This window comes from Pedobacter sp. MR2016-24, from assembly GCF_026239655.1.
GTDB lineage: Bacteria > Bacteroidota > Bacteroidia > Sphingobacteriales > Sphingobacteriaceae > Pedobacter.
In genome coordinates, this window is the sequence record NZ_JAPIVO010000001.1 from 749,728 (window position 1) to 938,718 (window position 188,991).

The 188,991-nt window shown below is 40.0% G+C and carries 149 protein-coding genes, 7 tRNA genes and 1 pseudogene (1 of these 157 only partly in view); 88 read left to right on the forward strand and 69 right to left on the reverse strand.

Translation table 11 applies throughout. From position 1 onward, the window contains the following. Both OQX62_RS03415 and OQX62_RS03420 read right to left on the reverse strand, forming a co-directional pair. A protein-coding gene (locus OQX62_RS03415; protein ID WP_265829997.1) for a PQQ-dependent sugar dehydrogenase crosses the window boundary here: on the reverse strand, positions 1-483 show its start. 831 nt of this gene lie to the left of the window's left edge; the window shows 483 of its 1,314 coding nt (coding positions 1-483); the start codon lies at positions 481-483; its stop codon lies beyond the left edge, outside the window. 224 nt (positions 484-707) lie between these two features. Beyond that, positions 708-1,943, reverse strand: coding sequence for an isocitrate dehydrogenase (NADP(+)) (locus OQX62_RS03420; protein WP_265829998.1), 1,236 nt, complete (start codon positions 1,941-1,943; stop codon positions 708-710). Positions 1,944-2,071: 128 nt separating this feature from the next. Here OQX62_RS03420 and OQX62_RS03425 point away from each other — a divergent pair, with 128 nt between their 5' ends. Continuing rightward, the gene (locus OQX62_RS03425; RefSeq protein ID WP_265829999.1) at positions 2,072-2,497 is read left to right on the forward strand and encodes a hypothetical protein; all 426 of its coding nucleotides are present in this window, start codon (positions 2,072-2,074) and stop codon (positions 2,495-2,497) included. Between the two features lie 60 nt (positions 2,498-2,557). On the opposite strand, the gene OQX62_RS03430 is transcribed toward OQX62_RS03425, so the two are convergent. Then, entirely contained in the window at positions 2,558-4,435 is a 1,878-nt protein-coding gene (locus OQX62_RS03430) for a DNA polymerase III subunit gamma/tau (protein ID WP_265830000.1), read from the reverse strand. Positions 4,436-4,562: 127 nt separating this feature from the next. On the opposite strand from OQX62_RS03430, the gene OQX62_RS03435 reads away from it, so the two are divergent. The 5 genes from OQX62_RS03435 to rplI all read left to right on the forward strand — a co-directional run bounded on the left by OQX62_RS03435 (position 4,563) and on the right by rplI (position 7,769). After that, positions 4,563-5,819: a hypothetical protein gene (locus tag OQX62_RS03435; protein ID WP_265830001.1), complete on the forward strand. Its 1,257-nt coding sequence runs from the start codon at positions 4,563-4,565 to the stop codon at positions 5,817-5,819. A gap of 37 nt (positions 5,820-5,856) precedes the next feature. Then, on the forward strand, positions 5,857-6,603 hold the full coding sequence (locus OQX62_RS03440) for a ThuA domain-containing protein (protein WP_265830002.1): 747 nt from the start codon (positions 5,857-5,859) through the stop codon (positions 6,601-6,603). Between the two features lie 86 nt (positions 6,604-6,689). Continuing rightward, positions 6,690-7,052 (forward strand): 30S ribosomal protein S6, encoded by a 363-nt coding sequence (rpsF, locus tag OQX62_RS03445; RefSeq protein WP_037444035.1) that lies wholly within the window; start codon positions 6,690-6,692, stop codon positions 7,050-7,052. Next, on the forward strand, positions 7,052-7,315 hold the full coding sequence (gene rpsR, locus OQX62_RS03450) for a 30S ribosomal protein S18 (RefSeq protein ID WP_008244392.1): 264 nt from the start codon (positions 7,052-7,054) through the stop codon (positions 7,313-7,315). Before rpsF ends, rpsR begins: the two co-directional genes overlap by 1 nt. A gap of 10 nt (positions 7,316-7,325) precedes the next feature. Continuing rightward, on the forward strand, positions 7,326-7,769 hold the full coding sequence (rplI, locus tag OQX62_RS03455; RefSeq protein WP_265830003.1) for a 50S ribosomal protein L9: 444 nt from the start codon (positions 7,326-7,328) through the stop codon (positions 7,767-7,769). A 69-nt stretch (positions 7,770-7,838) separates the two neighbouring features. On the opposite strand, the gene OQX62_RS03460 is transcribed toward rplI, so the two are convergent. Together OQX62_RS03460 and tal are read right to left on the reverse strand one after the other, a co-directional pair. Next, a complete protein-coding gene (locus OQX62_RS03460; RefSeq protein WP_265830004.1) occupies positions 7,839-8,135 on the reverse strand; it encodes a hypothetical protein in 297 nt (98 codons plus the stop codon). Positions 8,136-8,177: 42 nt separating this feature from the next. Next, a complete protein-coding gene (tal, locus tag OQX62_RS03465; protein ID WP_265830005.1) occupies positions 8,178-9,278 on the reverse strand; it encodes a transaldolase in 1,101 nt (366 codons plus the stop codon). Positions 9,279-9,389: 111 nt separating this feature from the next. Here tal and mtgA point away from each other — a divergent pair, with 111 nt between their 5' ends. Then, complete coding sequence (gene mtgA, locus OQX62_RS03470) at positions 9,390-10,079, forward strand: monofunctional biosynthetic peptidoglycan transglycosylase (protein ID WP_265830006.1); 690 nt, start codon at positions 9,390-9,392, stop codon at positions 10,077-10,079. A 9-nt stretch (positions 10,080-10,088) separates the two neighbouring features. On the opposite strand, the gene OQX62_RS03475 is transcribed toward mtgA, so the two are convergent. After that, positions 10,089-10,568: an ABC transporter ATPase gene (locus tag OQX62_RS03475; RefSeq protein WP_265830007.1), complete on the reverse strand. Its 480-nt coding sequence runs from the start codon at positions 10,566-10,568 to the stop codon at positions 10,089-10,091. Positions 10,569-10,618: 50 nt separating this feature from the next. Between OQX62_RS03475 and OQX62_RS03480 the strand changes: the two genes are divergently transcribed. Continuing rightward, positions 10,619-11,095 (forward strand): hypothetical protein, encoded by a 477-nt coding sequence (locus tag OQX62_RS03480; protein ID WP_265830008.1) that lies wholly within the window; start codon positions 10,619-10,621, stop codon positions 11,093-11,095. Here the strand turns inward: OQX62_RS03480 and OQX62_RS03485 are convergent. The 3 genes from OQX62_RS03485 to OQX62_RS03495 are packed head-to-tail and all read right to left on the reverse strand — an operon-like array spanning position 11,019 to position 13,969. Beyond that, entirely contained in the window at positions 11,019-11,858 is an 840-nt protein-coding gene (locus tag OQX62_RS03485; protein WP_265830009.1) for an MBL fold metallo-hydrolase, read from the reverse strand. The two genes, OQX62_RS03480 and OQX62_RS03485, sit on opposite strands and share 77 nt — an antisense overlap. Then, positions 11,848-12,648, reverse strand: a complete 801-nt coding sequence (locus tag OQX62_RS03490; protein ID WP_265830010.1) for a (Fe-S)-binding protein — start codon at positions 12,646-12,648, stop codon at positions 11,848-11,850. The genes OQX62_RS03485 and OQX62_RS03490 overlap by 11 nt, the downstream gene beginning before the upstream one ends. 25 nt (positions 12,649-12,673) lie before the next feature. Beyond that, entirely contained in the window at positions 12,674-13,969 is a 1,296-nt protein-coding gene (locus tag OQX62_RS03495) for a 4Fe-4S dicluster domain-containing protein (protein WP_265830011.1), read from the reverse strand. Between the two features lie 206 nt (positions 13,970-14,175). Here OQX62_RS03495 and OQX62_RS03500 point away from each other — a divergent pair. Next, a tRNA-Phe gene (locus tag OQX62_RS03500) sits at positions 14,176-14,248 on the forward strand. An 89-nt stretch (positions 14,249-14,337) separates the two neighbouring features. Here the strand turns inward: OQX62_RS03500 and OQX62_RS03505 are convergent. Continuing rightward, a complete protein-coding gene (locus OQX62_RS03505; RefSeq protein WP_265830012.1) occupies positions 14,338-15,294 on the reverse strand; it encodes a hypothetical protein in 957 nt (318 codons plus the stop codon). A gap of 241 nt (positions 15,295-15,535) precedes the next feature. Between OQX62_RS03505 and OQX62_RS03510 the strand changes: the two genes are divergently transcribed. Beyond that, positions 15,536-15,608 (forward strand) — tRNA-Phe (locus OQX62_RS03510). A gap of 64 nt (positions 15,609-15,672) precedes the next feature. Here OQX62_RS03510 and OQX62_RS03515 read toward each other — a convergent pair. Then, positions 15,673-16,137, reverse strand: coding sequence for a VOC family protein (locus tag OQX62_RS03515; protein ID WP_265830013.1), 465 nt, complete (start codon positions 16,135-16,137; stop codon positions 15,673-15,675). A gap of 331 nt (positions 16,138-16,468) precedes the next feature. On the opposite strand from OQX62_RS03515, the gene OQX62_RS03520 reads away from it, so the two are divergent. Both OQX62_RS03520 and OQX62_RS03525 read left to right on the forward strand, forming a co-directional pair. Further along, positions 16,469-17,221, forward strand: coding sequence for a hypothetical protein (locus OQX62_RS03520; RefSeq protein WP_265830014.1), 753 nt, complete (start codon positions 16,469-16,471; stop codon positions 17,219-17,221). Positions 17,222-17,408: 187 nt separating this feature from the next. Then, on the forward strand, positions 17,409-18,158 hold the full coding sequence (locus tag OQX62_RS03525; RefSeq protein WP_265830015.1) for a hypothetical protein: 750 nt from the start codon (positions 17,409-17,411) through the stop codon (positions 18,156-18,158). A 48-nt stretch (positions 18,159-18,206) separates the two neighbouring features. Here OQX62_RS03525 and OQX62_RS03530 read toward each other — a convergent pair whose 3' ends face one another. Beyond that, entirely contained in the window at positions 18,207-18,473 is a 267-nt protein-coding gene (locus tag OQX62_RS03530; RefSeq protein ID WP_265830016.1) for a helix-turn-helix domain-containing protein, read from the reverse strand. A gap of 416 nt (positions 18,474-18,889) precedes the next feature. Between OQX62_RS03530 and OQX62_RS03535 the strand changes: the two genes are divergently transcribed. Continuing rightward, positions 18,890-19,642 carry a hypothetical protein gene (locus OQX62_RS03535; RefSeq protein ID WP_265830017.1) on the forward strand — a complete coding sequence of 251 codons (753 nt, stop codon included), beginning with the start codon at positions 18,890-18,892 and terminating at the stop codon, positions 19,640-19,642. A 14-nt stretch (positions 19,643-19,656) separates the two neighbouring features. Here OQX62_RS03535 and OQX62_RS03540 read toward each other — a convergent pair whose 3' ends face one another. Further along, positions 19,657-20,136 carry a TlpA family protein disulfide reductase gene (locus OQX62_RS03540; protein ID WP_265830018.1) on the reverse strand — a complete coding sequence of 160 codons (480 nt, stop codon included), beginning with the start codon at positions 20,134-20,136 and terminating at the stop codon, positions 19,657-19,659. Between the two features lie 146 nt (positions 20,137-20,282). Here OQX62_RS03540 and OQX62_RS03545 point away from each other — a divergent pair, with 146 nt between their 5' ends. Beyond that, entirely contained in the window at positions 20,283-21,809 is a 1,527-nt protein-coding gene (locus OQX62_RS03545) for an ArnT family glycosyltransferase (RefSeq protein ID WP_265830019.1), read from the forward strand. Here the strand turns inward: OQX62_RS03545 and OQX62_RS03550 are convergent. Further along, on the reverse strand, positions 21,806-22,381 hold the full coding sequence (locus OQX62_RS03550) for a thymidine kinase (protein ID WP_265830020.1): 576 nt from the start codon (positions 22,379-22,381) through the stop codon (positions 21,806-21,808). The genes OQX62_RS03545 and OQX62_RS03550 overlap by 4 nt on opposite strands. 117 nt (positions 22,382-22,498) lie before the next feature. Here OQX62_RS03550 and OQX62_RS03555 point away from each other — a divergent pair, with 117 nt between their 5' ends. After that, positions 22,499-23,623, forward strand: coding sequence for a hypothetical protein (locus OQX62_RS03555; protein WP_265830021.1), 1,125 nt, complete (start codon positions 22,499-22,501; stop codon positions 23,621-23,623). Here the strand turns inward: OQX62_RS03555 and rodA are convergent. The 10 genes from rodA to OQX62_RS03605 form a co-directional block, all read right to left on the reverse strand. Continuing rightward, on the reverse strand, positions 23,616-24,884 hold the full coding sequence (gene rodA, locus OQX62_RS03560) for a rod shape-determining protein RodA (protein WP_265830022.1): 1,269 nt from the start codon (positions 24,882-24,884) through the stop codon (positions 23,616-23,618). The genes OQX62_RS03555 and rodA overlap by 8 nt on opposite strands. Continuing rightward, entirely contained in the window at positions 24,881-26,806 is a 1,926-nt protein-coding gene (mrdA, locus tag OQX62_RS03565; protein ID WP_265830023.1) for a penicillin-binding protein 2, read from the reverse strand. Before mrdA ends, rodA begins: the two co-directional genes overlap by 4 nt. Beyond that, the gene (locus OQX62_RS03570; RefSeq protein ID WP_265830024.1) at positions 26,806-27,321 is read right to left on the reverse strand and encodes a rod shape-determining protein MreD; all 516 of its coding nucleotides are present in this window, start codon (positions 27,319-27,321) and stop codon (positions 26,806-26,808) included. The genes mrdA and OQX62_RS03570 overlap by 1 nt, the downstream gene beginning before the upstream one ends. Continuing rightward, positions 27,311-28,150, reverse strand: coding sequence for a rod shape-determining protein MreC (gene mreC / locus OQX62_RS03575; RefSeq protein WP_265830025.1), 840 nt, complete (start codon positions 28,148-28,150; stop codon positions 27,311-27,313). The genes OQX62_RS03570 and mreC overlap by 11 nt, the downstream gene beginning before the upstream one ends. A gap of 86 nt (positions 28,151-28,236) precedes the next feature. Next, the gene (locus tag OQX62_RS03580) at positions 28,237-29,259 is read right to left on the reverse strand and encodes a rod shape-determining protein (protein WP_265830026.1); all 1,023 of its coding nucleotides are present in this window, start codon (positions 29,257-29,259) and stop codon (positions 28,237-28,239) included. Between the two features lie 87 nt (positions 29,260-29,346). Continuing rightward, positions 29,347-30,873 carry a bifunctional phosphoribosylaminoimidazolecarboxamide formyltransferase/IMP cyclohydrolase gene (gene purH, locus OQX62_RS03585; RefSeq protein ID WP_265830027.1) on the reverse strand — a complete coding sequence of 509 codons (1,527 nt, stop codon included), beginning with the start codon at positions 30,871-30,873 and terminating at the stop codon, positions 29,347-29,349. Positions 30,874-30,945: 72 nt separating this feature from the next. Further along, positions 30,946-31,524: a phosphoribosylglycinamide formyltransferase gene (gene purN / locus OQX62_RS03590; RefSeq protein WP_265830028.1), complete on the reverse strand. Its 579-nt coding sequence runs from the start codon at positions 31,522-31,524 to the stop codon at positions 30,946-30,948. Between the two features lie 145 nt (positions 31,525-31,669). Further along, entirely contained in the window at positions 31,670-32,047 is a 378-nt protein-coding gene (locus tag OQX62_RS03595; protein WP_265830029.1) for a hypothetical protein, read from the reverse strand. A gap of 10 nt (positions 32,048-32,057) precedes the next feature. After that, positions 32,058-32,420 carry a hypothetical protein gene (locus OQX62_RS03600; RefSeq protein ID WP_265830030.1) on the reverse strand — a complete coding sequence of 121 codons (363 nt, stop codon included), beginning with the start codon at positions 32,418-32,420 and terminating at the stop codon, positions 32,058-32,060. Continuing rightward, complete coding sequence (locus OQX62_RS03605) at positions 32,392-32,814, reverse strand: hypothetical protein (protein WP_265830031.1); 423 nt, start codon at positions 32,812-32,814, stop codon at positions 32,392-32,394. Before OQX62_RS03605 ends, OQX62_RS03600 begins: the two co-directional genes overlap by 29 nt. Before the next feature lie 1,427 nt (positions 32,815-34,241). On the opposite strand from OQX62_RS03605, the gene rpsT reads away from it, so the two are divergent. The 15 genes from rpsT to OQX62_RS03680 all read left to right on the forward strand — a co-directional run bounded on the left by rpsT (position 34,242) and on the right by OQX62_RS03680 (position 75,352). Continuing rightward, positions 34,242-34,496, forward strand: coding sequence for a 30S ribosomal protein S20 (rpsT, locus tag OQX62_RS03610; RefSeq protein ID WP_265830032.1), 255 nt, complete (start codon positions 34,242-34,244; stop codon positions 34,494-34,496). 58 nt (positions 34,497-34,554) lie between these two features. After that, on the forward strand, positions 34,555-35,256 hold the full coding sequence (gene radC, locus OQX62_RS03615) for a RadC family protein (protein ID WP_265830033.1): 702 nt from the start codon (positions 34,555-34,557) through the stop codon (positions 35,254-35,256). Positions 35,257-35,328: 72 nt separating this feature from the next. Next, complete coding sequence (pheT, locus tag OQX62_RS03620; protein ID WP_265830034.1) at positions 35,329-37,728, forward strand: phenylalanine--tRNA ligase subunit beta; 2,400 nt, start codon at positions 35,329-35,331, stop codon at positions 37,726-37,728. Positions 37,729-37,779: 51 nt separating this feature from the next. Beyond that, a complete protein-coding gene (locus OQX62_RS03625) occupies positions 37,780-38,070 on the forward strand; it encodes a hypothetical protein (protein WP_265830035.1) in 291 nt (96 codons plus the stop codon). Between the two features lie 31 nt (positions 38,071-38,101). Then, a complete protein-coding gene (locus tag OQX62_RS03630; RefSeq protein WP_265830036.1) occupies positions 38,102-38,392 on the forward strand; it encodes a cell division protein ZapA in 291 nt (96 codons plus the stop codon). Between the two features lie 259 nt (positions 38,393-38,651). After that, positions 38,652-40,214 carry a ribonuclease Y gene (gene rny, locus OQX62_RS03635; protein ID WP_265830037.1) on the forward strand — a complete coding sequence of 521 codons (1,563 nt, stop codon included), beginning with the start codon at positions 38,652-38,654 and terminating at the stop codon, positions 40,212-40,214. Positions 40,215-40,279: 65 nt separating this feature from the next. Then, on the forward strand, positions 40,280-40,804 hold the full coding sequence (locus OQX62_RS03640) for a DUF962 domain-containing protein (protein WP_265830038.1): 525 nt from the start codon (positions 40,280-40,282) through the stop codon (positions 40,802-40,804). A gap of 113 nt (positions 40,805-40,917) precedes the next feature. After that, positions 40,918-43,719 (forward strand): TonB-dependent receptor, encoded by a 2,802-nt coding sequence (locus OQX62_RS03645; RefSeq protein ID WP_265830039.1) that lies wholly within the window; start codon positions 40,918-40,920, stop codon positions 43,717-43,719. Between the two features lie 98 nt (positions 43,720-43,817). After that, positions 43,818-45,212, forward strand: a complete 1,395-nt coding sequence (locus OQX62_RS03650; RefSeq protein WP_265830040.1) for a hypothetical protein — start codon at positions 43,818-43,820, stop codon at positions 45,210-45,212. Between the two features lie 517 nt (positions 45,213-45,729). Next, positions 45,730-46,044, forward strand: a complete 315-nt coding sequence (locus OQX62_RS03655) for a hypothetical protein (protein WP_265830041.1) — start codon at positions 45,730-45,732, stop codon at positions 46,042-46,044. Between the two features lie 2 nt (positions 46,045-46,046). Then, a complete protein-coding gene (locus OQX62_RS03660) occupies positions 46,047-47,237 on the forward strand; it encodes a hypothetical protein (protein ID WP_265830042.1) in 1,191 nt (396 codons plus the stop codon). Positions 47,238-47,547: 310 nt separating this feature from the next. Then, positions 47,548-50,841, forward strand: coding sequence for a TonB-dependent receptor (locus tag OQX62_RS03665; protein ID WP_265830043.1), 3,294 nt, complete (start codon positions 47,548-47,550; stop codon positions 50,839-50,841). A 614-nt stretch (positions 50,842-51,455) separates the two neighbouring features. Further along, positions 51,456-73,310 (forward strand): Ig-like domain-containing protein, encoded by a 21,855-nt coding sequence (locus OQX62_RS03670; RefSeq protein ID WP_265830044.1) that lies wholly within the window; start codon positions 51,456-51,458, stop codon positions 73,308-73,310. 9 nt (positions 73,311-73,319) lie between these two features. Then, positions 73,320-74,405, forward strand: coding sequence for a hypothetical protein (locus OQX62_RS03675; protein WP_265830045.1), 1,086 nt, complete (start codon positions 73,320-73,322; stop codon positions 74,403-74,405). A 26-nt stretch (positions 74,406-74,431) separates the two neighbouring features. Continuing rightward, on the forward strand, positions 74,432-75,352 hold the full coding sequence (locus OQX62_RS03680) for a tail fiber domain-containing protein (protein WP_265830046.1): 921 nt from the start codon (positions 74,432-74,434) through the stop codon (positions 75,350-75,352). A 70-nt stretch (positions 75,353-75,422) separates the two neighbouring features. Here OQX62_RS03680 and OQX62_RS03685 read toward each other — a convergent pair whose 3' ends face one another. Further along, positions 75,423-77,174: a lysophospholipid acyltransferase family protein gene (locus OQX62_RS03685; RefSeq protein WP_265830047.1), complete on the reverse strand. Its 1,752-nt coding sequence runs from the start codon at positions 77,172-77,174 to the stop codon at positions 75,423-75,425. A 78-nt stretch (positions 77,175-77,252) separates the two neighbouring features. Between OQX62_RS03685 and OQX62_RS03690 the strand changes: the two genes are divergently transcribed. The 21 genes from OQX62_RS03690 to OQX62_RS03790 all read left to right on the forward strand — a co-directional run bounded on the left by OQX62_RS03690 (position 77,253) and on the right by OQX62_RS03790 (position 95,530). After that, complete coding sequence (locus OQX62_RS03690) at positions 77,253-78,143, forward strand: ComEA family DNA-binding protein (RefSeq protein WP_265830048.1); 891 nt, start codon at positions 77,253-77,255, stop codon at positions 78,141-78,143. 1 nt (position 78,144) lies between these two features. Then, the gene (locus tag OQX62_RS03695) at positions 78,145-78,672 is read left to right on the forward strand and encodes an adenine phosphoribosyltransferase (RefSeq protein ID WP_265830049.1); all 528 of its coding nucleotides are present in this window, start codon (positions 78,145-78,147) and stop codon (positions 78,670-78,672) included. A gap of 166 nt (positions 78,673-78,838) precedes the next feature. Beyond that, entirely contained in the window at positions 78,839-80,002 is a 1,164-nt protein-coding gene (locus tag OQX62_RS03700; protein ID WP_265830050.1) for an acyl-CoA dehydrogenase family protein, read from the forward strand. Between the two features lie 209 nt (positions 80,003-80,211). Further along, entirely contained in the window at positions 80,212-80,406 is a 195-nt protein-coding gene (gene rpsU, locus OQX62_RS03705; protein WP_041878250.1) for a 30S ribosomal protein S21, read from the forward strand. 116 nt (positions 80,407-80,522) lie between these two features. After that, on the forward strand, positions 80,523-81,407 hold the full coding sequence (locus tag OQX62_RS03710) for a tyrosine-type recombinase/integrase (RefSeq protein WP_265830051.1): 885 nt from the start codon (positions 80,523-80,525) through the stop codon (positions 81,405-81,407). A 15-nt stretch (positions 81,408-81,422) separates the two neighbouring features. After that, the gene (gene hpf, locus OQX62_RS03715; RefSeq protein WP_265830052.1) at positions 81,423-81,770 is read left to right on the forward strand and encodes a ribosome hibernation-promoting factor, HPF/YfiA family; all 348 of its coding nucleotides are present in this window, start codon (positions 81,423-81,425) and stop codon (positions 81,768-81,770) included. Between the two features lie 175 nt (positions 81,771-81,945). Further along, positions 81,946-82,018, forward strand: a tRNA-Thr gene (locus OQX62_RS03720). A gap of 41 nt (positions 82,019-82,059) precedes the next feature. Beyond that, positions 82,060-82,142 (forward strand) — tRNA-Tyr (locus tag OQX62_RS03725). Positions 82,143-82,154: 12 nt separating this feature from the next. Then, positions 82,155-82,227, forward strand: a tRNA-Gly gene (locus tag OQX62_RS03730). Between the two features lie 37 nt (positions 82,228-82,264). Further along, positions 82,265-82,336, forward strand: a tRNA-Thr gene (locus tag OQX62_RS03735). 129 nt (positions 82,337-82,465) lie between these two features. Beyond that, positions 82,466-83,653, forward strand: a complete 1,188-nt coding sequence (gene tuf / locus OQX62_RS03740; RefSeq protein WP_183865814.1) for an elongation factor Tu — start codon at positions 82,466-82,468, stop codon at positions 83,651-83,653. A 77-nt stretch (positions 83,654-83,730) separates the two neighbouring features. Further along, positions 83,731-83,801 (forward strand) — tRNA-Trp (locus OQX62_RS03745). Positions 83,802-83,814: 13 nt separating this feature from the next. Continuing rightward, the gene (gene secE / locus OQX62_RS03750; RefSeq protein WP_265830053.1) at positions 83,815-84,012 is read left to right on the forward strand and encodes a preprotein translocase subunit SecE; all 198 of its coding nucleotides are present in this window, start codon (positions 83,815-83,817) and stop codon (positions 84,010-84,012) included. Between the two features lie 9 nt (positions 84,013-84,021). Then, the gene (nusG, locus tag OQX62_RS03755; protein ID WP_265830054.1) at positions 84,022-84,564 is read left to right on the forward strand and encodes a transcription termination/antitermination protein NusG; all 543 of its coding nucleotides are present in this window, start codon (positions 84,022-84,024) and stop codon (positions 84,562-84,564) included. A 77-nt stretch (positions 84,565-84,641) separates the two neighbouring features. Then, positions 84,642-85,085 (forward strand): 50S ribosomal protein L11, encoded by a 444-nt coding sequence (rplK, locus tag OQX62_RS03760; protein WP_037443979.1) that lies wholly within the window; start codon positions 84,642-84,644, stop codon positions 85,083-85,085. A gap of 23 nt (positions 85,086-85,108) precedes the next feature. Then, positions 85,109-85,807, forward strand: a complete 699-nt coding sequence (rplA, locus tag OQX62_RS03765) for a 50S ribosomal protein L1 (RefSeq protein WP_265830055.1) — start codon at positions 85,109-85,111, stop codon at positions 85,805-85,807. A 2-nt stretch (positions 85,808-85,809) separates the two neighbouring features. Further along, entirely contained in the window at positions 85,810-86,331 is a 522-nt protein-coding gene (gene rplJ, locus OQX62_RS03770) for a 50S ribosomal protein L10 (RefSeq protein ID WP_265830056.1), read from the forward strand. A gap of 63 nt (positions 86,332-86,394) precedes the next feature. Then, positions 86,395-86,769, forward strand: a complete 375-nt coding sequence (rplL, locus tag OQX62_RS03775) for a 50S ribosomal protein L7/L12 (protein WP_265830057.1) — start codon at positions 86,395-86,397, stop codon at positions 86,767-86,769. Positions 86,770-86,922: 153 nt separating this feature from the next. Further along, positions 86,923-90,726, forward strand: coding sequence for a DNA-directed RNA polymerase subunit beta (gene rpoB, locus OQX62_RS03780; RefSeq protein ID WP_265830058.1), 3,804 nt, complete (start codon positions 86,923-86,925; stop codon positions 90,724-90,726). Positions 90,727-90,813: 87 nt separating this feature from the next. Next, the gene (gene rpoC / locus OQX62_RS03785; RefSeq protein WP_265830059.1) at positions 90,814-95,103 is read left to right on the forward strand and encodes a DNA-directed RNA polymerase subunit beta'; all 4,290 of its coding nucleotides are present in this window, start codon (positions 90,814-90,816) and stop codon (positions 95,101-95,103) included. Between the two features lie 112 nt (positions 95,104-95,215). Beyond that, the gene (locus OQX62_RS03790) at positions 95,216-95,530 is read left to right on the forward strand and encodes a DUF3467 domain-containing protein (protein ID WP_265830060.1); all 315 of its coding nucleotides are present in this window, start codon (positions 95,216-95,218) and stop codon (positions 95,528-95,530) included. Here the strand turns inward: OQX62_RS03790 and miaA are convergent. Genes miaA through OQX62_RS03820 form a run of 6 tightly spaced genes read right to left on the reverse strand, consistent with a single transcriptional unit; the run spans position 95,527 to position 101,168 of the window. Next, a complete protein-coding gene (gene miaA, locus OQX62_RS03795) occupies positions 95,527-96,450 on the reverse strand; it encodes a tRNA (adenosine(37)-N6)-dimethylallyltransferase MiaA (protein WP_265830061.1) in 924 nt (307 codons plus the stop codon). The genes OQX62_RS03790 and miaA overlap by 4 nt on opposite strands. Next, complete coding sequence (locus OQX62_RS03800; RefSeq protein WP_265830062.1) at positions 96,450-97,103, reverse strand: IS1096 element passenger TnpR family protein; 654 nt, start codon at positions 97,101-97,103, stop codon at positions 96,450-96,452. The genes miaA and OQX62_RS03800 overlap by 1 nt, the downstream gene beginning before the upstream one ends. Before the next feature lie 50 nt (positions 97,104-97,153). Next, on the reverse strand, positions 97,154-98,569 hold the full coding sequence (locus tag OQX62_RS03805) for a CCA tRNA nucleotidyltransferase (RefSeq protein WP_265830063.1): 1,416 nt from the start codon (positions 98,567-98,569) through the stop codon (positions 97,154-97,156). A 56-nt stretch (positions 98,570-98,625) separates the two neighbouring features. Next, positions 98,626-99,192 (reverse strand): L-threonylcarbamoyladenylate synthase, encoded by a 567-nt coding sequence (locus tag OQX62_RS03810; RefSeq protein WP_265830064.1) that lies wholly within the window; start codon positions 99,190-99,192, stop codon positions 98,626-98,628. 30 nt (positions 99,193-99,222) lie between these two features. Then, complete coding sequence (locus OQX62_RS03815) at positions 99,223-100,350, reverse strand: glycosyltransferase family 4 protein (RefSeq protein ID WP_265830065.1); 1,128 nt, start codon at positions 100,348-100,350, stop codon at positions 99,223-99,225. After that, entirely contained in the window at positions 100,350-101,168 is an 819-nt protein-coding gene (locus tag OQX62_RS03820) for a 2,3,4,5-tetrahydropyridine-2,6-dicarboxylate N-succinyltransferase (RefSeq protein ID WP_265830066.1), read from the reverse strand. Before OQX62_RS03820 ends, OQX62_RS03815 begins: the two co-directional genes overlap by 1 nt. Positions 101,169-101,245: 77 nt before the next feature. Here OQX62_RS03820 and OQX62_RS03825 point away from each other — a divergent pair, with 77 nt between their 5' ends. Further along, on the forward strand, positions 101,246-101,656 hold the full coding sequence (locus OQX62_RS03825; protein ID WP_265830067.1) for an RNA-binding S4 domain-containing protein: 411 nt from the start codon (positions 101,246-101,248) through the stop codon (positions 101,654-101,656). Positions 101,657-101,752: 96 nt separating this feature from the next. Here OQX62_RS03825 and OQX62_RS03830 read toward each other — a convergent pair whose 3' ends face one another. Next, positions 101,753-102,358 (reverse strand): OmpH family outer membrane protein, encoded by a 606-nt coding sequence (locus OQX62_RS03830; RefSeq protein ID WP_265830068.1) that lies wholly within the window; start codon positions 102,356-102,358, stop codon positions 101,753-101,755. Positions 102,359-102,599: 241 nt separating this feature from the next. Here OQX62_RS03830 and gyrB point away from each other — a divergent pair, with 241 nt between their 5' ends. Next, positions 102,600-104,558, forward strand: coding sequence for a DNA topoisomerase (ATP-hydrolyzing) subunit B (gene gyrB, locus OQX62_RS03835; protein WP_265830069.1), 1,959 nt, complete (start codon positions 102,600-102,602; stop codon positions 104,556-104,558). A 57-nt stretch (positions 104,559-104,615) separates the two neighbouring features. Here the strand turns inward: gyrB and OQX62_RS03840 are convergent, their stop codons facing one another. From OQX62_RS03840 to mdh, 6 genes are all read right to left on the reverse strand, one after another. Next, positions 104,616-105,545: a bestrophin family protein gene (locus tag OQX62_RS03840; protein WP_265830070.1), complete on the reverse strand. Its 930-nt coding sequence runs from the start codon at positions 105,543-105,545 to the stop codon at positions 104,616-104,618. A gap of 26 nt (positions 105,546-105,571) precedes the next feature. Further along, a complete protein-coding gene (locus OQX62_RS03845; RefSeq protein ID WP_265830071.1) occupies positions 105,572-106,060 on the reverse strand; it encodes a hypothetical protein in 489 nt (162 codons plus the stop codon). A gap of 98 nt (positions 106,061-106,158) precedes the next feature. Next, positions 106,159-107,517, reverse strand: coding sequence for a sensor histidine kinase (locus OQX62_RS03850; protein ID WP_265830072.1), 1,359 nt, complete (start codon positions 107,515-107,517; stop codon positions 106,159-106,161). Positions 107,518-107,522: 5 nt separating this feature from the next. Further along, positions 107,523-108,200: a response regulator transcription factor gene (locus OQX62_RS03855; RefSeq protein ID WP_265830073.1), complete on the reverse strand. Its 678-nt coding sequence runs from the start codon at positions 108,198-108,200 to the stop codon at positions 107,523-107,525. Between the two features lie 41 nt (positions 108,201-108,241). Next, complete coding sequence (locus OQX62_RS03860; protein ID WP_265830074.1) at positions 108,242-108,673, reverse strand: aspartyl protease family protein; 432 nt, start codon at positions 108,671-108,673, stop codon at positions 108,242-108,244. Then, the gene (gene mdh, locus OQX62_RS03865) at positions 108,673-109,611 is read right to left on the reverse strand and encodes a malate dehydrogenase (protein ID WP_265830075.1); all 939 of its coding nucleotides are present in this window, start codon (positions 109,609-109,611) and stop codon (positions 108,673-108,675) included. Before mdh ends, OQX62_RS03860 begins: the two co-directional genes overlap by 1 nt. Before the next feature lie 322 nt (positions 109,612-109,933). Here mdh and OQX62_RS03870 point away from each other — a divergent pair, with 322 nt between their 5' ends. From OQX62_RS03870 to trxA, 3 genes are all read left to right on the forward strand, one after another. Further along, positions 109,934-110,488 carry a lipocalin family protein gene (locus OQX62_RS03870; RefSeq protein WP_265830076.1) on the forward strand — a complete coding sequence of 185 codons (555 nt, stop codon included), beginning with the start codon at positions 109,934-109,936 and terminating at the stop codon, positions 110,486-110,488. Between the two features lie 93 nt (positions 110,489-110,581). Continuing rightward, positions 110,582-115,012 (forward strand): DNA polymerase III subunit alpha, encoded by a 4,431-nt coding sequence (gene dnaE / locus OQX62_RS03875; protein ID WP_265830077.1) that lies wholly within the window; start codon positions 110,582-110,584, stop codon positions 115,010-115,012. Between the two features lie 68 nt (positions 115,013-115,080). Further along, positions 115,081-115,398 (forward strand): thioredoxin, encoded by a 318-nt coding sequence (gene trxA, locus OQX62_RS03880; protein WP_265830078.1) that lies wholly within the window; start codon positions 115,081-115,083, stop codon positions 115,396-115,398. A gap of 19 nt (positions 115,399-115,417) precedes the next feature. Here trxA and OQX62_RS03885 read toward each other — a convergent pair whose 3' ends face one another. After that, positions 115,418-115,687 (reverse strand): hypothetical protein, encoded by a 270-nt coding sequence (locus tag OQX62_RS03885; RefSeq protein ID WP_265830079.1) that lies wholly within the window; start codon positions 115,685-115,687, stop codon positions 115,418-115,420. A gap of 232 nt (positions 115,688-115,919) precedes the next feature. Here OQX62_RS03885 and OQX62_RS03890 point away from each other — a divergent pair, with 232 nt between their 5' ends. Further along, entirely contained in the window at positions 115,920-116,840 is a 921-nt protein-coding gene (locus OQX62_RS03890) for a DUF58 domain-containing protein (protein ID WP_265830080.1), read from the forward strand. Here OQX62_RS03890 and OQX62_RS03895 read toward each other — a convergent pair. The 9 genes from OQX62_RS03895 to OQX62_RS03935 all read right to left on the reverse strand — a co-directional run bounded on the left by OQX62_RS03895 (position 116,837) and on the right by OQX62_RS03935 (position 124,088). Then, positions 116,837-117,283: a hypothetical protein gene (locus OQX62_RS03895; RefSeq protein WP_265830081.1), complete on the reverse strand. Its 447-nt coding sequence runs from the start codon at positions 117,281-117,283 to the stop codon at positions 116,837-116,839. The two genes, OQX62_RS03890 and OQX62_RS03895, sit on opposite strands and share 4 nt — an antisense overlap. Before the next feature lie 2 nt (positions 117,284-117,285). Then, the gene (locus OQX62_RS03900; RefSeq protein ID WP_265830082.1) at positions 117,286-117,942 is read right to left on the reverse strand and encodes a hypothetical protein; all 657 of its coding nucleotides are present in this window, start codon (positions 117,940-117,942) and stop codon (positions 117,286-117,288) included. Between the two features lie 87 nt (positions 117,943-118,029). Then, on the reverse strand, positions 118,030-118,590 hold the full coding sequence (locus OQX62_RS03905; protein WP_265830083.1) for an RNA polymerase sigma factor: 561 nt from the start codon (positions 118,588-118,590) through the stop codon (positions 118,030-118,032). Between the two features lie 3 nt (positions 118,591-118,593). Continuing rightward, complete coding sequence (locus tag OQX62_RS03910; RefSeq protein ID WP_265830084.1) at positions 118,594-119,550, reverse strand: transketolase family protein; 957 nt, start codon at positions 119,548-119,550, stop codon at positions 118,594-118,596. 253 nt (positions 119,551-119,803) lie between these two features. After that, positions 119,804-120,649 (reverse strand): transketolase, encoded by an 846-nt coding sequence (locus OQX62_RS03915; RefSeq protein WP_265830085.1) that lies wholly within the window; start codon positions 120,647-120,649, stop codon positions 119,804-119,806. A gap of 122 nt (positions 120,650-120,771) precedes the next feature. Further along, on the reverse strand, positions 120,772-121,236 hold the full coding sequence (gene bcp / locus OQX62_RS03920; RefSeq protein ID WP_265830086.1) for a thioredoxin-dependent thiol peroxidase: 465 nt from the start codon (positions 121,234-121,236) through the stop codon (positions 120,772-120,774). Between the two features lie 5 nt (positions 121,237-121,241). Next, positions 121,242-122,960, reverse strand: coding sequence for a M23 family metallopeptidase (locus OQX62_RS03925; protein WP_265830087.1), 1,719 nt, complete (start codon positions 122,958-122,960; stop codon positions 121,242-121,244). Between the two features lie 5 nt (positions 122,961-122,965). Continuing rightward, positions 122,966-123,577 carry a fumarylacetoacetate hydrolase family protein gene (locus OQX62_RS03930; RefSeq protein WP_265830088.1) on the reverse strand — a complete coding sequence of 204 codons (612 nt, stop codon included), beginning with the start codon at positions 123,575-123,577 and terminating at the stop codon, positions 122,966-122,968. Between the two features lie 40 nt (positions 123,578-123,617). After that, a complete protein-coding gene (locus tag OQX62_RS03935) occupies positions 123,618-124,088 on the reverse strand; it encodes a T9SS type A sorting domain-containing protein (RefSeq protein WP_265830089.1) in 471 nt (156 codons plus the stop codon). 224 nt (positions 124,089-124,312) lie between these two features. Here OQX62_RS03935 and OQX62_RS03940 point away from each other — a divergent pair. Continuing rightward, positions 124,313-126,263 (forward strand): annotated as a pseudogene (locus tag OQX62_RS03940) (KUP/HAK/KT family potassium transporter). Between the two features lie 137 nt (positions 126,264-126,400). Here the strand turns inward: OQX62_RS03940 and OQX62_RS03945 are convergent. The 4 genes from OQX62_RS03945 to yihA all read right to left on the reverse strand — a co-directional run bounded on the left by OQX62_RS03945 (position 126,401) and on the right by yihA (position 131,693). Further along, positions 126,401-128,350, reverse strand: a complete 1,950-nt coding sequence (locus tag OQX62_RS03945; RefSeq protein WP_265830090.1) for an amino acid permease — start codon at positions 128,348-128,350, stop codon at positions 126,401-126,403. Between the two features lie 51 nt (positions 128,351-128,401). Next, on the reverse strand, positions 128,402-130,117 hold the full coding sequence (locus OQX62_RS03950; protein ID WP_265830091.1) for a M3 family oligoendopeptidase: 1,716 nt from the start codon (positions 130,115-130,117) through the stop codon (positions 128,402-128,404). 5 nt (positions 130,118-130,122) lie between these two features. Next, positions 130,123-130,989 (reverse strand): UbiA-like polyprenyltransferase, encoded by an 867-nt coding sequence (locus OQX62_RS03955; protein ID WP_265830092.1) that lies wholly within the window; start codon positions 130,987-130,989, stop codon positions 130,123-130,125. Between the two features lie 74 nt (positions 130,990-131,063). Then, positions 131,064-131,693, reverse strand: a complete 630-nt coding sequence (gene yihA / locus OQX62_RS03960) for a ribosome biogenesis GTP-binding protein YihA/YsxC (RefSeq protein ID WP_265830093.1) — start codon at positions 131,691-131,693, stop codon at positions 131,064-131,066. Positions 131,694-131,745: 52 nt separating this feature from the next. Here yihA and ubiE point away from each other — a divergent pair, with 52 nt between their 5' ends. The 14 genes from ubiE (at position 131,746) to OQX62_RS04030 (ending at position 145,501) form a co-directional block, all read left to right on the forward strand. After that, positions 131,746-132,477, forward strand: coding sequence for a bifunctional demethylmenaquinone methyltransferase/2-methoxy-6-polyprenyl-1,4-benzoquinol methylase UbiE (ubiE, locus tag OQX62_RS03965; protein ID WP_265830094.1), 732 nt, complete (start codon positions 131,746-131,748; stop codon positions 132,475-132,477). Positions 132,478-132,523: 46 nt separating this feature from the next. Then, on the forward strand, positions 132,524-133,273 hold the full coding sequence (locus OQX62_RS03970) for an outer membrane beta-barrel protein (RefSeq protein ID WP_265830095.1): 750 nt from the start codon (positions 132,524-132,526) through the stop codon (positions 133,271-133,273). 78 nt (positions 133,274-133,351) lie between these two features. Then, positions 133,352-134,107: an SDR family NAD(P)-dependent oxidoreductase gene (locus OQX62_RS03975; RefSeq protein ID WP_265830096.1), complete on the forward strand. Its 756-nt coding sequence runs from the start codon at positions 133,352-133,354 to the stop codon at positions 134,105-134,107. Between the two features lie 14 nt (positions 134,108-134,121). After that, on the forward strand, positions 134,122-134,568 hold the full coding sequence (locus OQX62_RS03980; RefSeq protein ID WP_265830097.1) for a GatB/YqeY domain-containing protein: 447 nt from the start codon (positions 134,122-134,124) through the stop codon (positions 134,566-134,568). A gap of 112 nt (positions 134,569-134,680) precedes the next feature. Next, a complete protein-coding gene (locus OQX62_RS03985) occupies positions 134,681-135,445 on the forward strand; it encodes an alpha/beta fold hydrolase (RefSeq protein ID WP_265830098.1) in 765 nt (254 codons plus the stop codon). Next, a complete protein-coding gene (locus OQX62_RS03990; RefSeq protein WP_265830099.1) occupies positions 135,445-136,107 on the forward strand; it encodes a CBS domain-containing protein in 663 nt (220 codons plus the stop codon). Before OQX62_RS03985 ends, OQX62_RS03990 begins: the two co-directional genes overlap by 1 nt. A gap of 61 nt (positions 136,108-136,168) precedes the next feature. Continuing rightward, positions 136,169-137,050: an NAD kinase gene (locus tag OQX62_RS03995; RefSeq protein ID WP_265830100.1), complete on the forward strand. Its 882-nt coding sequence runs from the start codon at positions 136,169-136,171 to the stop codon at positions 137,048-137,050. 1 nt (position 137,051) lies between these two features. Continuing rightward, positions 137,052-137,849 (forward strand): DUF6089 family protein, encoded by a 798-nt coding sequence (locus OQX62_RS04000; protein ID WP_265830101.1) that lies wholly within the window; start codon positions 137,052-137,054, stop codon positions 137,847-137,849. Positions 137,850-138,055: 206 nt separating this feature from the next. Next, positions 138,056-138,796 (forward strand): isoprenyl transferase, encoded by a 741-nt coding sequence (locus OQX62_RS04005; protein WP_265830102.1) that lies wholly within the window; start codon positions 138,056-138,058, stop codon positions 138,794-138,796. A 63-nt stretch (positions 138,797-138,859) separates the two neighbouring features. After that, the gene (bamA, locus tag OQX62_RS04010; RefSeq protein ID WP_265830103.1) at positions 138,860-141,400 is read left to right on the forward strand and encodes an outer membrane protein assembly factor BamA; all 2,541 of its coding nucleotides are present in this window, start codon (positions 138,860-138,862) and stop codon (positions 141,398-141,400) included. 8 nt (positions 141,401-141,408) lie between these two features. Then, positions 141,409-141,936, forward strand: a complete 528-nt coding sequence (locus OQX62_RS04015; RefSeq protein ID WP_265830104.1) for an OmpH family outer membrane protein — start codon at positions 141,409-141,411, stop codon at positions 141,934-141,936. 43 nt (positions 141,937-141,979) lie between these two features. After that, entirely contained in the window at positions 141,980-142,549 is a 570-nt protein-coding gene (locus OQX62_RS04020) for an OmpH family outer membrane protein (protein WP_265830105.1), read from the forward strand. Between the two features lie 59 nt (positions 142,550-142,608). Further along, a complete protein-coding gene (murI, locus tag OQX62_RS04025; RefSeq protein WP_265830106.1) occupies positions 142,609-143,439 on the forward strand; it encodes a glutamate racemase in 831 nt (276 codons plus the stop codon). Between the two features lie 160 nt (positions 143,440-143,599). Then, positions 143,600-145,501, forward strand: a complete 1,902-nt coding sequence (locus OQX62_RS04030) for a class II glutamine amidotransferase (protein ID WP_265830107.1) — start codon at positions 143,600-143,602, stop codon at positions 145,499-145,501. 50 nt (positions 145,502-145,551) lie between these two features. Here OQX62_RS04030 and OQX62_RS04035 read toward each other — a convergent pair whose 3' ends face one another. Further along, positions 145,552-146,178, reverse strand: coding sequence for a LysE family translocator (locus OQX62_RS04035; protein WP_265830108.1), 627 nt, complete (start codon positions 146,176-146,178; stop codon positions 145,552-145,554). 150 nt (positions 146,179-146,328) lie between these two features. On the opposite strand from OQX62_RS04035, the gene OQX62_RS04040 reads away from it, so the two are divergent. From OQX62_RS04040 to OQX62_RS04060, 5 genes are read left to right on the forward strand one after another with little or no spacing between them, the layout of a single operon-like run. Continuing rightward, positions 146,329-147,936, forward strand: coding sequence for an MFS transporter (locus tag OQX62_RS04040; RefSeq protein ID WP_265830109.1), 1,608 nt, complete (start codon positions 146,329-146,331; stop codon positions 147,934-147,936). Between the two features lie 4 nt (positions 147,937-147,940). Then, positions 147,941-148,393, forward strand: a complete 453-nt coding sequence (locus OQX62_RS04045) for a deoxycytidylate deaminase (RefSeq protein WP_265830110.1) — start codon at positions 147,941-147,943, stop codon at positions 148,391-148,393. A gap of 8 nt (positions 148,394-148,401) precedes the next feature. Beyond that, positions 148,402-149,931 (forward strand): glutamine-hydrolyzing GMP synthase, encoded by a 1,530-nt coding sequence (gene guaA, locus OQX62_RS04050; protein WP_265830111.1) that lies wholly within the window; start codon positions 148,402-148,404, stop codon positions 149,929-149,931. Then, entirely contained in the window at positions 149,888-151,126 is a 1,239-nt protein-coding gene (locus tag OQX62_RS04055) for an amino acid ABC transporter substrate-binding protein (protein WP_265830112.1), read from the forward strand. Before guaA ends, OQX62_RS04055 begins: the two co-directional genes overlap by 44 nt. Then, positions 151,123-152,292, forward strand: a complete 1,170-nt coding sequence (locus OQX62_RS04060; RefSeq protein WP_265830113.1) for an RsmB/NOP family class I SAM-dependent RNA methyltransferase — start codon at positions 151,123-151,125, stop codon at positions 152,290-152,292. The genes OQX62_RS04055 and OQX62_RS04060 overlap by 4 nt, the downstream gene beginning before the upstream one ends. On the opposite strand, the gene OQX62_RS04065 is transcribed toward OQX62_RS04060, so the two are convergent. From OQX62_RS04065 to OQX62_RS04075, 3 genes are all read right to left on the reverse strand, one after another. Continuing rightward, the gene (locus OQX62_RS04065; protein WP_265830114.1) at positions 152,289-152,855 is read right to left on the reverse strand and encodes a MarC family protein; all 567 of its coding nucleotides are present in this window, start codon (positions 152,853-152,855) and stop codon (positions 152,289-152,291) included. The two genes, OQX62_RS04060 and OQX62_RS04065, sit on opposite strands and share 4 nt — an antisense overlap. Positions 152,856-152,954: 99 nt before the next feature. Next, on the reverse strand, positions 152,955-154,469 hold the full coding sequence (locus OQX62_RS04070; RefSeq protein ID WP_265830115.1) for an amino acid permease: 1,515 nt from the start codon (positions 154,467-154,469) through the stop codon (positions 152,955-152,957). A gap of 137 nt (positions 154,470-154,606) precedes the next feature. Continuing rightward, complete coding sequence (locus OQX62_RS04075) at positions 154,607-156,859, reverse strand: sodium-translocating pyrophosphatase (protein ID WP_265830116.1); 2,253 nt, start codon at positions 156,857-156,859, stop codon at positions 154,607-154,609. A gap of 211 nt (positions 156,860-157,070) precedes the next feature. On the opposite strand from OQX62_RS04075, the gene OQX62_RS04080 reads away from it, so the two are divergent. Continuing rightward, positions 157,071-158,498 carry an APC family permease gene (locus OQX62_RS04080; protein WP_265830117.1) on the forward strand — a complete coding sequence of 476 codons (1,428 nt, stop codon included), beginning with the start codon at positions 157,071-157,073 and terminating at the stop codon, positions 158,496-158,498. 30 nt (positions 158,499-158,528) lie between these two features. Then, a complete protein-coding gene (locus tag OQX62_RS04085) occupies positions 158,529-159,488 on the forward strand; it encodes a TIGR01212 family radical SAM protein (RefSeq protein ID WP_265830118.1) in 960 nt (319 codons plus the stop codon). Here the strand turns inward: OQX62_RS04085 and OQX62_RS04090 are convergent. Further along, on the reverse strand, positions 159,464-159,949 hold the full coding sequence (locus OQX62_RS04090) for an SRPBCC family protein (RefSeq protein WP_265830119.1): 486 nt from the start codon (positions 159,947-159,949) through the stop codon (positions 159,464-159,466). The genes OQX62_RS04085 and OQX62_RS04090 overlap by 25 nt on opposite strands. 335 nt (positions 159,950-160,284) lie before the next feature. On the opposite strand from OQX62_RS04090, the gene OQX62_RS04095 reads away from it, so the two are divergent. Genes OQX62_RS04095 through OQX62_RS04105 form a run of 3 tightly spaced genes read left to right on the forward strand, consistent with a single transcriptional unit; the run spans position 160,285 to position 163,383 of the window. Continuing rightward, complete coding sequence (locus tag OQX62_RS04095) at positions 160,285-161,661, forward strand: ammonium transporter (protein ID WP_265830120.1); 1,377 nt, start codon at positions 160,285-160,287, stop codon at positions 161,659-161,661. A gap of 44 nt (positions 161,662-161,705) precedes the next feature. Further along, a complete protein-coding gene (locus tag OQX62_RS04100; protein ID WP_265830121.1) occupies positions 161,706-162,761 on the forward strand; it encodes a porin in 1,056 nt (351 codons plus the stop codon). Beyond that, positions 162,751-163,383, forward strand: coding sequence for a DUF4468 domain-containing protein (locus OQX62_RS04105; RefSeq protein ID WP_265830122.1), 633 nt, complete (start codon positions 162,751-162,753; stop codon positions 163,381-163,383). The genes OQX62_RS04100 and OQX62_RS04105 overlap by 11 nt, the downstream gene beginning before the upstream one ends. A 10-nt stretch (positions 163,384-163,393) precedes the next feature. On the opposite strand, the gene OQX62_RS04110 is transcribed toward OQX62_RS04105, so the two are convergent. After that, on the reverse strand, positions 163,394-163,867 hold the full coding sequence (locus OQX62_RS04110) for a ribonuclease H-like YkuK family protein (RefSeq protein WP_265830123.1): 474 nt from the start codon (positions 163,865-163,867) through the stop codon (positions 163,394-163,396). 216 nt (positions 163,868-164,083) lie between these two features. On the opposite strand from OQX62_RS04110, the gene OQX62_RS04115 reads away from it, so the two are divergent. Beyond that, a complete protein-coding gene (locus OQX62_RS04115; protein WP_265830124.1) occupies positions 164,084-166,276 on the forward strand; it encodes a bifunctional alpha,alpha-trehalose-phosphate synthase (UDP-forming)/trehalose-phosphatase in 2,193 nt (730 codons plus the stop codon). 39 nt (positions 166,277-166,315) lie between these two features. On the opposite strand, the gene OQX62_RS04120 is transcribed toward OQX62_RS04115, so the two are convergent. Continuing rightward, positions 166,316-168,097 carry a glycoside hydrolase family 15 protein gene (locus OQX62_RS04120; protein ID WP_265830125.1) on the reverse strand — a complete coding sequence of 594 codons (1,782 nt, stop codon included), beginning with the start codon at positions 168,095-168,097 and terminating at the stop codon, positions 166,316-166,318. A gap of 94 nt (positions 168,098-168,191) precedes the next feature. Between OQX62_RS04120 and OQX62_RS04125 the strand changes: the two genes are divergently transcribed. The 4 genes from OQX62_RS04125 to OQX62_RS04140 all read left to right on the forward strand — a co-directional run bounded on the left by OQX62_RS04125 (position 168,192) and on the right by OQX62_RS04140 (position 172,851). Beyond that, on the forward strand, positions 168,192-168,410 hold the full coding sequence (locus OQX62_RS04125; protein ID WP_265830126.1) for a hypothetical protein: 219 nt from the start codon (positions 168,192-168,194) through the stop codon (positions 168,408-168,410). Between the two features lie 49 nt (positions 168,411-168,459). Next, entirely contained in the window at positions 168,460-169,767 is a 1,308-nt protein-coding gene (locus OQX62_RS04130) for a DEAD/DEAH box helicase (protein WP_265830127.1), read from the forward strand. Between the two features lie 2 nt (positions 169,768-169,769). Beyond that, positions 169,770-170,018 (forward strand): DUF1456 family protein, encoded by a 249-nt coding sequence (locus OQX62_RS04135; RefSeq protein ID WP_265830128.1) that lies wholly within the window; start codon positions 169,770-169,772, stop codon positions 170,016-170,018. Positions 170,019-170,190: 172 nt separating this feature from the next. Continuing rightward, a complete protein-coding gene (locus OQX62_RS04140; RefSeq protein ID WP_265830129.1) occupies positions 170,191-172,851 on the forward strand; it encodes an outer membrane beta-barrel protein in 2,661 nt (886 codons plus the stop codon). Positions 172,852-172,854: 3 nt separating this feature from the next. Here the strand turns inward: OQX62_RS04140 and ettA are convergent, their stop codons facing one another. After that, complete coding sequence (gene ettA / locus OQX62_RS04145) at positions 172,855-174,534, reverse strand: energy-dependent translational throttle protein EttA (protein ID WP_265830130.1); 1,680 nt, start codon at positions 174,532-174,534, stop codon at positions 172,855-172,857. A 470-nt stretch (positions 174,535-175,004) separates the two neighbouring features. Here ettA and OQX62_RS04150 point away from each other — a divergent pair, with 470 nt between their 5' ends. After that, a complete protein-coding gene (locus OQX62_RS04150; RefSeq protein ID WP_265830131.1) occupies positions 175,005-177,533 on the forward strand; it encodes an ATP-dependent Clp protease ATP-binding subunit in 2,529 nt (842 codons plus the stop codon). Positions 177,534-177,991: 458 nt separating this feature from the next. Here the strand turns inward: OQX62_RS04150 and OQX62_RS04155 are convergent, their stop codons facing one another. The 9 genes from OQX62_RS04155 to OQX62_RS04195 form a co-directional block, all read right to left on the reverse strand. Continuing rightward, positions 177,992-179,044, reverse strand: a complete 1,053-nt coding sequence (locus OQX62_RS04155; protein ID WP_265830132.1) for a PA0069 family radical SAM protein — start codon at positions 179,042-179,044, stop codon at positions 177,992-177,994. A gap of 59 nt (positions 179,045-179,103) precedes the next feature. After that, entirely contained in the window at positions 179,104-180,333 is a 1,230-nt protein-coding gene (locus OQX62_RS04160) for a carboxypeptidase-like regulatory domain-containing protein (protein WP_265830133.1), read from the reverse strand. 104 nt (positions 180,334-180,437) lie between these two features. Continuing rightward, the gene (gene recN / locus OQX62_RS04165; protein ID WP_265830134.1) at positions 180,438-182,096 is read right to left on the reverse strand and encodes a DNA repair protein RecN; all 1,659 of its coding nucleotides are present in this window, start codon (positions 182,094-182,096) and stop codon (positions 180,438-180,440) included. 103 nt (positions 182,097-182,199) lie between these two features. Beyond that, positions 182,200-183,885 (reverse strand): M56 family metallopeptidase, encoded by a 1,686-nt coding sequence (locus OQX62_RS04170; RefSeq protein ID WP_265830135.1) that lies wholly within the window; start codon positions 183,883-183,885, stop codon positions 182,200-182,202. Position 183,886: 1 nt separating this feature from the next. After that, positions 183,887-184,270 carry a BlaI/MecI/CopY family transcriptional regulator gene (locus OQX62_RS04175; RefSeq protein ID WP_265830136.1) on the reverse strand — a complete coding sequence of 128 codons (384 nt, stop codon included), beginning with the start codon at positions 184,268-184,270 and terminating at the stop codon, positions 183,887-183,889. A 121-nt stretch (positions 184,271-184,391) separates the two neighbouring features. Then, positions 184,392-185,291 carry a DUF4835 family protein gene (locus OQX62_RS04180; RefSeq protein ID WP_265830137.1) on the reverse strand — a complete coding sequence of 300 codons (900 nt, stop codon included), beginning with the start codon at positions 185,289-185,291 and terminating at the stop codon, positions 184,392-184,394. A gap of 2 nt (positions 185,292-185,293) precedes the next feature. After that, the gene (gene coaBC / locus OQX62_RS04185; RefSeq protein WP_265830138.1) at positions 185,294-186,487 is read right to left on the reverse strand and encodes a bifunctional phosphopantothenoylcysteine decarboxylase/phosphopantothenate--cysteine ligase CoaBC; all 1,194 of its coding nucleotides are present in this window, start codon (positions 186,485-186,487) and stop codon (positions 185,294-185,296) included. 47 nt (positions 186,488-186,534) lie between these two features. Continuing rightward, complete coding sequence (locus tag OQX62_RS04190; protein WP_265830139.1) at positions 186,535-186,861, reverse strand: DNA-directed RNA polymerase subunit omega; 327 nt, start codon at positions 186,859-186,861, stop codon at positions 186,535-186,537. After that, on the reverse strand, positions 186,861-187,793 hold the full coding sequence (locus OQX62_RS04195; RefSeq protein ID WP_265830140.1) for an outer membrane protein assembly factor BamD: 933 nt from the start codon (positions 187,791-187,793) through the stop codon (positions 186,861-186,863). Before OQX62_RS04195 ends, OQX62_RS04190 begins: the two co-directional genes overlap by 1 nt. Positions 187,794-188,991: the final 1,198 nt, after the last annotated feature.

The window sequence follows — 188,991 nt, forward strand, 5'->3', positions numbered from 1 at the left end:
GCCGATGATTAACACACCATAGGGTTGATCCAAGCCAGACACGAAGGTAGTACGCAAATCAAATTTTCCGTCATTGTTCGTGTCTCTGAATAACAGGACTGCATTTGCACTAGATCCGCTTACCTCGGCTTTGTCTTTACCAGATAAGGCATTGGCTATTTTCTCTTTGGTATTCCGCTCAGAATTAGAGAGTACTACCAGAATATCACCATTAGGTGCGATATATATATTCCTCGGACTTTTAATGTCGCCCGCAAATTTACTCACCGTGAAACCCGCTGGTGCAACAGGGGTTTTGCCTTCGGGCCACCCGATTACCTTGCTAAACTTATTTTTAGAAGCATCTGTATCAGGTGCCGGTAAATTGAGAGTTTGTCCGGTAGTTTCGACGGTGGTACTATCCTTTTCTGCCGTGCGTTTAGGCTGTGAATTACAAGCAACCATGAAAGGTACAGCGGCTAATAGGGCGATCAATTTGTTCATTTGAATATGATTTATTTTCAACGATAAGATAACGGTCAGCTTGACCCTCTATTTGTAAAGGACATTCTTGACGGTCTCCTCTTAAACAAAATGTCAGTAAAGATGTTTGAAGCTGCTCCTTTAATCGTGTGATGTCACACATAAGTAGCAGAAGAATATATAACCTCAAAAAAAAAGCAGGTTTCGTATGAAACCTGCTTTTTTAAAAATTATAAAGGAATTAATTATCCTAATTTCGATTGTAAGTTCTCATCGATAGCAGCTAAAAACTCCTCAGTGTATAAATAGTGTTTACCATGTTCAACTTTGTTACCATGGATACAAACAGCTAAATCTTTAGTCATTTTACCACTTTCTACAGTTTCAATACAAACCTGCTCTAATGCATGGCAGAAATTGATCAGCTCCTGGTTGTTATCTAAAACACCACGGAATTCTAAACCTCTTGTCCAGGCAAAGATCGAAGCTATCGGGTTGGTAGAAGTTGGTTTTCCTGCCTGGTGGTCACGGTAGTGACGTGTCACTGTACCATGTGCCGCTTCAGCTTCCATCGTTTTTCCGTCTGGTGTAACCAATACAGAAGTCATTAAACCTAATGAACCAAAACCTTGTGCAACAGTATCCGATTGTACGTCACCATCATAGTTTTTACAAGCCCATACAAAATTACCATTCCATTTTAATGCAGAAGCAACCATGTCATCAATCAGACGGTGCTCATAAGTGATTCCCGCTTCCTTGAACTTAGCTAAGAAATCATTTTCATAAATCTCCTGGAAGATATCTTTAAAACGGCCATCGTATTTTTTAAGGATCGTATTTTTTGTAGATAAATATAAAGGCCATTTTTTGATCAGTGCCTGGTTAAAACAAGCATGAGCAAAACCACGGATACTTTCATCTGTATTATACATTGCTAACGCAACACCATCACCCTGGAAGTTGTATACATCGAAAGATTGTACTTCACTACCATCTTCCGGTGTGAAAGTTAAGGTCAGTTTACCTTTACCTTTAGTTACTAGATCTGTTGCACGGTACTGATCACCAAAAGCGTGACGACCGATACAGATAGGAGCAGTCCAGTTAGGTACTAAACGAGGAACGTTGCTCATTACAATAGGCTCACGGAAAACAGTACCATCTAAAATATTACGGATGGTTCCGTTAGGTGATTTCCACATTTGTTTCAGGCTAAATTCTTTTACCCTGTCTTCATCAGGTGTGATTGTAGCACATTTGATACCTACACCGTATTTTTTGATGGCTTCAGCAGCATCAATAGTTACCTGATCATTAGTCTCATCGCGGTATTCTACCCCAAGATCATAATATTTAATATCAAGATCCAGATAAGGTAAAATCAATTTATCCTTAATGAATTTCCAGATGATGCGGGTCATTTCATCACCATCTAACTCTACAACTGGCTGGGCTACTTTAATTTTTTGTACAGACATATTATGGTTTCAATTTTAACTTAGTAAAAAACAAAGATATAAATTTTGAGTTTATAGCCTCAATTTCCGGTAAATTACAAAAACAAATAAAAGATTGTTAACGTTATAGTGACATAAAACACAAGGTTATGGATGCGAATGAAAATAATGGATTAAATGATAAAAGGGCAACGGATAAACTGCACCCTTCAGATCTGGGAGAAACCAAGGACTTCAATCAATTATCTTTTGATAAGGAAAAAAATAGCTATGAGCTGGATGTGAAAGGACCTGATAAAGATTATGACCATCCTCTTCCTTACGAAACAACTGCTGCAAATGGTGGTGATGACAATTCTGATTATGATGAAGCCAATCCTTATATCGGTGATGAATATGCTGATAAAAAAGATAAGGCTGAATCAGGACTCGAAGACTTGGGTATGCACATAGATGATGGTGATATTGTTGCAGTGACACCAGAAGATGAATTTCTGGCCAGAACGCCGGAAGATGATCGTCCTGATTTAGATGAAGAAGGTTATCCTATCAATGACAGTCCTCAGAAAATATAGTAAATAATAATAAGTATATATAGGATACCCGGGAAAAAAATCCCGGGTATTTTGCGTTTATTATGGCAGCAAATCAAGATTCAGCCTTCTGCGCATCTCTTCCAGCTTCGGATTCTTTTCTACCAGGTAATTGTATTTTTCTATACTGGTATACAGGCGGTTCTCCAGTTTGCTCTCTACTTTTTTAGTAACAATTCCCAATGCAAAGTTTTTCAGTTTCGTTCTAAGGAAATTTAAAAATTCAACCTGCTCGTTTTGTAATATGCTTTCCTGCGCAAGATTGGTAATCAGCACTGTGATCTCGTTAGGTTTAGTGATAACGGGCTCGTTCGTGCTCAGAATGGTATAGAAGTTTATTTTATTTTCGTCTTTAATTTTCTGTGTATACGCTTTCCACAGCACCATGAGTTCTTCATGTGTAAATGGTTCTTTTTCTTCCCCATATACATATTTAGGCTCATCGCTGTCTATTCCTCCGGCAGCATTGGTCAAAGCTGTTAAAGAAGGAATCAGCGTACCTGCAGCAATACTGCCCGGCGCATTTGGCTTCAGTACAATCTTGTTTACCGAATTTTTATGCGGAACGGCTTGTGGCCTTTCTGGCATTTTTTCGGCAGCAGGTGGCACCAGGGGAATAGTATTGGGTAAATCGGCAATAGGTATTGCCGGAATTTGCTGAGCAGGTGTTGATGGCGGAGCCTGACTAAACTGTTGCGATGGTGCAGGTAGGGGATCAGGTCTGTCTGAAGGGCTGACCTCAGTTTTTACATCAGTTTTTTTTTTAGTCTGATCAGTGTCAGTTGCAGGTGCCGGAGCTGTATGTGGTTGTTGTGCCAGTTGTAATACCGAAGGTATGTGGCACATTTTAATCAGCGACAGCTCCACCTGGAGTCGCTGGTTCTTACTGTTCTTATAAGTGAGATCACATTGATTGGCTAGGTTTAACGCAGTTAAAATGAATGAAACCGATGTTTGCTGACTCTGTGCAAGGTATTTCTGTTTAATATTTTCACTTACTTCCAGCAGCTTTACCGTTTGAGGATCTTTTCCTACCAGTAAATTGCGGAGGTGACTGGCCAGACCGTTGATAAAATTATTGCCATCAAAGCCATTATTAAGGATCTCATCGAACAAGACTAAGGCTTTACTGACATCAGCACCAGTCAGATATTGTGTCAGTCTGAAATAATAGTCGTAGTCAAGGATATTCAGGTTGTCTATAACTGACTTATAGGTCAGATTTTTATTCGTATAACTGACAATCTGATCGAACATGGAAAGTGCATCACGAAGTCCGCCATCAGCTTTTTGAGCAATGATATGCAGTCCGTCTGCTTCTACAGCTATGTTTTCACGAATGGCAATCTGGTTTAAATGGCCGGCGATATCTTCTACCTGAATCCTGTTGAAATCAAAAATCTGACAGCGGGACAGGATAGTTGGCAGGATTTTGTGTTTTTCAGTCGTAGCCAGTATAAATATGGCATATGAAGGTGGTTCTTCAAGTGTTTTAAGAAATGCATTGAAAGCATTTGCCGAAAGCATGTGCACCTCGTCAATAATATATATTTTATACTTGCCCGCTTGTGGCGGAATCCTTACCTGCTCAATCAGGCTGCGGATATCATCTACTGAATTATTTGATGCGGCATCAAGCTCATGAAAATTGAAAGAGTGGCCTGTCTGAAATGAAACACAGGAGTCACATACCCCACAGGCTTCTATCTCATTTGTTAAATTCGTACAATTGATCGTCTTCGCGAGAATACGCGCACAAGTAGTTTTACCTACTCCTCTGGGACCACAAAATAAGAAAGCCTGTGCAAGCTGATTGTTTTTTATCGCATTTTTTAAAGTCCCGGTTATGTGATGTTGTCCCACAACGGTTTCAAACGTTGCTGGACGGTATTTACGGGCCGATACGATAAAATTCTCCATCGCAACGAAATTAGAAATTTTTTACGGAGCTTGCTGTGTCTTTGGGAAAATAAAATAAAGTTTATAGTTGCGCAGAGCTAAATAGTACAGAAAAAGAACTAGTTTTACTTTTTTAAAATATTATTTCATGAAACGCACGCTTCTCTCCTTGTTCTTAGCAGTTCCACTGTTATGTCAGGCTCAATCGAATTATCAATCAGGATACGTTGTAACCAGCGATAAAGATACTTTAAAAGGATTTATTGATTATAAGGAACGCAGGATTAATCCATCCTCATTTAGTTTTAAACCCACTTTGAATGATCAGGCCAAAACGTATTCATTAAAAGATTGCTCTGCCTATGGTATCAAAGGGATGGAGTACTTTGAACGCTATACCGTAAAAATAAGTATGAATGATGTAGCGATTTCAAACTTACCTGTTGGCCTGGATTCTGTCTACAGGGTTGATACTGTCTTTTTGAGAGTATTACAAAAGGGTAAGAACGTTACAATGTTTTCTTATGTAGACGGACTGAAAGAACGCTTTTATATTATGGACAAAGATAACGGCGTTCCCGAAGAGCTAGTCAGACATCTGTTCCTGAACCCCGAGAATAATAGCAGCGTGGTTACCGTCAGTAAATATTTGAGACAATTGCTGGCGATCAGGCGTAAATTCACAACAGTTACTACTGAGGAAGAACAGAAAATTGGTAAAGTAGATTATACGAAACGGGATTTGATGAAGGTAGTGAGTGTCCTTAACGAACAGCATCAGGAGCAGTCAAAATTCCCGAGAACCAGATTTTTTGGTGGGGTAGGACTCAATATCACAAATGCGATATACCAGGGCGAAAATGGACTCGCCGGAACATCAGCTCAGCATAAAACTTCATCTCTGCCTTTTATCACGGGTGGTTTGGATGTATTTGCTAATCCAGCCATCGGCAGATTAATTTACCGGACAGAACTGTCTTTTTTTATCAGCAAATATGAAGTGTCGAACACAACGGCAATCCAGGCAAGATCTCGGTTGGCACATACCTTTGATCAGTATAGTGCAGTGCTTACGCCACAGTTGATTTATAACATATATAATAGAGATCACTTTAAGTTTTTTATCGGCGCAGGAGTAGGACTTAATTTCTTAAAGTACAGTAATAACAGTTCGTCTGTTACTAATTCTGTTTTCACACCGTCTACCGCCACCGTGACAGAGAATGCTATTAAATTTGAACCGTTTACTACTTCATTTCCACTCAGTGCAGGTATAATGCTGAATAAAAAGCTGGAAATCACAGGCAGTTACTCGGCCAATTTTTCCCTGACTGACTATTCTTATTTCTCTGTAGCTGCGAGAAGGATGAAAATTGGTATCAACTATATGCTGGGCAAACGCTAAAAAGATTGTAAATTGGAAGAACCAATTATAGATTAAAATGAATAAAAGAATAAATCAACTCGCTTGTTGTCTGCTATTACTGTTTTCGGTTAATGCCATCAGCAGTTCTGCCATTGCACAAAATAAAAGAATTCTTGTTTTTTCTAAGACAGCAGGATTTTATCATCAGTCTATACCTGCCGGTATTGCCGCCTTACAGAAATTAGGTGCTGAAAATAAGTTCGCAGTAGATACAACAAAAGATGCTGCTGTATTTACTGCGGCTAACCTGAAGCAATATGCAGCGGTTGTATTTTTAAGTACTACCGGAGATGTGCTTAATGGTGAACAACAAAAAGCTTTTGAGGAATACATCCAGGCTAGTGGAGGTTTTGTGGGTATACATGCAGCAACAGATACGGAATATGAATGGCCATGGTACGGAAAGCTGGTTGGGGCCTACTTTTTGAAACATCCCGAACAGCAGATGGCAACACTGCAGGTAGTTGACCGCAGGAATATTTCCACCAGGCATCTTCCCGCAACCTGGGCAAGGAAAGATGAATGGTACAATTTTAAAGAGATACAGCCCGATCTGCATGTACTGATTAAACTGGACGAAAGTACTTACAAAGGAGGAACAAATGGTAATGATCATCCAATAGCCTGGTATCATAATTATGACGGGGGAAGAGCTTTTTATACCGGGCTTGGTCACGTAGATGCCTCTTATACAGATCCTTTATTTTTAAAACATTTACTTGGCGGCCTACAGTATGCCATAGGAATAAAACGTACGAAATAGTCTTTAAACTTTTGATTTATAGAAATTTATTCCTAGGTTTGCAACCCCGTTTAAGGCGGGAAAATAAACATTAAATAATCATAACAATGAATCAGTACGAAACTGTTATCGTTCTAACCCCGTTGTTGTCAGAAGAAGTTGCGAAAGAAGCATTAGCGAAATTCAGCAAAATCATCACTGACAGCGGAGCCGAAATTGTTCAAGAGGACAATTGGGGTTTGAGAAAATTAGCGTATCCGATTGAGAAAAAAGCAAGCGGATTCTTCCACCTTACAGAGTACAAATCTTCAGGTGAATTAATTAACAAATTGGAATTAGAACTAAAACGCGATGAGCGTGTTCTACGTTTCTTAACCATTAGATTAGACCGTCATGCGGTGGCATATAATGAAAAGAAACGCAGTGGTGCTTTTAACAAAAAACCTAAGAAAGAGGAGGCTGCAGCATAATGGCTAAAGATCAGATACAATATGTTACCGCTCCAAAAGTGGACGATAACAGAAAAAAATATTGCCGTTTCAAAAAGAATGGTATTAAATATATCGATTATAAAGACGCAAACTTCCTGTTAAAATTCATCAATGATCAGGGTAAAATCTTACCTCGCCGTTTAACCGGTACTTCATTGAAATTTCAACGTAAAGTGGCTCAGGCTGTAAAACGCTCTCGCCACATTGGTTTGTTACCTTTCGTTGCTGACCAATTAAAATAGAAGCTGAGACATGGAAATTATATTAAAACAGGACATCAAATCTCTTGGAGAGAAAGATGATATTGTAAACGTAAAGCCAGGTTACGGCCGTAACTACCTTATCCCACAAGGATTTGGTGCTTTAGCTACTCCTTCTGCTAAAAAAGTATTAGCAGAAAACCTGAAGCAAGCAGCGTTTAAACAAGATAAAATTAAGAAAGATGCGGAAAGTATCGCTACACGTTTAACTGATGTTAAATTGTCTATCGGCGCTAAAGCAGGTGAAACAGGTAAGATTTTTGGTGCTGTAAACACTATCATGATTGCTGATGCATTGAAACAACAAGGTTTTGATGTTGACCGTCGCCGTATCACTTTCGAAACTGAACCTAAATTTGTTGGTGAATACGTAGCCAACTTAAACTTACACAAAGAAGTGAAAGTTAAAGTTCCTTTCGAAGTTGTAGCTGAGTAATCATCTTACAAAACATAAAAAAAGCGTTCCGGTTACCGGAACGCTTTTTTTATGTTTAAAAAACAGGGGTTAAAAACTTTTTCTTCTTTTAGATCTGTTCTCGTCAATAATTCTGCGGATCTCTTTTACATCACTTTTGGAGAATCCATGAACTTCAACCTTGTTTCCATTATGGAATAATCTGAGCGTAGCGAATCCAATCATCGGAGAGTCCACCTCTATAGCCGTAATGTCCTCGTAGTTCAGGTATTTAGAGTCGCCGCTAAATAATCCCGGAACTTTTATTTCAATGCTGTTTTCTTCTAAATAAATCTCTGCAGGAAAAACCTTGTTACCTTCTGAGAGTCTTGATGCTGTAAATTTCATTCTTGCTGATCTGAGTGTAATACGGAAGCAAATCTAAACAAATTATTGTGCTGTCTGCTTTTGTGCGTCAATTGCTTTTAACAATTTCTCATAAGGCGCATTGAACTTCTCAATACCTTCATCTTCCAGCTGCTGTGTCAGTTGATTAAGGTCAATGTCTGCATGTTGAAGTTGTGCCAATACAGCAGAGGCACCTTCAAGATCAATTTCCAGCCGACTCGCAGGATCACCATGATCACGAAAAGCATCCAGTGTTTCCATAGGCACGGTATCCACTGTATCCGGACCAATTAGTGCTTCTACGTATTTGGTGTCTTTAAATTCAGGGTTTTTACTACCTGTACTTGCCCATAACAAACGTTGTGGTCTTGCACCTTCAGCAGCAAGCTTCTCCCAGCGCGGACCGCTAAAAACCTCTTTGTATATTTCATAAGCTTTTTTAGCGGAAGCGATCGCTACTTCACCCTTCAGGTCGGTCAATTCTTTTTCCTGAAGTATCGGATCTACCAGTACATCTATCCGGCTTAAAAAGAAACTTGCTACAGAAGAGATCTCATTGATGCTTTTTCCATTAGCCAGACGTTCTTCCAGACCAGTAATATAAGCTTCAGTGACTTCACGATAACGCTCCAATCCAAATAATAAGGTTACGTTAATATTCAGGCCTTCACTGATGGCTTTTTGAATAGCAGCCAAACCAGGTTTAGTACCGGGAATCTTAATCATCACATTTTTTCTGTCTACAGCTTCCCAAAGCTCCAGTGCCTGTTTAATCGTGCCCTCGGTGTCAAGAGCCAGTAATGGCGACACTTCCAGGCTTACATAACCGTCAGCACCTTTTACTTCCTCATTGTATACAGGTAAAAGAATTTCTGCTGCCTGCTGTATATCTTTCACAGCCAGACGGTAAAAGATGTCTTCATTACTTATATTTTCTTTGGAGAATGCTGCAATATCGGCATCATAATCCGCACTGCTGCTAATTGCTTTTTCAAAAATAGCGGGATTTGAGGTAACACCTCTTACACCATCTTCATCAATCAGCTGTTTCAATTTACCCGATTTAATAATATCGCGGTCAATAAAATCCAGCCATATACTCTGACCGTAATCGTGTATTTTTTTTACTTTACTTGTTTCCATGTCCTTTGTATTTTGTAAAAGAACAACTTCGGGGATTTAATGTTTATACCAGCTAAAATATATGCACTCCTGTGACAAAGCATTATTTATCCTTTTTATTAACTTTGGCCAATGTCTAAAAATAAAAGTAAGGTTATAGCGTGGATAACCAGAATTGCTGTGTGGTTTGTTTCAGTGAGCGTACTTTGGGTATTGGCCTATCGTTTTATCAATCCGCCGATCACCATGCTGATGATCATGCGTAATATAGAGCGTAAATCGGATGGTAAGACCTTTAAGACAGAGAAGGATTGGGTGGACCTGGAAGATATGTCTGACAATATAAAAAGAGCTGCAATAGCTGGTGAAGATCAGCTGTTTGTACACCATGCCGGTTTTGATATCAAGGCCATCGGCAGAGCCTATAGTGCCAATAAACAGGGGAGTACCGTCAGAGGTGGAAGTACAATCTCTCAGCAGACAGCAAAAAACGTATTCTTATGGCCCGGTCGGTCATGGCTGCGTAAAGGCTTTGAAGCTTATTTCACTTTACTGATTGAACTGTTGTGGGGTAAAGAACGAATTCTGGAAGTGTACCTCAATGTGATTGAAATGGGGGATGGAATTTATGGAGCAGAAGCGGCATCACAAAGTTATTATCAAAAATCCTGTAAAAACCTGAACCGTTCCCAGGCATCCCTGATCGTAGCATGTTTTCCTAATCCCATTCGCTGGACGCCATTGCATCCAACGCGGTTTATCAAACACCGGCAATACCTGATTATGAACAATATCCGCAGATTGGGGCCTTTAAAATTTTAGCCAGATCGACTAAAGCAGATCTGCAAAAACTTTGTTGTGCCAGCTGTCCCTAAGAGGAACTTCCCATTTGTTCTCAAAATCCTCCAGTGTCTGTACCAAATTATTGAATACAATAGAATCACGGGTAATCTTTTTAATACTGATCAGCGTTTCAAAATCTTCCTTATTCAATACCACTACTTTGTCATCAACTTTATAGGCCATGTTAAAACGATTAAACAGATCTACACTGTATTCCTGCTCAATGCCTTTAATAACCCGTACTGACGCATCAATAGAGCAGCCTGTAGTGCCTGCAGAGGCTTCATCAACAATAAAGACGATGAAATAATTATATAAAATTTCTGCTTTTGCCTGCAGCTGGTGGCCATGTGCCTTCCATTGAGAAGTAAAGTCATTCAGTTGTAGCTGAATAGCCTGCTGCTCGTCAGTACTGAACTCGCGGTCACTTTGGTAGATCCAAACTTTAGATTGTGGAGAAAAACTCATACACAAATTTAACATTTTATTTAAATTGACCTCTTTAAATATCCGATCCAATGAAAAAGTTTACATTTTGCTTGAAAATAGGTGCATACGGCATGTTATGTATAGGTTTTCTTTCTTTTTCATTCCCTGATCCTTTAGAAGAGGATGCAGGTTACGTGCAGCAGCAACTCTCCGCGCATTGTAATGCTATATCGGGAACACCACAGGTCAAAAAGTATGAACTGAATGTAACGAAGACAGGTTTCTGCCGCTATAAACGCTTTCTGCAAAATGGGAAGGTAGAATACTTCTCCTTTAATCTGATCAAATTCAAGCATATGGATTACCTCGGCAATTCGCAAAATGGGATTTTATACCTGCGTACAAAAGGTGATGATGTCATCGTGCAGACTTACAACGACAGCAGGGGCGGAGATATTGACAGTATGGCTACTTATATGTCAATTCCCCTTAAAAGCATTGAACCTGAAGACCTGAATGAGTTTGCACAGCGCTTTCAGCGGATGAGCCTGGCTTTACGCCGATAGTAAATACCGGAGTTTCCATATCCCTTGAGGCCACAATGATTTCAGTTCCTTGAGCATGTTCATTGAATAAACTCAGCACCAGATCAGGTTTATTATTGTCTTTTGACAGATGGGAAAGGAGGAGGTGACTAAGGTTAATATGACGGAAATTGGTAAATAATTCCAAAGCCTGCCTGTTACTTAAGTGCCCCATACCACCACTTATCCTTCTCTTAAGATAATACGGATAACTGCCATTGTGTAGTAGATTTTCATCGTAGTTTGCCTCCAGGAAGGCTGCGTCACATTGCTGGAAATGATGTGTCAGTTGTTCACATACGGCTCCCAAATCAGTAAATACACCAACTTTTACCGGACCACATGACACCATAAAGCTGTGCGGCTCCGCTGCATCATGTATTTTTGGAAAACAGGTAATATGTAATGATCCGATCTGCACGGTTTCCTGACTATAAAAACTACGAACCAGCTGTGCTGGTAAATTCAGTTTGCTGTTATTCAGTGTGCCGGGAGTAATATATACCGGAATCTGGTATTTTTTGGACAATACCGTTAGGCCGCGGATATGGTCTCCATGTTCATGCGAAATAAATATAGCTTTCACCTTAGACATAGAAAGGCCTAGTCTGAGCATCCGTATTTCAGTCTCTTTACAAGAAATACCGGCATCTATCAGCACCGCTTCCCGCGCATTTCCCACATAGTAACAATTTCCGTTACTACCTGAATTTAACGAAGTAATAAAAAGAGGATTACAATCCATTTGCTCTTGCTGTAATTTCTGCAATATCCAATACCTGGACATTTTGATTCTGATCTTTCATTTTAACGCCATCGCTTAACATCGTCATGCAGAAAGGGCAACCTGCTGCAATAATATTAGGATGAGTTTCCAATGCTTCTTCAATTCTTTCAATGTTGATGTCCTTATTTCCTTTTTCCGGTTCTTTAAACATCTGCGCACCACCCGCACCACAACACAGGCCGTTGGACTTGCAACGTTTCATCTCTACCAGTTGTGCATCCAAGACTTCTAACGCTTTTCTGGGTGCTTCGTATATACCATTCGCACGTCCTAAATAACAAGGATCATGATAGGTGATCTTTTTGCCTTTGAAACTTTCCCCGCCTTCAGCTTTCAGCTTACCTTCATTAATCAGGTCCTGTATCAGTTGTGTATGGTGAATAACCTCATAGGTTCCACCCAGGCCGGGATATTCGTTTTTGATGGTATTGAAACAATGCGGACAGCCGGTTACAATTTTTTTGACATTGTAACCATTCAGCACCTCTATATTCGTCATTGCCTGCATCTGGAACAGAAATTCATTTCCCGCACGTTTGGCAGGATCGCCAGTACAGCTTTCTTCCGTGCCCAGTACTGCATATTTTATACCTACATGGTGAAGGATTTTACAGATATCACGTGTTGTTTTTTGCGCGCGTTCATCATAGCTCCCCGCACAGCCTACCCAGAATAAGATTTCAGGTTCTTCACCTCTTGCAATCATTTCTGCCATTGTAGGCACTTCTATATTTAATTTCCCGCTCATTATGCTTTGGAGTAATAAATTTAAATTAATCTTCTTTAGCCCAGTTAAAACGGTCAGACGGAGAATATTTCCATGGGGCACCGTTATTTTCAATATTTCCCAGCATTGCACTGATACTTGATGGCGCCTGGGATTCTTCCATTACAGCATAGCGTCTTACTTCTGTAATAATAGCCAGTGGGTCTATATTGATAGGGCAGGCTTCAGTACATGCATTACAACTTGTACATGCCCATATTTCCTCTCTCAGGATATAATCATCAATCAATGATTTGCCATCACTGAAATCAGTTCCATGTTTATCGATATTTTTACCTACTTCCTCCATTCTGTCACGTGTATCCATCATGATCTTACGTGGAGAAAGCAGTTTGCCTGTCAGGTTAGCCGGGCATACTGCAGTGCATCGCCCGCATTCCGTGCAGGTATAAGCATTCATCAGGTTTACCCAACTCAGATCATTCACATCCTTAGCGCCAAAACGTCCCACTTCAGCCTCCGGAGGTGTAAATGAAGGATCAAGCATCGCTTTCACTTCATTGGTCACACTCTGCATGTTGGTGAATTCGCCTTTTGGCTCCAGATTGGAAAAATAAGTGTTGGGAAATGCGAAAAGAATATGAAAGTGCTTAGAGTAGGGCAAATAATTCAGGAAGGCAAAAATACCAATGATGTGAAACCACCAGCAGCCTCTCTCCACTAAAATAAGCCCGCTTTCTGTATCAGGTAATAAATGATGCAGGTATTGACTTACAGGGAAGGAACCGGCATTCACATAGTGATGTGCCCCCAGTAACTGTAGTTTAGCATCGGCAGCATTCATGAATAAAAAAGCCGACATCAGTAGTATTTCTGTGATGAGGATATAATTGGCGTCAGATTTCGGCCAGATGGTCAGTTCTCTTGCGGTAAACCGCTTTATCTTCAATATATTTCTCCTGATCAGGAAGACTGCACAGGCCAGCCATACACCCATGGCCAGGAATTCAAAGGAACCAATCAGGAAATTATATACACTTCCCAATCCTCCGAATATACGGTGTGTACCAAATATCCCATCAATCATGATCTCTAATACCTCAATATTGATGATCACAAAACCTATATAAACAACAAAGTGTAATGCCGCAGGTATGGGACGTACAACCATTTTGGTCTGTCCAAGAGCAACTTTAACCATGGTCATTAATCGTTTTGCTGGCTGATCTGATCTGTCTGCGGGCCGGCCTAATTTAATATTGCGGATAACCTTCTTCAGGTTGAAGCTAAACAGCGCAATTGCAGCTATAGTGATTGCTATGAATAGAATTTGTGAAATCATTATCTGGTTAATCTTTTACTTCATGCTAAGTTAAATAATTAGAACAAAGAAATTGCTATGCATGCATAAATTTTAATATTTAGAGCTTTTATAAATAGATTTTGTCGCGCTAAACTTTTTTCCAAAAACAGTTTTGTAATTCGAAAAAGAAACTATCTTTGCAACCCCAACCGAGGGGAACATGATCAAACATGTATAAATAAGATGGTGCGGTAGCTCAGTCGGTAGAGCAAAGGATTGAAAATCCTTGTGTCGCCGGTTCGATCCCGGCCCACACCACTTTAACAAAAAGCGGTTACAAGCAAACTTGTAACCGCTTTTTGTTTTGGATTAATTTGATTATAAATTCGATATTGACATGTGCCTGCTTACATTCCAAAAATAATACCCAGCATTTTCATACCCACCTGCATCGGATTCTTTCCAAAATCATAAATAGTTTTATTCTGTTTAATGGCCATTTCCGTTTCAGTTACCGGCCTGCTATCTACATTACTGAACGCATACAGTACTTTGAAATCAGAATCCTTTTCATACTGGATCAGTAATTTCATGATCCCTGCTTTTTCTTCCACATATAAGGGGTGCAGAAAATTCAATGACTGCGGCATTTCGGCAGAAGTCCATACATCGATTTTGTAAACAGTTCCGCTTGTGCCAGATAAAGCGACCTCAGATTTTGGCACTGTAACTGGTTTCTTTAGGGTGTAGACTGATTTTGTACACAGATAACCAGATACCTTATCTGTTTCAGCCGTCCTCACTACACTATAATTTTTAATGTCCAGCTCATTGGAATTCAGTTTTGTAAAGCTGTCGCCACTAAACCGTACCGTAATGTCATTTGCACTGTTTTGCGACTTTGCATAGATCATACCTGTCTTCTTATCATTATCCACATGATTTTCACCATGATATGTGAGTGCATCAAATTTTGCAGTAGCTTCATTCCCCTTAACGTATAGTACTGATTTTATAGGCAACATCAGAAAAGCCATGTTTAATACCCCGTTTTTTTTAGTTTGCGCCTCTATCACCGCCTTGTCTTTTGCAGACAGTTTTTCACTCATCTGCTTCATCTGTTCTGATATATTACCTTTTGCCGGATCAATCTGTTGAAAGAGTTCACCCAGAGTGCTGCCCGGAGTAGTGATGCTGATCGAAATAACCCCTTCTGTAAATCTGGTTTTAGTTTCTTTACCATCAGCAGCGACCTCTGAAATATTTTTTAGGTTAGCCTTTGTTTTGTCGGAAGGGCTTTGCGTACAGGCTACGATAGTTGTTAAAAGCAGTGCAGCAAGGAGATAGTTAATTTTAGAATTCATGTAAAATTTTTATTATAACAATCAAAGCTGAAAAAAGTTGGTGTAAAAAAAATGATTATAGTTGTAAATCGATGGTCTTTAGTGATTTGTCATTTTCAATCTGAAGAGGATACTGAATCAGCATATAGTAGCTTACGCCTTATTTTAAATTATTTTCAAATAATATTTGGAGATGAATAAAAAGAAGTTACCTTTGCAATCCCAACCGAGGGGAACATGATCAAACATGTATAAATAAGATGGTGCGGTAGCTCAGTCGGTAGAGCAAAGGATTGAAAATCCTTGTGTCGCCGGTTCGATCCCGGCCCACACCACTGCAAAAAGCTTCAGAGAAATCTGAAGCTTTTTTGTTTAAAAGGCATTTCGAAAAAATCTAATCTACTTCGCATCGTTTACCTCAATCCAATGTCCATCAGGATCCTGAAAATAGAGCTGTTTCACCCCGTCCACTCTTACTGTAACAGATTGAGGCTTTCCTGGCCAGTCTGAATAGTTTATTTTTTGCTGATCCAGTTTTACTATGAAATGGGGAATTGAAGCGACACTAAAACACAAATGCTCATTCTTGTCATGTTCTACCTTACGGCTTTCACCCTTAATAAGGTGCATCTGGCCTGCCTTACCTAAAGTAAACCAAACGTGCTTTCCATCTTTAAATGGTTCTTCAATTTTAATAAGGTTCAGCAATGAATGGTAAAAATGTTCGCTTTTGTCAAGATCTGTCACATAAACAGCAATGTGATTCAGTACTGCGCTTTCATTGTCTGGTGTCGTTTGTGCCACTACTTTAGTTTTACAAAACAATAGCAGGCAGGCGAGAAATATCAGGTTTAAAGTTTTCATAGTCTCTTTTATAATTTAAATATAAGACCTTCTTTTCACAAACAAGAAAAGATCAGGATAGCCGGACGACCAGTAACAACCATTATATTATCGAAAACTGCATCAGCTTGCAAAACAGATCCATAAAAGCTGATGCAAGCGTTATGACCAATGACAAACATATTTAAACAATGAAAATAAATGCCTAATAGCTTTGTGGTTATCTGCAAAACTGTTATTTTTCATTGGCTAAAACAACACCTGTTAAATCCCGTTTTTTTAATGATTAGTTACAGGTTAAAATTTTAATGAAAATGGGTTTAATGCATTTGCGGGCAGGTTTTACAAAAAAATGATAGACTTAAGAGAAGAAATGAAACTGAATTATACGGAGGATTTCAGGATAGCCTGTAAGATCAATAATCTGAAACATGAAGAATTGATTCAATATTTTATCGATCATGTTTCATTTTACACCTTTATTGGCGGTGAAATGGGACCGGTACACCAATGGGCAACTAAAGTATGTATTGATTGTAAAGACCTGTTTGAGGGGGAAGTTGCGAGAGAAAATGACAATGACATCCGGCGTATTTCACTGAAGTATATCAAGAAGTTAACTGCATTGAGTCTGGGAGATGAGTTTACTGCCGAAGAGAAGATGCTCCATAGTGATGACCTGATTGAGCAATGGTCTCAAGAAATGTTGCCCCTGACCAGCTATATCACAGAACTTTATACAGGTGAAGGGCAAATCCTTTACTTAAGTTTCGAATTCAACCTGCTTTGTAAAATGAATGGTGTAATCCTGGAGCAATTGCTTCAGTGTTTTATTGATAGTATATCGCTTGCCAACGAGCGGGCTGTAAATCTGAATGATATGGTTGAAATTAATCCGGGAATGGCCGTTTTATTACTCATCCTGATTGGTAACAATGAGGTGAAACATAGAATCATGCCTCATCAGGAAATTTATAAAAAATATGGACTAAAACTCTTAAAACTGGATAAGAAGCAAAGAGAAGAGCAAAATTTGAAAAATAGGATAGATTCCTATCGTTCTTTCTATCAGGAGTGGTATAATGCGTTAAATAATTTAGATTGATCCCTGTTTTTTCTGTTAGCCATTACTATAGTGAACCCGATTTATCAATATTGTCTGGCTTTTAATTCCGCGATTTCTGGTATTATTCTTACGATAAATATATTTATATTTTATATTTATAACATGATATGCGTTTTATTAAATTGATTTGAGGAGCCTGTAGGAAATTTATTAAAACAATTTACATATGGACTCAAAAAAACAATTAAGGCTAAGTTATCCTGAAGATTTCAGGGTCGCCTGCAGAATTAACAATCTGAATCAGCAAGAAGTACTTCAGTACTTTATTAACAAGGTCTCTTTTTATGCTTTCAATGGCGGAGAAATGGATGCTTCATCTTTGTTAGCTACCAATATTATGCTGGAATGCATGGATGAGACAGGTAGAGATATAGTGCCGGTAAAGGAAAAAAAGATTCAAAAGATTTTTTTAAAGAATATCGGACTGCTGATCAAGCTGAGTGCAAATCCACATTTGAATCTGGTTGAAAAGATGCAGGAAAGCATTTACCTGATGGAAGAATGGGCGATGGAGATGTTGCCGATGGTAAATTACGAAACATCAATTGAGACTGACAATGAAGAGGCATTGATGTTATCATTCGATTTCAATCTGCTTTGTAAAGTAAATGGACTGGACAGTATACGGGTTTTACAGTATTTCATTGATAAGATCTCATTGCCTATAGACAGGGCCATTAATCTGCAGGGGTTTGTTAAAAGTGAAAGCTGTATGGTCTTAATGCAGATGATGTTGATCGGAAAAGCTTATGATGATGTTTATAATCATAACACTGATATTTCCAGACATTTTTCCAGTCGGCTGGAAGAATTGGATAAACGGCTGATGCGGGAAAGGGAACTGGTTACAAGAATAAGAGTTTATAGAGCTTTTTATGCAGAATGGTACAATACTTTACAAAAAAATATAGAATGAATAGAAGAGGAGATTGAAAGGTCTCCTCTGGAATACAAATACAAAAACCTAAGCCTTTTTTTTCTTGATCGGTGTCAATGAGTTTGCAGGCAAAAAATCTTTTGGTGATATGCCAAAATGGTCAGCAAATATATTAATGTGCTTTAAGTTATATTTCGCAGGATTACCCAGGTTTTCCACATTCCCAATGAAGGATGCCTTTACACCAATAATATAAGCAATATCTTCCTGCCGCAATTGTTTATCAGTTCTTAATTTTCTGACAAAGTCTATTACGTGCTGCTCAATAAGATCAAGTTTTGCTTTCTCTTCCATTTGAAGCTAAGTAATTTATATTCTGAGATATATTTTACATATATATATGTAATTAAACTTTTAATTAGCATAATTAAGCTAATATATTCATTATTAGACTGGGCTTCAGATATATTTTTAGAGCTCAATTATTTTTCTGTACCTAAGGCTTTAAATATCAGTTGTTAAGGATGGTATTAGATGATCCGATTAATATTCCCACTTATTTTAAATGAAATATAATACACATATATGTGTAAATGATATTTAATTGTTAATTTCGAATGAGCAATGGGGGATTAATTGTAATCGAATGAAAATCAATTATTTATATTGTTTTTATGATTTTATTTCTGATTTTTCATCTCTGTACATCATAAACGCGTAATCTTATATGAAAAAGATTAGCAGCATTTTTTACCCTCAATAAGAAAAGAATGGAGTTAAATAAAGAATTAACGCTTAACTATGCTGAAGAGTTCAGGATAGCCTGCACCATTAATAACTTACGGTATGAAGAGGTGCTGCAAAGCTTTATTAATGCGGCATCTTTTTATGTTTTTACTGGCGGTGAGATAGATGCTGCTGCTCAATGGGCAACACAAGTTATTTTGGATTGTAAAGAGGAAGTGAATGGAAAAGCCCCCTCGGTGTCTGCTCAGCTCATGAGCGAAAGCTCTTTCAAATACATAAACATGTTAAAAGAACTGAGCAGGGCTGACCATCTTTCCCGACAAATAAAGTGTAATAAAAGTGAAGCGGTAATGAGGGAATGGGAAGAAGCCTTTTTTGCTGAAGCCCCTTATCATGATCAGGTAGAGATAAATGGAAATTGCTACCTGAATATCCCTTTTAATTTCCATATGTTATGCAGAGTGAATGGTGTCAGTATCAAGCAGGTATTGCAATATTTTATCGACATCATTTCATTGGCAGAAGACCGGGCACTGAACTTATATACGATTATTAAGGTTAATCCGGGTACGGCATTTATCTTGTTGTTGCTGATAAAAGATAATCATACCAGCAACAGAAGACTACCCCAGGAACAGATTTATGTGAAATATGGTCTGCAATTGCTGGATCTGGATGAAAGACTGGAAGATGAAATTGAATTCAAATATAGGGTAAAAGCTTACCGCAGGTTCTATCTGGAGTGGTACAACGCTTTACGTGTAATGATTAATTAAAAAGACTTACCAGATCAGGGATTGATCAACTTAAAAAACTTGTTCACATCCTTATCACTGCTGGAAGTGAATTTAAGCTTCTTATCCGGACCATAGAGGTATACCGCAGGATATTGTTTTGGACGGAATGCCATTATAAATACATGATCGCGATCCTGCACAACTTTAACATTCTTTTGTCCGATGAGCGGCTTTCCAAAGTTGGTCATGAAATAATCAATGGAACGGTATTCATCCTGTGAAACCAGGTAAATATTGACCTTGCTTAGCTCTTTGGTTCTTTTGCTGATCTGAGCTACTACTTTCTGACAGTGCCCACAGGTCGCATCAAAAAATATAATCATGGATTGCTTTCCTGATGGAATACTATAAGTTGAAAACTGAGAATTGTCAACATTATAAAATATGGCATTTGGCATTGCATCACCTGGATGCTGAGCGGAGGCGGAAAAAGAGATAAAGAGTACAGTTAAGCAGGCGAGTATTAGTTTCATAAGATTTTTACATCAGGTGTATAGTTGCAAATATCGGGTTTTATAACACTTTTGTGTCAGGTGAATTACAGTTTTAAAAATGAGGTATTCATTTTTAAAACTGTACGTTAACAGATATAAGTATCTTTAGCAGATTTAAAGCACTAATGAAAACCAGTATATCACATCTGTTATCTTTTAAAAAATCTGGCAATTGTATTTTTGCTGTTTTCGGTTTTTTCATCATCCTTCTTTTTACCAGGAATAGTGGAATTGGTATCTCGCCAGATTCAATTGTATACTTAAGTGTAGCCAGAAATATGGTGGCAAACGGTTCGTTTGTAGATTATAATTTACAGCCTTTAGTAGATTTTCCGGTTTTATTTCCTTTTTTTCTGAGTGTAAGCAGTTTTCTGACCAGGGCAGATCCGGTTGTATTAGCACCCTATCTGAACGGGATCATATTCGCATTATGTATTTTTCTGACCGGATATCTTATTGATTTAGCTGATATCAGGACATCTATATATAAATATATGTTATTGTTTTGCCTGGTGTTGAGTCCTGCATTGATGGATATCTATACGATGTTATGGTCCGAAACATTGTTTATTGTTTTCACCCTGTTTTTCATGATTGCCTTTCACAACTATCAGGGTAACCGTTCTCTCCCATGGCTGCTGTGCTGCGCCGCTATTGCAGGACTGGCTGCTGTTACCCGTTATGCCGGAATCACAGTCATTGCCACTGGAATGATGTTACTTTTTTTTGATCCCTCACTGAAATTCAGGAAGAAAGTATTGCATTTTATTTTATTCACTTTTGTGTCGAGTGCGTTTCTGGCGGCGAATTTATTACGAAATAGTCTGATTACGGGCTTAATGACGGGACCGCGAGAATCCGGCATTACTTCACTTTTTGCGAATATCAATTTCTATACAAATGTGGTCAGTTCGTGGCTCTCCATTCCAGCTCAACATTTAACCTTTTGTACAGTAATAGTGGTTACCATATGCTTCACTATGGTAATTCTGTTTTTACGAAGTGCAGTGATAAATAAGAAATATGCTACAGTACCAAATACTTTCAGGGCATTTTTTGTGGTATACACCGTTTTTATCATTGGGATTTCTACGCTTTCGCATTTCGAGCAGATCAATAACAGGTTACTTTCGCCACTCATCATTCCTTTAATGGTAATCCTGACTTATTGGCTACCCGGATATATGGCTCGTTTGAAAGGAAAGACCAAAACTACAGCAGTTGTTTTTTTAAGCCTGATCGTCGTTTGCTTTGAACTGGTTCAGCTGGAACAGCTCTATAAAGAATATAAGGAAGATAGCACCTATGGTATTCCAGGTTATACCGATTTGAGCTGGCAGCAGTCGCACTTAGCAAAATTCTTAAAATCTCATCCCGGCGCATTGAATAAGCATTACAGTATTTATTCCAATGCACATGAAGCTGCCTATTTTAACGGAGGCTTACAGGCGTCTTCTATTCCTCATCAGATCGATAAGGCGGATATTCAGGACTTTTTTAATGATAACGGGCAGTATCTTATCTGGTTTCATCATGTAGATGACAGGGAACTGATTACTTTATCCCAGATCAGCGCACATGCTACTGTTACTAAAAAATATGACTTTAAGGACGGTGCGATTTATTTTATCATTCCCCACCACACAAATTAATCTTTCACGTGAAAACAAAATCTGCAGCGGGGTTCATAGCTTTCTTTTTCGCCAAGCAGAATCTTAGCATCGCTCGCCACCTTACGGTAGGAATACATAGCCGGGCAACCACATCTTACGCAAACGGCATTCACTTTAGTTACCAGTTCTGCTATGGCCATTAATGCAGGTACGGGACCAAAAGGCTGACCAGTAAAATCCATATCCAGTCCGGCTACAATTACCCTTATTCCTCTGTTTGCAATTTCATTACATACTTCCGGTAAACCTCCATCAAAAAATTGTGCCTCATCAATTCCGATTACCTGCGTATCTGCACTCAGCAGTAAAATTTCAGCAGAACTGTTCACAGGGGTAGAGGGAATGGAATTGTAATTATGAGATACTACAGCTGTTTCATCATAGCGGATATCCGTTGCCGGTTTAAAGATTTCCACTTTTAGCTTAGCAATTTCTGCACGCTTTAATCTTCTGATGAGTTCTTCTGTTTTTCCTGAAAACATGGAGCCGCAAATCACTTCTATGCTGCCGCCATATTCTCCTCTTCTGTAGTTTTGTTCGCTAAATAACATGCTTTGGTTTGTTGAGGGGGGCTGTCCGGCAAATATCGAAATTATGTATGAGATTTTTATACTACTTTTGAGTAGCAAATAAACAACACAAAACGGCAATTATTACGTTATTAAGTTATGATGAACCAGGAGGACATATTCAAAAAAATAGGACAGATACTCAATGAATTAGGTGAACAGTATCAATACTTAGCTCAAAATCCTCAAGAGCTTAATGAGCTGGAACTGGAACTTTTCCTGGCCAATGCTGATTTTTTGTCCGATCATGTTCAGATCATCAAAAAGATCAATACCAAAACTGCAAGAAAGATTTTACCTGAGCATACGGAAATCAATGAAGAAACTGTTGTTCCGCCTCTGGATATTATTTCAACAGCTGTACAGGAAGAAACATTGCCTGTTAAACCTGTTCACGATCAGGATATTTTCCGGATTGATCAGGAACCTTCCACTTTCGAATTTATCCTGAGTGAAGGTAGTGATACCGATAAATTTGAATTTGAAGAGAAATCTGTCGATGAAATATTCGACCGTCCGCTAAGTAAAGAAGAGGAAGAAATTATTGCACGCAAGCAGAAGCTGAAAGAGAAAGAAGAATTTGAATTGCAAAGTCCTGCTCCGGAAGAAGATGAAATCGGACCCGAGCCCTTTCTCGTTGCAGACAGCGTTGAAGAAATAGAGCCGGAACTGGTAGAAGAACCTGAACCTCAAATAACAGCAGAGGAGGAGATACTGCCTGAGCCAGTACAGGAAACTATAATTACGCCTGAACCTGGTTCAGCATCAACATTTACAGCTCCGGCAGTTTCAATGCCTGAGTCTGTAGAGATTCCTGAACCGGAGCCTGTGGTACAGCAGCAGCTATTCACCCCTTCATCACCAGTTGTTCCTCCCGTTGTTGAACGACAGAGCGAGGATAAGCCTGCGGGAAAGCCTACACTGAATGATATTCTTGCAGGCAATAACACTCGTACTGCACAAAACGGAGCTGGCAGAGCGCCGATAACTGATCTTAAACACGCTATCAATCTAAATGATAAGATGAGATATATCAAAGACTTATTTAATGGATATAATCTGGCCTATGCCGAGGCGATCGACCTTTTAAATAAAATGCCTGACTTCAGGACTGCCGATGCTTTTCTGCAGAATAACTATGCAGTGAAAAATAACTGGGCGGCAAAACAGGAGACGGCAGATCAGTTTTATGAGTTACTACATCAGCGTTTTCCGGCTAAATAAATCCCATCCTGTTTGAATCTAATTTTAGAAAGATAAACAGCAGCACCGTAAAACTCCATAAGGATGATCCCCCGTAACTGATAAAGGGGAGGGGGATCCCGATTACCGGAATAATCCCAATAGTCATTCCAATGTTAATAAAGACGTGGAAAAAGATAATACTGGCCACACAGTAGCCGTAAACCCTCGAAAAAGAAGACCGTTGCCTTTCTGCAAGGTTGATGATTCTGAGCAGTAAAAATGTATAGATACCTATCACTACTGTACAGCCCATGAATCCCCATTCTTCGCCGATAGTGGAAAAGATAAAGTCAGTACTCTGTTCAGGTACATAGCCGTATTTTGTCTGCGTGCCCTCCAGGAATCCCCTTCCGGTTAGCTGACCTGATCCTATGGCAATTTTAGACTGATTAACATTATATCCGGCACCTCTGGGATCCGTCTTCAATCCCAGCATAATTTCAATGCGTATTCGCTGATGTGGTTCCAGTACCTTTTCATAGGCAAGTTTCACCATAAACAGATAAGCAATAGCCACGATCGTGGTAATAATAATGGAGAAGAGCCTTTTTTGCTTTCTTCTGTTCTGGTAGACAAATATTCCGCCTGCCACTAAAATTATTGGAATCAGTACCTGTATCGGAACGAGGAAGTCTGCTATAAACAATACAATCATTCCCAGGAAAATCAGCAGAAAATAGCCAGACAATCCTTCCCTGTAAAGCGGGAACATAAATGCAAGAAATACCAGTGCCGAACCTGTATCCGGCTGGAGCATGATCAGCAGCAAAGGAAAACCAATAATCAGCGCCGCAAAAAATATAGATTTAATATCGCGGAACTTAGGATTGAAATTACCTATGTAACGGGCTACCAGCAAAGCAGTACCAAATTTGGCCATTTCCGAAGGTTGCAGTCTGAATCCTCCGGGAAGAGAAATCCAGGCCTGATTCCCGCCCACATTGCGGCCAAATACCAGTACGGCCATCAGTAACAACATGGTTATTCCATAAACAATCGGGGAGAAGACACTAAAAAACTTGGCATCGAGCAAGAGAATGGAAAATCCCAGCAATAAACCCGTAATAATATAAATCAGCTGCTTGCCGTAATTGCTGCTGAAATTAAAAATATCAGAGGTTTCCGGATTATAAATTGAAGCATAAATATTAATAAAGCCAATTGCACATAGCGCCACATACAATAAAATCGTTATCCAATCTACATTAAAGAAAAACCGGCTGCCTTGTTGTGTACTCATTTTGTAACTTGAATTGGTTTAGTGGCTGTTGTCGGTGCCGGATTTCCTTTACTTGTACTATCTATTGGTTTCGGAAGTAATTTCACCTTAGGTTTTGGCTCCTCTGGCAACACCACCTGTTTTTTCATCCACTCTGCACGTTCTGGTCTGTTACCCGAAAGCTTGCCTGTCAGATATTTCTCCGTAAGGTAACTGGCTATCGGTGCAGCATATGAACTCCCGAATCCGGCATTTTCTACAATTACAGCGATGGCAATTTTCGGATTATCACGTGGTGCAAACCCGATAAATACGGAGTGATTTTTTCCATGAGGATTTTGCACAGTTCCCGTCTTTCCGCAGAAGAGAATATTTGGAATAGCCGATTCTCTGGCTGTACCATGAGGTGAATTTACTGCATCCTGCATCCCATCGATGACAGGTTCAAAATGCGCTGCATCTATATCTACCGAGTTTTTAACCAGGTATTCTTTTTTGACCTCTTTTTTATCGCCTATTCCTTTGATTAAATGAGGTTTAATATAATAACCTCTGTTCGCAATGATAGCCATGATATTGGCCATCTGTAGTGGAGTGGCGCTCATCTCACCCTGTCCAATGGCGAGTGAAATCACAGTGGTATATCCCCAGTATTTACCGAACCTCTTTGTATATTCTGCTGAAGTAAATAATCTTCCTTTACGTTCAAAAGGCATATCCAGTCCCAGTGTAGAGCCAATACCAAACTTTCTTACCTTGGCTTCCCATGAATCATAAGCAGCAGTTTTACTTTTGAACTTACCCTGCGTCATCAGTTTCTGGAAAACATAACAGGCATAGGTATTACAAGATCTGGCCAGACCTCTTCGCATAGAAATAGGTCCGTCAACGTGTTCGCATTTCACCGGATGATTACCTGCCCAATAAACGCCCGGGCAGTTAAAGGTAGTATTGGGATCAATCACCCCTTCCTGCAAAGCAATCAGATCGTCTACCGGTTTAAAAGAGGAGCCCGGAGAATAATAACCAGACATCGGCCTCACCGTAAGCGGACGGTTTGGAGAGCGGAAAATATCCATGTAATTATTTCCCTGCTGCCTGCCCACCATTAAGTTCGGGTCGTAAGTCGGACTGCTGACAAAAGCAAGTACTTCTCCTGTGGAGGGCTCAATAGCGACAATACTGCCCACTTTATTTTTCAGCAACTGTTCTCCCAGTTTCTGCATCTCTATATCGAGTGAAGAAACCAGTGCTTCACCGGAAATAGCCAGCGTGTCGAACTTACCTTCCAGATAGCTGCCCTGCGGCACGTTTTTAGCGTTGTAAATGGTATTCTCCACCCCACGCTCACCCCGTAATGCCTCATTATACTCGCGCTCTATACCAGCTTTCCCAATATAATCACCGGGGCGGTAATATCCCTGACTGTCTTCTATATCTTTTTCTGTAACTTCCTTAACATAACCAAAAAACTGACCTGCTACACTATCCGGATAATGCCTCACCGTTCTGTTTTGTGTTTCAAAACCGATAAAACGTGATAGTCTTTCCTGTAAAGCAGCATAGGTTTGCACTGATAGCTGTTTTTCAAAAACGGTACGCTGATAGCGCGACTGATTCCTCGCTTTATTAAAACGTTTATAAAAGCCTTTCATATCAATCCCGATAATCCTGCAAAGCTCCAGTGTATCGAATGGTTTAACAAGATTGGGCGTAACCATCAGATCGTATACAGGTTCATTCTGTACCAGCACTCTGTTGTTTCTGTCCAAAATTACCCCCCTTGCAGGAAAGGTGTATTTTTTTCGAAGTACATTACTATTTGCAGATAAGAAATAGCGGTCGCTCGCCACCTGTATATAAAAAAGCTGACCTATAAGAATAAGTGCAACTACTATAAATAAACCCTGAATGATGTATTTCCGATTAAAAAGATTATCCATTAGCGCATTTTCCTATTATAGAAGATAAATTCTACCAGTAGAACAGTAAACAATGTAAAGATACCGCTAAGCAGGCACCTTAGCAAGGTATAAGAGAGTTCTGTTAATTTAAAAGCTTCTAAAAAGAAAAGTACAATATGGTGTGCGAAGGTGCACAAAAGGGCATATAATGAAAACCACCTGAAACCCATGTTGCCCAGTGAAGGTTCGGGTTCATCGAAATTATCACGACTCACCGTTACGGAAATAAACAGGATCCGTACAAAAACGAGTGTTACACAGGCTGCGGTATGCACTCCGATCGTATCATAAAAAGCATCCAGTGTGATGCCCGTACCAAATGCAATCAGATACACCAGGATGTTCGGTGTACTAAAAGGAAGCAGCAGCAGGAACAGGATATAAGTAAAAGGTGTGGCGAGGTTATAAAAGCTCATGTTCCTTAAAAACAGCACCTGTATAGAGATCAGGAGGAACCACCTTACAATATTGATTAAAATAATTCTACTGTTCATTCGGTAATTTTGATTCTAGTGCTTTTTGTTCCTGTGCATATTTGTCTTTGATCACGTACACATACTGTAAGGTACTGAAATCGTTGAAAAGATTGATCTCAATGGTCAGAAAGTTGTCTCCCGTTGCTATTCCCCTGTTACTGATCACCCCAACCGGAATGCCAGGAGGGAAGGACGCAAATCCAGAGGTAATGATGGTATCTTTCAGCTTTACTTTAAAATGATTTGGAATATCCTTGATATAGGCCTTTCTGTAATCCGAATTCCGGTCGCCCCATACCAGGGAGCCCAATGCTTTTGTAGATTTGATGCTCACACTGATTTTCGTGTCTTTGTTCAGTAACGATTCTATCGTAGCAAGATGTTCAGAAACATCACGGATAGTGCCTACTACTCCTTTGCCTGCAGAGATAACGGGCATCCCACTTTCTATACCGTCCGCGGACCCCTTGTTGATCGTGATCACATTGTTTCTCAGAGTAATAGAGTTCTTGATTACCCTGGCAGCCAGGTAAGTATACTGTACCTTGTTAACCGTATCAGTAACTTTTATCAATCTGGCGGTATCAATATTTTTTAAAGCCAGTAATTGAGTATTGAGCTTAGCGTTTTCCAGCGCGAGGCTATCGTTTACTACGCCAAGGTTCATATACCTTTTAAAAACATTCAGGTTTTCGTAGGCACGGCCTACCACCTCATTGGTGGAGTTTACGGTGATACTACGCTGATATGCATTGTTTTTAACAGTGAGTACTACCCCAATTGTAAAGAAAATAACAAACAGGAAAAATGCGTTGTATCTGTTTATGAAAATCCAAAGGTTACGCATATTTCTCTATGTTGTTTGAAATGCAAAATGCGAGTGCGGTTTATGGCCGACTCACATTTTGTATGCTTATTGCTATATTTTAATTTTTATTGCATCAGGAACTTAAAGCCACCGATGTTTTTAAGTGCAATACCAGTACCGCGTACAACAGCACGAAGCGGGTCTTCCGCAACATGTACGGGAAGTTTTGTTTTCGCCGCAACACGTTTATCCAATCCACGAAGTAAAGCTCCGCCACCTGTCAGGTAAATTCCTGTCTGGTAAATATCAGCCGACAGCTCCGGAGGCGTAATCTCTAACGCCTTAAGAATTGCTTCTTCAATTTTAGAAATTGATTTATCCAGACAATGTGCAATTTCAGTGTATGATACGGTGATTTGCTTAGGTACACCTGTCATCAGATCTCTACCCTGAACAGCAAAATCTGCAGGCGGATCTGTCAATTCAGGTAAAGCAGCACCCACTTCAATTTTGATCTTCTCCGCAGTACGGTCACCAATCATAATATTGTGCTGGCGACGGATGTAATTGACAATATCAGAGTCAAAATTATCTCCCGCAACGCGGATAGACTGGTCGCACACTATACCAGAAAGTGCAATTACAGCAATCTCCGTAGTACCACCACCTATGTCGATAATCATGTTACCCATCGGCTCTTCCACATCAATTCCAATACCTACCGCAGCAGCCATTGGCTCGTGAATAAGATATACTTCTTTAGCACCTGCAATTTCTGCAGAGTCCCTTACTGCACGTTTTTCAACCTCAGTAATTCCCGAAGGGATACAGATTACCATTCTTAAAGAAGGAAACATCCAGCCTTTGCCACCATTCAGCATGCGGATCATTCCTTTAATCATGGCTTCTGCAGCATTAAAATCTGCGATTACGCCATCTTTCAAAGGTCTTACCGTACGGATATTATCGTGCGTTTTACCTTCCATTTGCATGGCCTGACGACCTATTGCTATAATTTTATTGGTTTGTCTGTCAAACGCTACGATTGAGGGCTCATCGACAACCACTTTATCATTATGTATAATCAGGGTGTTGGCGGTTCCTAAATCAATAGCAACCTCTTGTGTGAACCAGTTAAATAAACCCATTTATAGGTGATAAATTATATATTAAAAATTCTGTATACTATATTAATGTAAAACTACATCTTTTTATTGTATTCGCAGACAAATAAATTAGTGCTTAAAGTGTCTGATACCTGTAGTCACCATTGCAATTCCTTTCGCATTTGCCATGTTTACTGAATCTGCATCCTTAATAGAACCACCTGGTTGTAAAACAGCTGTAATCCCTGCTTCAGCAGCGATTTCAACACAGTCCGGGAAAGGGAAGAAAGCATCGGAAGCCATTACAGCACCAATCAGGCTGAAGCCGAATTCGTTTGCTTTAACAATTGCCTGCTTCAAAGCATCTACTCTTGAAGTCTGGCCAACTCCGCTTGCGATCAATGTATTATCCTTTACAAAAATAATTGTGTTGGACTTGGTATGTTTCACCAATTTATTAGCAAAGAATAAATCCTTTAATTCTGCCTCAGTTGGTGTTTTTTCAGTTACTGTTACCATTTGATCCGGACCTTCGATAATCAAATCTTTATCCTGCTCAATTACACCGTTCAGCAAAGTTTTGAATTGTTTTTTACCTAATTCAACTGCATTGCGCTGTAGAATTACCCTGTTCTTTTTAGTCTTGAATAATTCAACAGCTTCAGGCTGGTAAGATGGGGCAATCAATACTTCAAAAAACAATTTGTTTATCTCAGTAGCTGTTACCAGATCAATTTCGCCATTTGCGATTAATACACCACCAAAAGCAGAAACAGGATCACAAGCCAGAGCATCATCCCATGCCTGTGCAATCGTTGATCTTGAAGCCAGACCACAAGCGTTCGTATGTTTTAAGATCGCAAAAGTAGGCTCTTCGAATTCGTCGATCAGGCTTACCGCAGCATCTACATCTACCAGGTTATTATAAGAAAGCTCTTTACCATTCAGTTTGGTGAACATGGTGTCAAGATCTCCATAAAAAACACCCTGCTGATGCGGGTTTTCTCCGTAACGTAATGTTTTAGCCGTGTTTACACTTTGTTTAAATACGGAAAGAGGTTCTTCAGTATTAAAGTAATTAAAGATTGCTGTATCGTAATGAGAAGAAGTGTGGAATGCTTTTTTAGCATAAGCTTTACGCTGAGCGATAGTGGTCTCGCCGTTTTGTTCTTCCAGTTGCTGTTGTAAAGTGCTGTAATCATCCTTAGATGCAAGGATCACTACGTCATTAAAGTTTTTCGCCGCCGCCCTGATCAGAGAGATACCGCCGATATCAATTTTTTCAATGATTTCTTCTTCAGAGCCACCGGCTTTAAGTGTTTCTTCAAAAGGGTAAAGATCTACAATAACCAGGTCGATTTCAGGAATTTCGTATTCTGCGATCTGTGCTTTATCTTCATTCAGGTTTCTGCGGTTTAAGATACCACCAAAAACTTTCGGGTGTAAAGTTTTAACCCTTCCGCCTAAAATAGATGGATAACCTGTAAGGTCTTCAACTGCAGTAACAGGTAAATTCAGGTCTTTAATGAATTGTTCTGTACCGCCGGTAGAGAACAATTGCACTCCTTGCTCAGAAAGCAGGCGTACCAGTGGTTCTAAACCATCTTTGTAATAAACTGAAATTAAAGCGTTTTTGATCTTTATTTGCTGACTCATCGGGTGTTATTTTTGAGCCGCAAAATTATGATTTTTACACGAATAAATTTAGATAGTCAGGAATAAAAGTTCTTATTTTTTTATCTTTTTCAAAATGCTTTCCACTATTCTTGGATAATGCTGATGTTCAAGTTGTTGGCCTTTGAATTTTATCATTTCCAGGTTATCGCTTTTATCGATGCGGTATTTTGCCTGGTAAATGTATTCCCCCTCATCATAATTCTCGTTTACGTAATGAATTGTGATTCCCCCTTCAGTTTCACCAGCTGCCAAAACAGCTTTATGTACATTGTCGCCATACATACCTTTGCCACCAAATTTCGGCAGGATAGCCGGATGTATATTGATGATGCGGCCCGGATAATTTTCTACCAGGTTTTTAGGTATCAGCCATAAAAAGCCCGCAAGTACAATCAGATCCACATCAAGGTTCCTTAACAGTTCAATAATATGGTCCGTTTCATAAAATTCTTTCCTGTCGAATATATGCGAGGGGATTTCAAAATTATCTGCACGCTGCAACACATAAGCATCCGGATTGTTGGTCAGTACCAGTGCTATTTCTACTTCGGTACTGCGTTTAAACAGTTCCATTATTTTCTGGGCATTGGAACCCGAACCTGAGGCAAATATGGCTATGCGTTTCTTCATTTCGTCAGTTTTTCAAGCGAATGAGTCAAAAATAGCATTTTAGTGTTTCAATGAAAGTCTTTTTAAGTAAATATTACTCAGTAAGGGGATATCGTCATGGGAGATAAAGAAACGGGTTTGCGTTCATCAATCCAAAATAACATCTTTAAAGTTGATCGAAAATATACTTTGCCCGGTCAGCTATAACCGCTTTTTGCCATTGCCTGATTACATTTCTGCCTGCTTCTCTTGCCTTTTCCCCATCATCGTCATATTCTTTCAGGTATTTGGCAAGTGTATCGTTGAAACAATCCAGGTAGTGCTCTTCCAGCGCTATGTCTGTTTCAGTTTCGTCTTCCTTCGCATCCAGCAATTGAAGAAAGAATAGTGTCGCCCACCGGTTTTTGCCATTCACGTCTGTATAATACGTTGGAGAAGAGACACTCTTTGCAAAACAGTCCATTACTTTTTGCGGCCTGATATTGTAAATCGTGCAGAGGTTCATCAGATCCTCCGGCACGTTAAGTTTGATGGTGGTTTCCATGGTCGTTAATTTAATTTTGATTGATGATTTGCAGATACCTTTTATGGTATAGCTCTTTGAATAGTGCTATCCTTTTTTGTTCACTGCGGACGGTATACAGCTGAACCCTTAGTTGTTCTGTCCGCAATAAAAAAACAATTTCATCCTCATTCAGATCCGGAGTTTCATCATCTGCCAGTCCAAAACCTCTTACAATTTTCATAAAGAAGTGCATGGTGAAGTTTTCATTTTTAATGGAGAGTCCTGTTTTAGCTTCCATCTCGGCAAGGGAAATCCTGCTCATAAAATTCTGCAGTAATTCTGTCGGATAACAGTTATGCAGTTCACACAGTACGGTGAAATCCTTAGTGAAACTGCAGTGTTGTGTTTTCATCCAGATAAAAGGTGTCAGAGGTAGTGTACACGCGTTCCATCGTAGCGTACAATTCGTTGATGTAAGACAGTGATTTTTTCCGTTTTGCTTTTGTATAGCCTGTTTGCCGGTTGGCCAGGTCGTAAATACTTTTAAAATTAGGGGCGGTGCTTTCCAGACAGGTGTGGTAGGCGTGGCTGCCGTTTGCGGTCCGGCGCAAAGACACTACATAAAGGCTGATAGTTTTGGAGGCTTCAGAAAACCCCTCGCTATAGCCATCGGTAATGGAATCATACGCCGTGGAATGGTTAATAAAGATTTGGAGCACTTCCCTTGGATCCAGTTTGTAAATGGTACAGGCGATCAGGAATTCTAAAGGCATGTGAACTACATGGTGATTGGTTGATGTTTTCATATTGGTCTTATTTAATTTTTACAATTTAAATAAGCCTCTATGAGGGAGGTGCCGCCCGGAAATGGTATAGGGCTGGTAACTCCCTCAGTCTATTGTAACGCGGCTCTGATAAAGCCACCCAATCTTTCGAAAGGGCCTCAACAAAGACATAAGGAGCACCAGCCCTATAACAAATATAGGGTTTAGGATGCTCTACTTACGCTCGCTGAGTAAATTTATCAGATTTCGTTGCGAGGCTTTAAAGCAATTCTTAATTATAAATCAGGATTGCGTATTTTTTATTTTACATTTAATTTTTCCATATGCTAATGTAGTTGTCTTTATTGTAAATAAAAAATGTATTCAAATTAAATTTAGATTTTTATTAGAACACAAAAAACCCGCTGCATTCAGCTATTCCGGTAGATCTTGGGAGCAGCTGCATATCTGCCAAAAAAATAGCTCAGGTTTCAGATTCAATTTTATACCAGTTTACCAGATGCCATATTTTTCAAATGCTGTTTACCTGTTTAAGAATTACTATTTGCTTGAATATTGACAAAATAATGGTTTTATGATAGCTTGAGGCTAGTTTTACCTTAATTGAACCTAGTTTAGATTTACATGGTTTGGGCTTAAAAACAGGGTTTATATGGGGTTCAGAGCCCTTTTCTAGCCTTTTGGGTATAGCAACCCTATAGAAACCCGCTGGAATAGGGCAGGAAGCAGTAGAAAAATGTACCTTTAAAGCAGGTCAGACTAGCTTGTAAATAGCCACTTGTTATATTAATTATCAAATGCAAATTTGGTCTTCCTTTAATAATTGAACAATAATGAATATGAAGAGCAGATTTTCCTGCTGAGAAAAAGGGGAAATACCGTGCAAGTCTTGTTAGTATACTCATCTACCTCATTGAATCCGGGCTGCACTCTTAATTGGGCTGGTGTATTAATTTTACGTTGATAGGGAATTGTTCAGTTCTGTGATGCTGTCATACTGGATCATATCTCACTCTGGAATAAATTGGATTTCGATCGATAATAGTACACTTTTTAGTCGGGATGCATGCACGTTGGAAGCAGAGTGGAAGCACGGTAAAAGCACGTTTTTGCGGAAAAACCTGCTTTTACCATGCTTCCATACTTTTTCGCCGGTGCTTCCTATATATACTATACCCGACCTGCACATGAGCAGGTTACTCTCTAAACCAGGCGCAGATGTGAACACGTATCAATCCTGCTGTATCTGGTAATCTCTCTGTTCTTTATCTATACAGCCTCCTTATAAAGGTGTGTGAATCAATATTTAAGAATATTAAAATTATTTATAATAACGTTTTGCATATTAAAAACATTAATTCTATATTTGCAGTCCGAAAACAGAAAAAATTGAAGGCCCTGTGGAAGATTACATTGGCTTTTACCTTATAATATTATTATACTAAAAAATGGCAAATCATAAATCGTCTTTAAAAAGAATTAGAGCAAACGCTACTAAACGTTTACGTAACAGATACCAAGCAAAAACTACACGTACTTTTATCAAAAGATTACGTGCATCAGTTGATAAAACAGCTGGTCAGGAGTTATTGCCTAAAGTAATCTCTATGTTAGATCGTTTGGCTAAAAAGAATGTGATTCACAAAAATAAAGCTGCAAACAACAAATCTAAATTAACTAAATTTGTTAATGGCTTAAAATAGAATTAAGTTTACAATATTGAAACGGGATAGGCTTTGGCTTATCCCGTTTTTTTTGTTTATGGTAAATTATGATGAAAAAACAGGAACGACTAAAACGCTGCCTTTAGGCGACCGTCCGAGAGAAAAACTACTGCTACAAGGCAAGACTAGTCTGACCGATGCCGAATTGATTGCTATATTAATCGGGTCGGGTAGTAAGAATGAAACATCAGTAGGCCTGAGCCAACGGATTCTTGCTGCTTACAATGATGGTCTATACGAATTAGGTGGGGCAACGCCCCAGGAACTACAAAAATTTCATGGGGTAGGTGAGGCCAAAGCTGTTACCATTGTTGCAGCCCTTGAACTGGGTAGGCGCAGAAAAAATTATCCTACCAAAAAGAAAGACCGGATAGCGTGCTCCAATGATGCATTTGAAATCCTTCATCCCTTATTGTCAGACCTTGATCATGAACAGTTTTGGGTGCTGATGCTGAATAACTCTAACCAGGTAATGAGAAAACAGATGATCAGTAAAGGAGGGCGTGCAGGAACAGTGGCTGATCCCAAAATAATTTTCAATCTCGCAGTGCAGCATCATGCAACGAGTATTATAATCGCTCATAATCATCCCTCTGGTAGTCTTAAGCCCAGTGCTGAGGATTTACTGATCACCAAAAAATTAATCGATGCCGGGAGCATGCTCGATCTCCGGGTGCTTGATCATCTCATTATCACCACCGATTCTTATACCAGTTTTGCAGATGAGAAACTTATTTGAAGTTCTTTATGGGCTAATAAATTCAGCGCAAGGCATAATTTTATATCTTTGCGTTTTAGATGAAACAATAACATGAAGATATCATACAACTGGCTTAAACAATTCATACAGACAACACATACACCACAGGAACTTTCACTGATCTTGACAGACATTGGTCTGGAAGTAGAAAGCCTGGAAAAAGTACAGCCTGTTGTAGGTGGTTTGGAGGGATTGGTAATCGGGGAAGTATTGAGTTGCGTACAGCATTCCAATGCTGATCGTTTGCGGGTTACTACTGTAAATGTTGGTGGTGCTGAGGCAGTACAGATTGTATGCGGGGCACCAAATGTGGCAGCGGGACAAAAAGTCGTGGTAGCTACGGTGGGCACTACAGTTTATCCTAATGAAGGTGAGCCTTTCAAAATCAAGAAATCTAATATCAGAGGTGAAGCTTCTGAGGGAATGATCTGTGCGGAAGATGAGATCGGTTTAGGCGGGTCGCATGCAGGTATCATGGTACTGGATGAAAATGCTGTAGTGGGTTTACCTGCAAAAGCATATTTCAAAATGGAAGATGATTACCTTTTTGAAATTGGCTTAACCCCAAACAGGGCAGATGCAGCATCCCACCTGGGGGTGGCAAGAGATCTGGCTGCATTTCTGAGAATACCTTTGCAGATGCCTGATGTATCTGCTTTCAGTACAGCAAATGAAAGTCTTAAAATTGAAGTTGAAGTTTTGGATACAGTTGCTTGTCCACGATACAGCAGTGTATCGATCAGTGGGGTAACGGTTAAAACTTCACCGGACTGGCTGCAGGATAAATTAAAAGTAATCGGCATTCGTCCGATTAATAATATAGTAGACATTACCAATTACGTACTGCATGATCTTGGTCAGCCCTTACATGCATTTGATGCAGATGAGATCAGGGGTAAGAAGATCATCGTTAAAAAAGTTGCTGAGGGAACGCCTTTCGTCACCCTTGATGGTGTAGAGCGCAAGCTTTCTGCAGAAGATCTGATGATCTGTGATGCAGAGCAGCCGATTACCATAGCAGGTGTATACGGCGGCAAGAATTCTGGTGTAAGTGAAAAAACAACCAATATCTTTTTAGAGAGTGCTTATTTCAATGCTGTTTCAGTACGTAAAACAGCGAAAAGACATACACTTAAAACTGATGCTTCTTTCCGTTATGAACGTGGCACTGATCCGGAGATTACAGTATATGCATTACAGCGTGCAGCCCTACTGATCCAGGAACTGGGCGGCGGAGAAATTTCTTCTGTAGTTTCTGATATTTATCCGGAGCCGGTTGCTCCTTTTGAGGTAGAAGTAAGTTATAAAAACATAAATAAACTAATCGGTGCAAATATTCCTGATGAGGAGATTAAAGCGATCATTACTTCTTTAGGGATAAACGTAGCCGCAGAAACTGAAGAGGGGCTTTCTCTGCGCGTGCCTACTTTCAAGGTAGACGTAACCCGGGAATGTGATGTTACCGAAGAGGTATTGAGAATTTACGGTTATAATAATATTGAGATCCCGACTAAAGTAAATGCTTCACTGGCATTTACAGCAAAACCTGATAAGGAGCAAACGCAGCATGTAATTGCTGATATGCTTACTGCAAATGGTTTTCTGGAAATCATGTGTAACTCTTTAACTAAAAGTGCTTATTCTAAAAATCCTGAAGAAGCGGTTCATTTGTTGAATCCCCTGAGTCTGGATCTGAATGTAATGCGCCAGAGTTTATTAATGCCGGTACTGGAAAGCGTTGCTTATAACCAGAACAGGAAAAATGGTAATGTTAAGTTTTATGAGTTTGGTAAAACTTATCATTTGATCAATGAAAAATATATTGAGCGTCCGCGTTTGATTATTGTGCTTGCTGGTGCTGATGCAACGGAACAATGGAACCAGAAAGCTTCGCCTGTAAGTTTCTACAATTTAAAAGCTGCAGTAGATGCGATTATTGGCAGACTGGGTATTGCTAATTACCAGACAGAAGAAGTAAGTGATGAGAACTTTGCATTTGGATTGAAGTATTTTAGGGGCCCGCAGCCTATTGTTACTTTTGGTGCGGTAACAGCAGTTGATAAGAAACTGGGTGATGTAGATAAGGATGTTTATTATGCTGATTTCGACTGGGCCTTATTATTAGATATCGTCAGGAAGAATAAGATAGTGAATAAAGATATTCCTAAGTATCCTGCGGTAAGGAGAGACCTTTCAATGTTAGTTGATACGGACGTAACTTTTGATACGCTTAAAACGATTGCATTCAAGACAGAGAAGAAATTACTGAAGAATGTGCAGGTTTTTGATGTATATGTAGGTGATAAACTACCGGAGAATAAAAAATCCTACGCCTTAAACTTCACGCTGCAGGATGAGGAACAGACCTTAACGGACAAGCAAATTGATGCGGTTATGCAAAAGATTATAACTAATTTAGCGCAAACAGCGAAAGCAGAGATCAGAAAGTAATTTTATTTATTACTTTTAGGGATATTTACAGACACCATCAATTTTAATAATATGTCTTCGGTTGCCGAACAGTTAAATTCAGTATTACAGAAAACAGCTCGCTTAATAGAGCTTTGTAATGCTTTGCAGGAAGAAAACGAATTATTGAAGCAGGAGAATGCATCTGTTAAGCTGGCCCTGAATGCTGCGAAAAGTAAGAATTCGGATCTTGATGAGAAGATGCGTGTACTTAAACTGGCGAAGAGTATTGAAGGAACAAGCGAGAAGACACTTGATATAAAGCAAAAAATTAACGATTTTGTGCGTGAAATTGATAAGTGTGTTGTGTTACTTAAGAAATAAGGGATACAAAGAAATGAAACAAAGCTAAGAAATGGGAGAAATCTCGATTAAGATAACTATCTCTGACCGCATTTACCCTTTAAAGGTGAGTATGGAAGAGGAGGAAATTGTAAGGCGTGCAGCCAAAATTATCAATGAACGTATAAAAGACTATCAGGAAAATTATGCGGTTAGAGATAAACAGGATTTGCTTTCTATGGCTGTATTGCATTATGCAACAGCAGTGCTCAGAGTAGAAAATAAAGTGCAGGACCAGGATACTGCAGTTGCTGAAAAAGTTGAAGAATTAGATAGTTTACTGAACGATTTTTTTACGAGATAAAATCGTTACCATAAAAAAGCGAAAGAGATTTAACCGTTGTTAAGTTTTAGTTTCATTGTTTATTAAATTTTGGATAGGTTAGTATTTTCAGGTATAAACAACTGAATGATGACCGGCTTATTCAGAGCTTAACGCAATAAGCTTAAAATTTAGTTGCGGTTTTTTTTGTGGTATTGTTAAATAAGGATAATTAAACTTGCATGAGTCTGCCATCAGACAGGTAAAGAGCTCATGCAGATTTTTATATATATAAATTGAAATGGAAATAATAGGAACAATTGGATATGTACTTGCCGGCTTAGTTGTGGGCATATTAGTGGGCAGGTACCTGCTGCGCGACTTGCTGAAAAAGCAGGAGGTTGCTGCACAGAGTAAGGTCAAAAAAATGTTAAAAGATGCTGAAGCACAGGCAGAGATCATGAAAAAGGATCGTATGCTGGAAGCAAAGGAAAAATTCCTGCAGCTGAAAACTGAACATGAGCAGGATGTAAATGCGAAAAATAACGTTGTCAATCAGCGCGAAAATGCAATTAAGCAAAAAGAGCAGTCGGTAAATCAGCGTCTGGAAAACATGAACCGTAAGGAACAGGAACTGGATAATCACAAAAAGAACCTGGAAAAACAAACTGATATCGCTGTTAAAAAACAGGAAGAAGTAGAGCTGCTGAAAAATCAGCATGTGAAACAATTGGAAACTATCGCCGGGTTAAGTGCAGAAGAAGCAAAAAATCAGCTGGTGGAAAATATGAAACAGGAAGCGAGAACACAGGCAATGATCCAGGTAAAGGATATTGTTGATGAGGCAAAGCTTACTGCAACTAAAGAGGCAAAAAAAGTTGTTATTCAAACGATACAGCGTACAGCTGTTGAAGCAGCAATTGAAAATACTGTTTCTATTTTCCATATTGAAAGTGATGAAATTAAGGGCCGTGTAATTGGTCGTGAAGGAAGAAATATCCGTGCATTGGAAGCGGCTACAGGTATTGAGATTATTGTTGATGATACACCTGAGGCTATTATCTTATCTGGTTTTGACCCGGTAAGAAGAGAGATTGCACGTTTAGCTCTACACCGTTTGGTAACTGACGGTCGTATCCACCCTGCACGTATTGAGGAAGTGGTAGCTAAAACTAAAAAACAGATTGAAGACGAGATTGTGGAGATCGGTGAGCGTACAGTGATTGACTTGGGTATTCATGGTTTGCACCCTGAGCTGATCAGGATGGTAGGACGTATGCGTTACCGTTCATCATATGGACAGAACTTATTGCATCACTCACGTGAGGTAGCGAACTTCTGTGCTACAATGGCAGCTGAGTTAGGCTTAAATGCAAAGATGGCCAAACGTGCCGGTCTGTTACATGATATAGGTAAGGTCCCTGATGACAATCCGGAATTGCCACACGCAATTTTAGGTATGCAGCTGGCAGAAAAATATAAGGAGCACCCTGAGATTTGTAATGCCATCGGAGCCCACCATGATGAAATTGAAATGACTTCAATGATCTCACCAATTATTCAGGCCTGTGATGCGATCTCTGGCGCACGTCCGGGAGCAAGACGTGAGGTAGTAGAAAGTTATATCAAACGTTTAAAAGAACTGGAAGAGCTGGCCCTTTCGTATCCGGGTGTTGAAAAAACGTTTGCGATACAGGCAGGTAGAGAATTGAGAGTTGTGGTAGAAAGTGAAAGGGTAACTGATCAGCAGGCTGAATTACTTGCTGCAGATATCTCCAACAGAATCCAGACCGAGATGACTTATCCTGGTCAGATTAAAGTTACAGTAATCAGGGAAACCAGATCTGTCGCTTTCGCTAAATAAGACCAAAACAAAATATTGTATATAAAGCGGTAGATTATTCTATCGCTTTTTTTTATTTTTATACCATGAAGAATCAAGGGAAGAAAATTGTGAAGGCAGCACCTAAAAGAGAGGTTGATGTGCTGTTTGACAAATACGCAGAGAGTCATCAGCATCCTTCAAATGAACTGATCCACTGGATTTGTGTGCCGCTCATTGTTTTTAGTTTGCTGGGTCTGATCTGGGCAATCCCCTTTCCTTACCTTGGTTTTTTAGGAAAGTATAATGGCTTCGTCAACTGGGCATCTTTTGTGATTGCTTTTTCAGGTTATTATTACTACCGGCTTTCTCCTGTTCTCTCTTATATGATGATCCTGCTGGTCTTCGTGATGGCACTGTTTATTGTGTTACTCGAAAAATGGGCATTTGCTGGCGGACCTGCAGTGTGGCTAGTCTGTGCAGTCATTTTTGTCCTGACCTGGATAGGTCAGTTCATCGGTCACAAAATTGAGGGAAAGAAGCCTTCATTTTTAGAAGATGTTAAGTTTCTGTTAATCGGCCCAATTTGGTTATTGCATTTTTTATGCCTTAAAACGGGGCTAAAATATTGATCCAATGGTCATTTAACATTAAGGTAACAGTTGCGTTAAGTAATGGTAACCTGATGCTAACATAGCGCTAATATTGTGATAATACCTTTGCCTAAACTCTAATAAAGGCAAAATTGAAATCACAACTACAACTCAAAAAAGCAATAATTACGCTGCTATTCGTAATTATAGGCACTGCAGTGTTTGCACAGGGTACCGGTAAGATCTCTGGTACGGTGACTGATCAGAAGACAGGGGAAACACTAATAGGTGTTACTGTAAAAATAGCGAATACGACTAAAGGTTCATCAACTGATGTTGAAGGAAGATACATTCTTTCTGGCCTTACTCCTGGAAAATACATTATACAGGCATCTTATATTGGTTATTCAACTAAAAATATTACTGAGGTAGAAGTTAAGGCCACTGGTTCTACTGCTGTTAATATTATCATGAGCGAATCTAATTCACAGGATTTAAATGAGGTAGTCATTACTTCAAGAGCCAGTCAGGAATCTGTGAATACATTGTATGCCAATCAAAAAGCAAGTTTAAGTATCTCAAGCGGTATCTCGGCTGAATTGATCAGGAAGAGTCCGGATAGAAATACTTCTGATGTATTGAAAAGGGTGAGTGGTGCAAGTATTCAGGACAATAAATTTATCATTGTACGTGGTTTATCAGACAGATATAACTCAGCCATGTTAAACAATGCAGTGCTTCCAAATACTGAGGTTGATAAAAAAGCATTCTCATTTGATATCTTACCTTCCAATCTGATTGATGCTATCGTTGTGAATAAAACAGCATCGGCTGATATTCCTGGTGATTTTTCTGGTGGTGTTGTACAGGTAACAACAAAAGACTTCCCGGATAATAAGTTTTTAAATTTTTCTTTAGGTACTTCTTATAATACACAATCTGCTTTTAAAGATTTCCAGAAGGCCTCTGGAAGTAAAAATGGTGCATTTGCTGCTTATAATAAAGACAGGGATATACCGTCTTCTTTTCCATCAAGAGCAGATTATTTGACCAAACCTATCAGTGAAAGAGTAGCATTATCTAGAACTTTCGCTAATAATTGGGGATATGAAGGTGTTAAATCAAAATTAGGGCCTGTATTCCAGGCTAACTATGGCGCAACTAAGAGGTTCAAAGATGATAGTCAGTTTGGAACTGTTTTATCTCTTTCCTATAGGTATGATGAACGTTTAAGAAAAAGTGATCAAATATCTTATAATGGCGAGGCAATGGGCGATCAGTTTCATGATGAGGTCTACAACTTTAATACTAATATAGGTGCACTTGCTAATTTTGCCTATTCATGGGGAAACAATAAGATAGCATTAAAAAATATATACAATAGAGTATTGGAAAATCAATTTACTACTCGTGAAGGTATAGATGATTCTCAATCCAAGTTTTTTAGAACTGCAGATTATTTACTACAAAGATCCTTAATCTCTAATCAATTGAGTGGTAATCATCTTTTGTCAGAAAAAAATAAGATAAAGCTAGATTGGAATCTAAATTTTGCTAATACAGACAGAAAAGAACCTGGTTTTAAAAGGATGGAATATCAGGAAGGAAGTGATGGTAGATATAGCAGAGCAAGTATTCCTTCATCAGGACAAGCCAGTCCCAATCTAGGTGGTAATTTCTCATCTAAATTAAATGAAAACTTATACGGTGGATCATTTGATATTACTATACCTGTGCAGTGGTTTGGTGACAAAAATAAGATCAAATTGGGTTATTTTGGTCAATACAGAAAGCGTGACTTTGCAGCAAGGGTTATTGGTTTTGTAAGAGACGGAAATTTTGATAATTCGCTACTTAATATTCCACAAGGTCAGATTTTTACTTCAGCTAACATCAGAGAAAATGGGTATGTGCTGAATGAAATTACAAATGGTACGGATGCTTATGATGCCAATTCGCTTTTGAATGCAGGTTATATAATGTTTGACGGGTATGTTACTGAGAAATTGAGATTGGGAATAGGTGCAAGATTAGAATCTTATAATCAGAAGTTAAACAGTATGGATAATTCATCTAATGTTTTAAATATAGACACCACTTACACAAACCTATTGCCATCAGCCAACTTGATTTATAATCTGACTGATAAGGCTAGTATACGCCTGTCTGGATCGCAGACTGTTGGCCGTGCTGAATTTAGAGAGATTGCGCCATTTAGTTTTTATGATTTTAATAGAAATGCTACAGTCATTGGTAATCCTAATTTAAAGCAATCGAAAACTACAAATTTAGATTTGGGTTATGCGGTTTATCCATCTTCGGGCCAAGTTTTCTCAGTATCTGCATTTTATAAAGATTTTGAATTACCTATAGAGCAGACTTTACAAATAGGTACTTCAGGCAGAACATTTGGTTATACCAATTCTAAGTCTGCTACTTTATATGGTATTGAGATGGAATTTAGAAGACCACTAGATTTTATTGGGGGAGAATTCAAAAATATTACTTTTAGTACTAATGCTTCATATATGAAGTCTGAAGTAAATGTGGCGAAGACTATTAACAAAACTGGAAAACGTCCTTTACAAGGTCAGTCACCTTACTTACTGAATGCAGGTTTGAGTTATGCTTCTAAACAAGAGAATTCGACTGGAGTAAGTCTTTTATTCAACAGAATTGGAAAACGTATCTGGGCAGTAGGTAATGTTCAGGATCCTGACATTTATGAAAGATCCAGAAACGTACTTGATTTACAATTATCTCAGAAATTCGCTAAGTCAAGAGCGGAAGTAAAATTAAACTATAGTGATATTCTTAATAACAAAGCTATTTATTATCAAAAAGTAAAAGGCTCTGATCCTGATGCTAGTTTTGATGAAAAGACTGATAATGTAAATATTTCAGATCGTTTTGGTTCTACATTTACTCTGACTTTTTCTTACAAAATAAAATAGCATTCATATTATCTTAACACAAAAGCATTGTTTTGTTAATCTGCTTTTAATACTGTAATAATATACCAATTATATTTTTGTATAAACAAATAATAAAGATGAAAAACAAATTTAACCTAAGTCTGATAGCTGTATTAATGGCTGGTACTGCAGCATTTACGAGCTGTTCAAAAGATGATGCTGATGAAGTAGAAGTTGTGGTTCCTGTAGAATCTAATGAAGTTCTAGCAGATTCATTTTTTGATAAAGTAACTTACAGAGGGGCTATGGGAACTTCTGACTGGACTGCTAACTGGACAAACTTTAGTCCTAAAACGGCTGTTTATGGAGCTACTACTGAGACATTATCTGGAACTATATCTGCAAACAGAACTTTAGATGCTTCTAAAGTATATTTATTACAAGGATTTGTATATGTTGCAAGCGGAGTAACTTTAACTATTCCAGCTGGAACTGTAATCAGAGGCGACCAAGTTTCTAAAGCTACGTTAGTAGTAGTGCGTGGTGCTAAATTGATTGCTGAAGGTACAGCAACTAACCCTATCGTATTTACTTCGAATAAAGCCGCTGGAAGCAGAGCTCCTGGTGATTGGGGTGGTATTATCTTATTGGGTAAAGCTTTAAATAATAATCCAGGTGGAACTGGTATCATCGAAGGTGGTATTGATGAAGCGATGGCTGTTCATGGTGGAACTGATGCTGCAGACAACTCTGGTGTTTTAAAATATGTGCGTGTTGAGTTTCCAGGTATCGCATACGTAAAAGACAATGAAATTAATGGTGTTACATTTGGTTCTGTGGGTAGTGGTACTACAATTGACTATGTGCAGGTATCCTTTTCGGGTGATGATTCATTTGAGTGGTTCGGTGGATCCGTTAATGCTAAACACTTAGTATCTATCTCTAATGTCGATGATATTTTTGATTTTGATAATGGTTATTCTGGAAAAATTCAGTATGCAATTGGTCAGCGTGATCCAAGTTTAGCAGATCAGGCTGGACAATCTAATGGTATTGAATCTGATAATTCAAGCAGCCAGTATTCTTCAACTCCAAGAACGCGTCCAGCAATTTCAAATATGACGATTATTGGTCCTGGATTATCTGCTGATATTAAGCATGAAAATGCCAATCTTTGGAGAAAAGGTACTAAAATGATACTTGCTAATTCTATTTTCATCAATACAAGATATGGTATAGATATTCGCGATAAAGAAACAGGTGATGCTTTAACAGATGGTACTTCATTGATCAAGAATAATATTTATCAATCTGAAGTAGTTGGTAAAGATGTGATTGCTAGTGCAACTGGTACTACAGCACCATCATTTGCGACTGCAGATTTACTTAGAACTTATCTTACTGGCAAAGGAAATACATTTATTGATGTAACAGCTGCTGCTGCTCTTTTAACTTCTCCTTTCACTCTAACTGCAACTCCTAACTTTACTTTGAAAGCAGGATCTGTTGCTGCAACAGGTGCAACATTTTAATTGGATACCTAAATAAAGTACTAATTTACGGGAAAGGCCGTATCACAATTAATTGTGATACGGCCTTTGTGTTTTGACATGTTATTATTCAAAATATTTCTACCAGATCAGATATATTTTCTCCGTAAAGGCTTCGATCTCCCCTCTAGTGGTATAGTATATATGGGTAATTACTAATCTGTCATTTGGGAGTAGTTGAAGCTACTGTCCCAAAAGTCTTAAGTAATCTAATTTATAATACACACGGCGAGGTAGAATTAATTATATCATGATTCTAGTATACTTGGCTTCATAGAAGAGATGCTATTCCGACAGCTTCGGCCAATATGGCTCGCGTTAATTTTAATTCCTATTGGCTTTGACTTAGAATGAAATCTAAGACATTTAGTTGCTCGCACCTGAGTTATATAATTTTCCTATGTGAATTGTGTCACTTTTTTAGAAATATATTACTTTATTAATTATTGTATTGTTTATACTGAGTTAATGTTTGTGGGATAAATTTATTGAAAAAAGTATGGAAATTAAAATTAATTTAAAGTCTTTCATTAAAGTACCTGCGAAGCTGCTTTTTGTTGCGCTCATAGCTATCGCCTGCAAAAAAGATGAGAAATTACCTGTCAATGTCAAAAAAGAGACCTCCTCATTACAAAAAAGCACTAACGAGAAATTGATTAAGTTTTTGTCGATCAGTTTAGATGTAAGTAAAGATGAGATCGTTTTTGATGAAGAGAAGAATGAATTCGTAATTAGAGGTCAAAAGTTCAACAAAGTAGAAGTGGAGTCAAATTACGAAGGTGCTAATGTTTACAAAACAACTTACGGAGAATAGACATGAAGAATAACTTATTTCAAAAAGGATGTTTTCTAATTACAATTCTCCTAAGCTCCTTCATAGCTAATGCTGATGTAAAAATAAATAAGATTAGTATAAGGGAAAATAATGCGGATGTGGGGTATTTGACGGTGACTAATAAGAGAGTTACTACAAAATTTTCTTATCATGTTTATTTAGCAAGAACCTTGATGGTTAATGGTTCTTACGAAGATGCAACTTCCACGGTATCTCTTGTATATACTAATTGTGGTATTTGTGGAGCTTATACCAAGGTTTCTGAGCCGAGAAATGTCACCAATGCTGATTTTAAAGATAAATGGTCTGGTTCGGCAACAGGCTTTACTGATCTAATTATAAATGCTGAATTACCGGTGGGCATTAATTATGGAAATTTAATGGTTGAATTTAAGTATTATGATTCAAATCAAAAAAAGACGCTGACACTTTATATGTCCAGTAATTATATTCCTATTAATTATAATCCAACTCCCCTTCATTTGGATGGTGCCTTTACCTATCCAGAGTACCGTTCTGATAATAACCCAGCATATCTACTTAATCATAGTGTGGAATCTTATCCAATGGGTATTGAATTACCTGGATTGAAAACCATGACTGTAACTTGGAATGCGAATCGAATTAATTCGTCAGATGTTTATATAACTTTTATGGGCAATGGGGGCGGCGCTTCAACTAAGAAACGGATTCCAAATACAGGGAGCTATAATTTTGATTTTTCCGGACTCAATCTTCAAACTTCTTACAACGGTTCTTATAGCTATTTTTTGATTGATGAGATTAGTGATGACAAAGTTTTTGCAACATCTGGAGTCTTTAGGTTTATTGCTGATCATATAGGTTTGTTTGATAGCTATTACCCTAGTGCTTTTCATAACTCTAATTGGATATTCAGACCTGACAGTTCTGGTTCTGACGATGGAAATATGTTTGTATATTGGTGTTCTAATAAGATAATGGCATCTAATGTATCAATAGATTTATACAATTCTGATGGTACGTTTTATAAGAAACTAACTAATTCAACGCCAAATGTTGGGAAATTTTTAAAACAGTACGATGCGACTATTCCTCTTGGTAATAGTGTTTTCTACCAATATAAAATCACATCGATAGAAGACCCTTCGCAATTTGGATATTCAGAAGTATTTAATCATTGGTTGGATTAGTAAGTTGACTAAAGCGATTCTTTAGATTTTACACTTTATAGCTTCAGATGAGCTTTTGTCTGTCTCTTTAGCGTTCTTAACATAACCATAACATTAAGTGAACACTATTTTAAGCCATCTAAAAAATCAAATTAAGGGGACATCATTCTTTGATGCCCCTTTTTTAGTATCACAAGGCCATATTTTAATCACTTTTTAATCTCATTTTAATCCAATTTTAATTTAGTGTTAAGTCAAATACGTATTAATGTATCCTTAATATTAAGTACACGTTGCCACCCTAGTTTTACAAAAAAATAGAAGCAACACAATGAAAAGATTTCTAACAGATTATTTGTCTTACGTCATTCTATCCCTTTTCCTGTTTATCGGTTCAGGTGTGAATGCGCAGGTAACTACTTCAAGTATCAACGGAAAGGTTAAGGATGCCAAAGGCATCACTGTTCCGGGAGCAAGTGTATTGGTAATTCACGTACCTACTGGTACAAGATATGGTGCAGTAACTGGTTCAGACGGTTACTTTAGATTGAACAACTTGAACCCGGGTGGTCCTTATAAAGTGACAGTTACCTATGTGGGTTATAATAAACAAGAAAAAGAATTAGGTAATATTGGTCTTGGTGTAGATCAGCGACTGGACTTTATTCTGGCCGATGAAGGTCAGACGCTAACAGAAGTAACTGTAAAAGGTAAAAGAGGTGCTTTGAAGACTGGTGCAGGTACGCAGATTGGCGAGCAGCAGATCAAAAACATGCCTTCAACAAGTCGTAGTTTAACTGATGTTACTCGTGTAACTCCTCAGGTGAGTAAAGATAACTCCTTCATGGGAACCAATTTCAGGTACAATAACGTAACTATTGACGGTGCTATCAATAATGATGCAATCGGCTTTAGCCCTTCTCTAGGTGGTCAGAGTGGTAGTTCAGGTATGCCAGGTAGCAGTACAAGAACCAATCCGGTTTCTATTGATGCAATTCAGGATGTACAGGTCTTATTAGCTCCCTACGATGTGAAGATTGGTAACTTTACTGGTGGTAGTGTGAATGCGGTAACACGTTCGGGTACAAATGAAGTTACAGGATCTGTTTACGGATTCGGTCGTAATGCTTCATTGATCGGAAGAAATAAAACAGGTGATAACTCTAAAGAACCTTCATCGTTCCATGAATATCAGACTGGTTTCCGTGTAGGTTTACCGATTATCAAAAATAAATTGTTCTTCTTCACAAATGAGGAAATTACGCGTCGCCAGGATCCGGTAATCTTGGGTGCAGGTTCTGCAGATATGAAAGTGCTTACACTTGGTGAAGCTCAATCCATCGCTAACTTAATGCAAACGAAGTATGGTGTTGATGCAGGTTCTTATGAAAACTACAACGTAAATGCAAAATCCAATAAGTTCTTCAACCGTTTAGACTGGAATATCAATGATAAAAATCAGCTGACAATACGTAACAATACCATTAGATCTGAAGCAACAAATTTAGAACGTGATCAATCGAACTTCAGGTTTGGAGGTATTGATTATTTGCAGACCAATAACCAGAGTTCTACTGTGGCAGAATTGAAAAGCAGGATCTCTCCTAACTTATCAAATAGTTTGGTTGTAGGGTATTCAAATATCCACGATTACAGAACGCCAACTTCCAATGCTGCTTTACCTCAGATTGAGATTAAAGGGTCTGCTGGTGGAACAATCTTCCTGGGTACAGACCGTGAAGCGAGTATCTTCGATATGAAACAGAAGACATTTGAATTTACTGATAATGTAACCTGGACTAAAGGAAGACATACTTTCACTTTTGGTACACACAATGAGTTATATAATATCACTTACGGTTTCGTAAACAGCTGGAACGGGCGTATTTCATATGATAATGTAGACGCATTTCTTGCTGGTAACCCAAGTCGTGTAAGAACGAATTACAACTACACCAATAACAGCAGAGATTATATTATCAACAATCCGCCAGCGCAGTTCCGTGTAAACATGTATAGTGTTTATGGAGAAGATCAGTGGCAGGTAAATGACCGTTTGAAACTAACTTACGGGATCAGATTTGATATGGCTGATATGCCAAACAAACAACCTTTGAGTGTGAAAACTACCGGTTCTCCGGTAGATCCTAATTATGGAAACACGTATACCTATACTAAACCTAATGAGATCAAAAATGATTTTCTTGGACAAATTCAGGTTTCTCCAAGGGTAGGATTTAACTATGATGTATTAGGTGATCAGAGTCTGATCATGCGTGGGGGAAGTGGCCTGTTTACAGGAAGGGTTCCTTTTGCATGGTTAGGTTATGCTTATTACAATAATGGCGTTACTTATGGTGCTTATGATAACAGATCAAGTAATACTCCATTTGTCGCCGGTACTGATCCAATCAGAGATGCCTTAACAGGAAATGGCGAAGCAGGTTTTGTGGCTAATCAGGGTAAAGATGTAAATAATGCTTCAGGTGCAACACAAGTCGATTTGATTGACAACAACTTCAAAATGCCTAAAACATGGAGAAGCAGTTTAGCATTTGATTATAAAACAGATAATCAGTGGAGATTCACAGTAGAAGGGATTTATACAAAAGTAATCCACGATCTTAAATTCCAGATGATCAACCTTGCAGATAATGCGATTTACTTACCTTACGATGTAAATCATCAGCAACCGATATACAAAGCAGTACCGGCACCAACTGTAACTAACCCTGCTGCCACAAGTCAGGCAATTAACCCGCTATATACCAATGCATATTTACTTTCCAATACAAGCAAAGGTTACCGTTACAGCTTAACAGCACAGATCGGTAAAACGATAGGTGGTTTAGATGTAATGGCTGCTTACACTTACGGACAGTCTAAAGATGTAACCAACGGTATCCGGAACTCAATGGAATCTAACTGGCAGCTGAACCAGGCTTTAAGTCCTAACAGCCCGGGAGTAGCCAATTCAAACTTTGATATCCGTAACCGTTTGGTATCCACTATTAATTACAGACATAGCTGGGACCAGGCTGGTAAATACGTAGCTAACTTCTCGCTGTTCTTTAGTGCACAATCAGGAACACCTTATTCATACGGTTTTGTAAATGCTACTATCAATGGTACAGGACAGACAGTAAGTTTAGCTTACATTCCTCAAACGGGAGAAACTTCAAAATTCTTTGCAGCAACACCTGCAGGCGTAGCACAGGCAGCTGCATTTGATGCCTTCATTGATGGAGACAAGTATCTGAGAACAAGAAGAGGTGATTTTACTGAACGTAATGCAGCCAGAACACCATGGAACTATCAGGCTGATTTTCGTTTCACACAAGACATCAGGATCGTAGAAAGCGGTACGCATAAACACACGCTTTCATTGACTTATGATATTGTTAACTTAACGAACCTGCTGAATAAAAAATGGGGTGTTCAGTACTTCTCTCCAAACACATTCAATTCAATGGCTAGTGTAGGATTGTCGACTACTACAGGTGGTGCAGGAAATGCAACTACTTATCCAACTTATACATTCGATCAGAAAAATACAAGTAACTACTCTAAAGACTTTTTTGCTTCACGTTTTCAAATGCAGTTTGGTGTAAGGTATAGTTTCTAATCACCAATCAATACTATTTAAAAGGATGTACCCTAAGGGTGCATCCTTTTTTTTGTATGTAACCATTTTAACACCTGCCTTTAAGCTATCTCTTGTTAACAATATGGCATAATTTCATGCCATATGCTGCTTTTTTCATCATCTATTCTTAACGCTTGGTTAATCTTACGTCTTTACATTTGTATTGTAAATATTTGGTTAGTATTTATAGTTTAGGTTTAGTTGATAGCAGTAGCCCGGATGGATGTCCTGGCTTTTGTTTTTTACTCAAAATCGTCATTTTTCTGTTACCAAGTCTCTGCGTAAGCATTCAGAAATGCAATTCTTTACAGAATATTACTTCATCTTTTAGTTTAGTCTCCTCTATTGTAAAGCAAACATTATTTGTATAGATTTGCGGTGTGTAAATATTTCCTCATTAAGCGCTATTTGTACCTGATCTATAGCATTTTTTACATCGAAAAGTGCCGAATCGATAGTTATATTTCTCTTGATTGAAAATAAAGGCAGTTTTTACATCATTATTAAGAACCCGTTCTCAAGCTGAATACCTTTTATTGAATACTATGCGCTCATCATCTCTCAAATTTTCAGGGCTTCTTTTGCTCTTTATTTTGCTTTTTTCTACTAATAGTTACGCTGTCAGATATTATGTAAATTATCAGGCTGCAGGAAATGGCACAGGTACAAGTTGGGCAAATGCTTTCACAACATTAACAGCAGCATTGACAAAATCTGTTTCCGGTGATGAAATCTGGGTAGCTAAGGGTGCCTATTCTCCCGGTGGATTACGGACCGATTTCTTTACACTTAAGACCGGAGTTCAGCTGTATGGTGGATTTAGTGGTACCGAAACTGCAGTAACAGGGCGTGTTATTGGTGCTACGGGACTATATACTGTGAATGAAACGCAGCTTGATGGGGGATATAATAATTACCACGTTGTCTATAGTGCTGTTGCAAATACCTTTATAGACGGTTTCACTATACAGGGAGGTAATACGCTGGATAATGCTGTAACCTTAAGCGCTAATTACTATGGCGGAGGCTTGTATGTTACCAATACCGGGACTTTTCAGAATTTATGGATTAAAAATAATTATGCAGCCACATCAGGTGCGGGTGTCTATAATACAGGAACCGGAATTTTCAGGAATATGGTGGTTGAAAATAATACCATGTCCAGAGCTGGAAACGGCGGTGGAATATATAATGCAGGAGTGGCGACTTTCCAGCAAATATCGATTAACAATAACAGTGGAGCAGCTTATGGAGGAGGAATGTATAATATCGCTGCAAATCCTCAGGTTTCAAATATTAGTTTTAAAACAAATAATGCCTCAATAAATGGTGGCGGATTGTTTTCTACGGTCGCTATGACGTTAGACCGGGTTTCCTTTATTGAGAACACGTCAGTAAGAAGTGGTGGCGGATATTATTCTACCGGAGTAGTCACGCTGAATAATACCGTATTTAGCAGAAATAGCGTAACCGGAGTGAGTTCATCATATCTTGGAGGTGGAATGTATGTGGTAAGTGGCACGGTAAACATCTATAACACCACTTTCAGCAATAATACCATTGCTTATGCCATCGATAACGCATTAAGTTATGGAGCGGGATTGTATTCAGCAGTTACCACGGTAAATTTGTACAATAGTATTCTGTGGGGCAACAGGAGAGGCTGGGATATGCCAGATCAGGTAGGTGCGGTTAAGATAGGCATGGATTACGATATCGTTGAGGGAGGATATGTCAATGGAACAAACATCATTATTGGAGATCCTGCTTTCGAAAATGCAGGTATTAATGATCTGAGGCTAAAAGCCGGATCGCTGGGGATTGATGTGGGTAGAAATGTCCAGGTTGGAACCTCTTTCGATATGGCTGGGAATAAACGTATTGTCAATGCAGCGGTAGATATGGGAGCTTACGAGCATCCTACGGGTGAAGCAGGGAGTATCGCAGTAATGCCTAAAACATTTGCTATTCCAAAACGTGGGGTGCCCTACAGTGTACAGCTGGTTATGGCAGGGGGTACAGGTGCTGCAGTTACCTGGGAGAAGACTTACGGATCAATTCCGTTAGGTTTGACGCTAAATAAACAAACCGGCGTTTTAAGCGGAACTCCCGCAGTAGCGGAAACAGCTGTGTTTGTGGTGAGGGCTACTCAGGGCACCGTTTCGGCCAGCCGCCAATATGTACTTACACCAAGTGCTGGCGTAACCCGATTATATGTCAATGCCAATGCGACAGGAAATAATAGCGGAACTGATTTTAGTAATGGTTTTATAAGATTGCAGACTGCATTGGATGTTGCAGTTTCAGGTGATGAGATCTGGGTGTCAAAAGGAGCGTATTACACTGCAAATTCGGTTGATTCTTCATTTACATTGGTATCCGGAGTTAAGTTGTACGGTGGTTTTGCCGGAACGGAGACTTTACTGACACAGCGTGCACTGGATGTTAACAAAAGACTGACCATCAATGAATCAATACTAACTGGAAATGGGATCAGCAAACACGTCATTGCGAATAAGTTAGTAACATCAGCAAATACTTTGATAGACGGATTTACGATTCAGGATGGGGTAGGATCCGGCACAGATTTACAAGGGGGTGGGATCTATGTTCTTGCCCCGGCTGCGAGCGGTATATACAGGAATCTGGTGGTGCGAAGAAATTCAGGCGGTTTGGGTGCCGGTATGTATAATGTGGCGAATAACGTTAGTATAGAAAACGTCTTGTTTGAAGGAAATGTCGCTAATGTAAGCAGTAAATATGGCGGTGGATTATATAATGCCGGTAATAGTCTAAGCATGACTGACCTTACATTCAGAGGAAATCAGGCTGCTATTGGTGGCGGGATGTTCCTTATTACTGGTACCGGTGTAGTGCTGAACGATGCACTATTTGATAGTAACAACGCCACATCTACAGGAGGCGGACTGTATAATAATAGCTCAGGTTTTCTAATGAACGACGCTGTTTTTCAGGGTAATGTAGCCAGTGCTGGCTTAGGTGGAGGGATGTCCAATCTTTCGCCAGCTACGATTAACAGAACGGTTTTCAGGAATAATTCAGCTACATCTACGGGAGGTGGATTATCTAACACTGTAGCCCTGAATATGGATCGCGTCTCTTTCATCGCAAATATTTCAGGTGCAAATGGCGGTGGTTTTTTTACGACCGGAGTAAACACGCTGAGCAATATGGTATTTAGCCGTAATAGCGTAACCGGTACTGGTTCTTATGGAGGCGGTATGTATTCAAATGTTAACGGATCAAGCCTGACCAATGCAACTTTCAGCAATAACACGGTTACCAGAAATGCGATCAATTCTGGTGGTGGTTTGTTTAGCACAGTTTCGCTGGCTGTAAGCAATAGTATTTTCTGGAATAATAGTCGTGCAAATGGTGTATTAGATCAGATTAATGCTGTTACGGCGAATGTGACTTATAGTACAGTGCAGGATGGGTTTGCCACAGGAACAAATATCCTGGTAGCAGATCCATTGTTCAAAGATGCCGGAATTGATAGTCTGATGTTGAAAGGCGGATCCCTTTCGGTAGACAAAGGATATAATGTTGCGGTAGGGACAACTTTAGATATTGCAGGAAACCAAAGGATTTATAACGACAAGGTAGACCATGGTGCATATGAAGATCAGGGTGAAGGCTCAATCAAAATTACACCCTCAACTTTAGGAGTGATCACACGTGGAATTGCAGTTAATATTCAACTGATTGCGACCAGAGGGACGGCACCTTACACCTGGAATATCGTTTCGGGAACTCTTCCTCCGGGACTTTCGCTTACTGCAGATGGAAGAATCACCGGTGTGCCTACCACTGTGCAGGCCGGGGGATATACCTTTGCTATTTCAGCTACTGACGGGGTAATGCTGGGAACAAACCAATATACCATCACCCCAGTTCAGGCACCTGTAAGATTTTACGTGAGGCAGGGATTAACAACGGGCAATAAAGATGGCAGTACCTGGGCAAATGCGTTTACTGATTTTACGGAACCACTGAAAGTGGTTGTGGCAGGTGATGAAATATGGGTAGCAAAAGGAAGTTACAGCCCGGGTACCACAGCTGCACTAACTTTTACTATGAAAGAAGGTGTAAAATGGTATGGCGGTTTTGCAGGTACGGAAACAGCGCTAACGCAACGTATAGCAGATAGCAATGGACTTTTCTCTGTTAATGAAACAATACTGGATGGTGGAAACATCAATAACCACGTAGTTTATAATGCTGTCGCATTGACTAATGCCACAGTTATAGATGGATTTAGTATTGCTAATGGAAGATCTGCAACCGGATCTAATAGCGGAATTCCTTACAGTGCGGGTGGTATTTACAATAACCTTGGTTCGGCGGTATTCAAAAACTTGTGGATTAAGAATAACAAAGCTTATTACTGGGGTGGGGGTATGTATAACAATGCGCCTGCAACACTGGAAAATATCCGTTTTGAGCAGAACTCGGCAAAAGGAGATGGTAGCGCTGCCGGTGGTGGTTTGTATAGCAATAATGGATCAGCTACGCTCAGCAATTTAACTTTTGTAGAAAATGAAGCGCCTTTAGGTGGAGGAATGACTGCTGTTACTTCTGCCCATACCATCAACAATGTTACTTTTTTAAGAAATATTTCAACAGTATCCGGTGGCGGTTTAAATAGCAGGGTCGCCATCACTATAAAAAAGGCATTATTTGATGCGAACACAGTTACGGGCTCCGGGGGAGGAATCTGGAATTCATCAACTCTTACAGGAGAAGATCTGGTTTTTAAAAATAACACATCGACAATTACCGGAGCCGGAATTTATAATTCCGGTACACTGACCCTGGATCGTGCATCTTTTATTGCCAATATCTCGCGGACGCATGGTGGCGGTATCTATAATATAACTAATACCTCAAAACTGGATAATGTTATTTTCAGTCGTAATGAAGTAACAACAGCAAACACAAATGGCTACGGTGCCGGTTTTTACCTGGCTTCTGGTAATGCCAATTTAACCAATACTACTTTCAGCAATAATAAAACAGCTTATATAACTGCTGCTACTGGTGCGGGATTTTTCCGTGCAGGGGGAACGGCAACAATCTATAACAGTATTTTCTGGGGCAACAAGAGAGGTGGAGATGTGGCTGATCAGATTGGTGGTATGGCGACTGTTTTTAACAGTGTAGTTCAGGATGGTTTTAGTACGGGTACTAATATCAGAATAGGGGACCCTTTATTTACTGATGCGACTACTGATAAATTACAGATCAAAGGTGGTTCATCTGCAATGGACGGTGGTGAAAACGCTGCCTCCCGCACTACGCTTGATTTAGATCTGAAGCCGCGTCTGGTTAATGATGTGGTGGATATGGGAGCATATGAGAATCAGGGTGGAGAAAGCCTGAACATATCTCCAAAAACACTGGTAGTACAAGATCGTGGGACAGTTTTTACACAGCAGTTCACTGCAACGGGTGGTACTCAGAACCTGACCTGGAATATTTCTTCTGGTGATTTACCTCCGGGTATGACCTTTAGTAACTCGGGATTGCTGACCGGCAGATTAATGACTACCGGCACTTATACTTTTGTGGTGTCGGCTACTGATGGTCAGTTTTTGGGCGCAAAACAGTTTACCGTAAATGTGAATACAGTTAACGAACGTATTTTTGCAAGTGCAGCAGCAACGAACGGAGCTAAAAATGGAACCAGCTGGGCAAATGCGCATACTGATCTTCAGGCTGCGCTTGACCAGGCGATATCGGGAGACGAGATCTGGGTGGCGAAAGGATCATATAGTCCGGGTGCCCTGGTATCAGACAACTTTAAACTGAAAAGCGGTGTGAAGATATATGGTGGTTTTGCCGGTAATGAGGAAAGCCTGGCTGGCCGTGATACCAGCAAAATTCATACGTTAAACAGTGCTGTCCTGACTGGTAACCAGGGCGCAGGTAATTACCATGTGGTGTATAACGTTACGGCGGTAAGCAATGAAACTTTACTGGATGGTTTTACCATCAGTGGAGGTAGGGCTTTGACTACTACTACAGGTATCAACGGAAACGGTGGCGGTATTTATACCAGCCTGGGAAACCCTGTATTTAATAACTTAAGGATTAATGATAATGTGGGGCTCTTTGGTGCCGGAGTATATATAGGTGGTGGTTCGCCGCAATTTACAAATACCAGAATTTTCAATAATTCCACCTCTGGAGCAAGTGGAAGGGCAGCAGGTATGTATGTTCTGGCAGGATCAATAGTGAACCTAAATAAGGTTTCTTTCGAGGGGAATACTGTTGGAGATGCATCTGCGACATATGGTGGTGCCATATTAAACTATGGTACGCTTACTATTTCTGATGGTTTGTTTAAAAACAACAGTGTGGCGGGAACAACGGCTCAGGGAGGAGCAATATATAATAATGATAATGCCGTTTTAAAAATAACCAGTACATCCTTTATTGGTAACTCGGGCCTAACAGGTGGAGCTATATATATCCGGCCGGGTGTAAGTGAGTTTACTGATGTAGTATTTAAAGAGAATAAAGCTGCGGGTACGGGAGGTGCCGTAAATAATCTGGGCTCACCGGTATTTAACAGAGTATATTTTATAGCCAATGAAGCAGTACAGCATGGAGGGGCACTTTTTTCATCGGGAGTTCCAAAACTTGACAATGTGGTGTTTAGCCGGAATAAAGTGACATCTGCAAGTACCTATTATGGTGGAGCAATGTACAGTAGTACCGCTACTTTAACGAATGTAACTTTTAGTAATAACAGCATTGCAAGGACCGCTGCCGGCGGAGGTGCATTGTACCGGTCGGCCGGAACGATAACTATTAATAACAGTATTTTCTGGGGCAATACACGTGCAGGTAATATCTCAGATCAGATCAGTGGTGTAGTGACTATCAATAAATCGATTGTGCAGGATGGATATGCAACAGGTACAAATATAGGTATCGGCGATCCGCTGTTTTTGAATGCAGCAATTGACAACCTGAGATTAAAAGGTGGGTCGCCGGCAATTGACCAGGGTGATAATTCGAAGACTACAACTAATGTAGATGTGCTGGGTAACAATCGCCTGTTTAATGGAATTGTAGATTTGGGTGCTTATGAAAATCAGGGTACAGCCAGTCTGACCGTTTCTCCGGTAAGTCTGGATGCTGTCAGTCGGGGAACTAACCTGCAATTGCCGCTAAAGGTTAATGGCGACTATATCGATCTGAGCTGGAACATTACTTCGGGAGCTTTGCCTTTAGGAGTTTCTTTATCACCGGCCGGTGTACTGATGGGAAGACCATTAATTGCGGGTACCTATACTTTTGTAGTGGGGGTAACAAACGGCGAACTGGTAGGGAGCAAACAATATACTTTAGTAGTGAACCCAGGTGCTACGATCATATTTGTGAATACAAATGCGGCAGCGGGATTAAACAATGGCAGCAACTGGCAGAATGGCTTTACTGATTTGAAAGTGGCTATTTCCAATGCTGTAGCAGGTGACCAGGTTTGGGTAGCGAAAGGAACTTACAGTCCGGGCCTGCTGGTAACTGATACGTATGCGATGAAAGAGGGCGTTAAGATTTACGGCGGTTTTGCAGGAACTGAAGTCTTACTCACTGAGCGGGATATGAAGCTGATTGGTACGTCAAATAAATCTGTTCTGGACGGTAGTCAGGGTGTAGCCAGCAGGCATGTGATTTTTAATAATGTTGCTTTATCAAATGCAACATTATTGGACGGATTTACAGTTAGTGGCGGACAGGCCTCGCTGACAGGTACTGATGGAGATGTAATGCGTGGTGGTGGTATTTACAATATTTCAACGGTAAAGGCAATCTTCAGTAACCTGCGGATTGTCAATAATAAAGCACAGCGTGGCGGCGGTATTTATAACGCCGGTCAGGCCCTGTTTGATCATATCGAATTTTATCAGAATACCTCGAGTATATCAGGAGCAGGTATGTTCAATACAGGAGCTTCGGTGACAATGACTGATATCGTGTTCAGAGAAAATACTGCTGCAAATTACGGTGGTGGTATGGCTTCTTCAGGTACAGCATTTGTATTGGACAGAGTTTCATTTATCGGTAACTCTTCAGCTTTTAGTGGAGCAGGATTTTATCTTTATGGTGGCGCAGCTATACTGAATAACGTTTTGTTCAGTCGCAATGCAGTAACCACTTCCGGATATTACGGCGGTGGTATGGCTACAACGGTAGCTGCAACATTAACTAACGTTACATTCAGTAACAACACCACTGCATTTTCGAGTGGTACTGCTGCCGGCGGCGGAGGTTTATATCGTGGTAGCGGAGTGGTTACTGTAGATAATTCTATTTTCTGGGGAAATAAGCGTGCAAATGGGGTAGATGACCAGCTGGGGCCGAATATTACCTTGCGACAATCCATTGTTCAGGGAGGTTATACTGCCGGAACTAATGTTTTTATTGGTGATCCTTTGTTTGCTGATGCTGCTGCTGACAACCTGCAGCTGAAGGGCGGTTCGCCAGCTATAGATATAGGTGATAACAGCAGAAATACCACCTCAACTGATTTATCAGGAAATCTGCGCGTATTTAATGAAACCATTGATCTTGGGGCTTATGAAAATCAGGGCGGTGCCAGCTTAAAGGTTTTACCTGCAACTATAGCTACCGTGACCCGCGGCACAAAGGTTAATATAGAAATGACGGTTACAGGTGGTACGGGTGACTTAACATGGAGAGTGCAATCTGGCAAATTACCGGGTGGACTGATGCTAAGCAGCAATGGGAAGCTTATGGGGGCAGCGACCACAGTGGGTACTTATATTTTTGTAGTTGCAGTAACAGATGGTAATCTTATCGGAAGTAAACAATATACCGTAAATGTTAGTGCCGGAGCGGCCAGGTTATATGTGAGTCAGGCTGCCACCGGGGAAAATACAGGCAGCGATTGGGCTAATGCAATGACTGACCTGCAACCCGCTTTATCACTTGCAGCAGCTGGTGATGAAATCTGGGTAGCGAAAGGGACTTATAGTGCCGGAACGCTGGCCAGCTCTTCTTTTACCTTAAAAGAGGGGGTAAAAATGTATGGTGGCTTTGCCGGTACAGAGTCAATCCTTGCAGAAAGAGACAGTGCCGGTGTGCGTACGCTGAATCAAACCATTCTTGATGGTAGTCAGGGAACCGTAAGTGCGCATGTGGTTTATAATAGTGCAGCATTAACCAATGCTACAGTACTCGATGGATTTAGTATCCAGGGTGGACAGACTACGGGATACGGTGGTGGTATTTATAACACTGCCGGTGCGGCAACATTTAGCCACCTTTGGGTTAAAAATAACGTCGCCGTGTTTGGTGGCGGACTTTATCATAGTGGTGATGCTGTTTATAGTGATGTGATTTTTAGTGATAACCAGGCAAAGGGCAGTTCTGCCCGTGGCGCTGCAGTTTATAATATCAAGGGCTTTAAGCTTACGGGGGGTGTTTTTGAAAATAACAGGATAATAGATGCAAATGCTTACGGTGCTGGTATTTTCAACGTAGGTGTCTTGACATTAAAGGATGTAAAATTTGATAACAATACATTAGTTGGTGGTCAGGGCGGAGCAATATACTCTTACTCAGGTGCAGTGGTGGAGATCAGTAAAGCTTCGTTTAATGCAAATAAAGCAGGCACCGGAGGTGCAATCTACTTTGCTAATGGTACACAGACTTTAACGGATATCGTATTCAAAGAGAACAGCGCGACATTATCTGCCGGTGCAATTTTTGGCGGTGGTGCATTGACAGTGAACAGGGCTTCGTTCATTAAAAATACAGCTGTGCAGCATGGCGGGGCGATGTGGGCAGGTGGTGCATCAACCAAAGTTGATAATACAATTTTTAGCCAGAACAGCGTGACTAAGACAGCTAACTATGGTGGTGCAGTATATGCAAGTGCCGGAAACATCAGCTTTATCAATACTACATTCAGCAATAATACGATCATCTATGAAAACAGCAGCAAGACCTTAAGTTACGGTGGTGCATTGTACCGCGGTGGAGGAACAGTAGCTGTTTACAATAGTATACTTTGGGGCAATACACGTGGTGCTGGTATTGCCGATCAGCTGAATGCGGGAATTGCGGTAGATAATTCTATTGTACAGAACGATTATGCAGCGGGGACGGGTATTAAGATTGGAAATCCTGCATTTACTGATGCAGGTAATGATAACCTAAAATTAAGACCAGGATCGCTCGCCATTGACGCAGGATTAAATAACTGGCAGGTTTATCAAACCGATCTTGCAGGAAATGCCAGGGTAGTTAACAGTGTGGTAGATCTGGGTGCTTACGAGAATGATGGAAGCGGAAGTCTGCTCATCAGTCCCGCTTCAATTGCACCTGTAAAAAGAGGAGCTGCCTTTGATGTGCAGTTAACAGCAAGGGGAAGTGCCTTACCATTAAACTGGATTTTAAAAGACGGTAAATTACCGCCTGGTATTTCTTTTTCTGCTACGGGTCGCCTGCAGGGAGTACCAACAGCAACAGGGAATTATACTTTTGTAACAGGGGTTTCGGACGGAGAGATAGAAGGAAATAAACAATATACTATTACAGTACAGGCAGGGCCATCAAGATTATATGTACATCAGACAGCGACAGGAGCGAACAATGGAGTAAGCTGGGCTAATGCATTGACCGATCTGCAGGCTGCAATTGGTTTGTCGGTAGCTGGTGATGAGATTTGGGTTGCTAAAGGAACTTATAGTCCTGGACCTGCTGTAACTTCCTATTTCCTATTAAAGGATGGTGTAAAGATATATGGAGGATTTGCAGGAACAGAAACCCTGATCGCTGAACGTGATAGTGCTGCGGTACGTAATGCCAATGAAACTATTCTGGAAGGTGGGAAAAGTCAGGGGCCGGCAAGTTATCACGTTGTGTATAACAATGCAGCTTTGACCAGTGCTACAGTACTGGACGGGTTCAGTATCCAGGGTGGTGCGGCTGGCACTACAAACGGAGGTGGTATTTACAACAGTTTGGGTACGGCCACTTTTAACTTTTTGTGGATTAAGAACAATACAGCGGTTTATGGCGGTGGACTTTATCATAGTGGTGATGCAAAATACACGAATATCATCTTCACGAATAACCAGTCGAAAGGCAGTAACGCGCGTGGTGCTGGGGTATATAATGTTAAAGGATTTAAGCTTAGCGACGGTAAATTTGATAGCAATAAGATCATTGAGACTACAGGTTATGGAGCGGGAATATTCAGTATTGGTATACTGGAACTGAACGGCGTGAAATTCGACAGCAACTCCATTGTCAACGGGCAGGGCGGGGCTATTTACAGTAATTCCGGAGCTGCTACAACGATCAGTAAATCTTCATTTACAGGGAATACTGCGCCTACTGGCGGAGCATTATTAATAACCAACGGCTCTACCAATATGACCGATGTGGTATTTGCCAATAATGCGGCTACCGCAACAGGGGGAGCGATTTATGTGAATTCGGGGATGATCCTGAACAGGGTTTCCTTTATAGATAACACTTCCCTGCAGCATGGCGCGGCGATGTGGACAAGCGGTACACTTAGAATTGACAACAGCATATTCAGCAATAATAAGGTCACTTCCACAGGTGCATATTACGGTGGTGCAATTTATGTTGGCGGTGGAAATACATTAATAAATAATAGCAGTTTCAGCAATAACAGCATTGCTTATCCTAAAGTAAGCCCGACGCTGAGTTATGGCGGCGGTATCTACCGTGCTGGCGGGGTGCTTACCATTCATAACAGTATCTTATGGGGCAATAAACGCGGCGGAAACGTCGCTGACCAGCTCAGTGCCGGCGCCGTGATTGATAACTCTATTGTTGAAAATAATTATGCTACAGGAACAGATGTTAAAATAGGGGATCCGCTTTTTGTTAACCCGGAAGGTAATGACCTTCGGATTAAAGCCGGTTCATTGGCGATAGATGCGGGGATTAACAGCTGGCAGGCATTTGATAAAGATCTGGATGGAAAGGCCAGGGTTGTAAATGCTATCATAGATCTGGGGGCTTATGAAAGTAACGGCGGGGCAGGCCTGATCATTAGTCCGGCAACGCTTGGGCCAATTGTACGTGGTATTTATATGGATGTGCCGCTGAGTACTACAGGCAGCAGTGCCCTGGCTGGATGGACGCTGGAGGCAGGTGAATTACCGAAGGGACTTGCCTTAACTTCAGATGGCAGGTTACGCGGCACGCCGACTGTAGTGGGTACTTATACATTTGTACTCAAAGCGAGTGATGGTAGTTTAATTGGCAACCGTCAGTATAAAGTTGTTGTTTCGAATGGGATAGGCAGGTTATATGTAGCCCAGGCAGCACTGGGTGATAACAATGGCAGTAACTGGGCAAATGCTTTTACTGACCTTCAGCCAGCACTGGCATTAGCAACAAAAGGTGATGAAATCTGGGTAGCGAAGGGAACCTATAGTGCGGGACCTCTTGCCACTTCATCATTTATCTTAAAAGAAGGCGTAAAAATCTATGGCGGTTTCGCCGGGATTGAGGCTACGGTTGCAGAGCGGGATACCACACTTACCCGTACGGTTAACGAAACGATATTGGATGGTAGTGCGGGTGTGGCCAGTTACCATGTCGTGTATAATAATAATACAGCGGTTGCCACAGCATTAACCAATGCTACAGTTTTAGATGGTTTTAGTATTCAGGGCGGCGGTTCACTGAGTAACTATGGCAGTAGCTATACTAACACTAATACTTTTGGAGGTGGTATTTACAATGTTGGCGGAGCAGCTGTTTTTAGTCATCTATGGATTAAGAACAATCTCGGAAGTTATGGTGCAGGTCTGTACCATAGTGGTGATGCCCGCTATTCAGATATCAGGTTTACGAACAACAGGTCTACAGGATCGGGGCCACGGGGAGCCGGGGTATATAATGCAAGAGGATTTAACCTGAAACGTGGCTTTTTTGAGAATAACAGGATCATTGAATCTACGAGTTATACTGGTTACGGAGCCGGACTTTTCAATGCCGGACCTGCTGAACTCAGCGAGGTGAAGTTTGAGAATAACACAATTACTAACGGACAGGGAGGGGCTATTTACGGTTATGGTTCATTAACGATCAATGATGGATCTTTCACTGGCAATGAGGCCACTACAGGTGCTGCTATGTACATTACCGGCGGCATACCAGTATTGTCGAGGGTAAGCTTCAGAGATAATATGGCCAAAGGAGGTGCCGGGGCTATTTACGTTTCGGGCGGAATGACTATTGACCGTGGATCTTTTATCAACAATACTGCTGTTTTAAATGGCGGTGCGGTATGGTCTGCCGGAACACTAAATATTAGCAACAGTATTTTTAGCAGGAACAAGGTAACGTCAACCGCAGCTAATTATGGAGGAGCAGTTTACATTAACTCCGGAACGGTAACACTCACTCACAATACCTTCAGCAATAACAGCATCAATTATTTCAATAAGGGACCTTTATTTTATGGAGGAGCAGTATTCAGGTACACAGGAACAGTGACCATTAATAATAGTGTGCTCTGGGGCAATACACGTAACTCCGGAACAGCGGATCAGCTCAATGCAACGGTAAAGGTGAACAATTCACTTGTACAGGGCGCTTTTAGTACAGGAGTGAAGATTATAGATAAGGATCCTGCATTTGTGAATGCTGAAACAGATGATCTTGCATTGACAGGATGTTCACCTGCAATCAACACAGGGGATAATCTTCTGGCGACAGCTGCTCCGCTTGATTTTATTGGAAATGGGCGCAAAAAATCGGTGCAGGTTGACATGGGTGCTTTTGAGTATCAGAATGAAGTACTTGTTTTAAATCCATCGCTATTGCCAGCAGGTACACGTGGGGAATTGTACACACAGCAATTAACTGTAGCAGGCAGCAGTGGTACTCCTGTTTTTCAGGTCATCTCTGGTAAATTACCGGATGGTTTATCAATGACGCCGTCAGGTCTGCTTACCGGCAACCCCTTCGTGATAGGCAAGTTTACCTTTACAGTTAATGTAAGTGATGGAATATTATGTGGTAACGCCATTTATAGTATCGATATCGTTGCGGGTACCGGGGTAGTGAGGATGCATGTCAATCAGGCTGCGGTTTCGGGTGCTGATAATGGAAGTAACTGGGCAAACGGATATCTTGATCTTCAGAGCGCATTAAAGGTTGCTCTGGCAGGGGATGAGATTTGGGTAGCTAAAGGAAGTTACAGTCCGGGTACACTGGTTACCTCGACTTATAAATTGATCGAAGGCGTAAAGATTTACGGGGGTTTTGCAGCTACAGAAAAGACATTAACAGAAAGAGATTCTTCAGGTATAAGAACCGTTAACGAGACCATTCTTGATGGTAAACAAATCAGCAGGCATGTGGTGTATAATAACCTTGTGCTGACCAATGCGGCAGTATTGGATGGCTTTACGATTACGGGCGGTAAGGCAGGTACAACAGGTGGAAATGGAAATGAAATTTATAGTGGCGGGGGGATTTACAACGCCGGTAAAGGAGCTGCTATATTTAGAAACCTTTGGATTAAAGGTAATAGTGCGACCTCCTATGGTGGGGGGATGTTCAATTCGGGTGCTGCTGTTTTAAGTAATATCACTTTTGAAAACAATACGGTATTAAGTGGTTCTTACCAGCAGGGAGGCGGATTATTTAACAATGGACTGGCAACGCTGAACAATATTGAATTTATCGGTAATAAGGCTTCAACGGGTGGGGGTATGTTTACTTCAGGTACTGGTGTCACGATGAACAATATCCTGTTCAGAGAAAATGTGGCTACGGCAAATGGCGGCGGTTTGAATAGTTATGTCGGAAAAGTGCTGTTGAACAATGCTTCATTTATAGGGAATATTTCCCTTACGCATGGTGCTGGTATATATCAGTATAATTCAGCACTAACGGTTACGAATACTATATTTACCCGCAACAGGATCACCAGTACGGGCGGGTATTTCGGCGCGGCTTATTACCAGTATACCGGTACGGTAACGATGGCAAATATCACTGCGTATAAAAACACGGTTTCTTATGTAAATGGAACGGCTGCAAAATACGGTGCGGGTATCAGTAAAAATGCCGGGACATTAAATCTGCAGAACAGCATTTTATGGAATAATACCCGGGGAAATAGCGTGCCGGATCAGATGAATTCAACAGTTAAGGCAGTGAATACCTTGGTTGAAGGAGGTTATGTAAATGGTACGGTGATAGTGGATAAAGACCCTTTGTTTAATCTTGCAACGGAGGATGATCTTTCATTGTCGGATTGTTCACCTGCCATTAATATGGGAGACAATACTTTTTCTTCAGGCATATCAAAAGATATTTTGAATAATGCAAGGATTAAGGCAGAGACAGTAGATCTTGGTGCCTACGAGAACCAAAAGAATAGAATTATAATTACTCCTGCTACTTTACCTGAAGGGGCAAGGGGTGTGATCTATGAGCAACAGCTGACTGCCGGTGGCGGTGCAGGTAATTATACTTATACGGTAAGTTACGGCAAACTGCCTGATGGTTTACTGTTAACATCATCGGGACAAATCAAAGGGAGACCGATCAATGCAGGTACCTATACTTTTAATGTGAATGCAAGCGATGGAAACCTATGTGGAAACCGCTTATATACCGTTAACGTTGTACTGGGCACGGGAAGAGTGAGGATTTATGTGAACCAGGCAGCAACTGCCGGAATGAACAACAGTTCAAACTGGGAAAATGGTTTCCTGGATTTACAAAAAGGGATTACCTCTGCACTGGCAGGGGACACCATCTGGGTCGCGAAAGGTAATTATAGTCCGGGGTCACTGGTAAGCTCTTCCTTTATTTTGAAAGAAGGAGTGAAGATTTACGGTGGTTTTGCTGCTACAGAGAACGATCTTTCTGAAAGAGATACCACAGCATTTCAGGGTGCAAATGAAACGATTCTGAATGGTGGAAATAAAAGTTACCATGTGGTTTATAACAGGTTGGCATTGACTAAAGCTACAGTGCTGGACGGTTTCACCATTATGGGAGGACGCACCCGTACTTCATCTTCTTCCTATGAATTCTGTGGTGGGGGTATCATGAACTATCAGGGTAGTATTATCTTCAGAAATCTATGGGTGAAAGACAATACGGCCTACTATTATGGTGGTGGTATCTATAGTAATACAGCCTCAGAATTTACTAACATTACCTTAGAGAACAATACAGTTTCGGTAGCGGGTGGAGGTTTGAGTAACCTGGGGGCTTCAAAGTTTACCAACATAAAGTTCATTAATAACAAGGCGCAGCAAGGCGGCGGTTTGCATAACAGGACAAACGATATTACTTTAAATAATGTATCATTTACGGGCAATACTACTACCGGACAAGGGGGGGCATTTTATACGATCGGAGGAAATGTTGTCATTAAAGGCGCAACTTTTTTAGGAAATAGTGCCGGCCAGTCGGGCGGTGCCATCTATAAACAATCCGGAGCCCTTACCCTATACAATGCGGTATTTAGCCGTAATAAGGTAACGAGCACTGCTGGGTATTTAGGTGGTGCTATTTATTCTTATACAGCGGCTACTGATATCATCAACTCCTCTTTCAGCAATAATAGTATCGGTTATGCGAATACTTCATTAACAACCAGGTATGGCGGTGCGGTGTACAGGTATTCTGGTACTGTGGGCATTGCCAATAGTATTTTTTGGGGAAACCGACGAGGCAATACTATCGCTGATCAGTTCCCGGCAGGTATAACAGTAAGCAATAGTACTATAGAGAACGGTTATGTGACCGGAGTACAAATCCTGACCAAAGATCCCCAGTTTAAGAATGCGGCAGCGGATGATCTTTCCCTGGCTTCCTGCTCTCCTTCGATCAATATGGGTGATAATTCAAAAGTAACCAGTATCACGCAGGATGTGGCTGGTGGGGAAAGGATCAAACATACCACGGTAGATATAGGTGCCTATGAATTTCAGGGAGTTTACCTGGAGAATGCTGAACAGACATTACCGGATGCAGATCAATGGAGCCCTTATACACACCAGATTACGCTGGCAGAAAGTGGCGCATATACATATACCGTGAGCCAGGGATTATTGCCTGACGGTTTGTCGATCACCTCAACTGGTAAAATTACCGGTGAAGCAAGTGTTGCTGGCTTGTATGAATTTACGCTGGCCGTAAATGGAACAGACGTTTGTGGTTCACTGAAAGTGAAAATGAGGGTGCTGGCCAAAGAGGCTTACATCGTAGAAGTGTTAACTCCTTATCCGGTTCCTGTGAAAAAAGATACCGGAACGCCATTTGAAGAACTGAACCTGGTTACCACAGTTGAAGTGGTAATGAGTGATAAAACGCATAAAAGATATCCGGTAACCTGGCAGGCTGGTAACTATAATGGAACGGTAGAAGGTATCTATACGCTGACGGGTGTGCTGACTGTTCCTTCACCTGCGGTGAACAAGAATAATTTACTGGCAACAGCTAAGGTGGCGGTAGTGGACCCGGTGTATCCATACATTGTTTCTATCGAGCAGCTTCCTCCGGTTTATGTTTTATCGGGCACTCCTTTCAATGAAGTACAGCCCATACTGCCTAAACAAGTAAAAGTTACTTACGATACAGGGACAACGGATCTGCTTAATCTGGTATGGCGAGTTGGAACTTACGATTTGAAAGCGGGTATTTACAGGGTTTATGCGGAGATATTGCTTAAAGAAGAACATGCAAACCCTGTGGGCTTTGAAGCTAACCTGGATATCTATGCGCAACAGCATATCATTGCTGTAGAAGAGCTGGCTGATGTAACGGTGCCACTGCATACTGCCGCAAACGTATTGCCCTTACCGGCAAAGGTTCGGGTTACGTATCATGATCAGACGACAGGATTTTTAAATGTAGATTGGGACAAGACGCCTTATGTAGCTGATAAGGGCGCTGAATATGATCTTAAAGGAATATTTCAGCTGAATCCGCTGGTATCGAATACCAGCTCTTTATATGCTGCTAATAAAATTATCATCCGTAAAAATATTGTCTCTGTAAATCCATTAACAGGGGTAAACACAGCTTATGATACTGACTTTGACGATGTGTTGCTGCCACAGCAGGTAAGGGTAGTGTTTGATGATACAACTACAGATACAGTGGGTGTGGAATGGAAACCAGGCACGTATAATCAGAAAGTTAGTGGCAATTATCCGCTTTCCGGTATTCTTTTGCACGATGAAAGTATTGACAATACATCTGGTAAACAGGCCGCCATCGTTTTAACGGTATTGCCTAAACCAAAAAATATCGTTTCTGTAGCAGTTCTGGATACAGTACATGTTGGTTATGGAACCTTACTCACCGCTGTTCAGGAATTAAAGCTGCCTGTTCAGGTAACATACGATGATGGCACAACGGGCAATCTTGCTGTAGTGTGGGATACGGAAGGTTACGATGCAGCGGTTACAGGTGATTATACCTTTACTGGTGATTTTACGCTGATAGATGGCGTGATCAATAAAGATGCATTAACTGTTGATATTACGGTTAGCCTAGGATTAAAGTCGATCAAAACGGTACAGCATCCAGGAGTGATCAATGTTCCTTATGGTACCGTTGCGGATGAAATAGATTTACCGGAGAACGTGAATGTAACCTATAATGACAATACTGCCGGGACAGAAGGAGTCATATGGGCATCTGAAACTTATAATCCTTTGCAGGAAGGTAGTTATATATTTAAAGGTACGATCGCAAATAGTGAATTGATTGGTAACCCGGACAGCTTATTTGCAACGGTAACTGTTAATGTAGGTCCGAAACCCTTAACTGTAGTTTCTGCGGTAGTGGATTCTCTGAGTATCCCTTATGGAACTTCATTCAAAGATGCTGTGCTGTTATTCCCAAAAACGGCTTTGGTTACGTATGACAATGGAACTACCGGGCAGTTAAATGTCATCTGGAAAGAAGGAGATTATGATGGTATGGTATCGGGCAGCTATCTGATTGCCGGTACGCTAGAATTGATGAACAATGTAGTTAATCCTGATAGTGTTCACGTAGAACTGAAGGCTACGGTGGGTGTACATATGATTCAAACTTATACCCCTGTTCCGGTCGTAAACGTAGCATATGGTACTGCGACGGCGGATCTGATTTTACCAGAAACGGTAAACACTATTTTTGCAGACGGAGGAAATCAGGAGCTTGGCGTTACCTGGGACCTGACAAACTTCAATGGCAGTCTGCAAGGGAAATACCTGATTAAAGGTACGTTTAACCTGACAGATGATATCCAGAATCCAAACCTAGTTATCCCGCAGATGGAGGTGAATGTTGCAGCACGGCCTAAGCTGGTTGTTACCTTAAAGACGGATACGATTCTTGTGGGGTATGGTAAGGCATTAGCTGATATACTATTTCCTGTGGTGAGTAAAGCGACACTGGATGAAGGTACAATGACTGATTTGCCGGTTCTGCTGAACTCTTTTGAAGTAGAAAGTTACGATGGTATCGTCGCCGATAGCTACGATGGTACTGAGGCTGGTACTTATCTGTTTGAAGGTGTTGTATCACCACCGGACGGGATTCAGAATCCGGAAAATATTACCCCTAAAGTTTTGGTTGTTGTGGGTAAGAGATCGATTGAAACCTTAACACCTGCAGCTGATATGACTGTGGCTTATGGAACTGCATTTGAATCACTCACGCTGCCTGAATCAGTAAGGGCAATTTATAACGATCTTTCGGAAGAGCTTTTAGCTGTAAACTGGACTAAAGGAGATTACGACGGCAACCTTCCTGGTGTTTATACTTTGCAGGGCACATTGGTTATTCCCGAGGATATTGATAACCCTAAAGGATTGCAACCGGTAATTAAAGTGACGGTAGCAGAAAAAATCAGGACGCTGGTTTCCATATCCAGGGATTCTCTCTCTGTGGCTTATGGAACCGAACTGGCGATGGTCAATCTGCCGGCAACAGTGACAGGTTTATTTGATGATGGTTCTACTGAAGCGCTGACCGTTACTGAATGGAAGTCGCTCGACTATGATTCCCTCGAAGCAGGAAATTATGTGTTCTACGGAATGGTAGCTATGCCTGTGAATACAGTAAATCCTGAAGAAATCAAAGCTGTAGCAGATGTTATGGTGCAGGAAAAATATGTGGTGTCCGTAGCAGTTGTTCCTGACCTGGTAGTTCCTTTCGGTACCTTATATGATGACCTTACTTTACCTGTCCTGGTGAATGTGACTTATAATAACAATGCTGAGGAGCTGGTGCCGGTAAATTGGAATACAGGTAATTTTAATGGTCTGATTCCCGGAGATTATACATTGCAGGGAACATTGGTAACTGATCCGGCTGAACAAAATAAAGACAATAAGGAAGCTTCTATAAAAGTAACAGTACTGCCTAAATTGTTGAATATTGATTCAGCAGTATTCGCAGGTCCGCTTCATTTGCCAATTGGTAAAACGATGGCACAGGTATTAACTGCTTTAGGTACTCAAGTAAAGGTAATCTATACTGATCTGACTGAAGGTACTGCTGGTGTAAGCTGGGAGTCTGCACTATTTAATGGCAATCTTCCAGGAACCTATAATTTTACGGGTTTACTGATTCCTGCTGCGGGCGCAGCTAATCCTGATGATGTTAAAATAAAAGCGGAAGTGATCATCGACAGGAAAAATGTGATCAGCGTGGAACAAGCGGTGTCGTTAACGGATGTATATGGTAAACAATTTAATGAGCTTGAATTGCCATCAACTGTTAAAGTAACTTATGACGACAAGACTTCGGAGATGTTACCTGTATCATGGAGTGATGCAGATTATAAAAGTGATGTGTTTACTCAGCAAACACTGAGCGGAGAAATTCAGTTAACCGATGAGGTGACCAATACGTTGCACTTACCGGGAATCGTGAAAATAACCTTGTATAAAGATGTGGAATCGGTCGACTCTATACCGCCTGTAAGGGTGAGTTATGGTGCGCCTTTAGGAGGTTTAAATTTACCTGCGACGATTCTGGTTACTTTTAATGATGGCTCAAAAGAACTGGTTCCTGTAGTTTGGGATGAGGTAGCATATACTACTGCACCGGTTGGAACGCTGGACTTAACCGGAACATTGACACTACCGCCAAATGTGCTCAACACTAACTTACAAACAGCGCTGATAAACATGACGATAGAGAAGGTAACGCAGACCATTACCTTCGAGATGATAGCTGATAAGGTGTATGGAGATGCGCCATTCAGGCTGGTGGCAACGGCGTCTTCAGGATTGCCGGTTAATTTTGTATTGGTAACAGGTGCGGTAGATATTGCTGCCGATATGGCAACGATCAGGGGTGCGGGAGAAGTAACGATCAAGGCTGTTCAGTTGGGCAATGCTTCGATAGAGCAGGCAGAAGCATTACAGCGCTTTACTATTGAAAAAGCATTACTGTTAGTTTCCGGAGATAGCCTGCTTCGTTATACAGGAGTAGAAAATCCGCCGCTAACTTACCAGATCAGCGGCTTTAAATATGAAGAGACGGACAGTTTGCTAAGAGCAGACGGCGGATTATCCGGCACACCTGCATTAAGTACAACGGCAACTATGTCCAGCATAGCTGGTCTTTACCAGGTATTGGTGGAAGCGGGAGACCTGGACGCGATAAATTATGATTTTGACTTCGTGCCTGGCCTGTTGACATTGAAAAGCAATTTCCATACGGTTACATGGGATACTAAAGGCGGGACAGCAATTGCTCCTATGGAGGTAGAAGACGGTACTACTATTACTCCCGCAGTAACCACTAAAGATGGTGTAGTGTTTTATGCGTGGTTTAGTGACGAGACGATGGAGACTGCTTATAATTTTGATTCGCCCGTAACGGAGGATATCACTTTATACGCAGATTGGCAAATAGCTCCGCTTCCGCCAACCGGCCCAATCAGCATGCGGACTATTGCAGATTATATGGTGGGTCTTGGAGAGATGACAAGCGCTGAAAGAGCTTTACCTTTTTCTATCTCATTGCTAAACGGGAAGAGTCACCTGCCGGGTAAAACTGCGCCTTTTAAACTAAGTGCATGGTATGGCTACGGGCAGTTGAAGAGAGCAGTGTTGAAAACAATTCCTGTTTCTGGAAATATGGCTACCGGAGTTACTGCGGGAGTTGAAGTAGTGAACACAGGCGGATCTGCAGTTACAGCTGTGGGGTTATGCTGGACCACTAGTGGTAATCCAACAATAACTGATAGTAAAACTACAGCAGTACTGAATGGTAGTTCAGCAACAGCTGCTTTGACGAATCTGGTTGCAGGAACAAAATATTACTTAAAAGCTTATGCCACTACGGCGGCGGGAACGGCTTACGGTAACCTGGTTGTTTTCACAATAAAAGGAGATGGTTTAATTGAAATTGAAAAGAAATAAATAAGATATATGCAGATCAAACAAAAATGGAAAGGGTATATCAGGGCTGCGGTGATGGCACTGGTATTTTTAGCTCCGGGAATAGCTAATGCTCAATTTGTGGGTAATCCATTAATTCCTATGGAAGGGAAAGTAATTATTTACACGAATGATGCAAAAGGAGGGCATCACCAGGTGGCTACGATAGCCGCGCGTGATGCGATTACTGTAGTACGTCGTCAGCCTGGCATGCTGTGTACAGTAATGGATGATGGCACAGGTAAACCTAAAACCTACCAGCTGATCTGTGCAGATGAGGAAACTGCTTTGGCCAATAATACAAATTGGGTAGTTTTTGGTGGGGCCGGTGGCGGTGGTGCTGTTGGTGAATTTAATGGGAGTCGCCCGATTACCGGGGCTTATTATACGGGGGTTAATCCAGGAACGAATGATCTGGCCAAATGGATAGAGGCAGTTTTTTATCCTTCTTTGGGGCCATCTGCTGCATTAAGTGCCAGTCCCTCGGGAACGATTGAAATGGGTGCTGATGGCAATACTGCGGTGACCCTGAGCTGGACTGCTGGAAGGGCGGCTCAGACTGAACCCATCACCGAAATTATTGTAGACGGGAAGAATGTTTTTACTGCAAGTCCCGCTGCCGGGGCCACTGTCACCGGGACTGCTACAGCAAGCGTAGTCAATAAAACGAATAAGAGTTTTGTAATGAGTGTAAAAACATCAGACAATAAAACAGCATCAGCGCAGGCCAGTATCAGCTTCCAGTGGAAAAGATACTGGGGTTTTGTAAGCGGAGGAGATGATGGGGTGAGTTTTATTCCGACCAATGCACAAATTCTTGCTTTGAAAGGCAGTGCGTTTGCTACCAGTGCAGCAGCAACGAATTTGTCGTCAACACCAACTGGTCCTCAGAAGCTGGTCATTGCTTACCCTGCAGTCTGGGGTGGCTCTAAAATCACTGTGGGCGTGAACGACTCAACGGGTGCTTTTGATAAATTTACACAGTCATTTACCAATGCCAGTGGGGGAACAACAGATTATGTAATCTGGGTTCAAAAAGACAATACCGCTGCGGGTTTGACATTCTCTGTACAATAAAATATACCATACATAATAAGATAGCGATGAAACTAATTTATACACTTTGTTTAATAACCGGGCTGACTGTAGCTTCAGCCTCCGCACAAGTAAAGGTGATTGGAGCGGTGGAGCCTAATGATTTATCTGATAAATATCCTACACACAATGAAATCTACGGCAAGGGGGGCTTTCGTTCTGTGGCTACTGTTTTGGAAAGGGATAATATCACTCCCGCAAGGAGAAGTGAAGGAATGCTGGTTTATGTGATTGCAGATGCGAAGTTATACCAGTTGAAAGGTGGCGTTGCCAACGTGAACTGGACCGACGCCCAGTTTGGAGGAGGAAGCTCTACCACGATTGTACCGATCGACAAGGGGGGGACAGGGGCTATTACGGCTGAAGATGCAAGAACAAATCTTGGCCTGGGCAATTTATCCATTCAGAATAAAGATGCGGTAGAGATTACCAAAGGGGTGATCGACGGTACACTAATTGGTAACCTGACTCCTGAAAAAGGGAAATTCACTTTTCTGGATGTTAATTCTGAACTTACGGTAACCGGCCAGGTGATTGTAAATGGGGATATAAAGGCTACGGGGGATGTTACTGCCAATTCCGATATCAGAATCAAGAAAAACATTGTGAATATACCAGAAGTGTCTGAAAGCCTGAGGAGAATTCATGCTGTGTCGTATGACCGCAGTGATGTTGAGCTGCATCAGATCGGGTTTATCGCACAAAATGTGCAGGAATTTTTTCCTTCACTGATTAAGGTAGATACTGATGCGCGGAAAACGCTTTCTCTGAATTATCAGTCGATGACAGTTCCGCTATTAAAAGGATGGCAGGAACATGATGAGTTGATTGTTATTCAGCAGCGTGAATTAAAGGCTTTGAAGGACGAGGTGGCTGAATTGCAGAAAGCAGTAGCTGAATTGAAGCGCCTGATGAAACAGGCTAAATAATGAATGATTCCTATTGTTTTCAACCTTCCCGCCTTTTGTTATGCAAGGAAGATTGAAAATGATGGATTATTTAAAAGTTTTTACCGATTTTCTCTAACATCTCTGGTGGAATACTCTGCATATCCACAACCAGGAAGCCATCAAGACAATCAGAAAACTTAGGGTCTATATTGAAACAGATAATCTTTGCATTCAGGTTCATGTATTGTCTTAACATCACGGGAATCTTGATATGTGAGTTTTCGATATCAGAGATCAGTCCGTCCAGATCTTTGAGTGATTCACTGCTTTCAATCAGCAGGTCCTTATCTATAGCAGACAGATCTGCTTTGAACTTGTTTCGTGGTTTCACATAATGGCCAAGTTCATAATCGAAGTGATTTTTCGTAATAAAGTCGACAATCAGTGATTTGGAAAACTTGGAGAAATTATTACTGATACTTACCGGACCAAACATATAACGGTATTGTGGATTATCCAGCAGGTATTTTAGAATACCTTTCCATAACAGGAACAGGGGCAAAGCTTTTTGCTGGTATTCTTTACGGATCCAGGAGCGGCCCAGTTCTATACCCTGGCGTAATATAGGATAGAAAGGTTCTTTGATCTTGAAGAGTTCAGAAAGATAAAATCCTCTTTTACCCATGGTATTCAGAATTTCATCTCCTTTACCAATGCGGTAGGCGCCCACAATATTCTGTAATTCTTTATCCCATATAAAGAGATGATGGTAATAGATATCATAGTTGTCCAGGTCAATCTTCTTATTTGTACCTTCTCCCACTTCACGGAAAGTAATTTCCCTCAATCTGCCTATTTCCCTTAATACATTTGGGATATTGGCCGTAGGAGAAATATAAACTTCGTACTGTTTTTCGGTCCATACCCTATAGGCTTCCAGTTGTCCGATTTCTTCGGTCAGACTTTCTCTGGAGGTCTCCTCTACCACTGGCTCCGGTTTCTTCTTTATTTTAAACAGGTTGATAGGATTAAACAATTTCTTTTCCTCTTCAATGCCTGTACCTAATGCATAGGTACGTGCGCGCAGGAAGTCCAGCAGCTTATTGGTATTGTTGCGGTAAGAAATATCCTGGATATGGATAGGTTTCCCTATTCTGACTTTTATTTTTAAACCTTGTTTGTTTAAAAATTCTGAAGGTAGTTTTGCTGTACGCAGTGTAGGGTGTATAAAACTAAGGATATTGAATAATACACCGTTATTGCCATGGAAATAGATCGGCACTACAGGTACTTTGGATCTTGCGATCAGCTTTCCAACTACAGGATGCCATAACCGGTCGGTAATCTCCTGTTTATCCAGGCTGAACGTAGAAACCTCCCCTGCAGGGAATATCCCGATAGGGATACCATTCTGGAGCAGGTCGAAAGTAGCTTTGAGTCCGCTGATACTTGAAGAGTGCTGTACATTTTCGAAGGGGTTAACCGCGACAAAAAACTCATTCAGGTTAGGAATTTTCTGCAGGATAAAGTTGACCATTACTTTCGCTTCGGGTCTTACTGTACATAACAACTTCACCAGTGCCAGACCTTCTACACCGCCATAAGGATGATTTGCGATGGCAATGAAACCACCGGTTTTAGGAATATTACGCAGATCGTCTTCATCAAAATCAATGGAAACACCAATCGTTTCCAGTATCTTATCTACAAATTCTAAACCATTGAAGTGTTGATTCTGAGAGAAAACCTTGTTGATATCGTTCAGCTTCATCACTTCCATGAGCAAAGCGGCCAGGCCTGGTACTCCCAGTTTATCGATTTTAGTGGCTTTTGCAAATTCTTTGGTGGTTATGATCTTCATAAAATATTTAATAGTAGAAAACTTCGATCTCAAAAATAAGATTTATATTTCTAAATAACGGTAGTACATTAGAGGGACATGAGAAAATGGCTTAACATGTACTTTAGTTTCTCCAAAAGGGAATTTAACGGCTTGCTGATACTGGTTACGCTGGTGGCTTTTATTTCCCTGCTGCCTTACCTCCTGGAAGACAGGTGGAGGGTGGCGGAGCAGTCGGCAGGCGATCGTAAGGCAATTCAGGAGCTGACGATGATGATGGCAGAGGAGCAGTCTGACTGGCGGAATAACAAAGCTGGTGCAGACAGGACTAAAAGACCAATCTTGTTTAAATTCGATCCCAACCTGATTAGTGCAGCGCAATGGCAGCAATTGGGTTTATCCCCTAAGCAGGCTGCGGCAATTGTGAATTACAGATCTAAAGGAGGTAAATTTTACAAGCCCGAAGACTTAAAGAAGATGTATACGATTAGTGCCGCTTTGTATGAAGAGCTGCTTCCTTATGTGGTGATTGCCGGGAGCAGAGATAGCACCTATATAAATAAGTTGCCCGCCCGGATTAAAAAAACAGTAGCAGTGCTTATTGCGCTCAACACCGCTGATACACTTGAGCTGGATAAAATAAAAGGTATAGGTCCGGCTTTCGCCCGGCGGATTGTCAGCTATCGTGACAGGCTGGGTGGATTCTACAAAAAAGAGCAGCTGTTGGAAGTATTTGGACTGGATAGTCTGAAGTTTCAGGAGATTAAAGACCAGGTGTATGTAGATGAAGCGAAGGTGGTAAAGGTTAATCTGAATACAGCTGTTTACGAAACGCTGAAAAATCATCCTTATCTGAGGAGTAAACAGATAAATGCAATCCTACAATATAGGAAACAACACGGAAATTATAGTAATATTGCTGACTTAAAAAAGGTGGCTATTCTTTCCGCAACTGATGTGGAGAGACTGGAACCGTATTTTTCCTTTTAGTATGATTGAAACAAAAATTAAGCAAACCGTTCGCGATGTGAATGATTTCCCAAAAGCCGGAATCGTTTTTAAAGACATTACACCTATATTAAAGGATGCAGGCTTATGTCGCGAGATCATTGAGGCCCTTGCCGCTCAGCTTTCAGAATTGAAGATTGACGTTGTAGCGGGGATAGAAAGCAGAGGCTTTTTATTCGGCATGTCATTGGCACATCTTTTAAATGTTCCTTTTGTGCCGATCCGTAAAGCAGGTAAATTGCCTTATAAAACTATACAGCAGTCGTACGACCTGGAGTATGGCAGTGCAACACTGGAAGTGCATGAAGATGCAATTTTACCGGGCCAGCGTGTTTTGATCCATGATGATCTGCTGGCTACCGGCGGAACGGTAGTGGCGGCATCCCGACTGATTGAACAACTGGGCGCTGTTGTTGAAGGCTATTCCTTTATTATTGCACTGGCATTTTTGAATGGAAATGAGCGCCTGAAAGTTTTTTCTCCGAATAATTTTGCATTGGCTTCGTACTGATCAAAAAAATATTTAAAATATTATTTCTTTTTTTTCGGTGCCTGTATCGGTCTGGTCATATAAATAGACTGAATACCATTTCGTTCTACTCAGCAGCAAATAATCAATTGTTATGGAAGCAAAGATAATTTCTATACTTGTGCATTGACAGATAAATATGCAGGATATGTTAACGCAGGAAACAGGATATAACTTTAGTATCTCGGAAAATCAGGAGATGATTAGAGGAATGGTGAAGGATTTTGCAGAGAAGAACATTCGTGCAAATGTGATGGAATGGGATGAAGCGCAATATTTTCCTGTGGAAGTTTTCAAGAAACTGGGAGATCTTGGATTAATGGGCGTGCTTGTTCCTGAGATCTATGGAGGATCAGGACTGGGATACCAGGAATATGTAGACGTGATTGTGGAGGTTTCCAAAGTATGCGGATCAATTGGTTTATCTGTTGCTGCGCATAATTCTTTATGTACCGGGCATATCCTTGCTTTTGGTACTGAAGAGCAAAAGCATAAATGGCTGAGTAAGCTGGCGACGGCTGAATGGATTGGCGCATGGGGATTAACGGAAGCGAATACAGGTTCTGACGCCTTGCGGATGATGACTACAGCGACCCTTGATGGTGATCATTATGTGTTAAATGGTGCTAAAAACTGGATTACCCATGGTAAATCCGGGGACATAGCAGTAGTAATGGTCCGTACAGGAGAAAAGGGGGATTCGAAAGGTATTTCTGCGATTGTTGTTGAGCGGGGTACACCTGGTTTTTCTGCCGGTAAAAAAGAAAATAAGTTAGGGATGCGTGCATCCGAAACTACAGAAATGATATTTGATAATTGTCGTGTTCCGGCAGCCAACTTATTAGGTAATGTTGGTGACGGGTTTAAACAGGCAATGAAAGTTTTAGATGGAGGCAGAATTTCCATTGCTGCACTTTCCCTGGGAATTGCAAAAGGCGCATACGAAGCGGCTTTGGCTTATGCACAGGAAAGACATCAGTTCGGGCAACCGATCTCCAGTTTTCAGGCCATCAGCTTTAAACTTGCGGATATGGCGACTGAAATTGAAGCTGCTGAATTGCTGATCAGGCAGGCTGCGGATTTAAAGAACCGCGGGATGAAAATGACTAAAGAGTCTGCCATGGCCAAATACTTTGCTTCGGAAGTCGCAGTAAGAGCTGCTACGGAAGCAGTACAGATCTTTGGCGGCTATGGGTATACCAAGGACTTTCCGGTAGAGAAGTTTTACCGTGACAGCAAATTGTGTACGATAGGGGAGGGAACTTCTGAAATACAAAAAATAGTGATTGCAAGAGAAATATTAAATAAATAGTCTATCCAACAATACCCAATAATAATATTCTAACCAAATATAATTTACCAACCGGTGTGTGCAAACACACCGGTTTTCTTTTATACGCCGCGTAGGTCGCCGGGACATAAATCTCTAATCAGCAATTATTTAAGAATAATGTTAAATATTAAATTTTATTGTGTTACCTTTGCAGTCCTAAAAACAACGAGAGGAGGTATTTTAACGTTATGATCATAATTAATATTAAAGACGGCGAATCACTTGATAAAGCCCTTAAACGTTTCAAAAAGAAATTTGAAAAAACTGGTGTGTTAAGAGAATTACGTAGTCGTCAGGCATACGAGAAAAAATCTGTTGCTCGTCGTACACTAGTTAAACACGCGATTTACAAAGAAAATATGCACCTGGAAGGAAAAATCTAATTTCATTCCGTATATTTTATTTTAAATATATTAAGCGCTGCCGGATAATTCCGGTAGCGCTTTTTTTATATGTACTAAATTTGTACATTGAATTACAGAAAAAAATAACAGCATAAATGACGGTTGAATCCTTCTTGAAATATATAGAACAGGAGAAGCGCTATTCTTCACATACTGTACAGGCATACCGTACAGATCTCCTGCAGTTTACCAGTTTTATGGCAGAGGTTTATGAGTTGGCACCAGAGGAGGCGAAGTATATACATATCAGGGATTATATGGTTTATCTGATGGACGATAAGGTTGGTGCAAATTCTATAGGTCGTAAAATGTCTGCTTTGCGCAGTTACTATAAGTATATGCAGCGGATGAAACTCATTACCTCCAATCCGATGTCTTTAGTGAAGGCACCCAGGGCACCTAAGCGCTTACCAGTTTTTGTTGACGCAGCGCAAATGGACGATTTGCTGGATTCGGAAGAATTTTTTGATGAGACTTTTCCTTCTGTTCGCGATAAGATGGTGATTGAAACCTTATTCGGTACCGGAATGCGTTTGGCGGAATTGCTCGGACTCAGGCATGCTGATGTTAATTTTTATGAAGAAACCGTGAAGGTTTTGGGGAAAAGAAATAAAGAACGCATTATTCCAATCACCAAACAGCTTGCTGTTCAGCTAAAAGCGTACATTGAGTTAAAATCATTGCAGAATTTTAATAACAAAACGGATGGCTTATTCGTTACTAATAAGGGAGCGGCAGTTTATCCACGATTTATATATGACCTGGTCAATAGGTACCTGGCGTTTATATCTACACAGGATAAGAAGAGCCCCCATGTTTTAAGGCATTCTTATGCAACCAGTTTGTTAAACCGGGGTGCAGACCTGAATGCGATTAAAGAATTGCTTGGGCATGCCAGTTTAGCGGCTACGCAGGTATATACACACAATTCAATTGAAAGATTAAAAACAATATATAAACAAGCCCATCCAAAGGCATAAAAAAAGGAGGACAAAATGAAAATTACAGTTCAATCGATCCATTTCACTGCAGATGTTAAGTTGTTAGATTTTATACAGAAAAAAGTTGATAAGCTGGAGCAGTTCCACGATCAGATTATTAATGGTGAAGTGTATTTGAAATTAGAGAATGTCGATGATGAGGCAAATAAAATAAGTGAAATAAAATTGAGTGTTCCGGGCGGGGTTTTGTTTGCGAAAGAGCAATGTAAAACTTTTGAAGAGGCCACAGATTTATCAATTGAGTCCTTAAAAAAGCAAATTACCAAACATAAAGATAAAACAAGAGCAAAACTTTCTGAGCATAAGGCTAAGCTGAATGTGGATGAAGTAACTGATTATTAGGAGACTATTTTGATAAGCTCTGATGAAAAATCCGGTGGTTTAAAAACTCCCGGATTTTTTTTTAAAATAGTTTTGCAAGTATAAAATATTCTTGTAGATTTGCATTCCAATTCGGAACAGGGGTTAACCCATAAAGAGTTGGTTTGTTCTGTGAATGTTTAATAAAATTATACCAGCCTCCTTAGCTCAGCTGGTAGAGCAACTGACTTGTAATCAGTAGGTCATTGGTTCGATCCCGATAGGAGGCTCTTTTAAGCCCGCATTATTTCTTGTGGCGGTTTGAAAGAATGGGGGGATACCAGAGTGGCCAAATGGGACAGACTGTAACTCTGTTGTCGCAAGACTTCGAAGGTTCGAATCCTTCTCCCCCCACTTTAAAAAAAAGCGAAAGTAGCTCAGTTGGTAGAGCGATAGCCTTCCAAGCTATAGGTCGCGAGTTCGAACCTCGTCTTTCGCTCTCAATGAGCCGTCGGCAGATTGGTGAAATGGTTTAAGCCGACGTAGCTCAGCGGTAGAGCACTTCCTTGGTAAGGAAGAGGTCATGGGTTCGATTCCCATCGTTGGCTCAGGAATAAAGAATAAACAGGCTTTGTTAAATCTGTATTGATACAGAATGAACAAGGTCTTTTGTATTGAAATTGTATCAAAACAATAAATTAAAAATAAAAAGTTAACCTACTAATAAGTATAAAAACATGGCAAAAGAAAAGTTTGACCGCAGCAAGCCGCACTTAAACATCGGCACTATCGGTCACGTTGACCACGGTAAAACAACCTTAACAGCAGCTATCACTAAAGTGTTATCTGATGCTGGTTTATCTGAGGCGCGTTCATTTGATTCGATTGACTCTGCTCCAGAGGAAAAAGAAAGAGGTATCACTATCAACACAGCTCACGTTGAGTATTCAACAGCTAACCGTCACTATGCTCACGTTGACTGTCCAGGTCACGCGGATTACGTGAAAAACATGGTTACTGGTGCTGCGCAAATGGATGGTGCTATTATCGTTGTAGCGGCTACAGATGGTCCGATGCCACAAACTCGCGAGCACATTCTATTAGCTCGTCAGGTAGGTGTTCCTTCATTAGTTGTATTCATGAACAAAGTGGATATGGTTGACGATCCTGAATTACTGGAATTAGTAGAGATGGAAGTTCGTGAATTATTATCTTTCTATGATTTCCCTGGTGATGATATCCCTGTAATTCAAGGTTCTGCCTTAGGTGGTTTGAACGGTGATGAGAAATGGGTTGCTAAAATCATGGAATTAATGGATGCAGTAGATAGCTACATTCCAATCCCTCCACGTTTAACTGAGCTTCCATTCCTGATGCCTGTTGAGGACGTATTCTCGATCACTGGTCGTGGTACTGTTGCAACTGGTCGTATTGAGCGTGGTGTAATCAACTCAGGAGATCCTGTTGAGATCCTGGGTATGGGTGCTGAAAATCTTAAATCAACTGTAACAGGTGTTGAGATGTTCCGTAAGATCCTTGATTATGGTGAAGCAGGAGATAACGTAGGATTGTTATTACGTGGTATTGAGAAAACTGATATCCGTCGTGGTATGGTTATCTGCAAACCAGGTTCTGTAACTCCTCACACAGATTTCAAAGCTGAGATCTATGTATTATCAAAAGCAGAAGGTGGACGTCACACTCCATTCTTTAACAAATACCGTCCACAATTCTATTTCCGTACCACAGACGTTACTGGAGAGATCACTCTTCAAGAAGGAACTGAAATGGTTATGCCAGGTGATAACGTTACTATCAATGTTAAATTGATCAACGCAATCGCAATGGAAAAAGGACTTCGTTTCGCTATCCGTGAGGGTGGTAGAACAGTAGGTGCTGGTCAGGTAACTGAAATTGTAAAATAATTACGCATCCTTAGGGATTGTAATTAAATAATAAACAAAGTACTCAGGCGTTACTTCCTGAGTACTTTGCTACTAATACGGGAATAGTTCAACGGTAGAATAGAGGTCTCCAAAACCTTTGATCAGGGTTCGAATCCTTGTTCCCGTGCAAAAACTTAAATATGGCTGGTGTAGTTCAATTTTTTAAAGAATCATATGAAGAAATGACCCAGAAGGTTACCTGGCCTACATGGGGAGAACTTCAAAGTTCTGCAGTGTTGGTACTGGTAGCTTCATTTATTATTGCAGTTGTTATTTTTGCAATGGATAAAGGTTCTACGTTTGTTTTGGATACTTTCTATAAATCACTTTCTAATTAATATAGTTAAATGAGCGATCAGTTAAAATGGTATGTAGTTAGGGCGGTTAGCGGAAAAGAGAAGAAGGTAAAACAATACATCGATTCTGAAATTAGTCGTTTGGGTTTCTCTCATCTTGTTCCTCAGGTATTGATCCCTATGGAAAAATACTATCAAATGAAAGAGGGTAAAAAGATTGCGAAAGAACGCAACTTTTATCCTGGTTATGTTTTGATTGAGGCTACTTTAGACGGAGAGTTAGAGCACATTATAAAAAACGTAAATAGTGTAATTGGTTTCCTTGGAGACAAAGGTGGAAATCCGGTTCCTATGCGTCAGGCAGAAGTTAACAGGATTCTGGGTAAGGTTGATGAGATGAGCCAGCAAGGTGAAACGATGAACATTGCTTATTATGTTGGTGAGAACGTCAAAGTTATGGACGGACCTTTCAATGGTTTCACTGGTGTAATTGAAGAGGTTAACGAAGAAAAAAAGAAATTGAAAGTTATGGTTAAGATATTTGGACGTAAAACTCCTCTGGAACTTAACTATATGCAGGTTGAAAAAGAATAGAAATATTATATAAAGATCTTAAATGTTACTTGCTTCCAACATTATAACATTGAGTATTACAATTAACAAATCAGAAAATGGCAAAAGAAGTCAGTGCGCTTGTTAAATTACAAATCAAGGGTGGAGCTGCAAATCCATCACCACCGGTAGGACCTGCATTGGGTGCTAAAGGGGTGAACATCATGGAATTTTGCAAGCAGTTTAATGCTCGTACCCAAGATAAGCCTGGTAAAGTATTACCTGTTGTAATTACTGTTTATGCTGACAAGTCTTTCGAATTTATCATCAAAACCCCTCCTGTAGCTATCCAGTTAAAAGATGCTACTAAATTAGCGAGTGGTTCTGCTGAGCCCAACCGTAAGAAAGTTGGTTCGGTGACTTGGGATCAGGTTAAGTCAATTGCTGAAGATAAAATGACTGATTTAAATGCTTTCACTATCGAATCGGCAATGAGTATGGTTGCCGGTACAGCACGCAGTATGGGAATCACCGTTAGCGGCGATGCACCCTGGACAAATTAATTAACAAAAAACAGTTTACAACAGTGGCTAAATTAACAAAAAATCAAAAAAAGGCACATGCTAAACTAGAATCTGGAAAAACGTATTCTTTACAGGATGCGGCTGCTTTGGTAAAAGAAATCACTACAACTAAATTTGATGCTTCGGTTGATATCGATGTTTCATTAGGTGTAGATCCGCGTAAAGCGAACCAAATGGTTCGTGGTATCGCTACTTTACCACATGGTACAGGTAAAACTGTACGTGTATTAGTTCTTTGTAATCCTGATAAGGAAGAAGAAGCTAAAGCAGCAGGTGCAGATTTTGTAGGTTTAGACGAATATGTAGCCAAGATTGAAGGTGGATGGACAGATGTTGACATTATTATCACTACTCCTGCTTGTATGGCAAAAGTAGGTAAACTGGGCCGCGTTTTAGGTCCACGTAACCTTATGCCAAACCCAAAATCAGGTACTGTAACTAACGAAGTTGGTAAAGCAGTAACTGATGTTAAAGGCGGTAAGATTGATTTTAAAGTTGACAAAAGTGGTATCATTCATGCTTCGGTAGGAAAAGTATCATTCCCAGCAGAAAAAATATATGAAAATGCATTAGAAGTACTTCAGGTAATTTCTAAGCTAAAACCATCTGCAGCAAAAGGAACTTATTTTAAGAGCATTCACGTGTCTTCTACAATGAGTCCTGGAATCGCAATCGAAACTAAATCAGTAGCAGGTATTTAATTATGAACAGAGAAGAAAAACACGAAGTAGTTTCGGCTCTTCAAGAGAAGATGCAGGAATTCGGTAATTTCTATATTGCCGATACATCAAGCTTATCTGTTGAGAAAGTAAACAATATCCGTCGCAAATGTTTCGAAAGCGGTATTGAAATGCAGGTTGCTAAAAATACTTTGATCAGAAAAGCGATCGAAGGATTAGAAGGCGATAATTCAGAAATCTTTGAAGCATTAAAAGGCCAGTCAGCACTATTATTCTCTAAAGTAGGTAATAGCCCGGCTAAACTAATTAAAGCACTTAGAAAAGGTTCTGATAAACCTCAGTTAAAAGCAGCATACATCGACTCAGCGATCTTTGTTGGAGATAATCATTTAGATGCATTAGTAAGCTTGAAATCAAGAGAAGAGCTTATTGGAGACATCATTGGCTTGCTACAATCGCCAGCTAAAAATGTTATTTCAGCACTGAAATCTAGTGGTGGTAAAATCGCAGGAATTGTTAAAACTCTTCAGGAAAGAGAAGGTTAAGGAACACCTTATAAGTTCTATATTAATAAACACATTTACGTAAAATATTTAAACTCTATAAAAATGGCAGATTTAAAAGCGTTTGCTGAGCAATTGGTAAACTTAACAGTTAAAGAAGTTAACGAATTAGCTCAAATCCTTAAAGACGAGTATGGTATCGAACCAGCTGCTGCTGCAGTTGCTGTTGCAGGTCCTGCTGGTGATGCTGCTCCGGTAGCTGAAGAAAAATCTACTTTCGATGTAATCTTGAAAGAAGCTGGTGGTTCTAAATTAGCAGTTGTTAAGTTGGTAAAAGACTTAACTGGATTAGGTTTGAAAGAAGCTAAAGATTTAGTTGATGGTGCACCGAAAGAAGTTAAAACTGGTGTTTCTAAAGACGAAGCTAATGCTTTGAAAACTCAATTAGAAGAAGCTGGAGCTGTAGTTGAAGTTAAGTAATCACTTAATCTCAATATAACTTTAAACATAGACTCCGACTGTACAGTCGGAGTCTATACCTGTTTATATACATTTCATCTAAGTTTGGTTGGTGAGATGTTCACGGCAAACCAAACAAATAGTTTATTCTTAAACTAAATTAACTTTAGTACCTTGGCAAATAAAGTCGACCAGAGAGTAAATTTTGCACGTAGTAAGCACATCATAGATTACCCTGATTTTCTAGATGTACAGTTGCAATCCTTCAGAGAATTTTTCCAGATTGAAACTACTTCAGACAACCGTCATACAGAGGGATTGTTTAAAGTATTTGCGGAGAATTTTCCAATCACTGATTCCAGGAATATTTTCGTTTTGGAATTCCTTGATTATTTTATTGACCCACCGCGCTATGATATACCAGAGTGTATTGATCGTGGGTTAACTTATAGTGTTCCGCTAAAGGCAAAATTGAAATTGTCTTGTAATGATGCAGAGCACGAAGATTTCGAAACCATTATCCAGGATGTTTATTTAGGTACTATACCTTACATGACTCCTAAAGGTACATTCGTGATCAACGGTGCAGAGCGTGTAATTGTTTCTCAGTTACACAGGTCTCCGGGTGTGTTTTTCGGCCAGAGCCGTCACACTAACGGAACTAAATTATATTCTGCCCGTGTTATTCCATTCAAAGGATCATGGATCGAGTTTGCTACTGACGTAAACAATGTCATGTATGCTTATATCGACCGTAAGAAGAAATTCCCTGTTACCACGTTATTGCGTGCTATTGGTTATGATTCGGATAAAGATATCCTTGAATTGTTTGACTTGGCGGATGAAGTAAAAGTTAGCAAGTCGGGCCTTAAAAAATACATCGGACGTAAACTTGCGGCCAGGGTATTAAGAAAATGGGTTGAAGATTTTGTTGATGAGGATACTGGTGAGGTTGTTTCTATTGACCGTAACGAAGTAATCCTTGATAGGGACACCGTTTTAGAGGATGAGCATATTGATATGATCATTGATGCTGGCGTTAAAACTATCATTTTATCTAAAGACGACGGTGCTAGTCAGGCTGATTACACTATCATATACAATACTTTACAAAAAGATACATCAAACTCAGAAAAGGAGGCTGTTGAAAACATCTATCGTGCTTTGCGTAATGCGGAACCACCTGATGAGGAAACTGCAAGGGGTATCATTGAGCGTTTGTTCTTCTCGGACAAACGTTATGACTTAGGAGATGTTGGTCGTTACCGCATCAACCGTAAGTTGAAAATGGATACGCCTGATCACGTGAAAGTATTGACAAAAGCAGATATTATTGCGATTGTAAAATACCTGATCAAATTGATCAACTCTAAAGAAGAGGTGGATGATATTGACCACTTGTCAAATCGTCGTGTACGTACAGTAGGTGAGCAGTTATATGCTCAGTTTGGTGTAGGTTTAGCGCGTATGGCACGTACAATCCGTGAGCGGATGAACATTCGTGACAATGAGGTTTTCACGCCAACAGATTTGATTAATGCCCGTACTTTGTCGTCGGTTATTAATTCCTTCTTTGGTACCAACCAGTTGTCACAGTTTATGGACCAGACGAATCCTCTGGCGGAGATTACGCACAAGCGTCGTCTTTCAGCTTTAGGTCCGGGTGGTCTTTCACGTGAGCGTGCAGGTTTTGAGGTACGTGACGTTCACTACACTCACTACGGCAGGTTATGTACGATTGAAACACCAGAGGGACCAAACATTGGTTTGATTTCCTCACTTTGTGTTCATGCGAAGATCAACACATTAGGATTTATAGAAACGCCATACAAAATCGTAAAAGATGGTATCGTAGCTGTAGACGAAGATGTGATTTACCTTTCTGCTGAAGATGAGGATGGTAAAACGATTGCACAGGCAAATGCGGAATACGATGATAAAGGTAATTTCACTACACCACGTGTTAAAGCACGTTATGAGGGTGACTTCCCGATTATTGAGCCGGAGAAATTAGATTTAATGGACGTTGCTCCAAATCAGATTACTTCGATTGCAGCTTCGTTGATTCCTTTCCTGGAGCATGATGATGCAAACAGGGCCCTGATGGGATCCAACATGCAACGTCAGGCCGTACCATTGTTACGTCCTGAAGCGCCGATTGTTGGTACTGGTCTGGAAGGCCGTGTTGCGCGTGACTCAAGAACATTAATCAATGCTGAAGGCGATGGTGTTGTTGAATACGTAGATGCAAATGAAATCACTATTAAATATGTAAGAAACGATAACGATCGTTTGGTATCATTTGAGGGTGACAGTAAAACATATAAACTGATCAAATTCAAGAAAACCAATCAAAACACTTGTATCAACTTAAAGCCAATTGTTAAAAAAGGACAGAAAGTTGTTAAAGGACAAGTTTTATGTGAAGGTTATGCAACTGAAAATGGCGAGTTAGCATTGGGTAGAAACTTAAAAGTTGCGTTCATGCCTTGGCAGGGATATAACTTTGAGGATGCGATTGTAATCTCTGAGCGTATTGTTCGTGAAGATATCTTCACTTCATTACACATTGAGGAGTTTGAATTAGAAGTACGTGATACTAAACGTGGAGAAGAGGAATTAACACCGGATATCCCTAACGTTTCAGAAGAAGCTACTAAAGATTTAGATGAGAATGGTATCATCCGTATCGGTGCTGAAGTTAAAGAAGGCGATATCCTGATTGGTAAGATTACACCAAAAGGAGAATCTGATCCTTCACCAGAGGAGAAATTACTGCGTGCGATTTTTGGAGATAAAGCAGGTGATGTGAAAGATGCATCATTGAAAACACCTCCATCAATCAAAGGTGTGGTAATTGACACTAAGTTATTCTCAAGAGCTAAGAAAACTACTAAAGCTGAAGAAAAAGCAGCGATAGAGAAATTGGATAAGAGATATAACCTGGCTACAACGAACCTTAAAAACGAATTGGTAGAGAAATTGTTCCAGATTGTAAATGGAAAAACATCTCAGGGTGTATTCAACGTTTACAAGGAACTGTTATTTGCTAAGGGTGCTAAGTTTACGCAGAAAAGTTTAGCTGATTTAGAGTTTGCTCACATCAATCCATATAAATGGACAACTGATGATGACAAAAATGATCAGATTAAATTATTGATCCATAACTATGGTATCCGCGTAAACGAAGAGCTGGGTGCATACAAACGTGATAAATTTGCCATCAGTGTTGGTGACGAATTGCCTTCAGGTATTGTGCAGATGGCTAAAGTTTATGTAGCTAAAAAACGTAAATTAAAAGTAGGTGATAAGATGGCTGGTCGTCACGGTAATAAGGGTATTGTTGCCCGTATCGTTCGTGATGAAGATATGCCTTTCCTTGATGATGGAACTCCTGTTGATATCGTGTTGAACCCACTGGGTGTACCTTCACGTATGAACTTAGGTCAGATCTATGAGACTGTGCTGGCATGGGCCGGAAAAGAATTGGGTGTGAAATTTGCAACTCCGATCTTTGATGGTGCTAAACATCATGAAGTTGAAGAGTGGATCGCTAAAGCTGGTGTTCCTGCTTCAGGAAGAACCTATTTACATAACGGTTTAACGGGTGAGAAATTTGACCAGCCAACTACAGTAGGTATTATCTACATGCTGAAACTGGGTCACATGGTTGATGATAAAATGCACGCACGTTCTATCGGACCATATTCATTGATTACACAACAGCCATTGGGTGGTAAAGCCCAGTTTGGTGGTCAGCGTTTCGGTGAGATGGAGGTTTGGGCATTAGAGGCATTCGGTGCAGCTAATATTCTACAAGAGATCCTGACTGTGAAGTCTGATGATGTAATTGGTAGAGCCAAAACTTATGAAGCAATTGTAAAAGGCGAGAACCTTCCAACTCCAGGGGTACCGGAATCATTTAATGTACTGGTACATGAGTTACGTGGATTAGGTTTAGATATTACGTTAGACTAATGTTGAATTTTTTAATGCTGGAATGGACAAGGTTAAGCCCTCTATCCATTCCGGCTTTTTAAATTTTCAAATTCAAACAACAGAGCTATGTCTTACAAAAAGGATAATAAATTAAAAAGCAATTTCACCTCGATTACCATTAGTTTGGCATCGCCGGAGGCTATTTTAGAGCGCTCTAGTGGTGAGGTGTTAAAACCTGAGACTATTAATTACCGTACTTACAAACCAGAACGTGATGGTCTGTTTTGCGAGCGTATTTTTGGTCCGGTAAAAGATTACGAATGCCACTGTGGTAAATACAAACGTATCCGTTATAAAGGTATTGTTTGCGACCGTTGTGGTGTTGAGGTAACAGAGAAAAAAGTACGTAGAGAGCGTATGGGACATATCAGTTTGGTAGTTCCTGTTGCACATATCTGGTATTTCCGTTCTTTACCTAACAAAATTGGTTATTTATTAGGCCTTCCTACCAAAAGATTAGATTTGATCATTTACTACGAACGCTATGTAGTCATTCAGTCTGGTTTAATGGAAGGTGAAGGAATTCAGTATATGGATTTCTTGACTGAGGAAGAGTACCTTGATATTTTAGATAAATTACCTAAGGAAAACCAATATTTGGATGATAAAGATCCTAATAAATTCATCGCCAAAATGGGTGCTGAAGCATTAGAAGATTTATTGAAACGTATTGACTTAGATACTTTATCTTATAATTTACGTCACCAGGCAGCAAACGAAACTTCACAACAACGTAAAAACGAAGCATTAAAACGTTTACAGGTTGTTGAGGCTTTCCGTGGTGCAAGAACCCGTATTGAGAATAACCCTGAGTGGATGATCATTAAGATTGTTCCAGTTATTCCACCGGAATTGCGTCCGTTAGTACCACTTGAAGGTGGTCGTTTTGCGACTTCAGATTTAAATGATTTATATCGTCGTGTAATTATCCGTAACAATCGTTTAAAACGTCTGATCGAGATTAAAGCACCAGAGGTTATTTTACGTAACGAGAAACGTATGTTGCAGGAAGCTGTGGATTCGTTGTTCGATAACTCACGTAAAGTAAATGCGGTAAAAACTGAAGGTAACCGTGCTTTGAAATCTCTTTCAGATATCCTGAAAGGTAAACAAGGTCGTTTCCGTCAGAATTTATTAGGTAAACGTGTGGATTATTCTGCCCGTTCGGTAATTGTTGTAGGTCCTAACCTGAAATTACATGAATGCGGTTTACCTAAAGATATGGCTGCTGAGCTATTCAAACCGTTTATCATTCGTAAGATGATAGAAAGAGGTATTGTGAAAACGGTTAAATCTGCAAAGAAAATCGTTGACAGAAAAGATCCTTTGGTTTGGGATATCCTTGAAAATGTATTGAAAGGTCATCCGGTTCTGCTGAATCGTGCACCAACACTACACAGATTAGGTATCCAGTCTTTCCAGCCTAAATTAGTTGAAGGAAAAGCAATCCAGTTACACCCCTTAGTGTGTACTGCATTCAACGCCGATTTTGACGGTGACCAGATGGCTGTGCATTTACCTTTGGGTCATGCGGCAATTTTGGAAGCCCAGGTGTTGATGTTAGCCGCACACAACATTCTGAATCCTGCAAATGGTACGCCAATTACGGTTCCATCTCAGGATATGGTTTTGGGTCTTTATTATATTACTAAAGGCCGCAGAACTGACGAAGGACGTGTGGTTAAAGGACAGGATTCATCATTCTATTCTCCGGAAGAGGTGATCATTGCTTACAATGAGAAACAATTAGATCTTCATGCTTTCATTAAAGTGAAAGTAAACGTTAAAGGTGATGATGGTGTAATTGTTAATAAATTAACAGAAACCACTGTAGGTCGTGTATTATTTAATCAAATGGTACCGGAAGAAGTGGGTTATATCAATGAATTGCTGACTAAAAAATCTCTTAGAGATATTATTGGTCATGTAGTGAAGATTACTGGTATGGCTCGTGCAGCAAGATTCCTTGATGATATTAAGGAATTAGGTTTCCAAATGGCGTTCCGCGGAGGATTATCATTTAACTTGATGGATGTGAACATCCCTGTAGAGAAACATGCTTTATTAGAGCAGGCTTCTGCAGAAGTTGATGAGGTGAGGAATAACTATAACATGGGATTCATTACCAACAACGAACGTTACAATCAGATTATCGATATCTGGACACGTATCAATAACCGTTTAACATCATTCGTGATGACTCAGTTATCTAGCGATAACCAAGGATTTAACTCGGTATATATGATGCTTGACTCTGGAGCACGTGGATCTAAAGAGCAGATTCGTCAGCTTTGCGGAATGCGTGGTCTGATGGCAAAACCTCAGAAATCAGGTTCAGGTGGGGAGATTATTGAAAATCCGATTTTATCTAACTTTAAAGAAGGACTATCAGTATTAGAATACTTTATCTCTACCCACGGTGCACGTAAAGGTTTGGCGGATACAGCGTTAAAAACTGCAGATGCTGGTTACCTGACACGTCGTTTACATGACGTAGCACAGGATATGATTGTAAATTCTGCTGATTGCGGTACTTTAAGAGGTATGTACACTACTGCCCTGAAAGATAACGAGGATATTGTTGAGCCGTTATATGACAGGATTTTAGGTCGTATTTCATTGCATGATGTATTTAACCCGCTTGATGGTGCATTATTGGTAGGTGCTGGTGATGATATCGATGAAGATATCGCAAAAGCAATCGAAGAGTCTCCTTTAGAAGGTGTAGAAATACGTTCAGTATTAACCTGCGAAAATAAAAGAGGTGTTTGTGCACTTTGTTACGGACGTAACCTTGCAACTGGTAAACGTGTTCAGAAAGGTGAAGCTGTCGGCGTAATTGCTGCTCAGTCAATCGGTGAGCCGGGTACACAGTTAACATTACGTACGTTCCACGTGGGTGGTACTGCATCGAACATTGCAGCTGAATCTCAGATCAATGCGAAGTTTGATGGTATCATAGAATTTGAAAACGTTCGTACTGTAGCAAACGATACAGGTGAAGAAGGTGTTAAACAAATTGTATTAGGACGTTCTGGCGAGTTTAAAATCGTTGAAGAAGGTACTGGTAAAGTGATCATGACTAACAATATCCCTTATGGTTCATTCTTGTACGTTGAAGAAGGAGCTAAGATTACTAAAGGTGATAAGATTTGTTCATGGGATCCATATAATGCGGTAATTATCTCTGAGTTTGCTGGTAAGATTGAATTTGACGCGATCATTGAAGGTGTTACCTTCCGTGAAGAGTCGGACGAACAAACTGGTCACCGTGAGAAAGTAATTATTGATACACGTGATAAAACTAAAAATCCATCTGTAAAAGTTGTTGATAAAAAAGGTGAGGTCATCAGACAGTATAACATTCCTGTAGGTGCCCACGTTTCTATCGATGATGGAGAGGCAGTTAAAACAGGACAAATTCTTGTTAAGATTCCTCGTGCAACTGGTAAAACAAGGGATATTACGGGTGGTTTACCACGTGTAACTGAATTATTCGAAGCACGTAATCCTTCTAACCCGGCTGTAGTAACCGAGATTGATGGTGTTGTAGCTTTAGGTGGTGTGAAACGTGGTAACCGTGAGATGACTATCGAATCAAAAGATGGTGAGATCAAAAAATATCTTGTACCATTGTCTAAACACATCCTTGTTCAGGATAATGACTTTGTGAAAGCTGGTATGCCATTATCAGACGGATCGATTTCTCCTGCGGATATTTTAGCAATTAAAGGCCCTGCGGCTGTACAGGAATACTTAGTAAATGGTATACAAGAGGTTTACCGTTTACAAGGTGTGAAAATCAATGATAAACACTTTGAGGTTATCGTGCATCAGATGATGCAGAAAGTTCATATTGAAGATCCGGGAGATACTACGTTCTTAGAGAACAACTCTGTTGACCGTTGGGACTTCATGATTGAGAACGATGATATCTATGACAAAAAAGTTGTTGTTGAAGCTGGTGATTCAAACACTGTGAAACCAGGTCAGATTCTTTCATTACGTAAATTAAGAGATGAGAATTCTCAGTTAAAACGTAAAGATTTGAAACAGATCGAAGTTCGTGATGCAAGACCTGCAACTGCAAGTTCTGTATTACAAGGTATCACACGTGCATCATTAGGTACGAAATCATTCATCTCTGCAGCTTCCTTCCAGGAAACTACTAAAGTATTGAACGAAGCAGCTATAGCTGGTAAACGTGACAATATGCTTGGATTGAAAGAAAACGTAATCGTTGGTCACCTGATTCCTTCAGGTACTGGTGTACGTGGATATGAACGTATCATTGTTGGTTCACAAGAAGAGTACGATAAATTATTAGCTTCGAAACAAGAAGAAGTAGAAGCTTAATTCTTTAAATATTAATTTTAAATCCTCCCTGATGTTCAGGGGGGATTTTTTGCGTTTAAAATTTATTGGTTTTGTTGGTCATCGTGATGATTTAAAAAAGTAGTTTTGTAATATGGAAGAACAAAACAACGAGAATCAACTGAATATTGAACTTTCTGAAGAAATTGCAGAAGGTATTTTTTCTAATCTGGCCATTATCACACATTCTAATACGGAATTCGTTTTAGACTTTATCAGGGTGATGCCGGGAGTGCCAAAGGCAAAAGTAAAATCAAGAATCATTCTTACACCTGAACACGCAAAAAGATTAATGGGTGCCATGCAGGATAATATTGACAAATTCGAAGCGATTAACGGAAGGATCAAAACTCCTGAAGAGGGTGGCGGATTTCCGCTGAATTTTGGTGGTCCGACTGCCCAGGCTTAGGCTTGTCCCAATGCGCTTTCAAGATAATTAATGACTGCCAGATCCTCATTTGGTTCGAACCAATGGATCTGGTCGTCTTTGCGAAACCAGGTTAACTGGCGCTTTGCAAAACGGCGGGTATTTTGTTTGATCTTATCTACAGCTTCATCCAGCGTAATGATTCCCTCCAGGTAATTAAATAATTCTGTGTAACCGACCGTTTTTAACGCATTCAAATCACGGTATGGAGTCAACTGCTTAACTTCCTCCAGAAGGCCGTTATTCATCATTAAATCCACCCGATTATTTATTCTTTCATAAAGTATAGCCCGATCGGTGTTTAATCCAATTTTGACTATTTTAAACGGACGGGATTTTCGGTTATTCGTCATATAAGCGGAGAATTTTTCACCGGTAGAAAGGAAGAATTCAAGGCCGCGGATCATACGCTGAGGATTGAACTGATCTACTTTGGCATAATACCCGGGATCGGCCTGCTCCAGCTGCCTGCGTATTTCTGCTATACCATGAGTTGTAAGTAAAGTATTAAGTTCCTCACGCACGCTTAAATCTGTGTCTGGCAGCTGATCTAATCCATTACATACCGCATCGACATATAAACCTGAGCCCCCGACCATGACCAGCGTTTGGTGATTTTCAAATAACTTTTCGGCTAACTGAAGGACTTCGGACTCGAAGTCACCGATACTAAAAAGTGTATCTATGTGATGTGAATTTATGAAATGATGAGTTGCAGCAGACAGCTCTTCGGCAGAAGGTTTAGCGGTACCAATTTCCATTTCTTTGAAGAATTGCCTGGAATCGGCAGAAATGATTTCTGTAGCAAAATGTTGTGCCAGCACGATAGACAAAGCTGTTTTACCTATCGCGGTGGGTCCCACAACTACAATTAAAGTTTTATTATTGCCGTGTTCAGGCATTAATAATCCTCTTTGCTGTCAAATTCTTCATCTTCGAAATCACCACCATCGCCAAATTCGTCAGCTGAATCATCCTCTTCATCTGCATCTTCATTTTTTTCGGTGGTATTGATGCCTCTGCCGTCCATTGCTTCCAGTTCCTCACTGTCTTCAGGTACGAAATCCATTTCATTAAGAAAATCAAAATCAGACGAAGCCACTGCCGCTGTAGCGGTTGCCGCTGCCGCCATATTACTGGAGTCAAAGATTTTTGGTGCCTCACCTATCGTTTTAAACAGGAAGGGATATTCGACTTTTGGATCATCCTGTAAAATGATTTTAATCAGTTCTACATGGAAGTCATATGGCCTTTCAAAATTATATATATAATAGAATTTCTGGTGTGGATCTTCAATAAAGCTGCTGAGTTTTGCTTTTTCCATCAAAGTTACACCATTGTCTATCTTCCTCTGGATTGGAAGGTAAGCAATTTCATCTCCTTTGATCCAATGATCGGAGCTCACATAAAAAGATGAAGCTTTCTCAGCATTGTAACCGGTTGAACGGTGTAATGCTTTGTGTAAATCTTCGAAAGTTTGAGTGGACTTGATATCGATCTCTCTCACCACCTCATCGTAGTCTTCAAAACTAAGTCTAAATCTATAAATTGCCATTTGAGCTGTATTTCTATCTATAAAATTATAAAAATAAAATATATTTAATGTTATCGGGATTGTTCTGCCACCGGAATCAATCCAAATTCTTTTCCTTTCATCAGCATAAATGCTAACGCCTGATCGTGATCATTTGTTATTTCTCCTTCCAGAATAGCTTCACGGATGGCATTTTTAATCATGCCTACTTCCTTACCTGCTGAAATTCCGAATACTTCCATAATATCATTTCCAGATACAGGAGGCTGCCAGTTCCTGATTTTGTCGCGTTCTTCTACATCCTTAAGTTTCTGTTTGACCAGCTCAAAGTTGTTCCGGTATTTTTTTACTTTGTACTCATTTTTTGTGGTCACGTCTGCATTGCAGAGCAGCATGAGGCTTTCTATATCTTCACCGGCATCGAACAGTAATCTTCTTACCGCAGAATCGGTGACAATCTCCTGAGCTAGTACAATAGGCCTGAGATGCAGCTGAACCAGCTTCTGAACGAATTTCATTTTCTCGTTCAGCGGTAATTTTAATTGTGTAAAGATTTGCGGCACCATTCTGGCACCTTTATCTTCATGCCCATGGAACGTCCAGCCATGATTTTCTTCAAAACGTTTGGTAGGAGGTTTGGCAATGTCATGCAAAATTGCTGCCCAGCGCAGCCAGAGGTCGCCCGTTACCTCACAAATATTATCCAGCACCTGAAGTGTGTGATAGAAATTGTCTTTATGACCTTTTCCATTGATGATTTCCACACCATACAGGTTTGCCATTTGAGGGAATATGAGGTGTAAAAGTCCGGTATCAAAAAGATGCTTGAATCCTATAGAGGGAACAGGAGACAGGATAATCTTATTTAGTTCATCCGTGATACGCTCTTTTGAAACTATTTTAATTCTGTCCTTTTGTTTTGAAATGGCTGCTAATGCGGCTTTATCAATATTAAAATTTAGCTGAGTGGCAAAACGTATGGCACGCATCATCCGCAAAGGATCATCTGAAAATGTAACCTCGGGATCCAGAGGAGTGCGGATCAGCCTGTTATTAAGATCCTCCACACCATTAAAAGGATTAACAAGATCACCATAAGTATCTTTATTCAGCGAGATTGCCAATGCATTGATTGTAAAGTCCCTTCTTAGCTGATCGTCTTCAATGGTACCATTTTCAACTATAGGCTTGCGTGAATCTGCGCGGTAAGATTCTTTTCTTGCCCCCACAAATTCTATTTCAAGATCCTGAAACCTTAACATGGCAGTTCCAAAATTCTTAAATACTGCAACCTTGCTTTTTAATTGTTTACCAGCCAATTCAGCAAATTCTATCCCGTTCCCTAAAATCACAACGTCGATATCTTTCGAGGGTCTGCTTAGGAATATATCGCGCACATATCCTCCAATTACATAAGCTTCAGTTTGAGTTTCAGCGGCAATATTTGCAAGAATTTTAAAAACAGGATGTCCTAAGTTTTTTTTCAAAATGGGTATTATTTGTTTGTGGTGGTATGCTATGGAATTTGCAAAAGTAATAAAACTTACTTTCTTATAAAGGAAAATTGGCCGGATGGGCTCAATTTCATTATAGTAGAAGCTTTTTTCGGCTCTTTGTCATCCTGTTGCCAATCCACAACGTAATCCACAGCATCTTTAATACTTTCGTCAATTTCGTCAAAAAAACGTGGTGAGGGCTGACCGGAAATATTTGCCGATGTTGAGGTAATTGGTTTTCTGAAGCGCTGCAGGAGCGGATGTACGAATTCATGTTTAACCACCCTGACACCAATGCTACCGTCTGCACTGATGACATTTTTAGCTAAATTCTTTGCGCCTGAAAGGATGATAGTAAGCGGATTTTTAGCATATTCAATCAAATCATATGCTACCTCCGGGATGTCTTCCGCATAACTCTGCAGTTTGGAATCATTGTCTACCAGGATAATAAAGCTTTTGTCCGAAGAACGCCCTTTAATTGTATTTATTTTTTCAACCGCCTCCTCATTGGTTGCATCGCAGCCGAGGCCCCAGACGGTATCAGTAGGGTACAGGATCACTCCTCCATTTTTAAGTACAGTCAATGCCTTTTCAATTTCTGTTTTTAGCATGCTGTAAATTTATTAAATAATCTGCGGTATTCACATTTTTGGCGGAATGTTGAGGTAACAATCCATTAATTCTGCAGCAACCTGTGCTGTGTTGAATTGTTGTACGTGTGCTAATCCTTTTTCTATCATCTCTTTAGCCAGGTCCGGGCGACTAAGAATAGAATTTATCGCATTCGCCAAGGTAACCGGGTCATTAGGGTCAATATAGATACTCGCTGGTCCGCCTGCTTCTTCCAGGCAGGATCCGGTAGCTGCTACTACGGGTATGCTCCCGTATAGTGCTTCGATGATGGGTATGCCGAAGCCTTCGTAAAAAGAGGGGTAGACGAATACTGCTGCCATTTGATATATTGCAGGTAAATCTGTGAAGGGAATATCTTTAAGGAAAATTACCCTGTCTTCCAGCCCCAGTTTTTTAATTTCACTCCGAACCAGCTGGGCATAGGCTTTACTTTTTCCTACCACCACAAGTTGATGATCAGCCTGCACGTTTTTCATTGCCTGGACAAGCAGCAGCAAATTTTTCCTCGGCTCTATGGTGCCTACGTTCAGGATATATTTCTGCGGCAGTCTATATTTTTGTCTGACTGATGACTTAAATTCTTCTCTTGCCTGTCGTTTAAAAGAATCGTCACAGGTTTGATAAACGACTTTTATCTTTTCTGGTGCGATCTGGTAGAACTCGATAATATCCTGTTTGGTTTTTTCACTGATGGCAATAATCAGATCCGCGTTTTCACAGGCATATCTGCTCTTGAAGTTATAGATTTGTCTGTCTATGAATTTGTAGTTTTTGGGAAAACGGAAAAAGATAAGGTCATGGATCGTGACTACCGTTTTGATTTTTCCGGTTTTCATTCCGAAAGGAATTTCATTACTTAACCCGTGAAAAATATCAATCTTATCCTTCTGCAGCTGTCTTTTAATGCCAAAACTTCTCCAGAGAATTGAAGTGCTGCTTTTATTCGGGAATTTGAGCTGAATACGTTTATCACTAAAAAAAGAAGTGATTTGTCTGGATTGTTTAACCTTTGAGGTATAAACAAGATATTGGTTTTGATGAAAAAAATCCGACAGTTGTGAAATCAAAGCCCGGCTGTAATTCCCGAGGCCTGTTTCATTATTTGCTGCTCTTTTTCCATCAAAACCAAACTTCATTAAACTGCTACATTATGTTCTCTTAATGCATCATTAAGCGAAGTTTTTTTATCAGTTGATTCTTTACGTTTTCCAATGATTAAAGCACAAGGAACCTGGTAATCACCTGCAGGGAATTTTTTAGTATAACTTCCCGGGATCACAACAGATCTTGCCGGAACAATACCTTTATATTCTACTGGTGTAGGGCCTGTTACGTCAATGATTTTTGTAGAGGCAGTTAATACTACGTTAGCACCTAATACTGCTTCACGTTCAACGCGTACACCTTCTACTACAATTGCTCTTGATCCAAGGAAACAGCCGTCTTCGATAATTACCGGAGCAGCCTGGATAGGTTCCAATACGCCACCGATACCAACACCGCCGCTTAAGTGAACATGTTTGCCTATTTGCGCACATGATCCTACAGTAGCCCAGGTATCCACCATTGTACCTTCGTCTATATAAGCACCGATATTAACAAATGAAGGCATCATGATTACGCCTTTGGCGATGAAAGCACCATAACGTGCGATACCACCAGGAACAACCCTCACACCTAATTCTTTATAGTTGTTTTTTAATTTCATTTTATCATGAAATACAAAAGGACCAACTGTAGATTCTTTCATTTCTCTGATAGGGAAATAAAGGATTACTGCTTTTTTAATCCATTCATTGATTCCCCAAGAATTCAAAATAGGTTCAGCAACACGAAGCTCTCCTTGTTCCAACTGGATAATTACAGTTTCGATTGCTTCGCAATATTCGGTATATTCCAATAAAGACCTGTCTTCCCATGCGGCCTCAATTAACTTTTTAAGTTCTTTGATCATTGTCAATTTAAATTTTTCACAAAATAAATCAATTTTATGTATTGAGCGATCTTTTACTTGTGTATTTTTGATTTTTTATGGCAGAGCAGGAAAAACTAAGGATAGATAAGTACTTGTGGGCAATCAGATTGTTCAAGACAAGGACTCTGGCGACAGAAGCATGTAAAGCCGGTCGTGTTAAATTTAACGGACAAAATATTAAAGCTTCCGTCATTGTGAAACCGGGAGATGTTTATCAGGTATCTAAAGGAATAGAAAAAAAAGTGATAGAGGTGGTAGAACTTTTATACACCCGCGTTGAATCCAAGATTGCAGTGACCAAATACAAGGATATTACACCCCTGGAAGAAACACATGCCTATAAATCCATGTTTCATGCCCCTGTTTTGACCAGGGACAGGGGAGCGGGCAGGCCAACCAAGAGAGACCGCCGGGAGATTGATGACCTGACGGGTAACTTGTTTGATGAAGAAAAGAAGGATGAATAACCTGATTTATGCAGCAGTTTTCCATCCCATTTCAGAAAATATGTTTAAAAAAAATGCCCCGGAATTCCGGAGCATTTTTTAACATCTGTTAAATGCTTATTTTTTGTCTGCTTTATAACCTTCATTTAAGCCTACGATAACTTCACTTGTTACATCAAGTGCCGGATCAGCATATAAGATAGCACTGTTACCTTTTTGATAAGTGAGCACCATTTTAAAGCCTTTATCTTTTGCGTATATTTTCAGGTAGTCAGCAATTTTATTGTATAATTTTTCCTGCTCTTTAGCTTGCTCATCCTGCAAAGCTGCACCGGCATTTTGCTGATAAGACTGTAATTCCTGTTGCTTACGCGCCAGTCTCTGTTCTGTAGCAGCTCTCTGATCAGCAGGAAGCGTGTTTTGTTGCTGCTGATATTCAGCTACTTCACGCTGAAAAGCTTGTTGTTTAGATCCTAAATCTGTCTGAGCAGCTTTAGATTTTGTATCTAATTTAACTTTCAGGTCTTTGAAATACTCATATTTAGTCAGTAATGAGTCAGAGTTCACATAGACTATAGGCTCATTGTTTTTAACTGATCCTGCTTCAGGCTTAGTAGTAGTACCTGCAGCAGGTGTATTTTCTTTATTCTGGCAGGAAGCCATAACGGAAACTAATGCTACTGCGGTAGCTAGTGTGCTTAGTTTTAAGTTTGTTCTGTTCATTTATCTGTTTGTTATTTTCTGTTCTTATAAAGGAATTTTTACAGCAATTCAGGCTGAAGCTGATTGATCAGGTCTGATTTTGACTTATAAATTTTAGCAAATATAAAATTTCAAATTTAGTATCCTAAATAACTCCTTTTTTTTGAGCAGTTTCAGCGGGATTCTACTCAAATAGTTATCCACATTTGCGGTTAATTGGCCATAAATGGTTATTTTTGAGTTTTATTTTTTATTAACATATATGAGCGAAGAACAAGATTCAAAGTCAAATTATTCGGCAGATAATATACAGGTATTAGAAGGTTTGGAAGCGGTGCGTAAGCGCCCTTCAATGTATATAGGAGATACGGGTGTTAAAGGATTGCACCATTTGGTTTATGAAGTAGTAGATAACTCTATTGATGAGGCTTTAGCTGGTCATGCAAATACAATTACTGTAAATATTCTTAAAGACAATTCTATACGTGTGGAAGATAATGGCCGTGGTATTCCAACGGGTATTATGCAGAAGGAAAAAAAATCTGCCCTGGAAATTGTAATGACGGTTTTACACGCAGGTGGAAAATTTGACAAGGATACATACAAGGTTTCCGGTGGTTTGCACGGTGTTGGGGTAAGTTGTGTGAATGCACTTTCTACACACCTGAAAGCTGAGGTTCACCGTGAAGGAAAAATCTGGGAGCAGGAATATGAGATGGGTAAACCTCAGTATGATGTAAAAGTTGTTGGGGAAACTGACAAAAGAGGTACGGTAATTACTTTTACGCCGGATCCTACCATTTTTACCCAAACTACCGAGTACCGTTATGATACTCTGGCTTCGAGGTTAAGAGAGTTATCTTTCTTAAATAAAGGTATCAGTTTAACGCTGACTGACGAGCGTGAGCTTGATGAGGATGGTAACTTCCTGTCTGAGCTTTTCCTTTCTGAAGGTGGATTAAAAGAATTTGTTCAGTTTTTAGACGGAGGCCGCCCGTCACTTATTTCTGAGCCGATCTATGTTGAGGGTATAAAAAATGGTATCCCGGTAGAACTCGCATTACAGTATAATGATAGCTATGCTGAAAATGTACATTCTTATGTGAATAATATTAACACACATGAAGGTGGTACGCATATTGCCGGTTTCAGAAGAGGTTTAACCCGTACGTTAAAGGCTTATGCCGACAAGTCCGGACTGCTGAAAAATGTTAAGTTTGAAATTACAGGTGATGACTTCCGTGAGGGACTGACAGCTGTAATTTCAGTAAAAGTTCAGGAGCCTCAGTTTGAAGGGCAGACCAAAACAAAATTAGGTAACTCTGAAGTGATGGGTGCCGTGGACGTAGCTGTTGGTGAAGCATTGGGTATTTATCTGGAAGAATATCCAAGAGAAGCCAAAATGATCGTTAACAAAGTGATCCTGGCAGCAACTGCACGTGCAGCTGCTCGTAAGGCGCGAGAAATGGTTCAACGTAAGAGTGTAATGGGTGGTTCTGGTTTACCAGGTAAACTTGCTGATTGCTCTGACAGTGATCCGGTAAAATGTGAGTTATACCTTGTCGAGGGAGATTCGGCGGGTGGAACTGCTAAACAGGGACGTGATCGTAATTTCCAGGCTATTTTACCATTGAAAGGAAAAATCCTTAACGTGGAAAAGGCGATGGAGCATAAGATCTATGAAAATGATGAGATCAAAAATATGTTTACAGCTCTGGGTGTGAGCATTGGTACTCCTGAAGATGATAAAGCATTGAACATTACCAAACTCCGTTATCATAAAATTGTGATCATGACGGATGCGGATATTGATGGATCTCACATTACTACGTTAATTCTGACTTTCTTCTTCAGGTATATGAAGGCGTTGATCGAAGCAGGATATGTGTACATTGCGGCTCCGCCACTATACCTTGTTAAAAAAGGTAAAGAGCAGGAATATTGCTGGAATGACCAGCAGCGTGATGCTGCCGTGCAACGTTTAAAAGGTGCAGGTAAAGAGGAAAGTGTACATATTCAACGCTATAAAGGTCTTGGAGAGATGAACGCGGAACAACTTTGGGATACCACATTAAATCCGGCTAACCGTACGTTAATGCAGGCTACTATCGAGAATGCTGCTGAGTGTGACCATACTTTCTCTATGTTAATGGGAGATGAAGTAGCACCAAGAAGGGAATTCATTGAAAGAAATGCTAAATACGCGAAAATTGACGCTTAGTCATTGCGCTTAATCATAAAAAATAAGGGGCTTCTCAAAAGGACAGCCCCTTATTTTTTACAGGATATAATACGTGCCGGCTTTCATAGTTACTTCTGATGCTTCTTTGTTTTTCTCAAAGTTTTCATCATTTAACATCTGACATAAATCACGTTCAATAGTTCTTGATATCGTTGTTGTTGGTGTATCTGTAGGTTTATTTTCGAAAGGATCCTGCAGATGAATAGCCATTTTTTCAATCAGCAGGAATGAAGCTGCAATTGCAATTACGATGGGTACTTCAAAATAACCAAAGAATTCAATCAGCCCAAATGGCAGCATCATAATGAATAGGTTGATGGTCATATTGATATACCTGCTGTAAGTAACAGGAAATACCGTGTTCTTGATTCTTTCTGAACCACCCATGCGGTCACATAAATTGCTCAATGACCTGTCCAGCTCTACTTGCTGATAAGGATTGATCCACCCTTCTTTCATTGCGCGTTTGATGTCTCTCGCATGCAATTCCAGGATGGACATGGGCACGTTTGTATAACCTTTTACGAATTCCAGTTCTTCTTCTTTCATTAATCTGTCGAGCCCCGAAATAGGGTTGGTTTTTCTTAGCGACTGACTCAATCCATAAGCCCAGGCAATTTGTCTTTTGATGAACCGCTCTTTGAACAATTGTATTTCAGCGGAATAATATGGATCGTCTATGAAATACAATATCTGCCGCGCGATTGTGCGGGAGTCATTCACTATTGCTCCCCAGAGTATTCTGGCTTCCCACCACCTGTCATATGCCTGATTAGAACGGAATGCAAGCAATAATGAGATAACGGTGCCGAGTAAAGCCGGTACTGCAATTGGAATAGAGATTCTTGTAAAGTGGAAATTTTCATAGAGAACGACTATACCTACAGCGTAAACTGTGACCAGTATAAGTTCTTTGGTTATTTTCCCAAAAATGTAGGTAAGCGGAATATTATGTTTCAGCAGCATATGAGAAAAATTTAAAGGTGAACAGATCAGGCCATTTCGGCCATAGAATTTTGTGCTTTTTCAATAATTGTTTCTTCAGCTATTGGCACAGGTAAGTACATTTCCTTTATTACCGGGATTCCCGATTTATTAAGGAAACTGGAAGGGTCAATACTGTATTTGGAAATCTTGTTGAAATTGTAATGACCAGGATAAAAAATCGCATCAACTTCATTGGCTTCTGCGAAGTTCCTGAATGCAGCCATGGTACTGCCATAGAAATATTCGATCTGCAGCATTTTTACCGGCTCATTTTTCGCTTTGAGCTCATAACAGGCCTTATGAAAGGCTTCCGGAATAGTTCCGTATTCAGTAGTTCTGCGGCTGAGCATCAGCAGATCTGAAATACTATCGGTGAGCTTGTAGGCATGAAAGAATATCAGTTTAAAAGTCTCATCCGGGAAATTGCCGAAAATGCCCTGCGATGCGTGTACTGAAGCTTCGTTAAAATCAGTTGGAATCAAAATCGTTTTCATAATGTATAATTTTCTGTTGAGAATTAATACAATAATACAGCGGGGAGATTACAGCGGATTAAGAACGGTATTAGAATGAGATTAGAATTGACGATTGTTTAGATAGGCAGCAAGATATTCATTTCAGTTCCTGATTCCTGAACTGTTTTAATAGCAATGCTTCCTCTGTGGAGCCTGATGATATTAAGGGATAAGGGGAGCCCAACTCCATAACCACTATAATTAGTTGTATTCGAAGCTCTGAAAAATGGTTCGAATACATGCTGCAGCTCATTTTCAGGGATTCCGATGCCCTGGTCTTTGACCGATATCACTACATTGGCAGCTGATATTGATAAACCCAGTATAACGATCCTGTTATCTGAATATTTGCAGGCATTGTTCACGATATTTGTGATGGCAAGTTTTAATAAATTCAGATTCCCTTTGAGATTGATATTTTCAAAATCTGCCGGCAGGTTGGAAAAGTCTACCTGGATGTTATTATCAGGATTAACAAGGTCAATGGCACTTTTAACATCCCAGATCAACTCATCAAGACGAATATTTTCCCAGCGTTGTTTTTTTCCGTCAAAGCCCGACTGGGCTAAGCCGAGAAGACTTGTCAATATATTTTCAAGTCGATCGGACTCTGATTGTATTTTAAGCAGGGATTTGTAAAGTTCAGACTCCTTATCTGTAGTTCCGGAGAGGGCAAGTTCTGCTTCGCCACTAATAATTGTTAATGGGGTTCTTAATTCATGTGAAGCGTTGCTGATAAAATTGTTTTGTGTTTCAAAAGCAGTTTCCAGCCTGTCGAGCATGTCGTTAAAAGTTTGAGAAATCTCTGCAATTTCATCTGTTCCCTGCACCGGGTCGAGCCTTTGGTGTAAATTTTCGGCATTTATTCCTTTCGTCTTTTTTATCAATGCCCTGATGGGCTTAAAAGTAAATTCCGAGAATTTTCTGCCGACCAGATAGGAGAGGGCGACCGACAAAAAGAAGCCGGCAATTAATATTTTTTGCAGGTATTCCAGTTCACGGTATCCGTAGGGGTCTCTGCCTGATATGATGACGATATACCCTTTATTTCCAGTTTTAAAATATTTTCCCGCGTAGAATACATTCTTTTTCCTGTACCTCGCCATTTTTCCCTGATCTATCATTTGATAAAATCCGAAAGGAAGCTGCATTTTTTTATCAAAACTGAGCTTTGATGATTTATCTGCAGTGAGGATATGTTCCTGCTCTGAAGGGAGCTGTTCCAGGTATTTGGTTCTTAACTCTATATATTCTTTTGTATTTGCACTCTTATAAACCTTAATCTGTGCAGTAATATTTACCCTTGCTTCCAGTCTTTTATAGAAATCTTCAAAAGCAAATTCATTGGCGAAGTACCAGACAAAACCACTTAACAGTGAAATAATCACAGCTGATAGAATTGCAAATAAAAACGTAATGCGCGTATGTAAGCTCATCGGTATTATTTCTCTTTAAGGATATAACCCAGGCCGACAACCGTATGAATCAGGTTATTGTCGAATCCTTTGTCAATTTTTTTCCTCAGGTAATTGACATAAACGTCTACCACATTTGTCCCCATATTGAAATCAATATCCCATACGTTTTCAAGAATATCGATTCTGGACAGGATTTTTTGTTTGTTCTTAGCCAGAAATTGTAAAAGCCTGTACTCTGTTGCTGTTAGTGTGATTTCCTGCTGTGCCCTTTTCACTATCTTAGCTGTAAGGTTAATCTGCAGATCACCGATGACGATAATTTCTTCGGCTGACTGGAAAGCGTCGTGCCGTCTGAGCAGCATACGGATCCTGGCAGTGAGTTCCGCGACTTTAAAGGGTTTAACCATGTAATCATCTGCACCGTTATCTAATCCTGTCACAATATTTTCGGTACTGTCTAAGGCAGTAAGCATGATGACCGGAATTTTCGGGTAGTTCTTTTTGATCTGTTTGCACAATTCAAGCCCATTCATACCCGGAAGCATAATGTCTAATATGATCAGGGCAAAAGAGTGTGTAGCTAACATTTTCAGCGCAATCGATGCCTCCGGAGCTACGCTGGGCTCAAAACCATCTTTGATTAATCCCCTTTTTAAAATGGATACAACATTAGCTTCATCTTCAACAATAAGGATATTCATATTAACGATTGATTTTATAAGCAGTTTGGGCGAATACAGATTTATTTAGGTTTGTCAGCGAAGGAAATGTTTAGTTTTTTATAATTTATTTTTGCCTGATAGCTATAAAATATGTCACTGCCCAGGATCGCAATTATTCTGGGATGCCCTAACAACGTATATGTTTCATTTACGGTCTCCAGATCAAGGGCCACGCAATGATAAGATTTCAGTTTTAACTTTCCTATTTTGACTACCGGAATTATCGCCTGGATGGTATTCGCGGTAGAAAAAAGAGTAGTGGCGCTGGATTCATCCTCATTTTCCACACCTTCCGTATATTGTGTAATAAAGTTGGTATCAAACACTGATCTGGAAGCACCGGTATCGACCACGGCCCAGTTTTTTTTACCAAAAGCAACGATTTCTACCAGGAGGTGAAAACCGTCATCATTTAAATTGATTAAGGTAACAGGAACTGATATGGTACCCATCAGATTAATTTCATTTCTTTCAGCACTGCATTCATTGACCTCACGGCATCTGCACTTTTGTTGAAGGTAGACTGTTCTTCCTCAGTCAACTGGTAATCAATAATTTTTTCCCAGCCATTTTTACCAATGGTAACCGGCACACCCAGACAGATGTCGTTCTGGCCATATTCACCATCCAGGGCCACGCAGCAGGTAAATAATTTTTTCTCGTCACGTACGATTGATTCTACCAAAGCGGCACCTGCAGCACCGGGAGCATACCAAGCGGAAGTACCGATCAGACCTGTCAGTGTTGCTCCACCTATCATTGTATCTGCAGCAACTTTTGCAAGCGTCTCTTTATCCAATAAATCACTCACAGGAAGACTCTGATAAGTAGCGTAACGCGTTAGCGGGATCATAGTCGTATCTCCGTGTCCGCCTATTACAAAACCCTGCAGGTCATTCGGATTACAGTTCAGCGCCAGACTCAGATAATATTTAAAGCGGGCACTGTCAAGCGTTCCACCCATGCCGATAATCCTGTTTTTAGGAAGGCCCAGAGATTTGAGTGCCAGATAAGTCATCGTATCCATTGGATTGCTGATCACAATGATAATGGCTTCGGGAGAAAATTTTAAGATATTTTCTGCCACACCTTTTACAATGCCGGCGTTGATGCCAATCAATTCTTCACGAGTCATTCCCGGTTTGCGCGGCAGACCTGAAGTGATTACAGCTACGGCAGAGTTTGCTGTTTTACTATAGTCGTTGGTCACACCCGTAATTTTAGTGTTGAAACCCAATAAGGCTGTAGTCTGCATCATATCAATTGCCTTGCCTTCAGCAAAACCTTCTTTGATGTCTAATAAAACCAGTTCTTCTGCTAATTCTTTTCTTGCAATATTATCCGCACAGGTAGCACCAACGGCTCCTGCACCTACAACTGTTATTTTCATCGTTAAATATTTAAGTTTTATCTGTTATGAAGCTTGCATAAGATTTTCATGAATTTTACAGATGTAATCTTATGCAGGTTTCATTAGCATATATATATTTGTCTAATTGGTATGAAGCGATCATCAAATTTTCTAAGCGGTAAGCTGATGAAGGTTTCATAGGTTTCCTGTTTAATTATAAGCTTAAGAAGCTTGCTGAGACTATGTTCATGAGCTTTGAGCTCCTGCATGTTTCATAACTTTATTCTGTGATCAATATTAATAATAATAAAACTGATAATGTACGTATTGTACAAGTTATAAATTTCAGGCTTTATAAAAAATGCTTTTTAAAACTTTATCTGGTGTTTTTGGTTTTATGATAGAGAATTTACATCTGCTTTATAGTAGGAAAAGACGCGGAATGATGGATAATACACCTGTAGAAAAAGTTGATATCATGTCGTACGCAGGAAAGTGGTATTCATTGTACTCAGTTCCTACGTACATGGATAAACACTGGCGCGAAACGACGGAGACATATGTAATACATCCTGACGGGTATTATGCTGTATTTACCACGTATAAGACACCTGGGGATGATGTGCAAAAATACGTGAGATCTAAACTTTTTGTGGTTAAAGGATCTAATAATGCAGAGATGAAAGCACAATTTGTATGGCCGGTTAAAGCTGACTACTGGGTCATTGAACTTGCTGAAGATTATTCCTATGTAGTTGTGGGACATCCCAAGCACAAGTATCTTTTTATCATGTCGCGTAAACCTTTTTTACCAGCGGAACTGCTGGAAGAAATCATTGAACGCTGTGCGTCAAAAGGCTACGATACAGCTAAGCTCGTTTCACAAGATCATCCCGTACCCGCCCAAAAGGTCTGATATCATTTCTAATTTTTTTCGGTCTACTGTTTCATAAAAATCGTAATTTTGTTCATCGTTGTCTGACACGCAAGGATTCTTAATTACCCATCTATGTATTTAATTTTTGATACCGAAACTACAGGTCTTCCTGCCAATTATAATGCACCAGTTAGTGATACAAATAACTGGCCCCGGTGTATACAAATTGCGTGGCAGTTGCATGATGAGCTGGGTAATCTGGTGGAGCATCAGGATTACCTGGTCAAACCGGATGGTTTCAATATCCCTTACGATGCGGAGCGGATACACGGTATTTCAACCGATCTGGCACTGGAGCAGGGAATTGAGCTGCAGGAAGTACTGGAGAAATTCAATACTGTTTTGTCGAAGGCCAAATTTGTAGTCGGACAGAACGTTGGTTTCGATGTAAATATTATGGGTTCAGAGTTATACAGGATGGGAGTAGAAAGCCCTTTAGCTCAGCTGCCAGTTTTGGATACCTGTACTGAAGTGACTGCTAATCTGCTAAAAATTCCCGGTGGTCGCGGTGGCAGATTTAAGTTACCGACATTAACAGAGTTACATAGTTATCTTTTTGGGATTCCTTTTTCTGAGGCTCACAATGCCACTGCCGATGTGGAGGCAACAACCCGTTGTTTTCTGCAGTTGGTTAAGATGCAGGTATTCACACCCGAACAACTGCTGACAGATCAGAATTATTTTCATGATTTTGGTGCAAATCACCCACAGCTGGTGGAAGGCGTTGGTATTAAACATATCAACCTGAAGGCTGCATCGGATGAAATTAAAAAAAGAAAAGAAAAAGCAGAGGGTGTTACCATCTCTAAACAAACTTTAAGGGATAATGAGCAGGAATTAAAAGATGCTTCTTTTACGCATCTCCATAACCATACGCAGTTTTCAGTACTGCAGTCTACCATCAATATTCCTGGCTTAATTGCCGCTGCTGCGGCTCAGAAAATGCCGGCAGTGGCGATGACAGACCATGCAAACATGATGGGTGCATTTCATTTCGTGAATCAGGTACTGAATCACAATAAGGGGGTTGAAGCCAGGAATCAGGCCGCCCTGGAAAAAGGAGAAACTGCGTCAGAAGTTGTGCTTAAACCTATTGTAGGCTGTGAGTTTTATGTCTGTGAAAATCACCTTGATAAATCAAGAAAGGACAACGGATATCAGATTGTACTTTTAGCGAAGAACAAACGCGGTTACCATAATCTCGCAAAAATGTCCTCCGTTGCCTATACCAAAGGATTTTATTATGTTCCGAGGATCGACAGAAATGTGATAGCGCTGTATAAAGAAGATATTATCATGCTTTCTGGTAACTTGTACGGAGAGATTTCAAGTAAGATCCTGAATATGGGTGAAAAGCAGGCTGAGGAGGCGCTTGTTTACTGGAAAGAACAATTTGGGGCCGACTTCTATGTGGAAGTAATGCGCCATAATCAGGATGATGAGAATGCTGTTAATAAAACACTGATACCATTAGCCAAAAAACATAATGTTAAGCTGATTGCTACTAATAATACCTATTATATCAATAAGAAGGATGCCAATGCACATGATATTTTATTGTGTGTAAAGGATGCAGAGAAGCAGGCTACGCCTATAGGACGTGGTCGTGGCTATCGTTATGGATTACCAAATCAGGAGTATTATTTCAAATCTTCGGAAGAAATGAAGGCCTTGTTTGCCGATCTTCCTGAAGCCATAATGAATACAGAGGAAGTTGTAGATAAAATTGAGATCTATAAACTTGCAAGGGAAGTACTCCTACCAAAATTTATCATTCCTGAACAGTTTATTGTTGCAGAAGATGATGAAGATGGTGGAAAAAGAGGAGAGAATAAGTACTTACGTTACCTTACCTATGAGGGCGCTAAGAAGCGATATGGCGTCATTACTCCGGAAATAGATGAACGTCTGGACTTCGAACTGAAAACAATTGAGAAGACAGGATACCCCGGTTACTTTCTGATTGTACAGGATTTTATTGCCGAAGCCAGAAAACTGGATGTTGCAGTAGGTCCTGGCCGTGGTTCCGCTGCGGGCTCTGTAGTGGCCTACTGTTTATGGATTACCAATATTGACCCTATTAAATACGATTTGCTTTTTGAGCGTTTCCTGAATCCGGATCGTGTATCCATGCCCGATATCGATATCGATTTTGACGATGAGGGACGTGGCAGGGTAATGGATTATGTAATTGCTAAATATGGTTCCAACCAGGTGGCACAGATTATTACCTATGGAACGATGGCTGCAAAGTCGTCCATTAAAGATACTGCCCGTGTGCTAGATCTTCCATTATTTGAAGCAGATAAGATTGCCAAGCTGATTCCAAATCTAAAACTGGCGAAAATCTTTACGCTCGATGAAAAAGCCTTAAAAGGAGTTTTGCGTGCGGATGAATATGAAAGGGTAGTTGAATTAAAAGATATTGCTGACTCTAAAAGCTTAAGTTCGGAGACGATACAGCAGGCCAGGATTTTAGAAGGATCATTGCGTAATACCGGTATTCATGCCTGTGGGGTAATTATTACACCAGACGACATTACCAATTACGTACCTGTTGCTATGGCGAAGGATTCAGATCTTTATGTGACGCAGTTTGACAACTCCGTTGTAGAAAGCGCCGGATTGCTGAAAATGGACTTTCTGGGTTTAAAGACACTTACCCTGATCAAAGATACAGTTAAGCTGGTCCGTTTACGGACGGGGATACAATTAGATCCTGATGTATTTCCTATTGATGACGTAAAGACCTATGAATTATTCCAGCGGGGAGAGACCATCGGGATATTCCAGTATGAGTCGACCGGAATGCAAAAATACATGAAGGAGTTAAAACCTACAGTATTCGGAGATTTGATTGCCATGAACGCATTATACAGACCGGGTCCTTTGGAATATATTCCAAGTTTTGTTAAAAGGAAAAATGGTGAAGAAGAAATAAAATATGATTTAGACGCTTGTGAAGAATACCTGAAAGAGACTTACGGAATTACCGTATATCAGGAGCAGGTGATGCTGTTATCGCAGAAACTGGCTGGCTTTACTAAAGGTGAAGCCGATGTTTTACGTAAAGCGATGGGTAAAAAGCAGAAAGATGTGCTGGATAAAATGAAACCTAAGTTTGTTGGACAAGCCGCAGAAAAAGGTCACTCTCCGGCAATTTTAGAAAAAATATGGAAAGACTGGGAAGCGTTTGCGTCATACGCGTTTAATAAGTCGCACTCTACCTGTTATGCCTGGATTGCATATCAGACGGCTTATTTGAAAGCACATTATCCTGCGGAGTATATGGCCGCGGTACTGACGAATAATATGAGCGATATCAAGCAGGTTGCTTTCTTTATGGAAGAGTGCAAGCAGATGGGCGTTGCGGTATTGGGGCCGGATGTAAATGAATCTGACCTGAAGTTTTCGGTGAATGACAAAGGCCAGGTCCGGTTTGGTTTATCAGGTGTTAAAGGTGTAGGAGAAAAGGCTGTAGAAAGTATTATAGAAGAACGAAAGGCAGGGTTATATTCCAGTATATACGACTTCGCAAAGCGCTCCAATACCAGAACGGTAAACAAAAAGGCCTATGAAAGTTTTGTGTATAGCGGTGCTTTTGATGGATTTGGTTACCATAGAGCGCAATACTTCTTTATTGGTATTAACGATAAGCTCAATGGAATTGAAAAACTGATTAAATATTCCAATGATTTTCAGAATAAGGAATCTTCCTCACAATCTTCTTTATTTGGAGGAACTATTGCTGATCTGATCTCTGAACCTACCTTGCCTGTTGCAGCTGAGTGGAGTTTGATTGACCGGCTGAAATATGAAAAGGATGCAATTGGTATCTTTCTAAGCGGGCATCCATTAGACAATTACAAACTTGAACTTAAGAACTTTTGCCAGCATTCTGTGCGTCACCTTTCTATTGTCAACAAAATAAGGATGGGTGATACCAATGAAGAAGTATTGCTCGAATTCGAGTCGCTGAAAAACAGAGAACTGGTTGTTGGGGGATTAGTTGTGATTTCTGCCCAAAGGATGACTAAGACCGGCAAACCTTTTGGTACTATTGTTTTTGAGGATTACAACGATAGTTGTGAGCTGGCATTATTTGGTGAAGACTTCGTGAAGTTCAAACAGTTTATGACTGACGGTTATTTCTTACAGATCAGGGGAAGGGTTGGAGAACGTTTCCGTAAAGAGGGGGACTGGGAGTTTAAGATCACATCAATCGCTTTGCTGTCTGACCTGAGAGATAAACTGGCCAAGTGTATTACCATACAGGTTCCTATACAGGGCATTAGTGACGACTTTATTACTAAAATCTATGAATTAGTAGAAGAAAACAAGCAAAATACCGAGCAGCAGAATTGCCAGTTAAATTTTGTGGTTTACGATCGTGAGCAGAATGTATCACTGGATTTGCCTTCTAAGTCACTGAAGATCAATCCAAGTAATCAATTTTTAGATCAGTTAACAGCCCTGAACAATGTAAATTATAAGTTGAACTAATGTCATTTTGGCACGAGTTCAGTTGGTGGCATTACAATTGATTATATCTTTGTATAAAAAATAGAATTATGGCTATAGAAATCACAGATGCTAACTTCGAGGAAGTTGTATTAAAATCAGATAAACCCGTTTTAGTTGACTTTTGGGCAGAATGGTGTGGTCCATGTCGCATGGTAGGTCCAGTTGTAGATGAAATATCAAAAGAATACGAAGGAAAAGCAATCATAGGTAAAGTAAACGTTGATAACAATCCTCAGATATCCACTCAGTTTGGTATACGCAATATTCCTGCTTTATTGTTTTTCAAGAATGGTGAGGTTGTTGATAAACAAGTTGGCGCGGTTCCAAAATCAGTATTAGCTGGGAAATTAGATAAGCAATTATAATCCAGTAATCATATACGCATTAAGAAAGACTATCTGTGAAGGTGGTCTTTTTTGTTTTATGCAGTTGGGAGCTGCTCCAGAAACAAAATACCGCTCCCAGCGTCACTGCTATGATTTGCAGGTTACTGATATCAATTATCTTTTGGTCTGCCCCTTTTATCACTCCCAGACGCACCAGAAGACATATCAACAATACGATAGTAAACAGCCATTTAAAGTTTTCTGTGCTGCTGATGAAACGTTCGAAGCTGAACTGTTTCAGGCTGATCGCCTTTATGCTGTTTAGCATCAGGATGATAAAAAGGAAAAATAACAGTGTATATTTAAGCAGCCCAGTCAATAGAATTGGTTTAGCCTGTAGCACCTTTATCAGCAGATACCCGGAAATTATAAAGGCGCTAAGAAATAATAACAGGTAGATCACAATTATAGATCTGAGTATAATCTTGTTGCTGCGGGTGAGCTTATTCATTCATTTTTTTAGAAGAGGCAAGTTATATTTCTTTTATTAAATTTACAAGATGCATTCTTTCACCGATAACCAGGATTTTAGACTGAACAGTAATCTGGAATTACTTGCCCGGCAAGTGGTAGAAGGTTTTATTACCGGTTTGCATAAGAGTCCTTTTCATGGTTTCTCTGTGGAGTTTGCAGAGCATAGCGCTTATAATAATGGCGATAATGTGAAGAATATAGACTGGAAACTTTTCGCGAGGACGGAAAAGCTGTATACCAAACGTTATGAGGAAGAAACAAACCTTCGTTGTCAGTTCGTGATTGATATTTCCTCATCCATGTATTTTCCACTAAAAGCTTACAATAAGCTTAATTTTTCCGTTCAGTCCGTCGCAGCCCTCATTTATTTGCTCAAAAAACAAAGAGATGCTTTTGGTCTGACTTTATTCAGTGACCAATTGGTGTTAAACACTCCGGCGCGGTCTACTACTGCGCATCAGAAATTTTTATTTGCCAGGCTGGAGGAGGTTCTTGCGACAACTCGGCTCAATGTACATACCAATCTGGAGCAGGTTTTACACCAGGTTGCAGAGTTGATCCATAAACGTACACTTGTTATTATCTTTAGTGATCTCCTCAATACGATCAGCGATGAAGAACAGGTAAATTCATTTTTCTCTGCTTTACAGCACCTGAAATTTAACAAACATGAAGTGATCATCTTCAATGTGACTGATAAGGAAAGAGAAGTAGATTTTAAATTCGACAACAGACCCTATCAATTTATAGATATGGAAACCGGCGATGTATTAAAAGCAAATGCCGCCAACGTGCGTGAGGTCTATCTCAACGCATTTCATGCCTATCGAAAAATGATTGCATTAAAATGCGCGCAATATAAAATTGATTTAATAGATGCGGATATCAATTCAGATTTCTCCGCTATACTAACCGCTTACCTGATTAAAAGACAGAAGATGGGTTAATCTTTGTTTGCCGATCTGTAGCGACTTAATAATTCTCTTTTAAAACTCTCCTGTGCCCTGTAATATTTACCGACTGTCTTGATGGGTAAACTACTCTTTAATTTCAGGTAATATTTCTTTTCGATATTCAGATCCCTTTGTTTAAAGTTGAGCTCATTAGTAATCAGATTTTGAACTTCTGTATCAGACAGGGACTCAATCTCCTCAATTTTTCTGAAGCTGATCATTTTCTCACGACGCTCAGTTCTTAAAGCCGATTGTTCACCTTGCCATGCAGAATAGATAGGCCAGAAAATTTTTGCTTCTTCAGGGCTGAGCTCTAATTTTTCCTTAAGGTAGGTTATTTTGTAAGCTTCAATTTCTTTACCTCTTCCACCTTGTCTTTGAGCTGAAGCAAAAAATGGTACAATGAGTATGAGGGCAGCGATAAATAAATGTTTCATTTCTATAGATTTGAGGAAAGATCGTTTTGAGAATAGTTGTTTAGAATGTACGTTTCAAGCTCGGCCTGACTGGCTACGTTAAGAACAGGAATTTGCTCTTCAGCATCATTTCCCTGAACGTGATCAATGATATCCTGCTCGTCTATATCATATAACATCTGCTCATTAGCTAATTCTGTTTTTTTGGATTCTTCCGTAAAACTTTGCTGATTCAGGTATAATCCAAAAGCAGTTACCAAAATAAAACATGCAGCTGATGCGTATTTTAACAGGTCTGAATGCCATAACTTTACCATTCTCGTCTGCTGCACTGCCGGTTTAACTTCTTCTACCGTTTTCGCTAAAATATTGGCCTGTAATTTTTGAAAATAGGAATCGGGCGTACTATAACCATTTTGCTTAGGTACGACATTAAGTATATGTGTACTGTTGGTCTGTAAAGAAATTAATTCCCTAAGCTCACCGAAGTAGTTTTCCGGCACAGTAAAGCCAGTCTCCTTTATCTGCTCCTTAAGTCTTTCTGTGTATACAGTAATGCTTATAGAAGAGGAAAGTGAGTTAAAATACTGTTCAGGAATATCAAATGGGTTCACTTTAGGCAAACCCGCAAGATAAGGAGCCTCTGCTTTCCATTCGTTATTTTCTACATCCGTTGTCATTGTTTTTGAATTTATAATGAAATCAAAAGGACTTAGCCTTTAAATTTAAAATGTTACGATATATTGATTGAATTAATGCCAAAAGGTTTAAAAGGTAATGTCTTCATTTAGCATAAAAACTTCAATTTTTTTTACGGCTATATGAAAAGATGCTTTTAAGGCACCTACTGATGTGCCCAGTATTTCAGAAATCTCGTCATATTTGAGATCATCAAAATATTTCATGTTAAATATCAGACGCTGCTTTTCCGGTAGGGTAAGCAATGCCTGTTGCAATTTCATTTGAATTTTATCACCGTTAAAATACGATGAAGCCACCAGGCTTTCAGCTAATTCTTCGGAAACTTCATCAAAGGGCGTATTGTTTTGTTGTTTCTTTTTATTCAGAAACGTGATGGATTCATTGGTAGCAATACGGTAAATCCAGGTATACAGCTTCGAGTCGCTGCGGAATTTTTCCAGGTTTTTCCATACTTTGATAAAGACTTCCTGAACCAGGTCGTCTGCATCATCATGGTCAATTACAAGCCTGCGTACATGCCAGTAAATCTTCTCCTGATATTTTGATATAAGCAGGTTAAAGGCTTCATTACGCGTCCGCTCTACAGCGAACAATGCTAAAATTTCTTCGTCTTCAACCTGCTTCATCAATTATTTCTTTCTTTTTATTACTTTTTGAGCTGCTTCAACAATGTTAATTGTATCCAAACCGTATTTTGTCATTAGTTCATCAGGCGTACCACTCTCGCCAAAACTGTCATTTACTGCCACAAACTCTTGCGGTGAAGGAAGCTCTGTAGATAGTAAACGTGCAACACTCTCTCCTAATCCACCAAATTTATTATGTTCTTCACAAGTAACCACACAACCGGTTTTTTTAAGTGATTTTAAAATCGCCTCTTCATCTAACGGTTTAATGGTGTGAATATTAATAATTTCAGCATCAATTCCTAATTCTGCTAATTGTTCTCCGGCTTCAATTGCTTTCCAAACCATGTGTCCTGTAGCAACAATAGTTACATCAGTACCTTCATTTACCATCCAGGCTTTCCCGATTTCGAATTTTTGATCCGGATCAGTAAAAACAGGAATGGCTGGTCTGCCAAAACGCAGGTAAACCGGTCCTTCATATTCTGCAATGGCTAAAGTAGCTGCCTTAGTCTGGTTATAATCACATGGATTAATAACAACCATGCCAGGAAGCATTTTCATCAGGCCTATATCTTCAAGGATCTGGTGTGTAGCACCATCTTCTCCTAACGTCAATCCCGCGTGTGAAGCACAGATTTTTACATTTTTGTTGGAGTAAGCTACAGATTGTCTGATCTGGTCATAAACCCTGCCTGTTGAAAAGTTGGCGAAAGTACCGGTAAATGGAATTTTACCACCAATAGTCATACCTGCTGCAATACCTATCATGTTCGCTTCAGCAATACCAACCTGTACAAATCGCTCTGGAAAGTCGTTAGCAAAAGCATCCATTTTTAATGATCCTTTTAAGTCGGCACATAGTGCTACGACATCAGGATTTTTCTGACCGGCTTCATGTAAACCAACACCGAAACCAGAACGGGTATCTTTCTTTTCTGTATATGTATATTTTTTCATTAGTTGCTTATGATTTTAAAGGTAATGAAGCTATCGGGAGCATTTTTTGTTGCTGTTTGAGCTGTATGCCCGCGATGGTTTCATTAGTTGCTTATGATTTTAAAGGTAATGAAGCTATCGGGAGCATTTTTTGTTGCTGTTTGAGCTGTATGCCCGCGATGGTTTCATTAGTTACTTATGATTTTAAAGGTAATGAAGCTATTATGGACATTTCATCCTCATGCAAACCCACTATCTCTTTTTGTTAACTATATTAATAATCTCCTAGTGTTTCTTTATTCTGGCTTAATGCTGAAGCTAGCTGTTCATCATTTGGAGCAGTACCATGCCATTTATGTGAGCCAACCATAAAGTCTACACCGTAGCCCATTTGTGTGCTCATTAAATTTAAAATTGGTTTTCCTTTGCCAGTAAGAGATTTTGCGTATTCAAGCGTTTTAACAATATCTTCCATATTATTACCATTTGAAGTGATTACATGCCAGCCGAAAGCTTCGAACTTAGTTTGCAGATTTTCAAGAGATAATATTTTTTCTGTCGGGCCATCGATTTGCTGACCATTATAGTCGATTGTAGAGATCAGGTTATCTACTTTATTATGTGGTGCAAACATGATTGCTTCCCAGTTCTGACCTTCCTGCAATTCTCCGTCACCATGAAGTGTAAACACTAATGAATGGTCTTTATTCAGTTTCTTAGTTAATGCTGCACCGATAGCAACAGACATACCCTGACCTAAAGATCCGGAAGCGATTCTGATACCTGGTAATCCTTCATGCGTTGTAGGGTGACCCTGTACACGTGAATTCAGCTTTCTGAAAGTAGCAAGCTCACTTGTTTCGAAGTAACCTGATCGGGCTAAAACACTGTAAAATACAGGAGAAATATGGCCATTTGAAAGGAAGAATATATCTTCACCAGCACCATCCATTTTGAAGTCGCTGGAATGGTTCATCGTTTCGAAATATAACGCAGTCATAAATTCAGCGCAGCCTAATGATCCACCAGGGTGGCCAGATTGACAGCTGTGTACCATTCTTACTATATCTCTTCTTACCTGAGAAACAATGTCCTCTAACTCATTAATTGTATGTTTCATTAAAATTTGGATTGTTTAACTAATGCTAACAAATATAATATATTCCAAGTACCGCCTTATCATATTGTTGCCATTTATAGTTGATAATAAGCCTGGAAAGGGGGCTTGTGATCTTTTTTTATTTAATTTTCTAATAATCCCAGCACCTGTGCCGTTGGACTTTTGCTGTCTACCTTTTTAATCACATGTAAGATATTGCCGGCTTCATCTATGATGAACGTTGTACGGTTTGTCCCCATATACTTTTTCCCGTACATGTTTTTTTCGCCCCATACACCATAAGCCTCCACAATCTTTTTGTCTGTATCTGCCAGTAAAGTAAAAGGCAGGCTGTGTTTAGCTACAAACTTCTGGTGTGATTTTTCGTCATCAGTACTTACGCCGAGCACAATGATGCCTTTTGCTATTAGTCCCTGGTAATTATCCCTGAAGTCGCATGCCTCTGCTGTGCATCCGGGCGTATCATCTTTGGGATAAAAATATAATACTACTTTTTTTCCTGAAAACTGGCTAAGTGTGACTGTATTGCCATCCTGATCTGCAGCAGTAAACTCAGGCGCTTTCTGGCCTTCTTTTAAATCGCTCATCTTTTCTATTTATAAAAAGTTATTGAATATGTTTTGGCATTTCCTTTCATGTCCTCAACTACCAGTTTCAGCTGATGTTTACCTGTACTGGTAAGGTCATCGAAAGTATGCCATAGTGTCGCAGTTTTGGTGTCGAACTCCATCAATACCCATTTGCCGTCAATGTAACCATTAAAACTCTTAATGCCTGACAGGTTATCACGAATTTTAAAATTCATTCTCGAGATTCCAGCCATATTTTTACCATCAGCAATGTTCATGGGGATAATTGACGGGGAGATGGTATCTACAGCAATATAATAGCTGCCAAAATTTCTTGGCGTGGCCCTGATGTAGCCATTTTCCATTACTCCGCCCTGAGATGAACCACCCGTACTTACAATTACTGCCTTTTCGGCCAGACTTCCCAGACCTGCATCAGGCTTAATCCATAAATTGAATCCAACATGCAAAGGTGTATAATTATTATGCAGTTGGTAGATTTGTGAATACGCACCCTTTAAAGGCCTGGGCTTTACCTTGTAAACAAAGTTAAAATCGTTATACAAAGTACCTTTAGGCAATACAACTTTTACTCCATCGGCACTAAATTCATTCTCTATGGCATAAGAGAATGGAATTCCGTCAGGCTGATCAGGTGTGCTGATTACAGATTTACCATCTGACTGTACCCTGAAGGGCAGAATACTTTTATTGCCTTTAGCATCTGTAACGATATACCTCACCTGGTGAATATTAAGGTCATTCAACTCAATCCTTCCATTATTGATCAGGCGACTATAGATTTGCAATGGATTCCCCGGATCGACAAAGCTTTTCTGAATACTTCTTTTAGTACTCAGGAAGGCAGGGTAATCGATATGTGAATTAATCGCTTTACTGTTTTCAAATGAAAATCTTTCCAGCGAAGAGGTAAATACTATTTTGCCGTCCACTTCCAGCTCTATCGAATACACACCATTTGTGCCCGACGCGCCGTTATGTTTATCCGTTACTGTGATTCCAAATCCTGTCTCACCACTTATGCTGAGATGAGGACTATTTATTTTGTAATTTCCATTGGCACCTGTTACCTGGAAATACTGTTTAGGTGTGAATTCATTGAATGGTTTTTTATTCAGCTTATACACATACAATGAGTAAATGACCGGCGGGATATTATCAGGAATCTGAATACCAAACAGCTGAGGGTTAATGGTGCTCTCTGTTTTCGTATCCCTGATTTCAAAATGTAAATGTGGCCCCCCGGAGCTTCCTCTGTTTCCGGAGTAAGCAATGATATCACCTTTATGTACCGGTAGAAGATCTGCATCCGGAAATTCATCCAGCTCGAACGTTTTCTTCTCGTATTCCAGTGCTTTCACCCTTTGTGCAGTTTTGGGTGCAAACCTGGAAAGGTGACCGTATACTGAAGTAAAACCATTGGGATGATTGATATACAAGGCCAACCCGAATCCGCTGTTCTGAACCCTTAAACGGGAGATGTATCCATCTGCTATAGCATATACAGGATATCCTTCACGCTGGTTGGTACGGAAATCTATTCCGGAGTGAAAATGATTAGGTCTTAATTCACCAAAAGAACCAGCTAATGCAGGGGGAATGATATCTAAGGGCGACCTGAAATCTACCAGTGGATATTTATTTGTACTAAAAATCTGTTGTGCCAGGGCACCAAGCGTAAGCGTTGTTAAAAAAATCAGGAGGAGACCTCGTTTAATCATTTACCTTATTTTATATCAAAATTTAAAAATTGTTCACCAGCCATCCATGCTTCGAGTTTATCACCCTGGTGTACCTGACCAACACCCTCAGGGGTTCCTGTGAAAATGAGATCACCTTTTTTCAAAGTGATGTACTGGGATACAAATGCAATGATCTTTTCGAATGAGAATAAGATATTCTTCGTATTTCCGTTTTGTCTTGTTTCGTTGTTAATTTTCAGTTCAAACTGCAGGTCTTTTAAGTCGGCAATCTGATCTTTAGGTATAAAATGACTGATTGCTGCAGAATTGTCAAATGCTTTAGCTAATTCCCAGGGCAATCCTTTTTCTTTATGTACCGTCTGGATATCTCTTGCGGTGAAGTCAATACCCAGGCCTATTTCATCAAAATAATTGCCTGCAAATTTCTCTGCTATATGTTTACCTTCCTTACATACTTTGAGTACTACCTCAAGCTCATAATGGATATCAGACGAAAATTCGGGAATGTAAAATGGTTTATTATCCTTCAATACAGCCGTATCAGGTTTTAAAAATATAACAGGGCTTGAAGGGAGCGGATTGTTTAATTCTTTAGCGTGTGCGGCATAGTTGCGGCCAATAGCAATTACTTTCATAGCGATAAAAGTAATAAATAATGGTGAATGCTGATATAAGTTATAAAACAGAAATACGTTTTACCACTGTTTCTGAGCCTGTAACTATTCTAAGAAAATAGATACCACTGTTTAAACGGTTTGGAATAGTGAAGGTTTTTGTCTGTTCACCAGATGAAAGACGTTCATTTGCAAGTGTTACCACTTCATTTCCTAACAGGTCCATTATTTTAATGGAAATATTGGATTCCCTTTCCAGACGTAATACCAGATTGATCTGGTCATCCACAGGATTCGGATAAACTTTTAAAACCGAAAGTACTTTATCTGATTTTCCTCCGTTTTTACCGTGAGCAGCAACACTGTTATAAGGGGTGAAATTGGATCCCGGAGTATAATTAGGCCTGTAAGAGGGTACATCGCCTTTAATCTGGGGAGTTTTTACGATCCTTTTATATTTCGAATTATTGGTAATACTATCAGAACGTTGGGCAAAAACAGCGGAATTGCAACATATACTGATGCATATCATGCAAAAGACATATATAAGCGAGACCGTTTTAGTTTTTATATTCATACTTCCGGAACAAAAGTAGAAATAATTCCCCGAAAAAATTAAACATTTTCTTGCCTGGGCAATATTTAACACAATTTAACAGTTGTGAGTGTTAATGAGTGGTTGTTAAATGCGGTTCCATTCCTGGAGTTTCATTTGCAGGCATCTATTTGTTTACCTTTTAATCATATTTTATTAACGTGTCTGAACATAAAAACCTGAATAAACTTTCTGCAGCGGGACTGCTGATTAGTCTGGGAATAGTTTATGGTGATATTGGTACCTCTCCGCTCTATACGCTCCGAGCTATATTCAATACTGTTGATCAGGGGCATCAAGCCATCACACCATTAGTTGTATTGGGTTCACTTTCATGTATTATCTGGACGCTGACTTTGCAGACTACCATTAAATATGTGCTGATTACTCCGGGCTGATAATAAAGGGGAGGGGGGGATATTTTCCTTATACTCCCTGGTTCGCAAGAAAGCCAAATGGCTCGTAGTTCCCGCTGTAATTGGTGGCTGCGCATTGCTGGCAGATGGTATTATTACACCAAGTATTACTGTAACTACCGCAATAGAAGGATTGCAGGTTAAGTTTCCATCCGTAAGCGTTATCCCTATCGTCATCTCAATTATCACCCTGTTATTCATTATACAACAGTTCGGTACCAGTCTTGTGGGCAAGTTATTCGGACCAATTATGTTTTTATGGTTTACCGCACTGGGTGTGCTGGGGATTAGTTATGTGGTGCAGGATTTTAGCATTTTGAAAGCACTTAACCCTTATTATGCTGCACATTTAATTTTTACAAATCCAATGGCACTGGTGATACTTGGAGGAGTATTTTTATGTACTACTGGTGCAGAAGCTTTATATTCTGATCTGGGACACTGTGGCAGGAACAATATCCGCATCAGCTGGATCTTTGTTAAAGCCACACTGATCATCAACTATCTTGGGCAGGGGGTATGGTTGCTGCAGCACCCGCATTACGATAGCAGTTTAAACCCCTTTTATGAGATTGTGCCTGCTCCTTATTTGCTCTCTATGGTAGCCCTGGCTACAGTTGCAGCAATCATTGCCAGTCAGGCTATGATTACGGGTTCCTTCACACTGATTTCAGAAGCGGTGAGACTAAATTTATGGCCGAAAGTAAGAATCAATTATCCAAGCAACCAAAAAGGGCAGATTTACGTTCCGTCCATCAACTGGTTACTTTGCGCCGGCTGTATAGGTGTAGTGCTGATTTTCGAAAAATCAATCAACATGGAGGGGGCCTATGGTTTAGCCATTAATATGACATTTTTGGCGACAACGATATTGGTTGCTGTATATATGCGGATAAAGAAAGTGCCAAGATATGCCATACTGATCTTCCTGATCGTATACGGTTTGCTTGAGCTTTCATTTTTGGTAGGTAATATGACTAAATTCCTGCATGGCGGTTTTGTGACCCTGCTTATCGGCGCTGCATTGTTTACCGTGATGTGGAGCTGGTTTGTATCCAGAAAAATCAAGAACCGCTTTGTTAAATATGTAGAGATTGAAGACTATTTTCAGATCATTTCTGAACTCAGCGAAGATGAGACTGTCCCAAAATATTCTTCACAGCTCGTCTATCTTACCAGTGCTAATTTTAAAACGGAGATAGAATCGAAGATCATTTATTCCATCATTCAGAAGGAGCCGAAGAGGGCGGATATTTATTGGCTGGTACATGTTGACGTGGTAGATGAACCTTTCACACTGGATTACAAGGTTGAGTTTTTAATACCTGGCAAGCTGATACGGATAGATTTCAGATTAGGCTTCAGAGTAGAACAGCGCGTGAACCTGTTGTATAGAAAGGTAATTGAAGAGCTGGTAAAGAATGGAGAGGTGGATATCACGAGTCAGTATAAATCTTTGAACAAACACAAAATTGCTGGTGATTTCAGGTTCGTGATACTGGAAAAACATTTGTCTAAATTTTCAAAGCTCAGCTTCTACGAAAGGACAATTATGCATTATTATTTTGTGCTGAAAAAGCTGAGTTTGTCTGAAGAAAGAAGCTTTGGTCTGGATTCCAGTTATGTGGATGTGGAAAAGGTTCCGCTGATATTTGTTACACCTGATGATATAGAGCTGAACAGGCTGCCTGTATAGTGTCTTATCCTTCAATAGTTATACAGGTTCTTTGGTATCAATAAGAATCACATCGATTTTCTGCAAAGCATAAATCCTGGTATCCATTTACAAATTAGCAAATGGATACCAGGATTTCATAAAACTGCTTTTATTGTTTAAGCAATGTTTTTCTCATTCAGCTTACTGTGTTTAAAACCATAAAGGAAATAAACAATCAGTCCGACGATCAGCCAGATGCCGAACCCTATCCAGTTTGATATACCCAACTCGCACATCATGTACAAACAGCTCAGCAGACCGAGCACAGGGATAAGTGATAAGTTTTTAGTGATGCAATAATAGGTAATGACAACGCAGATAAAGAAGAATATCCACATGGGTATTTTATGCTTAAATAATCCCCAGCCGCTTTCGAATTTTTTATCCGGACTTACTGTGCTTCTTTCAATGAAACTTTGGTACTGTGCTGCACTCAATCCGTTTAGATAAGCTTCTGTATCAATGTTTTTCTCAATTACATTAACTTGTTGCTGCTCGTTTTTAATCTGCGTCTGCACACTACTTAGTTCTGCTGAATTCAGAGAGGTAATAAAACTGATCGGATCATGAACTTTCGCTTTATTGGTAATAAAGTCAGTTGTCTGTGATTTAAGCACGGTAAATCCGGCAATAATTAAAGCAAGAAATACAACAGGGATAATGTATTTAGAATTTGCGTAGGGAATCCTGAACTTACCACGCTGAATATTTGGCTTGTTCTGTAATACCAGAACACCCGCACATACCAATACAAAGGCAAAGAGTGTTCCTATAGAACAAAGATCAGTAACAATGGTAAGGTTCATGAACAGGGAAGGAACGGCAACTACAAATCCAACTACAATTGTGGCGAAGGAAGGTGTTTTATACACGGGGTGTATTTTCGAGAATCTTTTTGGCAGCAGACCATCACGACTCATACTCATCCATATACGTGGCTGCCCCATTTGAAAAACAAGTAGTACACTCGCCATAGCGAAGACCGCACTCACTGCGATTATTCCGCTCATCAATTTAAGATCAATCTGGTCAAATACGAATGCCAGCGGATCACCCACAGCAAGCAGGTCGTATCTCACAATACCAGTCAGTACCAACGCAATGGCGACATATAAAACGGTACAAATAATAATTGCCCACATCATTCCTCTCGGCAAATCTTTTTGCGGGTTTTTGCATTCCTCAGCAGTTGTGGATATTGCATCAAAACCTATATAAGCAAAGAATACAGCTGAAACACCTTTCAGGACGCCAGAGGCTCCGTTAGGTGCAAATGGATTCCAGTTTTTAGTGTCGATATAAAAGACCCCTACAGCAAGTACCAGCAGAATCACAGCTAGTTTAACAATTACCATTGCGTTACTTGCGTTTTTAGACTCTTTCATCCCCCTGTAAACCAGCCAGGTGATGAGTATGATAATACCCAGCGCAGGTAAATCTGCAACAATATGAAAATCACCAATTCGGGGAGCTGTAACCCATGCATTATTTGCAATACGCGTTGCATCATCCAGATTAGCGGAACTTTTTCCGGCATTCATCAGGGCATCTGCATGGGTATGTCCGTTAAATGCGGTAAGGTAGTCCATCGTCATCCAGTCGGGCAGATGAATTCCGTCAATGCCCAATGCGGGTATATGTATGGAGGATAACAAACCCGTGAAATAATCGGACCAGGAAATGGCTACGGTAATATTGCCAATAGCATACTCCATAATGAGTGACCAGCCTATGATCCATGCAACAAGTTCTCCAAATGCTACGTAAGAGTAAGTATATGCACTTCCTGAAACCGGAACCATAGAGGCGAACTCAGCATAGGCAAAAGCGGCGAAACTACAGGCGATAGCGGTAAAAATAAATAAGAATATCACTGCGGGGCCACCGTCTGCACTCGCTTTTCCGATAGTACTGAAAATTCCGGCACCTATAATTGCAGCAATTCCGAATGCAGTCAGATCTCTAACACCAAGTGTTTTATTCAAAGATGCATGATCGCCGTAGCCTTTTTCTGCATCTTCCAGTATTTTAGTAATTGACTTTTTTCGGAAAAGATTCTCAAACATAATTAGCAATTGGGGTGGTTTTTCGCCTAAATTATAAAAATACTATTAAAACTAGTCTAGTTTAGCGAGTTCATCTTTTACAAATAACGCTAAATCCTTAATATAGCTGCTGCTGAAATCAAATTTGATACCTGCAGTTTCATATATTTCGTTCATTGGTTTTGTATAGCCTAATGCCAGGGCATCCAGGTACTGCTGTAAGGCTTTCTCCGGGTTTTCCTTGTAGTTTTTCCATATTGCTATTGCACCAAGCTGCGCAATGGCATACTCAATATAGTAAAAAGGAACCTCAAAAAGGTGTAGTTGTTTTTGCCATACGTTACCAAATTCATGTTCTAATCCATCCCAGTTTGCGAAACCAGCACCAAAACGGTTATAGATTTGTTTGAAAGCCTCTTCTCTGTCGGCCGCATTATGGGAAGGATTGGTATAAATCCAGTGCTGAAACTGATCAATTACGGCTACCCATGGTAATGTTTTTAATACATCAAGCAATTGTTCTTTTTTTGCACGGATCAGGTCGCCTTCATTGTCAAAATAAACCGGCCACTGATCCATTGAAATTAATTCCATGCTCATCGAAGCAAGTTCGGCAACTTCAGACGGGCAATGTTTAAAGTCGTTCAGCTCCAGGTTTGCCGTTAGAAAAGTATGCACAGCATGACCACCTTCGTGAACCATTGTCGTCAGGTCTCTCAACGATCCCGCAGAGTTCATGAAGATAAATGGAGCGCCGGTTTCTGCAAGCGGGTAATTGTATCCGCCCGGAGCTTTACCTTTTCTGCTTTCTACATCAAAAAGGTTATTCGCCTTCATGGTATTCAGCATTTGTCCCAGTTTAGGGTCAATCGAGGTGAAGGCTGTAATGGTTTTATCAATCAGTTCTTCACCGTTTTTAAACGGTTTAAGTGCTGGTTTGCCGGAAGTACTCACTTCCATATCCCATGGCTTTAATTCTTCCAGTCCTAATAACTCTGCTCTTTTTTCTGCCTGTTCTTTTAATAGGGGAACAATTTCCTTTTCAATAGCTTCATGGAATTCGTAACAATCCTTAACATCATAATCGAATCTGCCCAGGGCCTGGAACATGTAATCTCTGTAGTTTTCAAACCCAGCATTTAATGCTACCTGATGGCGCATTACGATGAGTTCGTCGAACAATATATTCAATGCGTCTTTATCTACCAGACGCCGTTGCTGTATGGTTTCCCAGGCCTGCTGACGAACGGCTCTGCTGATATCTTTTATGAAATTTGAGGCTTGTTCCAGCGTATATTCCTGGTCATTCAGCACCACGCTCATTGCACCTGTTGTAGACTGATATCTTTGTTGTGCTACCTGTAATTTGGTAAACAGCGCTACGTTTTCTTCCCTGTAAATTTCCAGCGACTTTCTAATGGCACGCAGGTATACAAAGTATTTTTCCTGATCCAGTTCTTCTGCAAATTCGCTCGCAATCAGTTTCTTATTGAGCAGGTTGGCTACAGGAGAAATTTTCGGTTCAATTTCGGTAGCAAAATACTGGAATTTTTGTACTAGGTCTTCATTTGCGGTATCGCAACTCATCCGGATATATCTCCATGCAAAATCTTCTTCCAGTGCTGCTTCCAGTTCACTTTTATCTTTTAACCATTTTTCCAGCTCTTGTACGCTATTGATCTCGCGGTTTAACAACTCGTCCAGTATAGGTGAAAGGTTGTCCCATTTCATTTCTATGGTTTGTGGTATATAGGTTCTGGTTTTTTTAGGGATGATAAGATTAATCATGAGGTTTAGAATTTTAAATAAGTTCTTAAAAAGGCATCCAGTAAAAAACAGACAGCAAAAACTACCGAAGCAATGCCGTTTGATGTCTGAAATGCACGATTTACTTTACTGATATCATTAGGTTTTACCAGCAGGTGCTGATAAATAAGCATAGAGCAGAAGAAAGCTACTCCCAGATAATAAGCCCAGCTGAATGTAGTGAAGAAAATAGGCAATATCACACATAAAGCAGAGAAAACGTGAAGGAATTCAGAAAGGCGCAGTGCTTTTTTTCTCCCGAGTGCGGAAGGGATGGAGTGCAGCTGCTCTCCTTTATCAAATTCTTCATCCTGGAGCGCATAGATAATATCAAATCCGCTTACCCAGAATAATACCGCAAAGGAGTACAGCACAGGAACAATATTAAACTGGCCTGTAACAGCGATATAAGCACCTATTGGTGCAAGTGATAAACCCAGACCAAGTACCAGGTGACATAGCGCAGTAAATCTTTTGGTATAGCTGTAAAATAAAACTACAAATAGCGCTACTGGTGAAAGATAAAGGCAAAGGGAGTTAATGAAGGCAGTTGTGGCTACAAAGAGTATACAATTGACAATCACAAAAATAAGTGCCGAATTTGCAGACACCTTTCCTGCCGGAATATCACGCATTTGTGTACGCGGGTTTTTCGCATCAATGTCTCTGTCCAGATACCTGTTAAAGGCCATTGCTGCGTTACGGGCAAATACCATACACAGCAATACCAGAACCAGCAGCAGCCAGTTGAAAGGATGATCAGTAGTCGTTACTCCCAGGAAGAAGCCTATCATTGCAAAGGGGAGTGCAAAAACTGAATGTGCAAACAGCACAAGCGAGAAGTACTTTTTCATTAATATATTCTTTTGATGAGCAAGACCTGCACATAAATAAGGGTTATTAAGGCCTTATGATGCAGGTTTTATAATTAGCTGTTATCGTTAGGCGTAAGTATCGGCATGGCGAAATCCAGGTTCGTCTGCTCAATGAAATTCAAAATCTCCTCTTTTCCTATTCCTTTTTCTGAGGAAGTGGTGAATGTTGGTGGTACTTCTTCAAACCAGCCAGATAATTCCTTCTTAAAAAGCGCGATATTCTGATTTGTTTTTGAGGGCGACTGTTTATCTGTCTTCGTAAAGGCCAGAACAAAGGGAATCTGAATCTCTCCCATCCAGCAGCAAAACTCAATATCAATCTTTTGCGGTGGTATTCTGCTGTCAATTAAAACAAATACACACTGTAAACTTTCTCTTTTTGTGATGTAATTACGGATGAATTTCTCCCAGCTTTCACGGCTGTTTTTAGAAACTTTAGCATAACCGTAACCGGGTAAATCTACGATATACCATTTTTCATTAATCAGAAAATGGTTGATTAACTGCGTTTTTCCAGGTTTCTGCGATGTTTTTGCCAGACCATGCTGGTTAACAAGCATATTGATAAGTGAAGATTTTCCTACATTTGAACGGCCTATAAAAGCATATTCCGGCATGTTCGCTACCGGTAGTGCAGCCATCTTCGTGTTGCTGCAAATAAAAGTTGCTGATTTTATAATCATTTGACAAAGGTAGAAAATTAGTTTTCAACAATACTTATCTTTGCTCCACACCATGAACGAAAAAATAACACCATACCAATCTGAGACGATTACAAAGAAAGAACAGGTAGCTACTATGTTCAATAATATTTCAGGTACTTACGACTTTTTAAATCACTTTCTTTCTCTTGGAATTGATATCATATGGCGTAAAAAAGCGATCAGAGAGCTGAGTGCCCTTCGGCCACGCGTAATGCTTGATGTAGCTACCGGCACAGGCGATTTCGCTTTTGAGGCTATAAAAATATTGAATCCTGAAAAAATTACGGGTGTAGATATTTCTGTGGGTATGCTTGATGTGGCACGTAAGAAGATCGCTGAGCGCAATTTACAGCATGTGTTTTCGGTGCAGACTGGTGATTCTGAGGGTTTGCATTTTGAAGATAACCACTTTGATGCGATTACAGTGGCTTTTGGGGTCAGGAATTACGAAAATCTGGAGAAAGGATTAGCGGATATGCTGCGTGTACTTAAACCAGGTGGGAAAATTGTGATTTTAGAATTTTCCAAGCCAACAGCTTTTCCCGTGAAGCAGACCTATAACTTCTATTTTAAATATCTGCTGCCTGTTTTTGGTAAATTATTTTCAAAAGATGCCAGAGCTTACACTTATCTGAACGAATCTGTGATTGCATTTCCTGATGGTAAATCTTTTACGCAATTAATGGATAAAGTAGGCTATCTTCAAACTAAACACAGGCCATTAACATTTGGAATAAGTGCTATATACACGGGTATAAAATAATTTGTTAAAGAACCAGCATACAGTAAAACGAAAGCTATAAATAGGTATGAAAATAAAACTGAGTTTTCTTGTGCTGTTCACGTTTATCTTTGCTGCGGCCAGGGCCCAGAACTGGGGCGGCGGTGTAGATGATGAGAAGGTACATTTCGGATTTACCTTCCAGTATACCAATTCACTCTATAAAATCCAGAAGAAGTCCGGCTGGAGAGCTCCATTCCTGGATCCGGAAACTGGTGCTCAGCTCACAGATTCGTTGTCTGCCCTCTACGGCAAATCATCACCTGGCTTTGGGATCGGCTTTGTCATCAATGGCAGGATCAGTAATCATGCAGATGTGCGTTTAACCCCGGTTCTTGTTTTCACAGACCGGATCATTTCTTACGATTATGTGCAGCCTACTACGGTGAACATGCCTTTCAGTACGATCGACCAAAAGGTACAGGCTACGATGGTGGAATTTCCATTAGGCATCAAGATAAAATCTAACAGGCGGAATAACTTTAGGGCCTATATGTTATATGGTGCGAAGTATTCAATGGATATCACATCGAAAAAAAAGACAGAAGACGGGGGGAATGATTATTTATACAAATTCCTGAAAAACAAAAAGAGTTACCTGTCTTACGAAGCCGCCTTTGGGATGGATCTGTACTTTGAGTATTTCAAAATGTCTCCCGAGATAAAATTCTCCTATTCTCCAAAAAATATATTGGATACTAATTCTCCAAATCCATATAATATGCCAATTGATAAGCTAACGTTACGTCATGTTACGTTCAGTTTATTTTTTGAATGATGGAGCAACATTAAAAAATCATAGCTTTGCGCTATCAATGCTTAATTGCAGATCAATTTCGAATTTAATATCAGACACATGAAAACCGCATTAATTACTGGCGCAACTTCGGGCATAGGGAAAGCTTGTGCGCACACCTTTGCACAACAGGGATACAGATTGATTTTAGTTGCAAGACGAGAGCATGAACTGGTTAAGATAGCAAAACACCTGGCGGATAAATACGCTGTTGCTGTAGAAACGCTTGTTGCGGATGTAAGAGATAATACGGTGCTTACACAAGTATTGGAAAGCCTGGCAGAAGACTGGAAGACTGTTGATGTACTGGTGAATAACGCCGGACTGAGTCAGGGTTTGGATCCAATTGATAAGGGTGATACGAATGATTGGGATACAATGATTGACACCAATGTGAAAGGATTGCTTTATGTGACGAGGATTGTATCGGGCTGGATGGTGAGTCATAAAAAAGGCCACATTATCAATATCGGTTCAATAGCAGGTAAAGAAGTTTATCCAAACGGTAATGTATACTGTGCTACAAAACATGCGGTTGATGCACTAAATAAAGGAATGCGGATGGATCTTCTTCCTCATGGCATTAAAGTAACAGCAATTAATCCCGGAATGGTGGAAACGGAATTTTCTGTGGTCCGCTTTAAAGGAGATGAAGATAAAGCGAAAAAAGTTTATGAGGGACTGGAGCCTTTGCTTGCTGATGATATTGCAGAAGCGATCTGGTTTGTGGTTAGTCGCCCCGCTCATGTAAATATAAATGATATGCTGATTATGCCAACGGCGCAGGCATCAGCTACATTAGTACAAAGAAATTAGTAAAAATTAAATATATGGTATCGACTACTATCGATCAGAAAATAAAAGAAGCCATGTTGGCTAAAGATCAGGCTAAATTGAGAGGCTTCCGTGCAATAAAGGCTGCTTTATTACTGGCAAGAACAGAAAAAGGCAGTTCAGAAGAGATTGATGAAGAGGCAGAACTGAAAATCCTTCAGCGTTTAATTAAACAAAGAAAAGAGTCGTCTGATATTTACAAGCAACAGGGAAGGGCAGATCTTGCGGTTATCGAAGATGAGGAAATTGAAGTTATCAGTCAGTTTATGCCCCAGCAAATGAGCAAAGAAGAGATAGAGGCAGTAATAGCCAATATCATCACGGCTTCCGGAGCATCTTCAGTAAAAGATATGGGAAAAGTGATGGGCCTTGCAAATAAAGAACTGGCTGGTAAAGCAGATGGGAAATTAATTGCTGAGATTGTGAAGACCCAATTGGCATAAATTGTGTTACCTATCTTTTTGTGAAGCTTAAATTTTAAAAATTAACACATTATATTGTTTTAATTTAACTTTAGTCTACTAACTTAGTAGCACATCTTACAGATAATTAATTATGAAATACGAGGTAATAGAAGACGACGGGTTTAATTATATAGAAGCTGGAAAAGGAGAAACCCTGGTATTACTTCATGGTTTGATGGGAGAGTTAAGTAACTGGGAACCTACAATTGATTATTTTAAAGATCGTTATCATGTTCTTGTACCAATTTTGCCCATTTATGAATTGCCTTTGCTTACTTTAGGTGTAAAGAGTCTAGCGAAGTATGTTCATAAATTTATTAAATTTAAAAAGCTTGGCCAGGTTGTGCTTATTGGTAACTCTCTAGGCGGACACGTTGGTTTGGTAGTTACTGCGGCTCATCAGGAAAGTGTAAAAGCACTGGTGCTTACCGGAAGTTCTGGCTTATATGAAAATGCTTTTGGAGGTTCATTTCCAAGAAGAGAAAGTTATGATTATATTCGTGAAAAGGTAGCTTTTACTTTTTACGATCCTGCAATAGCAACAGATGAACTGGTTGATGAAGTTTTTAAGTCTGTGAATGACAGGTCCAGGGTAATTCGTATTCTGGCATTAGCAAAATCTGCTATCCGTCATAACATGTCGAAGGATCTTTCGAAAATCACTATTCCGGTTTCACTGATCTGGGGCAAACAGGATAAGGTTACCCCACCAGAAGTTGCTGAAGAGTTTCATCAGCTGTTACCGAACTCTGAATTGAACTGGGTCGACAAATGCGGGCACGCACCAATGATGGAGCGTCCTGAAGAATTTATCACTTATCTAAACACGTTTTTAGATAGAATATTGCTGAAATAATGTTTGCATCTGAACTCATATCCAACTCCATTCCACCGCTGCGAACGTCTGACTCTGTACAGACCGCACTGGATAGATTGGCTGAGTTCAAATTATACCATTTGCCGATAGTGAATGATACCCAGTTCCTGGGTATTGTTGCTGAAGACGAATTGCTGGAAATCAGGAATACTGAAGAAGCTATCGGCGCACTTTCACTGACGATTCTTAATCCTTTTGTTTATCAGGATGTACATGTTTATGATGTCATTAGAATATTTGATCAGTTGAAGCTTTCTATAGTGCCTGTACTGGACTACAAAAAAAACTATCTTGGAATTATTTCTGTACACAATATACTCAGTTATAGCTCAGAGATTTATGCCGTTAAAGAGCCCGGTGGTATCATTGTGCTGGAGATTAACAACAGGAACAACTCCTTGTCGCATATGGCCCAGATCGTTGAAGGCGATAATGCACAGATTCTTTCTTCTTATGTACAGTCTTTCCCTGATTCCACAAAATTAGAAGTGACTTTAAAAATCAACAAAACAGAGCTTTCAGGAATTATATCTTCTTTTGAACGTTATAATTACCAGGTCAAAGCTGTATTTAACAGCACTATTACCGATAATGGTACAGAAGACAGGTATAATTCACTTATGAACTACTTAAACATATAATTCCGGTATGGAATCTGGTTTATATACGCTTCATCACCTATAAAAATTCAAATTTATTCTAATGAAAATTGCAATATACGGTAGAGAGTTTAATAACAGCGTTTTACCTTTTGTTCAGGATGTATTTGATGCCTTGCAGCAGTTTGAAATTCAAACCCTGGTCTACCACAAATATTACGAATTTATACAGGATAAAGTAAAGCTTCCGGCTAATCTGGAGACCTTCTCCAGCCATCTTGACCTGGAAAATAATGCAGATGTGTTAATCAGCCTTGGTGGCGACGGTACCTTACTGGATACGCTGGCTTTGGTCAGAAAATCCGGCACTCCTGTTATCGGGATCAACTTCGGGCGACTGGGATTTCTGGCCAGTATCAATAAAAACGAAATTAAAACTGCTATTGAGGCCCTGCTGAACAAACAGTTTTCTATTGATAAAAGAAGCCTGCTGAATATAGAGTCCAAACACCATCTTTTCGGAGAAGAAAATTTCGCATTGAATGATATAACTATTCATAGACGTGATAATACGGCGATGATGATCATACATGCGTATATGAATGATGAGTTTATCAATTCATATTGGGCAGATGGATTGATCATTGCCACTCCTACAGGTTCCACGGCTTACTCTTTGAGTTGCGGCGGACCAATTATATTCCCAAGTTCACAAAATTTTGTAATTACTCCCATTGCTCCGCATAACCTGAATGTACGTCCGGTCATTATTCCTGATGATGTAAATTTAAGGTTTGAAGTGGAAGCCAGAAGTACCAAGTTTCTCGTATCTTGTGATTCAAGAACGGCTACAGTAGACCGCTCTGTGAAAATAACGATTAGTAAGGCTGATTTTTATGTGAACCTGATCAGGTTAAATAATGAAAGTTACCTGACTACATTAAGGAATAAATTACTTTGGGGTATCGATACCCGTAATTATTAAGATGAGGTTTATAAAGGTTTTATCGTCTGTTTTTCTGTTCATTGCGGCTACTGTTGCTTCACAGGCACAAACTATGGAGGTTGGTGTAAATGTTGGTGCTGCGGGTTATATGGGAGACTTAAATCAGACTAATCCGTTCGACTTCAGTGGAATTGCTTTTGGTGGTTTTGTGAAAGCTAACCTGGATCCGTATTGGGCAATTGGCATCCATTATAATCATGGCAGAGTGAAAGACAACGACGCTTTTTCAGCTAATGCCGATTTCAGGGCAAGAAATCTGAATTTCTCCACTCCTCTGAATGAACTGAGTCTGCAGGTTGACTTTAACTTCCTTGAATACTTTGCAGGAGGTGGAACTAAAGGTTTTACACCTTATATTTTTACGGGAGTCGGAGGTGTATTATTTAATCCCAAAGCAGTTTATCAGGATCAGGAATACCAGTTGCGCTACTATGAGACAGAAGGAAAATCCTATAAAAATTATGCGCTAAGTATTCCCTATGGAGTGGGCGTAAAGTACCGCATTGCAGACCGTTTGGGGCTATTTTCCCAATTGGGCTACCGCACCGTAAGTTCTGATTATCTGGATGATGTGGGTGATAAATATCCCCTAAATGCTGTTTATGGTGCAGTTGACGCTGATCATCAGCAGCGGATTAACCTGTCCAACCCTTCCGCCTTTCCGGAAAGAATGAATCCTGGTGGACAGCGGGGAGATTTTGTTAAAAAAGATACCTATTTCTTTTTCCATATAGGCATTTCATATACCTTCCTGTCCGACAAATGTTTTACCTTTTGATGCCGGCTTCCGCCGTACTGTAAAGCTGTATAAATTTATGGTAGAAATAAACAAATAACTTATAACTTTGGCCTCTTGTTTCAGGGGATGCAGACTAACAATTTGATTAACAAATTATTAAAATGGGCATTATAGGTGCCGATCTTTATAAAATCAATGTTGATTCTTTTGAATGTTAGACATTTTAGCCATATTTGCACAAATACATGGGATTTAAAGAACAAATCGATAAAAATCGTTTACCGGAGCACATTGCCATTATCATGGATGGTAACGGCAGGTGGGCGAAAAATCAAGGTAAATTCAGGTCTTTCGGTCATGAAAGCGGAGTTTTATCTGTGAAAGATATTGTAGAAGGATGTGCTGAAATAGGTATAAAATATCTTACTATCTATGCTTTTTCTACAGATAACTGGAACAGACCTGTTGAAGAAGTGAATGCATTGATGGAGCTTTTTATAGCAACTATCAACAATGAAACTGACACGCTTAATGCCAATAATATCCGGTTAAATGCCATTGGTGATATTGCCTCTTTACCTCAGCAATGCATTGAAGATTTAAAAAGCGCAATGGATAAAACTGCAAATAATACCACCTGCACACTTACTCTTGCCTTGAGTTACAGTGCCAAGTGGGAGATCCTGGATGCAGCAAAAAAACTGGCTAAACAGGTGCAGGATCAGCAGCTCACTATTGATGAGATTACTGAGGTTAAATTTTCTTCTCAATTAACAACTGTAGACATGCCGGATCCGGAACTGATGATCAGAACCAGTGGCGAACACAGAATCAGTAACTTCTTATTATGGCAAATGGCCTATACCGAATTATATTTCACTGAAAAATTATGGCCTGATTTCAGGAGAGAAGACCTTTTTGAAGCTATTGTAGACTACCAGAAACGCGAGCGTCGCTTCGGTAAAATTAGTGAACAGTTGAACTAATTTTACTTTTAACACTTTTTAACATGTGTTTAAATTAACTTAGCAACGTTTTTTAGATTGTAAATGAAAAGAATATACCAACTCATATTATTGTTATTGGTCGGCTTACCGACAATGGCACAAATTACCCGTCCACAGTCGAATCCTGCTACCCCCAGCTTAAAAGTTAAAGGCACGGATTTAGATTATTTTCAACCTAAGGAATATATAATAGGAGGAACAACTTTAAGTGGTGCAAAGTTTATTGATAAAGAAGTTATTATCACACTTTCTAAATTAATAAAAGGTGAAAGGATTTTACTGCCAGGCGAAGCTACTTCTGCAGCAATAAAAACACTATGGTCGCAGGGATTGTTTGATGATGTAGAATTGAATATTGATAAAATAGTGGAAGACACTGTTTACTTTGACATTCAGGTGGTGGAACGTCCGCGTTTAAGCTCATTCGAACTTAACGGACTGACCAAATCTCAGAAAACGGATATTACCGAAAAACTGAATTCAAAATCGGGGAAAACGATCATCAATGAGAATACTTACAATAGTACCACCGGTACGATCAATAAGTACCTCGCAGAAAAGGGATATTTTTTCACTAAGATAGAATACAAAACAAAACCAGATCCTAATATGGAGAATGGAGTTGTTTTACAGGTTTTTGTAGATAGAGGCCGTAAGGTTAAAGTCCATGAGGTATTATTTACGGGGAATAAAGATTTCAAATCTTCTCAACTGCGTAAATATCTCAAGAAAACCAAGCAGCAGGCATTTTATAAAGTATTTGGTTCCGGTAAATTCAGCAAGGAGAAATACGAAGAAGATAAGGAAAAGCTGATTGCTAAAATGCAGGAAAAAGGTTACCGTGATGCGGTAATCATTAAGGATACTACGTATAAATACAATGAAAAATCTATAGGTGTTAAAATAGATCTTTATGAAGGACCTAAATATTATGTTGGTAATATCAGCTGGACCGGAAATGCAAAGTATGCTACAAAAGATTTAACAAAAGTATTGGGTATAGAAAAGGGGGAGATTTTCAGTGAGGAGAAGTTGAATGTTAAATTACACGGTAATGGTGCTGAGAGTGATGATGTGTCGAGTATATATCTGAACGATGGTTACCTGACTTTTAACGTTGAGCCTGTACAAACTAAGATTTATAATGATACAGTAGACCTGGAAATCAGAATCTATGAAGGTCCGCAGTACACGAACAACAGGATTACGGTAAAAGGTAATACGATTACAAATGACCGTGTAGTATTGCGTGAGGTACGTACAAAACCGGGAGATAAATTCTCTAAAGAAGCACTGGTACGTACGGTAAGGGATCTTGGTCAGTTAGGAAACTTTGATGAATCCAAAACTGTGCCTACGCCTAAGCCAAACCCTTCTGATGGTACTGTTGATATTGAATATGCTGTAGAAGAAAAACCTTCTGATCAGGTGGAGTTATCTGGTGGTTTTGGTGGTGGCCGTGTAATTGGTACTATCGGACTAACGTTTAACAACTTCTCTTTAAGAAATATTCTGAACCCTAAAGCTTATCGCCCGCTTCCAAAAGGAGATGGACAGAAATTGAGTTTGCGCGGTCAAACAAATGGTAAATACTACCAGTCTTACAGTTTCTCTTTCTCAGAGCCATGGTTAGGTGGAAAGAAACCGGTTAGTTTTGGTTTAAGTGCTTTTACTTCGTTGCAGTCGAACAATGTTACAGGCGCTCAGGGAACCAAAATACGTTTAAATGGTGTTACTGTCAGTTTAGGTAGAAAATTGAACTGGCCGGATAACTATTTCCAGTTGGTTCACTCCATCAATGCACAACAGTATATCCTGAATAATTATGGTGGTTACCTGTTCAGTACCGGTACTTCATATAACTTTAACTTAACACAGGAATTTAGCAGGGATTCGAGGAATTCACCGATTTTCCCTACAGAAGGTTCGTATTTCAAATTCACTATCCAGGCTACGCCACCATATTCATTACTAAATAACACGAACTATGCAACAGCATCGGACAAACAACGTTATAGGTTCACTGAATATCACAAATGGAAATTTGAAGGACAGTGGTTCCAGAGATTAGCCGGTAAGTTTGTGGTTAAAGCTCAGGCTCAGTTTGGCTTCTTGGGCTTGTATAATAAAGCTGTTGGTCAGTCTGCCTTTGAAAGATTTAAGTTAGGTGGAGATGGTATGCAGGGATTTGACTTCCTTCAGGGATCTGAATTGATTACAATGCGTGGTTATGCTAATAATGTGGTTATCCCGGTTGGAGCGGATGTGAATACAGCGAGACAATCTGGTAGTCCGATCTTCAGTAAATATGTAATGGAATTACGTTATCCTGTTATTGCCAGTCAGTCTGCAACAGCATATCTGATTGGATTTGCAGAGGGTGGAAATACATGGAACAGGTTTGCTGATTTCAATCCATTTAACGTTAGAAGGTCTGCAGGTATTGGAGCTAGAATATTTTTACCGATATTTGGAATGTTGGGTATAGATTACGGACATGCATTTGATAATATTCCGGGAATCAGAGATGCTAAACAAAACTTTACATTCAGTATTGCTCAGCAATTGGGAGGATTTAATTAATAGAGATTATGAAAAAAGTTATTTTAATAGGATTTTTAGTTTTTGCAGGATTTGGCGCTTTTGCACAGAAGTTTGCCTATGTGGATACGGAATATATTCTTAAAAATTTGCCGGAATATAAGTCGTCCCAAAACCAGCTGAACGTTTTGTCTCAGCAATGGCAGAAAGATGTTGACGCTAACTTTACGGCAATCGATAAAATGTACAAAGCTTATCAGGCTGATCAGGTTTTATTGACTGATGATATGCGTAAACGCAGGGAGAACGATATCATTGAAAAAGAAAAAGAGGCTAAAGAATTCCAGCGTCAGAAATTTGGTCCGGATGGAGAACTTTTCCAGACACGTAGTAAATTGCTGAAACCGATTCAGGATAAAGTGACTGCAGTGATTGCTGATCTTGCCAAGTCTAAATTCCTTGATTTCATTTTTGACAAAAGCAGTGAAGCTACGATGATGATTTATTCCAGTAGCAATTATGACTTAAGTAATGATGTTATCATTAAATTGGGTTATAAACCAGGGACAGTTAAATAAACACACATAAATAAATTTAAAACCATTATTAAGAACAATAGAAATGAGAAAGTTAATTAACGTATTTTTTGTAGCAGCTGGCTTATTGTTTACTGCTAATGTTGCCAGTGCCCAACAAAAAATTGCACACCTGGATTCTGAATCAATTTTTGCAAGTATGCCTGAAGCGAAAACTGCTACAGCTTCTCTGGAAACTCTTCAGAAACAAAAACAAGCTGAAATTGAAAAAATGCAGGCAGAATACACAACTAAGTATGAAGCTGCTGTTGCAAAAAACAAAACATTGAGCGAAGCCAATAAAGAAATTGTTGGTAAAGAATTACAAGCAATGGGTGTTGAATTAGATGATATGAAAAAACGTATCGGTGAAGCAACTCAGAAAGCGCAACAAGATATCGCTACTAAACAAGGCGAACTGTTGGCTCCGTTAAACACTAAATTTATCACAGCGGTTAAAGCGGTATCTAAAGAAAAAGGATATGCTTACGTATTTGATATCTCTTCACAACAAGGTGCAAACAACCTGTTGGCATGGGAAGGTGGTGATGATGTTACTGCTGCTGTTAAAGCTAAATTAGGTATCTCGGCAACTGCTGCAGCACCAAAAAAATAATCTTAAAAAAATGTTAAATTGCGGGGCCGGGATATATATCCCGGCCCCGTTTTTTTGTTATGATACATAAAAAATCTATAGGTATTTTTGATTCAGGTTATGGTGGGCTGACCGTATTTAAGGCAATTGCCAATAAACTTCCTGATTACAATTATATCTACCTGGGAGATAATGCCCGCGCTCCTTATGGAGACCATTCTTACGAAACTGTTTACCAGTATACACTGGAATGTGTGGAATGGTTATTTGAACAGGGATGTCCCCTGGTTATTCTGGCCTGTAATACCGCATCGGCTAAAGCGCTGCGTACTATTCAGCAAAAAGTACTTCCGGTAAAGTACCCACACCATCGCGTATTGGGTGTTATAAGGCCCACAGCAGAAGTGATCGGAAACTATACTGCTTCTGGTAAGATTGGTGTAATGGGGACGAGAGGAACGATCAATTCTGAGTCTTATCCGATAGAGATCCACAAGTTTTTTCCTGAACTGGATGTGGTTCAGCAAAGCTGCCCGATGTGGGTACCTTTAATTGAAAATAATGAACACCTGCAGGAAGGGGCTGATTATTTTGTGCAGGAATACATGGACCAGTTACTGGAAAAATCTCCGGATATTGATGCCATACTTTTGGCCTGCACACATTATCCTTTACTGATCCCAAAAATCAGTAAATTATTGCCGGAGGGTTTCAAACTGATTGCACAGGGGGATATCGTAGCAGACAGTCTGTCGCTCTATCTGGTCAACCATCCTGAAATAGAGGAGCTGCTGAACAAGGACGGAGAGAAACAATTTTTTACGTCCGGTGATCACCTGGTCTTCGATAAAAATGCATCCATATTTTTTGATAAAGAAGTGATGTCGCAACAAATAAATCTTAAGATTTAGGTTTTTATTTTAGAATTAAATTACGATATAGAAAGCTGTTCTTCTGCCTTTAAGGTACTGAAAACGCCTGTTTTTTGATAAGTCAGAATAATGAAAGATTATACTTCTTTCTAGGTTCTGATTATTATTAACGGTAAATTTGCCGCTCAATTAACACACAATGAGCGATCAGATCAAACACGAATGCGGAATTGCCTTTATCCGTCTCTTAAAACCTCTCTCATACTATCAGGAAAAGTACGGTACTGCACTTTATGGCTTAAACAAGCTATACCTGCTGATGGAGAAACAACACAACAGGGGACAGGACGGAGCCGGGATTGCAACGATTAAATTGGATGTAAAGCCGGGACACCGCTACATTAGCCGTTACCGATCGATGGCACAGAATGCCGTCGCAGATATCTTCGGATATGTACACAACAAATTTGTCGACATCCAGAATGATACTCCTGAATTGATGCAGGATGCAGAGTGGTTAAAACAAAATGTAAGTTTCATCGGGGAGGTATTGTTAGGACACCTTCGTTATGGTACTCACGGACAGAACAGCATAGAAAACTGCCACCCATTTTTACGTCAGAATAACTGGATGACGCGTAACCTGGTTATTGCTGGTAACTTCAACATGACAAATGTTGATGAGCTGCTGGAACAATTGTATGAGCTTGGTCAGCATCCAAAAGAGCAGGCAGATACTGTTACTGTTTTAGAAAAAATCGGTCATTTCCTGGATGATGAAAACCAGGAGTTATTTGACACTTATAAAAAAGAAGGACTCTCTAATGTAGAGATCACCCAAAAAATATCCAATAATCTTAACATTGGTAATATTCTTCGCCGCTCTGCCAAAACATGGGATGGCGGATACGCTATTTCAGGTATCGTAGGTAACGGAGATGCGTTTATATTGCGTGATCCATCTGGAATCAGACCAGCCTATTTTTATCAGGATGATGAGATTGTTGTTGCTGCGTCTGAGCGTCCTGCCATCCAGACTGCATTTAATGTTGCTTTTGACAGTGTTCAGGAAATTAAACCAGGACACGCACTGATCGTTAAAAAAGATGGTACTGTTTCACAGGAAATTTTCAGGGAGCCTCAGGAAAAAAGAGCCTGTTCTTTTGAACGGATCTATTTCTCCCGTGGCAGTGATGCAGAAATCTATAAAGAAAGAAAACATTTAGGAGAACTATTGATTCCACAGGTTTTGGGAGCAGTAAATTCTGACCTTAAAAATACTGTTTTTTCATTCATTCCAAATACTGCAGAAATTTCATTCTATGGTATGGTGGAAGGCTTGCACCAGCATATTAAAAAAGTACAGAAAGACACTTTAATTGAACGCAAGGAAAGCCTGACAGATACTGAGCTGGATGAATTGTTATCAATGTCTCCGCGTGTAGAGAAGCTGGCTATTAAAGATGTAAAACTACGTACGTTTATTACAGCTGATGCCGATCGTAAAGAGATGGTAGCGCATGTTTATGATACTACGTACGGGGTGATTAAAAATCATACCGATACGTTGGTTGCTGTTGATGATTCGATTGTTAGGGGTACTACACTTAAACAAAGTATCATCAAGATCATCGATAGATTACAACCTAAAAAAATCATCATCGTTTCTTCTGCGCCGCAGATCCGTTACCCGGATTGTTATGGTATAGATATGTCTAAAATGGGACAGTTTGTTGCTTTTGAAGCGGCTATACAACTGTTAAAAGAACGCGGACTGGAGCATATCATTGAAGAGGTTTATCAGAAATGTAAAGCTTCCCTGCTTTTACCTAAAGAAGAGATTGTGAATCATGTGAAAGATATTTACAGACCTTTCAGACAAGAGGAGATATCAGCACAGATCACTAAAATCATTACACCTGAGGGCACTAATGCAGAGGTAGAAGTGATTTATCAGACTTTGGATAATTTACATGTTGCTTGTCCGAATCATACAGGCGATTGGTATTTCTCAGGTAATTACCCAACACCTGGTGGTAATAAAGTAGTAAACAAAGCTTTTGTGAACTGGAAAGAAGGTAACAACCAGAGAGCGTACTAGTAAATATGCTGAATCATAAAACAGGCTGCAATCGAAGATTGCAGCCTGTTTTATTTATAATATTTGATCACTACCTCGATAAATAACCTGATCGCAAAAATGATAATCACGCAGCCGGCAATCCTGTTTAATGCGCGGATATTCTTCTCCTTAATCTTGTAACGGAGTTTGGCAGCATAAAATGTTTTAAGAAAGTCGACGAATAGCTGTGTAGCCATTGCCACGATAAAGAATACAACCTTCTCCGCCATCGCATAATGCAGTTGTCCTGAAACAATACCGCCGACCATGATCCAGAACATGAGTGTGGTAGGAGACAACAGGCACATCAGGAAACCTTTGATGATATATCCGCGCTTACGGACCTTGATGATTTCTGAGGTTTCGTAATTCACTTTCACTTTATTGATCAGATAATAGAGACCTACTCCCAATAAGAATAAACCACCTATGATGCCGATATAAATATTATATGTGGAATTGTAATCTACAAACTGGGAGCTGAAGATCGTCAGACTAATAAAGATGATGTCACTCAGGATAACGCCTATTGCTAAAGAAAAACCTGCTTTGAAGCCCTTTTCAATACTGGTCTTTATCATGGAAAAAAAGACGGGCCCGGTTAAAAACGAAAACAAAATACCCGCACCAATCCCTTGTAATATTGCTTCAATCATTAAATGTCACATATGTTCGGCGCTAATATCCGATTTTATACCTTAAATACGCCTATTTTTTTTCCTTCATTTATTGTGCATATTGCAAACTTTTACATACAGTTTATTTTATCTATGTTTATGCGCTTCAAATAGAGCGTTAACAATTTTATGGAACAACAAACAAAACAAAATTACGGGACTGCGTTGTATTCAATCATCACAGTATTCTTTTTCTGGGGCTTTGTAGCTGCATCCAATGGTATATTTATCCCATTTTGCAAGACTTACTTCCACCTCACCCAATTTGAATCTCAACTGATAGATTTTACTTTTTATGGAGGTTATTTTATTGGGTCTTTGATTCTATATTTTGCTTCTCAGGCGAGCAGAGTCGACATTCTTAATAAAATAGGCTATAAAAAAGGGATCATAGCCGGATTGGTAATTTCAGCCGTAGGTGCTTTATTAATGGTTCCTGCAGTACATTCAGGTTCTTTTGCTTTTATCCTTGTTGCTTTTTTTGTTATCGCAATTGGATTTTCTTTGCAGCAGACCGCTGCCCAGCCATTTGTTGTGGCCCTGGGTGCACCTGAAAGCGGAACACACCGCTTAAATCTGGCCGGGGGATTAAATAACTTTGGTGGTTTAATGGGACCTGTAATTGTAAGTATCGTCTTATTCGGCTCTGCCAGCGATGCTGTTCCTAAAATAGTAGAAATATCTTCCATCACAACTTTATACTACGCACTTGCAGGGCTATTTTTATTAGTAGCTGTCTTTTATGCAATCACTAAATTACCTGATGTAACCAGTACGGAGAAAATAGAAGCAAGTCCTAAATCCAATGGTCCTTTAGTGGTCATGATACTTGGATTCTTAGTGGTTTTGGCTGCACAGCCTTTATCCAAAATGACCGGACTGGCAGAAGCTAACTTTGTATATTCTTCGCTGGTATTTATCATAGGCTCGCTGATCTATGTTTATCTTAAAAAGAAGGAGAATCTAAACCAATGGGGAGCAATGCAGTATCCTCAACTCATTCTGGGCATGATTGCCTTATTTACTTACGTAGGTGTAGAAGTAACTATTCAGAGTAATTTAGGGGCCTTGCTGCAACTGGAAAATTTTGGTGGTTATGCTGAATCCAGTATCAAGCCTTTTATTGCGCTGTATTGGGGAAGTATGATGATAGGTCGCTGGACGGGTGCAGTAAGTGCATTTGATTTGAGTAAAACGACTAAAAACATATTGACAGTTATCGTGCCTTTTGTAGCTTTTGGTGTGATCCTGCTGGTTAACCACTTTACAGGGACAAATGTAGATAACTTATATATCTATGCGATTTGTGTTGCTGTTCTCGTTGTCGGATTTTTTATTGGTCAGGAAAAACCGGCAAAAACACTAGCGATATTTGCTACGCTTGGGGTGGTGTCTATGGTCATAGGATTATTTACTACAGGAATTGTTGCCACCTTGGCATTTATTAGCGGGGGACTCTGCTGTTCTATCATGTGGCCGTCTATCTTTGCGCTGTCGATCACCGGTTTGGGTAAGTATACCAGTCAGGGTTCTTCATTTTTAATTATGATGATTTTAGGCGGGGCAATCCTTCCGCCTGTTCAGGGTAAATTGGCAGATACACATGGTATTCACAGTTCCTATATTATTCCTGCAATCGGATTTGTTTACCTGATCTTTTTTGCCTGGAAAGTAAGCGGTGTACTGAAAAAACAAGGGATTAATGTAGAAGCTATTGAAGCTGAAGGAGGACATTAATTTAATGAAGATTAAACCTGGTTTCGACCATATTTATATGAATTTAGCTGTCGACCTGGCTGCCCGCTCGCATTGCGTGAGGGCCCAGGTCGGCGCTGTTTTAACAAAAGATACCCGTATCATCTCTATAGGTTATAACGGGCCACCTGCCGGGACACATAACTGCGATGAGGAATGGCCTGAGACAGGATGTGACCGGGATTCCCGCGGAAGCTGTTCACTCGCCCTGCATGCGGAAGAGAATGCCATCCTTTACGCTACCAAAAACGGATCCAGACTGGAAGGATCAACACTGTATACCACCTTGTCTCCCTGCATCGCCTGTGCCAGGTTAATCCTGTCCTCAGGCATCAAATATGTCATATTTAAAGACTCCTATGCAGCCTATAAGGGTTTGGCAAGTGATGAAGGTGTGGATTTCTTAAAAAGATTCGGTGTTGAAGTGAATAAATACTAACTTTGGCCATGCTAGAAAAAATCATCATTATCGATTTTGGATCTCAATTTACACAATTGATAGCCCGTAGGGTACGAGAATTGAATGTTTATTGTGAGATACATCCATTTAATAATATTCCGGAGACCTTATCAGACGTTAAAGGTATCATCTATTCAGGTAGCCCTTACTCTGTGCTTCAGGAAGATGCCCCTCAAATTGATTTAAAACGCTTTCACAACAATTATCCTGTACTGGCGGTATGTTATGGTGCGCAGTATCTTGCACAGCAGTCTGGCGGTCAGGTACATGCTTCGTCTTCCCGTGAATATGGAAGGGCGAATCTGAATTTTATCAATACAGAAAACAAACTCTTAAAAAATATAGGATTAGGCTCGCAGGTATGGATGTCACATGGTGATACGATTACTGTTGTACCAGAATCTTTTGAGATCATAGCAAGTACTGACAGTGTAAAGGTTGCAGCCTTCCAGGTGAAGGACTCTTCTACTTATGCTATTCAGTTTCACCCTGAAGTAACGCACAGTACTGATGGTAAACAACTACTGGAAAACTTTTTGGTAGATATCTGTGGTTGTGCCCAGTCATGGACACCTGATGCATTTGTAGAAACTACTATTGCAGACCTGCAGGCGAAATTAGGAAATGATAAAGTAGTCCTTGGTCTTTCAGGTGGTGTAGATTCGAGTGTAGCAGCTATATTGCTTCACAAAGCTATCGGGAAAAACCTGCATTGCATTTTTGTTGATAACGGACTGCTGCGTAAAGATGAATATGAAGCTGTTTTAGAACAATACAAACATTTAGGATTAAATATAAAAGGTGTAGATGCGAAAGACAGGTTTTTGAGTCAGCTTGCTGGTCTTAAAGATCCTGAATTGAAACGTAAAGCGATAGGACGTGTATTTATCGAAGTTTTTGATGATGCAGCCCATGAGGTACAGGATGTGAAATGGCTGGCTCAGGGTACTATTTATCCTGACGTAATTGAGTCGATTTCTGTGAAGGGACCTTCTGCAACTATTAAATCTCACCATAACGTTGGTGGTTTGCCTGATTTCATGAAGTTGAAAGTGGTTGAGCCATTAAATACTTTATTCAAGGATGAAGTGAGAAGAGTAGGTAAATCATTAGGCCTGGCTGATTTTATTTTAGGTCGCCACCCTTTCCCGGGACCGGGACTGGCGATCAGAATCCTGGGTGATGTAACTGCAGAAAAGGTTGCTATTTTACAGGAAGCAGACGCGATTTATATAAACAATTTGAGAGAAGCGGGGTTATATGATCAGGTTTGGCAGGCTGGAGCAATCTTTTTACCTGTTCAGTCGGTAGGAGTAATGGGCGATGAACGTACCTACGAGAATGTGATTTGCCTTCGCGCTGTAGAATCTGTGGATGGTATGACTGCCGATTGGTGTCATTTGCCTTACCCTGTACTTGCGAAAATTTCCAATGAAATCATCAATAAAGTAAAAGGTATAAACCGGGTTGTATATGATATTAGTTCAAAACCACCCGCTACAATTGAGTGGGAATAGAATATTAAGTTTTTTGTTGATCTGTTTTTGTCTGGGTGCGTGTTCACCCAGGACAAAAACAGTTAAACAGCCTCAAAAAGACGTAGTAAAAAAAGACGATCCTGCTGGTAAAAATACGACCAGGAAACTCACCGAAGCCAATATTTCATTATTGCTTCCTTTCAATGTTAATCAGCAGAAAGTACATACTGGTAAGAAGGCCGAGATAGAAAAATCTGCTATGGCGATTGACTTTTATCAGGGCTTTAAAATGGGCTTGGATTCGGCTGCCGCTTCAACCGGACTGGATTTCAGGTTGAAGGTGCTGGATACTAAAGATAATGCCGTTCAGATCAGTAATCTGATTAAAGGCGGGCAGCTCAATGGCAGCGACCTGATTGTGGGACCTGTATTTCCAGATGGAATAAAGTTTATCACTAATTATTCCATTGCAAATCATTTACCTGTCATCTCTCCGCTGGCAGCGTCTCATCCGGATGAGTTTAACAATCCCAACCTGATTTCGGTAGTTAATAATATTGAACTGCATGCGCAAAAAATAGGTGATTATATCAGAAGAGCGTACAATTCTCAAAATACCATTGTGGTTCTGATTAATCCGAAAAAGTCTACTGATGAAGTGATGGCCGTGCCTTTAAGAAAATATTTTCAGGAAGGAAAAGGAATAGCTTATAAATTTCAGGAATACAGTTCTGTTTATACGATGGAAACCAAACTCCTTGCAGATAAACAATATGTTGTATTAATGTCTACCGCCGACCGTCAGTTTGTGGTTGCTACCTTGGATAAGCTGGCTAAAATGAAGACTAAAGGACTGCAGGTAAGTTTATTTGGTCATCCAAACTGGATAAAGCAAAATTACAATACAGATAAACTGCAATTGCTGAATACCAGAATTACCTCGTCGTACTATATCAATTATAAGAGCAGTGAGGTCATCAGGTTTGTTAAAGCTTACCGCAAGCTCAACAGTTTCGAGCCCGGAGAGTATGCATTTAAAGGTTTTGACATCGGACTTTACTTTGGGACAGTATTCTCCAGATATGGATATAACTATCTCAAATACCTGCCTGCAGAAAAGTATACCGGATTTCACAACTCTTTTTCCTTTATCAAGGAAGAAAGATTGGGGTATATCAATACCAGTTTAACCTTGCTGGAATATAAAAATTATGCACTTAAACCAATAGAATGAGAATAGAGCATCAGATCCGTTCCTTTGAACAGGCATTCGAAAATTATGATGGTAAATTGCCTTTGCACAGGTTCCTGGTGGGTTACTTTAAGCAGCATAAACAAATGGGTTCGTCTGACAGGCGTTGGGTGACGCGATACCTTTACAGTTACTTCAGGTTGGGTAAGGCGCTGAAAAATGAAGACCGCCTGTTGCGACTGGCCATTGCGGATTTCCTTTGTAACCAAACCATCAGTTTAATGATTACGCAGTATCTGCCCGATTTTGCGGATCAGATTGTGCTGCCCGTTCAGGCGAAAATTGTCCTGATAGAAGATAGATTTCCATTATTTGATCTGGCTGATGTTTTTCCTTTTGAAGCTGACTTGTCTGATACTATTGTAAAAACTGATTTTCTACAATCGTTTTTCATTCAGCCTGATTTATTCATTCGTGTTTTACCGGAAGAACATCAAAAAATTGTGGGGCAGCTGATTAAGGAAGAGGTTACTGTCAGGGAAATCAGTGAGTATACACTGGCTTTGCCTAATGGTACTAAACTGGAAAAACTGATTCCTGAAGCTAAATTTTATCAGGTACAGGATTTGTCTTCTCAAAAGACAGGGGAATTATTTGATCCTAAGCCTTATGATTACTGGTGGGACTGTTGTGCTGCTTCAGGAGGTAAATCTCTGCTGCTGCATTCTATAGAGCCTAAAATCCAATTGCTGGTAAGTGACGTAAGAGAGAATAGCCTGCATAACCTGGATGACCGCTTTTTATCGGCCGGACTAAAAAAGTATCAGAAAAAAGTGCTGGACCTGCTGCAGAATAATGAGCTGGAAATGCATCATTATGAATTCGATGGAATTATATTAGATGCGCCATGTTCAGGATCTGGTACCTGGGGAAGGACACCGGAAATGCTTTATCATTTTGAAACGTACAAGATTGCTTATTTCTCTAACCTGCAGCAAAGCATAGCTTCCAATGTAGTTAAATATTTAAAACCGGGAAAGCCGTTGATTTATATCACCTGTTCTGTTTTTAAAGAAGAAAATGAGCGGGTAATTGATTATCTGATCAACAGGCTTCCGTTAAAATTGGAGTCGATGGAAACTATCAAAGGTTACAACGACAAGGCGGATACCATGTTTATCGCACGCCTGATCAGACAGGAAGGTTAAAGTCCTGTATTGTTACGGAATAACTTAATGGCGATAGCCAGCAGAATTACGCCAAAAGCCTTTCTCAATACATTTAAGCCTGATTTGCCAAAAAGCTTTTCCAGGCGTTCTGTATTTTTAAGCACAATGTAAACAAATATGATGTTGATTACGATGCCCACTACTATATTCTGTGTGGCATATTCTGTTTTCAGAGAGAGCAGGGTAGTCATTGTCCCTGCACCCGCAATCAATGGAAAAGCAAGTGGTACAATAGAAACTGTTTCCGGAGCTTCCTCTTTAAAAATGGTTAAGCCCAATACCATTTCCATTGCAATGAAAAAAATCACCAGCGATCCTGCTATAGCGAAAGACTCTACATCGAGGCCAATTACTTTTAACAGGGTTTCACCCGCAAAAAGGAATATAATCATGAGCGTAGCCGCTACCAAAGTGGCCTTTTCCGACTCTATATGACCTGCCTTACGTCTTAATTCAATCACAACAGGTATAGAACCTAAGATGTCAATGATGGCAAACAAGACCATTGACGTAGAAAGTATCTGGCTAAAATTGAATTCCATATTGCATGATTTTTATGCAAATGTAGAATTATTTGGCAATAAAAAAGCCACTCCTGAGAGTAGCTTTTTTATTAAATTTTAAATAAGATTTGAAGCAGATTATTTCAATGAATTATTGTACTCATTTCTTATTTTACTATGTCTTTTACCGTATGCATAATAGATAGCTATACCCAATGCCATCCAGATTGCTAAACGCTCCCAGCTTACAATTGGTAAAGAAGCCATCATCACTACGCATACAATAATACCCAGAATCGGAACAAGAGGTACCAATGGTGTACGGAAAGGTCTTACCAGATCAGGATCAGACTTTCTCAGGATCAATACACCTATACATACCAGGGAGAATGCAAATAATGTACCTATACTTACCATATGGCCTAAATCAGATACCGGTACAAATCCTGCAAAAATACTTACAAAAACCATGAACATTAAATTGGTTTTCCATGGTGTCTGGTTTTTCTTGTGCAGGTCAGAGAATACTTTTGGTAATAACCCGTCTTTACTCATGCTGTAAAAAACACGGCTCTGGCCTAATAACATCACGAGGATTACTGATGTATAACCGGCAAGAATGGCAACAATCAAAAATTTATTTAAGAAAGTATAACCTGTTTGTGCAAATGCTGTGGCAACTGGTTTCGCATCACCAGCAAATTTGGTGTAGTTTTCCAGACCTGTCATTACATAAGAGAACAGTACATATAATAATGTACAAACAACCAGGGAACCGATGATCCCGATTGGCATACCCTTTTGTGGATTTTTAGCTTCCTGAGCAGCTGTACTTACAGCATCAAAGCCAATAAACGCAAAGAATACCACACCTGCACCACGCAAAATACCGCTGATACCAAAATGGCCGAATTCATCACTGGTGAAAAATTCCATAAATCCTTTTGTGCCGGATTTTACGGCTTCTTCTCCTAAGTTAACCGGAATGAATGGCGTATGGTTGGCCGGATTAATGAAACCCCATCCCAATGCAATAAATACCAATACTACGGCTACTTTAACAATTACAAGGATGTTGTTTACTGCTGAAGAGTCTTTTGTACCTCTCATCAGTAATAGCGAAAGCAGACAAACGATTACAATAGCAGGCAGGTTAATCATACCACCAGCATTGGTCATTGTTCCGTTCACATCTACTTTGTCCCACGGACCGTGCAATAAGGTACCCGGGAAGTGAACGCCGAATCCTTCAATGAACTGAGAAAAATACTGAGACCAGCTGGCAGCAACAGTTGCCGCACCCAGGGCATACTCCAATACTAAATCCCATCCGATGATCCAGGCCATAAATTCGCCCATTGTAGCATAAGAATAAGTATAGGCACTACCCGCTACAGGAATCATTGAAGCAAATTCAGCATAACAAAGACCTGCGAAACCACAACCAACTGCAGCAACAATAAATGAGAGTATTACAGCGGGACCTGCATTATCTGCGGCAGCAATACCAGTTAGTGAGAATAAACCCGCACCTATAATTGCTCCAACGCCTAAGGCAACTAAATTGAAACTTGTTAAAGAGCGATGTAATGTACCCTCACCACTTTCATTAGCCTCCGCTAATAATTGTGGAATAGATTTTTTGAATAACATAAGTTAGTTTGATAGTTAAGTTTTTATGTATTTTTTGTTTTGGATGAATTCAATTTCAAACCTAATTAAAATTATTATAAAAATAAAAGGGATTTCTCACAAGAATCCCTTTTATTACTAACAATAATACATAATTACTAATAATTTGTCAGTGTATCGGTGATATTCTTCAGCGTATCTGTTTTTTGGACACCTAAAGCGTTAGTATGTTTAAGAATACTGATCTCTCTGCGTACTTCTGTGTTTCCTGCCTTCACAATACTTACTGCAATGTGCGGAGCGATGATTAAAGAGACAATAGACATGAGTTTAATGAGGATATTCATGGATGGGCCGGAGGTATCTTTAAACGGATCACCTACCGTATCCCCGGTAACAGAAGCTTTGTGTGGTTCGGATCCTTTATATTCCATTACACCATTAATGAGTACTCCTTTTTCGAATGATTTTTTTGCATTATCCCATGCGCCGCCTGCATTGGATTGAAAAATGCCCATCAGCACGCCGGCAACTGTTACCCCTGCCAGCAATCCGCCTAAAACCTCAGGACCAAATATAAAGCCTATTACTATAGGTACAACGATAGCAATTGCACCAGGCAGCATCATTTCCCTGATGGAAGCATCTGTAGAGATGGCAACGCATTTTTCATATTCAGGCTTCGCCTTATATTCCATAATTCCCGGTATTTCTTTAAACTGACGCCGTACTTCCTGCACCATGGCCATCGCTGCACGCCCCACTGCCGAAATACAAAGGGAAGAAAATATGAAGGGAATCATCCCACCCACAAACAAACCGGCCAGTACATCAGCTTTGTAGATATCTATGGAGGTAATCCCCGATATGCCTGCAAATGCCGCGAATAATGCGAGGGAAGTTAGGGCCGCTGAAGCGATTGCAAATCCTTTCCCTGTCGCCGCAGTGGTGTTTCCGACCGCATCCAGGTTATCTGTCCGCTCTCTTACTTCTTTCGGCAGACCGCTCATTTCTGCAATGCCGCCTGCATTATCTGCTATAGGACCAAAAGCATCGATTGCCAGTTGCATCGCTGTAGTGGCCATCATCCCTGCTGCTGCAATAGCTACACCGTAAAAGCCAGCAAAATAATAAGAACCGTAAATGCCCCCTGCCAGCACTAATATAGGAAGGACAGTAGATTCCATACCGACAGACAACCCGCCGATAATATTGGTCGCATGCCCGGTTGAGGACTGATTAATAATGGACTGTACAGGTCGTTTGCCCATCGCGGTATAATATTCTGTGATAAAACTCATCAGGGTACCTACTAAGAGTCCGACAAGTATGGAGTAATAAACCGCATCAGGTGTGAATTCAAAACCGCGAATAGACATTACCGGTGGTAATAACCATTTTACAGCAAAGTAGGCGGCGACTGCAGTAAGTAAGATGGAGAGCCAGTTACCTATATTTAAAGCTTTCTGTACACTGTCGGTCTCCTTGTTGATTTTCACGAATACAGATGCGATGATGGAAAAGATGAGCCCCAAACCCGCAATCAGCATAGGCAATAACACCGGTGCCATACCGCCAAAGTTGTCAACAGATACGATTTCCTGTCCCAACACCATGGTTGCCAATATGGTCGCCACATAAGAACCAAATAAATCTGCTCCCATGCCTGCTACATCACCTACATTGTCTCCTACATTATCTGCAATAGTAGCAGGGTTTCTCACGTCATCTTCAGGAATGCCCGCTTCTACTTTTCCTACCAGGTCGGCCCCCACATCTGCAGCCTTGGTATAAATACCACCGCCAACTCTGGCAAACAGTGCAATACTTTCTGCTCCGAGAGAAAATCCTGCCAGTACTTCAATCGTCTTTTTCAATTCAGCAGCGGAACCCGCAGTTCCGGGATGTACAAATGTATGATACAACACGATGAATAAACCGCCGAGTCCGAATATGGCCAGACCTGCAACACCGAAGCCCATCACGGTGCCGCCTGTAAAGGATACTTTCAGCGCTTTCGCCAGACTGGTTCTTGCTGCCTGTGTAGTACGGACATTAGCTTTTGTAGCGATCCTCATGCCTATATATCCTGCAAAGGCAGAAAATACGGCTCCAAGCAAAAAAGCAATGGCAATGACGGGACTGGAATGTATCGGGGTGGAAGGTGTACCTTTCATGGTGCCTGACCATCCCAATAAAATGCCTGCAATAATCACAAAGTAGGTTAGTACTTTCCACTCTGCTTTCAGAAAAGCCATCGCACCATCGGCGATGTAGCCGGCCAGTTCAGACATGTTTTTGTCCCCGGCATCCTGCTTTGAAACCCAGGCACTTTGTATGGCCATTACAAGTATTCCAATTAACCCGAAAAGCGGAATAAAATAAATTAAGTTGTGCTGTAAAAAATTCATATGTTAGTTTATATTTGGTTGCAGGTTATTAAGATAGAGCGTTATACAAATTTAAGAGAGTTTCTCTCATTGCCAAATAAATCATCAATTGAATCAACCAGCAGAATACTAAAATAGGCCAGATGACCTTTTCTGCTATTTTTATTCTGATATTTTTAAATATCTTAGCCCATGATTCTAACGCAATTTAATTCAAATCACAAATAACAATATGAATAACGAAAATCAGGACAGCTCTTTTAAAAGGGAATTAGGACTTTTAGATGGTACAATGCTGGTTGTAGGATCAATGATCGGGTCTGGTATTTTTATTGTAAGTGCAGATATCGCCCGTCAGGTCGGGTCTGCCGGCTGGCTGATACTGATCTGGGTATTGTCTGGTTTGATTACTGTAATTGCTGCTGTGAGTTATGGAGAATTGAGCGCCATGTTTCCAAAAGCCGGCGGGCAATACGTTTATCTTAAAGAAGCATACAATAAGCTGATTGCATTTTTATATGGGTGGAGCTTTTTCGCTGTCATACAAACAGGTACCATTGCGGCTGTTGGTGTGGCCTTCTCCAAGTTTGCCTCTTATCTGTATGAGCCGCTGAGTGAAAAAAATATCTTGTTTCATATCCAGGGATTTGAATTCAGTGCTGCTCAGCTGGTTTCTATCGTGACTATAATTTTGCTGACTTATATCAATAGCCGCGGGGTTAAAAACGGAAAGATGTTGCAAACGATCTTAACGCTGATTAAAATACTTTCCCTTGCCGGACTGATTCTTGGAGGCTTTTTTATTGCTGCCAACACTGAGGTATGGGATGCCAACTGGGCTGATGCCTGGAATACGAGAGCATTCGATAAAGAGAGCGGATCCTGGATGGTGATAGGTGGAGGAGCCCTGCTTTCCGGTATTGCGGCATCCATGGTGGGATCTTTGTTTTCAAGTGATGCCTGGGTGGGTGTAACCTTCATCGCCGGAGAAATTAAAAATCCGCAGAGAAACGTGGGTCTCAGTCTTTTCCTGGGAACATTCATTGTCAGCGTCATTTATATTCTTGCCAATCTGATGTATATCTCCGTGATGCCCTTAAATGATATTGCTTTTGCAAAATCGGATAGGGTAGCAGTGGTAGCTGCACAATATATATTTGGTCCCATAGGAACTACGATCATTGCTTTAATGATTATGATATCAACTTTTGCCTGCAATAACGGATTAATTATGGCTGGTGCCAGGGTTTACTATACGATGGCCAATGATGGTCTTTTCTTTAAAAAAGCGGCCGAACTCAATCAATCAGGTGTTCCTGCCTGGGCACTTTGGTTTCAGTGTATCTGGGCTTCGGTACTGTGTCTGACCGGTAAATACGGAGCACTACTGGATTTCGTGATGATTATTGTGATCATTTTTTATATCCTGACCATCTATGGTATTTTTATCCTTAGAAAGAAAATGCCTGACGCTGAACGTCCTTATAAAGCGATTGGCTACCCTGTTCTTCCCTTCATTTATATTATTGTGGCGACTGCTATCTGTGTTGCCTTATTGATTACGCGACTAAACACCTGTGGCTGGGGAGTACTGATCATGCTGGCAGGAATTCCGGTATATTATTTTTCCAAACCTAAAGACGACACAGTTTTAAATTAAAAGCTGTATTTTTGCCAAAAAAAGAAGCAATTGGGAACTCCACTGGATTTAGGCATAAAAGGATATAATAATTACGGCACACACCTTAAAGAAAAATATAAAGGTCAGCGTGTGTTTAAGGTAATTGTTGATGGCGGGTTTACTTGTCCTAACCGTGATGGCAGTAAAGGTTACGGAGGCTGCACCTATTGCAATGTCGATTCCTTTACACCTGAACTTTCCAGAAAACTACCTACTGTCCGCGAACAACTGGAGCAGGGTATGGAGCGTGGAAAGGGTTTTTATAAAGCAGATAAATTCATTGTTTATTTTCAGCCCAATACCAATACTTATGCGCCGGTGCATTACTTGAAAATGATGTATGACGAAGCTTTGTCGATCAATACCGGGGATGTAGTCGGCTTTTCTGTAGGAACACGTCCGGATTGTATTGATGCAGAAAAGGTTGCCTTGCTGGAAAGTTACGCCGATCGCTTTGACGTAGATCTGGAGATGGGTATGGAATCGATTTATGATGATACCTTAGATCAGATTAACAGAGGTTGCAGTCACGCTGAATTTGTTGCTGCCGTTAAGTTGCTGGACAACAGTAAACTGGATTTATGTGTACATACTATTTTCGGTTTTCCCTGGGAAACTGAAGACATGATGCTCAATTATATCCATGAGATCAATAAATTTCCAAAGATCAAATTTGTTAAATTTCATCATTTACACATTGTTGAAGGCTCAATTATGGGTGCGAAATATAAAAAGGCACCATTTAAATTGTTCTCCCTTGAAGAATATACTGATTTATTATGTAAACTGATTCCCTTGCTCAGACCCGATGTTGTCATTCAGCGTTTATTTGGTATATCTGACTGGGATTTATTAATTGCGCCGAACTGGGGCTTGAATAAATCTGCTATTCAGACTTATATTGATAAAGAAATTGAGAAGAGAGGAATTATACAAGGTTCCGCTTATATTCCGGAAGCTGTAGTATAGTCTCCAAATAATTCGATCACTTTTTTCTTCCTGTAGTCAAATATCTGTTGTAGTTTATTTGCGACAAACAGGCTGTTGGCTATTCGGCCGAATATACCCATGGGTAAACCATATGTAAGGATGTCATTCATTTCGACGCCTCCCGGTATTTGTTTGAAATGGTGCTGATGGTGCCAGAATTGATATGGGCCAAATCTCTGTTCATCAATAAAGTACTGCTGGTCAGCCACCTGAGTGATTTCTGTCATCCAGTTCAGTTTAATACCTGCCAGCGGGGAAACTTTATATGTGATAATCATTCCCGGGTACATCTTCTCTTCCTGGTTTAGCTCTGAGGTGACCGTAAAGGCCATTTCTTTGGGCGTAATCTTCGCAAGATTCATTGGGGATGAAAAAAAATCCCATGCCTCGGCAACACTGACCGGAACACTTTGAGAGAATTTAAGATGATATGCTTGCATAGATAATATGAGGTGTCCAGATGAATGGATATCTCTTATAAACAGAATGTTGATAAAAATGTTTATAATTTTTTTTATTTAATCTTCAAAAATGAGTTTCGCATAATTTCTTGAGTTTTTTTAAAATTACCGTTAAAAAATGCTTTTTGGAAAGGATAAAATCAAAAAATCGCAAAATGTAAACGATTTCTCATTGTATAAATGTAAAATAACAGCCGAAAATTCTTTTTGTTTTGAATATTATGGGTCAAATATTGTAAAAAGTTCAATTTTATTTGTATTTTCATAATTCAAAGCATTAAAAACTATTTTTTAAACCAAAAAATCAAGTAATTATGAGTAAAATTTTATTTAAACAGGTCATCCCCTTTGCTATCTTGGCGATAGTAGCAATTGCGGCATTATTTATACCCCTGCATCCGAATTTTGATGAGGGTAAATATAATGCTTCTGATATTGCCTGGATATTAGTTGCAACTGCAATGGTGTTTTTAATGACACCGGGATTAGCATTTTTCTATGGCGGTATGGTTCACAGAAAAAATGTACTTTCTACGATGATCAAAAGTATCGTATCTGCAGGTGTAATCAGTGTACTTTGGGTAGTTGTTGGTTTTAGTCTTGCCTTTGGAGACAGCATTAATGGATTGATCGGTAATCCTTCAACCTTTATGTTCTTTCAGGGTGTAAATTCAGGTCCGGCCTGGAGTCTTGCCCCAACCATACCGCTTACTTTATTTGCTCTTTTTCAATTGATGTTTGCCATCATCACACCAGGACTGGTAGTTGGTGCTGTGGCGGAGCGTATTCGCTTTACATCTTATATTTTATTTATTGTTTTATTTGCAATTTTCGTGTACTCACCGCTGGCACACTGGACCTGGCATCCTGACGGCATCCTGTTTAAAATGGGTGTCCTGGATTTTGCTGGTGGTACAGTTGTACATATCTCTGCTGGTATGGCCGCCCTTGCCGGTGCCATCGTATTGAAAAGAAGAAGAGTTCACCAGGACCATCAGGAAATACCTCCTGCAAATATTCCTTATGTATTGATCGGTACAGGTTTATTATGGTTCGGTTGGTTCGGCTTTAACGCTGGATCTGCATTAGGCGCGAACAGTCTTGCGGTATCAGCTTTCGCAACAACAAATATTGCGGCAGGTGCTGCCGGTCTTTCATGGATGTTCTTTGATGTATTGAGAGGTAAAAAACCTTCTGTACTGGGATTCTGTATCGGTGCAGTTGTTGGTCTCGTGGCCATTACTCCGGGTGCTGGTTTTGTAGCTATTCCACAAAGTATATTTATCGGTGCTGCTGCGGCTATTATATCTAATCTTGCTGTAGTATGGAAATCAAAAACCAGTCTGGATGATACTTTAGATGTATTCCCTTGTCATGGTGTAGGTGGGATAGTTGGTATGCTGCTTACTGGTGTGTTCGCGACTAAAACGGTTAACTCTGCAGGTGTTGACGGATGGTTTTACGGAAATCCGGATTTCTTCTTTACACAATTGAAAGGTGTGGTGATTGTAGCTGTATTCAGCTTTGTTGTTTCATTCATCATCTTCAAACTGGTTAATCTGATTCAGCCAATTCGTGTAACTTCTGAAGAAGAAGAATTAGGACTAGATGCAAGTCAGCACAACGAAAAATACTCTCAGGGTACTTTAGTAGTTGCTTCTACAGGTGCGGAAATGGACCACAATCCGTAACCTGTATTCAATCGTCTAAATTATCAACCTCAACCAAAACTAATATGAAATTAAGATCACTCTTCACAATTTCTGCCCTGTCAATGAGCGCAGCCACTTACGCTCAGGAAACTACAACTTCTTCACCTCTGCAGATCTCCGGATCTGCAGATACTTATTATAAGTACGATTTTTCTAAAAAACAGAATATCGGTACCAGTTTTGCGAACGATCAAAACTCTGTTTCTTTGGGTATGATTGACCTTGCCCTGAAAAAAACAACTGGTAAAGCTTCGTTTGTAGGTGAATTGTCTTTTGGGCCAAGAGGTCAGTATGCTTCTATACCGACAGGTGATGCTACAGATGACAGGAATTCTTTTCATATTCAGAATTTATATACATCTTACGCTTTTACTGATAAATTTTCAATGACAGCAGGTTATATGGGTACGTTTATCGGATATGAAGTGATTGCGCCAACCGGCAATTACAATTATTCGACTTCTTATCTTTTTACGAGCGGCCCGTTTCAGAATGCCGGAATCAAGGCCAACTACACATTTTCGCCCAAAGTGGCTTTAATGGTAGGCCTGTTCAATGACTGGAATGTATATAGTGACGATAATGGCGTTTCGCATTTTGGTGCACAGTTAACGTTGTCTCCTGTTGAAGGATGGACCGCTTATCTGAACGTATTAACTGGCAAATCTGCCGGAGCACCTGGAACGGGTTCAATTTATGACCTGACTACCTCTTACCAGGTGACGGAGAGTGTAAAACTTGGACTGAATGCTGCAGATTATTCCATCTCCAATGATAATGGCGGATATAGCGGTGTTGCATTGTATGCACAAAATGCGTTCACCACTAATTTCTCTTTAGGTTTAAGAGGGGAGTATTTTAAATCCAAGTCAGATGTAAACGCCGCTACAATATCCACTGTTCCTCCCGGGGAGTCAGTAGTGGCATTAACTTTATCAGCTAACCTGAAAGCCGGAGGATTAACATTTATCCCGGAGATCAGATTTGATAATGGATCATCATCTCAATTCATTAAGAACAATCTCGATCCAACAAAAACTGCTTCCCAATTCTCATTAGCTGCTGTATATGCTTTTTAAATTTGATACCTCTAAAAACATCCATCAGATCGTAAGATCTGGTGGGTTTTTATTTATAATGACTGTTTTGTTCTGTCTGCCCGTATTGGCACAGACCAGTACCGTGGCGGAGCTGATGCCGCTTGATGAGAGAGGGAAATATATTTATTATGAAGTGGTAGAAAAAAATACGGCGCCTGCCGATTCCCTGCAAATCAGGGCGAAAGAATTTTTAAACGCAAAAAAACTGGATGGGGTAAAATCGAATAAAGATCAGCTCACTGCGTCGGGTAAATTTTTGATCAGTAAAACGGCTTTTGTGCTCACCCGCCCGTCTGGCGAAGTGCTGTATAATTTTGTATTTGAAATCAAAGAAGGGAAATACAGATTCTGGATGACTGACTTTGCTTTTATCGCGTATAAGCGAGACCGGTATGCTAATTACGTTCCGGCAACTGTTAAAGGCATTCCGCTGGAAAGAGAGCCTGGAAAGTTAAATGCAGCTGAATGGACATCCTATATCGCTGCGGCAAGTAAACAAGCAGATTTATTTGCGAAGGACTTTAAACAGTATTTGTCTGCAGGCAAAAAAATAGTGGTTCAGCCCAAAGCAAAGCCATCTGTTTCTACAAAAAGCTGGTAGTTATCAAAAACTAATGCACCATTTTATCTGCACAGGTAGAACTGGCAAAAGCTTCCGGTTTAGCTTTGAAAATAAATCCCATGCTCAGGATATAACCCATTGCTTCATTTAATGCCTTGTTGGATTTAAACATAGGATTGGTATTGATATCCGCATGTACCTCCAGGTCTACATCATACAAATCAAGCAGATCGCAAACTGCATAAGCGGTTTCAATTGATTTTTGTACTTCAATCAGCATTCTTTCCTTGATGCTCATTTTCTGGGTCGTTTTCTCCTGATGGATATACATAAATCCGCCATGGTGTTCTCGGAGCAAGACGATCACCGTTGCAAAATCTGTCAGCGGACCTTTAACCTGTGAATCTGTTCCTATACAAACTTTCAAATGATAGCCGTTTTCAGTTTCCCTGATAATCGCTTGTTCTACTTCTTCTATAATTGACGAATGGATGATTTCGCCATTGAATTTTTTCCAGGTCATACGTTAAGGTGTTAGATAAACAACCCGTAATCAGGTTTCCTAAAAATAAGGTCTTTACATTAAAGATACGTTAAATATTTGTTGTTTATTTACTAACAATCAGGCTATTGCTAACAAATTGCCCGGCTGTGTGACATGTAATTTCAACCTCCTTTTTCCTCAGGAAAACAAAAAAGGAAAACAATCCTCAGCAGGAAAAGTTATTTATAGTATAATATGGTAAACAAGACAGTAATAATATCAAATCGCTTACCCGTTAAAATAGTAGAACAAGACGGGGAATATCTCCTTAGTCCGAGTGAAGGAGGATTAGCCACAGGCTTAGGCTCAGTTTATAAAAAGGGCGGTAACATCTGGATCGGATGGCCCGGAATTGATGTCCCGGAAGACCGGCAGGAAGAAGTGACCAAACAACTGGCTGAATTAAACCTGATCCCGGTTTTTTTAAGTGCAGAAGAAATCAATCTCTATTACGAAGGATTTTCCAATGAAGTATTGTGGCCCGTATTCCACTATATGGTTACCTATGCAAACTTTGAACAAAACTATTGGGATTTCTACAAAAGTGTAAACCGTAAATTTCAGGAAGCAACGCTTGCCCATTTGAATGAAGGGGATACGATCTGGATACATGATTACCAGCTGTTGCTGTTACCTTATATGATCAGAAAAGCTCAGCCGAATGTAATCATCGGTTTCTTTCAGCATATCCCTTTTCCTTCTTATGAGATTTTCAGGTTAATTCCCTGGAGAGAGGAACTGATTAGCGGGATGTTTGGGGCCGACTTATTAGGTTTCCATACTTTCGATGATGTCAGACATTTTCTGAGTGCCGCATCCAGATTATCGGGTGCAAAAATTTCTGATAACGTGATTACGCATAATGACAGACAAATTGTTGTAGAGTCATTCCCGATGGGTATAGATGCGGAGAAATTTGAGAATCTGATTGGAGATTCTCTGGTAAAGGAATATGTAGAGTCATTTAAAGAGTCCGTTCAGGACCGGAAGGTGATTGTGACAATAGACCGGCTGGATTACAGCAAGGGTATTCTACAGCGGTTACAGGCCTATGAATTGTTATTGCAGGTGCATCCTGAGTATGTAGATAAATTATCATTGTATATGATTGTTGTTCCCTCCAGAGACACTGTTCCCCAGTATAAAGAATTAAGGGATCAGATTGATCAGCTGGTGGGAAATATCAATGCACGTTTCAGGACACTGAACTGGCTACCTGTTCATTATTTTTACCGTTCATTTCCAATAGAATTTTTATCGGCGCTCTATTCCTCTGCCCATATATGTCTTGTTACGCCTATGCGTGACGGGATGAACCTGGTGAGTAAAGAGTACGTAGCCAGCAGGACAGATGACACGGGTGTACTGATCTTAAGTGAGATGGCAGGTGCCTCAAAAGAGTTAAATGATGCATTGATCGTTAATCCTAATAATATAGGTGATGTAATGAATGCGATTGTTAAGGCAGTCAGCATGCCGCTGGAGGAACAAAAGAGGCGCATGCATGTTATGCGGGGGTTGGTTAAAAAATTTGATATACACCTTTGGGTGAAAAATTTTATGGATAAGTTAGAAGAAGTGAAACAGATGCAGGAGTCGTTATTAACTAAACATGCAGTAGTTGCAGTAAGAGAAGAAATTGGAAGAGCCTATACAGGGGCAGCAGACAGGTTTATTTTTCTTGATTATGACGGTACACTGGTCGGTTTCAATGGAGATATTGACAGGGCTTCGCCTGACGAGGAATTGTATCAGATTCTTGAAAATTTATCTGCAGATCCGGCAAACAGGGTAGTCATCATCAGCGGTCGCAGACACGAAACACTGGAAGAATGGTTTGGTCACCTGAAACTGGATTTAATTGCAGAACATGGTGCCTGGCAGAAACATTATCAGGAGGAATGGAAATCATTGCCTTTACTGACTGACAAGTGGAAACATGAGGTCAGGACAGTATTGGATACTTATACTGACAGAACTCCTGGATCATTTATTGAGGATAAAAGTTACTCCCTGGTATGGCATTACCGGAAAGTTGAAGAAGGGCTGGGCGAATTGAGGGCTAATGAAATCATCAATCACCTGAAAGTGACTGTAGCAGATAAAGGACTTCAGCTGATGCCCGGGAATAAAGTCATAGAATTTAAGAATATTGAAGTCAATAAAGGAAAGGCCGCACTAAACTGGCTTTATGGAAATCATCCCGATTTTATTATTGCCTTCGGCGATGACCATACAGATGAAGACATCTTTAAGGCATTACCGGATGAAGCTTATACCATCAAGGTTGGTAGTAATATTTCGGCAGCGAAGTATTATCTGAGGAATTTTGTAGAAGTAAGGGACTTTTTAAGAACACTTTATGCAGCAACACCGCATAGGGTATAAGTAAAAAATCCCTTTGAATATTTGGACAGGCCTGTTTTCTTAAAAGAATACAGGCCTGTCCAGTTTAATTGCTATTCTATGTGCAGCGTTCATTAAGCCTACATGACTATAAGCTTGCGGGAAATTACCCCACTGACTGCCATCGTTCTCATCAATGTCTTCAGCAAACAGATCAAGATGATTACCATATTGAACCAGAGACTCAAATTCTCTTACCGCGTCATCCACTCTTCCTACAATAGCCAAAGCCTCTACATACCAGAATGCACAGATCAGAAAAGTAGTTTTGGGTTTTCCAAAATCGTCAGTATGGCGATAACGGTAGAACAGACCATTTTTGCCCTTTAATTCCTGCTCCAGTGCAATCAGGTGGTCTTTAGCCCGCTGAGAGTCCGGATCAAGATAATTCATTAAGATCAGCTGTAAAGTACTCGCATCAAGATGGGCACTGCCCACAGCATGGTTATATACTTTTCGCTCTTCATCATAACAAGCCTCTATATGTGCAGCAGCACGGTCCATCAAACTTTGTGCACGTTCTGCAAACTCCTGGTTCCCGATAGTTGTTGCCATTTTCAAAGCCGCTTTTGCACCTGCCCACTGAAACAGGTTGGTATAACAGTGCATGTTGGCGAGGTTTCTGAATTCCCAGATACCTGCATCTTTCTCGTTAATCGTATGCTCTATCTTGCGGAGCAGGTAATCCAGCCATTTGGTAGAATCTTTACGCTCACTATAAATAAACCTGCTATCAGTATATAAAGGCAGCATGGAAATCAATACCTGTCCGTAGATATCATTCTGAATATGCTCATAGGCCTGATTTCCTACACGTACAGGCTGATTGCCCATATACCCTTTCAGGTTAGTCAGGATCCGTTCCGTTAATACTCTTTCTCCGGCGATTCCGAAAAGCGGTTGATAGCGTTCATCATCTCTGAACGAGATATCGGTGATATAGTTAAAGTAACGCTCCATCTCTTCGAAATGTCCGATATGATTTAGTGCCGTAATCACGTAATAGGTATCACGCATCCAGCAGTAACGGTAATCCCAGTTACGCGTGCTTCCCGGTGATTCCGGTAAACTTGTTGTACTTGCTGCAATGATTGCTCCTGTATCTTCATACTGATGTATTTTCAAAACCAGTGCAGATCTGATAACGAGCGACTGATGAAAACCAGCGATAGTGGAATGTTTAATCCAGGTTCTCCAGTATTTCCTGGTCTCAATCAAAAAACGTTCGGCAGTACTTTCAATTGGGGCTTCAAGTTTGTATCCATAGGTAAGGATCAGGTATTTTGTGTCATTCAGGGCAAAATACTTCTCATCTTCGATATATGACAGTGAGATATTACTGCTCAGCTGCATATCATTCTCATCACCAGTAAAAGCGATGTGGTTACTTCCTCTGGAACCGGTTTGTTTTCCTTCTCCATAATCAAAAACAGGTCTGCAACTTACTTTAACTCTTGGATTACCCTCTATAGGTTCTATTTTACGGATCAGCATCAGTGGTTTATAGAATCTTTCATACTGATGAAAACGTGGTGCAAAATCTGTTATTCTGTATTTACCTTCGTCATTGCTGATTTCTGTAACTAATATATTTGTGTTTTCCAGATAATTTTGCTCAGATGTATATTCGCCGTGAGGAAGAATAGAAAATTCTCCGCCGGCCTCTTTATCCAATAATCCTCCGAATACAAAAGAACTATCAAATCTTGGCCAGCATAACCAATCTATATTTGTATTTTTATTCACGTGAGCAAGGAAAGCGCAGTTTCCGATGATGCCTGTCTGGTAGGTGTGTCTCTCCATTAATGTATGAGGTGTTTATTGTAATCTAATAAGATTAGAACAACTTACCTCCTTATTTGTTGTATAAATGGTTTAACATATATAAAAAAATAGCATGAACACAGAACTCATTCAGGAATTCTATTTGCTTCAGCAAAGCAGGTCGAATGCAAAATATCAGGATATGTTATCAGAAAAAGTCTATTCCCCTATTCAGGAAGCCAATAAAAATGTGACTTCATGGATGTCTAAAAGAGGAAAGATGCTGATGAAACTCGAAACAAAGGTGCAGCTTACCATGAGAATCCTGCAGCGGAAATTCCTTAAGTTCTAATCCTTCGCTTTTAGGGACATTCTTATCTTAATTCCCTTATCTTTGCGCCATGATGGTAGAAAAGGTATTGGGCAATTTAAAAATTGCTTCTCTTAATGAAATGCAGCAGGCGGCAGTCGCTGCGGCTGGTAAGGAGAAAGATGTGGTTTTGCTTGCACCTACGGGTTCTGGTAAAACACTGGGATTTTTATTGCCTGTATTATCGCATCTGAATGCTGAATCAAAAGGTGTACAGACTTTAATTCTTGTACCTTCAAGGGAACTTGCTTTACAAATTGAGCAGGTTTTTAAACAAATGGGAACCGGATTTAAGGTAAACTGCTGCTATGGCGGGCATCCTGTACGAACAGAGAAAAATAATTTCGAGCAGCCTCCTGCAGTGCTGATCGGTACGCCTGGTAGAATTGCCTACCATTTGAGAAAGGAAAATTTTGATGAGTCTGCTATCACTACACTCGTACTTGATGAATTTGACAAGGCACTGGAATTCGGTTTTCAGGAAGATATGGCTTATATCATCAGCAACCTGAAATCACTTAAGCAGCGTATACTGACGTCGGCAACTGCAATGGATGCGATTCCTGATTTCACAGGCGTCTCTAAACCGATCAACATCGATTTTCTAAAGGATGTAAAGGTGGTGCCGGATTTGAAAATGAAAAAGGTGCTGACTACTGCAGAAGATAAACTGGATACGCTTTTCGAATTGATTTGTAAAATCGGGGAGAAAACAATGCTTATTTTCTGCAACCACAGGGAGACGGTAGACCGGATCAGCGATTTATTAATTGATAAGGATCTGGCGCACGATATTTTTCATGGTGGTATGGAACAGGATGAGCGTGAACGTGCCCTGCTGAAATTCAGGAACGGCAGTATCAAGATATTAATTACTACTGACCTGGCTTCCCGCGGTCTGGATATTCCTGAGGTAGGGTCTATCATTCATTACCAGTTACCCTATACAGAAGATGCTTTTCTTCACCGGAATGGTCGCACCGCACGTATGAATGCAAAGGGCAGTGCTTATCTGATGATTGCAGATGATGAAAAGTATCCATTTCTAAAAAGTGATATTGAGACTGAAAAACTTACCGGTAAATATGATTTACCAAAAGATAGTCAGTGGCAGACGCTCTACATCGCAGCCGGTAAAAAAGACAAGATCAATAAAATTGATATCGTTGGATTGTTATTGAAAAAGGGTGGATTGCAAAAGGAAGATGTAGGTCTGATAGAAGTGAAAGATCAGAGTTCTTATGTTGCCGTTAAACGGAAGATGGTAAATAAGGTACTTTCTGCGCTTAACAATGAGAAGATCAAGAACAAAAAGGTTAAAATAGAAATAGCAATGTAATTATGAGTAACAATGACATCTTAAAAAAACTTCGTGTAGCGCTGGAGCTCAATAATGAAGACATTATACATATATTAGGTCTTGTCAATTTTAAAGTGACTAAAAGTGAACTGGGCTCATTTTTCAGAAGTGAGGATCACCCTAATTTTAAACCTTGCGGGGATCAGATCCTGCGTAATTTTCTGAATGGACTGGTAATCTTTAAGAGAGGACCAAGACCTGAGAAAGCTGCAGCTACGCCGATAGATTAGTACATAATTCTTTAACAACTGTAGAAATTTTAATATCTTCTTTAAAAATCTGTAAGATTAATAAGACAAACCACTATACTTGTGAAAAAGAGCATAGGTTTGCATTCTTGCCTGGTAAGATATGCTATGATACCAGGCTAAAAAATGGATTGCAGGGTAAATGGTTAAGTTTTTGAAAATTCCTATACATTCTTTCTGCTGCATCATCCTGTTATGTGCGCTGATACTGAGTTGTTCGGTCGCCCGTGCCCAGAACCAACGCAGACTTAACGGACTAGTGCTTGACTCTCTTAAGCAGGCAGTTCCGGGTGCCGATGTATATCTCATCGCAGATAAAGATACCCTTAACACCATCACAGATAATAATGGTAAATTTTCATTTGCCGGTTTTGGGGCGAGCCGGATTTCCTTACTGATCATGAGCGTAGGTTTCCGTCCTTATAACAAATCGTTTAGCTACAAAACAGATCAATTTGTTATGGTTCTTGATCCTATTTCACTGGTGCCTGAGTCAAAGCTGCTAAATGAGGTGGTTATCAGTAATAAAGATCTTCCTATAAGGATAAAAAAAGATACCATAGAATATAATGCCTCTTTTTATCAGACTGCTGAGAATGACAGGGTAGAGGATCTGCTGAGGCTATTGCCGGGAGTAGAAATTGATGCGGCTGGAAATGTGACCACTATGGGTAAGCCACTGCTGAAACTAAGAGTAAATGGAGAGGATTTTTTTACCAGTAGCGTGAAAGATTTTATGAACCAGCTTCCTGCAAATGTGATTGACAAGCTGCAGATCATTAACGATTACGGTGATGAGGCCAACTTTACAGGAATTAAAAACGGTGAACCTCAGAAAATGCTGAATCTGGTAACAAAGGAGGGGCAGAATAAAGGAACGTTCGGAAATATTGCATCAAGTGGCGGAACAAATGACCGTTATGGTCTGGCCCTCAATGGAAACCTATGGCAGGACAGTAAGCAAGTAGGTGTAAATGCCAGCTCCAACAATACCAACAATGAAGCGGGAATCAATACTACGGCTACTACAGGGATCAGTTATAGAGATAAATTGGCAAACGGCCTTACTGCAAGTGCGGGATATAGTTATGCCTATAATAAGAATTTATCCAGGCAGCTTAATTTTATTGAAACCATCAATCCCCGGGGGGGCACTATCTTTAACAGATCTGAGTCTGCCAGTAATGCTGAGGACAACAACCATAATATCAATTTTAATGTTCAGTCCATTGCCAGCAAAAGCTATTTTCAGGCTTCACTCACCGGATCAATGTCCAACCGTAACCGTGATGGAAATGTTTTGTCCAGTCAGACAGGTTTAATTTTTCAGGATCTTAACAGTAATAATTCTGCGAATTCAGAAGTGCCTAATATCAATGGCAATTTTGTCTGGGCCCGTAGTATGGAAAAACCCGGCAGGAGCATGTCGGCCGGAATTGATCTGACCAGTGGTATCAACCAGGTGAATGAAGATCTTCGTAATCAGATTACCAATTATAATATAGATAATGACCTTTCACCTGAAATTCTTTCCGTGAACAGACTGGTGGAGACAGAAAACAGGACGAACAGCATGACTGCGGATTTCAGGTACAGTGAACCAATAGGAGCAAGTCAGGATTCAGCGATCAAAAAAAATATAGATTTTTCTTATTTTTTCTCCCTTAACAATACCAGAAACAGTTTTAATACCAGGGCATTTGACGATCAGGGTAACGTAAATCTTGTGGATTCCTTAAGTTCTCTTTATTCCTCTTCCTTTATTTTGCAGCGATTTGCTGTCAGTTACAGATATCAGTCTGCCCGCTTAAATTATAGTCTTGGGATCACAGCACAACCAAGTCAGCTTACCGGGCAATACAGAGGCAATGAAACCAGGATTAATCATACAGAACTTAATTTGTCGCCCATCATCAACCTGAGTTATAATATATCCGACTGGGAAAATCTGTCTTTCGTTTACACCGGGAGTAATACTGCACCAGATTTCTATCAGTTGCAACCCGTACCAAATATCAGCAACCTGCAGAATGTAGTGATCGGTAATCCCAACCTTAAATCCAGTTTTACCCATTCAGGTAATTTGACCTATCAGCATACCAATGCGATCAATGGGTCAACTTTTCAACTGGGTCTGGCAGCATCTGTATTACGCGATCAGGTGGTCAGTAATGTGGTGTTAACGCAGGACACTTTAAAAAGTCTGGAAACCAGATTTGAGAATGCAAATGGCGCATATTCGCTGGGAAGTATGTATTCTTTTGCGGTTCCTTTTGCAAAGAATAAATTCAATGCAGAACTGCGCGGCACTTTTGATTACAACAACAGCATTTCCTTTGCGGAATACCTGTTAAATAAAAACAGGAGTATTGCTTTCTCACAATCTTTGAGGTTAAAAATGAATCTCCGTCGTCTTACAATGGGTGCAGCAGCAAGTTATAACTATAACAGCAACCGGTATTCTATTGCCTTGTTAAAATTGAGAAATGTAGAGACCTGGCAGTTTAACCTGAACAGTCGCGCCTTTTTTGGGAAAGGCTTCTCCGCGATACTGGATTTTTCCAAGAGAATAAACTCTGGTTATGCTTTATATGTATCGAATCCATTGCTGATCAATACCAGCATTGAAAAAACATTGTTTAAAAATAAGCAGGCTACACTTGCTTTGCATGCATATGACCTGCTGAATCAGGGTAATAATCTAACCAGAATAATAACTGATAACTCAATCACTGATAGTAAGTTCAATCAAATTACCAGGTATTTTCTGGTTAGTTTTAATTATCGTTTACAGAACTTCGGTAAAAAAAAATAGGATTTAAACCAGTTTCTTGTATTTAATTCTGTGTGGCGTTACATCTCCTAAACGTTTCTTGCGGTTTTCTTCGTAATCGCTGTAATTTCCTTCAAAGAAGTAAACCTGTGAATTTCCTTCAAACGCAAGGATGTGTGTACAAATACGGTCCAGGAACCATCTATCGTGACTAATCACAACAGCACAGCCTCCAAAGTTTTCGAGGGCTTCTTCCAGTGCACGTAAGGTGTTCACATCAATATCATTCGTGGGCTCATCCAGTAATAAGACATTTGCTCCTTTTTTCAGCGTAATGGCTAAATGTACCCGGTTTCGCTCACCACCAGAAAGTATGCCTACCTTTTTCTGCTGATCGCCACCATTGAAGTTAAATTTGGATACATAAGCTCTTCCGTTGGCAGTTTTATTACCCAGCTGGATATTATCCAAACCGTCAGTGATATTTTCATATACTGTTTTCTCCGGATCAAGATCGTTGTGCATCTGGTCCACATAACCCAAAGCTACAGTTTCGCCGACCCTGAAAGTACCTTCATCAGGCGTTTCCTGTTCAGTAATCAAGCGGAATAAAGTAGTTTTTCCTGCACCATTTGGCCCAATAATACCTACTATCCCCGCCGGAGGTAAAGAAAAACTCAGGTTTTCGAATAATATCTTATTTCCATAAGACTTAGTTACATTATTCGCTTCAATCACAACATTTCCTAAGCGCGGACCAGCGGGAATAAATAACTCCAGCTTGTCTTCGCGTTCTCTGGAATCTTCCGATGCCAGTTTATCATAATTTGATAAACGTGCTTTAGATTTTGCATGCCTTGCTTTTGGTGCCATACGTACCCATTCCAGCTCACGTTCCAGCGTTTTCTGGCGTTTGCTTTCTGTTTTTTCTTCCTGTGACAGGCGTTTTGCTTTTTGGTCTAACCATGAAGAATAATTTCCTTTCCATGGAATACCTTCCCCACGGTCAAGTTCCAGAATCCATCCGGCTACGTTATCCAGGAAGTATCTATCATGGGTTACTGCAATTACGGTACCTTTATATTCTTTAAGGAATTGCTCCAGCCAGTCGATGCTCTCTGCATCAAGGTGATTCGTTGGCTCATCAAGTAGTAATACATCCGGTTCCTGCAATAACAGCCGGCACATGGCTACACGGCGGCGTTCACCTCCGGATAACACACCGATTTTCGTTTCAGGATCCGGGCAGCGCAGGGCGTCCATTGCCCGTTCCAGTTTATTGTCCAGTTCCCAGGCGTTCACTGCATCAATTTTGTCCTGCAGTTCTCCCTGTTTTATCATCAGCTTATCCATCACATCGGCATTTTCATAAACCTCAGGAAGGCCAAACTGCTCATTGATGGCTTCGTATTCTTTTAAGATTGCGGTAATTTCGGCAACACCTTCTTCTACAACTTCTCTTACTGTTTTATTTTCATCTAATTCTGGCTCCTGAGCTAAATATCCAACAGTATATCCGGGAGAAAATACAACTTCACCCTGAAATGCTTTATCAATTCCGGCGATAATCTTTAATACGGAAGATTTACCAGAGCCATTGAGTCCGATTACACCAATCTTTGCACCATAGAAAAAGGAAAGATATATGTTTTTTAGTACTTGTTTTTGAGGAGGATAAATCTTATTCACCCCCGCCATTGAAAAAATTATTTTTTCGTCAGCCATAATTGGTTTTTGTATTTGCCTAAATCGCAGGATTGCGAATCAAGCTTGATAAAATCAAATGATCCAGCTGTATGGCTGGAAAATATCAGCGCAAATATAAATAATCCCTATGTAGAAATCCAATTACGGCCTGCCATTTTAGTACTAAAATTAAACCTTTAGATACAAAATGACAGGTACATATTTGTTAAGAAATCATTACAAATTATCGACAATTGTATGTCTCCTGATGATGATATTTATGTCAATGATTATTTAAATACTTATCAGGCTAGTTTTTAATAATTCGGGATCAATAAAATATTATTGGTATTCGTGTCAAAAGTTAGTAAGTTTAGTGAAATAACGTCAGCTGCTAAATCTTTGTAAGTCTATATGGCGTAATTGTTGATAAATTAAATCAGATTGGTAGCGCTTATTTATAAACAAATTGTATAGTTTAGGGCGTTCCCGTTTTAGAAAAGGTATATATGGAAGCTAAATTTTCACCACAAGTAAAAGACGTGATTTCGTTTAGCAGGGAAGAAGCCCTGAGATTAGGTCACGATTACATAGGCGCTGAACATCTTTTGTTAGGTCTGATTCGCGAAGGCGATGGTATGGCCATCAAAATATTGAAATCACTGGGTGTTGATACATCTAAATTACGTCGTTCAATCGAAGAAGCTGTAAGAGGTACTTCGAGTGTGACGGTTAATTTAGGCAATATCCCATTGACTAAGCAAGCCGAAAAAGTTTTAAAAATCACCTACCTTGAAGCTAAGATCTTCAAGAGCGATCTGATTGGTACAGAGCATTTGTTATTGTCTATTCTGCGTGATGATGACAATATTGCTTCTCAGATTTTATTACAATACAGCATTAACTACGAAGTTTTCAAACAGGAAGTAGAAGTAAATAAAAACGGTTTCAGAGATGAAACTCAGAACAGTGCTTCAACTGGTGGTGATGACGATTATCGTGAAGAAGAGAGCTTCAGCAGCCCTAAGAAAGTTTCTGATATCAAATCTAAAACTCCTGTATTGGATAATTTCGGTAGAGATTTAACCAAAGCAGCGGAAGAAGGACGTCTTGATCCGATAGTTGGAAGAGAGAAAGAAATTGAACGTGTTTCCCAGATTTTATCCAGACGTAAAAAGAACAATCCGATATTGATAGGTGAGCCCGGTGTTGGTAAATCCGCAATTGCGGAAGGTTTGGCATTACGCATCGTTCAGCGTAAGGTATCGCGTGTTTTATTCAATAAACGTGTAGTAACATTAGATCTTGCTTCTTTGGTTGCAGGTACTAAATATCGCGGACAGTTTGAGGAACGCATGAAAGCGGTAATGAACGAACTGGAAAAATCTACTGATGTGATTTTATTCATTGATGAGATCCATACTATTGTTGGTGCTGGTGGAGCTTCCGGCTCACTTGATGCATCGAACATGTTCAAACCTGCATTGGCAAGAGGAGAAATACAATGTATAGGAGCAACTACTTTAGATGAGTATCGTCAGTATATCGAGAAAGATGGTGCATTAGACCGTCGTTTTCAGAAAGTGATGATCGAACCTGCTACGCCTGATGAGACTATCGAAATACTAAACCGTATTAAAGAGAAATATGAGGATCACCATGGTGTAACTTATACTGATGAAGCGATCAATGCTTGTGTGGCATTAACTTCGAGGTATATTACCGACAGGTTCCTTCCTGATAAAGCGATTGATGCTTTGGATGAGGCTGGTTCAAGAGTGCATTTAACGAACATTCATGTTCCTGAAAACATCATTGATATCGAAAATAAAATTGAAGATATCAAAGTTGAAAAAAATAAAGTTGTTAAAAGTCAGAAGTATGAAGAGGCAGCGAAACTGAGAGATACAGAGAAAAATCTCTTAGAAGAACTGGAGCGCGCTAAAGCAGAGTGGGAAGCAGAAACCAAAACTAAACGTTATGTGGTATCTGAAGACAATGTAGCTGAAGTAGTTTCGATGATGACTGGTATTCCTTTACAGCGTGTTGGACAGACAGACAGTATTAAGTTACTGAATATGTACGAGACCGTGGCAGAGAAAATTATTGGTCAGGATGATGCCATTAAAAAACTGACTAAAGCTATCCAACGTACAAGAGCGGGCTTAAAAGATCCAAAAAAACCTATAGGTTCATTTATATTCTTAGGTCCTACAGGAGTTGGTAAAACAGAATTGGCCAAAGAATTAGCCAGATTCATGTTTGATAGTGATGATTCACTGATTCAGATTGACATGTCTGAATACATGGAGAAATTTGCTGTATCACGTTTAGTGGGAGCGCCTCCGGGATATGTAGGTTATGAAGAAGGTGGTCAGTTAACTGAAAAAGTACGTCGTAAACCATATGCTGTAATTCTTTTGGATGAGATTGAAAAAGCTCACCCTGATGTATTCAATATATTACTGCAGGTTTTAGATGAGGGACAACTGACTGATAGTTTAGGTCGTAAAGTTGATTTTAGAAATACAATCATTATCATGACCTCAAATATCGGTGCCCGTCAGCTGAAAGATTTTGGTCAGGGAGTAGGTTTCTCTACTGCAGCTAAAACTAATCAGGTTGATGCACATTCAAGAGGGGTGATTGAGAACGCATTGAAACGTGCTTTTGCACCTGAGTTCTTAAACCGTGTTGATGATGTTGTTGTATTCAATACCCTGGGTAAAGATGAGATCTTCAAAATTATTGATATAGAGTTGAAATCATTATTTGGCCGTGTACATAACTTAGGTTATGAGATCAAATTAACTGATGTAGCTAAAGAATTTATTGCTGATAAAGGTTTCGACAGTAACTTTGGTGCGCGTCCGTTGAAACGTGCGATTCAAAAATATCTTGAAGATCCTATTGCTGAAGAAATCCTTAAAGGAGAAATCAATGATGGTGATACTTTAGAGATTGACTACAATAAAGAGACAGATTTGATTGTTGTAGAGAATAATACTCCAGGTAAAAAGAAGAAAAGAGAAGCTTAGGTTTTATTTGCTTCGATATAATTTAAGGCTGCCTGCAAAGGTGGCCTTTTTTGGTTAAGATTAAAAAAAATAGCTTGTCATATTTTCACCTGCCTGCTTTTTGCGCTGCAAAAACCAGAAGGTCGAAAATATGACAAGCTATTTTTTTTAGATCCTGCAACCTTGGATAATGTACAAGGGATTCTGCAAACCTGTATGGTGTTTATAGATACGGAAAATATAGACGTTACTATTAGGGTAAAATGTAAGGTGTCTGATACTGTATGAATATATGGATGCATACATGATAGTATGCTTTTCGTGCAAACTGAAAATGATCTGATCGTCGCATATAGAACTATGCGTGGTGGATAATCCCAAGATGATCTTAAGCTGGAAAGAACCTTTGTTTTGTGGCCTTCTAAATTTGCGCAGCAAATTCAGGCAGACACAAAACAAAGGTTCTTTCCAGCCAGATTTCAGAACAAACTCATTTGGGAACCCGGAACAGCAAACAGCTTTGAATTTAATACTAGAGGCCTAATATTCAGCTGATTCAATCTGCAATGCAGTTTAAATGTATCCCTGATCAGCTTAGCAATGTTGCCTCCCCCCATCATACGGTCTCCAAAGCGGCTGTCATTAACCGCCCCTCCGTGGCAGGACTGAATCGCATGCCATACTTTATCAAACCTATCCGGATAATTACTCCGCAACCAATCTTCAAATATCGAAGCCACTGCGCCATTCAATCGTACAACTGTGTAGCCTGCACTTCTTGCACCGGCATCCGCTACAGCTTTCAGAATGTTCGGAATTTCATGATCACTTAATCCGGGAACCAGAGGTGCAACCATAACACCAGTGGGTATTCCTGCCTTACTCAGTTCTTCTACCACTTTTAATCTCTGTTTTGCAGTTGCTGTTCTGGGTTCCATCTTCAAACGCAGGTCCTCGTTCAGGCTATTGATTGAGATGTAAACCATGCAAAGATCAAGTCTTGCCATTTCTTTTAAGATATCCAGGTCACGTAAGATTAATGCATTTTTCGTAATCATTCCAATTGGCTGTTTATATTCCAATGCGATTTCCAGGAGTTGCCGCGTAATTTTGTATTGCCGCTCTGCAGGTTGATAACAATCTGTATTGCCGGATAAGGATATGGTTGTGGCATCCCAGCCTTTGCGTTCCAGGAAATTCCTGAATAATGCAGGGGCATCTTTTTTGACTATAATTTTGCGTTCAAAATCCAGCCCCGCACTAAAGCCCCAGTATTCGTGTGAATTTCTCGCATAACAGTAAGTGCAACCATGTTCACACCCCTGGTAGGGGTTAAGTGAGTAGTCCATTCCTACATCAGGACTGGTAACCTTATTCACGACTGACTTTGATTTGCCAGTTATAAATGTAGTTTTTACATTCTCTACTTCCCAGTCATCGATCCCTTCGTCATGTTCCTGAACGTAGGTATTTGCTGAAAATTTATTGTGCGGATTGAATTGGGCGCCTCTGCCCTTAAGATAGGTATCCATAATTGTCCCGTTGATGCTCGTGTAAAATTACTAAAAAAATTAGCAATACACAAAGGGAGTTATCTTTTATTTACAGGGATGTAATCCATAGGGACCATGTCACCAATTTTTTCATAAGCCCAGAAGCCTTCATATAATAATGATTTTGCATCATGCATGCTGCCATTAGCATAAAAATTTACCGGTCCCTGTAGCATATGAACTACTGATATCTCATAATTGGGGATATTTAAAGGACGCATTACATAATGTCCGGAATTGGAATAGACATTTGATTCCTGCTCCTTCGTATACATTACATATAGTTCATCCTTGTAATTTATCGTTTTTAGGTTGGCATGTCTCGCAGTGACCAGCGTATCTGTATTTACACCGGAGGTATCTAAAGCAACGTATTCCTTTGGGAGATCCTGCAGGTGTGCCAGCGTCTGCAAGGAATCAGCTGTAGCCGATCCGGGATTAACTACGTTACGGATTTTCAGTAACAGTCTTGCTCTTGTTGTTCTGATATAGCTATCAGATGGTCTGTTAGGGTTTGGAATTTTAATTCTTTTATAAATAATAAATCCTTCTTCTTTGATTGTATTCCGGTAGAGTGATTGGAAAAAGTGCTGCGGGGAACCCATATAGGCTGTTTCACGGTTCTTTAACCAAAGTTTTCTTTTGGTACCTGAACCCTTTAAGTCTTCGAATACGGGTAATCCCGCAAAATAAACGATCCTGGTATTGTAATTATACTCAAACAGATTGAGCATGTACTTGAGTCGGTAGCCGAGCGCTTTATTTTCTACTACTAAAAACTCATTGCTTGTGACATTCAGGATATTGTGGTCGCCATCATATTTTACATACAACACCTGCGGATTCAGGATCTTGCATTTCTGAGAATTCGGCGTCCTGCCAATAAAAAACTCTTTGAATACCTGCAGATACTTTTCCCGATTGGGATCGGCCTGAATCACTACTTCATTTAATTGAATGGTGTTTTCTGATAATACTACCGAAATGTTCATCGGACGATCTGAGATCACTACGCTCTTACTAAAAGGCAGATAGCCGATCATTTGTACTACCACTTCATAGGAACCCGGTTTCAGTTTGCTGAGCACAAACTGGCCATCATTGTTGGTTACCGTTGCGATAGTATAACCGCTCAGATAGATTCCGGCCCCTGGTAAGGTTTCTCCTTTTTTGTCTTTCACTACGCCACTGATAGCATATAATGTTTGTGCATCAGTAGCGATACAGCAACATATAAAGAATATAGTAAGAAACAGGGCTTTAAACATGGGCGCTAATTTAGCCAATATGGCTGTTCTTTTGCAAAAGAAAAAAGCCCTTTTGGGCTTGTGAAATGTTAAAAAAATTAAGGCTATTCTATTAATCTGCTGATTTATTTATAACTGAGCAGATCTTCCGCATTTTTGAGCGCTGATTCCCCCGGGTTTTTACCACTCAGCATTTCTGCAATTGCCGCAATTCTTTCTGTCTGACTCAAACGGCGAATGGCAGTAGTCGTGCGGTTCTTCTGCTCATCTTTGTAAACAAAATAATGGGCAGTGCCCTTGGCTGCAATCTGTGGAAGGTGCGTGATACATATCACCTGCATATTGTGTTCCAGTTCTCCGATTACATCACCAACCCTCAATGCTGTTTCACCAGAGATCCCGGTATCGATTTCATCGAAGATTAATGTAGGCAATGAAGTATGTTTCGATATAATCGACTTTATGGCCAGCATTAATCTGGAGAGTTCACCGCCCGAGGCAACTTTACTCACTGGTGCCGGAGGCTGGCCGGTGTTGGCGGAGAATAATAAAGAAATCATATCCTTTCCATCCTTATTCAGGTTGGTCACGACTGTCTGCTCAATTTTTATCTTTGCATTCGGCATGCCTACTCTCACCAGAATTTGTCCTACCTGATTTTCGGCGACAGTGATTGCCTTGCTGCGGTTTTTAGATAATTTATCCGCGATTGTTTCAAGCCCGGTTCTTAAAAGATCAATCTCTTTGATGAGCCGCTCTATTTCTTCATCACTATTTAGAAGTGTACTCAGGTTATCAGATAATTCACTTTGAATTACTATTAGTTCCTCAATACTGGCTACGCGGTGTTTTTGCTGTAAAGTATAGATGGTATCCAAACGAAGATTAATGTCTTCAATTCTGGTCGGGTTAAAAACGATATCTTCCTCCAACCCTGATGCTTCCTGGGCTATGTCCTTGATCTCAATTAAAGCAGATCTTAATCTTTCATTTAAAGAGTTATAAAGCGGATTGAATTTTTCAATCGTTTGAATCTGGCTGACTACTTCTTTCAGTATCGGTAATACTGCAGTTTCCTCACCATCTATCAGATTGTAAGCATTTAATAATCCCCGTTTAATACTTTCAGAATTATTCAGGGCTTCCAGCTCAATTTCCAGCTGAGCCTGTTCACCTTCTTTCAAATTTGCATTTTCGAGCTCGTTGAATAGAAACTGCTCATAATCCTGCCTGCTTCTCGCTTCATCAGCAGAGCTTTGTATATTTAACAGGTGCTGGAGGTTTTTCTTATATAATTTAAACTTTTGCCTGTATTCCGTCAATAATGGCAGATGGTCTGCCAGTGTATCCACTACCGAAAGCTGGAAACCCGGATCATTTACTTCTGCTGTAGCATGCTGTGAATGGATATCGATCAGTTTTTCTCCTATTTGCTTCATGACACTCAGAGTTACAGGTGTATCATTAATGAAAGCTCTGGATTTGCCGTCAATAGAAATTTCTCTCCTCAGGATACTCTCTTCATGGAAGTCCACATCAGATTCTTCAAAAAAAGACTGTAGTCCCGTACCTGACAATTTAAATTGTCCTTCAATAACACATTTTTTTTCCTGATTATAAAAGTACTTGGTTTCGGCACGCTGACCCAATATCAGCGATAGGGCACCCAGCATGATTGATTTACCTGCACCGGTTTCTCCGGTTATAATGTTCAGACCTTTATCAAGCTCAAGATCAACACTGTCTATCAGTGCATAATTACGTATGGAAAGTTTCTGTAGCATATTTGTTTGCTAAATTATGAAAACTTAGCCATTCAAAGTTTATTCTTTTTTAACAAAAAAAGGCAGAAGATGTTCTTCTGCCCTTAGTGTTTTATTTGTGTTTTTACCAATTGTCTTTCCCCTTTTGCTGCTTCTTATCTAAAAGGGCCTTCACATCATCATCGAATTTCTTTTTCAGTGCTTTGTAATCAGGGTTCTTATTTAACTCTATCATCTTTTCCAGATCTCCTGTTGCCCCATCAATTGTGATCTTCATATTTGACATCTTTCCTGAAAGCTGATCTGCAATCTGGCTTTTAAATTCCGGACTAGCGACCATCAGTTGGATCTTCTTTGCTGATGCCACTAACTTTGCCTGAAATTCCGGATTAAATTCTATCATCATTTTTTTATTGATTACCTTCATTTCTTCCTGCAGCTTCTTCAAGTTCTCCTGGTCTTCCCTGGACAGTATAGCCATGCGTTGAGTCCCGGCGCCCTCAAATCTCAGCCCACCAGCAGCATCTTTAAAAGTAAAACTGGTAACAGAGTCCATATTGATACGGATCTTTTTTAAAGTGCTCAACTCTTTACTGATATTTGCCTGAATAGTACTGTCTATATGATGATTACCGTTCAGCAAAACGACACAACTGTCCGTCATTCCTTTTATGATCACCTTCCGCTTTAGTTTTTTCCTGGTGGTATCCTGTAATGCTTCTTTGTTAAGCAGTTCAGGAACTTTTTCTTCCTTCTTTTCATTCAGTGTTTTTGATTCAAAATTCGTATTTTTCTTTAAAATGTTTTTTAGTGTTGTTTTATTCTTAACAGGGTTAATCCATGCCAGGGAGATGACAGTAGCTATAGTCAGCGTAATTGCAGCTATCTTTTGCTTAGAATTCATGTAAGTTGTTTTCATATCAGTAATTCTTTTAATGCGTTGGTATAAGTATTGTTTTTTGCCAGTAGCAGCCAGTGCGAAATGAGGTGCGGGTGTGTCTTTCAGTAATTCCAGTTGTAACAACGCATGTGCGTAAGTCATTGGGGTATGTGTTAACTCAAGTACAAGGTCATCACAGGCATGTTCTCTTTCTATATCTATAAATTTACCTGTAAGCCATATGAAGGGATTGAAGAACAATACAGTTTCCATTACCGTTCTGATCAGATTAAACAGATAATCATTCCTCCTGATGTGGGAAAGTTCATGGATCAGAATTGCTTCTACTTGTTTCAAATCCATTTGTGCGGACATAGCTACCGGAAAAAGAATAACTGGTTTCAGATAGCCAATTACCAGAGGCACGCTTACATGACTGGAAAGCCAGAAGGTAACAGGCCTTCTTAAAGACATTTTTTGAATGAGCGCATTAAAGGTTTTTTGCCAATCTGCCGGAATGGGCAGGTGCAAAGCTTTTTTCAAAGCAGCTACTTTTTTATATCCGGAATAAACGGTCAGCGACTGAATGAATATCCCTATTGCATATAAACTAACCAGATAGGGGAAGAGCGTCTCTACGTAATTACTCAACGTTAATGGCGTGGTTGCAATTTCAGTTAGCTGCAGATAGTTGGTCAGCTGTGTTGCAGGTTGCGCTGTTGTCCATTGAAAACGGAAAAAAAAGGTGACGACAAAACCGGCCAGCATTAAGACACTTGCGCTGTATGCTGTGGCATACCTGGTTTTCGCATCTAATTTAGTCGTGTTCAGTATCAAAAGTAATAGTCCATAGATAACGGCCCCCTGCCATAAAGAATGGATAATGCTCCAGCCTATTGCTGTAATCAGATTTTGTACTACTGTTTCCATATTATTTGCTTTCTAGGTCATCTAAATATTTCTTAATCAGGGCTATTTCGTCTTTGCTGGACTTATGGTTACCCAAAGCCTGCATTACTAACCTGGCAGCGGAGCCGTTAAATGCATTGTCAATTAATTTAGTGACCAGATGCTGCTGAGTTTTCTGCTGACTCGCCAGAGCGCGGTAAATGTGTGTTTTTGCCGTAGTGTCTCTTTCTACCAGTCCTTTTTCATGCATGATCTGCATCAGCTTTAAGGTAGTGGTATATCCGGCGTCTTTATTCCTCGTCAGGATTTCGTGCACATCTCTAACCGTACAACTGTCTTTCTCCCATAAAATCTGAAGAATTTCCAGTTCACTTTCTGTTGGTTTTGCAGGTATTTGTTGCGACATATCTTTAGTACGAATTGTTTCGTAATGCTAATGTACGAATATGTTCGTATAATCAAAATAATTCTTGAAAATAAATAAAATGAGACTCTTGCTTAAAAAGGAGAGTGGAGGAACGGTAAGTTTATAGCGATTTTTTTAAGCCTTCGTATTTATTGATATTTGCCGGATCAATATCGCTTAGAAGATTATAGGCTTCAATTTTGTTCTGCGCATCACCTAGAGATAAGATGTTTACAATTTCATCTGCCTTGGTAGCAAAATAAACGTTGGGGAAAATGGAGCCTAATTTCTGTTTATCCATTTGTTTTAATTCGGGAAGGAAACTAAGCAGGGTTTTAGCCGCCTTCGATGAATTTTCCTGCATATGATCAAGCGCGTTTGCATGGTAATTATAAATAAATACGCGCAGGTCCTGAAAGTTCTTGTTCAACAGATTTTCGTTCATCCAATAGCGGTTGCGTAATCCATCATAAGCTTTCCAGCCGCTATTTCCAGAGGCTTGAGCAACGTTCAATATATTTTGTGCTTTGAGAAAATAAGGTGTTCCGCCAAGTTTGCTAAAACTGTCTTTATCCAATCCAATGATCGTATATGCATAATAAGATAGGAGGGAACTCAGGTTACTGATATAATTCTGATCTGAGATATCGACCGGCTGCCCTTCATTATAACTGAAGTCAAAGTCCTTATCGCTAAGGTTGAGTAAGGTACTATTATACGAAGTTCCATATACAGGTCTGCTTGTTTGTATTTGTGATTCGGCTTTATAGCCAGAGCCACCATCCCATGCCGTAATAGTTAATACCAGGTTACATTCGATCCGCTCCTGTGGCAGGTAAGTTTCGTTACTCCATTTGTTGTTATTCATAAAGTCGCGGATAGTCGTCTGGATGAGTTCAACAGTTTTTTTATTGATATTGGGGATTGTAGGCGCAGTCACCTGTACTCTGATATTCAGCTCCTGAGTAAAAGCAACCTGACTAAAAATAGATAATAAACAAAACAGTAAATACTTTTTCATGCTTAAATTAGCTTTAGTATCTCCAGACAGATATCTTTTGCAACTTCAACTTTAGATTTCATTTCATAAGTTGTTTTATCAGCTGAACGATTAAAGATAGTTATTTTGTTCGTATCTTTTTTAAATCCGGCTCCCTTATCCTGAAGAGAATTCAGTACAATCAGATCGAGGTTCTTTTTTATGAGTTTGGCTTTAGCATGTTCCTCTTCATTTTCCGTTTCCAGAGCAAAACCTACCAGAAACTGGTTACTATCCTTTAACTGGCCCAGTTGTGCAAGAATGTCAGTGGTTTTTTTTAATTCGATCTGAAATACTGTCTCCGTCTTTTTAATTTTCTGAGCCGCTACGTTAACAGGGGTATAATCGGCTACTGCAGCACTCATCACGGTGATATCAGTTCCCTTGAAATTAGCCGTGCAGGCATCAAGCATTTCTGCTGCTGTTATTACATCGATGCGCTGTAATTGTTGTTTGTTTTTTTCTGCCGTTGGGCCGGTAATCAGTACTACTTCTGCACCTAAACGTGCCAGCTCATCTGCGATTGCAAAGCCCATTTTCCCCGAAGAGTGATTTCCTATAAAGCGGACCGGGTCAATTGGTTCATATGTCGGGCCAGCAGTAACCATTGCTTTCTTACCAATAAGGGGAAGACTTTTCCTGATGATTGCTGAGATAAATGAAATGATTTCTTCAGGTTCTGCCATTCTGCCTTCACCATGTAATCCACTGGCCAGCTCTCCACTGGTGGGCGCGATCATGATATTTCCGAAGGTCAGCAGCTTGCTTACATTCTCTTTAGTGCTTTCATGTTTCCACATATCCAGATCCATTGCCGGAGCAAAATAGACCGGACACTTTGCCGAAAGGTAAACAGCGCTGAGCAGGTTATCGCAAATACCATTCGCCATTTTACTTAATGTATTTGCACTGGCGGGAGCGATGATCATATAATCTGCCCATAATCCCAATTCTACATGGTTACTCCAAACGCCGGTTTCTTCTTCGAAGTATTTGGTATAAACAGGATTTTTAGAAAGGGTAGCCAGGGTAAGCGGCGTAATGAAATTTGCCGCATCAGCTGTGAGAATAACCTTAACGTTTGCACCAGCTTTTACAAGTAATCGTACGAGTACGGCCGACTTATATGCTGCAATACTGCCGCAAACGCCAAGGATAATGTTTTTATTTCTGAGCATGGTCTATTAATGCAAGTGTTTATGCAGTTTAATGCCTATGCCTCTAGTTATTGAGCGTCTTTAGCTGGATTTCTATGATAGATTTTATCATTCAGAAATTCGTCAATCGCAATAAGGCTAGGCTTAGGCATACGCTCATAATGCTTGCTGATTTCAATTTGCTCCCTGTTTTCGAAGATCTCTTCCAGGTTATCATTAGAAGAAGCAAACTCGGCTAATTTACCGTGTAATTCTTCTTTCATGTTGTTAGAAATCTGATTAGCCCTTTTAGAAATAATAACTAAAGACTCATAGATATTCTCAGTCTTTTGATCTAAATCATTTACATTTCTAGTAACCGTAGTATTCGATATTGCGGGTTTATTCGTATTCATTATTGGTTGGGGGTTTTTGTCGTATTATTTGTAGTACTGTCTTTTTTTCCTTCTTTTTCCATCATTGCTTTATATTTAGCAATCTGGTTGGCTTCCAATGTCATTAATTGCTTCGCATTTACTATACCAGCTTCGCTGTTTGCTTTCAGGTCTTTGGCTTCTGCAAGATACTTACTTTCAGGGTAGGTATCAATAAATTCATTAGCATAACCAATTGCTTCAGTATACCTGTCTTCCTGACGGTAAGGGAAGCTATTTTTTGCATAGTTATATTGTGATTTTACAACCAGCAAATTCATTTCTTCAGCATACTTGATATCAGGGAAATCAATTTGTGCATTTTTTAGTGCAATTACAGACGATTTGTAGTTAGTGATATCGTATCCACCCAAATCATAATAGAGTCTTGCATTGGTATAAACTTTCAATTCCAGTTTTCCACGTAAATCTGCGATGTACTGGCTGGCTTGTGTCACACGTTCACTTTTTGGATATAAGTTGATAAACAATTGTAATGCATCAATTGCTTTATAGGTGTTTTCCTGATCCAAAGTATATTCAGGAGAATCCAGGTAATAACAATAAGCACCCATATACCTGCATTCCTCTGCATTTTTACTTGTAGGATAAGTATCTGCGAAGTATTTAAACTGGTAACGGGCAGTTGTATAGTCTTTTAGTCTGTATAACGTATAAGCATAATAGTAGTTCAAATCTTCAGCTTCAGTTCTTCCTCTGTATTTTTGTGAAAGGTCTTCAAATAAGATCAATGCTTTTGAATAATCTTTTTTGTTGTATAATTTAATAGCTTCCTGGTATTTTTTGGCTACATCATTACTTAGCCTGATTTTTTCAAATCGGCTTTTGCAACCAGCAATACTCAGAACTGCTACAGTCAGAGTGAGTAAGAAAACGTGTTTAATTTTAAACATTTTACAAAGATAAGGTAATAATACGATAACGTCAATTAAAAATAATCGACCGCTAAGCTATATAAAGGCTTTTTATCTGTCAAGTGCTTAACATTATTTAACAAATGGAGGCGAACCCCATTTCCAGGAAAAGATAGGTATATATATACATGTAATTTTCTATGATCATTTGTGCTGGATTTTTGTATTGAATCTGCGGTCTATATAGTAAGTATAATTATCTCATTTTGCAATCGGGAATTGTTCATGCTGAGCAGTAATAGGGGTTGGGTAGTGGTTGATCAAGCTTCAGAATTGATTTGTAACATTAACCGAACACTATTCCAACATTATTGCAAGCCTGACTACCACCCCACCAATATGACAGTACTTCGTTATAGATTGTTTAATAAGTAAGACAAGGATAAGACACAAAGTAAAACAAATATTGTCAAGTAAAACAAGGATAAGACACAGATAAGATAAGACAAAGTAGGGGGGAACAAGGGAGACTGACCTACATGACTGCGTGTATACAGCGCATAAACTGCGCATCTACTCCGCCTTTTTCAGCTAGTTAAAAAAGGCGGAGTAGATTCCCAGTATACGTGGTATATATGCGGTATTATTCAGTTCTTACTCACTTGCTCCTCCCTTTCTGTGTCTATCTTCTTTATTGTAGATCGTTGTCATTGTCCCCCCGGTAAAAAATTAAGAGGTAGTCGGTTCGAAGATAGTGCGGTGATGGTGCGGTGTGAGTGCGGTGCTACTGCGGTACATCCCAACTAGTTGAATTGAGCGGAGTATCAGCGTAGCGAGACCTTAGGGAGTCCGCACTCACCTGAGGGATGCCCATTATATGCTTATGTATAGATATGACATTACAAATTTAGGGGGTGAACTTCCGTTGAATAGCTAACCTGAGTGCCGTTCGGTTTAAAAGGTGGTGCCGTTTTCTGCACTGGATCGCAGGTTTTTCAGCCAGATTGTGCTGGGTGGAAAAATGCCTTAATGTTTTTCTGCCTGAAAAATAGCGACTTAGCGTGTGCAAACAACTATTTGCCCGGAATTGTTTGCGGAAGTAAAAATTTTCCCTACTTTTGCATCCCGCTTCGGAGGAAGGGAAACAGAGGGAAGGATAAGTGAAGAAGATTTTGAAAGACGTGTAAAGAGAAGGAGCCTGTCAGGGTTTATGATTATTTAAAAGGTTTTAAGGCCG

Coding starts and splice junctions, on each gene's coding strand:
- OQX62_RS03420 (WP_265829998.1), bottom strand. CDS start 1,943: ATGTCTGTACAAAAAATTAAAGTAGCCCAGCCAGTTGTAGAGTTAGAT.
- OQX62_RS03425 (WP_265829999.1), top strand. CDS start 2,072: ATGGATGCGAATGAAAATAATGGATTAAATGATAAAAGGGCAACGGAT.
- OQX62_RS03430 (WP_265830000.1), bottom strand. CDS start 4,435: ATGGAGAATTTTATCGTATCGGCCCGTAAATACCGTCCAGCAACGTTT.
- OQX62_RS03435 (WP_265830001.1), top strand. CDS start 4,563: ATGAAACGCACGCTTCTCTCCTTGTTCTTAGCAGTTCCACTGTTATGT.
- OQX62_RS03440 (WP_265830002.1), top strand. CDS start 5,857: ATGAATAAAAGAATAAATCAACTCGCTTGTTGTCTGCTATTACTGTTT.
- rpsF (WP_037444035.1), top strand. CDS start 6,690: ATGAATCAGTACGAAACTGTTATCGTTCTAACCCCGTTGTTGTCAGAA.
- rpsR (WP_008244392.1), top strand. CDS start 7,052: ATGGCTAAAGATCAGATACAATATGTTACCGCTCCAAAAGTGGACGAT.
- rplI (WP_265830003.1), top strand. CDS start 7,326: ATGGAAATTATATTAAAACAGGACATCAAATCTCTTGGAGAGAAAGAT.
- OQX62_RS03460 (WP_265830004.1), bottom strand. CDS start 8,135: ATGAAATTTACAGCATCAAGACTCTCAGAAGGTAACAAGGTTTTTCCT.
- tal (WP_265830005.1), bottom strand. CDS start 9,278: ATGGAAACAAGTAAAGTAAAAAAAATACACGATTACGGTCAGAGTATA.
- mtgA (WP_265830006.1), top strand. CDS start 9,390: ATGTCTAAAAATAAAAGTAAGGTTATAGCGTGGATAACCAGAATTGCT.
- OQX62_RS03475 (WP_265830007.1), bottom strand. CDS start 10,568: ATGAGTTTTTCTCCACAATCTAAAGTTTGGATCTACCAAAGTGACCGC.
- OQX62_RS03480 (WP_265830008.1), top strand. CDS start 10,619: ATGAAAAAGTTTACATTTTGCTTGAAAATAGGTGCATACGGCATGTTA.
- OQX62_RS03485 (WP_265830009.1), bottom strand. CDS start 11,858: ATGGATTGTAATCCTCTTTTTATTACTTCGTTAAATTCAGGTAGTAAC.
- OQX62_RS03490 (WP_265830010.1), bottom strand. CDS start 12,648: ATGAGCGGGAAATTAAATATAGAAGTGCCTACAATGGCAGAAATGATT.
- OQX62_RS03495 (WP_265830011.1), bottom strand. CDS start 13,969: ATGATTTCACAAATTCTATTCATAGCAATCACTATAGCTGCAATTGCG.
- OQX62_RS03505 (WP_265830012.1), bottom strand. CDS start 15,294: ATGAATTCTAAAATTAACTATCTCCTTGCTGCACTGCTTTTAACAACT.
- OQX62_RS03515 (WP_265830013.1), bottom strand. CDS start 16,137: ATGAAAACTTTAAACCTGATATTTCTCGCCTGCCTGCTATTGTTTTGT.
- OQX62_RS03520 (WP_265830014.1), top strand. CDS start 16,469: ATGATAGACTTAAGAGAAGAAATGAAACTGAATTATACGGAGGATTTC.
- OQX62_RS03525 (WP_265830015.1), top strand. CDS start 17,409: ATGGACTCAAAAAAACAATTAAGGCTAAGTTATCCTGAAGATTTCAGG.
- OQX62_RS03530 (WP_265830016.1), bottom strand. CDS start 18,473: ATGGAAGAGAAAGCAAAACTTGATCTTATTGAGCAGCACGTAATAGAC.
- OQX62_RS03535 (WP_265830017.1), top strand. CDS start 18,890: ATGGAGTTAAATAAAGAATTAACGCTTAACTATGCTGAAGAGTTCAGG.
- OQX62_RS03540 (WP_265830018.1), bottom strand. CDS start 20,136: ATGAAACTAATACTCGCCTGCTTAACTGTACTCTTTATCTCTTTTTCC.
- OQX62_RS03545 (WP_265830019.1), top strand. CDS start 20,283: ATGAAAACCAGTATATCACATCTGTTATCTTTTAAAAAATCTGGCAAT.
- OQX62_RS03550 (WP_265830020.1), bottom strand. CDS start 22,381: ATGTTATTTAGCGAACAAAACTACAGAAGAGGAGAATATGGCGGCAGC.
- OQX62_RS03555 (WP_265830021.1), top strand. CDS start 22,499: ATGATGAACCAGGAGGACATATTCAAAAAAATAGGACAGATACTCAAT.
- rodA (WP_265830022.1), bottom strand. CDS start 24,884: ATGAGTACACAACAAGGCAGCCGGTTTTTCTTTAATGTAGATTGGATA.
- mrdA (WP_265830023.1), bottom strand. CDS start 26,806: ATGGATAATCTTTTTAATCGGAAATACATCATTCAGGGTTTATTTATA.
- OQX62_RS03570 (WP_265830024.1), bottom strand. CDS start 27,321: ATGAACAGTAGAATTATTTTAATCAATATTGTAAGGTGGTTCCTCCTG.
- mreC (WP_265830025.1), bottom strand. CDS start 28,150: ATGCGTAACCTTTGGATTTTCATAAACAGATACAACGCATTTTTCCTG.
- OQX62_RS03580 (WP_265830026.1), bottom strand. CDS start 29,259: ATGGGTTTATTTAACTGGTTCACACAAGAGGTTGCTATTGATTTAGGA.
- purH (WP_265830027.1), bottom strand. CDS start 30,873: ATGAGTCAGCAAATAAAGATCAAAAACGCTTTAATTTCAGTTTATTAC.
- purN (WP_265830028.1), bottom strand. CDS start 31,524: ATGAAGAAACGCATAGCCATATTTGCCTCAGGTTCGGGTTCCAATGCC.
- OQX62_RS03595 (WP_265830029.1), bottom strand. CDS start 32,047: ATGGAAACCACCATCAAACTTAACGTGCCGGAGGATCTGATGAACCTC.
- OQX62_RS03600 (WP_265830030.1), bottom strand. CDS start 32,420: ATGAAAACACAACACTGCAGTTTCACTAAGGATTTCACCGTACTGTGT.
- OQX62_RS03605 (WP_265830031.1), bottom strand. CDS start 32,814: ATGAAAACATCAACCAATCACCATGTAGTTCACATGCCTTTAGAATTC.
- rpsT (WP_265830032.1), top strand. CDS start 34,242: ATGGCAAATCATAAATCGTCTTTAAAAAGAATTAGAGCAAACGCTACT.
- radC (WP_265830033.1), top strand. CDS start 34,555: ATGGTAAATTATGATGAAAAAACAGGAACGACTAAAACGCTGCCTTTA.
- pheT (WP_265830034.1), top strand. CDS start 35,329: ATGAAGATATCATACAACTGGCTTAAACAATTCATACAGACAACACAT.
- OQX62_RS03625 (WP_265830035.1), top strand. CDS start 37,780: ATGTCTTCGGTTGCCGAACAGTTAAATTCAGTATTACAGAAAACAGCT.
- OQX62_RS03630 (WP_265830036.1), top strand. CDS start 38,102: ATGGGAGAAATCTCGATTAAGATAACTATCTCTGACCGCATTTACCCT.
- rny (WP_265830037.1), top strand. CDS start 38,652: ATGGAAATAATAGGAACAATTGGATATGTACTTGCCGGCTTAGTTGTG.
- OQX62_RS03640 (WP_265830038.1), top strand. CDS start 40,280: ATGAAGAATCAAGGGAAGAAAATTGTGAAGGCAGCACCTAAAAGAGAG.
- OQX62_RS03650 (WP_265830040.1), top strand. CDS start 43,818: ATGAAAAACAAATTTAACCTAAGTCTGATAGCTGTATTAATGGCTGGT.
- OQX62_RS03655 (WP_265830041.1), top strand. CDS start 45,730: ATGGAAATTAAAATTAATTTAAAGTCTTTCATTAAAGTACCTGCGAAG.
- OQX62_RS03660 (WP_265830042.1), top strand. CDS start 46,047: ATGAAGAATAACTTATTTCAAAAAGGATGTTTTCTAATTACAATTCTC.
- OQX62_RS03665 (WP_265830043.1), top strand. CDS start 47,548: ATGAAAAGATTTCTAACAGATTATTTGTCTTACGTCATTCTATCCCTT.
- OQX62_RS03675 (WP_265830045.1), top strand. CDS start 73,320: ATGCAGATCAAACAAAAATGGAAAGGGTATATCAGGGCTGCGGTGATG.
- OQX62_RS03680 (WP_265830046.1), top strand. CDS start 74,432: ATGAAACTAATTTATACACTTTGTTTAATAACCGGGCTGACTGTAGCT.
- OQX62_RS03685 (WP_265830047.1), bottom strand. CDS start 77,174: ATGAAGATCATAACCACCAAAGAATTTGCAAAAGCCACTAAAATCGAT.
- OQX62_RS03690 (WP_265830048.1), top strand. CDS start 77,253: ATGAGAAAATGGCTTAACATGTACTTTAGTTTCTCCAAAAGGGAATTT.
- OQX62_RS03695 (WP_265830049.1), top strand. CDS start 78,145: ATGATTGAAACAAAAATTAAGCAAACCGTTCGCGATGTGAATGATTTC.
- OQX62_RS03700 (WP_265830050.1), top strand. CDS start 78,839: ATGTTAACGCAGGAAACAGGATATAACTTTAGTATCTCGGAAAATCAG.
- rpsU (WP_041878250.1), top strand. CDS start 80,212: ATGATCATAATTAATATTAAAGACGGCGAATCACTTGATAAAGCCCTT.
- OQX62_RS03710 (WP_265830051.1), top strand. CDS start 80,523: ATGACGGTTGAATCCTTCTTGAAATATATAGAACAGGAGAAGCGCTAT.
- hpf (WP_265830052.1), top strand. CDS start 81,423: ATGAAAATTACAGTTCAATCGATCCATTTCACTGCAGATGTTAAGTTG.
- tuf (WP_183865814.1), top strand. CDS start 82,466: ATGGCAAAAGAAAAGTTTGACCGCAGCAAGCCGCACTTAAACATCGGC.
- secE (WP_265830053.1), top strand. CDS start 83,815: ATGGCTGGTGTAGTTCAATTTTTTAAAGAATCATATGAAGAAATGACC.
- nusG (WP_265830054.1), top strand. CDS start 84,022: ATGAGCGATCAGTTAAAATGGTATGTAGTTAGGGCGGTTAGCGGAAAA.
- rplK (WP_037443979.1), top strand. CDS start 84,642: ATGGCAAAAGAAGTCAGTGCGCTTGTTAAATTACAAATCAAGGGTGGA.
- rplJ (WP_265830056.1), top strand. CDS start 85,810: ATGAACAGAGAAGAAAAACACGAAGTAGTTTCGGCTCTTCAAGAGAAG.
- rplL (WP_265830057.1), top strand. CDS start 86,395: ATGGCAGATTTAAAAGCGTTTGCTGAGCAATTGGTAAACTTAACAGTT.
- rpoC (WP_265830059.1), top strand. CDS start 90,814: ATGTCTTACAAAAAGGATAATAAATTAAAAAGCAATTTCACCTCGATT.
- OQX62_RS03790 (WP_265830060.1), top strand. CDS start 95,216: ATGGAAGAACAAAACAACGAGAATCAACTGAATATTGAACTTTCTGAA.
- miaA (WP_265830061.1), bottom strand. CDS start 96,450: ATGCCTGAACACGGCAATAATAAAACTTTAATTGTAGTTGTGGGACCC.
- OQX62_RS03800 (WP_265830062.1), bottom strand. CDS start 97,103: ATGGCAATTTATAGATTTAGACTTAGTTTTGAAGACTACGATGAGGTG.
- OQX62_RS03810 (WP_265830064.1), bottom strand. CDS start 99,192: ATGCTAAAAACAGAAATTGAAAAGGCATTGACTGTACTTAAAAATGGA.
- OQX62_RS03815 (WP_265830065.1), bottom strand. CDS start 100,350: ATGAAGTTTGGTTTTGATGGAAAAAGAGCAGCAAATAATGAAACAGGC.
- OQX62_RS03820 (WP_265830066.1), bottom strand. CDS start 101,168: ATGATCAAAGAACTTAAAAAGTTAATTGAGGCCGCATGGGAAGACAGG.
- OQX62_RS03825 (WP_265830067.1), top strand. CDS start 101,246: ATGGCAGAGCAGGAAAAACTAAGGATAGATAAGTACTTGTGGGCAATC.
- OQX62_RS03830 (WP_265830068.1), bottom strand. CDS start 102,358: ATGAACAGAACAAACTTAAAACTAAGCACACTAGCTACCGCAGTAGCA.
- gyrB (WP_265830069.1), top strand. CDS start 102,600: ATGAGCGAAGAACAAGATTCAAAGTCAAATTATTCGGCAGATAATATA.
- OQX62_RS03840 (WP_265830070.1), bottom strand. CDS start 105,545: ATGCTGCTGAAACATAATATTCCGCTTACCTACATTTTTGGGAAAATA.
- OQX62_RS03845 (WP_265830071.1), bottom strand. CDS start 106,060: ATGAAAACGATTTTGATTCCAACTGATTTTAACGAAGCTTCAGTACAC.
- OQX62_RS03850 (WP_265830072.1), bottom strand. CDS start 107,517: ATGAGCTTACATACGCGCATTACGTTTTTATTTGCAATTCTATCAGCT.
- OQX62_RS03855 (WP_265830073.1), bottom strand. CDS start 108,200: ATGAATATCCTTATTGTTGAAGATGAAGCTAATGTTGTATCCATTTTA.
- OQX62_RS03860 (WP_265830074.1), bottom strand. CDS start 108,673: ATGGGTACCATATCAGTTCCTGTTACCTTAATCAATTTAAATGATGAC.
- mdh (WP_265830075.1), bottom strand. CDS start 109,611: ATGAAAATAACAGTTGTAGGTGCAGGAGCCGTTGGTGCTACCTGTGCG.
- OQX62_RS03870 (WP_265830076.1), top strand. CDS start 109,934: ATGCTTTTTAAAACTTTATCTGGTGTTTTTGGTTTTATGATAGAGAAT.
- dnaE (WP_265830077.1), top strand. CDS start 110,582: ATGTATTTAATTTTTGATACCGAAACTACAGGTCTTCCTGCCAATTAT.
- trxA (WP_265830078.1), top strand. CDS start 115,081: ATGGCTATAGAAATCACAGATGCTAACTTCGAGGAAGTTGTATTAAAA.
- OQX62_RS03885 (WP_265830079.1), bottom strand. CDS start 115,687: ATGCTAAACAGCATAAAGGCGATCAGCCTGAAACAGTTCAGCTTCGAA.
- OQX62_RS03890 (WP_265830080.1), top strand. CDS start 115,920: ATGCATTCTTTCACCGATAACCAGGATTTTAGACTGAACAGTAATCTG.
- OQX62_RS03895 (WP_265830081.1), bottom strand. CDS start 117,283: ATGAAACATTTATTTATCGCTGCCCTCATACTCATTGTACCATTTTTT.
- OQX62_RS03900 (WP_265830082.1), bottom strand. CDS start 117,942: ATGACAACGGATGTAGAAAATAACGAATGGAAAGCAGAGGCTCCTTAT.
- OQX62_RS03905 (WP_265830083.1), bottom strand. CDS start 118,590: ATGAAGCAGGTTGAAGACGAAGAAATTTTAGCATTGTTCGCTGTAGAG.
- OQX62_RS03910 (WP_265830084.1), bottom strand. CDS start 119,550: ATGAAAAAATATACATATACAGAAAAGAAAGATACCCGTTCTGGTTTC.
- OQX62_RS03915 (WP_265830085.1), bottom strand. CDS start 120,649: ATGAAACATACAATTAATGAGTTAGAGGACATTGTTTCTCAGGTAAGA.
- bcp (WP_265830086.1), bottom strand. CDS start 121,236: ATGAGCGATTTAAAAGAAGGCCAGAAAGCGCCTGAGTTTACTGCTGCA.
- OQX62_RS03925 (WP_265830087.1), bottom strand. CDS start 122,960: ATGATTAAACGAGGTCTCCTCCTGATTTTTTTAACAACGCTTACGCTT.
- OQX62_RS03930 (WP_265830088.1), bottom strand. CDS start 123,577: ATGAAAGTAATTGCTATTGGCCGCAACTATGCCGCACACGCTAAAGAA.
- OQX62_RS03935 (WP_265830089.1), bottom strand. CDS start 124,088: ATGATATGCATCAGTATATGTTGCAATTCCGCTGTTTTTGCCCAACGT.
- OQX62_RS03945 (WP_265830090.1), bottom strand. CDS start 128,350: ATGTTTGAGAATCTTTTCCGAAAAAAGTCAATTACTAAAATACTGGAA.
- OQX62_RS03950 (WP_265830091.1), bottom strand. CDS start 130,117: ATGATTAATCTTATCATCCCTAAAAAAACCAGAACCTATATACCACAA.
- OQX62_RS03955 (WP_265830092.1), bottom strand. CDS start 130,989: ATGAAAAAGTACTTCTCGCTTGTGCTGTTTGCACATTCAGTTTTTGCA.
- yihA (WP_265830093.1), bottom strand. CDS start 131,693: ATGATTATAAAATCAGCAACTTTTATTTGCAGCAACACGAAGATGGCT.
- ubiE (WP_265830094.1), top strand. CDS start 131,746: ATGAACGAAAAAATAACACCATACCAATCTGAGACGATTACAAAGAAA.
- OQX62_RS03970 (WP_265830095.1), top strand. CDS start 132,524: ATGAAAATAAAACTGAGTTTTCTTGTGCTGTTCACGTTTATCTTTGCT.
- OQX62_RS03975 (WP_265830096.1), top strand. CDS start 133,352: ATGAAAACCGCATTAATTACTGGCGCAACTTCGGGCATAGGGAAAGCT.
- OQX62_RS03980 (WP_265830097.1), top strand. CDS start 134,122: ATGGTATCGACTACTATCGATCAGAAAATAAAAGAAGCCATGTTGGCT.
- OQX62_RS03985 (WP_265830098.1), top strand. CDS start 134,681: ATGAAATACGAGGTAATAGAAGACGACGGGTTTAATTATATAGAAGCT.
- OQX62_RS03990 (WP_265830099.1), top strand. CDS start 135,445: ATGTTTGCATCTGAACTCATATCCAACTCCATTCCACCGCTGCGAACG.
- OQX62_RS03995 (WP_265830100.1), top strand. CDS start 136,169: ATGAAAATTGCAATATACGGTAGAGAGTTTAATAACAGCGTTTTACCT.
- OQX62_RS04000 (WP_265830101.1), top strand. CDS start 137,052: ATGAGGTTTATAAAGGTTTTATCGTCTGTTTTTCTGTTCATTGCGGCT.
- OQX62_RS04005 (WP_265830102.1), top strand. CDS start 138,056: ATGGGATTTAAAGAACAAATCGATAAAAATCGTTTACCGGAGCACATT.
- bamA (WP_265830103.1), top strand. CDS start 138,860: ATGAAAAGAATATACCAACTCATATTATTGTTATTGGTCGGCTTACCG.
- OQX62_RS04015 (WP_265830104.1), top strand. CDS start 141,409: ATGAAAAAAGTTATTTTAATAGGATTTTTAGTTTTTGCAGGATTTGGC.
- OQX62_RS04020 (WP_265830105.1), top strand. CDS start 141,980: ATGAGAAAGTTAATTAACGTATTTTTTGTAGCAGCTGGCTTATTGTTT.
- murI (WP_265830106.1), top strand. CDS start 142,609: ATGATACATAAAAAATCTATAGGTATTTTTGATTCAGGTTATGGTGGG.
- OQX62_RS04030 (WP_265830107.1), top strand. CDS start 143,600: ATGAGCGATCAGATCAAACACGAATGCGGAATTGCCTTTATCCGTCTC.
- OQX62_RS04035 (WP_265830108.1), bottom strand. CDS start 146,178: ATGATTGAAGCAATATTACAAGGGATTGGTGCGGGTATTTTGTTTTCG.
- OQX62_RS04040 (WP_265830109.1), top strand. CDS start 146,329: ATGGAACAACAAACAAAACAAAATTACGGGACTGCGTTGTATTCAATC.
- OQX62_RS04045 (WP_265830110.1), top strand. CDS start 147,941: ATGAAGATTAAACCTGGTTTCGACCATATTTATATGAATTTAGCTGTC.
- guaA (WP_265830111.1), top strand. CDS start 148,402: ATGCTAGAAAAAATCATCATTATCGATTTTGGATCTCAATTTACACAA.
- OQX62_RS04055 (WP_265830112.1), top strand. CDS start 149,888: ATGATATTAGTTCAAAACCACCCGCTACAATTGAGTGGGAATAGAATA.
- OQX62_RS04060 (WP_265830113.1), top strand. CDS start 151,123: ATGAGAATAGAGCATCAGATCCGTTCCTTTGAACAGGCATTCGAAAAT.
- OQX62_RS04065 (WP_265830114.1), bottom strand. CDS start 152,855: ATGGAATTCAATTTTAGCCAGATACTTTCTACGTCAATGGTCTTGTTT.
- OQX62_RS04070 (WP_265830115.1), bottom strand. CDS start 154,469: ATGTTATTCAAAAAATCTATTCCACAATTATTAGCGGAGGCTAATGAA.
- OQX62_RS04075 (WP_265830116.1), bottom strand. CDS start 156,859: ATGAATTTTTTACAGCACAACTTAATTTATTTTATTCCGCTTTTCGGG.
- OQX62_RS04080 (WP_265830117.1), top strand. CDS start 157,071: ATGAATAACGAAAATCAGGACAGCTCTTTTAAAAGGGAATTAGGACTT.
- OQX62_RS04090 (WP_265830119.1), bottom strand. CDS start 159,949: ATGCAAGCATATCATCTTAAATTCTCTCAAAGTGTTCCGGTCAGTGTT.
- OQX62_RS04095 (WP_265830120.1), top strand. CDS start 160,285: ATGAGTAAAATTTTATTTAAACAGGTCATCCCCTTTGCTATCTTGGCG.
- OQX62_RS04100 (WP_265830121.1), top strand. CDS start 161,706: ATGAAATTAAGATCACTCTTCACAATTTCTGCCCTGTCAATGAGCGCA.
- OQX62_RS04105 (WP_265830122.1), top strand. CDS start 162,751: ATGCTTTTTAAATTTGATACCTCTAAAAACATCCATCAGATCGTAAGA.
- OQX62_RS04110 (WP_265830123.1), bottom strand. CDS start 163,867: ATGACCTGGAAAAAATTCAATGGCGAAATCATCCATTCGTCAATTATA.
- OQX62_RS04115 (WP_265830124.1), top strand. CDS start 164,084: ATGGTAAACAAGACAGTAATAATATCAAATCGCTTACCCGTTAAAATA.
- OQX62_RS04120 (WP_265830125.1), bottom strand. CDS start 168,097: ATGGAGAGACACACCTACCAGACAGGCATCATCGGAAACTGCGCTTTC.
- OQX62_RS04125 (WP_265830126.1), top strand. CDS start 168,192: ATGAACACAGAACTCATTCAGGAATTCTATTTGCTTCAGCAAAGCAGG.
- OQX62_RS04130 (WP_265830127.1), top strand. CDS start 168,460: ATGATGGTAGAAAAGGTATTGGGCAATTTAAAAATTGCTTCTCTTAAT.
- OQX62_RS04135 (WP_265830128.1), top strand. CDS start 169,770: ATGAGTAACAATGACATCTTAAAAAAACTTCGTGTAGCGCTGGAGCTC.
- ettA (WP_265830130.1), bottom strand. CDS start 174,534: ATGGCTGACGAAAAAATAATTTTTTCAATGGCGGGGGTGAATAAGATT.
- OQX62_RS04150 (WP_265830131.1), top strand. CDS start 175,005: ATGGAAGCTAAATTTTCACCACAAGTAAAAGACGTGATTTCGTTTAGC.
- OQX62_RS04155 (WP_265830132.1), bottom strand. CDS start 179,044: ATGGATACCTATCTTAAGGGCAGAGGCGCCCAATTCAATCCGCACAAT.
- OQX62_RS04160 (WP_265830133.1), bottom strand. CDS start 180,333: ATGTTTAAAGCCCTGTTTCTTACTATATTCTTTATATGTTGCTGTATC.
- recN (WP_265830134.1), bottom strand. CDS start 182,096: ATGCTACAGAAACTTTCCATACGTAATTATGCACTGATAGACAGTGTT.
- OQX62_RS04170 (WP_265830135.1), bottom strand. CDS start 183,885: ATGGAAACAGTAGTACAAAATCTGATTACAGCAATAGGCTGGAGCATT.
- OQX62_RS04175 (WP_265830136.1), bottom strand. CDS start 184,270: ATGTCGCAACAAATACCTGCAAAACCAACAGAAAGTGAACTGGAAATT.
- OQX62_RS04180 (WP_265830137.1), bottom strand. CDS start 185,291: ATGAAAAAGTATTTACTGTTTTGTTTATTATCTATTTTTAGTCAGGTT.
- coaBC (WP_265830138.1), bottom strand. CDS start 186,487: ATGCTCAGAAATAAAAACATTATCCTTGGCGTTTGCGGCAGTATTGCA.
- OQX62_RS04190 (WP_265830139.1), bottom strand. CDS start 186,861: ATGAATACGAATAAACCCGCAATATCGAATACTACGGTTACTAGAAAT.
- OQX62_RS04195 (WP_265830140.1), bottom strand. CDS start 187,793: ATGTTTAAAATTAAACACGTTTTCTTACTCACTCTGACTGTAGCAGTT.